A 179,100-nucleotide genomic window follows, 5' to 3' on the forward strand; every position below is an offset into this window, starting at 1 on the left:
CAGCTGACCGACGCGGGACTGCCTCGCCGGGGTTCCACCGGGGGCGCCACGGGCGGCTCGAACGGCACGGGTCCCGCGCACCGCGCGCCGGCCGCGGCCGCCGCCACCGCGCCGACGGCCTCGGCCCCGCAGCCGGGCGGCGACAACTCCTGGCGTTCGCAGAACGACGAGCGCTGGCAGCAGGCTTCGGCTCTGCGCAAACCCAAGGCGGGCGGGGTCACCTCCTCCGGTCTGCCGAGGCGGGTACCCAAGGCCAACCTGGTCGAGGGAGCCGCCGAGAGCACCCCTCAGGGAGGCCCACAGGTCTCCCGAGCCCCGGAGGACATCCGGGGCAGGCTGAGCAACCTGCGTCGCGGCGTCGAGCGCGGACGCAACGCAGGCAGTGAAACGAACGGCCAGGGCTTCGGTCCTGACAGCACCTACAACCAGGAGCGTTAGTGTGAGCCCGATGAGCCAGGCGGCACAGAACCTGAACTGGTTGATCACCAACTTCGTGGACAACACCCCGGGGGTGTCCCACACGGTGGTGGTCTCCGCCGACGGACTCCTTCTGGCGATGTCCGAAGGCTTCCCCCGCGACCGTGCCGACCAGCTCGCGGCCGTCGCTTCCGGCCTGACGTCCCTGACGGCCGGAGCCTCCCGGATCTTCGAGGGCGGCAGCGTGAACCAGACGGTTGTGGAGATGGAGCGGGGATTCCTGTTCATCATGTCCGTCTCCGACGGTTCCTCGCTCGCGGTCCTGGCCCACCCGGAGGCCGACATCGGCCTGATTGGGTACGAGATGGCCCTTTTGGTGGACCGCGCGGGCACGGTTCTTACCCCGGATCTGCGTCAGGAACTCCAAGGAAGCCTTCTCAACTAACAGTCAGACGGTGCGTTTTCGCGTCCCGGGGCCGTAAGGTTTCGGGACGCGGCTCCACAAGGATGGGTGCCCGGCACGGTCGGAGGAGGAGAGAAAGTGGCAACACCCCCAGGCGGTTCGAATAACGGCAACTGGTCGTACGGCCCCGCACAGGGCCAGGGCGACGGTTCCGCGAGCCGGTACAACTTCCCCTCCACGCCCAGCCACCGGCAGCCGTACGCACCGCAGGGTCCCGGCCCGTCGCCGTACGACCAGCCTCCGGCGCCGCGCATCCAGCCGGTACAGCCGCAGCGCCGCCCCGAGCCGTCCCCGGCTTCGGGGTCGAACAACCCCCTGGTGCGTCCGTACGCCATGACCGGTGGCCGGACCCGCCCGCGGTACCAGCTCGCCATCGAGGCGCTGGTGCACACCACCGCGCAGCCGCACCAGATGCAGGGCCAGCTGCCCGAGCATCAGCGGATCTGCAACCTCTGCCGGGAGATCAAGTCGGTGGCCGAGATCTCGGCCCTGCTGACCATCCCTCTCGGCGTGGCCAGGATCCTCGTCGCCGACTTGGCGGAGGCGGGCCTGGTCGCCATCCATCAGCCCGGCGGCGACGAGAGCGCCGGCGGCCAGCCAGACGTGACACTGCTCGAAAGGGTGCTCAGTGGACTTCGCAAGCTCTAGCGGCGGTCCTTCCCGCTCCACCACCTCTGCGAAGATCGTGGTGGCGGGCGGCTTCGGCGTGGGCAAGACCACGTTCGTCGGTGCCGTCTCGGAGATCAACCCGCTGCGCACAGAGGCCGTGATGACGTCCGCGTCGGCCGGCATCGACGACCTCACCCACACCGGGGACAAGACGACCACCACGGTCGCCATGGACTTCGGCCGCATCACCCTGGACCAGGACCTGATCCTGTACCTGTTCGGCACCCCCGGCCAGGACCGCTTCTGGTTCATGTGGGACGACCTGGTACGCGGCGCGATCGGCGCGATCGTCCTGGTCGACACCCGGCGTCTCGCCGACTGCTTCCCCGCGGTCGACTACTTCGAGAACAGCGGTCTGCCCTTCGTGGTCGCCCTCAACGGCTTCGACGGCAGCCAGCCGTACAACCCCGAAGAGGTCCGCGAGGCGCTCCAGATCGGACCGGACACGCCGATCATCACGACGGACGCGAGGCATCGTGCCGATGCGAAGTCGGCGCTGATCACGCTGGTCGAGCACGCGCTGATGGCTCGGCTGCGGTAGTTCGTCGACTGCCGGTGGTTCGTGGCTTGTCGCGCAGTTCCCCGCGCCCCTGAAGGGGCGCGTGCAGGGCCCCTTCTCCGAAGGGGCCCGAACTTTTTGCCACGACGCGTAGCTCCATCGCCTTGCACCCGCCGCAGCCCCGTTCTTTGTCCCGCCGCGACGGCGCTCGGCCCCGACGGCGGTTTCCGGCGGTGCCGAACCGGACCGCAGTCCTTGGCGCACACGGAGAAGGGCCCCTCTCAGGCAGAGGGGCCCTTCTCTTACGCGTGCTGTCGGCTGAGCGGCGCGGCCTAGCCGTGCCAGCTGTGCGGGGCGCGGAAGCCGTTCTCGCGCTCCAGGCGGCGCCAGCCGGCCTTGGCGCGGCCCCGGTGGGTCTGCTCGGTGTCGTCGGCGGTCGGCCGGGCGGCCGCGCGGGCCAGGAGGACCGCCGTTATGGCGGCGACTTCCTCCGGGTCGGCGTTGCCCTTCTCGACGCGGATATCAGGCACGTTCATGGGTGTCAGTCTCCGTGAGAGAGGTTTCCGCAGGATTACTGCGGGGGGTTGCCGTGCTTACGGGACGGCAGGTCGGCGTGCTTGCTCTGGAGCATCGCCAGCGACCTGGCGAGCACCTCGCGGGTCTCGGCCGGGTCGATGACGTCGTCGACCAGGCCGCGCTCGGCCGCGTAGTAGGGGTGCATGAGCTCGGACTTGTACTCCTTGACCATGCGGGCCCGCATGGCCTCGGGGTCCTCGGCGGTGGCGATCTGCCGACGGAAGATCACATTGGCGGCACCCTCGGCGCCCATGACCGCGATCTCGTTGGTCGGCCAGGCGTACGTGAGGTCGGCGCCGATCGACTGGGAGTCCATGACGATGTAGGCACCTCCGTACGCCTTGCGCAGGATCAGGGAGATCCGGGGCACGGTCGCGTTGCAGTAGGCGTAGAGGAGCTTCGCGCCGTGCCGGATGATCCCGCCGTGTTCCTGGTCGACACCGGGGAGGAAGCCCGGTACGTCCAGGAAGGTGACGATCGGAACATTGAAAGCGTCACACATCTGGACAAAGCGCGCAGCTTTTTCGCTCGCCTCGATGTCCAGGACGCCCGCCAGCACCTGCGGCTGGTTGGCGACGATGCCCACCACCTGGCCGTCGATCCGGGCCAGCGCGCAGATGATGTTCCGCGCCCAGCGCTCGTGGACCTCCAGGTACTCGCCGTCATCAACGATCTCCTCGATGACCTTGGCCATGTCGTACGGGCGGTTGCCGTCGGCCGGGACGAGGTCGAGGAGCACGTCACTGCGGCGGTCGGTCGGGTCCGTGGACTCGACGCGGGGCGGGTTCTCGCGGTTGTTCTGCGGGAGGAGGGAGAGGAGGTAGCGGACCTCCGCGATGCAGGTCTCCTCGTCGTCGTACGCGAAGTGGCAGACGCCGGAGGTCTCCGCGTGGACGTCGGCGCCGCCGAGCCCGTTCTGGGTGATCTCCTCGCCGGTGACCGCCTTCACGACGTCCGGGCCGGTGATGAACATCTGCGAGGTCTCGCGGACCATGAAGACGAAGTCGGTGAGGGCGGGGCTGTAGGCCGCGCCGCCCGCGCACGGGCCGAGCATCACGCTGATCTGCGGGATGACACCGGACGCCTTGGTGTTGCGCTGGAAGATGCCGCCGTAGCCGGCGAGGGCGCTGACGCCCTCCTGGATACGGGCGCCGGCGCCGTCGTTCAGGGAGACCAGCGGAGCCCCGGCCGCGATGGCCATGTCCATGATCTTGTGGATCTTGGTGGCGTGGGCCTCGCCCAGCGCGCCGCCGAAGATCCGGAAGTCATGGGCGTAGACGAAGACTGTACGACCCTCGACCGTGCCCCAGCCGGTGATGACACCGTCGGTGTACGGCTTCTTGGCCTCCAGGCCGAACCCGACCGCACGGTGCCGGCGCAGCTGCTCGACCTCCTGGAAGGAACCCGGGTCCAGGAGCAGCTCGATGCGCTCCCGGGCCGTCAGCTTGCCCTTGGCGCGCTGTGCCTCGGTCGCCTTCTCGCTGGGGCCCGCAACGGCCGCCGCACGGATCTCGTGCAGCTCGGCGACCCGCCCGCGCGCGTCCGTCGGTTCACCGGTGGGCTCGCCCGTCGTCTCTTCCAAAACGGTCATGTAGTGACCTTACGAAGGACACCAAGGAATGCGAGACGTCGACTCCGTACAGTCTCCGACGCGTTTTCCTGGAAGCACTGAACAGAACCAGAACCGCATGCAGCCGTTCCGACTGCTCAGGGGGTCTCGGCGTTGTAGAGGTGCCACAAAGACACCACTTGAGACGCGCCTCACATTCACCGGCGCCCCCTACCCCCCGCGGAGTGACACAGGACTCCGGACGGCGGTTCACCCACACAGAGCCTAGCCGTTCCCCCCGCGGGTCCCGGCCCCATATCGGGCGACACGAGGTTACGTTGAGTGAGGGCCACGACACGCGTACCGATGATGTTGAAGGTTGAATGGAATAGGTCTACGGTGTCTCTCGTTGAGTTCGTTGAACGTTAAACATCATGTCCGCGGCTTCGGCGTTCCCGCCTCCAAGTCGCGACCCGTCCCCCAAGGAGCACGTCATGGGCATCTTCGGCCGCAAGAACGACGAGACGACCCACGCCGGCGCGACCGCCGACACGGCCGCGCTGACCGGCGACTACACCATCGACCCGGCGCACAGCACGCTCGGCTTCGTGGCCCGCCACGCGATGGTCACCAACGTCAAGGGCAGCTTCCAGGAGTTCGAGGGCACCCTGCACCTGGACGGCGAGGACCCGTCGAAGTCCACCGCCTCGCTCGACATCAAGATGGACAGCATCACCACCGGCAGCCCCGACCGCGACGGTCACCTGAAGTCGGCCGACTTCTTCAAGATCGACGAGTTCCCGACGATGACCTTCCGCTCCACCGAGGCGGAGGCCCTCGGCGGCGAGGACTACCGCATCACCGGCGACCTCACGATCCTCGGTGTGACCAAGCCGGTCACCATCGACCTGGAGTTCAACGGCGCCGCCAAGGACCCCTTCGGCAACGAGCGCGTCGGCTTCGAGGGCAAGGCCGAGATCAAGCGCTCCGACTGGGGCGTCACCTGGAACGCGGCGCTGGAGACCGGCGGCGTCCTCGTCTCCGACAAGATCAAGCTGAACTTCGACATCTCGGCCATCAAGAACGCGTGAGCCCGCGGCGCCTGACCGCCGACCCTGATCACGCCCGCTGAGCGCCGCCCTCCACTCCCCTGAGGGCGGCGCTCGGCCATGTCCGGACCCGTCCGGCGGGTGTCCTGTCCTAGGGGTCGACGGACGGGTACCAGTCGCCCCTTCCCCGTGGGGTGAGGTCGAGGAGGTGCCAGACCGGCGTCAGCAGGTCGATGCCGCGCTCCCGGATGTCGCCGGCCATGCGCGGGTGGGCGGAGTAGGTGTGCCGGACCGTGCCGTCGCCGTCGCGGGTGAAGACGGAGACCGTCGAGTCCTGCGCGCCGTCTTCGTCCTCACTCCCCAGGTCGTACTTGAACGTGCTGTCACCACAGCTGAGCAGCCGCAGCCGGTGCCAGCCGCGGGCGCGGGCGTACTGCCGCAGGGCGGGCGGGTCGGCCGCCGCGGCGATGACGAGGTCGGCGTTGCGGGCCACGTGGTGGGCGATGCCGTCGTAGCCGTCGATCCACATCGTGCACATCGGGCAGGGGCTGGTCTGGAGCTTGCCGTACATGAAGTGGTAGACGATCAGCGGCCGTCCGGGACCGGAGAACAGCCCGCTCAGCGTGACCTCGCGGACCGGTGTGTCACCGGCGCCGAGGTCGCCGGGCCCTTCGAGGAAGACGTAGTCGTCGACGGCCGGCCCCGGCGGAAGAGCCCGCCGCAGCGCCGCGACCTCCTCCCGGCGGCGCATGAGCGCGATCTCGGCGAGCCGCAGCTCCTCACGGGCGGCGAGATACCCCTCGGACACCCCGGCCAGCCTGGTCTGCCGCACCATCGCGTCCTCCTGAGGTGGGGTCCCCCGATGGCGGTCCTTTCGAGTCTAGAACCGAGTCCTCGATCACTCCCCCTCGTAGAGGCGCGCCAGGTCGACCAGCACCACTTCTCCTCTGTCCGCCTCGGCCCAGAGGTCGTCGGTGAACCCGGCGCCGCTGTAGCAGGCGAGCCGAACCGCGGACGTGTCGACTCCGCGTGCGGCCAGCAGCGCGGTGACGTGCCGCAGCCGCTCCAGATGACCCAGCCCCATGGTCTGGTCCCACTTGGCCTCGCCCAGGGACAGCAGGACTCCGCTGTCCTGGCCGACGGCACCTCGGACGACCACGTCGATCTCGTGTCCGGTGCGCTCCGCCTGGTCCGGGACGGTCCCGTACGAGACATCGATCGGCATGCCTCCGAAAGTCTCCGGAGCGGCGAAGTGGGCGACCCATTCTCGGCAGATCTGTTCGAAGTGCGGCCCCACGACGGCGGAGAGGAACCGGGGGCGGGAGCTCTCCCAGACCTGCTCCGCCAAGCCCCGATCCAGCAGGGGGAGCTTGGGGCGGGAGATGGCGTGGTCAAAGGCGATGAGAGGTTCACCGACCCGGTAGACGCTGCGATTCCTGCGGAAGGCGTCCGCCTCCCGGCGTACCAGTCCGCAGTCCTGGAGGACGGTGAGCGGATGGGTGATGTCACTGGTGGGCCGCTCCAGACAGCCGGCGATCCGTCCCGCCGTGGCGTTGCCGGACGCGAGCGCCGCGAGGACGGAGGGGTACAGGGCCCGATCCCGCAGGTCGGACTCGTCCGCCAGCAGATAGCGGGCCTCACGGTAGAGCGGAGAGCGGGGAGAGAGCGCGGTGCGGCAGACCCAGGCGTCGAAGTCGGCCAGGTCGGCCGGGGTGTCGTCGCGTACGAACTCCCTCCGATAGACAGGAGTTCCGCCGACGACGCTGTGGACGAGAAGCGCGAGCCGGTGATCCTCGATGTTCCAGAAGGCGGCGGCCTCGCGGAAGTCGAGCGGATGGACGACGAGTTCGAGACCGGCACGGCCACGGAGCGGGGACGTGCCGCTGAGCAGCTTGCCCATGAAGGAGAGGGAGCTTCCGCAGAGGAGGAGCCGAGTCCGGGACTCCAGTCGCTCCGGCCGCCGGGGGCCGTACGCCACCTGGACGATCGAAGGCAGCGAGGGGGTCGCTCGGGCGAGGTACGGAAACTCGTCGATGACGACGGGGAGCGGCCGCTCCTTCCCTAGGGCGAGGAGTGCGTCGACCGCCTGTTCCCAGCGGTCGAACCGCATGGGCGCGACACTGCCGCCGTACTGGCCGAGCTCCTCGCCGAAACGGCGCAGCGACTCGGCCTCCGTCGCCTCGTACGCGCAGAAGTAGAACCCCCCGGCGGCCCGAGCGAGCGAGTCGAGAAGGAAGGACTTTCCCTGACGGCGCCGCCCGGAGACGACGGCAAGTTTCAGGAAGTACGTTTCCCGGAAGTACGTTTCCCCTAACGAGCCTCGACCGATCCGGTCACGGACAGCGGCGGGCCTCGGGCACCATAGTTCGAAAGCAACGCCGCGTGGGAGACGAACGGACAGGCCGGTGGACAGCGGGGATCACATCGACTTCCGGGGAAGTACGTTTTACGGGGACGTGATCGGTGCGGATCACCGGCCTGCCACCCCCTCACCGACCGCACTGTCCACCCTGCCGCCGCCCCCAGCGGCATTCACCGGCCGTGAGGTCGAGGTCACGGAGTTGTCGAGGGCCCTCTCTGCCGATTCCGACGAGGTCGCCGAGTCCGTCGTTGTCTCCGCCGTCGCCGGGCTGGGTGGTGTCGGCAAGACCGCACTCGCCCTGCATGTGGCGCACGCGGCGCGAGGGCAGGGACGATTTCCCGGCGGCGCTCTCTTCCTCGACCTGCGGGGATACGACGAGGTACCCGTGACGGCCGATCAGGCGGTGCTGTCATTGCTGCGGGCGCTCGGGGTCGGAGACAGGGAGCTGCCGCCGACGGCCGATGAGCAGTACGCCCGTTCCCCCGCCACCTGGACCGCCTTCCTCGGGTGTACAGCGAAGTGACCGCGCCGGCCAAGAGCTCGCGCACATAGGCGGTATGAAGGTCGATCCGACCCGCCCCGTCGGTCAGCGGCCGATCTTGTCCAGTTCGGTGAGGTCCTCGTCGGAGAGCGGGAGTCCCGCGCCCACGACGTTCTCGCGCAGGTGTGCCGCCGACGAGGTGCCCGGGATCAGCAGGATGTTCGGGGACCGCCGCAGCAGCCAGGCCAGGGCGACCGACATGGGCGCCGCTCCCAGTCGGCCGGCCACGGCCGTGAGCGCCGAGGACTGCAGCGGGCTGAAGCCGCCGAGGGGGAAGAAGGGCACGTAGGCGATGTGCTGCTCGGCGAGCTCGTCGATCAGCTCGTCGTCCTGGCGGTGGGCGAGGTTGTACATGTTCTTCACGCACACGATCGGCGCGATCGCCCGCGCCTCGGCGACCTGTTCCGCCGTCGCGTTGCTCACCCCGAGGTGCCGGATCAGACCCTGCTGCCGGAGTTCGACCAGCGTCTCGAACGCCTCCGCGAGCGAACCGGTCACGGGGCCCTGAGCGTCGCCGAGCCGCAGGTTGACCACGTCCAGGGTTTCGAGGCCGAGGGTGTCCAGGTTCTCCCGGACGGCGCGGCGCAGCTGTTCGGGCCGCCGGGCCGGGGGCCAGCCGCCCTGCTGGTCCCGGGTCGCGCCGACCTTGGTCACGATGTGCAGCGCATCGCGGTACGGGTGCAGCGCTTCGCGGATCAGCCGGTTGGTGATGTGCGGCCCGTAGGCGTCGGCGGTGTCGATATGGGTGATGCCGAGGCCGACGGCCTCGCGGAGGACGGCGAGTGCGCCGTCGGGGTCGGCCGGCGGGCCCATCACCCAGGGGCCGGCGAGCTGCATCGCGCCGTAGCCGAATCGGGTGACGGTCAGGTCGCCCAGGGTCCAGGTGCCGCCGGGAAGCGAGGCGGAGGGGGTGCTCATGGTGTGCCTTTCATGCCGAGCCAGGAGACGGTGCCCGATGGCGCCTTGCACCACTATTGGTGCGCAGCTTCCTGATATGAAGTAGGCACTTCGGAGTGGGTAAGGCACCCGCGGGTGGGAGGAGCGGTCCATGGCGACGACGACGGCGGCCCAGCGGCGGGCACAGGCCAAGGCGGAGTACGACGCCTTCCTGGCGGCCTGCCCCAGCCACAAGCTGCTCGACCGGCTCTCCGACAAATGGGTCACGCTGATCCTGGCCGCGCTCGGCAGCGACAGCCCGCACCGGCCGGGCGCCGGCTGCGCCGGCGAGCCCAGGTCGATGCGCTACTCGGAGCTGCTGCGCCTGCTGGCCGGCGTCAGTCAGAAGATGCTCACCCAGACCCTGCGCTCCCTGGAACGCGACGGTCTGCTCACCCGCACCGTGACGCCGACCGTGCCGGTCACGGTCACCTACGAGTTGACCGGCCTCGGCCTGTCACTGCACGAGATGATGCGCGGCCTCAAGGCCTGGGCCGAGACGCACATGGACGATGTCCTCGCCCACCGCGAGACCTACGACGCCCGCGCCACCTGAACCAGGAGGGCGGGCGGCTATGTGCGCGCGCCCAGAGCGTCGCTCGGCCGCGCCTCGGGAGGTGCGCTCGGACTCCGGCGGGGCACCGGCAGCAGCCACCACGCCGACGCCACCGCCAGAACCGCGCCCACCGCGATGGCCGCGAGGCGGGTCGGGAGCAGGGACTGCGCGTTCTGGCCGAAGTAGCCGAGGAGCAGGGAGAGGGCCGTGGTCATGCCGGCCGCCCAGTACGCGTAGTTGAGGGGCCGCAGCCACAGGGCGACGGCGAGGACCGCGAACATCAGGGCCACGGCGGTGTGGCCCGTGACGCCCGCCGCCGCCACCCCCGTCGCCAGGAGGGTGCCCACGCACGCCCCGGCCAGGCGTTCGATCCCCTTGCGCAGGACGTCGGTCCGGCCCCGGTTGCCGCTCGCCGCGACGTACGCGGTCAGGACGGCCCACGGCCAGTGGTCGTCGAAGAGGAGGCGGCCCAGCACGAAGGCGGTCGCGATGGCCGCCGCCATCTGCACGGCCATCCGGGTGCTGGGGCGTGGGTGGAGGCGGGAGCGGCGCGGCGGCGGCTCGGGGGCCGGGGCCGCGCGCCAGGGGCCGTAGTGGTCGCCCAGGGCCTGCACCAGCCACACCGAGCAGCACGCCATGAACCCGATCAGCGCGGACCAGCCCCAGGTCACCAGCCCGCTCTGGGCCTCGGCCGGCAGTGCGGGTCCGGGGACCACCAGCAGGGCCACCAGGGGGAGGGCCATCAGTGTGCCCGCCTTGGTGGCGGCCGGGCCGTAGCGGCGGATCCAGATCGCCAGTGTCATCCCGGCCGTGAAGACGGCCGCGCCCGCCGTGTAGTGCGCGGCGAGCAGCCGGCCGACGAAGATCGAGGCGGCGGCGGTCACGGGCAGCAGCACCAGCGCCGTCAGCCGTCGGCGGGTGTCGGCGGTGCGCTGGGTCGAGGCGAGGGTGAGGGTGAGGGCGATCGCGAGGACGAGTACGTCGGTGTGCAGCCCGGCGGCCCCCTCCAGTGCCAGCGCGGCTCCCCAGGAGAGCAGCACGGCCGTCATCGTCAGCGCGGCTTCGTACGCGTTGCGTATGAGTTTTGGGGTCACCGAACCGAGGTTACGGGCTAGCGGCTGCGATTAGTAGTAAGTAATAGCGTACGATCTGGCTCATGGAACACCTCGCCGAAGCCGCCCGTATCCGTCGTGCCGTCCTCCTGTTCAACCGTCGGCTGCGGCAGGAACGCGGGGACGGGAGCCTCAGTGCCAACCAGCTGACGGTGCTCGGCCATCTGTACCGGCACGGGCCGTCCACGCCCGGCGAGGTCGCGGCCGCCGAGCGGCAGCGGCCGCAGTCGCTGACCCGGGTCTTCGCGGAGCTGGAGGCGGAGGGGCTGGTCGGACGGGCTCCGGACCCGACCGACCGGCGGCAGTCGGTGCTGAGCCTGACCGCGGACGGGCGGCGGGCGCTGGAGGACGACATGGCTCAGCGGGACGCCTGGCTGGCCGGGGCGTTCGGGTCGCTCGGCGAGACCGAGCGCGGGGTGCTGCTGCTCGCCGCCGGTGTGCTGGAGCGGCTGGGAGCCGCGCGCTGAGCGCTCCCCGGAGGTGCCGCGGCATGCCGTCGGTCGGCCGCGGCGCCGCCGTGGCCGGTGTCAGAAACCGCCGCCGAAGTCCCCGCTGTCGCCGCCCCCGCCACCGAAGTCCCCGCCCCCGCCGAAATCTCCGCCGCCGAAGGATCCGAAGTCCCCGGGGTCGAAGTCCGCGCCCGAGACGTCGCCGCCCTGGTGGCCGCCGGTGTCGAAGCCGCCGAAGTCGCCGTATCCGGTGCCGTAGTCGGCCGCGTAGGCGGGGGCGGACATCCAGCCGCCCAGGGCGGTGCCGAGCAGGAGGCCGGGGAGGATGCCGCCGCCGAAGTAGCCGCCCGCCCAGGGGCCGTAGGCCGGGCCCGCGTCCCAGTAGGGGCGGCGGCCGTGGTCCGTGTCGACCTCCCGGATCGCGGGGTCGCGGCCGTCGGCGAGGCGGGTGGCGTCGGCCTGGCAGACCGGCACCTCGCGGGGCGCGCCGCCGGGCGGGGTCCAGGTGGCGTCCGTGACCGAGGGGCCGTGCCGGGGGTCGAAGAAGCAGGGCGGGCGGCGCTCGGGGAGCGGGCGGCCCTCGCGGCGGGCGGCCAGCCGGGCGAGCGAGAACCGGCCGTCCTCCAGGGCCTCGGTGACCGTCCGCACGTCCTCCGGTCTGCGGGCGTCCGCCATGTACTGCTTCGCCTGGTCGTAGGCGTTCAGCGCCCGCTCGTAGTCGGCGCGCATCGCGTCGTCCGCGCCCGGCTCGGCCGGGTGGAATTCGAGGCGGTCCAGTTCCTCGCCGAACGCGGTGATGTCCTCGTCGACGACCACCCGGAGCCGGTCCAGGGCGGCCCGCTGCTCCTCCGCGTGCCGCCGGCGGTTGCGGCGGACCAGTGCGTACGCGCCCGCTCCGCCGGCCACGACCACGGCTCCGATCGTGATCAGCGCCGTGCCGGAGACTCCCGAGCCGCCCGAGCCGCTGCCGCCGCCCCAGCTCGCCGGCGCCCTGCCGCCCATGTTGGCCAGGGCGCGGTCGGTGAAGTCGGTCAGCTGGGCCTTGGCGCTCTCGCCCTGGACGCTGGTGACCAGGTTCCGCACGGCCGTCCGGGAGAGCACCGAGGAGTCGGCGCGGGCGTCGAAGCGGTCGCCGAGGCGGATCGCGTAGAGGCCGATGACGCCGGTGGCGGTGCGCAGGTCCGTGAAGAGGTTCCGGGTGGGGTAGCCGGCGGGCAGGACGGCGACGAACACCGGTTTGCCGGCGTCCTTGATCTGCCGGGCCAGTGCGTCGGCGTCGGCCGTGGAGAGCTGGGCGGTGGCGGCCGGGTCGACGTACACCGGGTTCTTGCGGAGGGCGTCGGCGATCGCCGAGACGCCGGTGGCCGCGCCGGCCCGCGGGGCGAGCGCGGTCAGCGCGACCAGTGCCAGCGCGCAGGCCAGGAGCAGCAGCCCCGGGAGGCTTCGGGTGGTCCGTCGCACCGCGTTCATGCTTCGAAACTACCCCGAAGCCCCCCGGGAGCGCGGTCCCTCTACGCCGCCCGGTACGCCTGCGTCAGCTTCTGCACCGCCGCCGCGTACCTGCCGGTGAGCAGCAGGTGGTCGGCGTCGGCGAAGGGCTTGGCGACGGCGGCCGTGATCGACTGCCCGATCCTCGCCTGGACCAGCAGCCGCGCCTCGCCGACCAGTTTCCGGCCGGCCGCGTCGGCGCCCGCCCGTTCGGCCGCCCCGGCCGCCGTGCCGAGCGCCTTCAGGGTGGCCTCGCCGCCCTTGGGGGCCCTGGTCAGGGTGGTCAGGCCCCAGCCGTAGGGATACTGCGGGTCGTACGACGCGTCACCCACGTTGATCGGCAGCTGCGTCTCGGACCTCGGCCAGGTGACCGGGAGCCGGCCGGTGAAGCCCTTCCTGCCGTAGAGCACGTCGGCCACGCCGTCGCCCTCGGTGCCCGGCAGCCAGGACGCCACCAGGGCGTCGATCTCGCCGAGCCGGTCGCCGATCAGCTGCGGGCGTCCGGAGACGATCAGCACCGCGCACTTCATGGCCGCGCACACCTTGTCCACGGCGGCCTGGTCGGCGGGGGTCAGGGTGAGGTCGTTGCCGTTGCCGACGTCTCCGACGCCCTCGGCGTACGGGGTCTCGCCGACCACGACCACACCCACGTCGTAGCCGCTCGTCGGCGCCGAGGCGTCCTGCGAGTAGGTGACGTCTCCCCCGGCGTTCCTCATGCCCTGGAGGATGGTGGTGCCGGTGGTGTGGGTGCCGGACTGGCCCTGCCAGGTGATCGTCCAGCCGCCGGTCTGGTTGCCGAGGTCGTCTGCGTCGGACCCGGCGACGTACACCTTCTCCGACTTCTTCAGGGGCAGGACGCCGCCCGAGTTCTTCAGCAGCACCTGCGACTCGGCGGCCGCCTGCCGGGCGACGGCCCGGTGCGCGGTGGAGCCGATCTTCGATGCGCCGCCGGTGTCGGCGTACGGGTGCTCGAAGAGGCCCAGTTCGAACTTCTGGGTGAGGATCCGGGAGACCGCGTCGTCGATGCGCCGCTCGCTGACGCCGCCCGCCTCGACCTGGTCGGTCAGGGACGCCGTGAAGTCCTTGTAGCCGTACGGGACCATCATCATGTCGACGCCCGCGTCGACGGCCGTGCGCACGTGGGTGGCGTAGTCGCCGGGGAGCTGGTCCATGGCGTTCCAGTCGCTGATCACGAAGCCCTGGAAGCCCATCTGCCCCTTGAGCACACCGGTGATCATGTCGGTGCGGGCGTGCATCTTCACCGGGCCCTGGCCGTCGCCGACGATGTCCAGGGAGGAGTAGGAGGGCATGACGGTGCCGATGCCCCGGTCGACGGCGGTCCGGAACGGCGCCAGGTGGATCGCCTCCAGCTGCTGCCGGGTGACCGTGGTGACGCCCTGGTCCACGGTGTACGTCCCGGTCGTGGACGAGCCGTACGCGGTGCCGCCGTCGCCGACGAAGTGCTTGGCGGTGGCCAGGACCTTGTCGTCGTCCTTGAGGTCACGTCCGTCCGCGCGGCCCTGGAGGCCCTGGATGACGGTCTCCATGGACTGCACCAGGGCCGGGTCCTCGCCGAAGGACTCGTAGGAGCGGCCCCAGCGTTCGTCGCGGCTGACGCAGAGGCAGGGTGCGAAGTCCCAGGGGATGCCGGTGGCGCGGACCTCGGCGGCGGTCACCGCGCCGGTCTTCTCGGCCAGTTGCGGGTCGCGGGTGGCGCCGATGCCGATGTTGTGCGGCATGATCGTGGCGCCGGCCAGGTTGTTGTGGCCGTGCACCGCGTCGACGCCGTAGATCAGCGGGATCTGGTACCGGGTCGCCTGCGCCCGGAGCTGGAACGAGTCGATCATCTGCGCCCAGGCCGCGGCCGTGTTGGGCGTGGGGGTCGAGCCGCCGCCGGAGAGCAGGGAGCCGAGGTCGTACGCGGTGACGTCACCGCCGGTGCCCACGGCTCCGCGCTCGGCCTGGGTCATCTGGCCGACCTTCTCCGCCAGGGACATCCGGGAGAGGAGATCGGCGACCCGCTTGCGCACCGGCAACCTGCTGTCCAGGTACGGCAGTCCGTGCGCGTCGATGACGACCTGGGGAGTCTCGGCAGGGGCCTTGGCGCCGGTGACCGTGAGCTTCACCGGGATGGTCTCCGCCGATTCCGCCGAACGGTCCTTCAGCGTGGGCACCTTGATGGTCCGCGTGGTCCCGGAGGCGGTGCCCGCGGGGAAGGTGAGGGTGCCGGAGACCGCCTGGTAGTCCTTGCCGGCCTCGGCGGTCCCGCCCGTCGTCTCGTAGGCGACGGTGACCGGGTCGTCGGTCGGGGCGGAGCCGGTGGTCGCGAGGGTCACCTGCACGGTCGCCGTGGAGCCCTCCCTGACCGGGTAGACGGCCGCGTCCGTGCTGACGGAGGCGCGCAGCGTCTGGTCGGCCTTGCCGTACAGCTCCACGTCGTCCATGGCGAAGCGGCCCGGCGCACCGACCGGGAGGGTGACCGCGTAGCCCCACATCCGGGTCAGGCCGAGGACGTGGTCGATGCCGCCGACGGGCTGGTAGTCGGTCCGGTAGACGAAGTCCGAGAACGGGATCTCGATCTGCTTCCAGCCGGTGAAGTCGTCGGTGAAGGACGTCGTCCACAGCTCCGAGGCCTCGCCGTTCGCGCCGCCGTCCTTGATCTCGAAGGCGGTCTTCCTGCCGTTGTCCTGGCCGTCCCACCAGAAGCGGATGCCCTTGTGGGCCGACCAGTCGTGGGCGGGTTCGGTGGCGGCGAAGTCGTGGGTGAAGCCGCCGTAGCCGCTGATGTCGTACGTCCCCGAGAGGACCTTGGCGCCCTCGGGGGCGTCGGCGCGGTCGGCGAACCGGAGCGTGGGCGGGTCGTCGCTGTCGCTCCCCCAGGTGAAGATGCCGTCGGCCGGCTGGGAGGCGAAGGGGACCTCGCCCTCGAAACGGTCGACGGGGACGGGGGCCGGGTCGTCGGCGGCGGCCGGATGGGCGGCGGCCAGCGGCAGCAGGCCGGTCAACAGGGCGGCGGAGGCGAGCAGGGCGGTTCTTCGCATGACCTTCCCTCAACTCTCTGATCCGTCTCATGGCTTATTTCACCTCGTGAGTTAAAGGGCGACCCGTCGGCCCGTCAAGACTCCTCACAGCCCGGGACCTCGCACCGCCCGACTTTGCCCGGATCCTGCGTCCCTGGCCGTACGGTGCGCGCTGGGCAGGGAGATCCTCAAGACGACGGTCAGCGGGCGCGGTGCCCGACTACGAGCCGGGGACCTCGCCGCCCTGCAGCCCGGCCGGGTCCGGGCCGACGGCCGGACGACGAGCCTCGGCGAGTTCGAGGAGCTCGCCGAGGACTCCTGCTGAGGACACCTGCGCCGAGGACTACTCCGCCGGTTCCACGCCCGCGCGCAGCAGGCCGTACGTGTACGCGTCCTCCAGGGCCTGCCAGGAGGCGGCGATGACGTTCTCCGCGACGCCGACCGTGGACCACTCGGCGCTGCCGTCGGAGGTGGAGATCAGGACCCGGGTGGTGGACTCGGTGCCGTGCTTGCCCTCCAGGATGCGGACCTTGTAGTCGACCAGGTCCAGCTTGGCGAGCTGCGGGTAGATCTTTTCGAGGCCCACGCGCAGGGCCCGGTCGAGGGCGTTGACCGGGCCGTTGCCCTCGGCCGTGGCCACGATGCGCTCGCTCTTGGCCCAGAGTTTGACGGTGGCCTCGTTGGCGTGGGTGCCGTCGGGGCGGTCCTCGACGATGGCCCGCCAGGACTCGACGCGGAAGTACGAACGCGGTTTGCCCTCGACCTCGGCGCGCAGCAGGAGCTCGAAGGAGGCGTCGGCGGCCTCGTAGGTGTAGCCCCGCAGCTCGCGCTCCTTGACCCGCTCGACGACCCGGCCGACCAGTTCGCGGTCGCCGCCGAGGTCGACGCCGAGTTCCCTGCCCTTGAGTTCGATCGAGGCGCGGCCGGCCATGTCGGAGACCAGCATGCGCATGGTGTTGCCGACGAGGGCCGGGTCGGTGTGCTGGTAGAGGTCGGGGTCGACCTTGATGGCGGAGGCGTGCAGGCCGGCCTTGTGCGCGAAGGCGGAGACACCCACATAGGGCTGGTGGGTGGAGGGCGTGAGGTTGACGACCTCGGCGATGGCGTGCGAGATGCGGGTCATCTCGCGCAGCCGGCCCTCCGGCAGCACCTTCTTGCCGTACTTCAGCTCCAGCGCGGCGACCACCGGGAACAGGTTGGCGTTGCCGACCCGCTCGCCGTAGCCGTTCGCCGTGCACTGGACGTGGGTGGCGCCCGCGTCGACGGCGGCGAGGGTGTTGGCGACCGCGCAGCCGGTGTCGTCCTGGGCGTGGATGCCGAGCCGGGCGCCGGTGTCGGTGAGGACGGTGGAGACGACGGCGTTGACCTGGGCGGGGAGCATGCCGCCGTTGGTGTCGCAGAGGATGACGACGTCCGCGCCGGCCTCGGAGGCGGCCCGGACGACCGCCTTCGCGTACTCGGGGTTGGCGCGGTAGCCGTCGAAGAAGTGCTCGCAGTCGACGAAGACCCGGCGGCCCTGGTCCTTCAGGAAGGACACCGTGTCGCGGACCATCTCCAGGTTCTCGTCGAGGGTGGTGCGCAGCGCCAGCTCGACATGCCGGTCGTGGGACTTGGCGACCAGTGTGATCACCGGGGCGCCGGACTCCAGCAGCGCCCTGACCTGGGGGTCCTCCGCCGCCTTGGCCTTCGCCCGACGGGTGGCGCCGAAGGCGACCAGCTGGGCGTGCTTGAAGTCGATCTCCTGCTGGGCGCGGGCGAAGAACTCGGTGTCCCGGGGATTGGCACCCGGCCAGCCGCCCTCGATGAAGCCCACGCCGAAGTCGTCCAGGTGCCGGGCGATGGCCAGCTTGTCCGCGACGGTGAGGTTGATGCCCTCGCGCTGCGCGCCGTCGCGCAGCGTGGTGTCGAAGACGTGGAACGAGTCGTTCAGCTCGTTGGTTTCCGTCTCGGTCATGGTCCCTAGGCTCCTGATGTCTTGTCTCGGTCGTACCGGAATGACCGGCTCCACCGTCCCTCCATGGTCCCTCGCGCCTCGCCGTCCGGCTGAAGGTGGGCCGGAAAACGAAAAAACCCCTCGCGGGTGCGAGAGGTCTGCGCGCGGGTCGAGGACGACGATGGCCACCCGTACCTGGTCGTACGTGGTGGTCACTGCGGACCGGCGCGCCTGCTGCCAATAATCGTGGCGAACGAGAGCACGGAGGCAGTCTGGCACAGCCTCGCCCCCGGCTCACTCACCGTCTCAGGATGCGGTCGTCACGGACGGTGACATACGCCACAGGCGTGACGGCCCACTACTGCAGCTGCCTTACGGACGCGGTACGCGGCTCACCCGTCCGTGCGCAGGTCCGTCTCCAGGAACTCCCGCACATGGCCGAGGACCTGTGCCCGGTCCGTGCCGCGCAGGCCGATCGCCACGTGGATGGAGAAGCCGTCGAGCAGGGCGCGCAGGCGGGCGGCGAACCGGTCGGGGTCGACGGGCCGGAACTCGCCGCGCGAGATGCCCTCCGCGAGCAGCGCCACCAGGTCGCGGTGCCAGGCGCCCTCGATGGCGGCCTGCCGGTCGCGGGCCGCCTCGTCGGCGTTCTGCGAGCGGTTCCAGACCTCCAGCCAGAGCGTCCAGTGCGGGTCGCGGTGCCCGTCGGGGACGTACAGGTCGACGTAGGCGTCGAGGCGCTCGCGGGCGGTGCCGCGCCCGGTGAGCAGCCGGCCGCGCTCGGCACCCAGCCGGCCCTCGCTCCACTCCAGGGCCTGGAGCAGCAGTTCGTCCTTGGAGTGGAAGTAGTAGAGGAGATGACCGCTGCTCATCCCGACCTCGCGGCCGAGCGCGGCCATGGTGAGCTTCTCGAGACCCCGCTCGGCGATCATCGTCATGGCGGCGGCGAGCACGTCCTCGCGGGGCGGGGCCTGTCTGCGCCCACCGGCCATCTGCGGCTCCTCGAACTCGGACTAGATCCTCGGCTGCTGTTGCGTGATGCAGTGGATACCGCCCCCGCCGGAGAAGATCGTACGGGCGTCCACCAGCGTCACCGTCCGCTCGGGGAACAGGCGCCGGAAGATCCCGGCGGCGGTCTCGTCGCGCGGGTCGTCGAAGCCGCACAGCACGACCCCGCCGTTGCAGAGGTAGTGGTTGATGTAGGAGTAGTCGGCCCAGTGGCCGTCGGCCTCCAGGGCGGTCGGGGCCGGCACCTCGACGACCTCCAGTGCCCGGCCGCGGGCGTCGGCCTGGGACCGCAGCAGGCCGATGACCTCCTTGGACACCTCGTGGTCGGGGTGCGCGGGGTCCGGCTGGGAGTGCGCGACCACGACTCCCGGGCGGGCGAAGGCGGCCACGATGTCGACGTGCCCGAGGGTGCCGAAGCCGTACGGGGGATAGTCGCCGGTGAGGCCGCGGGGCAGCCATATCGCCTTGCGGGTGCCGAGCATCCCGTGGATCTCCGCCTCGACCTCCTCCTTCGTCCAGCCCGGATTGCGCTCGGGGCCCAGCTGTACGGTCTCGGTGAGCAGGACGGTGCCCTCGCCGTCGACGTGGATCGCACCGCCCTCGTTCACCAGCTCCGAGGCGTACGTCCGGGCGCCCGCGAGGTCCGCGACCTGCGCGGCGATCTTCGCGTCGTGCTCCCAGCGGGCCCAGTGCTGGGCGCCCCAGCCGTTGAACGTCCAGTCCACTGCGGCCAGTTCACGACCGTCGGTGAGGAAGGTGGGGCCGATGTCCCGCATCCAGGCGTCGTCGAGATCCCGCTCGACGGTGTCGACGCCGGGGCCGAGCAGCGTCTGCGCCTGCGCCGACTGGCCGGGGCCGCACACCACCGTCACCGGTTCGAACCGGAGGATCGTGCGGGCCACCGAGGCCCAGGCCATCCGGGCGGCGAGGAGATCGTCGGGGTCGTCGAAGGTGGGGTTGGGGCCCGGCCACGCCATCCAGGTGCGCTCATGCGGGGTCCACTCGGCGGGCATCCGGAAACCGTCGGAGGCAGCAGACATGGGTGATCCTTACAGGCTGTGACATTTACAGGAAATACAGGCGGTTGAGGGAGACGGAGTCGGCGGGTTCGGAGCGCAGCGGCTCCCCGTCCAGGGTGACCAGGCCGGTGCGCGCGTCCACGTCGACCGCTCCGGTACGGGTGTTGAGCCGCAGGTCGGCCGGGCCGATGCCGCGGGTGCCGCGGACGGCGACCCGGCGGCGCCGGGTGGGCATGGTGTCATGGCCCTGGTCGAGGGCGGCCTGGGCGACGAACGCCACCGAGATGTCGGCGGGGGTGGCGCCGTGCGCCCCGAACTGCGGTCCCAGGACGAGGGGTTCGCAGGTGTCGGTGGCCGCGCCCGGATCGCCGGTGACGCCGAACGCCGGGAAGCCCGCCTTCAGCACCAGCTGCGGCTTGGCCCCGAAGTACTCCGGCGCCCACAGCACGATGTCGGCGAGCTTGCCGACCTCGATGGAGCCGACCTCGTGCGCGAGGCCGTGCGCGAGGGCGGGGTTGATGGTCAGCTTCGCCAGGTAGCGCAGCACACGCTCGTTGTCGTGGCCGTCGTCCGGGGCGCCGAGCTCGGCCTTCATCTTGCCGGCCATGGCGAAGGTACGGCGGAAGGTCTCCCCCGCCCGGCCCATGCCCTGCGCGTCGGACGAGGTGATGCCGATCGCGCCCAGGTCGTGCAGCACGTCCTCGGCGCCCATGGTCCCGGCGCGGATGCGGTCGCGGGCCATGGCGGCGTCGCCGGGCAGGTCGGTCTTCAGGTCGTGGACGGAGACGATCATCCCGTAGTGCTCGGCGACCGCGTCCCGGCCGAACGGCAGGGTGGGGTTGGTGGAGGAGCCGATGACGTGGGGGACACCGGCCATCTTCAGGACGTTGGGTACGTGCCCGCCGCCGCAGCCCTCGATGTGGAAGGCGTGGATGGTGCGGCCCTCCAGCACGCGGAGGGTGTCCTCCACCGACAGGCACTCGTTCAACCCGTCGCTGTGCAGGGCGACTTGGACGTCGTGCTCCTCGGCGACCCGCAACGCCGTGTCCAGCGCCCGGGTATGGGCGCCCATGTCCTCGTGCACCTTGAAGCCGGAGGCGCCCCCCTCGGCGAGCGCCTCGACCAGCGGGGCCGGGTGCGAGGACGAACCCCGCCCGAGGAAGCCGATGTTGACCGGCCAGGCGTCGAAGGCGTTGAACGCGTGCCGCAGCGCCCAGGGCGAGTTGACCCCGACGCCCCACACCGGCCCGAACTCCTGGCCGATGATGGTGGTGACTCCGGAGGCCAGCGAGGCCTCCATGATGCGCGGCGACAGCAGATGGACATGGGTGTCGACGGCCCCGGCGGTGGCGATGAGCCCCTCGCCGGACACGATCGAGGTCCCGGTGCCGACCACGACGTCGACCCCGTCGAGGGTGTCGGGGTTCCCGGCCCGCCCGATCGAGCAGATCCGCCCCTCGCGGATGCCGACGGAGACCTTGCGGATCCCCAGCACGGCGTCGATCACGACGACATTGCTGATCACGACGTCACAGGTGTCGCGGACGGCGGCGGCCTTGAGGTGCAGCCCGTCCCTGGCCGTCTTGCCGAAACCGGCCAGGAACTCGTCGCCGTAGCGCTGGGAGTCGTCCTCGACGCGGATCACGAGCCCCGAGTCGCCGAGGCGGACGCGGTCACCGGCCCGGGGGCCGTGGGTGGCCGCGTACTCGTGCGGGGTGAGGCGGCGGGCCTCGGCGGGGTGTCCTCCGGGACGGCTCATCGCTCGGCCTCCTCGGCCTCTCGTACACCCAGGTATCCGCAGGCGGCGGCGCGGCGCAGCGCCTCCTCGCGGGCGCCGGGCGCGTCCAGCGGCCCGTCGACGAGCCCGGCGAAGCCGATGGCGACCCGGTCGCCGCCGATCGGCACCAGGCCCACCTCCAGCGAGTCCCCCGGCCCGAACCGCACGGACGAACCGGCGGGCACGGCGAGCCGCAGACCATAGGCGGCGGCGCGGTCGAAGTCGAGGCGCGGGTTGGCCTCGAAGAAGTGGAAGTGCGAGGTGACGGAGACGGGCACGGTCGCGGTGTTGGTGACCCGGAGCCGTACGACGGGCTCCGGATCGGTGTGCTCGGGCCCCGGCAGCAGCGCGCCCGGCGCGCCCTCGCCCAGCCCGCCGCCCCCGATCGGGTCGGTGACGACGGCCAGCCTCGACCCGTCGTCGAAGACGGCCTCGACGTGCACCTCGGTGACGATGTCGGCGACTCCGGGCAGTACGTCGGCCGGGCCGAGGACCGAGCGGGCCGCCTCGACGGCCTCGGCGAGCCGTCGGCCGTCCCGGGCGGCCTCGCAGACGGTGTCCGCGATCAGCGCCGTGGCCTCCGGCACGTTGAGCCTGAGGCCGCGGGCACGGCGGGCACGGGCCAGCTCGGCGGCTCCGAAGAGCAGCAGCCGGTCACGTTCGGTGGGGGTCAGCCGCATGTCTTTCCCTTCACTTAGATCGTCACTCTAACGACAGATGTCCGTGATCGGAAGCCTTGACGACTGGCGCGCCATGACTCACATCGAATGCCGTTCTAAATGCGTTGCCATGCGAGGGTGACCAGCCAGGCCGACAGAACAGCGCCGAGCCGACACCATCCCGGACGGGGAACGCACCAGCGGGCCCAAGGACCTGGTCTCGGTCCTGGGCGGGGTGGACTGCGGCTTCCTGTTGTCGGGGACGGTCGGCGGGCTGGTGTACCTGCTTCTCACGTGGAATCGGGCAGACTCGGCCCGCCCGATGTCCGACGACGTCGAGGACGAGGCCGTTCAGGCCGGAGGGGGGTCTGGGGGCGCAGCCTCCGGAAGGACCCTCACCCCGGCTCCAGCCCCGGCAGGAACCGGCTCGCCCCGAACGCCGGCTTCAGGTCCGTGAACCACGTCGCCCCCTCGTCGTACGCGGCGAAGAAGGGACGGCCGACCAGGCCGGGGTCACGCGCCTGGATCAGGTGCAGCGCGAAGACCTTCTCCCCGGCCACCTCGGCGACGCCGTCCACGCAGACCTTGCCCGGCATCGCCGACATCACCGGACCCCGGACCGTACGGGCGAGCCCGGAGACCCGGGCGTAGGCGTCCCGGAACACGGCATGGCCCCGGGCCAGCGGCACCCCGAAGTAGCCCTGTGGGCCGGTGTCCCGCTCCACGAACTGGTAGTACGGCACCGCACCGAGCGTGGTCGTGGTCTCCCACAGCTCGGCCCAGGCGTCCGCGCTGTCGTTGATCCCGGCCACCAGCGGCCCCTGGCAGCGGATCACGGCCCCGCTGTCCCGCACGCGCCGCATCGCCTCCCGCACGACGGGCGGCCGCAGCTCCTGCGGGTGGGTGAAGTGGGCCATCAGGGCCAGCTGCCGGCCGCTCGCCACCACCTCCTCGAAGAGGCGCAGCAGATCGTCGGCGTCCCGGTCGGTGGTGAAACGGTACGGCCAGAAGGCGAGCGACTTGGTGCCGACGCGGATCGAGCGGACGGTGTCGATCCGCAGCAACGGCTCGACATAGCGGCGCAGCACCGCCGTGCTCATCACCAGCGGGTCGCCGCCCGTGACCAGGACGCTGCTGACCTCCGGGTGGGCCGTCAGATAGGCGCTGGTGGCCGCGATGTCGTCGGTCGCGATGCGCAGGTCCGCCTCGCCGACGAACTGCGGCCAGCGGAAGCAGTAGGTGCAGTAGGCGTGGCAGGTCTGGCCCTGGCGCGGGAAGACCAGCACCGTCTCCGGGTACTTGTGCTGGAGGCCGGTCAGCCGCCGCCCCTCGTGCACGGGCACGTTGGCGTCGAGCTGGCCGGAGGGGTGCGGGTTGAGCCGCATCCGGATCTCGTGCGCGGCCCGCTGGACCTCGGCCCGCGGCGCGTCCCCGGCCAGCAGGCCGGCCATCCGGCGGACGTCGGGCGCGGGCAGCATCCCCGACTGCGGGAAGGTCAGCCGGAAGACCGGGTCCGCGGGCACCGCCGACCAGTCGATCAGCTCGTCGACGACATACGCGTTGGTCCGGAACGGCAGGACCGAGGAGACCGCCCGCAGCGCCAGCCGCTGATCGTCCGTCAGGGAGACACGCCGGAGCAGACCGTCCAGGTCACGGGGCGTGAAGGCGCGAAAGCGGGGGTGGTGCGCTGAGCTCATCTGTGGCGGGGCCCTCTGTTCATTCCGCGACCAGGACCGTGGACGGCCGCAACTCAACGAAGGCGGCCGCCTGCGCATCGTACTTCTCCCCGAAGTGGTGGATGAGCCGCCGCTGCAGCTCGCTCTCGTCGTCGACGACGATGACCTCGTGCGCGCCGGACCCGTTCAGCGCGTCGCTGTAGGCACTGAGTTGGTCGAGCCGGCGGCGGGCCAGGTAGGTGACGAGGTCGGGGGCGGCGACGTACAGGCGGTCGTCGAGGAAGACGAAGCGGCAGACGAACTCCCGTCGCCCGTCCGTGGCGTCCACGAGGGTGACGGGCAGCCGGGTGAAACGTTCCATCGGCTTGCCCTGCTGCCACAGTTCGTCGAAGCGCTGCTCCACGAAGGTGCCCAGCGGGGAGCGGACCGCGACCTCCAGCTGGACGCCCTCGCCGGAGAGCCGGCCGACGGTCAGGAAGGAGACCAGGCAGCGCTCGTCCCAGCGGTAGAGGGTGACCCCGGGGGAGGTGGAGCACAGCCGCACCTCCAGGAGTTCCCGGGAGGTGGCGTCCAGGCGGCGGGCGAAGCCCTCCAGGGTGCGCAGGTTGCGCATGATGTCGCGGCGGATGTCGGCGCTCTGCTCGCCCAGTTCGCGGCCGCGCAGGATGACCGCGAGGGAGTCGGGGTCCAGGAGCAGGATCTGCACCCGGGCGCCGCTCGCGGTGGCGGATCTGACGCCCCGGAAGAGACGCTCGGAGAACTGCGGTCCGAACAGGTTGGAGAAGGTGTCCAGGACCTTCACGCTGGAGGTCGAGCCGTACACCTGCGCGGCGAACCACTCGTAGTCCAGCCGGGTGTGCTCGCGGACCCGGCCCTCCTGAGCCCGGGAGATCAGCGGGCCGATGACGAACACGGTGACGACCACGCCGACGATGTCGGTGCCGAGGTTGAGGGCGAGGTTCTGCCCGTAGTTGTCCATGGTCGAGGCCCGCCAGAGCAGCACAGCCGCGACGGCGGTGAGCAGGGCGAGCACGGTGAGGCTCTGCGGGCGGCGCGGGGTGCGTAAGGTGCGCATCAGCCGGCGCAGCCGTGGCATCGGCGATCGTCCGCTCATGCGTGCTCCCTCCCCCGTGGAATCAGGAGATACCCGCACGGGGGAGGCGATACGCGTCGAACGGGCAGCCGAAGATCGGCCGCCGGTACGGCAGTACGGCAGCCGGTACGACTGCCGTACGACTGCCGGTTCGGCTCGGGGGGGGTCAGCCGAGCTGGTGCATCCAGCCGTGCTTGTCCTCGGTCTTGCCGCGCTGGATGTCGAGGAGTGCCTCGCGGAGCCTGAGGGTGACCTCGCCCGGCTCGCCGCCCGACTGCTGCCACTCGGCGTTCGTGCGCTTGACGGTGCCGACCGGGGTGATCACCGCGGCGGTGCCGCAGGCGAAGACCTCGGTGAGGGTGCCGTTCTCCGAGTCGCGCTGCCACTGCTCGATGGAGACGCGGGCCTCCTCGGACGCGTAGCCGAGGTCGCGGGCGACGGTGAGGAGGCTGTCGCGGGTGACGCCTTCGAGGATCGAGCCGGTCAGGGTCGGGGTGACGATCCTGTCGCCGTACACGAAGTACAGGTTCATGCCGCCGAGCTCCTCGACCCACTTGTGCTCGACCGCGTCGAGGTAGCAGACCTGGTCGCAGCCCTGGGCCGCCGCCTCGGCCTGGGCGAGCAGGGAGGCCGCGTAGTTGCCGCCGGTCTTGGCGTCGCCCATGCCGCCGGGGACGGCGCGGACGCGGTCCTCGGAGGCCCAGATGGAGACCGGCCTGACGCCGCCGGGGAAGTAGGCGCCGGCCGGGGAGGCGATGACCAGGAAGAGGTACTCGTTGGCCGGCTTGACGCCCAGCCCCACCTCGGTGGCGATCATGAAGGGGCGCAGGTAGAGGGACTCCTCGCCGCCGTGCGCCGGGACCCAGTCCCGGTCCTGCCGGACCAGGACGTCACAGGCCTCGATGAAGGTCTCCACCGGCAGCTCGGGCATGGCGAGGCGGCGGGCGGAACGCTGGAAGCGCCTGGCGTTCTGGTCGGGGCGGAAGGTGGCCACCGAGCCGTCGGGGCGGCGGTAGGCCTTCAGGCCCTCGAAGATCTCCTGGGCGTAGTGCAGGACGTTGGTGGCGGGGTCGAGGGGGATCGGCGCGTACGGGACGAGCTGACCGTCGTGCCAGCCGCGGCCCTCGGTCCACTTGATCATGACCATGTGGTCGGTGAAGTGGCGGCCGAATCCGGGACTGGCCAGGATCGCCTCGCGCTCGGCGGCGGCGAGCGGGTGCGCGGACGGCTTGAGCTCGATCGTGGGCGTCGTCATGAGATAGGTGTCCTTCACCGGTTGTAGTGATGGGGCCGCGCTCACACCCTTGTCATAGGACGTCCGAGCATTCCCTCATCCCGCGGCTCCGCGTTCGATTATCGCGCGGTGGCCGGGGTGGAAGGAATCGGGGTGAATGCGGACCCGGGGTTGATGGTGGCACCCGGCGGGAGGCATGCGGAAGCCGCCGGGTGCGTGTGCGACCCGGCGGCTTCGAAGTGCGGTGCGGAAGCTCGGCGGGTCAGCCGGCTACTCGTACGGCGAGCGCGTCGCCGATCTCCGAGGTGGAGCGGGCGGGCTTGCCCTGGCGCTCGGTGAGGTCGGCGGTGACGGCCTCCTCGACACGGGCGGCCTCGGCCTCGTAGCCGAGGTGGCGCAGCAGAAGGGCGACGGACAGGACCGTGGCGGTGGGGTCGGCCTTGCCCTGGCCGGCGATGTCCGGCGCGGAACCGTGCACCGGCTCGAACATCGACGGGAACTCGCCGGAGGGGTTGATGTTCCCGCTGGCCGCGACGCCGATGCCGCCGGAGACGGCCGCGGCGAGGTCGGTGATGATGTCGCCGAACAGGTTGTCGGTGACGATGACGTCGAACCGGCCCGGGTCGGTGACCAGGTAGATCGTGGCCGCGTCGACGTGGATGTAGTCCGTCGCGACCTCGGGGAAGTCCGCGGAGACCTTGTTGAAGATGTTCGTCCACAGGTGCCCGGCGAAGGTCAGCACGTTGTTCTTGTGGACCAGCGTGAGCTTCTTGCGCGGGCGGGCCTGGGCGCGGGCGAAGGCGTCCCGGACGACGCGCTCGACACCGAAGGCCGTGTTCACGGAGACCTCGGTGGCGACCTCGTGCTCGGTGCCCTTGCGGATGGTGCCGCCGTTGCCGGTGTACGGGCCCTCGGTGCCCTCGCGGACCACGACGAAGTCGATCTCCGGCTCGCCCGCCAGCGGGGTCGCGACACCGGGGAGGAGCTTCGACGGGCGCAGGTTGACATGGTGGTCGAAGGCGAAGCGGAGCTTGAGCAGGAAGCCGCGCTCCAGCACCCCGGAGGGGACGCTCGGGTCGCCGATCGCGCCCAGCAGGATGACGTCGTGCTGCTTCAGCGCGTCGAGGTCGGCGTCGGTGAGGGTCTCACCGGTGGCGTGGTAACGCTTGGCGCCGAAGTCGTACTCCTTGGTCTCCAGCTTCACGTCCTCGGGGAGGACGGCGGAGAGGACCTTGAGGCCTTCGGCCACGACTTCCTGCCCGATGCCGTCACCGGGGATCACTGCGAGATCGATGCTGCGAGACATGCCCGGCACCCTACCCCTCGTCCCATGGGATGACATGGAGCGTCCGGCATACGGACAGGCCACGTCGTTCCGTCGACCGCCGTTCACCCGTATGTGTGGCTGGTGTTGGTGTGCGCTGGGAATCGTCCTCCCCATGGACATCCCCGACTTCGGCATCCCGCCGCGGCTGGCCGCCCGGATGAGCATGGCCGAGCAGTACGAGTACCTGCGCACCCGGCTGGTGAGCCGCCGCACCCTGGTGACGGCGGGCGCGCTGGCGGGCGGCGGGCTGGTCACCGGCTGCTCGAGGACCTCGGCGAAGTCGGCGAGCCCGGCCCCGGCCACCTCGGCGGTGCGCGGCGCGTCGGTCGTGCCGTTCGGCCGCCATCTCGCCTTCGGCGCCGACCCGCGGACCCAGATGCGGATCTCCTGGCAGGTGCCCTTCGCGGTGCGGAAGCCGTTCGTGCGGATCGGAACGCGCCCGGACCAGCTGGGCACCCGCGTCGACGCGGACATCCGGCACCTGCACACGCCCGGCGTGCAGGGGGTGCGCCCGGTGGTGGAGCAGTACTACGTCCACGCGGCCCTGGACGGCCTCACACCCGGTACGACGTACTACTACGGCGTCGGCCACGACGGCCGGGACCCGGCCGCCCCGGGTCACCGTGCCGCCATCACCCCGTTCCGTACCGCGCCCACGAGCCCGGCGAAGTTCGTGTTCACGGCCTTCGGCGACCAGGGCGTCAGCCAGGCCGGAAAGGCCAGCGACAACGCGCTGCTGAAGCAGGACCCCGCCTTCCATCTGCACGCGGGCGACATCTGCTACGCGGACGGCAACGGCACCGGGAAGACCTCGGACGGCTACGACGCCCGGGAGTGGGACCGGTTCCTGAAGCAGAACGACCCGGTGGCGCGGTCGGTGCCGTGGATGGTGACGACCGGCAACCACGACATGGAGGCCTGGTACTCCCCCGACGGTTACGGCGGCCAGTACGCCCGCTTCGCCCTCCCGGACAACGGCTTCGACCCGCACGGCGCGCCCGGCGTGTACGCGTTCACCTACGGCAACGTCGGCTTCGTGGCGCTGGACGCGAACGACGTGTCGTACGAGATCCCCGCCAACCTCGGCTACAGCGGCGGCCGGCAGACGGCGTGGCTGGAGCGGAAGCTGAAGGAGCTGCGGGCGGCGAAGGGCGTGGACTTCGTCGTCGTCTTCTTCCACCACTGCGCGTACTCGACGTCCTCGCACGCCTCCGACGGAGGCATCCGCGCGGCCTGGCTGCCGCTGTTCACGAAGTACCAGGTGGACCTGGTGATCAACGGGCACAACCACGTCTACGAGCGCACCGACGCGGTGAAGGGCGGCAGGGTCGGCCGGGCGGTCCCGGTCGGCGGCTCGACCGACCCGACGCGGGACGGGATCGTGTACGTCACGGCGGGCGGCGGCGGACGGAACCTGTACGCGTTCCCCTCCGGGGTCAGGGACAGCTACGAGGGGCACGTCACCCGGCACGGCGCGGTGGACAGCTTCCACTGGGCCAAGGGCCAGCACAACGTGGCGGAGACGGTGGAGTGGTCGCGGGTGCGGTACACCGGCTTCTCCTTCCTCAGGGTGGAGGCGGAGGCGGGCACGGCCCCGAAGCTGAAGGTGTCGGCGCTGGCGCAGAGCGGCGCGCGGATCGACCACTTCGAGGTACGGCGCGGGCGGTGAACCGCAGGACACGGCGCGGCTGTCCCGGCCGCGCCGTGTCCCGTGCGGGCGCGGCTCCCGTTGATGGGGTGTTACACGTGTTACCGGCGGTGCGTCAACGGCGCCTCAACGGCTCAGTGGCCGGTCTCGCCGCCGTTGTCCCGGCGGTCGAGGGCGCGCTGGAGGGCGGCGGCGGCGTTCTTGCGCTCGGACTCGCTGGTGCGGGACACGTGGCGGACCCGGCGGCGGACGGTCGTCTCGGCCATGGAAATCGACTCCTTCGGACATACGTGGAGTACGGCAGGGGGGATACGAGACGCCGGAAGGGGCGGGGAGCGGTGCCGCAGGGGTTGCCTGCACGGGGCCCGGCTCACGACCGCCATTCGCTTGATCGAGCGAGACGTTCGGCTCCTACAAAAGTAAGGGAGCGGCCCGCTTCTGTCTGCACAATTACTCGGACTTCCTACTATCTGAGACGGCGTCCTCGGTCACCCGCCGCTGAGCTGGGGTTTCGACGACCGGGGCGGCTGGGGCCGGTGGGGCGAACGGGTTACATGACGTCCCCGTCCCGCCAGTCGAAGACCAGTTCGTGGCCGGGGTCGAGGACGTCCCCGGCGAGCCCCGGCCACACGTACACGTCCCCCTCCTCGTCCGCGAGCCGCACGATCCCCGTCTCCGGGGACAGGGCGCAGACCCGGCCCTCCCAGCGCCGCCAGCCCCGGGCGGTGTAGAGCCGGGCCCCAGGCGCCGGGCGTCGGGCCGGACGCCGACGGCCTCGACGTAGCCGACGCGCAGCCAGCGGCCCCGGTGCCGGGCGCGGCGCATGACGAGGGAGCCGTGGGCGGCGAGCCCCGACCCGTCGTGGACGAGGGCGTGCAGGCCGCCCAGCCCGTGCTCCCAGTCGCTGTCGGCGAAGTCCCCGCCGAACGCCGCGTGCAGGAGGCCGCGGGCGGCGCGCAGGTCGGCGGGGTCGAGGTCGGCGGTGTGGACGACCCGGAGAGACCGGAGAGACATGCCCCCAGTGTCGTACGGGACTACCAGGCGACGGTGCCGTGCCGGTCGACGAAGCGGCCGCTTCCGCCGCCGGGCGGCTCGGTGGCGAGGCGGACGATCGCGTCGGTGCCCTCGGTGACGGTCTGCGGGCCGCTGTGGGCGTTGAGGTCGGTCGCGGTGTAGCCGGGGTCGACGGCGTTGACGCGGATGTCCTTGAGGGCCTTGGCGTACTGGGTGGTGAGCATGGTCAGGGCCGCCTTGGAGGCGGTGTAGAGGGGCGAGACGACGGAGGACTCGACGCGCCCGGGGTCGTGCGTGACCGCGAACGAACCCATCCCGCTGCTGACGTTGACCACGACCGGGTCCGGCGAGCGGCGCAGCAGCGGCAGGAACGCGGTGGTCGTGCGGATGACCCCGAAGAGGTTGACGTCGAAGACACCGAGGGCGTCGGCGGCACTCAGGTCGGCCGGGTCGCCGTGCGGTCCGGCGACACCGGCGTTGTTGATCAGTACGTCGACCCTGCCCTCGCGGGCGGCGACGTCGGCGGCCGCGGCGGCGACCGAGGCGTCGTCGGTGACGTCGATCCGGACGAACCGCGCGCCGAGCGCGTCGGCGGCCGCCGCGCCCTGCTCCGGATCGCGGGCGCCGACGAGCACGGTGTGGCCGAGGCCGGTGAGGCGGCGGGCGGTCTCGCGGCCGAGGCCCTTGTTGGCCCCGGTGATGAAGATGATGGTCATGCGTCGATCGTCGGCCCGGCGCCGGGCCGCTGCCAGGGACGCCATGACCGTAGGAACGGCGGTACCAGGCTGGGGGTCGAGGAAGGGAGAGGGCAGGATGGAGCGCATGGCGAGGAAAGAGGCGGCCGGTCTGGGCCCGACGATCCGTGCGTGGCGGGAACGGCTGTCCCCGGCGGCCGTGGGCATGCCCGCGACCGGCCGCACCCGCCGGGCGACCGGGCTGCGCCGCGAGGAACTGGCCGAGCTGGCCGGGGTGTCGGTCGACTACGTCGTACGGCTGGAGCAGGGCCGGGCCACGGCTCCGTCCGGGCAGGTGGTCGCGGCCCTGTGCCGTGCCCTGCGGCTGACGGCGGCCGAGCGCGAGCACCTCTACCGGATGGCCGGTCTGGTCCCGCCGGACGGCGGCCCGGTCCCCGAGCACCTCCCGCCGGGTGTGCTGCGGGTGCTGGACCGGCTCGGCGGGGTGGCGGTCGCCGTGTTCACCGCGCACTGGCAGCTGCTGTGGTGGAACCCCGGCTGGGCCGCGCTGCTCGGCGACCCGGCGGCCACCCCGCCCCGGCTGCGCAACCTCGCCCGGGAGCGGTTCCCGGTCGGCGCCGAGGCGGCCCGGCTGTCGTCCTGGCCGGTGCGCGAGGCGAACGCGGACGGCTCCGACCTCGCGATCGTGGCCGACCTGCGCCGCGCCACCGGCCGCTTCCCGCACGATGCCGGGCTGGCGGAGCTGGTGGGTGAACTGGCCGGGGGCAACGAGCGGTTCGCCCGGCTCTGGGCGAGCGGCACGGTCGCCGCCCACCGCACGGACCGCAAGACGGTCGAGCATCCCGGGGCTGGCCCGGTGGAGGTGGACTGCGACGTCCTGACGGACGGCGACTCGGAGCTGAAGATCGTGATCCTCTCGGCGGCGCCGGACACCGAGGGGGCGGCCCGGCTGCGCACGCTGCTGTGACCGGGCGGGACATGGGAACGGCCCGGGAAGCCTGCTCGTGGGTCAGGCTTCCCGGGCCGCGCTCGGGGCGGGCTGAGGCTCAGCCCATGTGCGGGTACGCGTAGTCGGTCGGCGCGACCAGCGTCTCCTTGATCGCGCGGGTCAGCGTCCAGCGCAGCAGGTTCTGCGGGGCGCCGGCCTTGTCGTTGGTGCCGGAGGCACGGCCGCCGCCGAAGGGCTGCTGGCCGACGACGGCACCGGTCGACTTGTCGTTGATGTAGAAGTTGCCGGCCGCGTAGCGCAGCTTCTCCATGGTGTGGGCCGCGGCGGCGCGGTCGTTGGAGATGACCGAACCCGTCAGCGCGTAGTCCGACACCGACTCCATCTGGGTCAGCATCGCGTCGTACTCGTCGTCCTCGTAGACGTGCACGGCGAGGAACGGGCCGAAGTACTCGGTGCGGAAGACCTCGTTCTCCGGGTCGCTGCACACGACGACCGTCGGGCGGACGAACCAGCCGACCGAGTCGTCGTAGGAGCCGCCCGCGACGATCTCGCAGGACGGGTCGGTCTTCGCGCGGTCGATCGCGGCCTTGTTCTTGGCGAACGCGCGGTCGTCGATGACGGCACCGATGAAGTTGGCGAGGTCGGTGACGTCGCCCATGGTCAGGCAGTCGACCTCGGCGGCGAACTCCTCGCGGAAACCGTCGTTCCAGATGGACGCCGGGATGTAGGCGCGGGAGGTGGCGGAGCACTTCTGGCCCTGGTACTCGAAGGCACCGCGGGTGAGGGCCGTCTTGAGGACGGCACGGTCGGCGCTCGGGTGGGCGACCAGGAAGTCCTTGCCACCGGTCTCGCCGACCAGACGCGGGTAGGAGCGGTACTTCTCGATGTTGTTGCCGACCGTCTTCCACAGGTACTGGAAGGTCTTGGTGGAACCGGTGAAGTGGATGCCGGCGAGGTCGCGGTGTTCGAGGGCGACCTTGGACACCTCGATGCCGTCGCCGGTGACGAGGTTGATGACGCCCTTGGGCAGACCGGCCTCCTCCAGCAGCTGCATCAGCAGCACGGCGGCGTGGGTCTGGGTCGGGGACGGCTTCCAGACGACCACGTTGCCCATGAGGGCGGGGGCGGTGGGCAGGTTGCCCGCGATCGCGCTGAAGTTGAACGGCGTGATCGCGTAGACGAAGCCCTCCAGCGGGCGGTGGTCCATGCGGTTCCAGACACCCGGGGAGTTGGCCGGGGGCTGCTCGGCCAGGATCTGGCGGGCGTAGTGGACGTTGAAGCGCCAGAAGTCGATCAGCTCGCAGGGCGAGTCGATCTCGGCCTGCTGGGCGGTCTTGGACTGGCCGAGCATGGTGGAGGCGGCGATGGTCTCGCGCCAGGGGCCGGAGAGCAGTTCGGCGGCGCGCAGGATGATCGCCGCACGGTCGTCGAAGGCCATCGCGCGCCAGGCGGGCGCGGCGGCGAGGGCCGCGTCGATCGCGTCCTGGGCGTCCTGCTGGGTGGCGTGGCGCCCGGTACCGATGACGGCCTTGTGGTGGTGCGGCTGCACGACCTGGAAGGGCTCTCCGCCGCCGAGCCGCTTCACGCCGCCGATGGTCATCGGCAGCTCGATCGGGTTCTCGGCCAGCTCCTTGAGCCTGGCCTCAAGCCGGGCGCGCTCGGGAGAGCCGGGGGCGTAGCCGTGCACCGGCTCGTTGACGGGCGTGGGGACCTGGGTCACAGCGTCCATGGGTTCCGTAACTCCTTGTACGTGAGCGGGCGTTGAGGCTTGTCTCGGCTTGTCGGGGCTTGCTGGAGCTCAGCCCTTGGTGACCATCGAGCGGAGGAAGAAGCGCAGGTTCGCCGGCTTCTCCGCGAGCCTGCGCATGAAGTAGCCGTACCAGTCGGTGCCGTAGGCGGTGTAGACGCGCATCCGGTGGCCCTCGGCGGCGAGCCGCAGGTGCTCGTCGCTCCGGATGCCGTACAGCATCTGGAACTCGTACTCGTCGGGCTTGCGCCCGGCGCGCCGGGCGAGTTCCTGGGCGATGGAGATGAGGCGCGGGTCGTGGGACCCGACCATCGGGTACCCCTCGCCGTCCATCAGAGTCCGCAGGATCCGCACATACGCCTTGTCGATCTCGCTCTTCTGCTGGTAGGCGACCTCGGCGGGCTCCTTGTAGGCGCCCTTGACCAGGCGGACCCGGCTGCCGGCGGCGGCGAGGCGGCGGGCGTCGGCCTCGGTGCGGAAGAGGTAGGCCTGGATGACGCAGCCGGTCTGCGGGAAGTCCCGCCGCAGCTCCTCGTGGATGGCGAACATCGAGTCGAGGGTGGTGTGGTCCTCGGCGTCGAGGGTGACGGTCGTACCGATGGCGGCGGCGGCCTCGACGACCGGGCGGACGTTGCCGAGCGCCAGTTCGTGGCCGCCCTCCAGCGCCTGGCCGAACATCGACAGCTTGACCGACATCTCGACGCGCTCGCCGAGGCCCAGCTCGCGCAGCCGGTCGATCAGCGCCAGATAGGCGTCCCGGGCGGCGCCGGCCTGCCCGGGGGTGGTGATGTCCTCGCCGACGACGTCCATCGTCAGCTCCAGGCCGCGGCCGGTGAGCTCCTCGATGATCGGGACGATGTCGTCGACCGACTCGCCGGGGATGAAGCGGTCGACGACCTGCTTCGTCACCGGGGCCGCCGAGATCAGACGTCGCATCCGGTCGCTGCGCGACGCGGCGAGAATCACGGGACCCAGCACGGGGCACCTCCACAACACATGCCAGACAGGCCGCGATCCGACGTTTTGGATACGGCACGGGGAACCACCGTGATAGTCAAGGATCCCTCCGATCGTGGGCCATCGACAGCTGTCACGCATCCGTGCCGCAGATCTCAGACAGATGTATGAAGGCGTCCGTGAATTGCGGGAGAATGCCCGGGTGACGTCAGAATCCAAGGCTGACTACCAGGAGCTGGTCGACGAGATCTCGGAGCTGCTGGGCGTGCCGGCGACCCTGGAGAACCGCGACTTCGAGCTGATCGCCTTCGGGGCGTACGACAGTGAGGGCGACCTCGATCCCTCGGCGCTGGACCCGGTCCGCACCCGCTCGATCCTGACCCGGCGCTCCACGGCGGCGGTCCGCACCTGGTTCGAGGGCTTCGGCATCACCCGGGCGACCGGACCGGTCCGGATCCCGCCGACCCCGGAGGCAGGCGTGTACCGGGGACGGATCTGTCTGCCGGTACGCCATCGGGGTGTCGTCCTCGGCTATGTGTGGCTGCTCGACTCGGATCCGGGTCCGACGGACGCCCAGCTGGCCGCCGCCATGGGGGTGGCCGGGCGGATCGGGGCGCTGCTCGCGGACGAGGCGCGGGCGGGGGCGGGGCTCGGCCGGGAGCTGCGGGCGGTGCTGGTCGCGGAGGGCGGCTGGCAGCGGGACATGGCGGTGGCCGAGCTGCGGACCGCCCTGGGTGTGCGCGCGGACGCCCCGCACACCCTGGTCTGTGTCGCCCCCTGGCCGTCCGCCGACCCGGACGACGCCCCGTCCCCGCGCACGGTCCCGCACGCCACCGCGCTGTGCGCCCTGCCCTGGGGGGCGACGGGCCACAGCCTCGCGGTACTGGTCCGGCTGCGCAGCACGGACACGGCCACGCCCGCCCTGACGGCCGCCGCCCGGCTGCTCAAGGAGGCGGAGGAGGCCCGGTCGGCGGCGGCCCGCGGGGCCGGGGCGCGGGCGGCGGCGGCCGTGGCCGCGGGGTTCGCGGGGCCGGTCCCGGCCGGGCAGGAGTGCGCGGCGGGCGTGGGCGGGGCCCGGACCGGGCTGGCCGAGCTGGGGGCGGTCTGGCAGGAGGCGTCGGCGGCGGCCCGGGCCGCGCTGGCGGAGCCGCGGTTCGGGCCGGTCGCGCAGTGGGCGGAGATCGGCCCGTACCGCCTGCTGACCGCGCTGCCGCCGCAGGGCCCGCAGGACCCGGCCGTGGCCCCGCTCCTCACCCCGGCCCAGCACGAACTGGCCCGCACCGCCGAGGTCTACCTCGACCACGCGGGCCAGGCCGGCCGCACGGCCACCGCGCTCGGCATCCACCGGCAGACCCTGTACTACCGCCTGTCCCGCGTCGAACAGCTCACCGGCCTCGACCTGGACGACGGCGAGGACCGCCTGCTGCTGCACATGGCACTGAAGCGGGCCCGGCTGTAGGGGTGCCTTCGCCGCCGAGCGCTCGCGGTGGAGCCGCGGGACGGGTGGGTCAGCTCCGGGTCGCGGCCTCGACGATCTGGCGCAGGCCCTCGGCGAGCGCGTCGCCGTCGGGGGCGGTCTTCGGGTCGAAGGTCCACTGCGAGATGAGGCCCGACATCAAGGTCATGTAGAAGCGGCCCAGGGTGTCGGCGGTCTCGTCGGAGACCTCCTCCTCCGGTACGCCCATCAGCAGCGAGATCAGCCCCCGGCCGCCCTCGCGCTGGGCGCGCGCCAGCTGCTCCCGCACCTCCGGCATCTGATCGCCCATCGTCACGATCTCCACGCCGAGCCGCCACATCGAACCGGGCCCGCGCATGCTGTCGACGATGTTCGACCACACCTCCCGGAACCGTTCGAGGGAGCCGGGCGCCGCGGTCAGCCCGTCGTCGCCGCCCTCGAAGGACATCTCCTCCACCAGCGCGATGTAGGCCTGCGCGAGCAGCGCGTCCTTGGAGCCGTAGTGGTACCCGATCGAGGCCAGGTTGGTCCCCGACTCCCTGACGACGTCGCGGGCCGTCGTCCGCGCGAACCCCTTCTCCAGCAGGCAGCGCTTGGCGCCTTCCAGCAGATCCTCACGGTGTCCCATGCGGACCACCCTACCGGGATTCCATACGCCCGTCCTAGACGCATGACTTATACAAGCGTTCTATACAACCGTGTAAGACGCTCGTACATTCCTTGGCATGACGAATCCGACGAGCACGACGACCGCACCACCGAACGCCGACTCCCGGGCCGGGCGCCGCGAATGGACCGCGCTCGGCGTGCTGATGCTGCCGCTGCTGCTGGTCTCGATGGACGTCTCGGTCCTCTACTTCGCCCTCCCGGCAATCGGCGCGGACCTCCGGCCGAGCGGCACCCAGCAGCTGTGGATCCTCGACGTCTACGGCTTCGTACTGGCCGGCCTGCTGATGACGATGGGCGCGCTGGGCGACCGCATCGGCCGCCGGCGCCTGCTGCTCATGGGGGCCGCGGCCTTCGGCGGCGCCTCGCTGCTCGCCGCGTACGCGGACAGCGCCGGGACCCTGATCGCCGCCCGCGCGGTCCTCGGCGTCGGCGGCGCGACCCTGATGCCGTCGACGATGGCCCTGCTGCGCACGATGTTCACCGACCCCGGCCAGCGTGCGAAGGCGATCGGCCTGTGGTCCGGGGTGATGACGGGCGGGATCGCGCTCGGCTCGGTGATGAGCGGGATCCTCGTCGAACACTTCTGGTGGGGCTCGGTCTTCCTGGTCAATCTCCCGGCGATGGCCCTGCTGCTCCTGCTCGGCCCGTTCCTGCTCCCGGAGTCCAGGAACCCCTCCCCCGGCCGCTTCGACTGGCTGGGCGTCCCGCTCTCGATGGCCGCCGTGCTCCCCGTGGTCTACGGCGTCAAGGAGATCCCCTCCGAGGGCCCGCATCCGCTCTACGTCGTCTCGGTCACCGTCGGCCTGCTCTTCGCCGTCCTCTTCGTGCACCGCCAGCGCACCACCGCCTCACCGCTGGTCCCACCGGTCCTGCTGAAGGGCCCCGGCTTCACCCCGGCGCTGGTCCTGAACCTCGTCGCCTCGCTCGCCATGCTGGGCTCGGCGATCTTCACCACGCAGTACATCCAGTCGGTCCTCGGCATGAGCCCGCTCGCGGCGGCGCTGTGGAGTCTGCTGCCCGCGGTGTTCATCGGGGCCGCGGGACCGGTCACGGCACGGCTGGTGCAGCGGGGCGCCGCCCGGGGGTACGTCGTCGCCGGCGGCTTCGCGGCCATGGCGGCCGGGTTCGTGCTGCTCGCCCTGATCGGCACCGACTCGCTGTGGCTGGTGCTGACCGGGGCCGGGGTGCTCGCCTGCGGGATGGTCGCGATCGTGTCCCAGCTGACCGACCTGGCGATGAGCGGCGCCCCGGTGGAACGGGCCGGGACAGCGTCCTCGCTCCTTGAGACGGCCGCGGAGTTCGGCGGTGCGCTCGGCATGGCCGTACTGGGGTCGATCGGCACTGCGGTCTACCGCCACGAGATGCCGGCGACGGCTCCGGCGGCGGCCCGCGAGACCCTGGGCGGCGCGCTGGCGACGGCGGCCCGGTTGCCGGGGCCGGCCGGAGAGGCCCTGACCCGGACCGCCCGGGAGGCGTTCACCAGCGGGATGCAGGGGGCGGCGGCAGCGGGTGCGGTACTGCTGGCACTGACGGCGGCGGGGGCGGCGGTGACGCTGCGCAGGCGGTGACCATACAGCTGCGCAGGGGGTGACCACGCAAACGCCGGACGGGCTGACTTACTCAGCCCGTCCGGCGTTTGAGGACATGACGCGAGCCTTCCAGCCCACCGAGTCGGGTGGGCGGGTGGGCAAGAAAAATCAGACCAGGTTCACCGAACGAGCCGACGTCGCCCCGATCTCCGCCTCCACCTCGGCCAGCACCGCGGAGCCCACCGTGTCGTCGACGGTGAGAACGGCCAGCGCCTCGCCGCCCGCCGCCGCACGGGCGACCTGCATACCGGCGATGTTGATGCCCGCCTCGCCGAGAATGCGGCCGACGGTGCCGACGACACCCGGCCGGTCCTCGTAGCGCAGCACCAGCAGGTGGTCGGCGATCGCGAGATCGACGTCGTAGTCGCCGACCGCGACGATCTTCTGGAGGTTCTTCGGGCCGGACAGCGTGCCGGAGACCGCGACCTCCTCGCCGCTGCCGAGGGTGCCGCGCACGGTGACGACGTTGCGGTGGTCAGCCGACTCCGAGCTGGTCGTCAGCCGTACCTCGACACCGCGCTCCTGCGCGAACAGCGGGGCGTTGACGTACGACACCGTCTCGTCGACGACGTCCTCGAAGACGCCCTTGAGCGCGGAGAGCTCCAGCACCTTCACGTCGTGCTGGGTGATCTCGCCGTAGACCTCGACGTCGAGACGGACCGCGACCTCACCGGCGAGCGCGGTGAAGATACGGCCGAGGCGCTCGGCGAGGGGCAGGCCCGGCTTGACGTCCTCGGCGATGACCCCGCCCTGGACGTTGACCGCGTCCGGGACCAGCTCGCCGGCGAGGGCGAGGCGGACCGACCTGGCGACCGCGATGCCCGCCTTCTCCTGGGCCTCGTCGGTGGAGGCACCGAGGTGCGGGGTGCAGACGACCTGGTCCAGCTCGAAGAGCGGGGAGTCGGTGCACGGCTCCTTGGTGTAGACGTCGAGGCCGGCGCCGGCGACCCGGCCCTCCTTGAGCGCCGCGTACAGCGCCTCCTCGTCGACGATGCCACCGCGCGCCGCGTTGACGATCCGCACCGACGGCTTGACCTTGCGCAGCGCCTCGTCGCCGATCAGGCCGACCGTCTCGGGGGTCTTCGGAAGGTGCACGGTGATGAAGTCGGCGACTTCGAGCAGCTCGTCCAGCGACAGCACCTTGACGCCCATCTGGGCGGCGCGGGCGGGCTGGATGTAGGGGTCGTAGGCGACGACCTTCATGCCGAACGCCGACATGCGCTGCGCGACCAGGGCGCCGATGCGGCCGAGGCCGACGACGCCGAGGGTCTTCTCGGCGAGCTCGACGCCGGTGTACTTGCTGCGCTTCCACTCGCCGTTCTTCAGCGCGGAGTTGGCCTGCGGGATGTGGCGGGCGCTGGAGATCAGCAGACCGCAGGCCAGCTCGGCGGCGGTCACGATGTTGGAGGTCGGGGCGTTGACGACCATCACGCCGGCCTTGGTGGCGGCGGAGACGTCGACGTTGTCCAGGCCGACGCCGGCTCGTGCGACGACCTTCAGCTTCCTGGCCGCGGCGATGGCCTCGGCGTCGACCTTGGTGGCGGAGCGGATCAGGATCGCGTCCACGTCGGCGATGGCGGGGAGCAGCTCGGCCCGGTCTGCTCCGTTGGTGTGCCGGATCTCGAAGTCCGGGCCCAGCGCGTCGACGGTGGCGGGCGACAGCTCTTCAGCGATGAGTACGACAGGTTTCGAGCTCACGTGAGTCCTCACAGGTCCAATGCGGACGGCCGTCCCGACGGCCGCAGGCGGTGGAGGTTGGCTAGCCGCGTGGAGACGCACGACGCTGTGGGCCTGACGCGTATGTAGTACGGCAGTGTAGTGGCGTGGCGTGGGGCGTCCTGCGCCTCTGCGGAAGGATCACCCGTCTGAGATTCGACGGGACGGACAACAGGGCCGGGGCGTGTCGCCCCGGCCCTGTCACCTGGGGCTCACGCCTCTTCGTTCACCCAGGACATCAGCTTGCGCAGCTGCTTGCCGGTGGTCTCCAGCAGGTGCTCGGAGTCCTGCTTCTTGTACTCGTTGTACTTCTTCAGACCGCCGTGGTACTCGTCCATCCAGTTGTTGGCGAAGGTGCCGTCCTGGATCTCGGCGAGGATCTGCTTCATCTCGGCCTTGGTGGCGTCGGTGATGATCCGGGGGCCGGTGACGTAGTCGCCCCACTCGGCGGTCTCGGAGACCGACCAGCGCATCTTCTCCAGGCCGCCCTCGTACATCAGGTCGACGATGAGCTTCAGCTCGTGGAGGCACTCGAAGTAGGCGATCTCCGGCTGGTAGCCGGCCTCGACCAGGGTCTCGAAACCGGCCTTGACCAGAGCGGCGGTACCACCGCAGAGAACGGCCTGCTCACCGAACAGGTCGGTCTCGGTCTCCTCGGTGAAGGTCGTCTTGATGACGCCGGCGCGGGTGCCGCCGATGCCCTTGGCGTACGACAGGGCGAGCGCGAAGCCGTTGCCGGTGGCGTCCTGCTCGACGGCCACGATGCAGGGAACGCCGCGGCCCTCCTCGTACTGGCGGCGGACCAGGTGGCCCGGGCCCTTGGGGGCGACCATGCAGACGTCGACGCCGGCCGGGGGCTTGATGAAGCCGAAGCGGATGTTCAGGCCGTGGCCGAAGAACAGCGCGTCGCCGTCGTTCAGGTTGGGAGCGATGGACTCCTCGTAGACCTGGGCCTGGATCGGGTCCGGGACCAGGATCATGATGACGTCGGCCTCGGCGGCGGCCTCGGCCGGGGTCACCACGCGCAGGCCCTGCTCCTCGGCCTTCGCCTTGGACTTGGAGCCCTCGTGCAGACCGACGCGCACGTCGACACCCGAGTCGCGCAGCGACAGGGCGTGGGCGTGACCCTGGCTGCCGTAGCCGATGACCGCGACCTTGCGGCCCTGGATGATGGACAGGTCGGCGTCGGCGTCGTAGAACAGCTCGGCCACTTTGGGTTCTCTCCTTGGTGTGCAGGTGTTGCGTCCCACCGTATGACGGCGGGCGGAAGGGAAGTCTCGGGGTCTCGGTATACGGGCGGCCGACGACGGCCGGCCGCCCGTGTCAAGCCTTACGCAGAACGGTCGAGGGCGCGCAGCGACCGGTCGGTGATCGAACGGGCCCCGCGCCCGATCGCGATGGTGCCGGACTGCACCAGCTCCTTGATGCCGAACGGCTCCAGCATCTTGAGCATGGCGGTCAGCTTCTCGCTGCTGCCGGTGGCCTCGATGGTGACGGCCTCCGGGGAGACGTCGACGGTCTTGGCGCGGAACAGCTGGACGATCTCGACGATCTGGGAACGCGTCTCGTTGTCGGCGCGCACCTTCACCAGAACGAGTTCCCGCTGAACGGCCGAACCCGGCTCCAGTTCGACGATCTTGAGCACTTCGACGAGCTTGTTGAGCTGCTTGGTGACCTGTTCCAGCGGCAGGGCCTCGACGCTCACCACGATCGTGATGCGGGAGATGTCGGCGTGCTCGGTGACCCCGACGGCGAGCGAGTCGATGTTGAAGCCGCGGCGGGAGAACAGGGCCGCGATCCGGGCGAGGATGCCCGGCTTGTTCTCCACCAGTACGGAGAGCGTGTGCTTGGACATTTTTCTGGCTCTCTCTCGCTCAGTCGTCTTCGTTGTCGCCGAAGTCGGGGCGGACGTCCCGGGCGGCCAGGATCTCGTCGTTGGAGGTGCCGGCGGCGACCATCGGCCACACCATGGCGTCCTCGTGGACGATGAAGTCGATGACGACCGGGCGGTCGTTGACGGAGTTCGCCTCTTCGATGACCTTGTCGAGGTCGTCCGGGGACTCGCACCGGATGGAGTAGCAGCCCATCGCCTCCGACAGCTTGACGAAGTCGGGGACCCGGGTGCCGCGGGCGTCCGGGTTGACGTCGTCGGGGCCGGAGTGCAGCACCGTGTTGGAGTACCGCTGGTTGTAGAACAGGGTCTGCCACTGGCGGACCATCCCGAGGGCGCCGTTGTTGATGATGGCGACCTTGATCGGGATGTTGTTCAGGGCGCAGGTGGTGAGCTCCTGGTTGGTCATCTGGAAGCAGCCGTCGCCGTCGATCGCCCAGACGGTCCGGCCCGGCTGGCCGGCCTTGGCGCCCATGGCGGCCGGGACCGCGTAGCCCATGGTTCCGGCGCCGCCGGAGTTCAGCCAGGTGGCGGGCTTCTCGTACTGCACGTAGTGCGCGGCCCACATCTGGTGCTGGCCGACGCCCGCCGCGAAGATCGTGTCCTCGGGGGCGAGCTGCCCGATGCGCTCGATGACCTGCTGCGGCGAGAGCGAACCGTTGTCGGGCAGGTCGTAGCCCAGCGGGTAGGTCTCGCGCCAGCGGTTGAGGTCCTTCCACCAGGCCGCGTACCTCGACTTGGCGGCCTCGCCCTGCTGGCCCTCGCTGTGCTCCTTCTGGACCGCCTGGATCAGGTCGGCGATGACCTCGCGGGCGTCACCGACGATCGGCACGTCGGCGGCGCGGTTCTTGCCGATCTCCGCGGGGTCGATGTCGGCGTGGACGATCTTCGCGTACGGGGCGAAGCTGTCCAGCTTGCCGGTGACGCGGTCGTCGAAACGGGCTCCGAGGGCGACGATCAGGTCGGCCTTCTGCAGCGCGGTGACGGCGGTGACCGCACCGTGCATGCCCGGCATTCCCACGTGCAGCGGGTGGCTGTCGGGGAACGCGCCGAGCGCCATCAGGGTGGTGGTGACGGGCGCTCCGGTGAGCTCGGCGAGGACCTTGAGCTCGGCGGTGGCGTGCGCCTTGATGACGCCGCCGCCGACGTAGAGGACCGGCCGCTTCGCGGAGGTGATCAGCTTGGCGGCCTCGCGGATCTGCTTGGCGTGCGGCTTGGTCACCGGGCGGTAGCCGGGCAGGTCCAGGACCGGCGGCCAGGAGAAGGTGGTCTTCGCCTGGAGGGCGTCCTTGGCGATGTCGACCAGGACCGGGCCGGGGCGGCCGGTGGAGGCGATGTGGAACGCCTGCGCGATCACCCGGGGGATGTCCTCGGCCTTGGTGACGAGGAAGTTGTGCTTGGTGATCGGCATGGTGATGCCGACGATGTCCGCCTCCTGGAAGGCGTCCGTACCGATCGAGGAGGACGCGACCTGCCCGGTGATCGCCACGAGCGGCACCGAGTCCATGTGCGCGTCGGCGATCGGCGTCACCAGGTTCGTCGCACCCGGGCCGCTGGTCGCCATGCAGACGCCGACCTTGCCGGTGGCCTGCGCGTAGCCGGTGGCCGCGTGCCCGGCGCCCTGCTCGTGCCGGCACAGGACGTGGCGCACCCGGGTGGAGTCCATCAGCGGGTCGTAGGCCGGCAGGATCGCGCCGCCCGGGATACCGAATACCGTGTCGGCGCCGACCTCCTCAAGGGAGCGGATGAGGGACTTCGCACCTGTGACGTGCTCGACGGGTGCGGACTGCTGTCCTCCGGAACGGGGCCGCGGCTGCGGATGGTGGGCCCCCGGGGCCTGCTCGGTCATCGGCATTCTCTTCTCGATGCTGAGGGTTTTCGCGAGGTTCGTACGGAATTCTGCTGCCGTACGTCTGGTGCTGGTGCAACAAAAAACCCCTCGTGCCAAAAGGCAAGCGAGGGGAGCGCGCCGGTGTGGTCGCTGGAGATTCCGGATCGTCCTCCGGTGGGCCCCAGCTCAGCCGACGCGCTGTCCAAGTACGAGAATTCGGGTGCGCATGGGACTGACCCTCCCTCCGACGCGCACCACGTGTCAAGTGGGTGGGACGGGAGTCTCATTATGTGAGCGTAGGGCACTTCCGCCTCCGAGCACGGCGGGTACGCCGGCGGGCACACCAGCAGGCACACCACTGGTGTACACCCCCACGCCGCCTCCCGCGAACGCCGGCTCGGCCGCCGGTGCGTGCGGGACCGGATAGTGGCCGGAACCGAGCGCCCGGCGCAGCCGGTACTCGTCCACCGGGCCGGAGAACGCCATGCCCATCCCGTGCGTGCACCCCATCTCACGCAACGCCGTGACCTGCTCGGGCAGGTCCACGCCCTCGGCCACCGACTGGAGGCCGAGATCGCAGGCGATCCGCAGCAGCCCGCTGGTGATCTTGTGCAGCCGGGCCGACTCGACGACCCCCTCGACCAGGCCGCGGTCGAGCTTGAGCACGTCGACGGGGAGCTTGCGCAGGGCCGTGATCGCCGCGTAGCCGCTGCCGAAGCCGTCCAGCGCGATCCGGACCCCGTGCCGGCTGAGTGCGGTCAGCCGCCGCTCCAGCTCGTCCAGCGGGACCCTGGGATCGGTGTCGGACAGCTCCAGGACCAGTGCCCCCGAGGGCAGCCCGTACCGGTTGAGCAGGGCCTCCACGGAGCCGAGCGGCGAGGACCGGTCGAGCAGCCGCCGGGCGGACGTGCGGACGGCGACCGGCACCACGAGCCCGCCCGCGGCCCGCTCGGCGGCCTGCTCGACCGCCTCCTGGAGGATCCAGCGGTCCAGCTCGGCGGTCTTGTCGCTGTCCTCGGCCACCCGCAGGAACTCGGCCGGCGTGAACAGCACCCCCTGCGAGGAACGCCAGCGCGCCTGCGCGGAGACCGATTCGATCCGGCCGTTCTGCAGGCACACCACGGGCTGGTGCAGCAGCGCGAACTCGCCGTCGTGCAGGGCGGCCCGCAGCCGGGTGGCCAGCTCCGCCTTGCGTACGACGTCCTGCTGCATCTGCGGCTTGTACAGCTTGACGCAGCCCTTTCCGGCCGACTTGGCGCGGTACATCGCCAGGTCGGCGTTGCGCAGCAGCTCACCCGCGCCGAGACCGGGTTCGGCGAAGGCGACACCGATGGACGCGTTGACACGGACATCGTTGCCGTCAATGGCGTACGGCTGGGAGAGGGTCACCCTGAGGCGGTCGGCGAGCTCCAGGATGTGCCGCTCCCGGGCACTGCGGTCACGGGTGCCGTCGCCGACGATCAGCGCCGCGAACTCGTCGCCGCCCAGCCGGGACGCGGTGTCGCCGTGGCGGACCGTGCCCTGGAGCCGGCGCGCGGCCTGGACGAGCAGCTCGTCGCCGGCCTGGTGCCCGATCGTGTCGTTGACGGCCTTGAACCCGTCCAGGTCGATGAAGAGCACCGCCGTGTTCCTGAGGGCCGGCCCCCGGTCGGAGGAGCGGCGGCCGGACAGGGCCTGCTGCACGCGCCGGGTGAACAGGGCGCGGTTGGGCAGGTCGGTGAGCGGGTCGTGCTCGGCATTGTGCTGGAGCTGCGCCTGCAGCCGCACTCTTTCGGTCACGTCCCGGCTGTTGAAGATGAGGCCGCCGTGGTGCCGGTTGACGGTGGACTCGACGTTGAGCCAGCCGCCCTCGCCGGACCGGAACCGGCACTCGATGCGGGTGGTGGGTTCGTCCTGGGAGCTGGCGGCGAGGAAGCGGCGCACCTCGTGCACCACGCAGCCCAGGTCCTCCGGGTGGATGAGGTTGGCCAGCTCCGAGCCCACGATGTCCTCGGCCGGCCGCCCGTAGACCCCGGCGGCGGCCGGGGAGACGTACCGGAGGATGCCGTTGGGCGCGGCGATCATGATGACGTCGCTGGAGCCCTGCACCAGGGAGCGGAAGTGGTTCTCCTGCTGTGCCAGTTCCTGGGTGAGGGTGATGTTGTCGAGCAGCATGATGCCCTGGCGCACGACCAGCGCGAGGACCACACAGTCGGCGGTGATCAGGACGACGTGGTCCGGGCTGCGGCCGTTCAGCACGTTGTAGAGGATGCCCAGGGTGCACACGGCGGCGGCCAGGTACGGGGTGAGCGCGGCCAGCGAGCCGGTGATCGGCCGGCCCGCCGGGTACCGGCTGTGATCGCCTCCCGGGGCGGGGGCGGGGGGCTGCCTGGGTGCCGTGGGCCGGCCGCCGGGCACGTGCTCGTGGACCACGCGGGTGTGCCCGTCGGGGTCCTGGGCGAGCGCCGGCCGGGGTGCGGCCCAGGGGGCGTACGCGAGCAGCAGCGAGCCGGCGAACCAGCCCGCGTCCAGCAGCTGGCCGGAGCGGTAACTGCTGTGCAGCAGCGGCGAGGTGAACAGGGCGTCGCACATCACGGTCAGGGCCAGGGCGCCGATCGCGGTGTTCACCGCGGTGCGGTTGCCCGGCGAGCGCCGGAAGTGCAGTGCGAGCACCATGCTGACCAGGGCGATGTCCAGCAGCGGGTACGCCAGCGAGAGCGCGGTGTGCGCGACGCTGGGCCCGTCGAACCGGGCGGCCTGGGCGAGCGCGAGGCTCCACGACAGGGTGAGCAGCGAGCCGCCGATCAGCCAGGCGTCCAGCGCCAGGCAGATCCAGCCGGCCTTGGACACCGGCCGCTTGGCCAGCACCAGCAGACCGACGATGGCGGGCGGCGCGAAGCACAGGAAGAACAGGTCGGCGTAGCTGGGGCTGGGCACCGGCCGCTGGAGCACGACCTCGTACCACCCCCAGACCGCGTTGCCCAGGGCCGCCATCGCCGAGGAGAGGGCGAAGAGCAGCCAGGCAGGTCGAAAGCGGACCCGCGGGGAGCGGGCGTAGAGGAAGCACGACACGGCGGCGGTGCCGGCGGCCGCGGTCAGACCGAAGTCGCCCATGAACAGGGCGATCTGGTTCGAGCCCCAGTCGAACGCGGAACCGACGGCGTATCCCGCGCAGATCAGGGCCAGGACGAGTTGGCGGACCACGCCGGTCCCGCCGCCGGTGACCGGCGGCCGGGGGTACGGCTTCCCTCCCGGAGGCTGTGCCCGCAGCGCTCCGGGAAGAGTGGTCGTCACAGGCGTCGGCGCTGTCACCGGATGCTCCCGGTCCGCGCCGCTCCCGGGTCCCTCGGGGCCGGGTGCGCTGGGTGTGGGTGCGTCCTGCGCCCGCTGTGGCTGCGGTGGTGGTGATGGCTGGTGTGGTGGCCGCGTCTGCGCGCAGCTGTGCGCCAGGGTCGCCGCCGGCGGCTCCGCCGCGTCGGATCGTTCGTCCATAGGCCGTGCATCGCCCGTCGCCCCCCTCACGAATCTGAAATGTCCATCCCCGGCGCCGAACGGTGCGCGGCGCAGCCCCTTCCGGGACGATACACCAGTCTCGTCACTCAGGGACATAGCTTCTCTACGCTCCGTGACGACCAGCGGCTATGCGCGCACGCACCGCGCCCGGAAGGTTGCGGACCGTACCGGAAGCGGATTACACGCGTATTGCCACGATGGTCAGTTGTCGGTGGATCCCGTCGTCAAAATCACGTTTCGCAACGGCTGCTGGTTCATGAAGCGGTTCAACTGCTCGGTGACGAGACGCTTGGCGCGCGGCAGGAAGGCCGAGGTGGGGCCCCCGACATGAGGGCTGATCAGCACTCCGGGCGCCTGCCACAAGGGGTGACCGGACGGCAGCGGTTCGGGGTCGGTGACGTCCAGGGCGGCGGTGAGGCGGCCGCTCTCCAGTTCGGCGAGCAGCGCCTTGGTGTCCACGACGGGCCCGCGCGCGATGTTCACGAGCAGTGCGCCGTCCTTCATCCGTGCGAGGAACTCCGCGTTGACCAGGCCTCGTGTGGTGTCCGTGAGGGGCGTGGAGAGGATGACGACATCTGCTTCCGGAAGCAGATCCGGCAGTTCGGTGAGCGGATGCACGGGACCGCGCGCCGAGGCGCGCCCGGAGCGCGCGACGCGCGCCACCCGCGCAACCTCGAAGGGCACGAGCCGGTCCTCGATGGCCGCGCCGATGGCGCCGTAGCCGACGATGAGGACCGACTTGTCGGCGAGGGCGGGGTGGAAACCGCTCTCCCAGTGCTCCTGCTGCTGGGCGCGCACGAACCCCGGGACGCCGCGCAGGGACGCCAGCGTGAGCGTGAGCGCGAGTTCGGCGGTGCTCGCCTCGTGCACCCCGCGCGCGTTGCAGAGCTGTACGCCGGGGGCGATCAGGTCGAGGGCCGCGGTCATGTCGTCGACGCCGGCGGTGAGGGTCTGGATGAGCCGGACGTTCAGCATTCCCGACAGCGGCCGCACCTTGAGGTGCTGCCGCTTCATGTAGGGGACCACGTACACGGCACAGTCGGCGGGGTCGCCGGGAAAGTCCTGGTCGCCGTCCCAGAAGAGGTAGTTGAGGCCTTCCGGGAGCCCCTGGATCTCGGTCGGCGGGATGGGGAGCCACACGTCTTGGGTCATGCCGAGGAGGCTAGGGCCTGCCGGGCGGGCCCCAGGTCAGGGGTGTGGGGACACAGAGGTTAGGTTGGGGGCCGGAGAAGGAGGTCAACGGGCAGGTGGAGCGCAGGACGATCGGCGCGGGGGCGCTTGCGGTGGGGGCCGTCGGACTCGGGTGCATGCCGATGAACTGGGCCTACAGCGGGTCACGGCAGCGGGGCGACGAGTCGCTGAGGGCGGTGCACGGGGCCCTGGATCTGGGCGTGACGCTCCTTGACACGGCCGACATGTACGGCCCGTTCACCAATGAGCTGCTGCTGGGGCGGGTGCTCAGGGAGCGGCGCGCGGAGGCCTTCGTGTCGACGAAGGTGGGCTTACTCGTGGGCGACCAGCACATCGTGGCGAACGGCAGGCCCGGGTATGTGAAGCGGGCGTGCGACGCGTCGCTGCGACGGCTCCAGACCGATGTCATAGACCTCTACCAGCTGCACCGCGCCGACCCCGAGGTTCCCGTCGAGGAGACCTGGGGCGCGATGGCGGAACTGGTGCGGGCGGGGAAGGTGCGGGCGCTGGGGTTGTGCGCCGTGGGGGCGCGTGGGGGGCGCAGGTCCGGCGCGCGATTGCATGACGCGACCCTGCGTCAGCTTCAGCGGGTGCAGCAGGTGTTTCCGGTGAGCGCGGTGCAGGCGGAGCTGTCGGTGTGGTCGCCGGAGGCGCTGGAGTCCCTGTTGCCGTGGTGCGTGGCGCGGGGGGTGGGGTTCCTCGCGGCGATGCCGCTGGGCAACGGGTATCTGAGCGGCACGCTCACGCCGGGTGAGGGGTTCGAACCCGATGACCTGAGGGCGCGGCATCCTCGCTTCACCGCGGAGATGATGGCGGCGAACCAGCCGATCGTGGCGGGGCTGCGGAGGGTCGCCGGCCGGCGGGGGGAGGGGGTCACCGCGGCTCAGGTGGCGCTGGCGTGGGTGCTGGCGCAGGGGCGGCAGGTGGTGCCGGTGCCGGGGACGAAGCAGGGGCGGTGGGTGGCCGAGAACGCCGGTTCGGCGGAGGTACGGCTGACCGCGGAGGATCTGACGGAGCTGGGCGGGCTGCCTGCTGCGCAGGGTTCTTGGGACTGAGCGGTAGGGGAGCCGGTGGGTGGTTCGGTGCGGCGGCGTGGGGGCTGGCCGCGCAGTTCCCCGCGCCCCTTACGGGGCGCTGTCAGCGGGCGTTCGCAGCATGGTCCGCCGGACAGAGCGACGCCCCTGACGGCGGCGCGTTGTACTACCGTCGGTCGCAGGAGCCGGGCCGTTTCGGAGGGACCGTGATCGTGCGACGTCGAGGTGGGGCCGCCGTGTTGACCGTGGCCGGGGTCCTGGTGGTGGCGGGGTGCTCGTCCGGGGGCGGAGGTGGGGGGCTGCCCACGCCGTCCTGGGCCGGGGGTTCGTCGGCGAGTGGCTCCGGCGCCTCCGCGTCGGCCGGGGCGAGCGAGTCCGCCGCGCCCGCCAAGGGGACGGTCACGGTGCTGCGTACGGTCGCCGAGGGGCTCAAGTCGCCCTGGGGGCTGGCGGCGTTGCCGGGCGGGGCCGGGCTGCTGGTGTCCGACCGGGACGACGGGACGATCAGCAAGGTCGACGAGAAGACCGGGAAGATCACGGAACTGGGTGTCGTGTCCGGGGTGTCCGCGGCGGGTGAAGGCGGCCTGCTGGGTATCGCCCTCTCCCCCGACTTCGCCTCGGACCACATGATCTACGCGTACTTCACGTCGGCCTCCGACAACCGCATCGTGCGCATGCTCTGGGACGAGGGCAAACCCGCCAAGGAGCAACTGGGCGCCCCCGACACGATCTTCAAGGGCATTCCCAAGGGGTTCATCCACAACGGCGGCCGGATCGCCTTCGGCCCGGACGGCATGCTCTACGCGGGCACCGGGGAGAGCGGACAGCGCGGCCTCGCGCAGGACAGGGACTCGCTCGGCGGGAAGATCCTGCGGCTGACGCCGGAGGGCGACCCGGCCCCCGGCAACCCGTTCCCGAACTCGCCCGTCTACACCTACGGCCACCGCAATGTGCAGGGCCTGGCCTGGGACGACAAGGGCCGGCTGTTCGCCTCGGAGTTCGGGCAGGACACCTGGGACGAGCTGAACGCGATCAAGCCCGGCGGCGACTACGGCTGGCCGGACGCGGAGGGCAGGTCGTCCGACCCGAAGTACGTGAACCCGATCGCCCAGTGGCACACCGACGACGCCTCCCCCAGCGGCATCGCCTATGTCGACGGCGTGATCTGGATGGCCGGTCTGAAGGGCCAACGGCTGTGGCGCGTTCCGCTGGTCGGCACCACCGCGGGCGCCGCGCCGCAGGCCTTCCTCACCGGCCGGTACGGCCGTCTGCGGACGGTCGTGGCGGCGGGCGGCGACAAGCTGTGGCTGGTGACCAGCAACACCGACGGGCGGGGCCGGCCGAAGGCGGGCGACGACCGGATCCTGGAGCTGCGGGTGAGGTAGCCGGCGGCGACACCGCTCACGCCTCGTCGTCCCCGGAGTCCGTCGCGGGCTCCTCCCGCGGGAGCCGTATGACGACCTTGCCGGACGCCAGGTCTATCGGTCCGCGGCCGGGATCCGCGTCCCCCACGTCCTCGCGGGTCAGCTCCAGCCGCTTTTGCTCCTCGTGGGTGTGTTTGCGGCCGGGTGCGAACAGCTCCTCGAACATGTTGAACACGGTGCCTCCTCCGCCGGTCTCCCTACCTGGTCGGGTCGAGCGCCTCGACGGGGAACAACCCCAGTCTGTGCGCCACCGCCGCTGCCTCGCCCCTTCCTGCAACGCCCAGCTTGCCCAGAATGTTCGAGACATGGACACTCGCGGTCTTCGGGGAGATGAAGAGTTCCTCGGCTATCTGGCGGTTGGTACGGCCTGCCGAGACCAGGCGGAGGACGTCGCGCTCCCGGCTGGTGAGGCCGAGGCTCTCGGCGGGGTCGAGGGCCCGGCGGGAACCGCGGGCGGTCAAGGTGAGGCGGGCGCGCTGGGCGAGAAGGGCGACGGCCTCGGCGAGCGGGCGGGCGCCCAGGTGGCCGGCGACGGCCCCGGCCAGCCGCAGGAGCTCCGCGGCGCGGTCGCGTTCGTCGTCGCCGGCGGCCGTTTCGAGCAGGCACTGGGCGAGGCGGCGCCGGACCCGGGCCAGGTCGTAGGGACGGTCCAGGCACTCGAAGTCGGTGACCACGTCCGACCAGAGGGCGGCGGTGTCGGTGCCCCGGGCCCGGTGCAGCTCGGCGCGGGTCCAGCGCTCGTACGCCTGCCAGAGGGGTGCGCCGGTGGTGAGCTTGCGCACGGCCTCGGCCAGCCGGTCGAGGGCCTCGGCGCGGCCGTCGGCCGCCGCGGGCAGGGCGCGGGCGTCGGCCTCCGCGCCGGCGGCGGCCAGCAGCAGGGGCCAGCCGTAGCGGTGGGTACCGGGCGGGAAGCCGGCCGCCAGGGCGCGGTCCAGCTCGGCGCGGGCGTCCAGGAGCCTGCCCTCCTCGGCGGCGACGCCGATGGCGATCCGGGCCACCGGCAGCAGAACCTGGGGCATCGGGTCGTGGCTGCCGTAGTGGGCGTGCGCGATGGCCAGCCGGCGGGCGGCTTCGGCCGCGTCGCCCCGGGCCATGGCGATGTCGGCGAGGCGCAGGGCGCCGACGCCCCTCGGCTTGGCGCTGGCCGCCGAGCCGAGGGCGCCCGCGGCGGCCTCGGCGGCCTCGTCCCACCGGCCCAGTGAGTACAGCGACTCGGAGAGGTTGCCCCAGATCCATGCCTCGGAGTCCAGCAGGCCGTATCCGCGGGTGAAGGTGACGCCCTCGCGCAGGATCGGCACCGCCTCCCCGGAGCGGCCGACCGACTCCAGCTCGGACGGCAGGTTCACGAAGGCCCGCCCGACGACATGGGCCACCCCGTCCTGGAGCACGGCCTCCTTGACCCGGTACAGCTCCGCCAGGCCGTTGTCGACGTCCCCCGAGTCGACCATGAGGCAGCCGAGGGTGACCCGCGCGTTGAGCTCGATCTCCCGGGCGCCCACCATCCGCGCGTACTCCACGGCCTGTTCGGCGGCGGCGAAGGCCTCGGGGCCCGGCTGGTGCAGCATCGCCCAGGTGGCCGCGTTGGCCAGGACGTCGGCGTGCACCTCGGAAGGGGGCAGACCGCGCACCAGGTCCTGGGCGTTGGCGAGTTCCTGCCGGCCGTCGCCCCGGGCCAGGCCCTGGACCAGCCGGGAGCGCTGCACCCAGAACCAGGCGGCGCGCTGCGGGTCGTGCTCGTCCTGGAGGATCCGCAGCGCCTTCTTGGTGATCTTCAGGGCGCGTTCGCGCTCCCCGCAGAAGCGGCCGGCGACCGCCGCCTCCGCCATCAGGTCGAGGTAGCGCAGCGGGGTGGCCGCCGGATCGCAGCCGCAGGGAGGGTAGACGTCGGTGTAGTCGACCGGGCGCAGGGCCGCGCGGATCTCCTCGGGGGCGGTGTCCCACAGCTCCATCGCGCGCTCCAGGAGGCCCAGTTGCTCGCTGTAGGCGTGCCGGCGGCGGGCCACCACGGAGGCGTCGAGAACGGCGGGCAGCGCCTTGGCGGGGTCATGGGCCTGGTACCAGTAGCTGGCCAGGCGGGTCACGCGCGCGTCGGCCGGTACCAGCCCCGGGTCGGCCTCCAGGGCCTCGGCGTAGCGGCGGTTGAGCCGGGAGCGCTCGCCGGGCAGCAGGTCGTCGGCGACGGCCTCGCGGACCAGGGAGTGCCGGAAGCGGTAGCCGTCGCCGGCGGGGGTGGCGGTGAGGAGGTTGGCGCCGACGGCGGCCCGCAGCGCCTCGATGAGGTCGTCCTCGGCGAGCCGGGCGACGGCGGCGAGCAGCCGGTACTCGACGGTGGAGCCGCCCTCGGCGACGATCCGGGCCACCCGCTGGGCGCTCTCGGGCAGTGCCTCGACCCGGACCAGGAGCAGGTCGCGCAGCGGGTCGGTGAGCCCGGTGCAGCAGCCCTCGGCGGCGGCCACGGCGAGTTCCTCGACGAAGAAGGCGTTGCCGTCGGAGCGTTCGAAGATCTCGTCGACCTGGGCCGGGTCGGGTTCGGTGGCGAGGATGCCGGCGATCTGGCGGCCGACCTCCTCGCGGGTGAACCGGGCGAGTTCGAGGCGGCGGACGGTGCGCAGCCGGTCGAGTTCGGCGAGCAGGGGGCGCAGCGGGTGGCGGCGGTGGATGTCGTCGGAGCGGTAGGTGGCGAGGACGACGAGCCGGCCGGTGCGCAGGGTGCGCAGCAGATAGGCGAGGAGGTGGCGGGTGGAGGCGTCGGCCCAGTGCAGGTCCTCCAGGGCGATGACCACCGTGCGCTCGGCGGCGACCCGCTCCAGCAGGCGCGCGGTGAGCTCGAAGAGGCGGGCCATGCCCTGTTCGTCGTGGCGGCCTGCGGTGGCCTCGCCGAGCTCGGGCAGCAGCCGGGCCAGTTCGTCCTCCTGGCCGGCGGCGGCCGCGGCCAGTTCGTCGGGCAGGGCGGCCCGCAGGGCGCGCAGGGCGGTGGAGAAGGGGGCGAACGGCAGCCCGTCGGCGCCGATCTCCACGCAGCCGCCCAGGGCGACGACCGCGCCCTGCCGGCAGGCGGCCGTGGCGAACTCCTCGACCAGCCGGGTCTTGCCGACGCCGGCCTCGCCGCCGAGCAGCAGCGCCTGCGGCTCGGCGGCCCCGGCACGCGCGAGCGCGTCGTTCAGTGTGTCCAACTCGTCGCTGCGGCCTACGAACACGGGACTCACGGACCTGGTCTCCACAGGCCAGAGCATCGCATGGGGCCCGGAGACCACGGCACCGGTTTTCCACAGCGCCGGTGCGCTTGTCGTACCGGTGAGAGAGACCGACGGGGGAAGCCGGTGGCCCGTTCCCGTGCGGCCACCGGCTTCCCCGTTCGCTGCTTCCGGGCGGTCCGCGCCGCCCGGCCGTCCCGTGGTCACGCGGTGCGTGGGAGCCGGCGCCGGCCGCGGCGGTCGGTATGCGCCTCCTCCGCCGCGGCACCGTGTCCGGCCTCGCGGCCGGCGGCGCGACGGGAGCGGACGGCCTCCCTGACCAGCCGGGCCTCCGCGGCCTGGCGGCGCAGTTCGGCGGAGCGGATCCGGTGGAGTTCGAACTCGAACATGGTGTGTCCCTTGTGAGAGCGGGTGATCGGGCATCGCTTTCTGCGATGCCTCCACCTTCGTCTCCCAGGGGGGTGCGCCACATCGGGAGAGTTCCGCATCTTCGCGGGGCCGCCGGGTCCCGGACACGCGTAAGGGGCCTCAGACCGTCCGTAAGGTGCTCACGGACGCCCTAAGGCCCCTTCCGACCTGGGCGGTCGCAGCCGGCTCAGCTGGTCGACGGCAGTCCGAGGAGCGCGTCGGAGTACTTGAGGACGGCCAGCAGCAGGCCGATGACACCGACGGCGACGCCGGCCCAGGCGACCGACTTGATCCACGGCGCCTGCGGCCTGCCGGGGGCGCCGAAGGCGGGCCGGACCAGCACCACGACGGCGGTCAGCAGGCCGGCCAGCGCGAACAGGCCCGCCCAGAGCGCGGTGGTCTGCCAGGCGTCGCCGTACACCTCCTTGACCTGCGTGGCGACGCTCGCGCTCGACGAGGTCTGGAGCTGGCCGATGAGGGTCTCGCGAGCGGCGGCCACCGTACCGATCCAGCCACCCGTGAGGGAGACCAGACCGAGCACGACGGAGACGACGGCACCGGCGCCCAGGCCGACGCCGGACGAGCCCTCGGCCTCGGCCAGTTCCGCGGCGAGTTCCGCGGCCAGGTCCTCGTCGTCGTCCTCCAGGTCGTCCGCGTCGAGGTCGGCGTCCGTGCCCTCGGCGGCCTCGGTGCCGGACTCCGAGACGGCGTCGGCGCTCTTGGTGACGCTCACCTTCTCCTCGTCGGTCGTGGCTTCGGCACCCGTCGTGGCACCGGTCTCGTCAGCTGTCTTGGTTCCCATGTCCGGCACCGTACGGATCCTGTCTGAGAGGCTTCTTAATGATCGTTCTCTGCGGCACGCGCGCGTGCTTCACGCCATTCGGGGGCGAGGATCGACCACACCTCCACGTCGTGCCGTAGGCCACCATAGGGGTGTGCCTGGCGGCGTACGCCATCGCGGGTCATGCCCAGCCGCCGGGCCACGTTCAGGCTGGGCACGTTGCCCGAGGCGGCGACCCACTCGATCCGGTGGATACCGCGCTGGTCGACCGCGAAGTCGAGGAGTACCCGCATCGCGCGCGTGACGAGTCCGCGCCCGGTGCCGGCCGGCTCCAGCCAGCAGCCGACCTCGGCGTTCCCCTGCTCGGCGTCGAAGTTCAGGAAGAGCACCCCGCCGACGAGCGTGCCCCCCAGCCACAGGCCGTGCAGGGCGCCGGTGTCGGCGGCGCGCAGGTCGGCGTACCGCTGGAGCATGGCGCGGGCGGAGGGCACGTCCGTCGCCTTGGAGCCGAAGGGGATGAACTGTCCGATGAACTCCCGCCCGCGGTCCAGGTGGGCCAGGAACTCCTCGGCGTGCCAGGGCTCCAGCGGGCGCAGTTCGGCGCCGTCGTCACCCAGGGATATCGCGTACATCGTGTTTCTCCAGTTCCACCACGTCCTCGACCTGCGCGTCGAGCCTCTCATGAGCGGCGCGGCAGCCGCGCGGCCCGAGGCCGGTCCGGGGCGGGTACGTCAGTCGAACTGGTCGCCGAGGGCCATCACCATGGTGCCCAGGATCATCAGCCAGAGGGCCCAGCGGGTACGGCCGCGGGCCCCGATCGCCCCCGCGAACACGCACACGGCGGATCCGGTGCCGTAGGCGGCCGGCACCACGGCGGCCACGCCTCCGCCCACTCTCATGGACGCGGCGGTCAGCCCCATCAGGGCCAGCAGCACCCCGGTGACGGTGGCGGTCCAGCGGGCCCGACGGGCGTCCTCGAAGAGGTCCTCGTCCTCGTCTGCCGCGGCCTCCACCTCGGTTGTCTCGGGTTCCGCGTCCGATTCGGCGTGTCCGGTCATGGCGGGCGAGCGTAGCGCCCGCACCTGGGGAAATCGGCTGCGGACCAGGTCGACAACTGCTAGCTTCCGCTGGTCAGCACTGACCGGCCCCTCGCCGACGACCGAAGCGGGTGCATTGTTTGACGGTCCGAATGAGCTCCTACGCATCGCCCTTCACTACGAAGATCACAAGGAGCCCGTTCAACGATGTCCGACGCCGTCTCTCCCGCACCGTCGAAGGACGCCTCTCTCACTGACCGTCTGACCCTCCCCCGGTATCCGCTCAGCAGCACCTACGACGCCCGCTGGGCCGTCGAGAACCAGATGGGCCCGCACGCCCTGTGGCTGCTGGAATGGCTGGCCCCCGCCCTCGGCCTGGACGCGCTGCGCCCCTGCGCGCGCGTGCTCGACCTGGGCTGCGGCCGGGCGATGACCTCGATCTTCCTGGCCAGGGAGTTCCACGCTCAGGTCACCGCCGCGGACCTCTGGGTCGGACCCGACGACAACGCCGGGCGCATCGCCGAGGCGGGGTTCGCCGACCGCGTGCAGCCGGTGCGTGCCGAAGCGCACGACCTGCCCTTCGCCGAGGGCGGCTTCGACGCGATCGTCTCGGTCGACGCGTACCAGTACTTCGGCACCGACGACCTCTATCTGCCCACGCTCACCCGGCTGTTGAAGCCCGGCGGCCGGATCGGGGTCGTGGTGCCCGCGCTGCGCGAGGAGATCGCGGGCACCGAACCGCCGGAGCATCTGAAGCCGTGGTGGGAGCCCGACTTCTGGTGCTTCCACTCCGCCCACTGGTGGCACCGCCACTGGACCCGCAGCGGGGCCGTCGAGGTCGAGGCCGCCGACTGGCAGCCGGACGGCTGGCGGGACTGGCTGCTGTGGTGCGAGGTGGTCGCCGAGGAGAGCACGGACGACTTCCACGTCCGGATGGCGGGCCGGTGCGCGGAGATGCTCCGCGCCGACCAGGGGCGCACGCTCGGCTTCGTACGGGTCGTCGGGCGCCGTAGGCAGTAACCCCTGGAACAGGGGCAGGGCCCCGGAGGCGCTGCCTCCGGGGCCCTACCACGTGCGGGCCGCCGCTCAGCCCTCGCTGACGCCCAGCTTCTCCAGGATCAGCTCCTTGACGCGGGCCGCGTCGGCCTGGCCGCGGGTCGCCTTCATGACCGCGCCGACCAGCGCGCCCGCCGCGGCCACCTTGCCGCTGCGGATCTTGTCGGCGATGCCCGGGTTGCCGGCGATGGCCTCGTCGACGGCGGTGCCGAGCGCCGAGTCGTCCGACACGACCTTCAGACCGCGCTTGTCGACGACCTCGTCCGGGGTGCCCTCGCCCGCGAGGACGCCCTCGATGACCTGGCGGGCCAGCTTGTCGTTCAGGTCACCCTTCGAGACCAGCTCGGTGACCCGGGCGACCTGCGCCGGGGTGATCGCCAGCTCGTCGAGCGAGGTGCCCGACTCGTTGGCGCTGCGCGCCAGTTCGCCCATCCACCACTTGCGGGCGGAGGCCGCGTCGGCCCCGGCGTCGATGGTGGCGACGATCAGGTCCAGCGCACCGGCGTTCTGGATCGCCTGCATCTCGACCGCCGAGATGCCCCACTCGGCGAGCAGCCGGGTACGGCGGGCCAGCGGCATCTCCGGAAGCGCTGCGCGGATCTCCTCGACCCAGGCGCGCGAGGGCGCCACGGGGACCAGGTCGGGCTCCGGGAAGTACCGGTAGTCCTCGGCCTCCTCCTTCACGCGGCCCGAGGTCGTCGACCCGGTGTCCTCGTGGAAGTGCCGGGTCTCCTGGATGATCGTCCCGCCGCCGTTGAGCACGGCCGCGTGCCGCATGATCTCGAAGCGGGCCGCGCGTTCCACGGACCGCAGGGAGTTCACGTTCTTCGTCTCGGAGCGGGTGCCGAACTTCGCGGTGCCGTGGGGGCGCAGCGACAGGTTCACGTCGCAGCGCATCTGGCCCATCTCCATCCGGGCCTCGGAGACACCGAGCGCCCGGATGACCTCGCGCAGCTCACGGACGTACGCCCGCGCGACCTCGGGGGCGCGCTCGCCCGCGCCCTCGATCGGCTTGGTGACGATCTCGATGAGCGGGATGCCCGCGCGGTTGTAGTCGAGCAGGGAGTGGGACGCGCCGTGGATACGGCCCGTGGCGCCGCCGACGTGCGTCGACTTGCCGGTGTCCTCCTCCATGTGCGCGCGCTCGATCTCCACGCGGAAGGACGTGCCGTCCTCCAGCTGTACGTCGAGGTAGCCGTTGAAGGCGATCGGCTCGTCGTACTGGGAGGTCTGGAAGTTCTTCGGCATGTCCGGATAGAAGTAGTTCTTCCGGGCGAAGCGGCACCACTCGGCGATCTCGCAGTTCAGCGCGAGACCGATCTTGATCGCGGACTCGACGCCGGTGGCGTTGACGACCGGGAGCGCGCCGGGCAGGCCGAGGCAGGTCGGGCAGGTCTGCGAGTTGGGCTCGGCGCCCAGCTCGGTCGCACACCCGCAGAACATCTTGGTCCTGGTGCCGAGTTCGACATGGACCTCAAGACCCATGACGGGGTCGTAGGACGCCAGCGCGTCCTCGTACGACACCAGGTCGATCGTGGTGGTCACGGTGAAACTTCCCTCTCAGCCCAGCAGGACGTCGTCGTCGCCCAGCCGCTTCAGCTCGCGGTACAGCAGGGCGAAACCGGTGACGATCGCGACGGCGGACACGGTGGCGTCGATCAGCCGGAGCGTGTCGTGCTCGGCGCGGGCCTTCTTGATCTGCTTGGCGACACCGACCGCACCGAACGCGGTGGTGGCCATGGACAGGTACGTACCGGACTTCGACTTCTTGAAGCCCTTGGCCTTCGACAGTGCGTTGCTCACAGCGACGGTGCCTCCTCCAGGAGCGGGTGGCCCCACTTTTCCACGAAGGCGGCCTCGACGGCGGCGCCGACCTTGTAGAGCCGGTCGTCCTTGAGCGCCGGGGCGATGATCTGCAGGCCCACCGGGAGGTTGTCCTCCGGGGCGAGACCGCAGGGCAGCGACATCGCCGCGTTGCCCGCCAGGTTCGTCGGGATGGTGCACAGGTCGGCCAGGTACATCGCCATCGGGTCGTCGGCGCGCTCGCCGATCGGGAAGGCGGTGGTCGGCGTCGTGGGCGACACGATGACGTCCACCTGCTCGAAGGCCTTCTCGAAGTCGCGCGTGATGAGCGTGCGGACCTTCTGGGCGGAGCCGTAGTACGCGTCGTAGTAGCCGGAGCTCAGGGCGTACGTGCCGAGCATGATGCGGCGCTTCACCTCCGGGCCGAAGCCCGCCGCACGGGTGAGGGAGGTGACCTCCTCGGCGGAGTGCGTGCCGTCGTCGCCGGTCCGCAGGCCGTAGCGCAGGCCGTCGAAGCGGGCGAGGTTGCTCGAACACTCGCTCGGCGCGATGAGGTAGTACGCCGACAGCGCGAGGTCGAAGGACGGGCAGTCCAGCTCGACGATCTCGGCACCCAGCTCCTTCAGCAGCGCGACGGACTCGTCGAACCGCTGGATGACACCGGCCTGGTAGCCCTCGCCGCGGAACTGCTTGACGACACCGACGCGCATGCCCTCGACGCTGCCGTTGCGGGCGGCCTCGACGACCGGCGGGACGGGCGCGTCGATGGACGTGGAGTCCAGCGGGTCGTGCCCGGCGATGACCTCGTGCAGCAGCGCCGCGTCCAGGACCGTACGGGCGCACGGCCCGCCCTGGTCCAGGGAGGACGAGAACGCGACCATGCCGTACCGCGACACGGCCCCGTAGGTCGGCTTGACGCCCACCGTGCCGGTCACGGAGGCCGGCTGGCGGATGGAGCCGCCGGTGTCGGTGCCGATGGCCAGGGGCGCCTGGAAGGAGGCGAGGGCGGCGGACGAGCCGCCGCCGGAGCCACCGGGGATCTTCGTCAGGTCCCAGGGGTTGCCGGTGGGCCCGTACGCGCTGTTCTCGGTGCTGGACCCCATGGCGAACTCGTCCATGTTGGTCTTGCCGAGGATGACCACGTCGGCGGCCTTCAGCCGCTTGGTGAGCGTGGCGTCGTACGGCGGGATCCAGCCTTCGAGGATCTTCGAACCGACGGTCGTCGGAATGCCCTGGGTGGTGAAGATGTCCTTCAGCGCGAGCGGTACGCCGGCGAGCGGGCCGAGCTTCTCGCCCCTGGCCCGCTTCTCGTCGACGGCACGCGCCTGCGCCAGGGCGCCCTCGCGGTCGACGTGCAGGAAGGCGTGCACCTTCTCGTCGACGGCCTCGATCCGGGCCAGGTGGGCCTCGGTGACCTGTACGGCGGTGAGTTCACCGGCGGCGATCCTCGCGGCGGTCTCGGCGGCCGTGAGCTTGATGATGTCCGTCATGACTGTCTAGTCCTCCCCCAGGATCTGCGGCACCTTGAAACGCTGCTGCTCCTGGGCCGGGGCGCCGGAGAGCGCCTGCTCGGGGGTGAGCGAGGGACGGACCTCGTCCGCGCGCATGACGTTCGTCAGCGGCAGCGGGTGCGAGGTCGGCGGTACGTCTTGGTCGGCGACCTCGCTGACGCGGGCGACCGCGCCGATGATGTCGTCGAGCTGGCCGGCGAAGTGTTCGAGTTCTTCGGGCTTCAGCTCCAGACGCGCCAGCCGGGCGAGGTGGGCGACCTCCTCGCGCGTGATGCCAGGCATGCAGCGTTCCTCTGGGGTGAGTGTGTGTGGTTTGGAGCCAATCCTATGGGGCACGGGCCGGTACCCGTTAAACGGTTTCAGCGACGGGTGTCCCAGGCCTCGCTCCGCAGGTAGTGGTTGTCGTACCGCTCGCCCGGTGTGATGACGATCAGGTCGCCGCGTCCGGCGGTGACGACGGCGGCGCCGGTGGCGTTGCTGTCGGCGAGCAGTCTGACGCCGACCGGGTCACCGCCGACCGCCTCGGCCTCGGCCTCCCGCAGGATCACGGACTCGTCGGACTCCGGTACGAACAGCGACATGCGCGGAGCTCCTGCTGATGGCTGCGGCGTTCACCCGAGGAACAGGAGCGCGGCGCTGATCAGGACAACGATCGCGGTGGCGAGGTGGATCCCGAGAGCGACGGCCCGCGTGCCACCGTGCCGCAGGACTATCAGCATGTCCCCGAGCGGCACGAGTGCCACGCAGAGCATGAACCAGGCCTCGGCACGCGCTCCGGCGAAGGCCAGCAGCGCGAGCCCCACGACGCCGAGCGTGCCGTCCCTGACGCCCTTGACGGCGAGAAAGGCGCCGGCGTCGCCCTCGGGGTCGGCCGGCACGCCGTATCCGGCGGCGGCGGGCCCCGGCCGGAACAGGAACCGGTAGCCGAGGAACAGGCAGAACAGGTCGAGCAGGACGGCGAGCGTGTAGGCGGTGACGGTCATGGTGACCCCTCTGTCGATAGTTTTCTAGCAGCGCTAGGACTGATATCGAAGCTAGCAGAGCGTCGGCAGAATGACTAGCGATGCTAGAATCCGGAGCATGTCGATTCAGAACCGCCGGGAACGCGAACGGGCAGAGCGCGAGCAGCTGATCGTCACGGCCGCGCGCGAACTCGCCGAGACCGAGGGCTGGGACGCGGTGACGACCCGCCGGCTGGCCGCCGAGATCGAGTACAGCCAGCCGGTCCTCTACAGCCACTTCAAGGGCAAGGACGCGATCATGGCGGCGGTGGCCGTCCAGGGCTTCGCGGAGATGGCGGCGGAGCTGCGGGCGGCGCGTACGGCGGCCGAGGGCACCCGGGAGTCACTGGCGGCGGTGGCGGAGGCGTACACGTCCTTCGGCCGCCGGCGCCCCGCCCTGTACGACGCGATGTTCACCCACCGGGTGGACCTGCCGTTCGCGACCCAGGAGGCTCCGCAGGCCCTGTGGGCGGCGTTCGGCGAACTGTCACAGGCGGTGGAGCCGATCGCCGCGGCCGGCGACGACCCCGGCATCCTGACCGAGACGTTCTGGGCAGGCCTGCACGGCCTGGTCACACTGACGCGCAGCACCCGCCTGCCGGAGGAGGCCCACGAGGAGAGGCTGCGGCTCCTGATCGGCCGCTTCGTCACTCCGTAGGGGCAACGCCCCTGTTCTTGGGGGCGCGGGGAACTGCGCGAGCAACCACGACGCACCCGCACCCGCCGACACCACCGCACCCCCACGGGCGACGCTCACCTCTTGAGAGACGGTGAACGGGCGGGCGGGAGACTACTCGGCCGCCGGCAGAGCCGCCCGCGGCCGCTGCCACCCCCGCGACCCCCGCGCCAGCAGCCACGCCGTGGTCTCCTCCGGCGGCATCGCGGCCGCGACCAGCCACCCCTGCACGGCGTCACACCCGAGGTCCCGCAGCCGCTCCCACGTCTCGTCGTCCTCCACCCCCTCCGCGACCACCAGCAGCCCCAGCGAATGCGCGAGGTCGACCGTGCAGCGCACGATCTCCGCGTCCTCGTTGTCCACCGCCAGCCGGGCCACGAAGGACCGGTCGATCTTCAGCTCGCTCACCGGCAGCCGCCGCAGGTGCACCAGCGACGAGTACCCGGTGCCGAAGTCGTCGAGCGACATCTTCACGCCGTGCCCGTGCAGCCCCGCGAGGGTGTCGGCGGCCCGCTGCGGGTCCTCCAGCAGCACATGCTCGGTTATCTCCAGCTGCAGCGCCCCGGCCGGCACCCCGTGCCGGGCCAGCCGCGCCGCCACCAGGCCCGCGAACCCGGGCGTGTGGACGTCCCGCGGCGAGACGTTGACCGCCACCGGCACCCTCAGCCCCTGCGCCCGCCACCGGGCGACCTGCCCGAGCGCGGTCTCCAGCACGTACTCCGTCAGATGGGGCATCAGCCCGGACGACTCGGCGATCGCTATGAACTCGTCCGGCGGCACCTTCCCGCGCTCCGGGTGCACCCACCGTACGAGCGCCTCCAGTCCGGCCACCTGTCCGTCGAAGCGGACCTTCGGCTGGTAGTGCAGCTGCACCTCGTGGGCGTCCAGGGCGCGCCGCAGGTCGCCCAGCAGGCCCAGCCGGTCGGGGGTGTTGGAGTCCCGCTTGGACTCGTACACCTCGACGCCGGTACGGTCCCGCTTGGCCTGGTACATCGCCACGTCCGCCCGGCGCAGCAGCCCCTCCGCGTCGAGCGCGTGGTCGGGGAAGACGGCGACCCCCGCGCTGGCCTCCAGCACGAGGGTGAGGCCGTCGAGGTCGAGCGGGGACGAGAGGGCGGTGACCAGGCCGCGGGCCACCCGGGTGGCCGAGGTCGTGGAGTCGGCGACCGGGAGTAACACCGCGAACTCGTCGCCGCCGAGCCGGGCCGCCTCGGCACCGCGCGGCAGCGCGGCCCGCAGCCGGTCGGCTATCTGGAGCAGCAGCCGGTCACCGGCGAGATGGCCGAGCGTGTCATTGACCGAACGGAACCGGTCGAGGTCGATCAGCATGAGGGCGGAGCGGGCGCCGATGCGTTCGGCGTCGTCGAGGGCGGTCCAGATCCGCTCAAGGAGCCACTGCCGGTTGGGCAGTCCGGTCAGCGGGTCGCGCAACTGCTCCTCGGCGCGGGCCCGCGCCATCCACAGGGTGGAGTCGAGGGCGAACAGCGGGATGGCGAACAGCGGCAGCAGCAGCGGCTGCGCGACGGCGACCACGCAGATCAGCGGGGCGATGCCGAGCAGGGCGACGGCGACCAGGCCCTGGCGCATCAGGGCGGTGCGGGCGACGGTGGGCAGCCCGCCGCCGCGCGGCGCGTGCAGGTACCAGAGCAGGGCGCGGGTGACGGCGAGATAGGCGACCGCGACGAGCACGACCTCGGGGGCGGCGGCGACCGTCCAGCCGACCGGGTTCCAGGGCGACTCGACGGTCGGGACGCGGCCGAAGGCACCGAGCACCAGCGCGCCGGCACCGATGCCGAGGATGTCCACCGCGCCGTGCAGGACACCCTGCCGCCAGCGGTGGCGTCTGGCTATGCCGACCAGGACGACGACGGTGAGGCTGACCATGCCGGCGGGCACCCAGCCGTACAGCAGCAGCACGGCGAGGGTGAGGGCGGCTCCGGAGCCGGTGCCGCCCCACCAGCGGGCGCGGCCGAGCAGGACGAGGTGGCCGACGATGATGCCGGTCAGCACGGCCAGCGACCAGCCGACCGTGCCGGACGGGAAGAGGGCGTGGTTGTCGCTGAAGGCACGGTAGAAGCCCGCGCCGAGGACGAACGCCGCGGCCGCGACGACCCCGGCGGGCAGCGCGGGCCAGGACAGGTGCCGTTCGTGATCGGTGCCGACCAGACCGGGGGGCGGTTCGACCGCGGCCAGCGGCAGCGGGTCGCGTGCCTCCGCCGCGATGCCGACCACCGGTATGCCGGGCGCGCCCGGCATACCCGGGCGCCGATCGCCCCGCACCGTCCACCGGCTCCCCCGCCACGCGCACACCCGGCGGCGCAGCGGCGGCCGCGCGCCCGGTGCGGCGCTCTCGGTCGGTTCCATTCCCGTCCCTCTCACAGCCGGCGGTGCCCACGCCGTGCGGTCCGTGCCCTGCCGGGGCACGGGAATGCCCCGACCGCAGCTGGGCACGGCAGGCGCATGTCCCAACAGTAGGCCGCGGAAGGCTTCCACGGGCAGCGGTCGTCGACGGTTGCCCGATTGCGTCCCGGCCACCCGTATGCATCTGATATGCGCCGAACGGGTGGCCTTCAACCGCTACTCCTCGGTCGGAAGGGCCGCTTCGGCCGCCGCGTCCGGTCCCTGCTCCAGGAGGACGGCGAATCCGTCCTCGTTCAGGACCGGAACCTTCAGCTGCATCGCCTTGTCGTACTTCGACCCGGGGTTCTCACCCACGACCACGAACGATGTCTTCTTGGACACCGAGCCGGTCACCTTGGCCCCGCGGCTCTGCAGCGCGTCCTTGGCGCCGTCGCGGGTGTGGTGCTCCAGCGTCCCGGTGACGACGACGGTCAGGCCCTCCAGCGGACGCGGCCCCTCGTCCTCTCCGGTCGACTCGTCCTCCAGCGGCACTCCGGCGGCCTTCCACTTTCGGATGATCTCGCGGTGCCACTCCTCGGCGAACCACTCCTTGAGCGCGGTCGCGATGATGCCGCCGACGCCGTCGATGTTCGACAGTTCCTCCTCGGTGGCCTGCTCGATGCGGTCGACGGAGCGGAACTCTCGGGCGAGCGCCTGCGCGGCGACCGGTCCGACGTGCCGGATGGAGAGGCCGTTGAGGAAGCGGGCGAGCGGGCGGGCCTTGGCCTCCTCGATCTTCTGGAGCAGCGCCAGGGTGTTCTTCTTGGGCTCGCCCTTCTGGTTGGCGAAGACCGTGACGACCTTCTCCTCCCCGGTCTTCGGGTCCCGCTTGGGCAGCCCGCTGTCCGGGTCCAGGACGTACGCCTTGATGGGCAGCAGCTTCTCGACGGTGAGGTCGAACAGGTCGCCCTCGTCGACCAGCGCCGGGTCGGCCGGCTCCAGCGGCCGGGTGAGCGCCGCGGCCGCGACCCCGCCGAAGTGCTCGATGTCCAGGCACTCGCGGCCCGCGAGGTAGGCGACGCGCTCTCTCAGCTGGGCCGGGCAGGTACGGGCGTTGGGGCACCGGAGATCGATGTCGCCCTCCTTCATGGCCCGCAGCGGCGTGCCGCACTCGGGGCACTCGGCCGGCATCACGAACTCCCGCTCGCTACCGTCCCGCAGGTCGACGACCGGGCCGAGGATCTCCGGGATGACGTCACCGGCCTTGCGCAGCACCACCATGTCGCCGATCAGCACACCCTTGGCCTTGACGACCTCCTGGTTGTGCAGGGTGGCGAACTCCACCTCGCTGCCCGCCACGGTGACCGGCTCGACCTGCGCGTACGGCGTGACGCGGCCGGTGCGGCCGACGCCCACCTTGATGTCGATCAGCCTGGTGTTGACCTCTTCCGGCGCGTACTTGTAGGCGATCGCCCAGCGCGGGGCGCGGGCCGTCGAACCGAGGCGTCCCTGGAGCCGGATCTCGTCCAGCTTCACGACGACACCGTCGATCTCGTGCTCCACGGAGTGCCGGTTCTCGCCGTAGTAGGCGATGAACTCCCGTACCCCGTCGAGGTCGTCGACCACCCTGTTGTGCGGGGAGGTCGGCAGTCCCCAGGTCTTGAGCAGGTCGTAGCCCTCGGAGAGCCGGTTCAGGCCCTCGAAGCCCTCCAGGGCGCCGATGCCGTGCACGACCATGTGCAGCGGGCGGCCGGCGGTGACCCTCGGGTCCTTCTGGCGCAGTGAACCGGCCGCCGCGTTGCGCGGGTTGGCGAACGGCTTGTCGCCGGCCGCGACCAGGCGTTCGTTGAGCTCGGCGAACTTCTCCATCGGGAAGTAGACCTCGCCGCGGATCTCGACCAGGCCGGGCACCCGCTCGCCGTGCAGCCGGTCCGGGATCTCGGCGATCGTACGGACGTTGGGCGTGATGTCCTCGCCGGTACGGCCGTCGCCGCGGGTCGCCGCGCGGGTCAGCCGGCCGTGCTCGTAGGTGAGGTTGACGGCGAGGCCGTCGACCTTCAGCTCGCACAGGAAGTGGTACTCCTGCTCGCCCAGTTCCTTGTGGATCCGCTCGGCCCAGGCCGCGAGGTCGTCGTCGTTGAACGTGTTGTCCAGCGACAGCATCCGCTCGCGGTGCTGGACCGAGGTGAACTCCGTCTCGTACGCCCCCGCGACCTTCTGGGTCGGTGAGTCGGGCGTGCGCAGCCCGGGATACTCGTCCTCCAGCGCCTCCAGCGTCTTGAGGAGCCTGTCGAACTCCGCGTCGCTGACGACCGGGGCGTCGTTCACGTAGTACCGGAAGCGGTGCTCCTCGATCTGCTCAGCGAGCCGCGCGTGCTTCTCCCGTGCCTCGGCGGGCACTGCCGTCTCCGCCTGCTGCTTGTCGCCGGCCACCGTGTTTCCTCCCGTTACTCTGGGTTGTCCGCGAGTGATCTCGCCGCCCGGACGCAGTGGGCGAGCGCCTGCCGGGCGTACGCGGGGGAAGCACCCGCCAGCCCGCACGCCGGGGTGACCGTGACGGACTCCGCGAGAAGCCCCGGTCGCAGCCCCAGCCTGCGCCACAGCGTCCTGACACCCATGACGCTACCGGCAGGGTCCGACAATGCCGCGTCCGTGCCCGGCACGACACCGACGAAGAGCCGGGTGCCCGCCTCCACCGCCTCGCCGATCGCGTCCTCGTCACGTTCGGTGAGGAGCGAGAAGTCGAAGGAGACGGCGGCCGATCCGGCGCGGCGGAGCAGGGCGAAGGGGACGTCGGGGGCGCAGGAGTGGACGAGCACCGGGCCGTCGGCGTGCACGCCGATCACGTCGCGCAGGGTGGACTCGACGACCTGGCGGTCGACCGCGCGGTGGGTGCGGTAGCCGGAGGCGGATCTCACCTGGCCGCGCAGGACGGCGGTGAGGGACGGCTCGTCGAGCTGCAGCACCGGGCGGGCACCGGGGATCCGCCGCCGCACCTCGGCCAGGTGCAGCCGCAGGCCCTCGGCGAGGGAGGCGGCCAGGTCACGGCAGGCGCCCGGGTCGGACAGGGCCGACTCGCCGTTGCGCAGCTCCAGGGCGGCGGCCAGCGTCCAGGGGCCGACCGCCTGCACCTTCACCGGACCCTGGTACTCCTGGGTGAACTCCTCCAGCGCGTCCAGGTCCTCGCCCAGCCAGGAGACGGCCCGCCGGGTGTCCCGGCCCGGCCGGTCGCCGAGCCGCCAGCCGCTGGGCTCCACGCGCGCGTACAGCTCGACGAGCAGGCCCGCGGTACGGCCGATCATGTCGGCGCCGGGGCCGCGGGCGGGCAGCTCGGGCAGGAAGGGGAAGTCCTCGAAGCTGCCGGTCGCGGTCTTGGCGGCCTCGCGGGAGTCGGTGCCGGGCAGGGAGCCGACGCCTGTGGCCGGGCCGAAGTCGGAGAGTGCGTTCACGTGAGGAGCCTAAGCGGGGCGGGCGGCGCGGTGGGCGGCGGTGGCCGGACGGCCGCTCCCGCCACTCGCCCGCCGCCGGGCCCGAGGGGCGGCGCGCGGGTTCCCGTGCGGGTCCGGATCCTGGTGCGCGGCGCCCGGGACTCCGGCGGGAGCGGCTCGTCGGACAGGTCCGGCCGCGCTCGCCGAAGGGCCACGGGGCGTGTCCCGTACCCGGTGCGCCTGTTCCGCTCACCGGCACAGCGGGCGACAGGACGCGGCCCGCTGCGCACGCTGGGTCCGTCGTACCGCAGACCGGTCCCGTGACCGCCCAGGGAGGACACCCATGACGTCGTCGTCGCAGCGTCCCGCACCCGTCGACGAACTTGCCCTGCTGAAGGCGGAGTTCGAAGGCGGGTCGGCCGACGTGTGGCGCTCGGCGCTGGGCGGCGGGGTGTGCGTGGCCGGTCCCGAGGCGGTGCGGGCGGTCATGGGCAACCGGCACGGGGTCGTCGCGGAGACCTCCGACTTCTACCACCACCGGCACGGCGTCTTCGGGCCGCGCTCGGCGCAGATCGCCGTCGGCCGCGCGGCCCGGGGCCTGATGCAGCGCCATCTCCAGGACCACCGGGCCGACCTGCCGGGGCTGGTCGCCGAACTGCTGGCGCCGTGCAGCGAGTGGCCGGACGCCGGCAACCTGCTCGTCCTGCGGCATCTGCGCGAGGTGCTGCTGCACCCGGACGCCCCGCCCCACCTGCACCGCACGGTGGAGGCGATCGTCGCCCGCGCGGTGCTGGCGGGTGCCCGGCAACGTCGGCGGGCCGCGTCCCGGCTGCTGTTCCGGCGCCGTGCGCTGCACGCCCTGCACACCGAGATAAGCGCCCGGCAGCGCGCGGCGCGGCCGCTCGACCATCCGGCGGGACCGCGCGACCTCGTCGACGTGGTCGTCGGCGGGGGCGGCCCGGCCGCGGATCCGCGTGAACTCGTCGAGGTCTACCTGTCGTTCCTGTTCGCCACGGCCGGGTCGATCGGGTTCGCGCTCGGCTGGTCGGTGCTGCTGCTGGGCACGCACCCGGAGCGGGCCGCCGCGGACCCGGGCCGGACCGTCCGCGAGGCCCTGCGGCTGTGGCCGGTGGCGTGGCTGTTCGCCCGCACCCCGAGCCGCCCGCAGGAGCTGGGCGGCACGCCGGTCACGCCCCGGGACCGGCTGATGGTGTGCAGCTACCTGGCGCACCGGCACCCCGCGTACTGGGAGCGGCCCGACGAGTTCGTCCCGGAGCGCTGGGCCGAGGGCCCGCCCGACGGGGCCTACCTGCCGTTCGGTCTCGGTCCGCACACCTGTGCGGGCGCGACCGTCACCGTACGGCTGCTGGAGGACCTGGTGGGCCTCCTCACCCGTGACTGGCGTGTGTCGGTCACCTCTGACGGCGGTGGGCCCCAGGTGGGTCCGGCGCTGGCTCCGCCGCGGTTCACCGCGACGCTGAGCCGTCCCGACGGCTGTCCCGAGAGGAGGTGAACCAGCATGCGCGCGCTGTACCTCAAGACGATGTCGGTCCTCAACGTCCGACGCACGTACGGGCAGTTCTGGTACCTGTACCACCACATCTGACCGGCCCGCGCGGGGAGGCGACAGCCGGTCGGCTCCCCGCGCTCCCAGAGGGGATCGCCCACGATGACCACCCCGCAGCACCCCGAGGACTTCCTGAGTTCCATGCGGCTGCGCAGCGCCCGGGAGGAGGGCGTCTTCTGGGTCGACGACCAGCGGCTCGGGGTCTTCGAGCCGGAGGCGGCCCGCCGGGTCAGCGCCGTCAACTGGCAGCGGTACGTCATGCACGACCGGCTGGTCGACATGGTGCGCCGGCGGCGCAGTCCCGAGATGCGGTGGAGCCGGATCCGCGCGGCCTGGATGACCCAGCTGCACACCCTGGCGACGGCGGAGCAGCACGGTCTGCTGATCGAGCGCATGCAGCGGGTGCTGGACGCGCGGACCGGGCAGGACACCGACCTGACCATGCTGACGCAGGACGTGGCGCTGCGGTCGCTGCTGCCGGTCGCGCTCGGCGGGCTCACCGGCGCCGAGGAGGACCTGGTCCGCCGGGACCTGGAGATGAAGCTGGCGCGGCTGGTGTCGCCCGCGCCCGGCGGTGTCCTGCACCACCTGCGGCACCTCGCCGTGCAGATACGGGCCGGGCTGGTGGTGCGCCGGGTCCTGCGACAGCGCGCCGGCGGCCGCCGCGGGCGCGAGGCGGACCTCGCCGACCCCTTCGTGGACCTGCTGCCGGAACTCGGCATGGACCGGGCGCTGGACGTGGTGACCACCGTCCTCACCGCCATCGGGGGCCCGCCCGGCACCGCCGCCGCGAGCGTGCTGTACGAGTTCGTCCGGCAGCCCGAGTGGCGGCGCCGCCTCGAAGCCGAGCTGAGTGCCGTGGACCCGGTGGAGTTCCGTACGGCGCCCGCCACGGCGGCTCCGGTCACCCACCGGTTCGTGAAGGAGGTGCTGCGGATGTGGAGCCCGCCGCTGCTGCTGGTGCGCCGCTCCACGTTCGGCTTCGACCTCGGGAAAACCCGGCTGGAGCCGGGGCAGTGGTATCTGCTGAGCCCGCACCTGATCCACCGTGACGAGCGGGTCTGGAAACAGCCCGACGTCTTCGACCCGGACCGGTTCCTGCCGGGCGCGCCGCACGGCCCGGCGGACCGGACCTGTTACGTGCCGTTCGGCTGGGCGCCCAAGAAGTGCATCGGCGCGAACATCGCCGTCGTCCAGCTGATGGCCCTGTGCCACCTGCTGTGCACGCGTTACCGGCTGACCGTGGACCACCCGGAGGCGGTCACGATGGCCCTGCGGTTCGCACCGGTGCCGGAGAACTTCCGGGGGCGGCTGACGCTGCGGTGAGCAGCGCCCTGAAAGGGGCGCGGGGAACTGCGCGACCAGCCACGGCGGCGCCGCGGTCGACAGACGGCGTGTCGCGGCCCTTCCAGCGGAGCGTCTAGCCGGAAAACGGGCCGGGGCGCACGGTCAGGTCGTTGATCTCCGCGTCCGTCGGCAGGTCCAGGGCGGTCAGGACGGCGGTCGCCACCGACTCCGGGGCGATCCAGCGCGCCGGGTCGTACTCCTTGCCCTCCTGCTGGTGGACCTTCGCCTGCATCGGACTCGCCGTGCGGCCCGGGTAGACCGAGGTGACCCGGACACCGTGGCCGTGCTCCTCGGCGCGCAGGGAGTCGGCCAGCGCCTTCAGGCCGTGCTTGGAGGCCGCGTACGCCGACCAGCCCGCGTGCGCGGCGAGTCCCGCGCCGGAGTTCACGAAGACCACGTGGCCGCGGGCGGCGCGGAGCTGGGGCAGGAAGTGCCGGGTCAGCTCGGCCGGTGCGATCAGGTTGACGTTGAGCTGGTGACGCCAGGACTTCGGGGTCAGCTCGCCGACCTCGCCCAGGTCGACCACGCCCGCGATGTGCAGCAGCGAGTCCACCCGGTCCGGGAGGGTCTGGTGGGAGAAGGCCCAGGAGAGCTTGTCCGGGTCCGCCAGGTCGCCGACCAGGGTGCGGGCGCCGGGAAACCCGGCGGCCAGTTCCTTCGCGCGGCCCGCGTCGCGCGCGTGCAGCACGAGTTCGTCCCCGCGCGCGTGCAGGCGGCGGGCCACGGCGGCGCCGATGCCGGAACCGGCACCGGTGATCACATGAGTTGCCATGGGGGACATGCTCGCATCAGCGGGCGCCGGGACCCTGTTCCAGGTGGGCCAGGGCCTCCGCGGGTTCCTCGGCGAAGAACATCAGCTCGGCCAGGGGGCGCGGCAGGAAGCCCTCGGCCTCCATGCGGCGGAACTGTTCCTTCAGGCCGTCGTAGAAGCCGGCGGTGTTGAGCAGGACGACCGGCTTGTCGGTGCGGCCGTGCTTCTTCAGCTCCAGGATCTCGGTGGCCTCGTCGAGGGTGCCGGTGCCGCCGACCATGATGACCACGGCGTCGGCCTTCTCCATGAGCAGCCGCTTGCGCTCCGCGAGGTCGGCCGCGACGACCATCTCGTCGGCGCCGGGGCGGGCCTTGTTGGCGAGGAACCCGACGGAGACGCCGATCAGCTTGCCGCCGGCCTCCTGGACGCCGTCCGCGACGACCTTCATGAGGCCGACGTTCGAGCCGCCCCAGACGAGGGAGTGGCCGCGCTCGCCGATCAGTTTCGCGAAGTCCCGGGCGGGGCGGGTGTAGCGGTCGTCCAGGTCGGCGGCGGAGAGGAACACACAGATGCGCATGGGGTCAGGGTATGCAGGGCCGTCTGGCGGGTGCGGGTCGTGTGTGGCTGGTCGCGCCCACGCGGCGGTAGCCGCATACCGAATGCGGCCCCGCGCCCCTGAAGGGGCGCCCCGGCGCACGTGGGGAACAAGTAACCGCCTGTCGGACTTACCCCTTCATGGCCTCTGGACACACGATCACCATCGAGCAGTCCCAGCAGCACGTCCGCGTCACGCACGGGGACCTGGTGCTCGCCGAGAGCGACCGGCCCCTCGTCCTGCGGGAGACCGGGTCTCCCGTGCGCTACTACATCCCCGCCGAGGACGTCCGGCTGGACCTCCTCACGCCCTCCGGGACGCACACCGTCTGCCCGTTCAAGGGGACCGCCTCCTACTGGTCCCTGCCGGACGCGCCGGACCTGGTCTGGGCGTACCCCGACCCGAAGGCCGACGTCGCCCGGATCAAGGACCACCTCTGCTTCTACGAGGTCGAGGTCGACGCCGCCGGCTGACGCCGGACCGTCGAGGCGATCGTCGCCGAGCCGACGACGCGGGTGCCGTCGTACAGGACGACCGCCTGGCCGGGGGCGACGCCGCGGACCGGTTCGGTGAACGTGACGCGCAGCTCGCCGTCGACCAGTTCGGCGGCGGCCTCGGTCTCGCCGCCGTGGGCGCGCAGCTGGGCGGTGTAGCGGCCGGGGCCAATGGGGGCGGTGCCGCACCAGCGGGGCTTGATCGCGGTCAGCCCGGTCACGTCGAGGGCGGCGGCCGGGCCGACCGTCACCGTGTTGTCCACCGGCGAGATGTCGAGGACGTAGCGCGGCTTGCCGTCGGCGGCGGGGTGGCCGATGCGCAGGCCCTTGCGCTGGCCGATGGTGAAGCCGTACGCGCCCTCGTGGGTGCCGACCTTGGTGCCGGACTCGTCGACGATGTCGCCCTCGGCCCTGCCGAGGCGCCGGGCGAGGAAGCCCTGGGTGTCGCCGTCGGCGATGAAGCAGATGTCGTGCGAGTCGGGCTTCCTGGCGACCGCGAGGCCCCGGCGCTCGGCCTCGGCGCGGATCTCGTCCTTGGTGGTGAGGGTGTCGCCGAGCGGGAAGAGGGCGTGCGCGAGCTGCTGCTCGTCCAGGACGCCGAGGACGTAGGACTGGTCCTTCGCCATGTCGGAGGCGCGGTGCAGCTCGCGGGAGCCGTCGGGGAGCGTCACGACCTGCGCGTAGTGGCCGGTGCAGACCGCGTCGAAGCCCAGGGCCAGGGCCTTGTCCAGCAGCGCGGCGAACTTGATCTTCTCGTTGCAGCGCAGGCACGGGTTGGGGGTGCGGCCCGCCTCGTACTCGGCGACGAAGTCCTCCACGACGTCCTCGCGGAAGCGGTCGGCGAGGTCCCAGACGTAGAACGGGATGCCGATGACGTCGGCGGCGCGGCGGGCGTCGCGGGAGTCCTCGACGGTGCAACAGCCCCGGGCGCCCGTGCGGAAGGACTGCGGGTTCGCGGAGAGCGCGAGGTGGACGCCGGTGACGTCGTGGCCGGCCTCGGCCGCGCGGGCGGCGGCGACGGCGGAGTCCACGCCGCCCGACATGGCGGCGAGGACGCGGAGGGGGCGGGTGCGCTGCGGGGTGTCAGTCATAACCCCTCCAGGGTAAGGGGGCGCGGGAACCGGAGCCCGCGAGTATCCGTTGGGGATCACATGGGGGCGGATCGGACAGCGGCGGGAGACCGGGACCGGCGGATCGGGCGGCGGGCGCTGCTGGTCGGCGGGGCAGCGGCGGCCGTCGGCACGGCGGCACTGACCAGGGACGAGCTGACGCGGCTGTACTGGCGGCTGCCGGGCGTGCACAAGGCGCGGGTGGCGGGCGCGGTGGACTTCAGAGGCGCGCGCTGGGTGGCCGCGTCGCCCGCGAACTACCGGACGGCGAACCGGCCGGACGACTACCCGATCGACCGGGTGGTCATCCACGTCACCCAGGGTGGCTACGCGAGCGCGGTGAAGGTCTTCCAGGACCCGGCGCACGAGGCGGCGGCGCACTACATCGTGCGCAAGGACGGGCGGATCACCCAGCTGGTCCGCGAGCTGGACGTGGCGTTCCACGCGGGCAACCGGTCGTACAACGAGCGGAGTGTCGGCATCGAGCACGAGGGTTTCGTGGACCGCCCGGAGGACTTCACCGACGCGATGTACGCGGCCTCGGCGCGGCTGACGGCCGCGATATGCCGGCGGTACGGCATGGCCATGGACCGCGAGCACGTGATCGGTCATGCGGAGGTGCCGGGGACGGATCACACCGACCCGGGCAGGCACTGGGACTGGGATCGCTACATGGGGATCGTTCGGCGTGTCGGACAGCCCTGACACCCAGTTCCACCTGTGACTCAATCGTTATCCTGTGGTCGCGCTGCGCGCATCCTGTGTCCGTTGCGTCCCACACCCGTGGCGCCAGCTGCGTCTGCTCAACTCACCTTGTTTTCAAGGGAGTTAAGCATTGCAAGCTTCCACGGCCGACTCACAGTTCCGCCGGTTCGTTCCTAACTTCGCCTCAGATTTCGCACAGACCCCAGGACAAACATCCGGGGCCATGACCCACACCACGGATCCCGCCTTCGAGGCGAACAGAGAAGAAGAGCAGGTCACCGGCGGCAGGCGCCGTCGTGCCAAGGGCGCGGAGGGCGCCAAGGCCGAGCACTCCAAGGCTGAGCGCACCACCGACGCCGAACACTCCAAGGAGGGAACGGCCAAGCGCGGCAAGGGTGTTCACCGCCGGAAGTTCCTCGGGGGCATGGCCGGGGTCGGTCTGGGCGCCGTCGCCGCGGCCGGCGCGTCCTTCGCCCTGCTGACCGACGCGAAGGGCAACAAGGCCAACGCGGCGACCAACACCGCCACCTTGACCATCCCGGACCTCCTTGAGGGCACCACCTCCGACAGCACCACCACCTTCACGCTGGAGGCGAAGACCGGCACCGCCGAGGTGCTCACCGGCGTCACCAGCACCACCGCGGGCTACAACCAGTCGTTCCTCGGTCCCACCATGAAGTGGGTCAAGGGCAACACCAACGTGCTCAACATCACCAACAGCCTGGGCGAGGACACCACGGTCCACTTCCACGGCGCGCACGTCCCGGCCAAGATGGACGGCGGTCCCCAGGTCGCGTTCTCCGACGGGGACACCTGGTCGCCGACCTTCACGGTCAAGGACGAGCCGATGACGCTCTGGTACCACCCGCACGCCCTGGGCACCACGGCGAAGCAGGCGGTGCACGGCCTGGCCGGCATGATCATCGTCGACGACAGCGACAACACCACCAGCGCCGACCTGCCCACCACCTACGGCACCGACGACATCCCGCTGATCTTCCAGTCCCTGGCCGTCAACGCCGCCGGCGACATCAAGTACGACCTCACCGGCTACCTGGCGGCCACGGCCTTCCCGCTGCTGGTCAACGGCACCAACGTCGACGACACCACACTCACCTTCACCGCGACCAAGACCCGGACCCGGTTCCGGCTGCTCAACGCCTCGCCGTCGGACATCATCGTCATCCAGCGCAGCGACGGCGGCACCATGACCCAGATCGCCAGCGACCAGGGTTACCTGGCCGAGGCGGCGGACGTCACCACGATCCGGCTGGTGGCCGGCGCCCGCGCCGAGATGGTCATGGATATGTCGGACGACGTCACCCTCCAGGCGGTCATCACCACCGGCTGGGTCCGCGGCGGCAGCGGCACGTACGACTTCCTGGCGGTGACCGCGAGCGGCACCGACACCCCGGACGACCTGCCCAGTTCGCTGCGGACCATCGACCGGTACGACACCAGCGACTTCACGGCCCGCACCATCACCCTCGGCAACAGCGGCGGCACCATGCTGATCGACGGGAAGGCCGGGACCAGCATGTCCTCCATGGCCATGATCAGCACCACGCTGGGGTCCAAGGAGATCTGGACGATCAAGAACAGCACGCAGCTGGAGCACTCGTTCCACCTGCACGACGTGCCGTACCAGCTGATCTCCATCAACGGCGCGGATCCGACCGGCGTCCAGCTCGGCTGGTACGACACCTACGAGGTGGTCGGCGGCGGCTCGATCGTGATCGCCATGGAGTTCACGGACTTCTCCGACGACACGTACATGTACATGCTCCACTGCCATCTGCTGCAGCACGAGGACGAGGGCATGATGGCGTCCCTCATGGTGACGGACAGCTAGTGGCCGCTCGGGCCTCCTGAGCAGGCTGCCGCCGGCAGTGGAAGTGCCGGCGGCAGCCGTTCGTGAGGTTCCGGTCATGTGCAGACCCCCCGGAACACATCGACCTGGCCGCCCGTGCTGTCCGCCACCACGAGGTCGCGGACGCCGTCGCCGTCCAGGTCTGCCGCCGTCGCGTCGTAGGCGCCGGTGGCGGGTACGTCGGTCAGCTGTGTGAGGGCACCCGAGGCGGTGCCCGTGTACGGCGTGACCGTGTTGCCCTGGAGCGAGGAGACCAGCAGGTCCGTGGTGCCGTCCCCGTCCAGGTCCGCGGCGCCCACGGCGACCGGCAGCGCGGGCGTGCTGTAGGCGGTGGCCGCGCCGAAGGTGCCGTCACCGTTGCCCGGCAGCACGTCCAGGGTGTCGGCGCCGTTGCTCACCGTGGCCAGGTCGAGGCTGCCGTCACCGTCGAAGTCGCCCTCGGCCAGGGAGTAGAGGCGGGCGGTGGCCGCGTACTTGGTGGCGGTGCCCAGGGCTCCGGTGCCGTCACCGAGCAGCACGCTCACCCCCGCGCTCGCCACGCTCGCCGTGGCCACGTCGGCATCACCGTCGCCGTCGAAGTCGCCGACCACGATGCCGTGCGGCTGGCTTCCGGTGGCGGTCTGGCCGGCGTCGGTGAAGGTGCCGTCCCCGTCGCCGAGCAGCACCCGCACGGTACTGGTCTGCTGCTCGGCGACCACCAGGTCGGCCAGGCCGTCCCCGTTGAGATCCCCCGTCGCCAGCGCCCGGGGCGACCCGGACACGTCGATCGCCGAGGCCGGACCGAAGGTGCCGTCGCCGGAGTTCAGCAACACGCTCACCTGGGCACCGCCGAAGTCGGCGGTCGCGAGGTCCGGATGTCCGTCGCCGTCGAAGTCCGCCACCACGGTCTGGTACGGATGCGTCCCGACCGCGTAGGTGCCGCCCGCCGCGAACGTCCCGTCGCCTTCGCCCAGCAGCACGGTCACCGAGTCGCCTTCGAGGTTGGCGGCGACCACGTCCGGCACGCCGTCGCCGTCGAGGTCGGCCGTGACGACATGCCGGGTGTTGGTGTCGGCGGCGGCGGAGCCGGTGAGGGTGTACGACGGGGTACAGCCGGCCGCGTCGGCGGCCACGGCGGGGATCGCGGGCGGCGCTCCGCCGAGGAGCAGCCCGCCGGCCACGGCGATGCACAGGCGACGACGCCGGTTCATGCCCTACCGCCTCTCGTCTCGGGTGATGTCATCGATCGGCTCAGCTCTGGTCGGCGGCGACCCGGAAGCCGACCGTGGGATAGCCGCCGCTGCCGTCCCGGCCCTCGCCTCGGTAGTGCGTCGTGCAGCTGCGCCCGGTGGCGTACCAGGAGCCGCCGCGCACGGCGTTGACGTCCAGACCGGCCTCCTGGCCGTTGGTGGCGGTGACCACGCTGGAGGTCCACTCGAAGCAGTTGCCGGCCATGTCGTAGGCGCCGTACACGCTGACGCCGGCCGGGTACGCGCCCACGGCCGAGGTGAGTCCGCCGGTCGCCATCAGCGCGTCGAAGAGGTCCGTGTAGACGAACCCGGTCCAGGTGTCGTGGTCGATCCAGCCGGTCACCCCGCCGGTCGCGGTGACGGTGAGGATCTCGGAGACCGGCTCGCTCTCGCCGTACCGGGTGGAGTCCGGGTCGTCGTAAGTGGCCTCGGTGGAGCCGTAGTTCGCGAGGTAGTACGCGGCGCACACCGCGTTGTAGTTGTAGTTGCTGGTGAGCACGGAGTCCGTGTAGGTCGTCCCGGCCGCGTCGCCCCAGGGGTAGCCGTAGGAGTCGGGGCCGCGGGCCGCGCTCTCCCACTCGGCCTCGGTCGGCAGCCGCAGGGTCCAGCCGTCCGCCTGCCCGGTGAGCCAGTCGCAGAAGGCCTCCGCGTCCGCCAACGCGACCTGCAGCACCGGGTGTTGCTCCTTGCCGGTGGGGACCGTGCCGTCGTCCCAGTACGACGGCACGGTGTGGCCGGCGCCCGCGTCCGTGCCGAGGAAGGCCGCGTACTGGGCGTTGGTGACCTGGTAGGCCCCCAGCCAGTAGGCGGAGTCGATCGGCGAGGCCTCGCCCGCTCCCGTGGTGTTGGACAGGTCGGCCGTGAACACGAAGTCCGGGTCCGCGGGGGCCGGTACCAGGCTCTGCCCGGCGACGGTGACCGAGTCGGCCGCGGCGGCCGGGGTCGCGCCGAGGAACGGCACCCCGAGCAGCGGCACGACGGCCGCGGCGCCGGCGATGCGCAGCAGCTTCCTTCTGCCGAACGGCTGTTGGTGCGGTGGTACGACGGTCATGGGGCGGCCCTCCGTCGACTCGATGGCTGGGGAGGCCGGTCACGCGGCGAATTCAGGGGGACAGCGCGCCGCGTGACCGGCCGTTCAACGGAACGTAAAGTGCGCGCCTTTGCTCCGGCCAGTGCCGGCCTGTGACTTCCCTGGACGCGTTCACACAGGTTCCACGCGGGATGCGCGGTCCTTCCCGTTGAGCTCGCAGTCTGCCCGAAGAAGCGCACAGTGTCGACACCTAGCGCTGTGAATGCCAAAACTCCCCTTGACTGAGCCTTACTGTCGACACTAGACAGGTGGTGAAGGACCTTCCCGCGCGACGAGGAGAACACCATGACCGATCCCCGGCCCGGACGACGACTCCTGGGCAAGGTCGCCCTCGTGACCGGTGCGGGCGCGGGGATCGGCCAGGGCTGCGCGCTGCTCTTCGCCGAGCAGGGCGCGACCGTGGTCGGCTGCGACATCGACGCGGACGCGGCCGGACGCACCCGGAAACTGGCCGCCGAACGCGGGGTGAAGGTGGACGTCCTGGCCCCGCTGGACATGACGGTCGAGGAGGACGCCCGGCGCTGCGCGGACACCGTGTTCGAGCGGCACGGCCGGATCGACGTCCTGGTGACGGCAGGCGCGATCGCCCCGCACATGGCGAGCACGGCGGAGATGGACTTCGACGCGCAGTGGACGCCGACCCTGCGCGGCGAGGTCGACGTGGTGTTCCTGCCGGTCCGGGCGGCCTGGCCGCACCTGGTGGCCTCCGGGGGCGGTTCGATCGTCAACTTCGCCTCGGTGAACGCCTTCCGGGGCAGCGGCACCTTCGGCATGGTCGCGCACTGCGCGGGCAAGTCGGCGGTGCTCGGCCTGACCCGTCAGCTGGCCGTGGAGGGCGGACCGGCCGGGATCCGGGCCAACACCATCTCGCCCGGCATGGTGCGCACCCCGGCCACCGAGTCGGCCGGCGCGCACGAGGGAGCCGCTCGGGCGGCCCTGCTGGCCCGCATCCCGCTGGGCCGGGTGGGTACGCCGGAGGACATCGCCTGGTGCGCGGTCTATCTGGCGTCCGACGAGTCCGCGTGGGTCACCGGCGGGAACTTCCCGGTGGACGGCGGCGTGCTGGCGAAGTGAGGGACACCCGGGCACCGGCGGGGCGAGGGGCCTCGGACCGGTTCCGGGTTCCCCGGGCCGTCACGTCGACGGGGTGCGCCGTCGACGTGACGGCTTGCGGCCGGACTCCTGCTCCTGGATCTGCTCCTCGACCGAGCGCAGCGCCCGGACCGTCGCCCCCGCGATCAGCGCGGAGGCCAGCTCGCCGTCCCGCTCCTCACAGGCCTGCATGAGCCGTTCCTGGTCGTCGACGCTGTAGGCGAGCCGGCCGGGGCGGGTCAGGCTGAGGTGGCGGAGCATGAGGGTGCGCAGCGCCAGGGAGTCGAGGATCTGCTTGAGGGTGGCGTTGCCGACGATCTCGGTCATCCGCTCCTGGAGCTGCACATGGCTCCAGAAGTACGCGTCCACGTCGCCCTCGTCGGCCAGCCCGCGCATCTTCTCGACCCGGCCGCGCAGTTCGCCGATCTCCTCGTCGGTGGCCCGCTCCACCAGCAGGGCGGCGAGCATCGAGAGCAGCTGACGGCGGACCTGGTAGATGTCCCGGATGTCCTGGCGGGAGGGCGCCGCGACCCGGGGCCGGCGGCGCGCCTTCATCTCGACCAGGCCCTCCTGCTCCAGGACCATCAGGGCCTCCCGCACGGGGGTCCGGCTCGTGTCGAACCGCCGTGACAGGTCGACGCTGTTGAGGTCCTGGCCCGCGGCCAGCCGCCCCTCGATGATCCCGGCGCCCACCCACTCGGCGATCTGCGCGACCAACGGCTCCCGCCGGTCCCGCAGCCGCAGCAGGCGGGCGAGCACGACATGCGTGTCCTGATCGGTCATCCGGCGGCCTCCCGGTCCGTGCCCGGCCCGGTGCCGGGTTCACAGCGGATCCATCGGTGTCGACACTATCGCACTCCAGGGCCGCCCAGAACACCAGTCTCCGCCCGTCTGTCGACAGCCGTCTAGGGCTGGATGTCCAGGGCGACCAGGAACCGGGACACCATGTTGTACACCGCCACGGTCGCCGTCAGCTCGGCGAGTCCGGTCTCGTCGAAGTCGGCGCGCAAGGCGTCGAACACCGGGTCCGGGACCTGGACGTCCCGGGTCATCGCGTCGGTGTAGGCGATGACCCGCGCGAGGCGCCCCTCGAACTCCGGTTTCTCCTTGCGCACTTCGGCCAGCTGCGGACCGGACGCCCCGGCCCGCCGCGCCTCCGGCTCGTGCGCGGCCCATTCGTACGGCGCCCGGTTGAGGACCGCGATCCGCAGGATGACCAGCTCGCGCAGGTCGGCGGGGAGCGACATCCGCTCCCGTACGGCACCGAGGAGGCTGTTCCAGCCGTCGGCCACCGGCGGGCTGTGCAGCAGCATCCGGTCGAGCGGATGCAGGCTGCCGCCGCGGCGGGCACGGACGCGGTCGGCGATCTCGCCGTCGCCTTCGGTGCCGGGGAGTCGTGCCATGGGGGTTCCTTCCGTTCAGTCGGGCAGCGGGCGGGACACGCGATCCAACAGGTGCATGGCGTCGAGCCGTTGGACCGGGCCGACCTCCGCGGTCTCGCCGCCGAACACCATCGCCCGCGCCCCCGTGAACCGCGGCCAGGCGGGCAGCACGCCCCCGCCCGGGTCGTGGTCCGTCACGAAACGGGCCCAGGTGTCGGCCATGGTGCGGGCCAGTTCCCGGTCCGCGTCGGTCCAGGGCCAGGCGCGGGCCGTCAACGTGTCCAGGGCGTAGGGGAGTTCGGCGGTGTGGTGGACGCCGTAGCCGGGGAGGCCGTCCCGGGGCGGGGCCAGCGGGAGGCCGGCGGGCAGCGGAGGGACCCGGGTGAAGCGGTACATCCAGGTGGGGGCGACCGGCGCATGGGTCCGCGCCCAGTGCCAGACCGGGTAGCCGAACCGGCTCTCGCCGGTGAACCGCCGTGCCGTACGGCGGACTTCGTCGCCGTCCCGCAGCGGGTACACCTCGTCCGTGCCGGGCTCGACGGGCAGCCGGCGCAGGACGTCCAGCGCGGCGTACACCGAGCCCTCGTCGTCGTTGGTCCCGACCAGAAGGGGTACGGCGTGCTGGCGGGCGGCGTCGAAGACGTCGTCGCTCGGTTCGGTCAGGACCCGGCCGTCGACGACCGGCCCGAAGTGGCCCTTGAGGACCAGTTCGACACCGTCCAGGCGGCGCAGGACACCGAGGCCGCGGTCCTCCGCCCAGCGCAGCCCCTGCTTCTGTGCGGTGGCCTGGTCCGGCAGGGGGCCCTCGGCCCGGCCGACACCGGAGGCGCTCTGGCCGATCGCCGCGTGGAAGAGGTGCCGGGCGGCCGGTGCGGCCATCAGGTGGCAGACGTGGGCGGCACCGGCCGAGTTGCCGGCGAGGGTGACCCGGTCGGGGTCGCCGCCGAACGCCGTGATGTTCTCCCGCACCCAGGTGAGGGCGGCGACGATGTCCAGCACCCCGTAGTTCCCGGAGGCGCCCAGGTCGTCCTCGGCGGCGAGCTCCGGGTGGGCGAGGAAGCCCAGGGCGCCGAGCCGGTGGTTGAGGGTGACGACGACGAGTCCGCGCCGGGCCATCGGGCGGCCGTGGTGGATCTCCTGGCCGCCGTGGCCGTAGCGGTTGCCGCCGCCGTGCACCCAGACCAGCACCGGCAGCCGGGCGCCCGGTGCCGGATCGGGGGTCCACACGTTCAGATAGAGGCAGTCCTCGCTCATCACCAGGGCCCGCCGGTCGGCGAAGTTGGTGTGGTACATGATCGAGTCGCGGGGCGGCTGGGGCTGCAGCGGGGCCGGGCCGAAGGTGTCGGCCCGGCGTTCGCCGTCCCAGCGCGGGGCGGCCCGCGGAGGGCGCCAGCGCAGCTCGCCGACGGGCGGCTCGGCGAACGGGATGCCCCGGAAGACGGCCACCTCACCGTCGTACTCGCCGGTCAGCCGCCCCGGCCCGACGCTCGCTCTGATCACCCGGCCGCCTTGTGCAGCACGCCGTCCTTCATGATCACCCGGAGTCGGTCGCGGTCCTGGAGGAGCCGGATGTCGGCCAGCGGGTCGCCGTCCACCAGCACCAGGTCCGCGAGGTACCCCTCCCGGACCAGCCCGAGTTCGTCGCCCAGCCCCATCACCTGGCCGCCGTACTCCGTCGCCGCGCGCAGCGCCTCGGCCGGGGTGAAGCCGAACCAGTCCACGAACAGCTCCAGGTCCCGCAGGTTGCGGCCGACCGGGTTCCAGGCGAAGCCGTAGTCGCCGCCGGGGACGACCCGGACGCCCCGGGCCACGAGCTCGGGTACGACCGCGCGCACCGCGTCCCGGGTGGCCTCGACCTCCATGCCGGGCTCGGGTTCGCTGCCGGCCTCGTGCAGGTTGGCGTGGATGATGCCCGGGGTCGGGGCGACGAAGATCCGGTCGCGGGCGGCCTGGAGCAGGTCGAGGGCCTCCTCGTCGGCGAAGGTGCAGTGGTAGACGGCGCGGATGCCGTGCCGTACGGCCATCTTGACGGACTCGGCGGCGTGCGCGTGTGCGGTGAGCCAGACGCCGTGCTTCTCGGCGGTGTGCGCGGCGGCGGCCACCTCCTCGTCGGTGAACTGCAGGACCCGGGACGTGCCCTGTACGACGGCGCTCTCGCCGGAGAGGGACAACTTGACGATGTCGACGCCGAGTTGGGCCATGTCGGAGACGAACCGGGCGACCGACTCCGGGTCGGAGGCGCGGTGGTCGACGCCGGGGAAGTCGTAGACGCCGGGCTCGACCATGCCGGCGCTGCCCTCCCAGGAGGCGGCCTTGAGACGCGGTCCCGGCAGCCAGCCCTCGGCGAAGGCCTTGCGGGCGGCGACCTCGGTGCCGGGCAGCCGGTTGCCGCCGGAGTAGGCGCTGGTGATGCCGTGGTCCAGGAGGACCCGGCCGGCGTGCGCGACGAGCAGCGCCTTCTCCTCGGGGGGTTCGTCGCGGCGCCGGGAGAGGTGCTCGACGGTGGAGCCGAAGCCGAGGTGGGTGTGGGCGTCCACGAGTCCGGGGAGCAGGGTGCCGCCGCCCCCGTCGATCACCCGGGCCTCGGCGGTCAGGTCGCGCGGGACGCGCTCGGCGACCGCGGTGATGCGGTTGCCCTCGACCAGGACCTGCGCGGGGAACGGGTCGCGGCCCGTGCCGTCGAAGACGTGGACATCGGTGAACAAGAGGGTCATGTGCGCGGCCTCCAGAAGCGGTGACGCATCTCGCCGACTCCCCCGATCCTGCTGACCAGTTCGTCCTCGGGGGTCAGAAAGCGCTGCGGGACCCGGCGGTTGCCGACGCCCGCCGGGGTACCGGTGAAGATCAGGTCGCCGGGGAGGAGGGTGCAGAACTGACTGAGGTGGGAAACCAGTCGGGGAATCGGGAAGATCATGTTGGCGGTGCGGTCGTGCTGGACGGTCTCGCCGTTCAGCTCGCAGGTCAGCTCCAGGTCGTCGGGGTCGTCGATCTCGTCCAGGCTGACGAGTGCGGGGCCGACGGGACCGAAGCCCGGGTAGGACTTGCCGAGTGAGAACTGGGCGGGTCTGCCCGCGAGTTGGCTGATCCGCTCGGAGAGGTCCTGGCCGACGGTGAGCGCGACGACCGGGTCCCAGCCCTTCTCCTCCGGCACCTGGTGCGCCTCGCGGCCGATGACCGCGACCAGTTCCAGCTCCCAGTCGACGCGGCCGGGCGGGAGCGTGACCGTGGTGTACGGGCCGGTGAGACAGGTGGCGAACTTGGTGAAGACGAGCGGGACTTCGGGCTCCTCGTAGCCGGCCTCGGCGGTGTGCGGGCGGTAGTTGAGGGCGACGGCGAAGATCTGGCGGGGGACCGGTACCGGGGGCTCCAGCTCGGACTCGTCGTAGGGGCGGGCGCCGGTCGCCGCGGCGGACCAGCGGCGCAGGTCGTCCCAGCGGGCGAAGAGGTCCGCGCCGAGGGAGGGCGGGACGTCGACGGCGCCCTCGGGGGTCAGCAGGACGGGGCGGCCGGCGAGTCGTGCGATGCGCATGTCCCGGTCACACCCACTGCTCGGCGGGCGGCTCGTCCTCGCCGTACGCCTCGCGCCAGGACACCACCGGGTTGCGCAGCACGCCCAGGCCCTCGATCTCGGCCTCGACGACGTCCCCGGGCTTGAGGTAGTTGGCGAAGGGGTCCTCGGTGCTCGCGGCCACGCCCGCGACGGTGCCGGTGGTGACGAGGTCGCCCGCGCTGTAGGTCTGCGGGGAGTGGTAGGCGACCAGCTGCGGGATGGAGACCGACATCCGGCCGGTGTGGGACTTCTGGCGGACATCGCCGTTGACCCGGAGCTCCATGTCCAGGGTGTGCGGGTCGTCGATCTCGTCGGCGGTGACGATGTACGGGCCGATCGGACAGAAGGTCTCGATCGCCTTGGAGAAGGAGAAGACCCCGGACTCCATCTCCCTGCGCTGGATGTCCCGCGCGGTGATGTCGTTGAAGACCACGTAGCCCGCGATGTGCTCGACGGCCTGCTCGGCGGAGAAGAACCGGCCCGGCCTGCCGATGACGATCGCGAGTTCGAGTTCGTAGTCCAGTTCCCGGGTGAGGTTCGCCGGGTACACGATCGGTTCGTCCGGGCCGATGACCGCGTCGACGTTCTGGAAGAACACGATCCCCTTGTTGACCGGGTGGGACCAGTCCACGCGGACCAGGTCCTCGTGGTGTTCCCGGAAGTTGCCCGCGGTGTGGAAGAACTTCTTCGGCACGATCGGGGCGCGGAGCCGGACGTCGGCGAGCGCGAACCTCCGTCCGGTCTCGCCCACTTGGCCCTCGCGCTCGAAGTACGCACGGGTGGAGGGCACTTCCAGCTCCACGACGGTGTCCCCGTCGAGCCGGCCCACCAGTCCGTGGTCCGGGCCGCCGTCGAACGTCACCAGCTTCATCAGACCTCCCTGAACTGTCGACAGACAGCCTCTCCTGAGCCCGTCAGATCGTCAATAGACGCGCAAAGTGTGGACACATATCGGTGCGGTGACCTACCGTCCGATCCATGCGGACGACATGGGACTTCACGGGGACGAGGGCGCTGGTCGCCGGGGCCGGCGGGATCGGCGGGGTGGTCGCGGGCGAGCTCGCGGACGCGGGGGCGGCCGTGGTCGTCCTGGACGTCGACGAGGGCAACCTGGCCCGGGTGGCCTCGGGGTCCGCCAAGGGGCTCTGCGCCGACCTGACTTCGGCGGACGCCTGCCGGGCCGCCGTCGACCGTGCGGTGGATCTGCTCGGCGGTGTCGACGTGTTCGTGCACGCCGTGGGGACCAACGACCGGCGGCCGGTGCTCGACACCCCGGACGAGGTCTGGGAGCGGATCACCTCGGTCAACCTCGACAGCGCGTTCTGGCTGGGGCGGGCCGTGGGCGGGGTGATGGTGCCGGCCGGGTACGGGCGGATCGTCTATCTGTCGTCCGTGTCCGGCCTGTTGGCCCACGCGAACCACGCGCCCTACGCCGCGACCAAGGGAGGCGTCGACCAGCTGATGCGGGTCATGGCCCGGGAGTGGGCCGCGTGCGGGGTCACCGTCAACGCGGTCGCGCCCGGCTACACCGAGACCGACCTCACACGGGAGTACCTCGCGGCGCCGGGGGTCCGGGCGTCCCTGGAGTCCCTCGTCCCCGCGGGCCGGCTGGGCCGGCCGGCCGATCTGACCGGGCCCGTGCTCTTCCTCGCGTCCGACGCCGCGGCGTTCGTCACCGGACAGGTGCTGTACGTCGACGGCGGGCGGACGCTCGTCTGAACCCCCATCACGATGACTCTGGAGGCCGTATGACCACCGTGTTCGAACGTTTCGCCGGAAAGACCGTGCTCGTCACCGGCGCCGGTACCGGGTTCGGTGCCGAGATCGCGGTGCGGGCGGCGCGGGAGGGGGCCGATGTCGCCGTCCACTACCGCGGTTCCCGAGCGGGGGCCGAGGCGACCGCGGAACGCGTCACCGCGCTCGGCCGCAAGGCGCTCGTCGTGCAGGCCGACATCTCCGAGCACGCGCAGATCACGCGGCTCGCGGAGGAGGTGTGGGCGCACTTCGGGCGGCTGGACGTGGCGGTCAACAACGTGGGGGACGTCGCCCGTGAGCAGATGTCCTGGCGGGACGTCACGGAGGAGTCGATCGACCATGTGCTCGCCGTCGACATCAAGGGCACGCTGCTGTGCACGCACGAGTTCGGGGGGCGGATGCTGGAGCAGGAGGGGGGTGGGGCGATCGTGAACATCGGGTCGACGGTGGTGGTGCGGGGCAGCGCGCGGGCGCCGCAGTACGCTGCCGCGAAGTACGGGATCATCGGGCTGACCAAGTCGTATGCGCATGCGTTCGCGCCGAGGGTGCGGGTGAATGTCTTTGCGCCGGGGTTCATCGAGACGGCGGCGACGTTGGGGCGCGAGGACTGGAAGAGTGGGCGGGGGGATGTGTTGCGGGCCAACACGCCCATGGGGCGGATTCCGGGGCCCGAGGAACTGGCCGGGGCCGCGCTGTTCTTGGCGACCGAGGATGCCGGGCACATCACAGGTGGGTTCTTGGTGGCTGATGGGGGATTCAACATGATTGGGGCGTAGAACGTTGTGGTTCGGGTGCGGGTGGGTGGGGGCTTGTCGCGCAGTTCCCCGCGCCCCTAAAAGCAGGTGGGTGCGCTCATCCCCCATCGAAAGGTTCTGAACAGCTCCGGCCCCCGGGATTCGGTTCGCATCCATCCCCGGGGGCCGGCCCTTGTCTCTTGGTCTGTTTACGACACCGTCAGGGTGAGGGCGCCCGTGTAGCTCTTGCCGGCGGTGATGGTGGTGGCGGTGCCGTCGACCGTGAGGGTGACGGTCTTGCCGCTGGGGGCCTCGATCGCCGCCGTGGAGGCCAGGGTCAGCGCGCTCAGGTACGACGTTCCGGTCACCGTCCAGGTCGAGCCCGCGCCCAGCGTCACCAGGACGCCGTTGTTGACCACCGCGCTCGGGGTGTTGGTGACCTCGCTGATCTGGCGGTACTCGGTCTTGGTGATGGTGGAGACGCTGTGCTTGGCGGTGCTGGCGGAGATGACGCCCTCGATGGTGGAGCCGGTGAAGGAGAGGGTGAGGTTCTGGCCCTGGAGGCTGGCGTTGCCGCCGCCCCAGACGGAGTTGTAGAAGTCGCCGGTGAGGGCGATGTCGGTGAAGGTGCCCTTCGCGTCGGTGGACTGGGAGCTGGTGGTGGTCCAGCTGGAGGACTTGGTCGGGGAGCCGGTCGGCTCGGTGTAGGTGCCGGTCGTCTCGCTGGACCAGGGGTAACCGGAGACCGTGACGCTGCTCGGACGATCGGTGTCCATGAGCTGGAAGAGGACGCCGTTGCCGCTGGTGATGGTGGCGCCGTCGGAGCCGTCGACGGTGACGGTGCCCGCGACCGCCTTGCACATGAACGTGGTCTCGCCGGTGGTGACCTGGGTGCCGCCGTCGATGGCGACCGAGCCCGCCGCGTACCACATGACCATGAAGCGGCCCGCGTCGATGGTCGTGGACTGGACGGGCAGGTCGTCCAGTTCGGCCGAGGTCAGGCCCAGCGAAAGGGAGCTGTTGAGGGACGAGACCGCGCTCTTGGTGCTGTCGCCGTAGTGCGCCGAGGCGCCCCAGTGGATCAGGGCGTAGTCGCCGACGTCGAAGGTGCAGCCGAGGAAGTGCTCGGTGACGTTGCCGATGGCGTAGCTGCCGTAGCCCTCGCCGCCGGTGTTGGCGATGGTGCTGTTGATGGCGGTGAGGGTGCAGTAGCTGCCGCCGTCGACGGAGAGGGCGCCCCACTTCTCCGAGGAGATGGAGGAGTTGATGTACGAGGCCTTGGTGCTGGCGCCGAGCAGGTTGGTGGCGCGGACGTTGCCGGAGATGCCCAGCATCCAGGGCACGGTGATCATGTACTTGGTGTCTCCGGTGCCGGCGGACGGGTACTCGTCGGGGACGACGCCGTCGGCACAGTGGATGGTGGAGTTCTTGACGATGACGTTGGCGGTGGCGTCGGCGATGACGGCCGTACGGACCACGCCGACGTTGCTGATGTTGGCGCCGTCGAGGACGACGGTGGTGCCCGAGCCGGTGCCGACGACGGAGGCGCCGTAGCCGACGAAGTCGCAGCGGCCGTTGCCGTCGAAGGCGATGGTCGGGTTGGTGAGGGTGTAGCTGCCACCGCCGGCGACGTAGACGCCGTTGAAGGCCTCGCCGTTGGAGAGCAGGGTGATGTCCGAGGCCCCGGTGTCGGTGACGGTGCCGCCCACGACGTCGGAGGGGACGGACTTGGACTCGTCCACGCCGTCGGCGTCGACGTAGATGGCCTGGCGGAAGGGGAAGGTGAGGGTGGAGTAGGCGACGTCGGTGGCCTCGGCGACGTTCAGGACGATGGTGCCGGTGTAGGTGCCGGCCGCGATGGCGGTGGCGACGCCCCCGTTCCCGTCGGTGAGCGCGGCGAGTTCGCTGCCGGTCTCCACGCCGTTGACGGTGAGGGAGAGGCTGTAGCCGTCGGGGACGGCGATGGTGCCGCCCTCCTCGATGGTCAGGCAGGTCGCGGTGGTGGTCTCGGTGAGGGTGAGGGTCTCGTCCGAGCCGACGGTGATGCAGGTGTCGGCCTGGGCGCCCTTGCCCTTCTTCCGTCCGGCGGCCTGCGCGGCGGCCGGGGCGAGCAGGGTCGGGGCGAAGGCGGCGGCCACCGCGATGATGAGGGCGCGGGGGCGGGCCCGGTTGGCGATCGGCCGGTCGAGCAGGTCGGTGGCGGAGGTGGTGTCCTCGTGGTCCGTCCGGTTGTCGGTGGGCAGCACTGTGAACTCCTTTGTTTTCCAGTGTTTTCGGGCAGGGGGTATCGCCGTGCGGCGACACGGGGGGGCGCGGGCAGGGGTGAGCCGGGCGTGGCGCCCGTGGGCGCACGCCCTCCCTGCTCGGTGGTGGGGGGTGGGTCAGTTGTGGGCGGGCTCGGCGTCCTGGTCGAGGCGCTCGCCGCGGATCCGGGCCAGCACTCTTGTCCGCAGTTCCGCGAAGCGCGGGTCGGCGCGGGTGGTGAGCTGGTCGCGGTCGGTGCCGAACGGCACGGTCAGGGTGTCGAGTACGGCCGTGGGGCGGCCGCCGAGGACGATCACGCGGTCGCCGAGGTAGACGGACTCGTCGATGTCGTGGGTGACCACGACGACGGTGATGCCGAGCCGGCGGCGCAGCTGGAGGGTCAGGTCCTCCAGGTCGAACCGAGACTGCGCGTCGACCGACCCGAACGGCTCGTCCATGAGCAGCACCGGTGCGTCGTAGGCGAGGCCGCGGGCGATGGCGACGCGCTGCTGCATGCCGCCGGAGAGCTGCCAGGGGTACTTGTCGCCGACGTCCGCGAGGCCGACGGCGTCCAGGCACTCCAGGGCGGTCGCCTTGCGGGCCGCCTTCCTCACGCCCCGCCCCTGGAGCGGGAAGGCCACGTTGTCCCACACCCGCATCCAGGGCAGCAGGGAGCCGCGGTAGTCCTGGGAGACCACGGCGATGTCGGCGTGCGGCCCGGTCAGGCGCTGGTCGCCGTAGCGGACGCTGCCGGAGGTGGGCGGGGTGAGTCCGGCGAGGCAGCGCAGCAGGGTGGTCTTGCCGGCGCCGGAGGGTCCGACGACGCACACGGACTCCCCCGGGTCCACCCGCAGGCTCAGCCCGGCGAGCACCCGGTGCTCCTGCGGGCCGCCCTGGCCGAACGTCATGCAGAGGTCCTCGACATGGAGGACGGATCCGCGGGTCATACGACCACTCCGTTGCTCTTCTTCTCTATGGTCAGGGCGGGCGAGGGCCGGCTCGCCCGGGGAGCGCGCTGGTGGTACCAGCCCAGCAGGGCGTGTTCGCAGAGCAGGAGCAGCACGCTCAGGCCGTAGCCGAGGACGCCGATGAGGAGGGTGCCGGCCCAGGTCTCGGCGACGTGGAAGCTGGATCCGCTCTGCAGGATGAAGTTGCCGAGCCCGATCGGCGAGCCGTAGATCTCGCTGACGACCATGAGGACGACGGCGACGGACAGGGCGACCCGGACGCCCGCGAAGACCTGTGGCAGGGCGCCGGGGAGGACGACCCGGCGGAGCTGGAGGTGCCAGGGGACCCGGTAGCCGCGGGACGTCTCGTGCACGGCGGGGTTGATCTGGCCCACCCCGGCGACGGTGTTGAGCAGGATCGGCCAGAGCGAGCCGAGGAAGATCAGGAAGACCTTGGGGCCGGAGCCTATGCCGAGGGTCAGGATGATGACCGGCACGAAGCCGACGGTCGGGGTGGCGCGGGCGAAGTCGAGGAGCGGGCCGAGCGCCAGGCGCAGGGTGCGGACCTCTCCGATCACCAGGCCCGCGGCGACGCCGACGACGGTGGCGAGGGCCAGGCCGAGGACGATGTTGCGCAGGCTGAACCAGAGGTCGTCGAGGAGGCCGCCGCCCGCGAGCTGGTCCCACAGGGTGTGCAGGACCGTGGTCAGGGGCGGGAAGTAGAAGCTGGTGCTGCCCGCGGTCGATACCAACAGGATCACGAACACCAGGACGGGGAGCCAGAGTTGGCGCAGGATACGACCGGTCACGCCGCCTCCCCCGCCCGGACCGGGGGCCGCCAGCGCAGCAGCCGGTGTTCGGCGTACTGGGCGAGCAGGGTGATCGAGTAGCCGATCGTGCCGGCCGTCAGGATGTAGGCGTACGCCCGGTCCGAGGCACCGGCCTGCTGCGACTCCATGATCATGTGGCCGATGCCGGGGAGCGTGGTGAGCACCTCGACGCCGATGGCGACCAGCACGGAGGTGGTCGCGGCCAGGCGCAGGCCGGTCATCACCGACGGCACGGCTCCGGGCAGGATCACCCGGCGGAAGCGCAGCAGGCGCGGGATGCGGTAGGTCCGTACGGTCTCGTGGACCGACGGGGTGACGCTGCGGGCGCCGTACTGGGACTGGAGCAGGACCGGGAAGACGCAGGCGACGAAGACGACCGTGGCCTTCATGCCCGGGGTCGAGCCGAGGACCAGCAGGAACACCGGGAGCAGGGCGATCACCGGGAAGGAGCGCAGGATCTCCACCAGCAGCCGGGAGGACTCCTCGGCCGCCGCGTACACCCCGGTGACCAGGCCGACCGGGATGCCGACGGCGACGGCCGCCAGGAGCCCGATGACCGCGCCGTCCAGGGTGTCGCCGACGGCCTGCCAGTAGGTCCCGCTGCCGAGCAGGTCGCCGAGCGCGCCGGCGACGGCGGCGGGGCCGGGCAGCGCGGTCGGACTCACCACGCCCACCGCCGCGACCAGCCCCCACAGCGCCAGCACACCGGCGACCGCGCCGAGTTGGAGGAGACGGACCTTCACGAGGTCACCACGGGTGCCTGGTCCCAGTACACGTCGGCGTCCTTGGGCTCCGTGTCGAGCAGCCCGAACTCGTGCATCTTGGTGATCACCGTGCGCATCATCGTCCTGTTGAGGTTCTTGTCGTAGTAGCTGATGTCGTGGGCGTCGATGAAGGAGGCGTCGACCTGGGTGTACTTCTTGTCGATCGCCTTGACGGCCGCGGGGTGCGCGTCGGCGTAGGTGATGGCCTTGGCGACGGCGTCGATGAACTTCTTGGCGGTGTCGCCGTTGGCCGACAGGTACTTCTGGCTGGCGAAGAGCAGGCCCTGGACCATGCCGGGCAGGTCGTTCATGCCGTTGCCGATGGAGCGCAGTCCGCTGTCCTTGGCGGCGAAGTAGAACGGGCCGAAGGAGAACACCGCGTCCGTCTTCCCTGACTTGGCGGCGTCGGTGAGCGAGGTCGTGGGCAGCGCCACGAACTTGATCTTCGAGGGGTCGCCGCCGGCCTGCTGGGTCAGGTACTCGCAGATGAACTGGATGGTGCCGCCGAGCGCGGAGATGCCGACGGTCCTGCCCTCCAGGTCCTTGAAGGACGTGATCTTGCTGTCCTTCTTCACCAGCAGGCCGTCGGTGGGGTCGGTCTTCGTCGTCGCGGACTGGAGGCCGGTGACGATCCGGATCCCCATGCCGGAGGCCGCGCCCTTGAGGAAGCCGGAGCTGTCGGTCATGGCGAACTGGGCCTCGCCGTTGAGGACGGAGGGCGCGTTCTGCGAGGTGTCCTGGGCGCCGGCCTTGATGGTGACGTCGAGGCCCGCGTCCTTGAAGTAGCCCTGCTGCTCGGCTATGTAGAGCGGCTCGAAGATGGCGCCGTTGGAGCGCAGCACGGTGATCTTCGCCTTGCCGTCGGCGGTCCGGGTGCCGGCGGCCGAGTCCCCGCCGCAGGCGGTGGCGGTCAGCGACAGGGTTGCGGCCAGGGCGGTGAGAAGGCCGAGGGTGCGGCGCCGCGGGATTCTCGAAGTGTGCATGGAACAGCTCTCCTTGAGTAGGGAAGTCAGCGGGTCCGCGCGGAGGCCGCGGCGGCGTAGGCGGTGGTGGACTCGGCCGGCGTCATGTAGGTGCGGAACCGGCCCTCGGGGTCGTACACGGCCCGGATCTCCTCCAGACGGGAGGCGTTGGCCGGGCTGAGCCCTTCGTCGAAGCGGTCCGCGACGTTGTTGTCGGAGAACTGGAGCCCCTTCGACAGGTGCTGGATCGCGGCGAGTTCCCCGTGTGCCCAGCGCTCGTGGCGGAGGTCCTCGGCGGGGTCCGTCCAGCCCGCGTTGGGCGAGAGGTAGAGCTTGGCCTGGCTGGACCAGCAGGCGTCGGGACGCTCCGGGAAGCCGCCCCAGAGCATCCACAGGACATGGCTGGTGGTGTCCGGGATCGAGTCGAACAGCGGCCGGGACGCGGCCAGCACCTTGTCGGCCGGCTCGTCGGTCCAGATCCCGTCGAGGGCCCAGCGCAGGCCGGCCGGCGTCATCCGGTCGGCGTGCCCGTAGAGCTCGGCCATGCTCGTCCCGGCCCCGGCGACCACGCACAGCGCCTCGTCCCGGAAGGGCGCGGTCTCCAGCAGCGCGAGCGGGTCGGAGTCGTCGTCCTGTGCGAAGGCGGTCGCGGTGACCGACACGGTCGGCCGGCCGAGGCCCTCCACGAAGCCGACCTTGGCCGAGAACTCGACCTCCTCCGGCAGGAGTTCGAGCGTGTCGTGGGTCCAGGCCAGCACCTCGTCGCGGAGGTCGAGAGGGTAGCTGTGCAGGGTGCGCAGCAGCCGCCGCGGGGCCGGGTGCAGGGCGAGGTGGAAGCGGGTGACGACTCCGGGGAAGCCGGGGCCGCTGCCGCGCGCCGCCCACAGCAGGGCGGGGTGGTTCGCGTCGGTGGCGTGGACCGGGGTGCCGTCGGCGAGGACGACGTCCACGGCCCGGATGCTCAGACAGGCGGGGCCGAGGTGACGGGAGTCCCAGCCGTAGCCGCCGCCGAGCAGGAAGCCGCCGAGGCCGACCGTGGGGGCGTGGCCGGTGGGGAAGAACAGGCCGTGCGGGGCGGCGGCTTCGAGCAGGGCGGGTCCGGTGGCGGCGGGCTGGACGGTCGCCGTCCGGGTGGCCGGGTCGACGGTCACCTCCGTCAGCCGGGAGAGGTCGAGCAGCATGCCGCCGTCGCGGACGCCGTTGCCGACCCAGCTGTGCCCGCCGGAGCGGATGCCGATCGGCCATGCCTTGGCACGGGCCAGCCGGACGGCCGCGACGACGTCCGGTTCGTTACGGGCGAGCACGATGACGTCGGGGTGCCGGTCGGGTTTGCGTTCGTTCCAGACGGCGTCGAGACGGGCCCGTTCGTAGGCCGCGTCGCCGCGCCGGATGAGCGTGCCCTGGGGCAGCTGGTGCATGGCCGTCTCCTCACGCGTTTCATCCGGGACCATACTGTCGACACTTTCGGCCTTCAAGACATCTGCAGTCGAAATATCTGGCATCTCTGGCGACACTAGGCGCCTCACTGGGGAGGCCGGAAAGACGGGTTGTCGGTTGGGTGCGGCTCCGCGGGGGCTGGTCGCGCAGGTCCCCGCGCCCCTTCGGGGCGCGTCATCGGCTCGAAGTCGAAGAGTTCGGCCGGGTTGTTCACCAGGAGTCGTTGCAGGTGGGCCGGGTCGGGGGCGATGTGGTCGAGGAGGTCGACCAGGAGGCCGTCGTCCGGGGCCTCGCCGGTGATGTTGACGTGGGGATAGTCGGTCCCCCACACCACCCGCTCGGGCGCGTACGCGACCAGCGACGCGGCGAGGCCGACGGCGTCGGTGTACGGCGGCCCCTGGAGGGAGACCCGGTCGACCCCGCTCACCTTGACCCACACATCCCCCGTGTCGAGCAGCGCGCGCAGGGTGCGGGTGGCCGGGCTGTCCCGGCCCGCGCCCAGGTCGACCCGGCCCATGTGGTCGATCACCACCCGGCCGGGCAGCGCGCGCACGAGGTCCGCCAGGCCCGGCAGGTCCTCGCCCCGCACATGGAGCTGGGCGGCCCAGCCGAGGCCGTCCACGCGTTCCAGCACGGCGTCGATCTCCGCACCGGTGGGCCGGCTGCGCAGATGGGGCAGGAAGTTGAGCCGGAAGGCCCGCACCCCCGCCCGGTGCAGTTCCTCGGCCTCGGCCCGGCCGGTCGTCTCGCCGATCAGGGCCACCCCCCGCAGCCGCCCCGAGCCGGCCGCGAGGGCGTCGAGCAGCACCCGGTGGTCGTGACCGTGGCAGGACGACTGCACGACCACCGCCCGGGTCAGCCCCAGGCGGGCGTGCAGGGCGCCGAGTTGCTCCTTGGGCGCGTCCAGCGGGGTGAAGGTGCGCTCCGGTGCGTACGGGAAGACGTCGGCGGGCCCGAAGACATGACAGTGGGCGTCGCAACTGCCCGGCGGCAGGCGGAGCTTCGGCACCCGGGGCGCCGGGTGCGGGGGCGGGCAGCCCCGCGAGGGAGCGGTGCCGGGCGACGGGTTGCGGGGCGGGGCGGTGGCGGTGGGCTCAGTCACAGCGGGCCGTCATTCCGCCGTCGACGACGATCTCGGTGCCGGTGACGAACCGCGCCTCGTCACAGGCCAGGAACAGCGCCGCGTACGCCGTGTCCCGCCCGTCCCCCATGAAGCCGAGCGGGATCCGGGCCTGGCGCTGGGCCAGCAGCTTCGCCACGTCGCCGCCCGCGCGCTGCCCGGCCAGCCGGGCCTCGACCATCGGGGTGTGCAGCTGCCCCGGTACGACGGTGTTGACCCGGATGCCGTCCGGCGCGTACTGAACGGCCGTCACCCTGGACAGCTGGATGACCGCCGCCTTGGCCGCCGCGTACCCGGCCTGTGCGGCCCCGGTCCAGCGCAGCCCGGAGCAGGAGGAGGTGTTGACGATCGCCCCTCCCCCGCCGGCCCGCATGACCGGGATGACGTGCTTGCAGGCGAGGAAGGCGCTGGTGAGGTTGGTCCGCAACTGGCTCTCCCAGTCGTCGAGACCCAGCTCGACGGCACCGCCCGGCCGGGAGCCGCCCACGTTGTTGACGAGGATGTCGATGCGGCCGGTCCGGGCGGCCGTCTCGGTGAAGTAGGCCTGGACGGCGTCGGGTTCGGTGACGTCCAGGAGGTCGGTGCGGACCGTGCCGCCCTCGGCGCGGACCTGGTCCGCGGTGTTCTCCAGCGCGTCCTTGTCCCGGTCGGTCAGCAGGACGGTGGCGCCCTCGCGGGCGAAGAGCACGGCGGCGGCACGGCCGTTGCCCCAGCCGGGGCCGACACTTCCGGCGCCGCCGATGACGGCGACCTTGCCGGCGAGCCGCCCTGACCGGGCACCGCGCGGGTGGTCGGGCATGTCCTGAAGCACAGGGGCCTCCCTTCGTGGGGGTTCGGAGCCTGCCGACAGTCATAGCCAAGTGTCGACACAAAGTAAACATGACGCCGTCGATACGCTGATCCTGAGCATCTTCTTGCCAAGTGTGTCGACAGAGGGCTTGTATGGGGTGTACGCGAGGAACCTGGAGGACCCCTGTGCGGAAACCCCCCGTCTTCACCCCGGAGGAGCTCGCCCGCTTCCGCGCCGAGCTCGCCGCCCGGCGGGCGCCCGGCGCCCACGAACCCGGCCGCTGGTCGGTCAGCCCGCTCAACCGCCGTACCGACGTGGTGGGTTCACTGCCCGGGACGGTCCGGCTGCGGGACGCGACCCTGCGATCCCTGGAGACCCTGCCGGGCGTCACGGCCCCGGTCGCGGCGAAGCAGGCGTTTCTGCGGCGGGTGGTGGCGACCGGGGTGCCGGAGGTCGTCACCGCCGGGCCCGGCGGACGCGCCGAGGACGTGCTGAAGGCGGAGGTGGACCTGGTCAAGGACGAGAACCCGAGGTGCCGGGTGATCTGCCCGCTGATGCGCTCGACGGACGACATCGACCGGGCCGCGCGGGCCGGTTACGACGCCGTGCAGGTGTGGGTGCAGGGCTTCGGCGAGACGGCGCTGCTCTACCGGCCCGACGTGTACGCGGCCGCCTGGCGGGGCGAGGAGTGGCGCACCGAGGACACCCCGCGCGACCGGACCGCCGTACTGGACCGGGCCGCCCGGCTCATCGGGTACGCCCGCTCGCTCGGCCTGGACGTGATCGCCCCGATGCTGATGGTGTCGTACCTGACGGAGGAGGACCACGCCACCACCGTCGCCGCGCTCACCGCGGCGGGCGCCGGCGAGCTGACGCTCTTCGACGGGCCGGGCGCGCTGAGTCCCGAGGCGTACGGCCATCTCGTGCGCCGGACCCTGGAGTTGGCGCCGGACGTGGCGGTGGGTCTGCATCCGCACAACACCTTCGGACTGGCCGTCGGCTGTGCGGTGGCCGCGGTCCGCGCCGGTGCCGGCGCCGTCGAGCTGTCGGTCAACGGCTACTGCGGCGGCCCCGGCAACGCCGATCTCGCCGCCACCGCGCTGGCCTTCGAGGCCGTCTACGGCGTCCGCACCGGCGTCCGCACCGAGAACCTCACCGAACTCTCGCGGCTCGGCGCCGAGTTGACGGGCTACCGGACCGCCTGGAACCACCCGGTCACCGGCCCGGACGCCTTCTGCTGGGGCGGCCTGGACTTCATCACCCAGGAGACGGCCGTCGACCCGCTGCTCCACAACTGCGTGGAGCCGTCCCTGGTCGGCAACGAGCGCCGGATCCCCGTCACCCCGGACAGCGGCCCCTACACCCTGGCCGACCGGACGGCAGCCCTGGGCATCGAGCTGCCGCCCGCCGGCCTGGACCGACTGCTGTCACAGGTACGGCAGTTGATGTCCCGGGAGCAGCGCCTCGCCACCGACGAGGATCTCCGGGCCCTGGCCCGCGCACTGGGCTGAGCGGCCGGCCCGGTGGCCGTGACGGGTCGGCCACCGGGCCTGCGGTGTCAGGTGCTCCGGGCCCGTCGGCCTCAGGAGGAGCTGACACCCACGGTGAGCGTCGCCGCGTACCCGTCGGAGACGCTGTCACCCAGTGCGGTCAGGGTCAGCAGGCCGGAGGAGGCACCGCCGTCGTCGTAGATCGTGTCGTCGGCGAGCGCGGTCTCCTTCGTGGTGTTGTCGGAGTACGGCGAGGTCGCCTGGACCTCGGTGTTGATGTCCGCGTCGAAGAACAGCTGACCGGTGTGGATGATCGAGCCGCCGGTGTACGAGTCATCGGTCAGCGTCACGTCGGTGTGCACCCGCATATGGACGTGCACGGCGCGGGAGACGTAGTGGCCCGGCCAGATCGAGATGAGGCTCACCTGGCCGTTGGAGTCGGTCATCTGACCGCCGCGCAGGAAGGTGCCGTCGTCGGTCTCGGTGTGGCCGTTCTTGCCGACGAAGCCGGAGTACTCACCGAGCGCGTCGCAGTGCCAGATCTCGACCAGCGCGTCGGCCAGCGGCGCACAGTCGTTGGCCTCGTCGACGACGGTGAAGGTGTACTGGACCTCGACGCCGTCCCTGTCCTCGCGGACGTCCTCGCGCACGAGCGCGCCGGTGAGCGAGTAGGGGCCCTCGGTGACCTCGGCGGTGAGGGAGCAGACGCCGGTCGAGGCCGCCGCGGCGGCAGAGGCACCGGTCGTGGTCTCGGCGTTGGCCGTGGCGGCGGAGGCGAAGCCCGCGGCCGTCAGTCCGCCGACCGCGGCGACGGCGGCGCCGCCGATCAGCACGCGCCGCCGGTTCACCGTGTTGTCGACGGAGTCGACGTCGTGGGAGGCGGGTTCGGGAGTCTGCCCGGAGGCAGAAGTGTTGTCTGTCATGTCAGCAGAAGCTAGACACCGACCTGAGGTGACCCATGGCCGCGCACTGTGAGGTCTCTGGAGGCAAACCGCCCAACTCCCCTTCTTCGGAGCCGAGTCGGTATGAATTCCGCGTGTCGCGGGGGCGCCCCGGAACGGCCGGCCGGATCAGCTGAGCCCGGCGGCCCGCGCCCGCTCCACCACCGGACCGATCGCCTTGGCGACCGCCTCGACGTCGGCCTGGGTGGAGGTGTGGCCGAGCGAGAAGCGCAGGGTGCCGCGGGCCAGGTCGGGATCGGTGCCGGTGGCCAGCAGGACATGGCTCGGCTGGGCCACCCCGGCCGTGCAGGCCGAGCCCGTCGAGCACTCGATGCCCTGGGCGTCGAGCAGCAGGAGCAGCGAGTCGCCCTCGCAGCCGGGGAAGGTGAAGTGCGCGTTGGCCGGGAGGCGTTCCACCGGGTCGCCGCCGAGGATCGCGTCCGGCACGGCCGTACGGACGGCGGCGATCAGCGCGTCGCGCAGGGCGCCGACCTCCCGGGCGAACCACTCGCGGCGCTCGGCGGCGAGGCGGGCGGCGACGGCGAAGGAGGCGATCGCCGGGACGTCGAGGGTGCCTGAGCGGACGTGCCGTTCCTGGCCGCCGCCGTGCAGGACCGGTACGGGGGTGTACTCCCGGCCGAGGAGCAGGGCGCCGATGCCGTACGGGCCGCCGACCTTGTGGCCGGAGACGGTCATCGCGGCGAGGCCGGAGGCGCCGAAGTCCACCGGGACCTGACCGAAGGCCTGGACCGCGTCGGCGTGCAGCGGGATGCCGAACTCGTTCGCCACGGCGGCGAGTTCACGGACCGGCAGGACCGTGCCGATCTCGTTGTTGGCCCACATGACGGTGGCCACGGCCACGTCGTCGGGGTTGCGTTCGATCGCCTGGCGCAGCGTCTCGGGGTGGACCCGGCCGTAGGTGTCGACGGGGAGGTACTCCACCGTCGCGCCCTCGTGTTCGCCGAGCCAGTCGACGGCGTCCAGGACCGCGTGGTGTTCGACCGGGCTGGCGAGCACCCGGGTGCGGGCCGGGTCGGCGTCGCGGCGGGACCAGTAGAGGCCCTTGACCGCGAGGTTGTCGGCCTCGGTGCCGCCGGAGGTGAGCACGACCTCGCTGGGACGGGCGCCGAGCGCTTCCGCGAGGGTCTCCCTCGACTCCTCGACCGTGCGGCGGGCCTTGCGGCCGGAGGCGTGCAGGGAGGACGCGTTGCCGGTGACGCTCAGGGCGGCGGTGAGGGCTTCTGCCGCTTCGGGGAGCATCGGGGTCGTGGCTGCGTGGTCGAGGTAGGCCATGGTGAGTCGATTCTACGGGGGGGCGGGGTGAGGGTCGCCCGGCGCCGTAGGGGTCGATCGCCGTTTGCGGGTGCCGGTGCGTCGTGGCCGGTCGCGCAGTTCCCCGCGCCCCTGAGGGGCGCTCTACAGGCTCCAGGAGATGGTGTTCGAGAGCTCCATCGCGATGGCCAGGACCGCGAGGTCGGCGATGCCCAGGGCCAGACCCAGGTACGCGCGGCCCTTGCGCACCGTGCCGCGCCACAGGGAGACCAGGGACAGGATGATCGCGATCGGGCCCAGGAACAGGTTGAGGACCAGGAGGCCGAGCAGGCCCAGGATGAAGGACGCGACGGCCATGCCGTCGGCGTCGCGGGTGCGGGTCTGCGGGCGGGGGGTGACGGGGGCGGTGAGTTGCATCATGCTCGGCTCCTCAAGTGAGCGGGGACGGGTGGTCAGTTGGCCGAGGTGTGGCGACGGCGGGCGAGACGCTCGCGGAGTGCGAAGCCGGCCAGCCAGACGACGATCACGGTGGCCAGTCCCGCGGTGACGTCGAGCGGTGCGTGGGCCACGGTGCCCAGCACCACGCCGAGCAGCATGAGTGCGGCGACGAGGAACAGCATGGGTTTCGATCCCCCTCCGTTAAGTTTGGGTGAACGGTTGTAGTAACACTTGTTCACTGACTTTGAGTCTAGCAACCCGCACGGCTTTTCAATTCCGGAGAACAGTTGTTAACTGGATGACATGAGTCACACCCTCGGCATCCGACAGGCCCAGAAGCAGAAGACCCGCCAGGCCTTCCTGGACGCGGCGCTCGCCCTGCTGGAGGAGCAGAGCCTGAGCAGCCTGGGACTGCGCGAGGTCACCCGGGCCGTGGGCGTCGCCCCGACCGCCTTCTACCGGCACTTCCGCTCCACCGCCGATCTCGGCGTCGCCCTCGTCGACGAGGCGCTCGGCAGCCTGCACCCGATGGTCCGCACGACGGTGGCCACGGCCGGCGCCGAGCGCATCACCCGGGCGGTACGGCTGATCTCGGACCATGTGGCCGCGCACCCCGCGCACGTCCGGTTCATCGCCCGGGAGCGGCACGGCGGGGTGCAGCCGGTGCGGGAGGCGATCCGGGACCAACTCGCGCGGTTCGCCGAGGAGGTCGGGGCCGAGCTGGCCAAGGACCCGGAGGCCGAGGGGTGGAGCGAGGACGACCTGCTGATGCTCGCCCACCTCTACGTGGACCAGATGCTCATCACCGCGTCCCTGTTTCTGGAGACCCTGGAGTCCCCGGAGCCCTCGGAGGCGGAGCGGGAGCGCGTCGCCCGGATCGCGGCCCGGCAGATGCGGCTGATCAGCCTCGGCCGGCAGCACTGGCTGGACTGAGCGGATCAGCCCGCTCCGGTACGACAGTGCCCCGAAGGGGCGCTGGGGGTACCCCAGGCCGAAGGCTGCGGGAGGAACTGCGCGACCAGCCACGACGGCGCGGCAGACGGCACCATCGCGGCACTTGCGGCCGAGCGCTCAGCCGGCAGGCAACACACAGGGGCGGCGCGTCCGTTCGCCGGACGCGCCGCCCCTGTCGCACGAACCTCGCGGTCAGCTCTTCGTCGCCTGTGCGGTCGGCGCGCCGCTGGGCGCCGTGCCGCCGCCGGGGCCGCCCTGACCGCCACCGCAGCCGCCCATGCCGCCGCCGGGGCCGCCCTGGCCGCCACCGCCCGGACCGCCGCTCGGCATGCCCGAGGCGTTGCCGGTCGGAGCACCCGTCGGGGCGCCGCTGGGAGCGCCGCTCGGGGCGCCCGAGGCCTTGCCGGTCGGGGCACCGCTCGGCCGGCCCGAGGCGTTGCCGGTCGGCTGCTGACAGCTCTGCTGGCCGGAGTTGCCGCTGCCGGACGACGACGAGTCGCCCGAACCGCCGCACGCGGTCAGCAGCAGCGGGGACAGCGCGAGCAGAGCCACGGCGGGGACGAGACGTACACGCTTCATGAGAGACAACTCCATTGAGGATGAGGGAGTCCTGAGGAGTGGCACTCAATCAACGGCGCTTAAGTCATTCTTGGGCCCCCACTGTTCGCTGCCTGTCAAAGAGGTAAAGCGCTTCCCAAGAGACAGCGCTGACCTGGCAGTTCACTCCGAGGCGGCGCCTACTCGCTGGTACACGCCCGTGACAGAACGGGGTTCCCGCGGCCCGGACGGCGACCCGCCGGGCCGGGTTCAGCCGAGGCGGACCCGGGCCAGCTGGCGGGACTGGGCCACCAGCCGGTCCGCGCTGTCCCAGACCTCGGCGTCCTCCTCCAGGAAACCGCCGGCCAGGTTGCGGGTGGTGACGGAGACCCGCAGCGGGCCCGGGGCGGGGCGGTGGCGGACATGGACGGTCAGTTCGACCGTGGGGACCCAGCCCTTGAGGCCGATCTCGAACGCGGTGGGCGGCAGCGCGTCGACCGCCAGCAGGAGGGAGAGCGGGTCGGCGTCACGGCCGTCCGCCAGGCCGAACCAGGAGCGCATCTCACCCTTGCCGGAGGGGGCGCCGAGGGCCCAGCCCAGGGTGGCGGGGTCCAGCTTGAGCATCAGGCGCTCGGTGATGGCGGAGCTGCCGTCGACCGGGGCGGGCCCGTCTTCGGGGCCGAAGCAGTGCTCCATGGGCGGGAACGCGGGCGGGGTCGCCGTCGTACGGACGTCGCCGGGGAGGGCCGCGAGGTCGCCGTAGGAGGCGAGGACACGGATGCGCTCGACCTCGTTGCCCTCCTCGTCGTACTGGAGGAGCGAGGCCTGGCCGGTGGAGAGGGTGCGGCCGGTGCGGACGGTGTCCGTACGGATCACGGCCGGGCCCGGCCGGGACGCGGTCAGGTAGTGGGCGGAGACGGTGAACGGGTCCGGGTGCGGCAGCGTGTCCGCGAGCGCCCGGCCGAGCACGGCGAGGAGGTAGCCGCCGTTCACGGCGCTGATGATGGTCCACCCCGCCGAGAGGTCGATGTCGTAGACGCCGGGAGCGCGCCGGGTGACCGCGGTGTCGCGGTCGAACTCGCTGTCCCCGATCACGGCCCGCGTGGATGCTGCTTCTGGCATGCCTGAACAGTACAAGAGGTAATTACTAAGCGGTAGCTTTTGTGATCCACGCACCAGCGGCCAGGTCAGCCTCCCGCCGGTAAAAGATCCCTCCGCCGAGTGAGGTTCCGGCAATTTCTAGGTAAGTGTCCGGACACGTCCGTAACCCGGGGCGCTCGATTCCCCTCTATGGGGACATGAGCCTCACCGGGACTCCGTTCCTCTACACGACCATCGTCCTGTCCGTGGTCGCCCTCATACTGCCGCTCGTCCTGTGGTCGAGGATGCGGGGGCCCAGGCCCGTGCGGGCCGCGGCCCGGGTCCTGATGCTGCTGTTCGCACAGGCCACCGCCGTGACGCTGATCTTCGTGGTGGTCAACAACCAGAACAACCTGTACGACAACTGGGCCGACCTCCTCGGTACCGGCGACCACGTCCAGCAGGCCGCCAACCTCGGCCAGGACGGCACCGGCGGAATAGCGCTGAAACGGTTGCCCAAGGTGAGGCAGATCTTCACGGCGGCCGACGGACCGGGCATGCGCGCGGCCGGCGGCGTCGAGGTCACCCAGCTCAAGGGCCGGGTCTCGGGCGTCAACGCCGAGGTCTACGTCTGGCTGCCGCCCCAGTACCACGAGGCGAAGTACCGCAACCACCGCTTCCCGGTCGTGGAACTGCTGCCCGGCTACCCCGGCTCGGCGAAGGCCTGGTTCGGTTCGCTCAAGGTGACCGACCAGCTGGAGCCGCTGATGAGGAGCGGCAGGGTCGCGCCCTTCATCCTGGTCGCGCCGCGCACCAACCTGCTGGCCGGCGTGGACACCGGCTGTGCCAACATCCCGGGCACGGTCAACGCGGACAGCTGGCTCAGCATCGACGTGCCGAAGATGGTGACCGACAACTTCCGCGCCGCGGCCGCCCCCGCGAACTGGGCGGTGGCCGGCTACTCGGCGGGCGCGCACTGCGCGGTCAAGCTGGCCGTCGCCCACCCGGACCGCTACCGGGCCGCGGTGAGCCTGTCCGGCTACAACGACCCGATCGGCGAACGCAACTCGCTCGCCGCGCAGAGCGTGGCCCTGCGCGAACAGAACAACCCCTACCTGCTGCTGCGCAAGGCGGCCGGCCCGCCCCGGATCGCCCTCTACATGTCCGGCGAGTCCGGTGACGGCTACCAGGCCGGCGTGGCGCTGGAGCAGATCGCCAAGGCGCCGACCACGGTGCACGTGGTCTTCCTGCCGCGCAGTGCGGGCGGCCACAACATGGCGCTGTGGCGGCCCCAGGTGCCGGCCGTCTTCGAGTGGCTCACGGTCAACATGGGCCAGAGCCACGTCAGGGCGGGGACTACTCCTCTCGAACCGTCGAGCGCCGGTTCCACGCACGCGGCGCTCGCCAGTGGTACCGCATCGCCAGCAGGCGCAGTACGAAAGCGGTGACGACCGCGAGCCCGCTGGTGAACGGGTTCAGCGCGTCGTAGCGGATGCACAGCACCACCGTCGTCGCCCCGACGATCGCCGGGACCGCGTACAGGTCGCGGTCCCAGCGCAGCAGCGAGGGGACCTCGTTGGCGAGCACGTCCCGGAGCACCCCGCCGCCGACCGCGGTGGCCAGGCCGAGCGCGGCGGAGGCGGTGAGGTTGAGACCGTAGGAGTACGCCTTCGTCGTACCGCTGACGGCGAACAGGCCAAGGCCCGCCGCGTCGAAGACCAGGACCGCCGACTGGATGCGCTCGACGTGCGGGTGCAGGAAGAACACCACGAGCGCGGCGATCAGCGGGGTGATGAAGTACCCGAGGTCCGTGAAGGCGGCCGGAGGCACCGCGCCGATGATCACGTCCCGGAAGATCCCGCCGCCCAGTGCGGTGACCTCGGCCATCACACCGATGCCGAAGACGTCGAAGTTCTTGCGGACGGCCAGCAGCGCGCCGGAGATCGCGAACACGAAGATGCCGATGACATCGAGCGTGTGCTGGATGGAGGGAGAGAAGAGTTGCTGGAGCTGCACCCTGACATTGTGTCCTGTCAGGGTGCATGGACCTTACAAACACAGGCCTACAGGGCAGGTTTCCCTGTGGTGAACAGCCAGGTCCGGAAAAGGTCGTCCAGCTGCTGCCCGCTGACCTTCTCGGCGAGGCGGATGAAGTCGGCGGTGTCGGCGTTGCCGTAGCGGTGCAGCCTCGTCCAGGCCGGGAGCAGCTCGAAGAACGCGGTGTCGCCGATGCGCTCGCGCAGCATCTGGAGCGTCATCGCGCCGCGCTGGTAGACGGCCGAGGCGAACATGGTGTCGCGCTGCGGGTCGGCGACGGTGACCTGCCAGAAGGGGTTGTCGGCGGCGCGGGCGTTGTAGGCGGTGAGGAAGGAGTCATGGGCGGACTTGGTGCCCTGGTGCTCCGCCCACAGCCACTGGGCGTAGGTGGCGAAGCCCTCGTTGAGCCAGATGTCCTTCCACTGCGCCACGCTCACCGAGTCGCCGAACCACTGGTGGGCCAGCTCGTGCACGATCGTGGTCTCGTTGCGCACCGCCGAGTAGGCCGGCTTGCTCTGCACCTCCAGCGAGAACCCCGCCTCCGGCATGTCGTCGACGATGGCCCCGGTCTCCTCGAAGGGGTACGGCCCGAAGACCTGCGACCAGTAGTCGGTGGCGGCGGCGGTGACGGCGTACACGTCGACGCTGTTGCTGTTCGCGAGGACCGGGTCGATGGCGACGTAGATCGGGGTGCCGGCCGGGGTCCGCCCGGTCCGCACGTCGAACTTCCCTATGGTGGCGGTGGCGAGGTAGGTCGCCATCGGCCTGGACTCGCGCCAGTGCGTGTACGTCGAGCCGCCCTTGTCGTGCGTCGAGACCAGCCGGCCGTTGGAGACCGCGGTCAGGCCCTCGGGCGCCTTGATCCGGATGTCGTAGGTGGCCTTGTCGGAGGGGTGGTCGCTGGACGGGAACCAGGTCGAGGCCGCGTTGGGCTCGCAGGCGACGAAGACGCCGTCGGGGGTCTTCATCCAGCCGTAGTCCGAGCCGAAGACGATGGGGCCGTTGAGGGGCGCGGGTATTCCGCCGTAGGTGACGGAGACGGTGAAGTCGCGGCCCTTGCGGAGCGCGTCGCGCGGGGTGACGGTGATCTCGTCGCCGGTGCGGGTGAACCCGGCGCGTCTGCCGTTCACCTCGACCTGGGTGACCTCCAGCTTCTGGAGGTCGAGGTCGAAGGCGGAGAGGTTCTGGGTGGCGCGGGCGGTGAGGGTGGTACGGCCGTCCAGACGGCCGGTGTCCGGGGCGTAGGCCACGTCGAGGTCGTAGTGGCGGGCGTCGAAGCCGCCGTTGCCGAGCTGCGGGAAGTACGGGTCGCCGATGCCGTCGGCGCCCGGGGTGGGGGCGGGCGCGGCCGCGATGACGAAGGAGGCGGCTGCCGCGGTCGCGACAGCCGCCAGACGTGCCGAACGGGAGAGGCGCATGGGTCGTCCCTTTCGAGCGTGCCGGTCAGTGGACGGACACGGCCGACTCTGCGCTCTCCCGTTAAGGCATGTACATGACTTTACCCAGTTGTGTCATGGGCTACTTGCCGGTTGGCTCCTGTGATTCCTGTGCCGCCACTGTGGAGTCCTCCGACGCCTCGGGCGCCTCGGCGGCTTCGGCGGGAGTCTCCGCTTCGGACTCCGCCGCAGGCTCCGCCGGGGTCTTCGCGTCCTCTTCCAGGACCGCCTCGCCCACCAGCTCCGAGGCCTCCTTCGCCGCGGTCAGCAGGACCGTGTCCTGCGGGGCCTGGTCGGCGAAGTTCTCCGGGTGGTGGCAGGCGACCCGCTGGCCCGGACGGAGTTCGAGGAGCACCGGCTCGGTGGTCCGGCAGATCTCCGTCGCCTTCCAGCACCGGGTGTGGAAGCGGCAGCCGGACGGCGGGGCGATCGGCGACGGCACGTCACCGCGGAGCAGGATGCGCTCGCTCTTCTGCCCCCGGCGCTTCGGGTCCGGCACCGGCACCGCGGACATCAGCGCCTTGGTGTACGGGTGCATCGGCGACTCGTACAGCTTGGTGCTGTCGGCGAGTTCGACGATCTTGCCGAGGTACATCACGGCGACCCGGTCCGAGACATGCCGGACGACGGAGAGGTCATGGGCGATGATCACATAGGTCAGGCCCAGCTCCTCCTGGAGGTCGTCCATGAGGTTGACGACCTGGGCCTGGATCGACACGTCCAGCGCGGAGACCGGCTCGTCGGCCACCACCAGCTTCGGCTTCAGGGCCAGCGCGCGGGCGATGCCGATGCGCTGGCGCTGACCGCCGGAGAACTCGTGCGGGTAGCGGTTGTAGTGCTCGGGGCTGAGACCGACCAGCTCCAGGAGACGCTGGACCTCCTTCTTGACCCCGCCCTCCGGCTCCACGCCCTGCAGCCGGAACGGCGCCGAGACGATCGAGCCGATGGTGTGCCGCGGGTTCAGGGAGCCGTACGGGTCCTGGAAGATCATCTGGATGTCGCGGCGCAGCGGGCGCATCTTCGCCGTGGACAGGTGCGTGATGTCCTGGCCCTCGAAGGTGACCTTGCCGCCGGTCGGGTCCTGGAGGCGGGTGATGACCCGGCCCATGGTCGACTTGCCGCAGCCCGACTCGCCGACCACGCCCAGGGTCTCGCCCTTGCGCACCTCGAAGTCGATGCCGTCGACGGCCTTCACCGCGCCGACCTGCCGCTGCAGGATGCCCTTCTTGATCGGGAAGTGCTTCTCCAGGCCCTCGACCTTCAGCAGCACTTCACGTTCTTCGGAGGCCTTCTCGGGGGCCGACGCCTGCTGCGGGATGACGGCGTCATCGGTTTTGTTCGTGTCGCTCACAGCTTCGGCGCAATCTCTTCGGTCCAGATCCGCGTCCGGTCCTCGGGCGAGAGGTGGCAGGCGGACCAGTGGCCGCCGTCGACCTGCTGCAGCTCGGGGCGGACCGTGCGGGTGACGTTCCCCTTGGGAAGGTCCGCGTACGGGCAGCGCGGGTGGAAGGCGCAGCCCGAGGGGACGTTGATGAGGCTCGGCGGCTGGCCCTTGACCGGGATGAGCCGGTCGGAGGTCTCGCGGTCGATGCGCGGCATCGAGCCCAGCAGGCCCCAGGTGTAGGGGTGCTGCGGCTTCTCGAAGATCTCGTCGACCGGGCCGCGCTCCACGCACCGGCCGCCGTACATCACCAGCACGTCGTCGGCGATCTCGGCCACCACACCCAGGTCGTGGGTGATGAGGACGACCGCGGAGCCGAACTCCTTCTGGAGGTCGCGGATCAGGTCGAGGATCTGCGCCTGGACGGTGACGTCGAGGGCGGTGGTCGGCTCGTCCGCGATGAGCAGTTCGGGGTTGTTGACCAGGGCCATGGCGATCATGGCGCGCTGGCGCATACCGCCGGAGAACTCGTGCGGGTAGCCGTCGACACGCTTGGCGGGCTCGGGGATGCCGACCCGGTCGAGCATCTCGATGGCGCGGGTGCGGGCGACCTTCTTGCTGACGTTGTGGTGGACCCGGTACGCCTCGACGATCTGGTCGCCGATCTTGTAGTACGGGTGCATCGCGGACAGCGGGTCCTGGAAGATCATCGCCATCTCGCGGCCGCGCAGCCGGCGCACCTCGTCCGGGGAGGCGCCGACCAGTTCCTTGCCCCCCAGCCAGATCTCGCCGGACATCCGCACGTTCTTGCCGCGGGCGCCGAGCCGGTGCAGGCCCATGATGGCGAGCGAGGTGACGGACTTGCCGGAGCCCGACTCGCCCACGATGGAGAGGGTCTTGCCCTTCTCCAGGGAGAAGCTGAGGCCGTCGACCGACTTGACGATGCCGTCGTCGGTCGGAAAGTGCACCTTGAGGTCGCGGACTTCGAGGAAGGCGTCGGACGGGTTGGACGGCGTGGGCTCACCCACGGCGGCACCGGTCTTGGAGAGTTCGGTCACGAGAGCCTCACCCGCGGGTCGGCGGCCGCGTACAGCAGGTCCACCAGAAGATTTGCGATCACGACGAAGAAGGCGGCAAGCAGGGTCACGCCGAGGATCGGGGGCAGGTCGTTGTCGTCGATGGCCTGCACCGCGTACTGGCCGATGCCGTGCAGCGAGAACACGGTCTCGGTGATCACCGCGCCGCCGAGCAGCAGACCGAGGTCCATGCCGAAGACGGTGATGATCGGGGTGAGCGCGGCGCGCAGTCCGTGCCGGACGACGACCTTGCGCTCGCGCAGGCCCTTGGCGCGGGCCGTGCGGATGTAGTCCTCGTTCATCGTCTCCAGCATGCCCGAACGGGTGAGGCGGGCGTAGATGGCGGAGTAGAGGAGCGCGAGCGAACACCATGCCGGGATGAGGGTGTTGGCCCACTGCGCCGGGTTCTCGGTGAGCGGGACGTACGTGCGGCCGAAGATCGGCCACTGGTAGGTGAAGAGCAGGATCGCCAGGTTGCCCGTGAAGAACATGGGCAGCGAGACACCGGCGAGCGCCACGCCCATGAAGGCGCGGTCGAAGAAGGAGCGGGGCTTCAGTGCGGAGATCACACCGATCACCACACCGGAGATCAGCCAGAGCACGGCCGCGCCGGCGGCCAGCGACAGGGTCACCGGCATCCGGGAGGTGAGCTGCGGCCAGACGGCCTGGTGGGTCTTGAAGGAGTAGCCGAAGCACGGTGCGTCGCAGTGCACCGTGGTGGGGCCCAGGTCATAGGTGGCGCCGGAAACGATCCCCTTGATGAAGTGCCAGTACTGGACATAGACAGCCTGGTCCAGACCGAGGTTGTGCTTGACCGCGGCGATGTCCGCCTTCGACGGGCTCTTGCCGATGTACTGCTGTGCCAACTGGTCGGCGGTCTGCCCGGCCAGCCGTGGCAGCACGAAGAAGATGGCGAAGGTGACCGCGGAGACGACCAGCAGCAGGATCACTGCCGCGAACGTCCGGCGGAGGATGTACGAAATCACGGGGATCGGCGCTGGTGCCCGCGGGCCTCACGGCCCGCGGGCACCAATGCCTTCACCTGCCTTCCGGGGCTGCTACTTCGACGCGACGCCGATGTTGAGGTAGTCGTACTGGCCGCTGAAGGCCGCCGTGGAGACCAGGTTGGTGAAGGTGGTCGGGCGGGCCAGCAGGACCTTGAAGTAGGTCAACGGCACGAGGGCGGCGTCGTCCATGGTCTGCTTGTCGATCTGGGTGTAGATGCTGTTGCGCTCGGCGTCGTCCTGCGTACCGATCGCCTTGGCCAGCAGGGTGTTCACCGTCTTGTTGTCGTACTGCGACAGGTTGGTGTTACCCGACTGGCTGATCGCCTGGCCGTTCAGGATCTGCTGCAGGAAGCCGTAGCCGGACGGCCAGTCGGCACCCCACTGCATCATCATCAGGCCGACGTTCTGCTTGTTGTCGAACTTCGGCACACCGGCGTAGTCGGTGAAGTACTTGCCCGACGGGTACTGCTTGAGGGTGGCGTTGATACCGACGGCCTTGAGGGAGTTGATGATCGCCGTGGCGGCGTCGATCTCCTGCGGGCGGTCCGAACGGGCCGTGATGTTGGTGTTGATCGAGGTCTTGCCACAGGCCTTCAGCTGCGCCTTGGCCTTGGCGACGTCACCCTTGTTGCCCGTGGTGGCGTAGACGTCCGACTTCGAGTAGCCCGGGATGTCGGGCGGCAGCACCGTGGTGGCGACGTCGCCGCGGATCGGGCCGCCCTCGGCGGTCTGCACCGAGACCTTGTCGATCGCGTACTCGACGGCCTTGCGGCAGGCGACGTTGTCGAACGGCTTCAGCTTGGTGTTGATCGCCATGTAGACCAGACGGCCACCGTAGGTGTTGTCCGTGTTGGCCTTCTTGCTGGCGTCGGTAAGCACCTGGGCCTGCGTGGCGGCCTGGACACCCGTACCGCCGAGGTCGATCGCGTCGCCGGCCTGGACGTCCTTGTCGATCGTCTCGGCGTTGACCTTCAGGTTGACGACGATCTTGTCCGGCAGCTGCTTGCGCAGCGGGTCGGTCTTCGGGTCCCAGTTCTTGTTGCGGACCAGCACGGCCTGCTTGCCGTCCTGGTAGCTCTGGAACTGGTACGAGCCCGAGGACACGATGTTCTTGACGTAGTCGACGCCGTTGTCCTTGGCCTGCGGGACCGGGGCCGTCTGCGGGGCCGAGACCAGGTAGTCGAACTCCTGGAAGGCCTGCTTCAGGTGGAAGACGATCGTGGTGTCGTCCGGGGTCTCGATGGACGAGAGGCCCTTGGCGCTCTTGTCCTTGTAGGGACCCTTGTACTTGTCGCCGCCGACCAGGAACTGCTGGAAGTAGTTCGGGCCGAGGGAGAGCACGTCACGCGCGAAGTTGGACCGCTCGACGGCGTACTTGACGTCCTTGGACGTGATCGCCGTGCCGTCCTGGTACTTCAGGCCCGAACGCAGCTTGTACGTCCAGGTCTTGCCGCCGTCGCTCGGGACACCCTTGCTCGCGGCGAGGTCCGGGACCAGGGTGTTGCCCTTGGAGCCGGGGCCGGGCTCGAACGTCATCAGCGGGCGGGCGTACAGCCGGCTGAAGTTGTACATGTACGCGTAGTACGTGTTGCCGGGGTCGAACGAGTCCGGGACGTCGGACAGCTCGTAGGTGACCGTCCCGCCCTTCTTGTCGGACGCGTTGACGACACCCTTGGTGGCGGCGTTGGCCGCGGCGGAGCTGCCGCCGCCGTCGTTGCCGTCCTTGTTGTCATCGGCCTTGCTGCACCCTGAAACCAGCAGGGTGGCGGAGCCGATGGCCGCGATCGCGGCCAGCGCTGACCTTCGCATGATGGGCGGGATCCCCTCCATTGTCGGAAACTTTTCGGGCTCTCGGTGACGACAGGCGTCAGCGGCTGCGCGGGTCGAGAGCATCGCGGAGACCGTCACCGAGCAGGTTGAACGCCAGCACGGTCACGAAGATGGCAAGGCCGGGCACGATCATGTACTCGGGATCGACCTGGTAGTACGTCACCGCTTCGCGGAGCATGCCGCCCCAGGACGCCTGCGGGGGCTGGATGCCGACACCGAGGAAGCTGAGGGACGCCTCGAAGAGGATGTTGGTCGGGATCAGCAGCGTCGAGTAGACGATGATCGGACCGACCAGGTTGGGCATCAGCTCGCGGAACAGGATGTACGGACCCTTGGCGCCCAGGCCGCGGGAGGCGTCGACGAACTCGCGCTCCCTGAGGGCGAGGGTCTGGCCGCGCACGATCCGGCCCAGGTAGGGCCAGTTGAAGAAGCCGATGACGAAGATGAGCACGCTCAGGTGCAGCGGCAGTCCGTTCAGGCCGAACGCGCCGCCCTGGAGGGTGGCGGAGATGGCGATGGCGAACAGCAGGAGAGGGAAGGCGAGGAAGGTGTCCATCAGCCGGCTGATGACCGAGTCCACGCGGCCGCCGTAGTAACCGGCGACCACGCCCATGATCGCGCCGATCACGTTGGACAGGATGGTCGAGCCGAAGGCCACCACCAGCGACACCCACGAACCCTCGAGGATGCGGGTGGCGATGTCACGGCCGAACTTGGGGTCCACGCCCAGGGGGTGGCTCAGGCTCATGCCACCCCAGCCGCCGTTCGGCAGCGAGGTGTTGGCGTCGATCAGATCCTGGTGGAAGGCGTTGGGGTCGAGACCGAACAGGGCCTGGATGGGCCGGGCGAGGACCGCGACGAGGATCAGCAGGACGACGATGACGGCACCCGCGACGGCGACCCTGTCCTTCTTGAACCGGGACCAGGCGATCTGCCCGAGGGAACGGCCCTCGATCTGCCCCTTACCGGCACCCTGAAGCACAGCTTCCGGCTGCGCCTCGGCTGCCGCTCCGGTGGTCTCGATCGGTGCGGTCACAGTGACCTGACCCCTCTCACCGGTGGTGACCGGCCTTTGTCCGCCGCGGTGGGCGGCTTGGTTCGCTTGCAAGTGCGCGGTGGCCGCCGATGGTTACGGCTCGGCTGTCCACGAGACCCTTCGGCCGGTACTCCGTACCGGCTCGCCAGATCGTCGACTTCGCGTCTGAGAGGCGAGTCTTCAATGCCCCGGTGATCACGCGCCAGGCCTGATGGAGAAAGTATGCGCAACCGTGATGACGAATGGGGTTTCCGTTATCCGGACTGCTGACCACAGAGGCCGGACGGAACCGATCCTGCCAAAAGGGTTGACATCCACCCACCCGACCGTGTCTACGCGCGGAGATCACACTCTCACAGTCAGCGGGGCATCACCCATCGTCGAGCCGTCACGGGCGGAGGCGGGTGCGGAACGCGAACGGTCCGGCACACATGCAAGTGACAGACAACACATCGTCTTCACCACTGTTGCGGCGCCCGGATCGCCGTGACCGCGTTCGCTCGCGCCGAGGCGGACAGGGCCTCGACTCAGTAGACCGCGGGGCCCGGATAGCCGTACCCGGCCGCCGGGGCCTGGGCGGGGGCCGCAACGTGCGCCTCACGGTCGTAGAACGGCCGTGCCGCCGCCCGCATCCACATCACGACCGGGTCGTACTCGTCGGTCATCGCCACCGTCGACACCGGCAGACCGTCCGGCACCGCCCCGATCGACTGCTGCATCATCGCCCGCACCGAGTCCACGGCCGGCGGCGACGCGTCGTACACGTCCAGGCCGATCGCGAGGTACGGCGCGCCGAGCGCCGGCTGCACCCAGGCGCGGCGCAGCGAGCGGACCGCGGGGGTGCGGTGGGCGTTCTGCGCGATCAGCGCGTAGAACTGCGGGATCTCGATGGCCGGTTCGGCGAGCCGCAGCGGGCCGGCCGGCTGGCGGTCCAGGCCGGTGGCGATGCGGCGCAGGTCCAGCCAGGGGATGCCGACGCCGCCGCCGGGGGCGTGCGGGTTGAGCCAGAGGCCGAAGTGGTCGGGATAGAGCGTGCGGGCCACGTCGACGCCGTCGACCACTTCGTAGGAGCGGTTCCAGCCGCTCGCCGAGAGTTCCTGGGCCGAGGTCACGCAGGGGGCGTAACCGTGGCCTTCGACCTCCATGTTCCCGTACTGGGCGTCGGGCGAGCCGGACTGGCCGTGCCAGAGCAGCATCCAGATCTGGCCGGAGGAGGGCGTGGCGAGGGCGCGGAGGAGTGCCTCGTAGGCGTCGTAGCGCCCGGGGGTTACCTGGCGCAGCATGTGCTCGACCTGTCCGGTCGCCGCGGTGCCGCTGGCGCTCACGTGTTACCGCCCCTTCATTGAGTTACCCCGCGTATGAGGGTTGCCCCGCGTTCGGAGACAGCTTATGCGCCCGGAGGGCGAGGGCCGATTGTCCGTCGGCGGGTGCGCGCAGTCGGTGGCTGGTCGCGCCCACGCGGCGGAGCCGCACATCGGCTCGGCCCCGCGCCCCTGACGGGGCGCAGTCAGTGGCCGTACTGATAGAAGGGGCGCACGTTCTCGCGCATCCAGTGGCCCACCGGGTCGTCCGCCACGTCCAGCAGGACCAGGTTGACCGGCCAGCCCACCGGTGCCCGGCCCAGCGCCCGGCCCAGCGCCTCCAGCGGCGCGGCCCGCAAGTCGTCCTCCCACTGGGAGAGTTCGACACCCACGAACATCACCGGTTCCGCGGTCTCGACCACGGCCAGGCAGCGGCGGGCCGTGGCGACCAGGCCGGTCCGGGCGAACTCGGCCGACGCCGCGGCCAGGAAGTCCATCGGGTCGTCCTGCCAGTCCGGTTCGAAGAGCCGGACCCGGCCGCCCGAGGCGGGGCCGTCCAGTTCGGTGCGGCCGGCCCGGCAGAGCTGCGCGACCGCGTCCGGCGGCAGCGGGACGCCGACCACCCCGCCGGGGTTCACGGCGACCCCGACCTGCGGGGGCAGGCCGCGGGCGAACTCGACGGCCGGGGCGATCGTGTACGACAGGTGGGAGCCGGTCACCAGACGGAACTGCTCCTCGGAGCTGAAGACCGGCACGTACACCTGCCCCTCGATCAGCGTGGTGGGCAGGTCCAGCGGGCCGCTGTGCGGGCCGCCGCCCTCCGGCAGCGGGATCCACAGGAAGCTGCGGGCCAGTACCTCGATGAGCCGGCCCGCCGCCGCGGGCACGCCGAGGGAGGCCGACAGGACCTCCTCCAGTTCGTTGCCGGGCCAACCGCCGTGCGGGTGGGGGTGCGCCTGTGCCGGGAAGTCCGCGGGAATGTCCGCCGGGAAGTCCATCTGCCTACCGCCTGCTGGAAACCGCTGCTGAGGCTGGAAAGGCTAGCGGGTGACACCGACAAAGCCACCCGGCCGTTCTCAGCGCGCGAAGTCGATCCGGTGCAGCACGTCCGCCGCGTCCCGGTCGAGGAGCACCGCCGAGCCGATGCCCTCGGGCAGCTTCCCCTTCTCCGCCGCGCGCAGCAGTCGGCCGGCCGCCCTGCGATGGCGCAGGAAGGCGTACCGGGAGACGCCCCGGCCGCGCTCGCGCTGGCCGTCCAGGGCCGTGCCGGCCGTGACGTCCAGGAGGAGCAGGTGCAGGGTGCCGCCGCGGCGGCGGGCCGCCCTGGCCAGCCAGTCCCGCACCCAGGCCTGTGTCCCGCAGTCGTGCACGACCACGCCCTCTCCGGTGCGCAGCGCCCGGCGCAGCCCGGCGTAGTGGGCGAGCCGGACCAGCGGGCGGTAGACCGCGTACGGCAGGAGGCGGGCCAGGCGGGCGTCCCAGCGGTCGCGGGTGTCCTGGGAGTCGATGCGAATGCCCTGGACGGTGCGGTGCATCAGGGTGGACTTGCCGCTGCCGGGCAGGCCGGTGACCACGACCAGGTCACGGGGGCCGAAGAGCAGGCCGTGCGGGCTGTGCCCGGCCCGGTCGCGCAGGTCGCGAACGACCGGTGCGGGCAGCTCGCCGCACCGCTCGCGGGCCGGGGCCGTCGGCTGCCCGGGCAGGGCGATGCCCGTCGTCGTCGCGTATGCCGTGGTCCTTGTCACCGTGACCGTCCTCCCTGGGGGTTCAGGAAAGGTTCTCCCCACTTAATGTAAAGAGAAGGTAATGCACGGCGTCTCGCGGTTCCGTCCGCTTCCGGCCACAGGCTCGTCACAGAAGGCGGTGCCCCGTCCGGCCTGCCGGGTCCGGGGGGCGGCGTGCAATGATGTCCGCGCCAACTGCATACCGGCCGCTTGAATCCGCGCGGGAGAGTCCCTGGCACCGCTGTGCCGGGGCGCCGAAGGAGCAAGTCCCTCCCTTGAATCTCTCAGGCCCCCGTTACCGCGCGGGCGAGGCACATCTGAAAAGCGGGCCGCTGTGTCAGCGGCTCCACCCAAGGTGCAAGCCGTGACCACGTCGTGGTCAGGGCGAACCTCTCAGGTTCCGATGACAGATGGGGAGGACAGACCTCGCCTGTCATGCCCTTGGGACCTTTGGGAGACGACCGACCGATGAGCAGTACCGATTCCGCTGGACTCCGCCTGACCGCGCTCGATGCCCTGCACCGCGCGCTCGGCGCGACCATGACCGACTTCGCCGGCTGGGACATGCCCCTGCGCTACGGCTCCGAGCGCGACGAGCATGTCGCGGTACGGACCCGGGCCGGGCTCTTCGACCTCTCCCACATGGGCGAGATCACCGTGACCGGACCGCAGGCGGCCGAGCTGCTGGACCACGCGCTGGTCGGCAACATCGCCTCCGTCGGCGTGGGCCGCGCCCGCTACACCATGATCTGCCGGGCCGACGGCGGCATCCTGGACGACCTGATCGTCTACCGGCTCGCCGGGACCGAGTACCTGGTGGTCGCCAACGCCTCCAACGCGCAGGTCGTGCTCGACGCCCTGCGGGAGCGGTCCGCCGGGTTCGACGCCGAGGTGCGCGACGACCGGGACGCGTACGCGCTGATCGCCGTCCAGGGTCCCGAGTCGCCCGGCATCCTGAAGGCGCTCACCGACGCCGACCTGGACGGCCTGAAGTACTACGCCGGGCTGCCCGGCACCGTCGCCGGCGTCCCGGCGCTGATCGCGCGCACCGGCTACACCGGCGAGGACGGCTTCGAGCTGTTCGTGAAGCCCGAGCACGCGGTGCGGCTGTGGCAGGCGCTGACCGAGGCGGGTGCGCCGGTGGGCCTGGTGCCCTGCGGGCTGTCCTGCCGGGACACCCTGCGCCTGGAGGCGGGCATGCCGCTGTACGGGCACGAGCTGAGCACGGAGCTGACCCCCTTCGACGCCGGGCTCGGCCGGGTGGTGAAGTTCGAGAAGGAGGGCGACTTCGTGGGGCGCGAGGCGCTCGCCGAGGCCGCCGCCCGTGCGGAGCAGAACCCGCCGCGCGTCCTGGTCGGCCTGGTCGCCGAGGGCCGCCGGGTGCCGCGCGCCGGATTCGCGGTGGTCGCCGACGGCGAGGTGATCGGCGAGGTCACCTCCGGCGCCCCCTCCCCCACCCTGGGCCGGCCGATCGCCATGGCGTACGTCGACACGGCGTACTCGGCGCCGGGCACCGCGGGCGTCGGCGTGGACATCCGGGGCAGCCACGAGCCGTACGAGGTCGTGCCGCTGCCGTTCTACAAGCGCCAGAAGTAGCCACCGGACGTGACCCTGCGCACATCGCCGCTGGTCACGCACGCCTTCAGCGTTCCCCCCTTCATCAGCACTCCCTCGCGTACAGGAGAATTCAGGCCATGAGCAACCCCCAGCAGCTGCGTTACAGCAAGGAGCACGAGTGGCTGACGGCCGCCGAGGACGGCGTGGCGACGGTCGGCATCACGGAGCACGCGGCCAACGCGCTCGGTGACGTGGTCTTCGTCCAGCTCCCGGCGGTCGGCGACACGGTGACCGCGGGCGAGTCCTGCGGCGAACTGGAGTCGACCAAGTCGGTGTCCGACCTGTACGCGCCGGTCACCGGTGAGATCACCGAGATCAACGAGGACGTCGTGGACGACCCCTCGCTGGTGAACTCGGCCCCCTTCGAGGGCGGCTGGCTGTTCAAGGTGCGCGCCACGGACGAGCCGGGCGACCTGCTCTCCGCCGACGAGTACACCGCCTTCACCGCCGGCTGAGGAGTCGTAGAAACGGATGTCTGAGTTGTCGCTTCTGAACACGCCCCTGCACGAGCTCGACCCCGAGGTGGCCGCCGCGGTCGACGCCGAGCTGGTCCGTCAGCAGTCCACCCTGGAGATGATCGCCTCGGAGAACTTCGCTCCGCTGGCGGTCATGGAGGCGCAGGGCTCGGTCCTCACCAACAAGTACGCCGAGGGCTACCCGGGACGCCGCTACTACGGCGGCTGCGAGCACGTCGACGTCACCGAGCAGATCGCCATCGACCGGGTGAAGGAGCTGTTCGGCGCCGAGTACGCCAACGTGCAGCCGCACTCCGGTGCCTCCGCCAACCAGGCGGCCCTGTTCGCGCTGGCCCAGCCCGGCGACACCATCCTGGGCCTGGACCTCGCCCACGGCGGCCACCTGACCCACGGCATGCGGCTGAACTTCTCCGGCAAGCAGTTCGACGTGGTCGCCTACCACGTCGACGGCTCCGGCCTGGTCGACATGGCCGAGGTGGAGCGGCTGGCCAAGGAGCACCGGCCGAAGGTGATCATCGCGGGCTGGTCGGCGTACCCGCGCCAGCTGGACTTCGCGGAGTTCCGGCGGATCGCCGACGAGGTCGAGGCGTACCTGTGGGTCGACATGGCCCACTTCGCCGGTCTGGTCGCGGCGGGCCTGCACCCGAACCCGGTCCCCTACGCGGACGTGGTCACCTCCACGACCCACAAGACGCTGGGCGGCCCGCGCGGCGGCATCATCCTGGCCCGCAAGGACTTCGCGAAGAAGCTGAACTCGTCCGTCTTCCCGGGCTTCCAGGGCGGTCCCCTGGAGCACGTGATCGCGGCGAAGGCGGTCTCCTTCAAGGTCGCCGCCTCCGAGGACTTCAAGGAGCGCCAGCGTCGTACCGTGGAGGGTGCGCGCATCCTGGCGGAGCGGCTCACCGCCGCCGACGCCCGCGAGGCCGGCGTGAACGTCCTCTCCGGCGGTACGGACGTCCACCTGGTCCTCGTGGACCTGCGCGAGTCGGAGCTGGACGGGCAGCAGGCCGAGGACCGTCTCCACGAGGTCGGCATCACGGTCAACCGCAACGCCGTCCCGAACGACCCGCGGCCGCCGATGGTCACCTCGGGTCTGCGGATCGGCACCCCGGCGCTGGCCACCCGAGGCTTCACGGCCGAGGACTTCGCCGAGGTCGCGGACGTGATCGCCGAGACGCTGAAGCCGTCCTACGACGCGGCAGCCCTCAGGGCCCGGGTCGAGGTCCTGACGGCGAAGCACCCGCTGTACCCCGGCCTGAACAAGTAGTTCCCTGGTGGGGGCACCCGACGGCGTGTGCCCCCACCCTTTTCCAAGGAGTTCCCGTGGCCATCTCGGTCTTCGACCTGTTCTCGATCGGCATCGGCCCGTCGAGCTCCCACACCGTCGGCCCGATGCGCGCGGCCGGCATGTTCGCCCGCCGCCTGCGCAACGAGGACCTGCTGCCCTCCGTCGTCTCCGTACGCGCCGAGCTCTACGGGTCCCTGGGCGCCACCGGCCACGGCCACGGCACCCCGAAGGCGGTGCTGCTCGGCCTGGAGGGCGCCTCGCCGCGCACGGTGGACGTGGAGACGGCGGACGACCGTATCGAGGCGATCAAGGCCACGCGCCGCCTGTCCCTCCTCGGCGAGCACGAGATCCCGTTCTCCTTCGACGACGACCTGAAGCTGCACCGCCGCAAGGCACTCCCCTACCACGCGAACGGCATGACCCTCTGGGCCTACGACGCGTCCGGGGCGGAACTCCTCGCCAAGACGTACTACTCGGTCGGCGGCGGGTTCGTCGTCGACGAGGAGGCGGTCGGCGCGGACCGGATCAAGCTGGACGACACCGTCCTGAAGTACCCCTTCCGCACCGGCGACGAACTGCTGCGCCTGACCCAGGAGACAGGTCTTTCGATCTCCGCGCTGATGCTGGAGAACGAGCGGGCCTGGCGCACCGAGGCCGAGATCCGCGAGGGCCTGCTGGGCATCTGGCGGGTGATGCAGGCGTGCGTGTCCCGCGGCATGTCCCGGGAGGGCATCCTGCCCGGCGGGCTCCGGGTGAAGCGGAGGGCCGCGGTGACCGCGCGCCAGCTGCGCGCCGAGGGCGACCCGCTGGCGCACGCGATGGAGTGGATCACGCTCTACGCGATGGCCGTGAACGAGGAGAACGCGGCGGGCGGCCGGGTGGTGACGGCACCCACCAACGGGGCCGCGGGGATCATCCCCGCCGTGCTCCACTACTACATGAACTTCGTGCCCGGCGCCGACGAGGACGGCGTGGTCCGCTTCCTCCTCGCGGCCGGCGCGATCGGCATGCTCTTCAAGGAGAACGCGTCCATCTCCGGCGCCGAGGTCGGCTGCCAGGGCGAGGTCGGCTCGGCCTGCTCGATGGCGGCGGGCGCGCTGGCCGAGGTCCTCGGCGGCTCCCCGGAACAGGTCGAGAACGCGGCCGAGATCGGCATGGAGCACAACCTGGGCCTCACCTGCGACCCGGTCGGCGGCCTGGTCCAGATCCCCTGCATCGAACGCAACGGCATGGCCGCGGTCAAGGCGGTCACCGCGGCCCGCATGGCCATGCGCGGCGACGGCTCCCACAAGGTCTCCCTCGACAAGGTCATCAAGACCATGAAGGACACCGGCGCCGACATGAGCGTCAAGTACAAGGAGACGGCGCGCGGGGGGCTCGCGGTGAACATCATCGAGTGCTAGGGGAATGGGCCCTGACCAGCGCGTTCGTGTCTTTCGGCGCTGTCGGGGCCTTTCCTGCTTACGCGGCGGAAAGTCCCCGGGAAGTCCCTGGGACAGGCGTGAAAGTCCCCGAAAAGTCCCCGAGATGTCCCCATGGAAGGAGCTCGTGACCTGCGGTTTCGCAGCACGTGATCAACACCGGATACGCCCCCACTCGCCGCTGGACGTATCAAATCGATCCCCCAAGTCCACCTGAGGGGTATCATTCGATACATGGACGCTGCGGAAAACTCGCGCCTGGAACAGCGACTGGCCAGCCTCTCCCCCACATTCACGACGGCGCAGGCGCGTCAGGCCCTGCTCTCCCCCCGTGATCTGGCGCACTTGGTCACAGAAGCGCAGGTAGACGAACTGTCCCGCGGGGTGTACCGGCGGACAGACGCCCCGGAGACGGCGCACGCGGATCTGCTGGCCGTGTACGCACGGGCCCCTCGCGCCGTCGTGTGCGGCGAATCCGCCCTGGCCCTGCATGAGCTGATCGACGATATCCCCGCAGCAGTACACATCGCCGTGCCGCGCGGTACACGCCGCCCGACGATCTCCTACCCACCGACCGTCGTGGCGCAGTACGCCGCGAAGACCTTCGGCCTCGGTATCGAACGGTTCGAAGCAGCCCCGGGAGAGACCATCCCCCTGTACAACGCAGCCCGCAGCGTCGTTGACGCCATGCGCCACCGCAGTCGCCTCGGCGAAACCCTCGCCCTGTCCGCGCTCGGCCGCTACCTGCGCCGGAACGGACGCGGCGGGGTCGGCGAACTCCAGCACATCGCACGCGAGTTGGACGCTCTCTCCGTTGTCCGCCCCGCCGTAGAGGCGGTGCTCGCCTGATGGCCAACCCCACCCGTGACAGCACCGCCGGCCGCGTCTACAACGACCTCCGCAACCTGGCCCGCCGCAACAGCCGGTCCACGGACGAGGTCATGGTCGAGTACGTCCTCGAACGGTTCCTCTACCGCCTGGCCTCATCGCCCCTGGGCCGGGAGCACTTCGTCCTCAAGGGTGGCCTACTGCTCGCCCAGTTCGGCGCACGTCGAATGACCCGCGACATCGACATCCTCGGCCGCTCGTTTCCAGGCACAGAAACCGAGATCATCCACAGAATCGCGGCTATCGCCGCCACCGAGAGCGACGACGGAGTCGTATTCGATCCCGCGACACTCAAGACCGTCCCCATCCGCGAGGAGGACGAGTACCACGGTCTGCGCCTGTCCATGACTGCCTCCATCGCCCGGGCCCGACTCAAGCTCCAACTCGACGTCAGCTTCGGCGACCCCGTCACGCCCGGCCCCCGGCTCATCGACTACCCACAACAGCTCACGGAGGAAAGCTTCCAGATCTTCGGCTACCCACTGGCCACCGTCATCGCCGAGAAACTCTCCACCGCCGTCTCGCTCGGCGACCTCAACACCCGCGACCGCGACTACGGCGACCTCTACCGCTTGCTCACCCTCAACGACCTGGACGGCCAAGAACTCTCCACAGCACTGACCGCCACCGCCACACACCGCGGCATCACCCTGAAACCGCTCAGCTCCACCATCACCGACCTCGGCGAGCGCCGCCAGACCTCCTACACCGCCTGGCGCCGCCGACAAGGCCCCGCCGCAACCAGCTACCCCGAACGCTTCACAGACGTCGTCCGGCAGGTCACCGCCTTCGCAGACACACTTCTCACCGACGACGCCATCACCCTCACTTGGAGTGCGGCGACCCTCGCATGGTCATGAACCAGACCTGGCCGACCGACCATGCCTTCGGGGCGAACCCGGGACCTACACATTACGAGGGCCTGCGCGATCGTGACGGTCGCTGACCCGTGATCACGCTTGATCCGCTTTCCCCTGGTCAGCAACTCAGCACACCTTCGGTGCGCGCTGGGGGCGTGGTAAATGCTGTAGCGCGCCGGAGGTGCTTCTGTCTGCCCTGACGTGGGCTGAGGCCGGTCCGGGAAACTGAAGGTGTTCGTTCCGGTCGAAACCGAGGCTTCTGTGATGCCGGTGAGCTCGCAGGGCAGCATGGTGCCGAGGGCCGTCCACGGGAACCGTTCACCACCCAGACCACGACCTGGGCTCGACCACGAAGGCCGTACTCGCCCTGTGGGACCATCTGCTGGCCGCCCGAGGTCACTCTCGTCGTGATCGAGGCGATATCGGACTACTGGAAGCCGTTCCATTGCCTGCTGGCCGAGGACCTGAATGTGATCCTGGTCAACGCCCGGGGAGTCAAGAACCTGCCCGGCCGCAAGACAGCCGTCTCCGACGCCGCCTGGCTGGCCCAATCCGGCGTCCACGGCCTCGTCAGCCCCTCGTTCGTGCCACCGCAGCCGGTGCGCGAGCTGCGGGACCTGACCTGGGCCCGCACCCCGATGACCCGCGAACGGGGGCAGATCGTCCAGCGGCTGGAGAAGCTACTGGAGGACACTGGCAGCAAACTCGCCGCGATCGCCTCCGACATCCTGGGCGTCTCCGACGGGGCCATACTGCAGGCCCTCATCGCGGGTGAATGCGACCCGCGGACGCCCTCGGACCTGGCCAAACGCAAGCTCCGCAACGAGATCCCCGAACTCACCGAGGTCCTGACCGAACGCTTCCGCGCCCACCACGCCTTCCTCACCCGGCTGCACCTAGACCACTACGACCAGCTCACTGACGCCATCGAACAGCTCGATGAGCGGGTCGCGGATCGAGGAGGCGATGGCCCCCTTTCGAGCCGCCCTCGGCCTGCTCAACACCCTCCCCGGGATCAACCAAGCCGTCGCCGAAGTGATCATCACCGAGACCGGCGGTGACATGACCCGCTTCGCCTCCGCCAAGCACGTCGCGTCCTGGGCCGGAGTCTGCCCAGGCAAGCACGAGTCCACCGACCGCACCAAGAACACCAAGGGCCGCCCCGGCAATCCGCATCTCAAGGGCGCCCTCGGTTTGGCCGCGTTCGGCGCGGTGAGCACCAACAAAACCTATCTGCAGGCCCGCTACAAGCGGCTGAGCGCCCGCCGCGGCTTACTGAAAGCCCTGGTCGCCATCGAGCACTCGATCATCACCACGATCAGGCACATGCTCACCGACAACGTCCCGTAGCACGAGCTCGGCGACACCTACTCCACCCACCGCGACCCCGAACGCGCCACCCGCCGCGCGATCACCGCACTCGACCAGCTCGGATACACCGTCACCGTCACCCCGGCCGAAGGCGCAGCCTGACCATCCACAGACCAAGTGCCCGGCGGCCACAACGACCACCGGGCACCCAGCCCTGCCCAAACAGCCCCCGCCCTGAAAGTACCGTCCGCTCACGCATTCGGCGTGCTTGACCGGGACTCCGGAGGCGACTTCCGAGACAGCGGCCCGCTCACCATGGGCGGCTGACCGCAGGCTCGGATGGGGACGGGAAGCAGATCGAGCGCTGCCGCCCTGGGACCGCCGACCGCCTGATTATGAAGGCCGAGGCTCAATCGTCGTAGCACTCAGTGACGACGAAGCGCGTCCCTTCAAGCACCCCTCCGACACGCACCTCGGCCCACTTCGCAAGTATGTCCGGCTGACCTTCGACCCAGTTCAACAGATCGGCGATCTCATCAGCGCCCGGCGACGCGGGAAGCACACAGCGAACTACCCCGCTACCGGTTGCGCTGCTGCAATCCTCGTAGTCCTCGTCGGGGTCATCAGGTACCCAGCGGCAGATCTCGACGTCCCAGGAATCGGCACCGTCGTTACCGGGCTCCGGCGCATGGACAGACAGGTAGTACCCGTCTGAATCGTGCGGCTCAGCGAAGATCGCTAGGCTGGCCTCTTCCAGCCCTCCCAACATGTCAGGGAACCGAGAGCAGGCGGTGACCAGCACCCGCAGGTTCGCGATGGCCTTTTCACGCTCCTCGGGAGTAATCCCTTCTTCGAGACGATCCAACTGCTCACGTGCCTCACGGCTCAGCACGTCCACTCCGCCGTCAAACGTCACGAACGGCTGACCGAAGTCCCAGGTACGCCGGCCCTCCGTCTCGGGCACGGAAGTTCCCTCTGAGTACTCGGCGAGCGCCTCGGACAACTGCCGTGCTTCCGTCTCCAGTTCCACGTTGATCGCGATACGGATGGGCTCAGGCACCGCCGTCAGAGCTTCGTCCAAATCGGCGAGCGCCTGGTGGAGTTCCAGACAGGTGTACTCGTACCACAGGCTGTACGCACCGCTCAGAAGACCGGCGCGCGAAGCCAGGTCGGTCAGCGCCGCAAGGTGCTTCGTCGGATAATGTGCCACCCCGTGGTCACGACGATCGTGAACGCTCACCGGGACGGTGGTGAGGGCGGAGATCCGATTGAGCGCGTCAACGATCGGTGCCGCAAGGGCGGATGTGGCGAGGCTCGTCACAGTCGACGACTCGACCCCGCCCGGCCCCTGGTAGGTCGCCAGGATCTGCGTCTTCCCGCGGTTCGCGTGCTGAGAATAAACGGTCATGAGAACGCCTTTCGACCACCGAGCCGAGACAGCCTGGTGGTCACGGAAGAATGCGAGAGAGGCGGTGGCGAGGGCACGTTCCGACGCTCCGTACCTCGAAGAGACCGGCGGTGGCCCAGGTCCTGTCCCGAGTTCCTTGCCTCCGTGCACCTTAAGCGGACGTGTCGCGCGCTACAACCAGAATGCCTGGCTTCGCGGGAGCAGGTGGCTGCTGGCAAGCCAACACTGCCTGACGTCGCAGGCAGCATCAGCCGAGGAGGAAGTATCCCCTGTCAGCGCCTTCCCACGCCCAGTCGCCGGGACAGGGGCCGCTTTGACCTTCGCGCGCGACGTCCCAACTTGCGACGAGGCAGTCTGGGTTAAGGACCGCCTTCCTCGCCCGTTGTCGTTCCTGGTCAGCGATACGATCCGAGCTTTCGGCTTTGGTTCATGGACCGAAGTGCACGAACGCTGCCCACAGGCTGGGGCTGTCGGGGTAGCGCTCACTCAGGTCTCGCGTTGCCCGGTTCAGCGCTTCTGCCGCCGACTTCGTGTCGAGACCGGGCAGCGCGTCATACACGTCGACGCAGACGGACTTCGCCACCGCGTCCTCCACCGGCCACAGTGTTCCGATCACATGGGGAAACCCTGCCTGTTGGAAGGCCGCTGCCAGATGCACGGCCTCGTCGGCAAGGTGGCGCGGCCCGAGCGAGGTCGTACACGCGGACAGGTACGCCAGCTTCGCTCGCGGAAGCTCCAAACGGGAAATCTCGAAAACGGTGAGAGGTCTTGTGCGATGGTCCTGGAGCAGCAGCCCGGAGCCGTCGCTGTGACAGGCGAAGTGGACCAATTCGTAGTCAGGAAGCGCAGTACATACCGCGTCGTGTGTGGCTTGTTCGCCAGCCAGTACCCGCGCGCCGTACTGCTCGGCGAGATGCCGTGCTTCTGCCGCCGCGCCCTCGATGGGTGCGGCGCCCGGTGTTTCCGGCATGGCGACGGCCAGGAGCCGCGGCTCCGGGGACACGGCGGCGTTCGCTGACGCCCGGCGCAGCGTGTCGAGCGTCAGCGCATAAGAGGAGCAGGCCCGTTGGAGAGCTTGGCCGGCAGCGTGAAGCGGTAGCTGGGCGAGTGCCCCGTCCGGTACCCACCACAGGCGCGGCAGCGGTTCACCGGTGGCCACCGGACCGTACCCGAGCGCGGCAAGCACAGGCCCTGTCACAGTCAATCCCAGCCATTCGAGTACCGCGGAGACGGAGTCCTCGGCCGCGCGTCGCTGCTCGTGCCGAAGCTGTGGATCGACGACTTCCTTGAGCGCTCTGTTGAGCCGATCGGTGTACTCAGCCGCCGTAGCGGGAGTCAGCTCCGGCAACGGCACTCGGTCCATGGCCCCGTCCGGTCCGAGAAGTACCGCCCAGCTGCCGTAGGTGCTGGTGCAGATCGCTACGACCGGTCCTGTGACACCGGAGCGAGGGATGTCGCGCTCGCCGGGCAGGCGAGGGAAATCGGCGAAGGCTTCCAGAGAACGGATCTCCTCCAGGAGCGATTGCCACTGCTGTCCCAACCGTCGGCGCTGTTCGGCCGCCATGCCCGGCTGCGTCTCCGGTTCGCTCTGCCAGCCGTACGGGGTCGACGGGTCCGTGAGCGAGCCGACCCGATCTTGAGCATCCAGTCGCTCTCGTAATTCTTCGTAGGAGCGGGCCAGTCGGGGTGCGGTGGCACGTAGGGCTGCCTAATGCTGAAGTCAAGCCACGAGACGAAGAGGTGGCCGGGCCTCGTAGGGGCGACGGTCGCGCAGGATGGCGTAGAGAACGTTGATCTTGCGGCGGGCCAGGGCGATCAGGGCCTGATGGTGTCGTTTGCCTTCGGATCGTTTGCGGTCGTAGAAGGCGCGCGAGGTGGGATCGCGCTGGATGGAGCAGAACGCGGCCTGGTAGAAGACCCGTTTGAGGGCCTTGTCACCGCCGGTCGCGCTGCGCGAGTAGCGGATCTTGCCGGACTGGGAGAGCACCGGGGACAGCCCGGAGGCGGCGGCCAGCGCGTCGCCGCTGCTGAAGCGGCGGATGTCGCCGACAGCCGCGAGGAACTCGGCGGTGAGGGCGGCCCCCATCCCCGGCAGGCTGCGGATGAGGGCCCCGTCAGGGTGGCCGGTCACCAGTTTCTCGATCTCGGCTTCCAGGGCCTTGATGCGGTGTCTGCCGGCCAGCAGCTCGTCGGCGAGTTCGCGGATGAGCTGGGCGGTGCGGCGTTCGCCGGGCAGGACGGCGTGCTGGGCGAGTGCGGCGGTGTGCGCCGCATCGGCCAGCGGCTGCGCCAGGGCGGTTCTGACGCCGTGCCGGTGCAGGTAGCCGGCGATCCGGGCGGTGCCCGCGCGGCGGATCTCGGCCGGTGTGACGTAGTGGCCCAGCAGGATGAGCCCGGACTGGTTCGTCGCGTCGACGGCCCGTTCCAGGCCGGGGTGGATACCGGTGAGCAGGTCACGCAGCCGCGCGGTGCGGGCGGTGGCCTCCTTGACCAGCGTGGTGCGGTGGCTGACCAGCAGCCGCAGCTCCACGACGCTGTCGTCGGGCAGCTCGACGGTGCGCAGGTCGTCGCGGAGCATGACCTGTTCGGCGATGACCTTGGCGTCCCGGGGGTCGGACTTGTTCTCGCCGCCCCTCGTCGCACGGCGGGCGCGGTTGACGGCCAGGCCGGGGACGTGGACGACGCGGAAGCCCGCGGTCAGGAGCATGGCGGTCAGCAGGGCGGCGATGCCGCCGAGGATGTCCAGGCCCACGGTGACGGGGCCGTGTTCGGCCTCGATGGTGTGCAGTTCGCCGATCGAGGCGTCGATGGCGGCGGGGTCGTTGTCGACCCGGTGGCTGAGCAGCTGACGGCCGCGGTCGTCGGTCACCGCGAGCCAGTGGAATTCCTTGGCGATGTCGAAGCCTGCGTTGGCGGTCACGGTCCCCTCCCGGTGCAGCGTGTGGCGCGACTCCTTCCGCCTGTCCTCGCCCTACTCAGCGATCGTTCGCAGTGCCTAATCAGCAGTCCGGAAGAAGTGGCGGGACAGGGGGATCAGCGTCCTGAGCCATCGGAGGCAGCCAGCATGAAAACCATCCCTGCCCCACCCGCGCAGTCCCAGAGTCGCGCACTCACGGGACCCACTCAAGAAGGTAGGGCGGCATGACTGCCAAGTCTGCCTGAGCGGCACCCCGTAGATGGCCCCGGGCTCAGCGACTCCACCGCTGGCCCAGGGCCTGGGACTCGACCATTCCCCAACACGGAGTCAGACCTTGTGCAGGCCAGTACGCATGCGGGGCTCGCCGAAGCCATCGCATGCCGCCCGAGCAGCAACGACCCAACCCCGCAGGCGTCTCACGCAGCATGGGATACGTTGTAATCAACTCTCGACAAGAAGTCCCCAGAAAGTCCCCGACGTGATTCAAGGCAAGCCTGGGCATGTCAAAACTGCAGGTCAACACCATGATCAACAGCCGCCCATATGTACGTCAAGTACAAGGAGACGGCGCGCGGGGGGCTCGCGGTGAACATCATCGAGTGCTAGGGGAATGGGCCCTGACCAGCGCGTTCGTGTCTTTCGACGCTGCGGAAAACTCACGTCTGGAACAGCGGCCGGCCTCTCCCCCCCGATCTGGCGCACTTGGTCACAGAAGCGCGGATAGACGAACTGCCCCGTGGGGTGTACCGGCGGGCAGACGCCCCGGAGACGACGCAGCGCGAGGCGAGGGGGGCGGTGCCGGCCGAGAGGATCCGCTGCTTCTTCGATCGTTCGGGCCCGACGTACGGCTCGCCGAGATCATGGCCGAGCTCGGCCCGCAGGGCCGCACCCCGCCCCGCCGACGCCGTTCGCTGACTTGCCCCGGCAAGCGGAAAGCCTCTCCTGACCTGATGCGACGCAAGTTCGCGCGCTACCGGCGGAAAACCGACCGTCGAGTTTGAGCGGATCATCCAGGAAGCGCACCAGGGGATTGGCAGCCTCAGCCCTACACCACGTGCGTTGACGTGACCCCGCCGTCAACAAGTCGGCATCACCGCTGTGGCGGCAAGTCATGGAACTGAAGATGCGTGCCATGCCGAACGTCATGGCGCTCGTCCTCTATGACGGTCGGCTGAAGGAGTGGTTTCTTTCAGTAGCTACGTCGCCTTGGAGGAATCTCCTCGACGGGGTGTGACGCGTCGCTCAACCTGCCCCTGCCACAGAGTGAGAGGCTGTCCCGGATCGCAGTTCCGCCGCGCCCTCGCCGCAGAATCGCTTTCTCGGAAGGTGGAAGTGTGCATCGGGCCGGATTGGCGGCGCCGACATTTCAGTCGGCATGAGGCCGACCACCTGAAAGGAACGAATCAATGCCCACGATCACTACCCCGGACGGTGTGGAGATCTTCTACAAGGACTGGGGTTCCGGTCAGCCGATCGTCTTCAGTCACGGGTGGCCGCTGTCGGCCGACGACTGGGACACCCAGATGATGTTCTTCCTGCAGCACGGTTATCGGGTGATCGCCCATGACAGGCGCGGGCACGGCCGGTCCGCACAGGTCAGCACGGGCAACGACATGGAACATTGGGTCGCCGATCTGGCCTCGCTGACCGAGCATCTCGGTCTGCGTGACGCCGTCCACATCGGACACTCGACGGGCGGCGGTGAGGTAGCCCGTTACGTGGCCCGTTACGAGGAGCGAGTCGCCAAGGCGGTGCTGGTCGCTTCCCTGACACCGAACATGGTGAAGACCGACGCCAACCCGGCCGGTCAGCCCCAGGAGTGGTTCGATCAGGTACAGGCGGGAACGCTGGCCAACCGCGCGGAATTCTTCCGAGCCGTTCCGGAGGGGCCGTTCTACGGGTTCAACCGTCCGGGCGTCGAGCCGTCCGAAGGGGTCATCGCGAACTGGTGGCGGCAGGCCATGGCCGGCAGCATCCAGGCCCAGTACGAGACCCCGCTGTCCTGGCTGGAGGACTTCACCGAGGACCTCCGGAAGATCACCGTGCCGGTCCTGGTGATGCACGGCGACGACGACCAGATCGTTCCCTTCGCCAGTTCCGTGCCGCGTGCGGTCGACCTGCTCAAGAACGGCAAGCAGAAGACCTATCCGGGCTACCCGCACGGCATGCTGACGACTCACGCGGACGTCCTCAACCCCGATCTGCTTGAGTTCATCCGGTCCTGACGGCACAGGACACGGGCGCCGACGGGAGAACCTCCGCCCGGACGCTCGTCGCCGTAGAACACCGTGAACTCCCGTGACACCTGGTCGGCCCCGGCGCGGTCGGGGCCGACCGGCCGCGCCCCCGGGCCGCTTCCCGGAGTGGAACGGGCGGTGCGCGACCGTGAGGTCGACGGGCAGGAGTCCGCCGTCACGAAAGGCGGTGGCCGGCAACCCGGACGGCCCCGGTGACGTGTTGCCCGGGCGTGGACCACCCGCACAGGGGCGCGCACGGGTACAGTCCGGCGGCCGGTGCTCGGACGCCACCGGCACCAGCCGATCCCGGGCCGGCGCCGGCTCGACTGCCGGGTGAAGGCCGGGCAGCACAACGTTCACCGAAGAGCCTCATCTCACTTTGCGGCTTCTGAGCGCTCCGCCATGTAAGCCCTGGGAGTGACCCCGTGAACGCTTTTGAAGTTCCGAATGAAGTGGCTCGCATCCGAGAAGTGCCACTTCGCCGCCGCCCTGGATATGACATCCGTCTCGTCCGACGACAGCAGATCACGACGAGCACCCTCCATGCGTAATTGCCTGATGAGCGACATCACAGACTGATCACCTGCCGAAAACGCCCGATGCAGGGTGCGCACGGATATCCCTAGCCTTCCAGCAACCAGGGCCGGCGAGAGATCTTCTCTTTCCAGGTTCTTCTCTATCACTTTCTTCGCGGTCAGAATGATGCTCCCCATGTCCGTCGGACCCTGCACGGAGTTACCTTCCAACAAGCCCGCGACAAGTGACACGAAGGCCCGTTCGGCCATCATCGAGGCGGCTTGCGAGTCGAGCAGGTCCGTCGTTCGAAGCATGTCCAAGTACTCGAAAATAAGCTGCCCTTCAGGCCCCGCCAGCTCGGCAACACAAGCATGCCTGAGAAGAGTGGGCCGCGAAGAGGATTCTCTGATCAACCCTCGCGGAATAGTGATCACATGGGACGCCGTGTTCCTCTCGCACGCGAGCCTCCACGGCTGCCCCGCGTCACGTACTATAAGGTTTCCCGCCTGGACGCTATATCCCTCTCGGGCCCCATCGAATGTAATAGACCCCGAAGTGACCGCATGTATGACGACGGGGTCATCGTCATCTTTTCGCCCCGATGAGGCAATCATCGCTCCTGATCGCTGAACTGCAGCCAGGACGCTGCCGAGGTAAAATCCGGCTATGGTCAGCTCGAATCCATACGGATTGGCCGACTTCAGCACACGCACTTCCTTGAGATGCCTCAGTGGTGCCGGATCCAGATCCGTCAGGACGAGACCCGATTCAGGTATCTGCGCCCGAGGTATCCATAATCTTCCGATAAGCCGGACTCGGCTTCTTCCCTGCATACTCACGGAGTGATGCACTGTCCGCTCACCTCGAATACACCGCGTATCGGAACGACGTTGTCCACCACCATGGCCTCTCCCTCCCGCTGCTGTTCCGGCGAGGCAGCCGGAGCGCTCGTCGTTCACTCGTTTCCCACCCGCACCAGAGGGTGGTGGGCACCCGAACCCCTCGCACCGCGCGGGAGACCTGGCGAAGCACGCGGCACGCGCGGGAGGGCCGCACGGCGGATGCACGGCACACGGACGGACCGCTCGGGAACGCGCGGTGCGTCCGGGATGGACGGGGCGTCGTGGACGACTCACGCACGGCCGGTTCAGACGCCGACGGCGACGACTTCCAGCTGACGAAGGGCTCCTTCTTGCTCTGGATTCCGGAATGCACGACGCCCTTGTTGCTCTCGTTGTGGTGCAGGCCGATGGCCAGCCCGGTGCGCGGCTCGACGACAAGACGCGCGAACCCCGTCCATTCACGACCGAAGTGCGGCAGGTCTCCGTCCACCAGAGTGGCCTGGAGGAATTTCTGATACCAGGCGATACCGGCCCCGATATCCCGGACAGTAAAAGCGACGTGGTGGAGCCCGATGACGGACGGAACGGTCGACTCACTCATTTACGACTCCCTGTCCAAAGCGGCCCGTATTCGAATTCTCCTGGTTCGGGTCAGGGAGAGCCGCCTGACGGCGAGTGGGTAGCTTGTGGATCGACGAGTGGATTCTTTGTGGATCCCGGATGCGCATCTCGCCGAACAGCCCGAACCAGGTGGCGACGCAAGAACGCGGGGCGTGGGCAGCCCAGCGGGAATAAAGGAAAGCGACGGCCTCTGTCTCCCGGCCGGGGCCTCGGGCCAGGTGTTCCGCGCGCTGCAGCAGATCAAGCGACAAGAAGCCGTACATCGACCGCATCCCGACGACCGCGGTGCCCTGCGACAGGGCCGTCAGCTCCAGTTCCGCGAGACCCGCCGCGCATCGGCCCGCGCGCACCAGCGCGGCGGCGGTGCGGGCCGGATCGGCGAGCGGGCCTGCGGCCCACAGGTGGTGGGCGAGGCGCTCGGCGACGGACTCACCGTCGGGGTCGCTGTCGTCCAGGGCATCCGAGACGCGCAGGTGCAGCCGGCTGGCCCGCGCCGGCGGCGTCGTGGCGGAGACCGCCTCGCGGACCAGGTCGTGGGCGAACCGGAACGAGAACGGATTGTCCGGCCCGGACTCAAGCATGCCCAGGGCTGTCACGGGCTCCAGGCGTTCCAGGCAGCTCTCGACGTCGAGGCCGGCGACACGGGCGAGCAGATCGAGTTCGACATCGCGGCCGATGAGCGCGGCGATCTGCAACAGGTCATGGGAGTCGCCGTCGAGGCCGGCCATCCGGTCGAGGACGACGTCCCGCACGGTGGCCGGCACTCCGGCCCGTGCTGCGGCGTCGTCGGTGAGCGCGCCGCCGTCGGCGAGCAGCCGGGAGAGTTCCCGCACGAAGAAGGGGTTCCCGGCGGTGCGCGTGTAGATGCCGCGGACAACGCCGGGGCCGACGTTCTGGCCGGTTTCGCGACGGACCAGGTCGGCCACGGCGTCCGGGCCGAGCGGGCCGAGCCGGAACCGGCGGTGGCCGGGCTCCCGGCTGACCGTGGCAAGCATCCGGGACAACTCGGAGTCGGGTACCGGTGCGCGGTCGCGCAGCGCGCCGAGGATCACGGTGCCGGCCGGCAGCCGGGCCGCCAGGTGCCCGAACAACTGCAGCGAGGTAACGTCCGCCCGCTGGAGATCATCGATGACGAGCACCACCGGCCGCCGGGCCGAGGCCTGGCCGATGACGGCGACGACCCGCTCGAACAGACGGAACCGGAAGCCGGTGTCCGGCAGCACCGCTGCGGCGAGGACGTCACCGCGCGGCTCGACGAGGCGGCCGAGTTCGTCGTCGAGCCACTTCTCCCGGGCAGGGGAGGGCAGGCTGTCGACGACCGTGCCGATCGCCTGTACCCATGGCCACATGGCGGGTGTCCCGTCGCCGCCCAGGCAGCGGCCCCAGACGACGAGCGCCCCGCGCCGGTCCGCCTCGGTCACGGCCTCCTCCAACAGCCGGGTCTTGCCCACCCCCGGCTCACCCTCGACAACACCGATGGCCGTTCCGCGGGCGAACGCCGGTTCCATGGTCCGGCGCAGCACCGCGAGTTCCTCGGCCCGACCGACCAGGCTGATGGCCGGACCCGCCTGCGCGCCGCCGTCGTCGCTGTCCGTGCCCGCCGCGATCGCCACCGGCGGGTGCTGCGTCAGTACGCGCCGATGTGCGGCCCGCAGCACTGGACCGGGGTCGATACCGAGGTCTTCGGCAAGGCGGGCACCGACCCCGCTGAACACCGACAGCGCCTCCGCCTGCCGCCCAGCGGCGGCAAGGGCGCAGATGAGGGCGGCCTGGACGGGTTCGTGCAAGGGCGCCATCGACGCGGCCAGATGCAACGCGGGGAGCGCCCGCTCCGGCCGGGCCAGCGACACCGCGAGTTCGGCCGCTGCCGCGCACGCGTCGTACAACTCGGCGTCGAGGGCGGCGAAGACTGGCATCCCGGTGGGCTCCTGGGCCAGGCCGTCGCCCGCCGGACCACGCCAGAGACCCAGCGCCTCGACGTACTTGTCGAGCGCCGTCTCGTGATGCTGCTGCGCGAGGGCGGTTCTCGCGCTCGCCACACGCTCACGGAAGGTGACCAGGTCGAGCATTCCGACGTCGGCGGTGAAAAGGTAACCGCTACCACGGCGGTGGAGGTACGAGCCGGTGCCGCGGGCCGGGAGTTCGGGTTCGAGCAGCCGTCGTAGGGCACCGATGTATTTGTGGATGATGTTCAGGGCGCTGGCCGGAACGTTGTCGTCCCACATCAGGTCGATCAGTTCGGCGGTGCTGGTCGGCCTGCCCTCGCGGGCGAGGAACAGGGCCAGCAGGTGGGCCTGTTGTCGCGGGCCGGCGTCCAGTTCGACACCGTCGCGCCAGATCCGCAACGGACCGAGGATCTGCAGACGCGGGGAAATGTCATCAGCCGGCCGATGTTCGTCGGACCGGATGGAACGCATTGACACAGCCACGCCTGTATCCCCCGAATACGTCGATGAAAGATTTGGCTACCGTGTGGAGTGACCCCTGCCGATGTCCACGCGGTGGCCTTGGACCCGGTGCTCATGCGTATGAGGGTGTGCCGCACCGGGTGTAGCGCCGCGGGCGCCCGCCTCATCAAGAGAACCGGACGGGCGTCTACAGCCCGTTGACGGATCGTTGACGCCCGTCTCGACCCGTGTCGCACGATGCGAGCCGGAGGGGGACGCGGACTGCGCGGGTTCACAGGGGCAGACGCCCATCAGAGCCTCAGCCGAGGCCCACAGCACCGGGAAGACCCCGCCGGGGCATGCGTCGCAGGCGCAGGACGACGGCCACGGTGAGGAAGCGGCGCACCCTCATGTGCCGTCCGGCGGCCGGTCCGGCCACGGCACCTGACCGGACCGGCCTTTGAAGCGGGGGTCGACTACGAGTCGGTGAGTCCCGCGGCCGCCTCGGGAGAGCCGCTCGGCTCGTCGAGCCGGTGCAATCTGGTGCGGAGAGACACGGCGAGATCCTCAGCGTCGGCGTGGCCGAGTCGCTCCAGGACGTCCAGCCCGTCGGTCCACACAGCGCGGGCAGCGTCCGGCTGGCCGGCACTCAGGTGGACGTCCCCAAGGCGCATGACGGTGCCGACCGCGTACCAGTCGATGCCGCCTCCCTGCTGGAAGATGGCCAGAGCGTCGCGATAGGCAGCGACGGCCTCGTCGTGCCGTCCGAGACGGTGCAGGGCGAAGCCGATGCTGTCCCAGCTGTCCGCCGCGCCGCTGTCGTATCCGAGTTCCTGACACAGGACCAGCGCCTGCCGGCAGTGGTCGAGGGCTTGCTGAGGCTGCTCAAGCAGCGTATGGAACCAGCCGACCGCGTTGAACGCGGTTGCTATCTCCATCCGGATTCGTCTGTCGTCGCCCCCACGGCCCGCATGAGCCTGGAGGAGTTCGAGCGACCGCTGCGCCGCGTCGAGCCCGGCTTGCGGATCGCCCTTCCGCTCCGCGATCGCGGCCAGACCGCGATAGCTCTCGGCGCAGGCGTTCATGTCACCTGATTCGGTGAACAGTTCGATGGACCGCTCGATCTGAACGCGTGCCTCTTCCAAGCGGCCCAGATCCGTCGCGACGGAGCCGAGAGAACGATGGGCATAGGCCTGGGCAGTCCGGTCACCCAGCCTGCGCGCCGCTTCCATGGCGGCACGGTGTACGGCTTCCCGTTCCCGCGGCAGGCCACGCCGGTACAAATGGTGGCCCACAGCCCAGGCGAGTTGCCAGGTGTGAACGTCGTACCGGTGGAGGGCGGCCTGTTCGACGGCCGCCAGCAGTACCGCCTCCTCTGCGGTGAACCAGGCCCGCGCCTTCGCGGGGTCCCCGGCAAAATCCTCGGCACGCATTCCCTCGGCCACGGGCGCCAGTGAGATCAGTGCCCGGTGAAAGGTCAGCGCGACCCCCTCACGGGCGGTGTGCAGGTAGTGGTCGAACATCCGGTACCGGGCCGCCCGCACTTGATGGGGTGGATCGACTGCCTCGGCCAGTTCGGTGGCGTAGACGCGCAGCAGGTCGTGGGAGGCATAGCGGCCCGGGGCAGGTTCGTCCACGAGGTGGGCCTGGACGAGTTCGGCCAACAGTTGCCTGACGTGCGGGACGGTGAGCCCGGCCAGGCTGGCCGCTGCGGGCAGGGCCACATCGGGCCCGGGGTGCAGGCCGAGCAGCCGGAACAAGCGGGCAGCGTCAGGAGTGAGGGCGTGGTACGACCAGGAGAAGACGGCGCGCACGTCGGCCGCCGCGTCCGCGTCCTGGAACGCGTCGAGGCTGTCGGCGCTGTCACGCAGTTCAGCGGCGATGGCGGACAGCGGGAGAGCGGACCGGGTAGCCGCGCGGGCGGCGGCGACCGCCAGGGCGAGCGGCAGCCGTGCGCACCGCTCGATGATCTCCTCCACCGCGTCCGGTTCGGCCGCGACCCGGCCGGGCCCCAGGCGCCGGGCGAGCAGCGCACGGGCCTCCAGCATGGAAAGCAGGTCCAGGTGGAGGGGGTGGGCACCGTCCACGGCGACCAGCCCGGAGAGCCGGTTGCGACTGGTGACGATGACCAGGCAGCCGGGTTCCCCGGGCAGCAGGGGCCGCACCTGCGCGGCGTCGTGGGCGTTGTCCAGCAGTACGAGCACCCGCTTGCCGGTGAGCAGGGTGCGGTACCGGGCCGCGAGCGCATCGGCGCCTTGCGGCAGCCCGCGCGCCTCGGCACCCAGCGACTCCAGCAGTGCGCGGAGAGCGTGTTCCGGCGGAACCGGCTGACCGACCGGGTCGAAGCCCCTCAGGTTCAGGTACAGCTGGCCGTCCGGGAAGCGGTCGGCGACCTGTCGCGCCCAGTGCACCGCGAAGGTGGTCTTGCCGACGCCCGCCATGCCCGCGATGGCACTGATCACCACCGTGCCGTTCGAGGGCAACCGGGCCACCTCGGCCAGTTCGGCGTCGCGGCCGACGAAAACCGCGAGGCCGGCGGGCAGTTGGGCCGGGACGCCAGGGGCCTGGGCAGGTTCGGGTGCGGAGGTCCGGGCGGGTACTGGTACCGGCTCGGCCGGTGCCGACGGAGTGAGGAGCCCGGCGTCGGCCCGCAGAACGCGCTGGTACATCGCCTGCAGTGTCGGGCCGGGATCGACCCCCAGCTCGCCGGCGAGCAGTGTCTGCGCCTCGCGGTAGGTGGCGAGGGACGCCGCCTGTCGACCCGACCGGTAGAGGGCGAGCATCAGCAGTTCCCTGAACCGCTCGTCCAGCGGGTGTTCGGCGACCAGCCCGGTCAGCTCCGCGACCGCCTCCGCATGGGCGCCGAGGTCGAGTTCGGCCGTGAGCCGGGCCACCTCCGCGGACAGGCGCAGTTCGGCGAGCCGCTGCCGCTGGGCCTGCGCGTACTCGCCCCGGACACCGGCCAGCGCCGTCCCCCGCCACAGACCGAGCGCGTCCCGCAGGTACCCCACCGCGCCCTTGGTGTCTCCCGCACGTCGCGCCGCCTCGGCTTGGGCGACCAGTTCCCGGAAGGTGCCGACGTCCAACTCGTGCGGCGAGACGCGGAGCTGATAGCCGTCCCCCGTGGAACGGATCACGGACGACGCGGTGTCCCCGGCGGGCTCCAGCGCCTTCCGCAGGCGGTGGACGTATGTCCGCACAATGCCGGGCGCGGTAGCCGGTGCCCGCGTCCCCCACACCGCGTCGATCAGCCCGCTCACCGGCACCTGCGAACCCTCCGCCAGCAGCAGCACGGCAAGCACCGCCTGCTGTTGGGGCGGACCGAGTTCGATCTCGTCCGAGCCGCGGCACGCCCTGACCGGGCCCAGCACCGCGAACCGTAAGCGCGCTTCCAACCGGCTTCCTCCTCGAACGATCCGCATCCGCAGCCAGCCGAAGAGACCGCTTTCTGAGCTAACCATTCAAATCAAACAGAGTTCAAGCGGCTCGCCCTGACTCGGTGGTGCGACTGTCCTCGACACGAGCACGACGGTGCGGCCTTGCGATCCGCACGGGCGCCGAAGCTCCGGCTCCCGTCGGGATCCCAGGCAACGGGGCCACCTTCCGGGCATCCCTTGTCGAGAAGTCCCGGAAAAATCGCCCAGGTTGACACGGGTCACGGGGAAGGCGAAGCCGCGCCCGCCCGGACAGAGCGTCCGGGCGGGCGCGGCATGAGCGGTTGCCGGTGGGTCAGGTGGCGGCCAACGCCAGGTCGGCCGTCGTGGCGCGGCCCGGCGGAAGGGTCACCTCCTTGATTGCCGGGCGGTGGCCGGCGGCCGAGGCCGTGATCCGCACCGGGCTCGGGCGGGCGTCCAGCCAGAGGTCGTAGTGGCCGTCGGAATCGGTGCGTACGGTGTGCGCGTGTTGGCCGCAGCCGGTCGTCGCGGCGTGCGTCACCGGGCAGACCAGGACAGTGGCTCCGACGAGCGGTGCCCCCGTGTGCCGGTCGGTGACCGTTCCGGAGAGATGCCCCCAGGAACGCGGGTTCGTGGCCTTGAGGCTGACCTCGACCGATGCTCCGTCGTAGGGGGCGTCGGTGTTGTAGGTGAGCCGCGCGGTGTACGTGCCGGCCGTGGCCACGGCAGAGGCGTCCGCGCGGACGGTGACGGTGGTGGAGCGGCCGGGGGCGAGGTCGAACGAGGTCCTGTCCGCCGACAGCCAGCTGACGTCGTCGCCGTCGCACTGGTCGCGTCCGGGCAGCACCTCGGCCGAGGAGGCGGTGTCGTTGTCCGAGGTCATGCCGCCGATGCGGTAGATCCCGCAGCCGCCGCCGGCTCGGAACACGGCGGAGCCGGCGTTGGGCAGGCTGGACCAGATGTCGGACACCGGGTCGTATGCGACGACGGTGTTGGCTGCGTCCGTTCCGACGATGCCGCCGACCACCTGGAGTTTGCCGTCGTTCCCGCTGGCGGTGGCGCCCCAGCGCGTGTCGGGCATGTCGGCCGCACGGGTCCAGGTGTCGGCGGCGGGGTGGTACGCGTAGAGCGTGGCGCGGGCACCGTCCGCACTCCAGCCGCCGGCGACGTACATGGTCCCGTTGATGAACGCCCCGCCGGGTGACTCCAGGGCCTCGGGGATGTCGGCGATGGGTGTCCAGGTGTCGGTGGCCGGGTCGTGCACATAGCTGCTGGTGAGGAACTTCCCGCCGATGATTCCGGAGACTCCTGCGACGGAGTACACCTTGCCCTGGTAGGTGCCCACCGCGTTGTCCATGACGGGCTCGGGGTAGTCGGCGATGCCGGTCCAGGGCCCGGTCGACGCCGATGTCGTGGGCGGCGGGTCGTTCGACGTGCTCTTCGCGCCCGAGGGGCCGTAACTCAGCGGTCCGGGTGAGTAGTTGCCCTTGACGCGCACCGTCGGGGCGCCCGCCGAGGAGTCCGACGTGGTCGTGGAGGTGCCGTCGGGTGAGGTGTAACCGGTGCTCTGCTCGCCGAGGTTGACATGCAGCGGCGCCTGCCCCGTGTTGGTGAAGGTGATCTTCTTGCCGACTGATCCGCCCAGTGACTCGTTGACCGGGAGTCTGCTCGAACTCACCGCCAGGCGGCTCGCCTTGAGCGGGCGGCGGCCGTCCGGTACGTGTGCCGTCCGGCGGGGGCGCTGAACAGCCGGTAGTAGCGCGCGCACGTCTTGAGGACAGCAGGGAGGACGGCAAGGGGCACCCTTTTCGTCGATTTCAGGACCCGGTCGGGCCGAGATCAGAGGGGTTCGTAACCGCTGTACGACTCGTCCGCGCAGGCGGCGTCTGCCGTCGTGCCGTCGACAGGTACGTCCGGTGCGGCGGGCGTCGGTTCGGGGTGTCGCTCTCCGGCGGGCGGCACGTCGGTGTGCTGCGGTCCGGTGGCGGCGCCGGCGGGACTGTCGGCGCCGCCCGCACAGGCGCTCGGTGCGCCGGGCTCGGGTTCGGGGGGTGTGCTGCTCATCCGACGGATGGATGCCTCTCCGGTCATGGCCAGGTGAAGGCGGGCTCGCGGGATCCTGCGCCAGCTGAGTCTGATGCACAAGCTCGTGTCGATGTCCGACGACGACCGTGACCGGCTCATCGACCAGTTCTGGGACTTCGTGACCGACGGCCTGGACGTCCATCCCAGCTATGTGGAGGGGCTGCAGAGTCGGCGGCCGCGGCTGCCCGAGGAGCCGTCCACCGAGCAGTTGGAGGCCTGGATCGAACTCGCCGAGATCGTGCAGGACGCGGAGTTCCGCACGGCGCTGCGGGACTTCTTCCACCGCACCTTCGGCACCGAGAAGGGCAGGCTGATGGCTTCGCCGGAGATGATGGACCGCTTCGAGAGGCACCGCCTGCTTCGCCTGGAGGCACGGGCCGCCCAGCAGGCAGGCGTGCCCGCGGAGTCGCCGCAGGCCCGGGACATCGCCGAGCGTGTGGCCGCCGACTCGGCGGAACTGGTCTCCGCCATGACCGGGGAGCACGACATCGACAAGGCCCGGCGCAGCATCGTCGAGTTCGACCCGAACGGCAGGGCGGCACAGTGGGTGGCCGGGTCGACCGGCCTGAAGCTGCTGACCAGATACCTTTCCCTGGTGGCGACGGTCAACGGCACGCCCAAGCCGGACCTGGACCCGGACCGGGCGGCGGCACTCCGCGAGTGGACGGCCACGGCCCTGCGCCAGGGCACAGGTTGAGCATGGCCGCTCCGCAGACTCACCCGCGTGACACGGCGAGGACCGGGAGTTCGGCACAGGGCCGTACCGGATGCACGGCTCGCTGCCCGGGGTGGTGGTCGGTCAGCCTGTGGTCAGCCATGCGCGGGTGCCGAACGAGGCGCAGGCGTGGGAGGCGACCGTCGCGGCCCGTGACAGGGCCTCGGCGAAGGCCGGTCCGTCGATCCGGTCGGGTCCGCTCAGGTGGTAGGCGAGGGCACCGTGCAGGACGTCGCCCGCGCCCAGCGTGTCCACCACGCGCGTCTCGGGAACCCCGACGAGACCACCGCCGCCGGGGCCCGCCCACACGATCGGCGCCGCGCCGCCGGTGACCGCCGCCCAGACCACCCCGTGGTCGCGGAGGAACTCCATGGTCTCGGCGGGTGAAGCGGTACCGGGCGGGTGGAAGTCCGCGGAGCACACGGCGACGTCGGTCGACGGCAGCAGCCGCTCCGTGCCGTCCTTCCAGCTGCCCGCGTCGAGGACGGTGAGCCGGCCGGCCGAGCGGGCGACGTGCGCGGCTTCGACGGCCAGCGCCAGGTGATGCCCGTCGAACTCGGCGATGTCGCACGCCACCAGCTCTTCCAGGTCGGCCGGGGCCCGCAGCCGGTGCCCGGTCGCGTTGGTCGAGGCGACCGCACGTTCCCCGGTCGACGCGGTCACCAGGACCGAGGACACCGCGGGCGGGTGCGTGGACTCGGCGGCCAGGTCCCGGACGCGTACGCCGAGCGCGTCGAGGTCCGCCCGCACGCCGAGCGCCAGCGGATGCGAGCCGAGGCCCGTGAGCAGCCGGGGCAGGCCGCCCAGCCGGCCGAAGGCCACGGCCGCGCCGGTGGCCGGGCCGCCCGCCGCGACCACCTGGTCACGGGCCGTCAGTTTCTCGTCCGGCCCCGGTACCCGGTCCACCAGCTGGACGACGTCCAGGGTGCACAGCCCCACGAACAGGCCCTCCGGCCGCCGCCCCGCCACCGGCCCCATCCGCCAGCACCTCCTCCGGCCTCGGCATCCGCCGCTCAGCGTACGTGCGGCCGCCCGGGTCCCGAGGGAGTTACGGAGGCCGATGTTCCTCCAGGGGCTACCGATCAGTAACCGTCTGCTTCTACGCTGCCGCCAACTCACCACCAAAACAAGGGAGTTGGGTCATGCGCATACTGAGACGGCTGGCGGCGGTCCTGGCTGCCGGCGCCCTGTTCGTGATGGCGGGCTCCGCCGCGCACGCGGACCCGGACCTGAACGCGGCGAAGTTCTCCGAGACCACGAGCGTCGGCACGCACAACGCGTACGACAGGGCCAAGTACACGTACTGGGCGCAGGCCCTGGACTCCGGCGCCTCGTTGCTGGAGCTGGACGTGTACGTCGACAGCATCAGCAAGCGGTGGCGGGTCAGCCACAGCAACCCGTGGGGCAACGACAACAACTGCGAATACGCCAACACGCCGAGCCAGTTGTACAGCAAGAGCACCAGCCAGGACCTCGGCAGCTGCCTGGACAACATGGCCGCCTGGGAGCAGCTGCACCCGGACCACGCGCCCATCGTCGTCAAGGTCGAGATGAAGGTCGGATTCAACCAGACCATCGGCCTCGGGCCCACCGCGTTCGACACGCTGGTGTCGCAGAAGCTCGGCAGCAGCGTGTACAAGCCCGCCGACCTGCTCGGCTCGTCGTACGCCACGCTCGACGCCGCCGCCAAGGCCGACGCCTGGCCCACCCGCGACCAGTTGAAGGGCAAGTTCATCTTCGAACTGATCCCGGGCACGGTGGAGGAGGCCAACCCGTTCGACCACTACTGGACGGACCAGGAGTACGGCGACCACCTGCGGGACCTGTCCGCCGCCGGGAACATCTCGCAGGCCCAGGCCTTCCCCGCCGTCCTGGGCGCCGCCGCCGGGGATCCCCGGACCAGCAGGTACGACGCCTCCATCCAGCCCTGGTTCGTGTTCTTCGACGGCGACGCGGCGACGTACGTGAACAACGGCTACGACACGTCGTTCTACGCCACGAACCACTACATCCTGATCATGACGGACGCCTACAACGTCTCACCGGCGATCTCCTCGACGGCTCCGACCGACGCCGAGGTCGCGGCCCGGCTGGCGCTGCTGGCCGCCGACCACGCCAGCATCATCACCTCCGACTGGTCGACGAAGTCGGCGGCCGTGCTCGGCGAGGTGGCGGCCCGGAGCTGACAATTCACGCGCACACGGGGATCCCGGGCGCCGGGACGGGGAATACGACATACGCAGTTGCAATTCGTGTCACCCCACGGGCACCAAGGAGCCACCGCACATGCTGCACGGAATCGACGTGAGCGCCTACCAGTCCTCCGCCTACGACACGGACGGCCTCTCCTTCGTCTTCATCAAGGCGACGGAGGGGCGTTCGTACGTGAACCCGAAACTCGCCGCCCAGACGAAGACCGGGCGCGACGCCGGACTGGTCGTCGGCTTCTACCACTTCCTCTGGCCCGGCGACCTCACCGCCCAGGCCGAGTACTTCGTCCGGCACGCCCCCGAGAGGGCGGGCGAGATCCTCGCCGTCGACTGGGAGACCACCGGCGACGGCACGCACGCGAGCAACGCCGAGAAGGACTCGTTCATCCGCAAGGTGAAGGCGCTGCGGCCGGACAACCGGGTGATCCTCTACTCGAACCGCGACTACTGGCTGACCGTCGACACCACCTCGTACGCCGGCGACGGCCTCTGGATCGCCGACTACGTCAGCGCCGGCCACCCCCGCATCAGGGCCGACTGGCTCTTCCACCAGTACACCAGCGACCCGCACGACAAGAACGTGGCCGACTTCGCCGACCGGGCCGCACTCAGGGCCTGGGCGGCGAAGGACGACTGAGCGTCCGGTCCGTCCGGTCCGTCCGGTCGCGCCGGGGGGCGAGGGCGGAGCCGTCAGCCGCGGAAGCCCTCCGGGCGCTCCGGGGACGCCTCCGCCAGAGCCTTGCGCACCCCCTCGACGTCCGCCCGCAGGCCGTACACCGGGGTGCCCGGCTGCTGGCGCCAGGAGTCGTCGATGCCGCCGTTGTCGACCGTGTCGAAGCCGAGTTCGTCGATCAGGTCACGGACGACCCGCTTGGCGGCCGCGTCGTCGCCGGAGACCGGGAGGGCCTGGCGGTCGGGGTCGCCCGCGGGGAGGTGGCGGTCCAGGATGTCCTGGGCGAAGGTGCCGTTGAAGGCCTTGATCACGGGGTGCCCGATCTGCCGTTCGGTCCAGCGGCTCTCCGTGATGCCCTCGTCCTCGATACCGGCGATCCGGCCGTCCCGCTCCCGCGGGTAGTAGTTGTTGGTGTCGATCACGGCCACGTCGTCCGCGGCGCCGTCCAGGAGGCCGGAGGGCAGGCCCGGGACCGCCTTGACCGGGACCGTGACCACCACGACCTCGGCGCCGCGCGCGGCCTCCTCGGCCCGTACGGGCGTCGCTCCCGTCTCCTCGGCCAGTGCGGCGAGCGTCTCGGGGCCCCGCGAGTTGGCCACGGACACGTCGTGGCCGAGGGCGGCCAGCCGCCGGGTGAGGTTGCCGCCGATGTGGCCCGCGCCGATGATGCCGATCTTCATGACACGCCTTTCGAGAGTCCATGCACTTGCATGCATATGCTGCTGTGCGGCATCAACCCCGGGCCCGCGTGACCTATTCCGCCGTTGCGCCGTCCGGGACGAGAAAGGGGGCCCGCGATCCGGCGGGCCCCCTGCGCTCCTGGCGCCTACTTGCTCAGGTACGCCCAGAACTCGTCGAACGACAGGACCTTGTCACCGTTGAGGTCCCGGGTCTTGATGATGGCCTCCGCGACCGTGTCGGTCACGTTCCAGTCGCCTCCCTGGGCCAGGGCGGTCTTGAACTCGGCCGCGGTGATGACGCCGTCGCCGTCCGTGTCGATCCGCTGGAACTGCTTGCGTGCTTCCTCGATGTCCGCCACCGGATCCGCCCCTTCGTACGCTTTACTGCTTGTTGACGGAGGCCAGATTAACCGGCCGCGCGAGCCCGCAGTGCGGCGACCACCCAGGCGAACTCCGCACGGTGCGCGGCCGCGGGCGGCACGCCCTTCACCTCGCACAGCAACTGCCGGTACCGGGCGAGCTGTCCGTTGGACGCCGACTCCATCCGTTCGAGCACGGCGGCCGGGTCCCCGTCCCCCAGCACCTCCCGCACGATCGCCTCCGCCTCCGGCGACTCCGGGGCGATGCCCCGCTCGCGGGCCTCCCCGCCCAGCTGCACCAGCCGCATCGGGAACCAGGTGGACCGCCCGGCGGCGGCACCGCGCCCCTGGTCCGCCGAGTTGAACTCGACCACCCGCCGCATCTGCGCCCGGAACTCCGGGTCCTGGACCAGCTCCGCCAGCTCCACCCAGGCGTCCACCTGCTCGGGAGTGGGTTCCGCCGGCAGGTCCACGGCGATGGAGCGCATCCGTTCCTCGATGGCCGGGTCCACGGCGTCCAGCCCGTGGAACAGCTCCGCCACGAACTCCTCCATGATCCGCTTCCGTTCGGCTGCCGACAGCCGCGCCAGCTTGTTCATGAGCGTCATCTCCTCTGCGGTCGAACCACGTCGCGCCACGGTCGACAGCACCGCACGGGTCACCTTCAGAGAGCGGATCTGCGCGTCCAGCGCCGCCACGTGCGCGGCCGCGACCTCGGCCACGGTCTGCTCGCCGGAGAGCACCGCCCGCACGTGCCCGAGGCCGAGCCCCAGCTCGCGCAGGGTGCGGATCAGCTCCAGGCGGGCGAACGACTCGGCGTCGTAGAGCCGGTAGCCGCCGGCGGAGCGGGTCACCGGGGTGAGCACGCCCTCGTCGGACCAGTAGCGGATGGTGCGCACGGTCAGCCCGGTGGCCTTCGCCAGCTCGCCGATGGTGAGAAGTCCGGTGCCGTCTTCGATCATGTCTGCGAGTGTGGGCCTTCCAGCGGGTGGAGACTCAAGGAGCCCGCCATGAGTCGGAGTCTGAGTCGGGGTCGAGGAGCACGGTGGCAGAGAGCCTGCGGGACATTCTGGACGCGGCGGCCCGGGGTGTCTTCCCGCCGCCCGACGGCCGTACGACGGTCGTGCCGCAGCCGTCCCCGCGGGACGCCGGGGTCCTCTCCTTCACCGCGCACTCGGTCGTCTTCGTCGACGAGGACCCGCAGTGGGTGTACGACACCCTGCGCGCGACGCCCAGCGACCCGCTGGCCGCCACGATGAACGCGCGTTTCCTGACCGCCCTGATGGACCGCACGGGCCGTGAGCAGGAGACGATCGACGCGCTGCTGGTGGCCGGCCCGCTGCCCGGCCCCCCGGACCTGGCCCTGACCGAGCTCACCGGCCCCGGCCATCCGCGCGTGGCCTACGCCCGGGGCCGCCGGGACGAGGTGCGTGCCTGGGCGGTGCGGGGCGGGGTGGTGACGCTGGGCCGCGGGGTCGCGGGACGCATCGAGGTCTCCGCCGAGGTGGACGAGGGGGTACGGCGGCGGGGCCTGGGCCGGGCCCTGGTGACCGCCGCCCGGCATCTCGCCACGGAGCCCCTGTGGGCGCAGATCGCCCCGGGGAACGCCCGCAGCATGCGGGCGTTCCAGGCGGCCGGCTATGTACCGGTCGGCGCCGAGGCGCTGCTGCTCAGGCCCTGAACCTCAGTGCCAGGGCACGTAGTTGGGGTTGTCCTCGCAGTCGTCCATGATCTCGGTCCTAGTCTTCTTGTCGACCGGGCAGACCCCGATGACGTACTGGCGCAGGATCCCGCCGGGGAAGGCGACCTCGACCTGGTCGGCCCACTTGTGGGTGTCGCCGATGGTCTTGTTGACGTCGACGCCGCCGGGCGCGTCGATGTAGTAGTTGTAGCCGGACTTGTACCAGGTCTTGTACAGGTCGTGGTCGTAGGTCGTGGAGACGTACGGCGACGGCTGGTTGACCAGGACGTACTTCTCCACGTCGTACTGCCCGTTCACCACGTCCTTGGGCAGGAAGCCCTCCTCGAAGATGACCGCGGGCGCCCGGCTGTCGCTGCGGTAGAGGGTGCCGCAGGTGGTGCGCCAGACGGGGGTCGGCGTGATGCGGTCGACGTCGACACGACGGTCGGCGGCGGCCTTGATCTTGTCCTCGAACTGGGGGCAGGCGGGCGCGGCGGCCTTCGCGGAGACGGCGGGCGCGGCAGGCGCGGCGGTCGACGGTGCGGCGGCAGCGGTCGCGAGGACGGCGGCCAGGGACAGGACGGCGGCAGCGGCACGCCGCCGCGGACGAGTGGTGATCATGGGCAGCACGATGTCGGTTCGGCGACGGCGTGCCGGGGACCGTCACTCGATCGGCGGCGTGTCCGGCCGGAGCGCGGTCAGCGGAAGATGCCGGTGTGGCCGAGCGAGTAGCGTCCCGGCTGCGGATAGACGGCGAGGCCGTGCGGACCGCTGCCGACGTGGATGCGGGCCAGTTCGGTGCCGGTACGGGTGTCGATGGCGTACACCTCGGAGTTGTACCGGCCGGACAGCCAGAGCACCTTGCCGTCCGCCGACACCCCGCCCATGTCGGGGCTCCCGCCGCCGGGCAGCCGCCACTTGGCCGTCAGCCGGTTCTGGGCGAAGTCGAAGACCGAGATGGTGCCCTCGCCCCGGTTGGAGATGTACATCACGCGGGAGTCCCGGCTGACGTACAGCCCGTGGGCGCCCTTGCCGGTGGGCAGGAGGGTCGGCCTGGCGAAGGTGTCGCCGTTCAGGATCCACACCCCGTCGGCCATCATGTCGGCGATGTAGAACCGCTTGCCGTCCGGGGAGATCTTGACGTCCTGCGGCATCGCGCCGTGGAAGGGCAGCCGCTCCTGCCGGAGCACCTCCATCTTCTCCGTGTCCACCTTGAGCAGTTCGCCGCTGAACTCGCAGGAGACGATGAAGTACCGGCCGTCCATGGAGAAGTCGGCGTGGTTGACGCCGTAGCAGCTGACCGGGACGGCCTTGACGGTCTGCATGGTGTGCGCGTCCCGGAAGACCAGCTGGCGGTCGTTGGACGCCATCACGATCGCGTACTTGCCGTTGGGCGTGAAGTACAGGTTGTACGGGTCGTGCACGGCGACCGGCTTGCCGGCCCGGCCGGTCCTCGGGTCGATGGGGGTGAGGCTGTTGCCCAGGTCGTTGTTGACCCACAGGGTCTTCAGGTCCCAGGACGGCACGACGTGCTGCGGCTGCCTCCCGACCCGGAAGGTACCGATCACCCGGTACGTCTTCGGGTCGATGACCGAGACCGTGTCGGAGTTGGTGTTCGGCACGTAGACCAGGGACGGGAAGCCCTTGACCACGGGCGAGAGGTTGCCGGGGCGGTCGGCGGCGTACACGTCCTTCGGGTCGAGGACCGGGGGCATGCCCGGCAGCCCGTCGACGGCCTGCTCCGCCTTCTTCGCCGGCGGCTGCACGGCCGCGGCGGTGCCGGCGGCCGGTGCCGCGGGGCTCTCGGATCCGCCGCTGCACGCGGGCAGCAGCGCCAGGGCGGCGAGGACGGCACCGGCGGACAGCAGACGGGCGGCGTTCGTGGTTCGCATCAGCTGAGCAGCTCCGTGGTGGTGACCGCGCGCAGTCCACGGCGGTGCAGTTCTTGGAGGACGGCGGGGAGGGCGGCGACCGTGTCCGGATACCCGAAGTGCATGCTCACCACCGAGCCGCCCGTGACCTCCGCGAGCACCTTGCGGGTGATGGCCGGCGCCCCGGGCCGGGTGTAGTCGAGCGAGTCGACGTCGTACGACAGCACGTGCGGGTAGCCGGCCTCGACGGCGAGCCGGGCGACGAGCGGTGAGGCGGTCGGCGCCCGGGAGGGGCGGAACCAGCGCCCGATCGATCCGGTGAGCCGCTTGAGCCGCTCCGCGCAGTCGGTGATCTCCTTGCGGGCGTCCGCCTCCGCCATGGCGTTGATGGAGATGTGCCGCTGGGTGTGGTTGCCCAGGTCGTGGCCGCCGTCCAGGATGCGGCGGGCCATGGCGGGGTACGCGTCCAGCCAGCTGCCGACGGCCAGCACCGTGAGGTGGGCACCGTGCTGCTCGGCGGTGGCGAGGAGCCGGGTGGCGAGGTCGGGGTCGCCCTGGCCGTGGAAGGTGAGGGCGACGGACGCGGCGGTGCGGGGGCCGTGGGTGACCTGGAGGGGGAGCCGGTGGGGGGAGGCCGACGGTGACGTGGAGGTGGGGCCGGTGGTGGCGGGCGGTGCCGCGGTGGCCGTACCGGTGGTGCCGCAACCGGTGGTGAGCGCGCCTGTGGCGGTGAAGGCGGCGCCTGCGCGGAGGAGGTCGCGTCGGTTGGTGGGGGTCACCTGCACCATTTAAGGCGGGACAGGTAAGAAAGTGGACCATTGACCCGATAAGGGTTGCGTGTGCGGCCGCGGGCCCGTGCGGGTCGGTCGCGCCCCCGCGGCGGCAGCCACGGATCGACAGAGCCCGGCGCCCCTGAAAGGGCACGTTTCGCCAAGCCCTACCGGTCGGCCACCCGCATCTCGAACCACGTCGTCTTACCTCGGGGAAGCAGGTCCACGCCCCAGCGGTCCGACAGCTTGTCCACCAGGAACAGTCCACGGCCGCTGATGTCCATCTCCTGAACCGGCATCAGACAGGGGAGCCCGCGCGACGGATCGCGCACCTCGACCCGGATCCAGCCGGGACGGCGGCGCATCCGCAGGCCGAACACCCGGGCGCCCGTGTGCCGTACGGCGTTGCCGACGAGTTCCGAGACGAGTAAGACCGCGTCCTCGGTCATCTTGGGGCTGAGCCGCCACTGGCGGAGGACGACGACCTGGGCGAGCCGGCGGGCGGTCGCCGCGGATTCGGGGCGGGACGGCAGCGGAACCTCCGCGTCCGTCGGATTGCCGAACAGTTCGATCGCCTTGAGTGCCTGCTCGTCCTCGACCGCAGGCGACCAGCGCGCCGCGGCCGCACGGCTGTGTCCCCGCGGCTGTTCGATGCCCTCCAGCCCCGCCATGCCCCCATCATGGCCGCCCAGAGGGCGCCCCGGGGCCGTTCCTGAGGAATACGCCCCCCGGAAGCTTCCCCCCGATGTCGGACGATCGGCATATGCCGTAGGCATAACGGAAGCCTCGAAAGCCAGTCCGACCTGCGATGACGTGCCATCTCCGGGCAATCGCCAGACCCCCTCGACAAGGCGGGCTTAGGGTTGCCTTAAGGTTCCCATAATCCGCCCCATCGGGGGACCCGGAATCAGACATCGCGTCAATTGCAAGTGGTTCCGGCGATTCGCAACAGGGCGTAGATCACAGGAACTTGGCCTTGCCCGGACCCTCCTCCACGAAGCTCCGCATCCCGCGCTCCCGGTCCTCGGTGGCGAACAGCCCGGCGAACCAGTTGCGTTCGACGGCGAGCCCGGTCTCCAGGTCGGTCTCGACGCCGGTGTCGATCGCCTCCTTGGCGGCCCGCAGTGCGATCGCCGGGCCCTGCGCCAGCTTCGCCGCCCACGCGTGCGCCTCGGTGTAGACGTCGGCGGCGGGCACGACCCGGTCGACGAGACCGATGGCGAGCGCCTCGTCCGCCCTGACCATCCGGCCGGTGAAAATCAGGTCCTTGGCCCGGGAGGGACCGACCAGCCGGGGCAGCCGCTGGGTGCCGCCGGCCCCCGGGATCAGCCCGAGCAGGATCTCGGGCTGCCCGAGCTTGGCGTTGTCGGCGGCGATGCGGTAGTCCGCACAGAGGGCGAGCTCGCAACCGCCGCCGAGCGCATAGCCGGTGACGGCGGCCACGACCGGCTTGGGGATCCGGGCGACGGCGGAGAAGGAGTCCTGGAGATCGCGGGAGCGCAGAACCATGGCGGCATGGTCCATGTTCTGCATCTCCTTGATGTCGGCTCCCGCCGCGAAGACCTTCTCGCCGCCGTAGATGACCACGGCACGTACGTCCTCGCGGCGGGCGGCCTCTCCCGCCAGTTCCCTGATCCGGTCCTGGGTGGCGACGTCGAGCGCGTTCATGGGCGGACGGTCGAGGCGCAGAGTGCCCACGCCTTCGGAGACTTCGAGGGTCACAGTCATGCCCAGCAGGTTAACGCCGGTTCATCGGCGCCCCTCCAGGGGCGCGGGGCTGTATCGATATGCGGCTCCGCCGCGCGGGCGCGAGGAACCCCCACCGGCCCGCGGCCGACGACCTACTTGGTCCATTCCTTCCACGACATGTTCCACCCGTTGAGCCCGTTGTCCGGGGAGACCGTCTGGTCGTTGGAGTGCTTCACCGTCACCACGTCCCCGATGATCGAGTGGTCGAAGAACCAGGCGGCGGGCAGCGCCCGGTCGCCCCCGCCCCGGATGTCCCGGAGGCCGACGCACCCGTGGCTCGCGTTGTAGTTGCCGAACGCGTCGCCGCCCCAGTAGTTGCCGTGGATGAACGTCCCCGACGTGGTCAGCCGCATCGCGTCCGGCACGTCCTTGATGTCGTACTCGCCGCCGTAGCCGACGGTGTCGCCGTTCATCCGCGTCACGCGCAGCTTCTCGCTGATGACCATCTGGCCGTTCCACGTGTCGTAGCCTGGCTTGCCGGTGGTGACCGCGAGGGTCTTCACGACCTTGCCGTCCTGCATGATCTTCATCGTGTGCTTCTTGGCGTCGACGATCGACACCTGGTTGCGGCCGATCGTGAACTTCACGGTCTTGGCCTGCTCGCCGTACACCCCGTCCCGGCCCTCGACCCCGTCGAGGTTGAGCGAGACGGAGACCTTCGTGCCGGACTTCCAGTAGTTCTCGGGGCGGAAGTCGAGTCGGTCGTTGCCGAACCAGTGGCCCTCGACGTCCACCGCCGGCTCGGTCTTGATGGTGATCGCCTTCTCGACCGCGGCCGGGTCGGTGATGCCCCGGGTGAAGCGGATGGAGAACGGCATGCCGACGCCGACCGTGGAACCGTCCTCCGGCGTGAAGTAGCCGACGAACGTGTTCTTCGGGGTCAGCGTCGTGAAGCTGGAGTCCTCCGCCGACTCACGCCCGTCGGCGTCCTTCGCGACCGCGTGCACCGTGTACTTCGTGGAGTTGGCGAGGTGCGTGGAGGGCGTCCAGCTGACGCCGTCCGCGGCTATCGCCCCGTCGATCTTCTTCCCCTTGGCGTCCTTGACCTCGACGTCGGTCAGCTTGCCCTTGGCCGCGCTGACCTTCAGCGCACCGCTGGTGTCCACCCCGGTCGCACCGGACTTGGGGCTGATGCTGACGGTCGCGACGGACTGCTTGCTCGCCTGGGTGGTGGAGTCCTTGGCCTTCGCCGTGCCCTCGTCCGTCCCCTTGCCGGAGGAGGAGCCGCCACCGCAGGCGGTGACGGCCATGAGCAGCACCCCGGCGACGACCGCCATCCCCTGCTTCCGCCGCGTCCCCCGAACCGACGCCCCCGATATCGGCCGCTCGTTCAAAGTCGTTCTCCCCTCCCAGGGCCAGGTCAGGCCCACCCCGGCGCGTCAGCCGCGCGCCCTGGCGCATATTAACCGCAGGGTTTTGAGGTTGGTGTTGGGCGAATGTCACCGTTGCGTCGCAACTTCCCGCCCCCGCCGAACCGCCCCCCACCTGGTTACTTGACCGCGCCGCCCGCCTTCCACTCCTTCCACCCCATGTTCCACCCTCCGAGGCCGTTGTCGGGAGAGACCGTTTTGTCCTTGCTGTTGACGACTTCGACCACGTCCCCGACCATGCTGCGGTCGTAGAACCAGCCCGCGGGCGTGTCCGAGCTGCCGCCCTTCACGTCGCGCAGACCCACGCAGCCGTGGCTGACGTTGACGTGGCCGGGGGCGTCCGGCGCCCAGTAGTTGCCGTGCAGGAAGGTTCCGGAGTCGGTGAGTTTGAGGGCGTGCGGGACGTCCGGGATGTCGTACTCGCCGCCGAAGCCGACCGTGCGGCTGTTCATGCGGGTCACGTCGTGCATCTCCATCACCACCATCTTCCCGTTGTAGGTGGTGTGTTCGGGCGACCCCGCGGTGATCGGCACGGTGGCGAGCAGTTCGCCGTCCCGGCGGACCTCCATGGTGTGCGCGGCCGCGTCGACGAGGGAGACCTGGCTGCGGCCGACGGTGAAGGTGAACGTCCTGGACTGGAGGCCGTAGACACCGTGGGCGGCCTCGACGTCGCGGAGGCCGAGGCCGACGGTGACGACCGTGCCGGGCTGCCAGTAGCGCTCGGGGCGGAAGTCGAGGCGGTTCTTGCCGAACCAGTGCGGGCGGATCTCGACCGCGGGCCTGGCGGTGACCTGGATCGCGCGTTCGACGGCGGCGCGGTCCTCGATGTCGCGGCTGAAGGCGAGGGAGACGATCATGCCGGTGCCGACGGTGGCCCGGTTCTCCGGGGTGACGTACCCGATGAAGCGTTCGTCGGGGACGAGCGTGGTGAAGGTGGTGTGCCGGGCGGAGCGGCGGCCCTCGCCGTCCACGGCGACCGCGTCGACGGTGTACTTGGCGGCCAGCGCGAGCTTCGGGTCGTCCGGCTGCCAGGTCCTGCCGTCGGCGGCGATGTGCCCGGGGACCGGGAAGTCCTGGGCGTCCTGGGACCTGACGACGCTGACCGACTCCAGGTGGCCGTCGGCCACCCGTACGGTCAGCCGTCCGCCGGGCCGTACGGTCTTGCTGCCGTCGTCCGGGGAGATACGGATGACGTCCTCGGGAGCCGGGGGTTTGCCGCCGAGGACATGGTCGACGCCCAGGGCGCCGGTGTCGTCCGAGGAGCAGCCGGCGGCTCCCGCGAGCAGAGCCGCCCATGTCAGTACCGCCGCCAACGCGGCCCCCGCGCGCCGTGCGCGCCCTTGTGCATGCCTCACGTGCGGCTCAACGAGCGTGCATGCCCCGGGGAAACGTGAGTGCGACGCCGGCACTGGGCAGAACAGAGGGAAGGACGACGAGCTGGGGAGCCGCCGTGCCCGTGGCAGAGCCGGCGCGGGCGCGTCCGTAGCGAGCCGCCGACCGTGCCCGGGACCGGGAGTCCGGGCGCCGTCGGCTGCTCGGACGCGGGCCGGCTGCGCCCCGGTGGTCGGCGAGCCGCGGGACACGAAAAAGGGGCCGACAGGTGACGAGCGCAGCCGAGCAGCAGGGGGCACGGGCGCGGGCCCCGAGGGTGGGCGGCCCCGCGGTGGACGGGACACCGCTGCCGGTCCCGTCGGCGTGGCCGGGGGCGTCGACACCGCTCGGCGCCCGCTACCGGGTGGGCCCGGACGGGGTGGCGGGCACCAACTTCGCGCTGTGGGCGGCCGGCGCGGAGGCGGTCCGGCTGTGCCTCTTCGACGAGCGGGGGCGGGAGACCCGGATCCCGCTGACCGAACTCACGCACGAGATCTGGCACGGATTCGTCCCCGGCGTGCTGCCGGGACAGCGCTACGGCTACCGGGTGGACGGCCGCTGGGACCCGTGGAGCGGCGCCCGCTGGAACCCGGCGAAGCTGCTCCTGGACCCGTACGCGCGGGCGGTGGACGGCGAGTTCGCGCTGCCGCCCGAGGTGTACGGGCATGTCCGGGACTGGCCGGACCAGCAGGTCGCCGACACCGTCCGCGACGACCGGGACTCGGCGCCGTACGTCCCGAAGGGCGTGGTCGTCCACGATGACGACGACTGGTCCGACGACCACCGCCCGAAGACGCCGTGGGCGGACTCCGTCATCTACGAGCTGCACGTGCGGGGATTCACCAGACTGCATCCCGGGATACCGGAGGAGCTGCGCGGCACCTACGCGGGACTGGCCCACCCGGCCGCGATCGAGCACCTCGTGAACCTGGGCGTGACGGCGGTGGAGCTGCTCCCCGTCCACCAGTTCGCCCACGAGGACCACCTGCTGCGGCGCGGCCTGAAGAACTACTGGGGCTACAACTCGATCGGCTACTTCGCCCCGCACGCGGCCTACGCCGCCTCCGGTACGACGGGTCAGCAGGTCGGCGAGTTCAAGCGGATGGTGCGCGCCCTGCACGCGGCGGGCATCGAGGTCATCCTCGACGTGGTCTACAACCACACGGCGGAGGCGGGCGAGCTGGGCCCGACCCTCTCCCTCAAGGGCATCGACAACCGGGGCTACTACCGCCTCCAGGACCACGACGCCCGGCGCTTCGCCGACTACACCGGCTGCGGCAACACCCTGCACGTGGTCCGCCCGCACGTCCTGCGCCTCATCACCGACTCGCTCCGCTACTGGGTCACGGAAATGGGCGTGGACGGCTTCCGCTTCGACCTGGCGGCCGCGCTGGCCCGCTCGATGCACGACGTCGACATGCTCTCCCCCTTCCTCGCCGTGATCGCCCAGGACCCGGTGCTGCGCCGGGTGAAGCTGATCGCCGAGCCGTGGGACGTCGGCTCGGGCGGCTACCAGGTAGGCGCCTTCCCCCCTCTCTGGACCGAATGGAACGACCGCTACCGCGACGCCGTCCGCGACTTCTGGCGCGGCGCCCTGCCGGACGTCCGCGACCTCGGCTACCGCCTCTCCGGCTCCAGCGACCTCTACGCCTGGGGCGGCCGCCGCCCCTACGCCTCCGTCAACTTCATCACCGCCCACGACGGTTACACCCTGCGCGACCTGGTGTCGTACCAGCGCAAGCACAACGAGGCCAACGGCGAGAACAACCGGGACGGCACCGGCGACAACCGCTCCTGGAACTGCGGCGCGGAGGGCGAGACGGACGACGAGGAGGTACGGGCGCTGCGCCGACGCCAGTTGCGGAACCTCCTCACCACCCTTCTCCTCTCGACGGGCGTGCCGATGCTGGTCGCGGGCGACGAACTGGGCCGCACCCAGCGGGGCAACAACAACGCCTACTGCCAGGACAACGACATCAGCTGGCTGGACTGGAGCCTGCTCGACGACCCGGCCTGGCGGCCCCTCCTCGACCTCACCACCCGCCTCGTCCGGCTCCGCCACCGTCACCCGGTGCTGCGCCGTCGCGCCTTCTTCTCCGGCCGCGCGCACTCGGCGGACGGCCTGCGCGACCTGGCCTGGTTCACGGCCCGCGGGGCGGAGATGACCGAGGGCGACTGGTACGCGCCGGCCGCCACCCTCGGCATGTACCTCTCCGGCCGGGACATCCCCGGCCGCGACGAACGCGGCGCCCCGGTCCTGGACGACAGCTTCCTGACGGTCCTGCACGCCGGCGACCGCCCGACGGAGTTCCTGCTGCCGGGCCCGCCGTGGGCGGAGCGCTACGAGGTGCTGGTGGACACGTCCCGGGAGGAGCAGGACACGGAGCCGGGGGTCGTGCACGAGGGGGGAACGGCGATCACGGTCCCGGGACGGGCGGTGCTCTTTCTGAGGGTGGCCGACTGACGATCGGCTCAGGGCGGCCGCTCTTGTCAGGCTCCGGGAGCGAAGGATTGCGGGCCGAGTGCTCGGAGAGCGGCAAGTACCGCCCTTATCCGCGGAACCTCGTGAGTGCGGTACACGCCCGTTCCGCCCAGATATGCCAAAACCGTGAAGAAGCCTTCGGCGGTGCGGAACTCATCCTCGAAGAGGCTGAAGGCATGCGGTAATGCCTGACAGATGGGAAGACCTATCCGTCGAAGCCGGAATGTGTTCAAGAGAGCACGGACCTGATAGTGAATACGGGCATCAGCGGATATGTGTCTGTCGTGCGAGAAGCCGATCCCGGGGTCGATGACGATGCGATCGACCCCGGCCGAGCGGGCGTGTTCCACGCGCCTCTCGAAGTAGTCGAGCATCCTGGGGACGGGATCCTCTTCGATGCCCTTGGCCCGCACGTCCCGGGAGTTCTTCCCTTCGACATGGCACAGGACGACGGTCGCCTCGTGGTCGGCCAGCACGGGGAACATCTCGGCGTCCGATGCCAACCCGCCGGAGTAGTTGAGCAGGAGCGCCCCCGCCTCCAGGCACGACCGGGCGACGGCAGGTTCGTAGGTCTCGACGGATACGGCGATGCCTTCCGAGGCGAGCCCCTTGACGACCGGCGCCAAGGCGGCCACCTGGTCCCGCACGGAGACCTGTCCGGTACGGGGATTGCTCGACTCGGCGCCGACGTCGACGATGTCGGCGCCCTGCGCCGCGAGGATGCGGCCTCTCCTGACCGCGGACTCGGTCGAGGTCGCGATGCTCTCCCGGTAGGTGGAGTCCTGGGAGAGGTTGACGCATCCCATGATGGCGGGGGTGGCGTCGACGTCGATGTCCCGGTCCCCCACTCGAAGTGGTGCGACGGGTAAGGAGAGATCGTCCTCGAATCGCCGTGCCAGATCCGCCAGGTGAGCAAGGGAAATCATCCGACCTCATTCCTGTACGACCGTCAGGGAAACACGGAGCTAGCCCAGGATCCCCCGCTGAAACCCCGTCGCCACCGCCGCCGCGCGGTCGTTGACGCCGAGTTTGGCGTACAGGTGGGTGAGGTGGGTCTTCACCGTGGCCTCGCTGATGAAGAGTTCGCGGGCTATCTCGCGGTTGGAGGTGCCGCGGGCGACGAGGGTGAGGACCTCGCGTTCGCGGGCGGAGAGGGGTTCGTTGCCCGAGGTGCCGGGGGCGCGGGGAGTTCGGACGGCGGAGACCAGACGGGAGGCGACGGCCGGGGAGAGGACGGTACGGCCCTGGGCGGCGGCCCGGACGGCGGTGAAGAGTTCCTCGCGCGGCGCGTCCTTGAGCAGGTAGCCGGTCGCGCCCGCCTCGATCGCGGGGAGCGTGTCGGAGTCGGAGTCGTACGTGGTGAGGACCAGGACCTGGGCGCGGGCGCCCCGCCGGGCCAGTTCGCGGATGGCGTCGACCCCGCCGCCGCCCGGCATCCGCAGGTCCATCAGGATCACGTCCGGGTCGAGGGTGGCGGCCAGGGTGACGGCTTCAGCGCCGTCAGACGCCTCGCCGAGGACCGTGAAGCCGGCGGCGGACTCGAACATGCCGCGCAGACCGTCGCGGACGACGGGATGGTCGTCGACGATGAGCAGCGAGATCGGGGGCTCAGGTGTCATGGCGGACCAACGGTACGCGCGCCGACAGGGCGGTGCCGAGCCCCGGTTCGGACTCGACGGTCAGGGAGCCTGCGATGCGTTCGGCGCGGGCCCGCATGCCGTCCAGGCCGAAGCCGCCGGCCCGGCTGCGGGCGGGCACGGTGAGCGGGTCGAAGCCGGTGCCGTCGTCCCGGATGTCGAGGATGACCTCGTCGCCCAGGTAGGAGAGGGTGACGCCGACCCGGGAGGCGTGCGCGTGCCGGGCGGCGTTGGAGAGGGCCTCCTGGACGATGCGCAACAGGGTGGCGGCGACCTCCCCGTGCAGCTGTTCGGCGGTGCCGGTGAGGGTGAACTCGGCCCGTGTACACGTCCGTTCGCCCCACTCCGTGACCGTCTTCTGCAGCGCCTCGGGCAGCCCGTCGTGCTCCAGGGCCACCGGCGCCAGGTTGTGCACGGAGCGGCGGGCCTCCCCCAGGCTGTGCCGGGCCAGTGCCAGGGCGCGGTCCACGTGCTCCTCGGCCCCCCGCGGATCGGGGGTGTTGATGACGACCTGGAGCTGGGCGATGATCCCGGCCAGCCCCTGGGCGATGGTGTCGTGGATCTCGGCGGCGAGGCGGCGGCGCTCGTCGGCGACCCCGGCCTCCCGCGCCTGGACGAGGAGCTGGGCGTGCAGGGCCGCGTTCTCGTCGAGGGCCTGGCGCAGGGCTGCGATGGTCTCGGTGCGTTCCCGGGACCGCTGCTTCTCCTGCTCGTCGAGATGGGCGATCCCCACCTGGAGAGCGGTGTTCACGGCCAGCAGCACGGCGAAGAGCAGCCACTGGAGCATGCTCCGGAACGGCATCCCGCCCGTCTGCGCGGCGGCCACGATGACCGCGCTCGCCAGCAGCCCGAGCCGCCGCCACCGGCGCGCCAGCAGTTCGTCGGCATCCATGTAGCCGGAGGCCGCGTAGAACGCGAAGAACGGGTTGAGCCAGGTGAGCGCGAAGGCGAGGGCCCAGCGGACCACGTAGTACGCCGTCCCGGCCCAGGAGGGCGTACGGCCGCGGTCGGGGCGGCGGAACCGGGTGGCGTGCCACCACAGCTGGAGCAGGACCGCGACGCCGACCAGGGACCAGCCGGCGATCCACCGGGCCTGGGCGGCGTGGGGGTCGGCGGAGACGACCCCCAGGACGACGCTGATACCGAGGAACCCGTACGGCCCCCAGACGTGCAGTTGCTCCCAGCGCCGTTCGATCTGGCTGTCCCCCACGGTCATGTCCCCAGTCTGCACGGCGGGCCGCCTCCTACTCCCAGCGGAACCAGCGGGCTGCCCCCGCCGTCAGCAGGGCCGTCCAGAGGGCCAGCACGCCCAGGTGCTCCCAGCCGGGCCACTGTCCGGCGGCGGCCCGGTCCAGGGCGCGGGCCGCCGCGCCGAACGGGGTCAGCTGTACCACCCGGGCCATGGCGTGCGGCATCTCCCGCACCGGGATCCACACGCCCGCGCAGAACATCATGGGGAAGAACACCGCCGAGCCGATCGCGCCCGCGATCTTCGTGGTGCGGGACAGCGCCGAGACCACGGAGCCGAGGGCGAGCGCGGCCGCGGCCGCGAGCAGCAGGGCCAGCAGGTATCCGCCGGACTGCTTCGGCAGTCGTACGCCGAAGGCGAGCCGGCCGACGACGAGCGCGAGCAGCGCCGAGCCCAGCGCGACCGTGCCCTGCACCACCATCTGCGCGGACAGCAGCGCGGCGGGCCGTACGGGGGTGAGCCGCATCCGGCGCAGGATGCCTCGCTCCCGGTGGCCGGTGAGCGCCTGGGGCAGGGTCTGCACCCCGGACATGATCAGGGCGATCAGGACGGCGACGGGGACGTACGCGTCGATCGGGCGCAGCCCGCCCAGGGACTGGTCGGCCTCCCGGAAGGAGGGGATCGAGCCGAGGATCACCAGGAGCAGGGTCGGGAACAGGAAGACCCAGAAGACGGCGCCCGGTTCGCGGCCGAACAGCCGGAACTCGGTGCGCAGGACGGCGGTGTTCATGCTGCCTCCTCCTTCGTCAGGTCCAGGAACGCGTCGTCGAGGGTCGCGTCCACGACCCGGAGCTGGTGGGCGGTGACGTGGTTGCGGGCGAGCAGGGTGATGACGGCGTTGACGGTCTCGTCGGTGCCGGAGAGCGTGATCCGGCCGTCCTTGCGCTCGACGGAGGCGAGGGCCGGGAGGGCGACGAGGTCGTGGTCGTCCAGGGGCTCGGACGGGGTGAAGCTGATGACGGTGGCACCGGCGCTGCGGCGGATCAGCCCGGCCGGGGTGTCGAGGGCGGCCACCCGGCCCTTGTCGATCACCGCGATCCGGTCGCAGAGCCGCTGCGCCTCCTCCATGAAGTGGGTGACGAGGAGAACGGTGACCCCGCGGTCACGGACGTCCTCGATCAGCTTCCAGGTGTCCCGCCGGGCCCGCGGGTCCAGTCCGGTGGTCAGCTCGTCGAGCACGACGACCCGCGGGTTCCCGATCAACGCCAGCGCGATGAACAGGCGTTGCCGCTGCCCGCCGGACAGCCTGCCGAACCGGGTGGCGAGCTTGCCGGTGAGCCCGAGACGCTCGGCGAGCGGCGCCCAGTCGAGCGGGCCCGGATAGAAGGAGGCGTACAGCTCAAGGGCCTCGCGGACGGTGAGCTTGGGCTGCAGCTCGCTCTGCTGGAGCTGGGCGCCGAGAAGGCGGGCGACCTTCTCGTGGTCGGCGACGGGATCGAGCCCGGCGACCCGGACCCGCCCCGCGTCGGGCACCCGCAGCCCCTCCACACACTCGACGGTGGTGGTCTTGCCGGCCCCGTTCGGCCCGAGGATCCCGAAGATCTCGCCCTCCTCGACGGCGAGACTCACCCCGTCCACCACGGCCCGGCCGCCGTAGGACTTCCGCAGGTCTGTCACTTCGATGACGGTTGGCATGTTCCGAGGGTCCCGGCCGGGCCCGGTCCGCCACATCGCCCGACTCGCTCGAACCGGCATCAACCGATCGGCTGATACGCCGGATCCGCTTGTACGACCCGCGGAACGACCCCCGGTACGACTACCGGTACGACTACCGGTACGGCCCCCGGTACGGCCACTCGAACGCCCAGGTCGTAGGACCAGCGGCCGGTCCCGGTCCGGCCAAAACTCGGTGGGCGTTGTCAGTGCCGGTCCGTAGGCTCGCCCCTGATGCCTCCGACACGTGCAACCACCAAGGAACGCTCCGCCGTCCGTACCCTGCTGCGCCTGTGGCCGTACGTACGGCCGGTGCGGGTACGGCTGTCCGTCGCCGCGTGCGTGGCGATCGTCGCCTCCTGTACGGGGCTCGTGATCCCGCTCGTCCTGAAGTGGATGGTGGACGGCCCTGTCGCCGACCGCGACCCCGGCGGGGTGTGGCTCGGCGCGCTGTACCTGCTGCTGCTCGGCATCGCTGAAGCACTGCTCTTCGGCCTGCGCCGCTGGCTGGTCGCCAGACCCCTCTCCCGGGTCGAGGCGGGGATGCGCGCGGACCTGTACGGCCATCTCCAGCGCCTGCCGGTCGCCTTCCACGACCGCTGGGCCTCCGGCCAGCTGCTCTCCCGGGCCACCACCGACCTGATGCTGCTCCGGATGTTCCTCGCCTTCCCGCTGACCTTCCTGCTCGTCAACGCGGTGACGATCCTCGTCGGCGTGCTGATCATGCTGGCGCAGGACTGGACGCTGGGCCTGGTCATCCTCGGGCCGACCATCCCCGTGGTCTGGACGTGCGTGATCTTCGAGAACCGGTACGCGGACGTGGCCCGGCTCGCCCAGGACCAGGTCGGCGACCTCACGACGGTGGTCGAGGAGAGCGTGCTCGGCATCCGCATCATCAAGGGGTTCGGCCGCCATCGCAGCCAGGCCCGCGCGTTCCGCGAACTGGTACGGACCCTGCGGGGCACCGAGCTGCGCAAGGCGCGGATGCTGGCGATGATCTGGGGCGTCATCGTGACCCTGCCCGAGGTGGCCATCGGCGCGGCCCTCTTCTGGGGCTCGGTGCAGGTCGCGGAGGGCGACCTGAGCGCGGGCACGCTGGTGGCGTTCCTGTCCACGGCGCTGGCGCTGCGCTGGCCGGTGGAGTCGATCGGCTTCCTGCTGGCGATGAGCCAGGAGGCGGCAACGGCGACGGAGCGGTACTTCGAGGTACGGGACGCGTTGGAGGAGGACGCCGGTTCGTCGTCGGCTGCGGGTGAGCGTGGGCCGAGCGCGCAGTTCCCCGCGCCCCTTCAGGGCGCCTCGGCGCGGCGCCCCGCAAGGGGCGCGGGGAACTGCCCGACCAGCCCCCACCGGCCGGCAGCCGAGGGCGACCCCCGGCCCCACGCTCCCGAACCCGCCGGTATCCGCTTCGAGAACGTGCGGTTCCGCTACCCCGACGCCGCCCCCGACTCGCCCCCCACCCTCGACGACGTCGACCTGCACATCCGCTCCGGCGAGTCCATGGCCCTGGTCGGCGCCACCGGCAGCGGCAAGACCACCCTCACCGCCCTCGTCCCCCGCCTGCACGAGCTCACCTCGGGGCGGATCACCCTGGACGGCCGGGACATCACGGCCATGCCCCGCGAGGAACTCCGCTCCCTCGTCTCCGTCGCCTTCGAGGAACCCACCCTGTTCTCCGCCTCGGTCGGCGAGAACGTGCTCATGGGTGCCGAGGACGGCGCCGGCGGGCCCGACCTGGCGCGGGCCCTCGCCGTCGCCCAGGCCGACTTCGTACACGCCCTCCCCCAGGGCACCGCGACCCAGGTCGGCGAGCAGGGCCTGAGCCTCTCCGGCGGCCAGCGCCAGCGCCTCGCGCTCGCGCGGGCGGTCGTCGGCCGCCCCCGCTTCCTGGTGCTGGACGACCCGCTCTCCGCCCTGGACGTGCACACGGAGGCCGCCGTCGAGGCCGCCCTGCGCGACGTACTCGCCGACACCACCGCGCTGATCGTCGCCCACCGCCCCTCCACCGTCCTGCTCGCCGACCGGGTCGCCCTGCTCTCCGGCGGCCGGGTCACCGCCGTCGGCACCCACCACGAACTGCTGCGCAGCAACGCCGAGTACGCCCACCTGATGTCCGGGGAGGATCACCGCCGATGACCGCCGCCACCTCCCTGCCCGCCCCCGACGAGGACGACGAGCGCCCGCACCCGCGTACGGCCGGCACCGCCGGCGGCGACCCCTTCGACCGGGACGTCCTGCCCACCCCGCCCGGCGCCACCGCGGCCCTGCTGCGCTCGCTCCTCGCCCCCATGAAGGCGCGGGTCGCCTTCACCTCGTTCCTCCTGCTGCTCCAGCAGGCGGCGGTCCAGGCGGGCCCGCTGCTGGTGGCGTACGCCATCGACCGGGCGGTACCGGCGTTCCGCCGCCACGACCACGGCCCGCTGATCGCGGTCGCGCTCGGCTACGCCCTGAGCGCGCTGTTCTCCGGCGCCCTGCAGTACGCGTTCGTCCGGGCCTCGGCGCGCGTCAACCAGGACGTGCTCCTGGACCTGCGCGGCCGCATCTTCCGCCACGCGCAGGCGCTGAGCATCGACTTCCACGAGCGCTACACGTCCGGCCGCCTCATCTCCCGTTCCACCACGGACGTCGAGTCGCTGCGCGAGCTCCTGGCCGAGGGCCTCCAGGAACTGGTCACGGTCGTCCTCTCCTTCCTCTACATCTCGGCGATGCTGCTCTGGCTGGACCTGGGCCTCGGCGCGGTCGCGGTGGCGAGCTTCGTACCGCTGTACCTGCTCGTGCGGCTGTACCAGCGGCGCGCGGTACGGGTGTACAAGGCCCGGTCCACGGCGATCGCGACGGTGATCGTGAAGTTCGTGGAGACGATGAACGGCATCCGCCCGGTGCGCGCGTTCCGCCGGGAGGCCGCCAACGACGCCGAGTTCGCGGTACTGAACCGCCGCCACGAGCGCACCAACGGCGACGCGCTGCTGGAGATGGCGCGGTACGTGGTCGGCTCCCGGCTGGTCGCCAACACCTCGGTCGCGGTGATCGTGCTCTGGGGCGCCTACCGGGTGGCGTCCGGCTCGCTGGAGCTGGGCGTCCTCGCCGCGGCAGTCCTGTACCTGCGGCGGCTGTACGACCCGATCGACCGCCTCGGCATGTTCCTGAACTCGTACCAGTCGGCGGCCGCGTCGCTGGAGAAGATCGCCGGCCTGCTGGCCCAGACCCCGTCGGTGCCCGAGCCGTCCACGCCCAGGGAGCTGCCCCCGTCGCGGACCGGGCTCCCCGGCCGCGAGGTCGTCTTCGACGGTGTCCGCTTCGCCTACCGCACCGGCGGCGAGGTGCTCCCCCGCTTCGGCCTCACCCTCCCGGCCGGGCAGACCGTCGCGGTGGTCGGCTCCACCGGCGCCGGCAAGTCGACGCTCGCCAAGCTGCTCGCCCGCTTCTACGACCCGACCGACGGCCGGGTCCTGCTGGACGGCGTGGACCTGCGTGAACTGACCGTGGCCGAACTGCGGCGCGGGGTGGTGATGGTCACCCAGGAGGCGTTCCTGTTCTCCGGCACGGTCGCCGAGAACATCGCCATCGGCCGCCCGGACGCCACCCGCGAGGAGATCGAGCAGGCGGCCAAGGCGATCGGCGCGCACGAGTTCATCGCCGCGCTGCCCGACGGCTACGACACGGACGTCCGCAAGCGCGGCGGGCGGATCTCGGCCGGGCAGCGCCAACTGGTCGCGTTCGCACGCGCCCTGCTCGCCGACCCGGCGGTGCTGATCCTCGACGAGGCGACCAGTTCCCTGGACATCCCCGGCGAACGGGCCGTGCAGCGGGCCATGTCGACCGTGCTCAAGGGCCGTACGGCCGTGGTGATCGCCCACCGGCTGTCCACCGTGGAGATCGCCGACCGGGTGCTGGTGATGGAGCACGGCCGGATCGTCGAGGACGGCCGTCCGGCCGAACTCATCGCGGGCACGGGCCGGTTCGCGGATCTGCACCGCGCCTGGCGGGACAGTCTGGCCTAGCCGAGTGGCCGGGAGAACGGGGTTCGCAGGATGATCGACGCGTACGAGGATCCGGGCCGGCCCGACACGCGCGGCGGCTGGTCCTACCTGTGGTGGCTGGTGACCTGCCAGCCCCGCCGCTCGCTCGCCGGGGCGCTGCTGAGCAGTGTCTGGCTGACACTGATGGCGGGGACGCCGTACATGATGGCCCGCGCCGTGGACGACGGCCTGGTGCCCGGCCGTATGACGGTGCTGGCCGTCTGGACGGCGGCGATCTTCGTGCTCGGCGCGGTCAACGCCTGGCTCAGCATCATGCGCCACCGGACGATGACCCGGGTGCGGATGGACGCGTACTTCCGCACGATCAAGCTGCTCGTCGGGCAGTCGGTACGGCTCGGCGCCGAACTGCCGCGCCGGGCGGACGCCGGGGAGGTCGTCACGATCGGCGTCGGCGACGTGCAGACCATCGCCCAGGCGCTGACCGTCGTCGGTCCCGGGGTGGGCGCGGTCGTCGTGTACGCGGTGGTGGCCGGCCTCCTGATGACGATCTCGCCCCTGCTGACCGGTGTGGTGCTGCTCGGGGTGCCGGTGGTGGCCCTTCTCGCGGGTCCGCTGGCCCGGCGGCTCCAGGGCCGGGAGACCGAGTACCGGGAACGCCAGAGCGTGCTCACGGCCCGCATCGGCGACCTCGCGGGCGGCCTCCGCGTCCTCAACGGCCTAGGCGGCAAGGGCCTGTTCGCGGACGCCTTCCGCCGTGACTCCCAGCACCTGTGCGCCCAGGGCTACCGGGTGGGCGCGGTCGCCAGCTGGGTCCAGGCGCTGGGCATGGGCCTGCCGACGGTGTTCCTCGCGGTGGTCACCTGGATCGCGGCCCGGATGGCGGCCCGCGGCGACATCACGGTGGGCCAGCTGGTCTCGGTGTACGGCTATGTCGCGGTGCTGGTGGGCCCGGTGGCGTTCCTCCTGGACATGGGCTACCAGCTGAGCCGGGGCGTGGTGGCGGCCCGCAGGGTGGTGCGTCTGCTGCGTCACGAGCCGTCCCCGGACGAGGGCACCGGGCAGTCCCCGGCCGGCCCGGCCGCTCTGCACGACCCGGAGTCGGGAGTACGCCTGCGCCCGGGCCGCCTGACGGCCCTGGTGGGCGCCGGCCCGACGGAGACGGGCACGGTGGTGGACCGGCTGGGCCGCTACACCCCGTCGGACGTGACGTGGGGAGACGTACGCCTGGACGCCGTGCCCCTGCGGGACGTACGCACCCGGATCCTGGTGGCCGACCACGAGGCCGACCTGTTCGCGGGCCCCCTGCGTGATGCGATCGGCGCGGGACCACATACGAAGAACGCCCACACCGCCCCCCAAAGCAACGCGCTGCCACATCACACGGCCGACCACAACGCGGCCCCAAGGGGCGCGGGGAACCGCGCGACCAGCCACGACGGCGCCGCACCCGCCGACGCACCCCCCGCCGCATCCCTCGCCGCGCGAACCGCCCAAGCCCTCCACGCGGCCGCGGCCGAAGACATCGTCCAGGCCCTCCCCCACGGCCTCGACTCCGAACTCACCGCCCAGGCCCGCAACCTCTCCGGCGGCCAGCGCCAACGCATCCGCCTCGCGAGGGCGTTGCTCACCGACCCCGAGGTCCTCCTGGCCGTGGAGCCCACCTCCGCCCTGGACGCCCACACCGAGGCCCTCGTGGCGGAACGCCTGCGCACCGCACGCTACGGCCGCACCACCCTCCTCACCACCACCTCCCCGCTGGTGCTGGCCCACGCCGACGAGGTGGTCTTCCTGGTGGACGGCAAGGTCGCCGCGACCGGCACCCACGAGGGGCTGCTGGAGTACGAACCCGGCTACCGCGCCCTCGTGGCCCGCGACTCGGAGGAAGAGGAGACCGTCAGGTGACGACGAGCCAGCTCCCGGTCGCCGGCCGGGCCGACGTCCGCCGGGCCACCGTCCGCCTGGTGAAGGCGGACCGCGGTGCCTTCGCCGCCGCCCTGCTGCTGAACGCGGCCGCGGCGGCCGCCGGCCTGGTCGGCCCGTGGCTGGTGGGCCGGATCGTGGACGAGGTGCGGGCCGGCCACGGCGTCGGCGCCGTGGACCACCTGGCCCGGTGGATCCTGCTCTGCTCCCTCGCCCAGCTGCTGCTCGCCCGCTCCGCCCGCTACCTCGGCCACCGCTTCGGCGAGCGCACCCTGGCCCGGGTCCGCGAGGAGTTCGTGGACCGGGCGCTCGCGCTGCCCGCGTCGGCCGTGGAGCGGGCCGGCACCGGCGACCTGACCGCGCGCGGCACCGGCGACGTGAGCACCGTCGGCACCACCCTGCGCGACGCCGGGCCGGAACTGCTGGTCAGCACGGTGCAGGCGCTGTTCGTGATGGTCGCGGTGTTCGTCCTCGACCCGCTGCTGGCCGCGTTCGGGGTGCTCGGGATGACCCCGATCTGGTTCGCGCTGCGCTGGTATCTGCGCCGGGCCCGGGACGGCTATCTCGCCGAGGGCGCCACCACCTCCGGGGTCGCGGAGATCGTGACGGCGACGGTGGCGGGCGCCCGCACGGTGGAGGCGTTCCGGCTCCAGGAGCAGCGGATCACCGCGAGCCGGGACGCGTTGGAGACCAACAGGAGGGCCCGGTTCCACACCCTGTGGCTGCGGACGGTGTTCTTCCCGGCGGTCGAGGTGTCGTACTCCGTGCCGGTGGCGGGGGTGCTGCTGGTGGGCGGGCTGCTGCACGCGGGCGTCGGCGTGGTGGTCTCGGCGGCGCTGTATCTGCGGCAGTTCACCGAACCGCTGGACCAGATCCTGCTGCGGGTGGAGCAACTCCAGTCCAGCGGTGCCTCGTTCGCGCGGGTGGAGGGACTGGCACAGGCCCCGCGGGCGGCTGCGGACGGCGGGGGGCCCGCACCGGCGGACGACCGGATCGACGTGCGCGCGGTGCGGTACGCCTACGAGCGCGGCGGTGAGGTGCTGCGCGGGGTGGACCTCACCGTGCGGCCCGGGGAGCGGCTCGCGGTGGTCGGGCCGTCCGGCGCCGGGAAGACGACGCTGAGCCGGCTGCTGGCGGGCGTCGACGCGCCCGGGTCGGGCACGGTGACCGTGGGCGGGGTGCCGATCGCCGGGCTGGCACCGGAGCGGCTGCGCCGTCAGGTCGTCCTGGTCACCCAGGAGCACCACGTCTTCCTCGGCACGGTCCGGGACAACCTGCTGATCGCCGAACCGGCCGCGTCCGACGCCGGCCTGTGGGCGGCGCTGGCCGCCGTCGGCGCCGACGACTGGGTGCGCGGCCTGCCCGACGGCCTCGACACGCGGCTCGGCACGGGCGGTACGGCCGCCGACGGCTCCCGGGCCCAGCAACTCGCGCTGGCCCGGGTGGTGCTGGCCGACCCGCACACGCTGATCCTGGACGAGGCGACCGCACTGCTGGACCCGGCGACCGCCCGGCACACCGAGCGCGCCCTGGCGGCCGTGCTCGAAGGCCGTACGGTCATCGCCATCGCCCACCGCCTGCACACCGCCCACGACGCCGACCGGGTGGCGGTGATGGAGGGCGGCCTCCTCACCGAACTCGGCACCCACGACGAACTGGTGGCGGCGGGTGGCGCCTACGCGGCCCTCTGGGCGACCTGGCACGGAGACCCCGCCTGAGACCGGATCCGCCCGGACGGCGTCGGCCAATGCTCCGCATACCGAACATGAACATCCGGTCAACGAACGATTTCCGGCCAAGTTTCTGACGCGGTCCTGACAGGTGGCGTTTTCTGCTGCCACTCTTCCCACGGCCGACTCACAGCAACCCCACAGCTTCACTCCGCCGCTGCTGCCGGGTCGGGCACTGCATGCGCACATGGTTCCGCGTTACGCCCAGTTCTGCCCGGCCGGCCCACCCGCCGTCCGGATCTCCCCTGGCCGTGCGACCCGCGGCCACGCAGAAGGAGTCAGTGTTGAGTAGCAGTTCCTCTCGCAGACGCACCCCCCACAGCACGTACCGCCGTACCGCCGCAGTGGCCCTCGCGGGCGTCACCGCCCTGATCGCCGCGGCCGTCCAGTCGGGCGCCGCCAGCGCCGCCCCGGCCGCCCCGCGGACCGGCCGGGCCAACCCGGCGCACACGGCCGTCAGCCTCTCGCCCTCGCAGCGCGCGGAGCTGCTGCGCGACGCGAGCGGCGAACGCGCCGCCACCGCACGGGCGATAGGCCTCGGCGCCAAGGAGAAGCTGGTCGTCAAGGACGTCGTGAAGGACGCCGACGGCACCCTGCACACCCGCTACGAGCGCACCTACGCCGGTCTGCCGGTGCTCGGCGGCGACCTGATCGTCGACACCGCGAGGTCGGGCGCCACCGAGCGGGTCGTCAAGGCGAACGGCCACACCCTGAAGGTCGCCGGCCTGACCCCGGCCAGGAGCGCGGCGAGCGCCGAGAGGACGGCCCTGGCCGCCGCCCGGACGCTGGGCTCCACCAAGTCCGCGGCCGACGGCGCCCGCAAGGTGATCTGGGCCGGCTCCGGCACCCCCGTCCTCGCCTACGAGACGGTCGTCGGCGGCTTCCAGGACGACGGGACGCCCAACCAGCTGCACGTCATCACCGACGCGGCCACCGGCAAGAAGCTCTTCGAGTACCAGGGCATCGACACCGCGACCGGCACCGGCAACACCCAGTACAGCGGCACGGTCTCGCTGACGACCACCCAGTCGGGCTCGACGTACAACCTGACCGACGGCGACCGGGGCGGCCACAAGACGTACAACCTGAACCACGGCACCTCGGGCACCGGCACGCTGTTCTCGCAGTCGAGCAACACCTGGGGCAACGGCACCACGTCGAACGCCGCCACCGCGGGCGCCGACGCGCACTACGGGGCCGCCGAGACCTGGGACTTCTACAAGAACACCTTCGGCCGCAGCGGCATCAAGAACAACGGCGTCGGCGCCTACTCCCGCGTCCACTACGGCAACTCGTACGTCAACGCGTTCTGGGACGACAGCTGCTTCTGCATGACCTACGGCGACGGCTCCGGCAACGCGGACCCGCTGACCGCCCTGGACGTGGCCGGCCACGAGATGAGCCACGGCGTCACGTCGAACACGGCCGGCCTCAACTACACCGGTGAGTCAGGCGGGTTGAACGAGGCGACCTCCGACATCATGGGCACCGGCGTGGAGTTCTACGCGGCCAACTCCACCGACGTCGGCGACTACCTCATCGGCGAGAAGATCGACATCAACGGCGACGGCACCCCGCTGCGCTACATGGACAAGCCCAGCAAGGACGGCGGTTCGGCCGACTACTGGTCCTCCTCGGTCGGCGGCCTCGACGTGCACTACTCGTCCGGCGTCGCGAACCACTTCTTCTACCTCCTCTCGGAGGGCAGCGGCGCCAAGGTCATCAACGGCGTCAGCTACAACTCGCCCACCAAGGACGGCCTTCCGGTCACCGGCATCGGCCGGGACAAGGCGCTCCAGATCTGGTACCGGGCGCTCACCACCAAGTTCACCTCGACCACCAACTACGCGGCCGCCCGTACCGGCACCCTCGCGGCGGCGGGCGAGCTGTACGGCACCACCAGCACCGAGTACAAGGCGGTGCAGGACGCCTGGGCGGCCGTGGCGGTCGGCGCGCGGTCCGGCGGCGGTGGCGGTACGGGCACCTCGTACGAGAGCACGACAGCCGTGTCGATTCCGGACAACGGGCCGGCGGTCACCTCGTCGATCACGGTCTCCGGCCGGACCGGCAACGCCCCGAACAACCTCCAGGTAACGCCGAATATCAGCCACACGTGGCGTGGTGACCTGGTGATCGACCTCGTCGGTCCGTCCGGGACGTCGTACCGCCTGAAGAACTTCAGCTCGTCCGACTCGGCGGACAACGTGACGGACACCTACACGGTGAACGCCTCCTCGGAATCGGCCAATGGCACCTGGAAGTTGAAGGTCCAGGACCAGGCCGCGCAGGATGTCGGCACGATCAACGGGTGGAAGCTGACCTTCCCGTAACCGCAGGCGGCAGACGCGCCCGGCGGGCGCCGTCCAGGGGTCCCCTTCCCTCGGGCGGCGCCCGTTTTACATGCCCGCAATGTTCACCCGACACCTGCTTTTCGGCCAACATCACTTCAGGGTCATGACATGTACGCGACCTTGATGTCACTCTTCCTTCACCCGTCGCACAGCACAGCAACTTCACACCCCACAGCCGGGCCGGCAACCCCATTCCCGCCCGGACTCCCCACATCCTGAAGGAGCTTGAGTGAGCCCCCTCTACGCGCGTCACAAGCGCACCACGCTCGCCATCGCCACCGCTGTCGCCGCCGGCGCCCTGCTCACCACGGGTATGACCGCGAACGCCTCGGCCGCCGCCAAGCAGCCGCTGGCCGCCGCCCCCACGCTGCTCTCCAACTCCGCCCGCACCGCCCTGATCCAGAAGGCGGACGCGAACGTCGCCGAGACGGCCAAGCAGATAGGCCTCGGCACCAAGGAGAAGCTGGTCGTCAAGGACGTCGTCAAGGACGTCGACGGCACGGTGCACACGCGCTACGAGCGCACCTACGCGGGCCTGCCGGTCCTCGGCGGCGACATCGTCGTGCACACCTCCAAGGCCGGCAAGACCGAGGGCGTCACCAAGGCGACCAAGGCGACCATCAAGGTGGCCTCCCTGAAGCCGCAGCTCACCGTCGCCAAGGCGGAGAAGGCGGCCCTCACCGCCGCCAAGACGCTGGGCTCCACCAAGTCCGCGGCCGACGGCGCCCGCAAGGTGATCTGGGCCGGCTCCGGCACCCCCGTCCTCGCCTACGAGACGGTCGTCGGCGGCTTCCAGGACGACGGCACCCCGAACAAGCTGCACGTCATCACGGACGCGGCCACCGGCAAGAAGCTCTTCGAGTACCAGGGCATCGAGAACGCCACCGGCACCGGCAAGACGCTGTACTCCGGCACGGTCAGCCTCACCACCTCGCTGTCCGGCTCGACGTACTCGCTGACCGACGCCTCCCGCGGCAGCCACAAGACGTACAACCTGAAGCACACCACCAGCTCCGGCACCGGCACCCTGTTCACCAACACCACCAACACCTGGGGCACCGGCACCGCGTCCAGCTCCACCACCGACGTCACCGCGGCGGCCGACGCCGCCTACGGCGCGCAGGAGACCTGGGACTTCTACAAGAACACCTTCGGCCGCAGCGGCATCAAGAACGACGGTGTCGGCGCCTACTCCCGCGTCCACTACGGCAGCTCGTACGTCAACGCGTTCTGGGACGACGACTGCTTCTGCATGACCTACGGCGACGGCGACAGCAACACCCACCCGCTGACGTCGCTGGACGTGGCCGGCCACGAGATGAGCCACGGCGTCACCGCCAACACCGCGGGCCTCAACTACAGCGGCGAGTCCGGCGGTCTGAACGAGGCCACCTCGGACATCTTCGGCACGGGTGTCGAGTTCTACGCGGCCAACTCCTCCGACCCCGGTGACTACCTCATCGGCGAGAAGATCGACATCAACGGCGACGGCACCCCGCTGCGCTACATGGACCAGCCCAGCAAGGACGGCGGCTCCGCCAACTACTGGTCCTCGACGGTGAAGAACCTGGACGTGCACTACTCGTCCGGCGTCGCGAACCACTTCTTCTACCTCCTCTCGGAGGGCAGCGGCGCGAAGACCATCAACGGCGTCAGCTACAACTCGCCGACGTACAACAGCTCCACCCTCACCGGCATCGGCCGGGACAAGGCCCTGCAGATCTGGTACAAGGCCCTGACCACGTACTTCACGTCGACCACCAACTACAAGTCGGCCCGCACCGGCACGCTGTCCGCCGCGGCCGCGCTGTACGGCTCCGGCTCCACCGAGTACAACGCGGTGGCGGCCGCCTGGACGGCCGTGAACGTCACCGCGTGACGCGCTGAGCAGTGCCCCGCAAGGGGCGAGCGGAACTGCGCGACGAGCCACGACGGCGCCGCGGTCGACTGACCGCAGGTCGCGGCACTTCCAGCAGAACGCTCAGGCGGGCCCCCGGGACGAAGTCGCCCCGGGGGCCCGTCCTACGCTCTCCCCCATGTCCTTCACGTACGAGGCGGTCGGCGTCACCCGCGAGAACCTCGCCGCCTGCCCGCCGGGCTTCCACCCCCTGTTCGTGCGCACGCGCATAGGCGAGGGCCAGGAAGTCTTCCAACGGGCCGCCGAGGCGGTCCTCACCTGGGAACTCCACCGCGCCCTCGGCGTGGGCATCGACGCCGGCGCCGACCGCGCGGCCCCCGGCGTCGACGTCACCGTCACGCTGGCCGGCCTGATCAAGGCCCCCTGTCGCATCGTCTGGACGGCCGAGGAGTCCCGCCGCGCCGGCTGGGCCTACGGCACCCTCTCCGGCCATCCCGAATCCGGCGAGGAGGCCTTCGTGGTCGACCGCACGGGCGACGGCACGGTCTGGCTCACGGTCGCGGCCTTCAGCAGACCCGCCAAGTGGTACGCCCGCGCCGGCGGCGCCGCGACCCGGGGGCTGCAGCAGGCGTACGCGCGACGGTGCGGGACGGTGCTGCGCAGGATCTGCGCGCCGGCCGAGGCGACCGGGTTCTGACCGCCGGACAAGCGACGGAGGCGGTGGGGCGGACGGCTGCCGCCCGCCCTCGCCGCGCTCACGGCGTCACCGCATCAACACCCCCGCACCCGCCACCGCGCCTTCCGAAGGGGCCGTCACCAGCCCCAGCTCCGCGCCGGACGCCAGCAGGCGGTGGGTGGGGAGGATGCGGACCGTGTAGCCGTAGGGGCCCGTGCGGTCCAGGGACAGGGGGCCCTCGTAGGTCCAGTGACCCTCCAGGTCCGGGCCGGCGATCGGCTTCAACGGCACCGTCGTCGCATCCGTGATGCGGTCCTCCGGGTCGACCCGGCCGGAGACCGCCTGCACCTCCACGTCGTCGGGGGCGAGGTCGCCGAGGCGGACCCGGACCCGCAGGGCCAGGGTGGTGCCCAGTTCGGCGGTGGCCGTGGCGGTGGCGGTCTCGACGTGGTCCACCGAGACGCCGTGCCAGGCCGCCCGCACCCTGCCCTTCCAGGCGGCCAGTTCCCGGGCCCGGTCCGGGGTCATGGACCGGTGGGCGTGGGCCGCCGGGGTGTAGAGGCGCTCCACGTACTCCCGGACCATGCGGCCCGCCAGCACCTTGGGCCCCAGCAGGGTCAGGGTCTGGCGGACCATCTCGATCCAGCGGTCCGGGAGACCGCTGCGGCCCCGCTCGTAGAAACGCGGGGTCACCCGCTGCTCCAGCAGGTCGTACAGCGCCGCGGCCTCGATGTCGTCCCGGCGGTCGGGGTCGGTGCCGGCGCCGTCCGCGGTCGGGACCGCCCAGCCGAAGTCCGGCTGGAACCACTCGTCCCACCAGCCGTCCAGGACCGAGAGGTTCAGGCCGCCGTTGAGCGCCGCCTTCATCCCGCTCGTCCCGCACGCCTCCAGCGGACGCAGCGGGTTGTTCAGCCAGATGTCACAGCCGGGCAGCAGCTTCTGCGCCATCGCCATGCCGTAGTCGGGCAGGAAGACGACACGGTGCCGGACGCGCGGGTCGTCGGTGAACCGGACCAGTTCCTGGACCAGCCGCTTGCCACCGTCGTCGGCCGGGTGCGCCTTGCCCGCCACCACGATCTGGATCGGCCGCTCGGGGTGGAGCAGCAGGTCCATCAGCCGGTCACGGTCGCGCAGCATGAGGGTGAGGCGCTTGTACGAGGGCACCCGCCGGGCGAATCCGATGGTCAGGACGTCGGGGTCGAGGACGCCGTCGATCCAGCCCAGCTCGGCCGTGCCGGCGCCGCGCTGCCGCCAGGACGCCCGCAGCCGCTCCCGCACCTCCAGCACCAACTGCTCCCGCAGACCGCGGCGCAGCTCCCAGATCTCCTGGTCGGCGACGGAGGCGACCGCGTCCCAGCGTTCCGGGCCGCCGACGGTCAGCGCCTCCTCGGTACGGCGGTCGCCCAGCCGCCGGGCGCCCAGCCGGACCACCTCCGGGGCCACCCAGGTCGGGGCGTGCACCCCGTTGGTCACCGAGGTGATCGGCACCTCGTCGGGGTCGAAACCCGGCCACAGCCCGGCGAACATCTCCCGGCTGACGCTGCCGTGCAGCAGCGAGACCCCGTTGGCGCGCTGGGCGAGCCGCAGCCCCATCACGGCCATGTTGAAGAGGTTGGGCTCGCCGCCGGGGTAGGTCTCCATGCCGAGCCGCAGGACGTGCTCCACCCCGATGCCGGGGAGCTCGGCGTCGGTGCCGAAGTGGTGGGCGACCAGCTCCCGGTCGAAGCGGTCGATGCCGGCCGGGACGGGGGTGTGGGTCGTGAAGACCGTGCCGGCCCGGACCGCCTCCAGCGCGGAGTCGAAGTCCAGTCCGGCGGCGACCAGCTCCGCGATCCGCTCCAGGCCCAGGAAGCCGGCGTGGCCCTCGTTGGTGTGGAACACCTCCGGCTCGGGGTGGCCGGTCAGCCGGCAGTACGTCCGTACGGCCCGCACACCCCCTATCCCGAGCAGCATCTCCTGGAGCAGCCGGTGCTCGCTGCCGCCGCCGTAGAGCCGGTCGGTGACGCCGCGTTCGCCGACATCGTTCTCCTCGACGTCGGAGTCCAGCATCAGCAACGGCACCCTGCCGACCTGGGCCAGCCAGATCCGGGCCCGCAGCAGCCTGCCGCCGGGCAGCGCGAGGGCGACCTGCGCCGGGGTGCCGTCGGCCTCCTTCAGCAGCGCCACGGGGAGTTCGTTGGGGTCGAGGACGGGATAGTGCTCCTGCTGCCAGCCGTCCCGGGACAGGGACTGCCGGAAGTAGCCGTGCCGGTACAGCAGGCCGACGCCGATCAGCGGTACGCCGAGGTCGCTGGCGGACTTGAGGTGGTCGCCGGCCAGGATGCCGAGGCCGCCGGAGTACTGCGGCAGGGCGGCCGTGATGCCGAACTCGGGTGAGAAGTAGGCGACGGCGGCCGGGAGTTCGGCCGGCTGCGGACGGGTCTGGTACCAGCGGTCGCCGGTCACGTAGTCGCCCAGGTCGTCGGCGACCGCGGTCAGCCGGCGCAGGAAACGGCGGTCACCGGCCAGTTCGGCGAGCCGGGCCGACGGCACGCTGCCGAGCAGCCGCACCGGGTCGCCCTCCGAGGCGGCCCAGCGCTCGGGGTCGACGGCCTGGAAGAGGTCACGGGTCTCGGCATGCCAGGACCAGCGCAGGTTACGGGCCAGGTCGCTGAGGGGGCGGAGGGGGTCGGGGAGAACGGGACGGACGGTGAACCGACGGATCGCCTTCACATTCCACCTCGTGCAGTTCGCAAGGGGAGCCGTACAACCCTGTGCGGCTCGGCGTCTGTCCGACAGTACCGGTGCGAGGGCCCTGATTGCGGGCGCGGCGAGCGGGAAGGTGTCCGCGGAGAACGGGGCCGGTCTTGTGCGTAGACATACGGCTGAGTAGTTAACAAAGTACCGGATTGCCCACCCGAATAGGGTGGGAAGGCTCCTCCGGTACACCCCGCAGACACAGCATTGACACCAGGCAGCGGTACAACACCAGGTACACCCCCGCAGGCCCACCTCCCCACCATTCATCCGCCCACACCCTCGTTGCCGCGGACAGGAGCGGTCATGCCCGCCACGCACCATTCCTCAGCACCTTCGACCCGGCGCACGTCACCCGGCGCGCCACCCCCCGCGGACGAGGCCACCGCCGTCGGCCGCATACCCGTCCTCGACGTCCGTCCGCTGGTCCAGCAGGGGCGCCGGCCCGCCAAGGCGGTCACCGGGGAGTCGTTCGAGGTCACCGCCACCGTCTTCCGCGAGGGCCATGACGCCGTCGCCGCCAACGTCGTACTGAAGGACCCGAAGGGCCGCCCCGGTCCCTGGACCCCGATGCGGGAGCTGTCCCCCGGCACCGACCGCTGGGGCGCCACCGTCACCGCCGACGGGAAACCGGGCCGCTGGACCTACCAGGTCGAGGCGTGGGGAGATCCGGTCACCACCTGGCGCCACCACGCGCAGATCAAGATACCGGCGGGCATCGACACCGAACTGGTCCTGGAGGAGGGCGCCCGGCTTTACGAACGGGCCGCCGCCGGGGTCCCGAAGGCAAAAAAACGGGAAATCCTGCTGGGCGCGGTCGCCGCCCTCCGCGACGAGGAACGGCCCGCCCCCTGGCGGCTGGCCGCCGCCCTCACGCCCGAGATCGACAAGGTGCTGGCGCGGTATCCGGTGCGGGAGCTGGTGACGGTGTCCGAGGCGCTGCCGTTGCTGGTGGAGCGGGAACGGGCGTTGTACGGCTCGTGGTACGAGTTCTTCCCGCGTTCGGAGGGGACCGCGGAGCGGCCGCACGGCACGTTCCGGACAGCGGCGCGGCGCCTGCCGAAGATCGCGGAGATGGGTTTCGACGTCGTCTACCTGCCGCCGATCCATCCCATCGGGACGACCTTCCGCAAGGGCCGCAACAACACCCTCGCCCCGGGCCCCGACGATGTGGGCGTGCCGTGGGCGATCGGGTCGCCGGAGGGCGGGCACGACAGCGTGCACCCGGACCTGGGGACCCTGGAGGACTTCCGATGGTTCGTCGCCGAGGCCGCCCGGCACGGTCTGGAGATCGCCCTGGACTTCGCTCTTCAGTGCTCGCCGGACCATCCCTGGGTGGAGAAGCACCCGGAGTGGTTCCACCACCGTCCCGACGGGACCATCGCCCACGCCGAGAACCCGCCCAAGAAGTACCAGGACATCTACCCCATCGCCTTCGACGCCGACATGGACGGCCTGGTCGCGGAGACCGTGCGGCTGCTGCGCCACTGGATGGACTGCGGGGTGCGGATCTTCCGCGTCGACAACCCCCACACCAAACCCGTCGTCTTCTGGGAACGGGTCATCGCCGAGATCAACACCGCCGACCCGGACGTCATCTTCCTCGCCGAGGCCTTCACCCGGCCCGCGATGATGCGCACCCTGGCCCAGACCGGCTTCCAGCAGTCCTACACGTACTTCACCTGGCGCACCACCAAACAGGAACTCACCGAGTACCTCACCGAGCTGTCCGGCGAGTCCGCCGCCTGGATGCGGCCCAACTTCTTCGCCAACACCCCGGACATCCTGCACGCCTATCTCCAGCACGGCCACCGCCCCGCCTTCGAGGCCCGCGCCGTCCTCGCCGCCACCCTCTCCCCCACCTGGGGCATCTACAGCGGCTACGAACTCTGCGAGAACACCCCCCTGCGCGAAGGCAGCGAGGAGTACCTCGACTCCGAGAAGTACCAACTCAGGCCACGCGACTGGACCCTCGCCGACACCGAGGGCATCGCACCCCTCATCACCCGCCTCAACACCGTCCGGCGCAACAGCCCGGCGCTGCGGCAACTGCGCGACCTCCACTTCCACCACGCCGACCAGGAAGCGGTGATCGTCTACAGCAAGCGGAGCGGATCGAACACGGTTCTGGTGGTCGTCAACCTCGACCCCCACCACACCCAGGAGGCGACGATCTCGTTGGACATGCCGCAACTCGGCCTGAACTGGCATGAGTCGGTGCCGGTGCGCGACGAGCTCACCGGTGAAACCTACAACTGGGGCAGGACCAACTATGTGCGCCTGGAACCGGGTCGCCGGGCCGCGCACATCGTCACCGTCCTGCGACCGTCCCCGCGGATCGGAGGGTCACCCATACAATGATCGTCAACGAACCCGTCCCGGACACCTTCGAGGACACCCCCGCCAAGGACCGGGATCCGGACTGGTTCAAACGGGCCGTCTTCTACGAGGTCCTGGTCCGCTCCTTCCAGGACAGCAACGGCGACGGCATCGGCGACCTCAAGGGTCTGACGGCGAAGCTCGACTATCTGCAGTGGCTCGGCGTCGACTGCCTCTGGCTGCCGCCCTTCTTCAAGTCCCCGCTGCGGGACGGCGGTTACGACGTCTCCGACTACACGGCCGTACTCCCCGAGTTCGGTGACCTCGCCGACTTCGTGGAGTTCGTCGACGCCGCCCACCAGCGCGGCATGCGCGTCATCATCGACTTCGTCATGAACCACACCAGCGACCAGCACCCGTGGTTCCAGGAGTCGCGCAGGGACCCCGACGGGCCCTACGGGGACTACTACGTCTGGGCGGACGACGACAAGCAGTACCAGGGCGCGCGGATCATCTTCGTCGACACCGAGGTCTCCAACTGGACCTACGACCCGGTGCGCAAGCAGTACTACTGGCACCGGTTCTTCTCGCACCAGCCGGACCTGAACTACGAGAACCCGGCCGTCCAGGAGGAGATCCTCTCCGCGCTGCGGTTCTGGCTGGACCTGGGCATCGACGGCTTCCGGCTGGACGCGGTGCCGTACCTCTACCAGCGCGAGGGCACCAACTGCGAGAACCTGCCCGCGACCCACGACTTCCTGAAGCGGGTGCGCAAGGAGATCGACACGCAGTATCCGGACACCGTGCTGCTGGCCGAGGCGAACCAGTGGCCCGAGGACGTCGTCGACTACTTCGGCGACTACCGCAGCGGCGGCGACGAGTGCCACATGGCGTTCCACTTCCCCGTCATGCCCCGGATCTTCATGGCGGTGCGCAG

The 179,100-nt window shown here is 71.0% G+C and carries 154 protein-coding genes, 1 pseudogene and 2 riboswitches (1 of these 157 running past the window's edge); of the genes and pseudogenes, 51 read left to right on the forward strand and 104 right to left on the reverse strand.

Annotation, left to right across the window (positions count from 1 at the left end; genetic code table 11):
- The 4 genes from IEZ11_RS19695 to IEZ11_RS19710 all read left to right on the forward strand — a co-directional run.
- On the forward strand, positions 1–438 hold the end of the coding sequence (locus tag IEZ11_RS19695) for a nitrate- and nitrite sensing domain-containing protein (RefSeq protein ID WP_189264100.1). The gene continues 2,847 nt to the left of window position 1, outside the view; 438 of the gene's 3,285 nt are visible here — the last part of the coding sequence; its start codon lies beyond the left edge, outside the window; the stop codon is at positions 436–438.
- Positions 439–448: 10 nt separating this feature from the next.
- Positions 449–862, forward strand: coding sequence for a roadblock/LC7 domain-containing protein (locus IEZ11_RS19700; RefSeq protein ID WP_093825739.1), 414 nt, complete (start codon positions 449–451; stop codon positions 860–862).
- A gap of 96 nt (positions 863–958) precedes the next feature.
- Positions 959–1,528 carry a DUF742 domain-containing protein gene (locus IEZ11_RS19705; RefSeq protein ID WP_189264101.1) on the forward strand — a complete coding sequence of 190 codons (570 nt, stop codon included), beginning with the start codon at positions 959–961 and terminating at the stop codon, positions 1,526–1,528.
- A complete protein-coding gene (locus IEZ11_RS19710; RefSeq protein WP_123973912.1) occupies positions 1,509–2,090 on the forward strand; it encodes a GTP-binding protein in 582 nt (193 codons plus the stop codon). The genes IEZ11_RS19705 and IEZ11_RS19710 overlap by 20 nt, the downstream gene beginning before the upstream one ends.
- A 290-nt stretch (positions 2,091–2,380) precedes the next feature.
- Here the strand turns inward: IEZ11_RS19710 and IEZ11_RS19715 are convergent, their stop codons facing one another.
- Entirely contained in the window at positions 2,381–2,584 is a 204-nt protein-coding gene (locus IEZ11_RS19715) for an acyl-CoA carboxylase subunit epsilon (protein ID WP_189264102.1), read from the reverse strand.
- Between the two features lie 35 nt (positions 2,585–2,619).
- Positions 2,620–4,215, reverse strand: coding sequence for an acyl-CoA carboxylase subunit beta (locus IEZ11_RS19720; protein WP_189264103.1), 1,596 nt, complete (start codon positions 4,213–4,215; stop codon positions 2,620–2,622).
- 452 nt (positions 4,216–4,667) lie between these two features.
- Between IEZ11_RS19720 and IEZ11_RS19725 the strand changes: the two genes are divergently transcribed.
- The gene (locus IEZ11_RS19725) at positions 4,668–5,264 is read left to right on the forward strand and encodes a YceI family protein (protein ID WP_189264104.1); all 597 of its coding nucleotides are present in this window, start codon (positions 4,668–4,670) and stop codon (positions 5,262–5,264) included.
- A gap of 109 nt (positions 5,265–5,373) precedes the next feature.
- Here the strand turns inward: IEZ11_RS19725 and IEZ11_RS19730 are convergent, their stop codons facing one another.
- Positions 5,374–6,057: a DUF899 family protein gene (locus IEZ11_RS19730; protein WP_189264105.1), complete on the reverse strand. Its 684-nt coding sequence runs from the start codon at positions 6,055–6,057 to the stop codon at positions 5,374–5,376.
- 63 nt (positions 6,058–6,120) lie between these two features.
- Positions 6,121–7,332: an ATP-binding protein gene (locus IEZ11_RS19735; protein ID WP_229713186.1), complete on the reverse strand. Its 1,212-nt coding sequence runs from the start codon at positions 7,330–7,332 to the stop codon at positions 6,121–6,123.
- 346 nt (positions 7,333–7,678) lie between these two features.
- Between IEZ11_RS19735 and IEZ11_RS19740 the strand changes: the two genes are divergently transcribed.
- Positions 7,679–8,107 carry a hypothetical protein gene (locus IEZ11_RS19740; protein ID WP_189264106.1) on the forward strand — a complete coding sequence of 143 codons (429 nt, stop codon included), beginning with the start codon at positions 7,679–7,681 and terminating at the stop codon, positions 8,105–8,107.
- Between the two features lie 63 nt (positions 8,108–8,170).
- Here IEZ11_RS19740 and IEZ11_RS19745 read toward each other — a convergent pair whose 3' ends face one another.
- Entirely contained in the window at positions 8,171–9,043 is an 873-nt protein-coding gene (locus IEZ11_RS19745; protein ID WP_189264107.1) for an aldo/keto reductase family oxidoreductase, read from the reverse strand.
- A 130-nt stretch (positions 9,044–9,173) separates the two neighbouring features.
- Between IEZ11_RS19745 and IEZ11_RS19750 the strand changes: the two genes are divergently transcribed.
- Entirely contained in the window at positions 9,174–9,617 is a 444-nt protein-coding gene (locus IEZ11_RS19750; RefSeq protein ID WP_189264108.1) for a winged helix-turn-helix transcriptional regulator, read from the forward strand.
- 17 nt (positions 9,618–9,634) lie between these two features.
- Here IEZ11_RS19750 and IEZ11_RS19755 read toward each other — a convergent pair whose 3' ends face one another.
- Complete coding sequence (locus tag IEZ11_RS19755; protein WP_189264109.1) at positions 9,635–10,711, reverse strand: FUSC family protein; 1,077 nt, start codon at positions 10,709–10,711, stop codon at positions 9,635–9,637.
- A gap of 62 nt (positions 10,712–10,773) precedes the next feature.
- On the opposite strand from IEZ11_RS19755, the gene IEZ11_RS19760 reads away from it, so the two are divergent.
- Positions 10,774–11,196, forward strand: a complete 423-nt coding sequence (locus IEZ11_RS19760) for a MarR family winged helix-turn-helix transcriptional regulator (protein WP_189264110.1) — start codon at positions 10,774–10,776, stop codon at positions 11,194–11,196.
- Positions 11,197–11,256: 60 nt separating this feature from the next.
- Here the strand turns inward: IEZ11_RS19760 and IEZ11_RS19765 are convergent, their stop codons facing one another.
- The 11 genes from IEZ11_RS19765 to IEZ11_RS19815 form a co-directional block, all read right to left on the reverse strand.
- Entirely contained in the window at positions 11,257–12,648 is a 1,392-nt protein-coding gene (locus tag IEZ11_RS19765) for a hypothetical protein (protein WP_189264111.1), read from the reverse strand.
- A 41-nt stretch (positions 12,649–12,689) separates the two neighbouring features.
- Positions 12,690–15,707, reverse strand: a complete 3,018-nt coding sequence (locus tag IEZ11_RS19770; RefSeq protein WP_189264112.1) for a glycoside hydrolase family 3 protein — start codon at positions 15,705–15,707, stop codon at positions 12,690–12,692.
- A 322-nt stretch (positions 15,708–16,029) separates the two neighbouring features.
- Positions 16,030–17,640, reverse strand: coding sequence for a citramalate synthase (cimA, locus tag IEZ11_RS19775; RefSeq protein ID WP_189264113.1), 1,611 nt, complete (start codon positions 17,638–17,640; stop codon positions 16,030–16,032).
- 371 nt (positions 17,641–18,011) lie between these two features.
- Positions 18,012–18,611, reverse strand: a complete 600-nt coding sequence (locus IEZ11_RS19780) for a TetR/AcrR family transcriptional regulator (protein ID WP_189264114.1) — start codon at positions 18,609–18,611, stop codon at positions 18,012–18,014.
- A 21-nt stretch (positions 18,612–18,632) separates the two neighbouring features.
- The gene (locus IEZ11_RS19785) at positions 18,633–19,667 is read right to left on the reverse strand and encodes an agmatine deiminase family protein (RefSeq protein WP_189264115.1); all 1,035 of its coding nucleotides are present in this window, start codon (positions 19,665–19,667) and stop codon (positions 18,633–18,635) included.
- Between the two features lie 25 nt (positions 19,668–19,692).
- Positions 19,693–21,405 (reverse strand): urease subunit alpha, encoded by a 1,713-nt coding sequence (locus tag IEZ11_RS19790; RefSeq protein ID WP_189264116.1) that lies wholly within the window; start codon positions 21,403–21,405, stop codon positions 19,693–19,695.
- Complete coding sequence (gene ureA, locus IEZ11_RS19795) at positions 21,402–22,103, reverse strand: urease subunit gamma (RefSeq protein ID WP_189264117.1); 702 nt, start codon at positions 22,101–22,103, stop codon at positions 21,402–21,404. Before ureA ends, IEZ11_RS19790 begins: the two co-directional genes overlap by 4 nt.
- Before the next feature lie 374 nt (positions 22,104–22,477).
- Positions 22,478–23,779 (reverse strand): KamA family radical SAM protein, encoded by a 1,302-nt coding sequence (locus IEZ11_RS19800; RefSeq protein ID WP_189264118.1) that lies wholly within the window; start codon positions 23,777–23,779, stop codon positions 22,478–22,480.
- Between the two features lie 19 nt (positions 23,780–23,798).
- Positions 23,799–24,872, reverse strand: coding sequence for a hypothetical protein (locus IEZ11_RS19805; protein WP_189264119.1), 1,074 nt, complete (start codon positions 24,870–24,872; stop codon positions 23,799–23,801).
- 145 nt (positions 24,873–25,017) lie between these two features.
- Positions 25,018–26,106 carry a branched-chain amino acid aminotransferase gene (locus IEZ11_RS19810; protein ID WP_189264120.1) on the reverse strand — a complete coding sequence of 363 codons (1,089 nt, stop codon included), beginning with the start codon at positions 26,104–26,106 and terminating at the stop codon, positions 25,018–25,020.
- Between the two features lie 241 nt (positions 26,107–26,347).
- Positions 26,348–27,391: a 3-isopropylmalate dehydrogenase gene (locus IEZ11_RS19815; RefSeq protein WP_189264121.1), complete on the reverse strand. Its 1,044-nt coding sequence runs from the start codon at positions 27,389–27,391 to the stop codon at positions 26,348–26,350.
- A gap of 133 nt (positions 27,392–27,524) precedes the next feature.
- On the opposite strand from IEZ11_RS19815, the gene IEZ11_RS19820 reads away from it, so the two are divergent.
- Complete coding sequence (locus IEZ11_RS19820; RefSeq protein WP_189264122.1) at positions 27,525–29,081, forward strand: purple acid phosphatase family protein; 1,557 nt, start codon at positions 27,525–27,527, stop codon at positions 29,079–29,081.
- Positions 29,082–29,194: 113 nt separating this feature from the next.
- Here the strand turns inward: IEZ11_RS19820 and IEZ11_RS51975 are convergent, their stop codons facing one another.
- From IEZ11_RS51975 to IEZ11_RS19830, 3 genes and pseudogenes are all read right to left on the reverse strand, one after another.
- Positions 29,195–29,326, reverse strand: a complete 132-nt coding sequence (locus IEZ11_RS51975) for a hypothetical protein (RefSeq protein WP_089098576.1) — start codon at positions 29,324–29,326, stop codon at positions 29,195–29,197.
- A 284-nt stretch (positions 29,327–29,610) separates the two neighbouring features.
- Positions 29,611–30,074, reverse strand: a pseudogene (locus IEZ11_RS19825) (GNAT family N-acetyltransferase).
- A 20-nt stretch (positions 30,075–30,094) separates the two neighbouring features.
- Positions 30,095–30,790 carry an SDR family NAD(P)-dependent oxidoreductase gene (locus tag IEZ11_RS19830; RefSeq protein WP_189264123.1) on the reverse strand — a complete coding sequence of 232 codons (696 nt, stop codon included), beginning with the start codon at positions 30,788–30,790 and terminating at the stop codon, positions 30,095–30,097.
- A 106-nt stretch (positions 30,791–30,896) separates the two neighbouring features.
- On the opposite strand from IEZ11_RS19830, the gene IEZ11_RS19835 reads away from it, so the two are divergent.
- Entirely contained in the window at positions 30,897–31,736 is an 840-nt protein-coding gene (locus IEZ11_RS19835; RefSeq protein ID WP_444544932.1) for a helix-turn-helix transcriptional regulator, read from the forward strand.
- Positions 31,737–31,815: 79 nt separating this feature from the next.
- Here IEZ11_RS19835 and pruA read toward each other — a convergent pair whose 3' ends face one another.
- Complete coding sequence (gene pruA / locus IEZ11_RS19840; RefSeq protein ID WP_189264125.1) at positions 31,816–33,447, reverse strand: L-glutamate gamma-semialdehyde dehydrogenase; 1,632 nt, start codon at positions 33,445–33,447, stop codon at positions 31,816–31,818.
- 69 nt (positions 33,448–33,516) lie between these two features.
- Positions 33,517–34,443, reverse strand: coding sequence for a proline dehydrogenase family protein (locus tag IEZ11_RS19845; protein ID WP_189264126.1), 927 nt, complete (start codon positions 34,441–34,443; stop codon positions 33,517–33,519).
- A 142-nt stretch (positions 34,444–34,585) separates the two neighbouring features.
- Between IEZ11_RS19845 and IEZ11_RS19850 the strand changes: the two genes are divergently transcribed.
- Complete coding sequence (locus IEZ11_RS19850; protein ID WP_189264127.1) at positions 34,586–35,881, forward strand: PucR family transcriptional regulator; 1,296 nt, start codon at positions 34,586–34,588, stop codon at positions 35,879–35,881.
- A gap of 49 nt (positions 35,882–35,930) precedes the next feature.
- Here the strand turns inward: IEZ11_RS19850 and IEZ11_RS19855 are convergent, their stop codons facing one another.
- Positions 35,931–36,506, reverse strand: a complete 576-nt coding sequence (locus tag IEZ11_RS19855) for a TetR/AcrR family transcriptional regulator (protein ID WP_189264128.1) — start codon at positions 36,504–36,506, stop codon at positions 35,931–35,933.
- Positions 36,507–36,603: 97 nt separating this feature from the next.
- On the opposite strand from IEZ11_RS19855, the gene IEZ11_RS19860 reads away from it, so the two are divergent.
- Positions 36,604–38,115, forward strand: a complete 1,512-nt coding sequence (locus IEZ11_RS19860; RefSeq protein ID WP_189264129.1) for an MFS transporter — start codon at positions 36,604–36,606, stop codon at positions 38,113–38,115.
- Positions 38,116–38,244: 129 nt separating this feature from the next.
- Here the strand turns inward: IEZ11_RS19860 and serA are convergent, their stop codons facing one another.
- The 6 genes from serA to IEZ11_RS19890 all read right to left on the reverse strand — a co-directional run bounded on the left by serA (position 38,245) and on the right by IEZ11_RS19890 (position 48,218).
- Positions 38,245–39,834 carry a phosphoglycerate dehydrogenase gene (gene serA / locus IEZ11_RS19865; protein WP_189264130.1) on the reverse strand — a complete coding sequence of 530 codons (1,590 nt, stop codon included), beginning with the start codon at positions 39,832–39,834 and terminating at the stop codon, positions 38,245–38,247.
- A gap of 230 nt (positions 39,835–40,064) precedes the next feature.
- Positions 40,065–41,063, reverse strand: a complete 999-nt coding sequence (gene ilvC / locus IEZ11_RS19870; RefSeq protein WP_189264131.1) for a ketol-acid reductoisomerase — start codon at positions 41,061–41,063, stop codon at positions 40,065–40,067.
- A 119-nt stretch (positions 41,064–41,182) separates the two neighbouring features.
- On the reverse strand, positions 41,183–41,707 hold the full coding sequence (ilvN, locus tag IEZ11_RS19875) for an acetolactate synthase small subunit (protein WP_046726929.1): 525 nt from the start codon (positions 41,705–41,707) through the stop codon (positions 41,183–41,185).
- Positions 41,708–41,726: 19 nt separating this feature from the next.
- Positions 41,727–43,592 (reverse strand): acetolactate synthase large subunit, encoded by a 1,866-nt coding sequence (locus IEZ11_RS19880; RefSeq protein ID WP_189264132.1) that lies wholly within the window; start codon positions 43,590–43,592, stop codon positions 41,727–41,729.
- Between the two features lie 243 nt (positions 43,593–43,835).
- On the reverse strand, positions 43,836–46,865 hold the full coding sequence (locus IEZ11_RS19885) for a putative bifunctional diguanylate cyclase/phosphodiesterase (protein ID WP_189264133.1): 3,030 nt from the start codon (positions 46,863–46,865) through the stop codon (positions 43,836–43,838).
- A 402-nt stretch (positions 46,866–47,267) separates the two neighbouring features.
- Positions 47,268–48,218, reverse strand: coding sequence for a 2-hydroxyacid dehydrogenase (locus IEZ11_RS19890; RefSeq protein WP_189264134.1), 951 nt, complete (start codon positions 48,216–48,218; stop codon positions 47,268–47,270).
- Positions 48,219–48,313: 95 nt separating this feature from the next.
- On the opposite strand from IEZ11_RS19890, the gene IEZ11_RS19895 reads away from it, so the two are divergent.
- Positions 48,314–49,312, forward strand: coding sequence for an aldo/keto reductase (locus IEZ11_RS19895; protein ID WP_189264135.1), 999 nt, complete (start codon positions 48,314–48,316; stop codon positions 49,310–49,312).
- A gap of 185 nt (positions 49,313–49,497) precedes the next feature.
- Entirely contained in the window at positions 49,498–50,676 is a 1,179-nt protein-coding gene (locus IEZ11_RS19900; protein WP_189264136.1) for a PQQ-dependent sugar dehydrogenase, read from the forward strand.
- Between the two features lie 16 nt (positions 50,677–50,692).
- On the opposite strand, the gene IEZ11_RS19905 is transcribed toward IEZ11_RS19900, so the two are convergent.
- The 6 genes from IEZ11_RS19905 to IEZ11_RS19930 form a co-directional block, all read right to left on the reverse strand.
- Entirely contained in the window at positions 50,693–50,890 is a 198-nt protein-coding gene (locus IEZ11_RS19905; RefSeq protein WP_189264137.1) for a DUF6191 domain-containing protein, read from the reverse strand.
- Positions 50,891–50,912: 22 nt separating this feature from the next.
- Entirely contained in the window at positions 50,913–53,948 is a 3,036-nt protein-coding gene (locus IEZ11_RS19910) for a helix-turn-helix transcriptional regulator (protein ID WP_189264138.1), read from the reverse strand.
- Between the two features lie 164 nt (positions 53,949–54,112).
- Positions 54,113–54,298 (reverse strand): hypothetical protein, encoded by a 186-nt coding sequence (locus IEZ11_RS19915; protein WP_189264139.1) that lies wholly within the window; start codon positions 54,296–54,298, stop codon positions 54,113–54,115.
- Between the two features lie 206 nt (positions 54,299–54,504).
- Positions 54,505–55,119, reverse strand: coding sequence for a hypothetical protein (locus IEZ11_RS19920; RefSeq protein WP_189264140.1), 615 nt, complete (start codon positions 55,117–55,119; stop codon positions 54,505–54,507).
- A 35-nt stretch (positions 55,120–55,154) separates the two neighbouring features.
- Complete coding sequence (locus IEZ11_RS19925) at positions 55,155–55,730, reverse strand: GNAT family N-acetyltransferase (protein ID WP_189264141.1); 576 nt, start codon at positions 55,728–55,730, stop codon at positions 55,155–55,157.
- A gap of 99 nt (positions 55,731–55,829) precedes the next feature.
- Positions 55,830–56,156, reverse strand: a complete 327-nt coding sequence (locus IEZ11_RS19930; protein ID WP_189264142.1) for a hypothetical protein — start codon at positions 56,154–56,156, stop codon at positions 55,830–55,832.
- A gap of 186 nt (positions 56,157–56,342) precedes the next feature.
- Here IEZ11_RS19930 and IEZ11_RS19935 point away from each other — a divergent pair, with 186 nt between their 5' ends.
- The gene (locus tag IEZ11_RS19935) at positions 56,343–57,155 is read left to right on the forward strand and encodes an SAM-dependent methyltransferase (RefSeq protein ID WP_189264143.1); all 813 of its coding nucleotides are present in this window, start codon (positions 56,343–56,345) and stop codon (positions 57,153–57,155) included.
- Positions 57,156–57,221: 66 nt separating this feature from the next.
- On the opposite strand, the gene gatB is transcribed toward IEZ11_RS19935, so the two are convergent.
- The 6 genes from gatB to IEZ11_RS19965 form a co-directional block, all read right to left on the reverse strand.
- Positions 57,222–58,736: an Asp-tRNA(Asn)/Glu-tRNA(Gln) amidotransferase subunit GatB gene (gene gatB / locus IEZ11_RS19940; protein WP_189264144.1), complete on the reverse strand. Its 1,515-nt coding sequence runs from the start codon at positions 58,734–58,736 to the stop codon at positions 57,222–57,224.
- Positions 58,737–58,751: 15 nt separating this feature from the next.
- Positions 58,752–58,994: a hypothetical protein gene (locus IEZ11_RS19945; RefSeq protein WP_089098594.1), complete on the reverse strand. Its 243-nt coding sequence runs from the start codon at positions 58,992–58,994 to the stop codon at positions 58,752–58,754.
- A complete protein-coding gene (gene gatA, locus IEZ11_RS19950; protein WP_189264145.1) occupies positions 58,991–60,484 on the reverse strand; it encodes an Asp-tRNA(Asn)/Glu-tRNA(Gln) amidotransferase subunit GatA in 1,494 nt (497 codons plus the stop codon). Before gatA ends, IEZ11_RS19945 begins: the two co-directional genes overlap by 4 nt.
- 6 nt (positions 60,485–60,490) lie before the next feature.
- Positions 60,491–60,787 (reverse strand): Asp-tRNA(Asn)/Glu-tRNA(Gln) amidotransferase subunit GatC, encoded by a 297-nt coding sequence (gene gatC / locus IEZ11_RS19955; RefSeq protein ID WP_007384860.1) that lies wholly within the window; start codon positions 60,785–60,787, stop codon positions 60,491–60,493.
- Between the two features lie 77 nt (positions 60,788–60,864).
- Positions 60,865–61,086: a hypothetical protein gene (locus IEZ11_RS19960; protein WP_189264146.1), complete on the reverse strand. Its 222-nt coding sequence runs from the start codon at positions 61,084–61,086 to the stop codon at positions 60,865–60,867.
- A 30-nt stretch (positions 61,087–61,116) separates the two neighbouring features.
- Positions 61,117–61,488, reverse strand: coding sequence for a DUF4267 domain-containing protein (locus IEZ11_RS19965; protein WP_189264147.1), 372 nt, complete (start codon positions 61,486–61,488; stop codon positions 61,117–61,119).
- Between the two features lie 97 nt (positions 61,489–61,585).
- On the opposite strand from IEZ11_RS19965, the gene IEZ11_RS19970 reads away from it, so the two are divergent.
- A complete protein-coding gene (locus IEZ11_RS19970; RefSeq protein ID WP_189264148.1) occupies positions 61,586–62,164 on the forward strand; it encodes a TetR/AcrR family transcriptional regulator in 579 nt (192 codons plus the stop codon).
- A 132-nt stretch (positions 62,165–62,296) separates the two neighbouring features.
- Here the strand turns inward: IEZ11_RS19970 and IEZ11_RS19975 are convergent, their stop codons facing one another.
- The 3 genes from IEZ11_RS19975 to IEZ11_RS19985 form a co-directional block, all read right to left on the reverse strand.
- Entirely contained in the window at positions 62,297–64,546 is a 2,250-nt protein-coding gene (locus IEZ11_RS19975; RefSeq protein ID WP_189264149.1) for a putative bifunctional diguanylate cyclase/phosphodiesterase, read from the reverse strand.
- Positions 64,547–64,759: 213 nt separating this feature from the next.
- The gene (gene ligA, locus IEZ11_RS19980; protein WP_189264150.1) at positions 64,760–66,955 is read right to left on the reverse strand and encodes an NAD-dependent DNA ligase LigA; all 2,196 of its coding nucleotides are present in this window, start codon (positions 66,953–66,955) and stop codon (positions 64,760–64,762) included.
- A gap of 14 nt (positions 66,956–66,969) precedes the next feature.
- Positions 66,970–67,971 carry a methionine synthase gene (locus tag IEZ11_RS19985; protein ID WP_189264151.1) on the reverse strand — a complete coding sequence of 334 codons (1,002 nt, stop codon included), beginning with the start codon at positions 67,969–67,971 and terminating at the stop codon, positions 66,970–66,972.
- 322 nt (positions 67,972–68,293) lie between these two features.
- Between IEZ11_RS19985 and IEZ11_RS19990 the strand changes: the two genes are divergently transcribed.
- From IEZ11_RS19990 to IEZ11_RS19995, 3 genes are all read left to right on the forward strand, one after another.
- The gene (locus tag IEZ11_RS19990; RefSeq protein ID WP_189264152.1) at positions 68,294–69,463 is read left to right on the forward strand and encodes a cytochrome P450; all 1,170 of its coding nucleotides are present in this window, start codon (positions 68,294–68,296) and stop codon (positions 69,461–69,463) included.
- A 6-nt stretch (positions 69,464–69,469) separates the two neighbouring features.
- On the forward strand, positions 69,470–69,556 hold the full coding sequence (locus IEZ11_RS52830) for a hyalucidin A family RiPP precursor (RefSeq protein ID WP_472980689.1): 87 nt from the start codon (positions 69,470–69,472) through the stop codon (positions 69,554–69,556).
- A gap of 63 nt (positions 69,557–69,619) precedes the next feature.
- A complete protein-coding gene (locus tag IEZ11_RS19995; RefSeq protein WP_189264153.1) occupies positions 69,620–70,843 on the forward strand; it encodes a cytochrome P450 in 1,224 nt (407 codons plus the stop codon).
- A 94-nt stretch (positions 70,844–70,937) separates the two neighbouring features.
- Here the strand turns inward: IEZ11_RS19995 and IEZ11_RS20000 are convergent, their stop codons facing one another.
- Positions 70,938–71,636: an SDR family oxidoreductase gene (locus IEZ11_RS20000; protein WP_189264154.1), complete on the reverse strand. Its 699-nt coding sequence runs from the start codon at positions 71,634–71,636 to the stop codon at positions 70,938–70,940.
- Positions 71,637–71,652: 16 nt separating this feature from the next.
- Positions 71,653–72,192, reverse strand: a complete 540-nt coding sequence (locus IEZ11_RS20005) for an LOG family protein (protein WP_189264155.1) — start codon at positions 72,190–72,192, stop codon at positions 71,653–71,655.
- A gap of 158 nt (positions 72,193–72,350) precedes the next feature.
- Between IEZ11_RS20005 and IEZ11_RS20010 the strand changes: the two genes are divergently transcribed.
- On the forward strand, positions 72,351–72,683 hold the full coding sequence (locus IEZ11_RS20010; protein ID WP_189264156.1) for a DUF427 domain-containing protein: 333 nt from the start codon (positions 72,351–72,353) through the stop codon (positions 72,681–72,683).
- On the opposite strand, the gene mnmA is transcribed toward IEZ11_RS20010, so the two are convergent.
- Positions 72,653–73,795, reverse strand: a complete 1,143-nt coding sequence (mnmA, locus tag IEZ11_RS20015) for a tRNA 2-thiouridine(34) synthase MnmA (RefSeq protein WP_189264157.1) — start codon at positions 73,793–73,795, stop codon at positions 72,653–72,655. The genes IEZ11_RS20010 and mnmA overlap by 31 nt on opposite strands.
- A 60-nt stretch (positions 73,796–73,855) precedes the next feature.
- Between mnmA and IEZ11_RS20020 the strand changes: the two genes are divergently transcribed.
- Together IEZ11_RS20020 and IEZ11_RS20025 are read left to right on the forward strand one after the other, a co-directional pair.
- Positions 73,856–74,518: an N-acetylmuramoyl-L-alanine amidase gene (locus IEZ11_RS20020; RefSeq protein ID WP_189264158.1), complete on the forward strand. Its 663-nt coding sequence runs from the start codon at positions 73,856–73,858 to the stop codon at positions 74,516–74,518.
- Positions 74,519–74,741: 223 nt separating this feature from the next.
- On the forward strand, positions 74,742–76,370 hold the full coding sequence (locus IEZ11_RS20025; protein ID WP_189264159.1) for a multicopper oxidase family protein: 1,629 nt from the start codon (positions 74,742–74,744) through the stop codon (positions 76,368–76,370).
- A gap of 74 nt (positions 76,371–76,444) precedes the next feature.
- Here IEZ11_RS20025 and IEZ11_RS20030 read toward each other — a convergent pair whose 3' ends face one another.
- Positions 76,445–77,578, reverse strand: coding sequence for an FG-GAP repeat domain-containing protein (locus IEZ11_RS20030; RefSeq protein ID WP_189264160.1), 1,134 nt, complete (start codon positions 77,576–77,578; stop codon positions 76,445–76,447).
- Between the two features lie 40 nt (positions 77,579–77,618).
- The gene (locus IEZ11_RS20035; RefSeq protein WP_189264161.1) at positions 77,619–78,668 is read right to left on the reverse strand and encodes a formylglycine-generating enzyme family protein; all 1,050 of its coding nucleotides are present in this window, start codon (positions 78,666–78,668) and stop codon (positions 77,619–77,621) included.
- Between the two features lie 324 nt (positions 78,669–78,992).
- On the opposite strand from IEZ11_RS20035, the gene IEZ11_RS20040 reads away from it, so the two are divergent.
- A complete protein-coding gene (locus IEZ11_RS20040) occupies positions 78,993–79,781 on the forward strand; it encodes an SDR family NAD(P)-dependent oxidoreductase (RefSeq protein ID WP_189264162.1) in 789 nt (262 codons plus the stop codon).
- A gap of 60 nt (positions 79,782–79,841) precedes the next feature.
- Here IEZ11_RS20040 and IEZ11_RS20045 read toward each other — a convergent pair whose 3' ends face one another.
- The 6 genes from IEZ11_RS20045 to IEZ11_RS20070 all read right to left on the reverse strand — a co-directional run bounded on the left by IEZ11_RS20045 (position 79,842) and on the right by IEZ11_RS20070 (position 85,602).
- Positions 79,842–80,582 (reverse strand): GntR family transcriptional regulator, encoded by a 741-nt coding sequence (locus IEZ11_RS20045; protein ID WP_189264163.1) that lies wholly within the window; start codon positions 80,580–80,582, stop codon positions 79,842–79,844.
- Between the two features lie 122 nt (positions 80,583–80,704).
- Positions 80,705–81,202 (reverse strand): carboxymuconolactone decarboxylase family protein, encoded by a 498-nt coding sequence (locus IEZ11_RS20050; protein WP_189264164.1) that lies wholly within the window; start codon positions 81,200–81,202, stop codon positions 80,705–80,707.
- A 15-nt stretch (positions 81,203–81,217) separates the two neighbouring features.
- Positions 81,218–82,681 (reverse strand): carboxylesterase/lipase family protein, encoded by a 1,464-nt coding sequence (locus tag IEZ11_RS20055; protein WP_189264165.1) that lies wholly within the window; start codon positions 82,679–82,681, stop codon positions 81,218–81,220.
- Complete coding sequence (locus IEZ11_RS20060; protein WP_189264166.1) at positions 82,678–83,895, reverse strand: amidohydrolase family protein; 1,218 nt, start codon at positions 83,893–83,895, stop codon at positions 82,678–82,680. The genes IEZ11_RS20055 and IEZ11_RS20060 overlap by 4 nt, the downstream gene beginning before the upstream one ends.
- Positions 83,892–84,710, reverse strand: a complete 819-nt coding sequence (locus IEZ11_RS20065; protein WP_189264167.1) for a fumarylacetoacetate hydrolase family protein — start codon at positions 84,708–84,710, stop codon at positions 83,892–83,894. The genes IEZ11_RS20060 and IEZ11_RS20065 overlap by 4 nt, the downstream gene beginning before the upstream one ends.
- A gap of 7 nt (positions 84,711–84,717) precedes the next feature.
- The gene (locus IEZ11_RS20070) at positions 84,718–85,602 is read right to left on the reverse strand and encodes a fumarylacetoacetate hydrolase family protein (protein ID WP_189264168.1); all 885 of its coding nucleotides are present in this window, start codon (positions 85,600–85,602) and stop codon (positions 84,718–84,720) included.
- 107 nt (positions 85,603–85,709) lie between these two features.
- On the opposite strand from IEZ11_RS20070, the gene IEZ11_RS20075 reads away from it, so the two are divergent.
- Positions 85,710–86,450, forward strand: coding sequence for an SDR family NAD(P)-dependent oxidoreductase (locus IEZ11_RS20075; protein WP_189264169.1), 741 nt, complete (start codon positions 85,710–85,712; stop codon positions 86,448–86,450).
- Positions 86,451–86,479: 29 nt separating this feature from the next.
- A complete protein-coding gene (locus IEZ11_RS20080; RefSeq protein ID WP_189264170.1) occupies positions 86,480–87,262 on the forward strand; it encodes an SDR family NAD(P)-dependent oxidoreductase in 783 nt (260 codons plus the stop codon).
- Positions 87,263–87,429: 167 nt separating this feature from the next.
- On the opposite strand, the gene IEZ11_RS20085 is transcribed toward IEZ11_RS20080, so the two are convergent.
- The 8 genes from IEZ11_RS20085 to IEZ11_RS20120 form a co-directional block, all read right to left on the reverse strand.
- Complete coding sequence (locus IEZ11_RS20085; protein WP_189264171.1) at positions 87,430–89,466, reverse strand: autotransporter outer membrane beta-barrel domain-containing protein; 2,037 nt, start codon at positions 89,464–89,466, stop codon at positions 87,430–87,432.
- 135 nt (positions 89,467–89,601) lie between these two features.
- Positions 89,602–90,411: an ABC transporter ATP-binding protein gene (locus IEZ11_RS20090; RefSeq protein ID WP_189264172.1), complete on the reverse strand. Its 810-nt coding sequence runs from the start codon at positions 90,409–90,411 to the stop codon at positions 89,602–89,604.
- Complete coding sequence (locus IEZ11_RS20095; protein ID WP_189264173.1) at positions 90,408–91,220, reverse strand: ABC transporter permease; 813 nt, start codon at positions 91,218–91,220, stop codon at positions 90,408–90,410. The genes IEZ11_RS20090 and IEZ11_RS20095 overlap by 4 nt, the downstream gene beginning before the upstream one ends.
- Positions 91,217–91,984: an ABC transporter permease gene (locus IEZ11_RS20100; RefSeq protein ID WP_189264174.1), complete on the reverse strand. Its 768-nt coding sequence runs from the start codon at positions 91,982–91,984 to the stop codon at positions 91,217–91,219. The genes IEZ11_RS20095 and IEZ11_RS20100 overlap by 4 nt, the downstream gene beginning before the upstream one ends.
- Positions 91,981–92,988 carry an ABC transporter substrate-binding protein gene (locus IEZ11_RS20105; RefSeq protein ID WP_189264175.1) on the reverse strand — a complete coding sequence of 336 codons (1,008 nt, stop codon included), beginning with the start codon at positions 92,986–92,988 and terminating at the stop codon, positions 91,981–91,983. Before IEZ11_RS20105 ends, IEZ11_RS20100 begins: the two co-directional genes overlap by 4 nt.
- 26 nt (positions 92,989–93,014) lie before the next feature.
- Positions 93,015–94,385 (reverse strand): FAD-binding oxidoreductase, encoded by a 1,371-nt coding sequence (locus tag IEZ11_RS20110; protein ID WP_189264176.1) that lies wholly within the window; start codon positions 94,383–94,385, stop codon positions 93,015–93,017.
- 104 nt (positions 94,386–94,489) lie between these two features.
- A complete protein-coding gene (locus tag IEZ11_RS20115) occupies positions 94,490–95,506 on the reverse strand; it encodes an amidohydrolase family protein (RefSeq protein ID WP_189264177.1) in 1,017 nt (338 codons plus the stop codon).
- Positions 95,499–96,335, reverse strand: a complete 837-nt coding sequence (locus tag IEZ11_RS20120) for an SDR family NAD(P)-dependent oxidoreductase (protein ID WP_229713188.1) — start codon at positions 96,333–96,335, stop codon at positions 95,499–95,501. Before IEZ11_RS20120 ends, IEZ11_RS20115 begins: the two co-directional genes overlap by 8 nt.
- A gap of 164 nt (positions 96,336–96,499) precedes the next feature.
- On the opposite strand from IEZ11_RS20120, the gene IEZ11_RS20125 reads away from it, so the two are divergent.
- Entirely contained in the window at positions 96,500–97,825 is a 1,326-nt protein-coding gene (locus tag IEZ11_RS20125; RefSeq protein ID WP_189264178.1) for a hydroxymethylglutaryl-CoA lyase-like TIM-barrel protein, read from the forward strand.
- Positions 97,826–97,896: 71 nt separating this feature from the next.
- Here IEZ11_RS20125 and IEZ11_RS20130 read toward each other — a convergent pair whose 3' ends face one another.
- The 4 genes from IEZ11_RS20130 to IEZ11_RS20145 all read right to left on the reverse strand — a co-directional run bounded on the left by IEZ11_RS20130 (position 97,897) and on the right by IEZ11_RS20145 (position 100,637).
- Positions 97,897–98,727 carry an intradiol ring-cleavage dioxygenase gene (locus IEZ11_RS20130; protein WP_189264179.1) on the reverse strand — a complete coding sequence of 277 codons (831 nt, stop codon included), beginning with the start codon at positions 98,725–98,727 and terminating at the stop codon, positions 97,897–97,899.
- A gap of 147 nt (positions 98,728–98,874) precedes the next feature.
- Positions 98,875–100,038, reverse strand: a complete 1,164-nt coding sequence (locus IEZ11_RS20135) for a cysteine desulfurase family protein (protein WP_189264180.1) — start codon at positions 100,036–100,038, stop codon at positions 98,875–98,877.
- 123 nt (positions 100,039–100,161) lie between these two features.
- Positions 100,162–100,434 carry a DUF4190 domain-containing protein gene (locus IEZ11_RS20140; protein ID WP_189264254.1) on the reverse strand — a complete coding sequence of 91 codons (273 nt, stop codon included), beginning with the start codon at positions 100,432–100,434 and terminating at the stop codon, positions 100,162–100,164.
- A 35-nt stretch (positions 100,435–100,469) separates the two neighbouring features.
- On the reverse strand, positions 100,470–100,637 hold the full coding sequence (locus IEZ11_RS20145; protein WP_189264181.1) for a hypothetical protein: 168 nt from the start codon (positions 100,635–100,637) through the stop codon (positions 100,470–100,472).
- Between the two features lie 121 nt (positions 100,638–100,758).
- On the opposite strand from IEZ11_RS20145, the gene IEZ11_RS20150 reads away from it, so the two are divergent.
- Positions 100,759–101,388, forward strand: a complete 630-nt coding sequence (locus tag IEZ11_RS20150; protein WP_189264182.1) for a TetR family transcriptional regulator — start codon at positions 100,759–100,761, stop codon at positions 101,386–101,388.
- 213 nt (positions 101,389–101,601) lie between these two features.
- On the opposite strand, the gene IEZ11_RS20155 is transcribed toward IEZ11_RS20150, so the two are convergent.
- Positions 101,602–101,988, reverse strand: coding sequence for a hypothetical protein (locus IEZ11_RS20155; protein ID WP_229713191.1), 387 nt, complete (start codon positions 101,986–101,988; stop codon positions 101,602–101,604).
- Positions 101,989–102,216: 228 nt separating this feature from the next.
- A complete protein-coding gene (locus IEZ11_RS20160; protein ID WP_189264184.1) occupies positions 102,217–103,068 on the reverse strand; it encodes a thioesterase family protein in 852 nt (283 codons plus the stop codon).
- A gap of 176 nt (positions 103,069–103,244) precedes the next feature.
- Here IEZ11_RS20160 and IEZ11_RS20165 point away from each other — a divergent pair, with 176 nt between their 5' ends.
- Complete coding sequence (locus IEZ11_RS20165; protein WP_189264185.1) at positions 103,245–104,474, forward strand: alpha/beta hydrolase; 1,230 nt, start codon at positions 103,245–103,247, stop codon at positions 104,472–104,474.
- Here the strand turns inward: IEZ11_RS20165 and IEZ11_RS20170 are convergent.
- The 10 genes from IEZ11_RS20170 to IEZ11_RS20215 all read right to left on the reverse strand — a co-directional run bounded on the left by IEZ11_RS20170 (position 104,383) and on the right by IEZ11_RS20215 (position 115,875).
- Positions 104,383–105,042: a trimeric intracellular cation channel family protein gene (locus tag IEZ11_RS20170; RefSeq protein ID WP_189264186.1), complete on the reverse strand. Its 660-nt coding sequence runs from the start codon at positions 105,040–105,042 to the stop codon at positions 104,383–104,385. The genes IEZ11_RS20165 and IEZ11_RS20170 overlap by 92 nt on opposite strands.
- 47 nt (positions 105,043–105,089) lie before the next feature.
- On the reverse strand, positions 105,090–106,481 hold the full coding sequence (locus tag IEZ11_RS20175; protein WP_189264187.1) for a M1 family metallopeptidase: 1,392 nt from the start codon (positions 106,479–106,481) through the stop codon (positions 105,090–105,092).
- A 100-nt stretch (positions 106,482–106,581) separates the two neighbouring features.
- Positions 106,582–107,850: an ABC transporter ATP-binding protein gene (locus IEZ11_RS20180; RefSeq protein ID WP_189264188.1), complete on the reverse strand. Its 1,269-nt coding sequence runs from the start codon at positions 107,848–107,850 to the stop codon at positions 106,582–106,584.
- The gene (locus IEZ11_RS20185; protein ID WP_189264189.1) at positions 107,847–108,938 is read right to left on the reverse strand and encodes an ABC transporter ATP-binding protein; all 1,092 of its coding nucleotides are present in this window, start codon (positions 108,936–108,938) and stop codon (positions 107,847–107,849) included. The genes IEZ11_RS20180 and IEZ11_RS20185 overlap by 4 nt, the downstream gene beginning before the upstream one ends.
- Complete coding sequence (locus IEZ11_RS20190; protein WP_189264190.1) at positions 108,935–109,942, reverse strand: ABC transporter permease; 1,008 nt, start codon at positions 109,940–109,942, stop codon at positions 108,935–108,937. The genes IEZ11_RS20185 and IEZ11_RS20190 overlap by 4 nt, the downstream gene beginning before the upstream one ends.
- Before the next feature lie 72 nt (positions 109,943–110,014).
- Positions 110,015–111,772 (reverse strand): ABC transporter substrate-binding protein, encoded by a 1,758-nt coding sequence (locus IEZ11_RS20195; RefSeq protein ID WP_229713194.1) that lies wholly within the window; start codon positions 111,770–111,772, stop codon positions 110,015–110,017.
- 58 nt (positions 111,773–111,830) lie between these two features.
- The gene (locus tag IEZ11_RS20200; RefSeq protein WP_189264192.1) at positions 111,831–112,829 is read right to left on the reverse strand and encodes an ABC transporter permease; all 999 of its coding nucleotides are present in this window, start codon (positions 112,827–112,829) and stop codon (positions 111,831–111,833) included.
- A gap of 527 nt (positions 112,830–113,356) precedes the next feature.
- Positions 113,357–114,154: an enhanced serine sensitivity protein SseB C-terminal domain-containing protein gene (locus IEZ11_RS20205; RefSeq protein ID WP_189264193.1), complete on the reverse strand. Its 798-nt coding sequence runs from the start codon at positions 114,152–114,154 to the stop codon at positions 113,357–113,359.
- A gap of 182 nt (positions 114,155–114,336) precedes the next feature.
- Positions 114,337–115,128: an enhanced serine sensitivity protein SseB gene (locus IEZ11_RS20210; RefSeq protein WP_189264194.1), complete on the reverse strand. Its 792-nt coding sequence runs from the start codon at positions 115,126–115,128 to the stop codon at positions 114,337–114,339.
- Between the two features lie 78 nt (positions 115,129–115,206).
- A complete protein-coding gene (locus IEZ11_RS20215; RefSeq protein WP_189264195.1) occupies positions 115,207–115,875 on the reverse strand; it encodes an AAA family ATPase in 669 nt (222 codons plus the stop codon).
- A 190-nt stretch (positions 115,876–116,065) separates the two neighbouring features.
- Positions 116,066–116,165, forward strand: a riboswitch (glycine riboswitch).
- A riboswitch (glycine riboswitch) is annotated at positions 116,166–116,274 on the forward strand.
- Positions 116,275–116,322: 48 nt separating this feature from the next.
- Between IEZ11_RS20215 and gcvT the strand changes: the two genes are divergently transcribed.
- The 8 genes from gcvT to IEZ11_RS20255 all read left to right on the forward strand — a co-directional run bounded on the left by gcvT (position 116,323) and on the right by IEZ11_RS20255 (position 123,754).
- Complete coding sequence (gene gcvT, locus IEZ11_RS20220) at positions 116,323–117,450, forward strand: glycine cleavage system aminomethyltransferase GcvT (RefSeq protein ID WP_189264196.1); 1,128 nt, start codon at positions 116,323–116,325, stop codon at positions 117,448–117,450.
- A 98-nt stretch (positions 117,451–117,548) separates the two neighbouring features.
- Positions 117,549–117,926 (forward strand): glycine cleavage system protein GcvH, encoded by a 378-nt coding sequence (gene gcvH, locus IEZ11_RS20225; protein WP_189264197.1) that lies wholly within the window; start codon positions 117,549–117,551, stop codon positions 117,924–117,926.
- A gap of 25 nt (positions 117,927–117,951) precedes the next feature.
- Positions 117,952–119,214 carry a serine hydroxymethyltransferase gene (glyA, locus tag IEZ11_RS20230; protein WP_308426484.1) on the forward strand — a complete coding sequence of 421 codons (1,263 nt, stop codon included), beginning with the start codon at positions 117,952–117,954 and terminating at the stop codon, positions 119,212–119,214.
- A 56-nt stretch (positions 119,215–119,270) separates the two neighbouring features.
- Complete coding sequence (locus tag IEZ11_RS20235; protein WP_189264198.1) at positions 119,271–120,638, forward strand: L-serine ammonia-lyase; 1,368 nt, start codon at positions 119,271–119,273, stop codon at positions 120,636–120,638.
- Positions 120,639–120,890: 252 nt separating this feature from the next.
- Positions 120,891–121,505, forward strand: coding sequence for a type IV toxin-antitoxin system AbiEi family antitoxin domain-containing protein (locus tag IEZ11_RS20240; RefSeq protein WP_189264199.1), 615 nt, complete (start codon positions 120,891–120,893; stop codon positions 121,503–121,505).
- On the forward strand, positions 121,505–122,404 hold the full coding sequence (locus tag IEZ11_RS20245; RefSeq protein WP_189264200.1) for a nucleotidyl transferase AbiEii/AbiGii toxin family protein: 900 nt from the start codon (positions 121,505–121,507) through the stop codon (positions 122,402–122,404). The genes IEZ11_RS20240 and IEZ11_RS20245 overlap by 1 nt, the downstream gene beginning before the upstream one ends.
- 407 nt (positions 122,405–122,811) lie before the next feature.
- Positions 122,812–123,465, forward strand: a complete 654-nt coding sequence (locus IEZ11_RS20250) for an IS110 family transposase (RefSeq protein WP_189264201.1) — start codon at positions 122,812–122,814, stop codon at positions 123,463–123,465.
- Positions 123,440–123,754, forward strand: a complete 315-nt coding sequence (locus IEZ11_RS20255; protein ID WP_229713199.1) for a transposase — start codon at positions 123,440–123,442, stop codon at positions 123,752–123,754. The genes IEZ11_RS20250 and IEZ11_RS20255 overlap by 26 nt, the downstream gene beginning before the upstream one ends.
- A 370-nt stretch (positions 123,755–124,124) precedes the next feature.
- Here the strand turns inward: IEZ11_RS20255 and IEZ11_RS20260 are convergent, their stop codons facing one another.
- The 3 genes from IEZ11_RS20260 to IEZ11_RS20270 form a co-directional block, all read right to left on the reverse strand.
- Positions 124,125–125,123 carry a hypothetical protein gene (locus IEZ11_RS20260; protein ID WP_189264203.1) on the reverse strand — a complete coding sequence of 333 codons (999 nt, stop codon included), beginning with the start codon at positions 125,121–125,123 and terminating at the stop codon, positions 124,125–124,127.
- A 427-nt stretch (positions 125,124–125,550) separates the two neighbouring features.
- Positions 125,551–126,687, reverse strand: coding sequence for a CHAT domain-containing protein (locus IEZ11_RS20265; protein ID WP_189264204.1), 1,137 nt, complete (start codon positions 126,685–126,687; stop codon positions 125,551–125,553).
- A 156-nt stretch (positions 126,688–126,843) separates the two neighbouring features.
- Positions 126,844–128,043, reverse strand: a complete 1,200-nt coding sequence (locus tag IEZ11_RS20270) for an IS110 family RNA-guided transposase (RefSeq protein ID WP_189264205.1) — start codon at positions 128,041–128,043, stop codon at positions 126,844–126,846.
- A gap of 1,403 nt (positions 128,044–129,446) precedes the next feature.
- On the opposite strand from IEZ11_RS20270, the gene IEZ11_RS20275 reads away from it, so the two are divergent.
- Positions 129,447–130,265 carry an alpha/beta fold hydrolase gene (locus IEZ11_RS20275; RefSeq protein ID WP_189264206.1) on the forward strand — a complete coding sequence of 273 codons (819 nt, stop codon included), beginning with the start codon at positions 129,447–129,449 and terminating at the stop codon, positions 130,263–130,265.
- A 386-nt stretch (positions 130,266–130,651) separates the two neighbouring features.
- Here IEZ11_RS20275 and IEZ11_RS20280 read toward each other — a convergent pair whose 3' ends face one another.
- From IEZ11_RS20280 to IEZ11_RS20300, 5 genes are all read right to left on the reverse strand, one after another.
- On the reverse strand, positions 130,652–131,500 hold the full coding sequence (locus tag IEZ11_RS20280) for an AraC family transcriptional regulator (RefSeq protein ID WP_189264207.1): 849 nt from the start codon (positions 131,498–131,500) through the stop codon (positions 130,652–130,654).
- A 728-nt stretch (positions 131,501–132,228) separates the two neighbouring features.
- A complete protein-coding gene (locus tag IEZ11_RS20285; protein ID WP_229713201.1) occupies positions 132,229–134,601 on the reverse strand; it encodes a BTAD domain-containing putative transcriptional regulator in 2,373 nt (790 codons plus the stop codon).
- Between the two features lie 518 nt (positions 134,602–135,119).
- Positions 135,120–138,038, reverse strand: a complete 2,919-nt coding sequence (locus IEZ11_RS20290) for an AfsR/SARP family transcriptional regulator (RefSeq protein ID WP_229713203.1) — start codon at positions 138,036–138,038, stop codon at positions 135,120–135,122.
- A gap of 334 nt (positions 138,039–138,372) precedes the next feature.
- Positions 138,373–139,716, reverse strand: coding sequence for a carboxypeptidase regulatory-like domain-containing protein (locus tag IEZ11_RS20295; protein WP_189264209.1), 1,344 nt, complete (start codon positions 139,714–139,716; stop codon positions 138,373–138,375).
- Positions 139,717–139,877: 161 nt separating this feature from the next.
- Positions 139,878–140,102: a hypothetical protein gene (locus IEZ11_RS20300; RefSeq protein ID WP_189264210.1), complete on the reverse strand. Its 225-nt coding sequence runs from the start codon at positions 140,100–140,102 to the stop codon at positions 139,878–139,880.
- A gap of 91 nt (positions 140,103–140,193) precedes the next feature.
- Here IEZ11_RS20300 and IEZ11_RS20305 point away from each other — a divergent pair, with 91 nt between their 5' ends.
- A complete protein-coding gene (locus IEZ11_RS20305; RefSeq protein WP_229713205.1) occupies positions 140,194–140,820 on the forward strand; it encodes a hypothetical protein in 627 nt (208 codons plus the stop codon).
- Positions 140,821–140,922: 102 nt separating this feature from the next.
- Here the strand turns inward: IEZ11_RS20305 and IEZ11_RS20310 are convergent, their stop codons facing one another.
- Positions 140,923–141,816 carry a PfkB family carbohydrate kinase gene (locus tag IEZ11_RS20310; RefSeq protein WP_189264211.1) on the reverse strand — a complete coding sequence of 298 codons (894 nt, stop codon included), beginning with the start codon at positions 141,814–141,816 and terminating at the stop codon, positions 140,923–140,925.
- Between the two features lie 164 nt (positions 141,817–141,980).
- On the opposite strand from IEZ11_RS20310, the gene IEZ11_RS20315 reads away from it, so the two are divergent.
- Positions 141,981–143,024 carry a phosphatidylinositol-specific phospholipase C domain-containing protein gene (locus tag IEZ11_RS20315; RefSeq protein WP_189264212.1) on the forward strand — a complete coding sequence of 348 codons (1,044 nt, stop codon included), beginning with the start codon at positions 141,981–141,983 and terminating at the stop codon, positions 143,022–143,024.
- A 100-nt stretch (positions 143,025–143,124) separates the two neighbouring features.
- Positions 143,125–143,685, forward strand: coding sequence for a GH25 family lysozyme (locus IEZ11_RS20320; RefSeq protein ID WP_189264213.1), 561 nt, complete (start codon positions 143,125–143,127; stop codon positions 143,683–143,685).
- A gap of 53 nt (positions 143,686–143,738) precedes the next feature.
- Here the strand turns inward: IEZ11_RS20320 and IEZ11_RS20325 are convergent, their stop codons facing one another.
- The 3 genes from IEZ11_RS20325 to IEZ11_RS20335 form a co-directional block, all read right to left on the reverse strand.
- Positions 143,739–144,437 carry an NADPH-dependent F420 reductase gene (locus IEZ11_RS20325; protein WP_189264214.1) on the reverse strand — a complete coding sequence of 233 codons (699 nt, stop codon included), beginning with the start codon at positions 144,435–144,437 and terminating at the stop codon, positions 143,739–143,741.
- Positions 144,438–144,547: 110 nt separating this feature from the next.
- Positions 144,548–144,760: an EF-hand domain-containing protein gene (locus IEZ11_RS20330; protein ID WP_189264215.1), complete on the reverse strand. Its 213-nt coding sequence runs from the start codon at positions 144,758–144,760 to the stop codon at positions 144,548–144,550.
- Between the two features lie 47 nt (positions 144,761–144,807).
- Complete coding sequence (locus IEZ11_RS20335) at positions 144,808–145,722, reverse strand: helix-turn-helix domain-containing protein (protein ID WP_189264216.1); 915 nt, start codon at positions 145,720–145,722, stop codon at positions 144,808–144,810.
- An 83-nt stretch (positions 145,723–145,805) separates the two neighbouring features.
- Here IEZ11_RS20335 and IEZ11_RS20340 point away from each other — a divergent pair, with 83 nt between their 5' ends.
- The gene (locus tag IEZ11_RS20340; RefSeq protein WP_189264217.1) at positions 145,806–146,441 is read left to right on the forward strand and encodes a GNAT family N-acetyltransferase; all 636 of its coding nucleotides are present in this window, start codon (positions 145,806–145,808) and stop codon (positions 146,439–146,441) included.
- A gap of 3 nt (positions 146,442–146,444) precedes the next feature.
- Here the strand turns inward: IEZ11_RS20340 and IEZ11_RS20345 are convergent, their stop codons facing one another.
- The 7 genes from IEZ11_RS20345 to IEZ11_RS20375 form a co-directional block, all read right to left on the reverse strand.
- On the reverse strand, positions 146,445–147,062 hold the full coding sequence (locus IEZ11_RS20345) for an ADP-ribosyltransferase (RefSeq protein ID WP_189264218.1): 618 nt from the start codon (positions 147,060–147,062) through the stop codon (positions 146,445–146,447).
- A gap of 77 nt (positions 147,063–147,139) precedes the next feature.
- A complete protein-coding gene (locus IEZ11_RS20350) occupies positions 147,140–148,333 on the reverse strand; it encodes a YncE family protein (RefSeq protein ID WP_189264219.1) in 1,194 nt (397 codons plus the stop codon).
- On the reverse strand, positions 148,333–149,100 hold the full coding sequence (locus IEZ11_RS20355; protein WP_189264220.1) for a polysaccharide deacetylase family protein: 768 nt from the start codon (positions 149,098–149,100) through the stop codon (positions 148,333–148,335). The genes IEZ11_RS20350 and IEZ11_RS20355 overlap by 1 nt, the downstream gene beginning before the upstream one ends.
- A 149-nt stretch (positions 149,101–149,249) precedes the next feature.
- Positions 149,250–149,753, reverse strand: coding sequence for an ATP-binding protein (locus IEZ11_RS20360; RefSeq protein WP_189264221.1), 504 nt, complete (start codon positions 149,751–149,753; stop codon positions 149,250–149,252).
- Positions 149,754–150,042: 289 nt separating this feature from the next.
- Positions 150,043–150,810: an enoyl-CoA hydratase/isomerase family protein gene (locus IEZ11_RS20365; protein WP_189264222.1), complete on the reverse strand. Its 768-nt coding sequence runs from the start codon at positions 150,808–150,810 to the stop codon at positions 150,043–150,045.
- A gap of 113 nt (positions 150,811–150,923) precedes the next feature.
- Complete coding sequence (locus IEZ11_RS20370) at positions 150,924–152,165, reverse strand: L,D-transpeptidase (protein WP_373294943.1); 1,242 nt, start codon at positions 152,163–152,165, stop codon at positions 150,924–150,926.
- Between the two features lie 155 nt (positions 152,166–152,320).
- A complete protein-coding gene (locus tag IEZ11_RS20375; protein WP_189264224.1) occupies positions 152,321–153,556 on the reverse strand; it encodes a L,D-transpeptidase in 1,236 nt (411 codons plus the stop codon).
- Positions 153,557–153,801: 245 nt separating this feature from the next.
- Here IEZ11_RS20375 and glgX point away from each other — a divergent pair, with 245 nt between their 5' ends.
- Positions 153,802–156,036, forward strand: a complete 2,235-nt coding sequence (gene glgX / locus IEZ11_RS20380) for a glycogen debranching protein GlgX (RefSeq protein ID WP_373294944.1) — start codon at positions 153,802–153,804, stop codon at positions 156,034–156,036.
- A gap of 26 nt (positions 156,037–156,062) precedes the next feature.
- Here the strand turns inward: glgX and IEZ11_RS20385 are convergent, their stop codons facing one another.
- Genes IEZ11_RS20385 through IEZ11_RS20405 form a run of 5 tightly spaced genes read right to left on the reverse strand, consistent with a single transcriptional unit; the run spans position 156,063 to position 160,575 of the window.
- Positions 156,063–156,980 carry a dihydropteroate synthase gene (locus tag IEZ11_RS20385; RefSeq protein ID WP_189264225.1) on the reverse strand — a complete coding sequence of 306 codons (918 nt, stop codon included), beginning with the start codon at positions 156,978–156,980 and terminating at the stop codon, positions 156,063–156,065.
- A 39-nt stretch (positions 156,981–157,019) separates the two neighbouring features.
- A complete protein-coding gene (locus tag IEZ11_RS20390) occupies positions 157,020–157,673 on the reverse strand; it encodes a response regulator (RefSeq protein WP_189264226.1) in 654 nt (217 codons plus the stop codon).
- Entirely contained in the window at positions 157,663–158,907 is a 1,245-nt protein-coding gene (locus IEZ11_RS20395) for a sensor histidine kinase (RefSeq protein WP_189264227.1), read from the reverse strand. The genes IEZ11_RS20390 and IEZ11_RS20395 overlap by 11 nt, the downstream gene beginning before the upstream one ends.
- A 28-nt stretch (positions 158,908–158,935) precedes the next feature.
- Entirely contained in the window at positions 158,936–159,670 is a 735-nt protein-coding gene (locus IEZ11_RS20400) for an ABC transporter permease (protein WP_189264228.1), read from the reverse strand.
- Positions 159,667–160,575, reverse strand: a complete 909-nt coding sequence (locus tag IEZ11_RS20405) for an ABC transporter ATP-binding protein (protein ID WP_189264229.1) — start codon at positions 160,573–160,575, stop codon at positions 159,667–159,669. The genes IEZ11_RS20400 and IEZ11_RS20405 overlap by 4 nt, the downstream gene beginning before the upstream one ends.
- 252 nt (positions 160,576–160,827) lie before the next feature.
- Here IEZ11_RS20405 and IEZ11_RS20410 point away from each other — a divergent pair, with 252 nt between their 5' ends.
- The 7 genes from IEZ11_RS20410 (at position 160,828) to IEZ11_RS20440 (ending at position 173,129) form a co-directional block, all read left to right on the forward strand.
- On the forward strand, positions 160,828–162,729 hold the full coding sequence (locus IEZ11_RS20410) for an ABC transporter ATP-binding protein (protein WP_189264230.1): 1,902 nt from the start codon (positions 160,828–160,830) through the stop codon (positions 162,727–162,729).
- Positions 162,726–164,594, forward strand: coding sequence for an ABC transporter ATP-binding protein (locus IEZ11_RS20415; RefSeq protein ID WP_189264231.1), 1,869 nt, complete (start codon positions 162,726–162,728; stop codon positions 164,592–164,594). Before IEZ11_RS20410 ends, IEZ11_RS20415 begins: the two co-directional genes overlap by 4 nt.
- 30 nt (positions 164,595–164,624) lie before the next feature.
- Positions 164,625–166,475 carry an ABC transporter transmembrane domain-containing protein gene (locus IEZ11_RS20420; protein WP_189264232.1) on the forward strand — a complete coding sequence of 617 codons (1,851 nt, stop codon included), beginning with the start codon at positions 164,625–164,627 and terminating at the stop codon, positions 166,473–166,475.
- Positions 166,472–168,211 (forward strand): ABC transporter ATP-binding protein, encoded by a 1,740-nt coding sequence (locus IEZ11_RS20425; protein ID WP_189264233.1) that lies wholly within the window; start codon positions 166,472–166,474, stop codon positions 168,209–168,211. The genes IEZ11_RS20420 and IEZ11_RS20425 overlap by 4 nt, the downstream gene beginning before the upstream one ends.
- A 296-nt stretch (positions 168,212–168,507) precedes the next feature.
- Positions 168,508–170,553 carry a M4 family metallopeptidase gene (locus IEZ11_RS20430; protein WP_189264234.1) on the forward strand — a complete coding sequence of 682 codons (2,046 nt, stop codon included), beginning with the start codon at positions 168,508–168,510 and terminating at the stop codon, positions 170,551–170,553.
- Positions 170,554–170,803: 250 nt separating this feature from the next.
- Positions 170,804–172,453, forward strand: coding sequence for a M4 family metallopeptidase (locus IEZ11_RS20435; RefSeq protein WP_189264235.1), 1,650 nt, complete (start codon positions 170,804–170,806; stop codon positions 172,451–172,453).
- Positions 172,454–172,610: 157 nt separating this feature from the next.
- Positions 172,611–173,129 (forward strand): DUF1990 domain-containing protein, encoded by a 519-nt coding sequence (locus tag IEZ11_RS20440; RefSeq protein WP_189264236.1) that lies wholly within the window; start codon positions 172,611–172,613, stop codon positions 173,127–173,129.
- Between the two features lie 66 nt (positions 173,130–173,195).
- Here the strand turns inward: IEZ11_RS20440 and IEZ11_RS20445 are convergent, their stop codons facing one another.
- Positions 173,196–175,820, reverse strand: a complete 2,625-nt coding sequence (locus tag IEZ11_RS20445; RefSeq protein ID WP_189264237.1) for a glycosyltransferase family 1 protein — start codon at positions 175,818–175,820, stop codon at positions 173,196–173,198.
- Between the two features lie 330 nt (positions 175,821–176,150).
- Between IEZ11_RS20445 and IEZ11_RS20450 the strand changes: the two genes are divergently transcribed.
- Positions 176,151–178,205, forward strand: a complete 2,055-nt coding sequence (locus tag IEZ11_RS20450; protein WP_189264238.1) for an alpha-1,4-glucan--maltose-1-phosphate maltosyltransferase — start codon at positions 176,151–176,153, stop codon at positions 178,203–178,205.
- A partial coding sequence (locus IEZ11_RS20455; protein WP_268239915.1) for an alpha-amylase family glycosyl hydrolase occupies positions 178,202–179,100 on the forward strand: 899 nt, incomplete at its 3' end. The genes IEZ11_RS20450 and IEZ11_RS20455, both read left to right, overlap by 4 nt.

Origin of the sequence: Streptomyces fuscichromogenes, from assembly GCF_014645815.1 — a bacterium.
GTDB classification, from domain to species: domain Bacteria; phylum Actinomycetota; class Actinomycetes; order Streptomycetales; family Streptomycetaceae; genus Streptomyces; species Streptomyces fuscichromogenes.

What these genes read in the sequence shown, in the direction of transcription:
- IEZ11_RS20050 (WP_189264164.1), bottom strand. Translation starts at nt 81,202, where the DNA reads ATGGCACGACTCCCCGGCACCGAAGGCGACGGCGAGATCGCCGACCGC.
- IEZ11_RS20040 (WP_189264162.1), top strand. Translation starts at nt 78,993, where the DNA reads ATGACCGATCCCCGGCCCGGACGACGACTCCTGGGCAAGGTCGCCCTC.
- IEZ11_RS19780 (WP_189264114.1), bottom strand. Translation starts at nt 18,611, where the DNA reads ATGGCCGGTGGGCGCAGACAGGCCCCGCCCCGCGAGGACGTGCTCGCC.
- IEZ11_RS20335 (WP_189264216.1), bottom strand. Translation starts at nt 145,722, where the DNA reads ATGATCGAAGACGGCACCGGACTTCTCACCATCGGCGAGCTGGCGAAG.
- IEZ11_RS20385 (WP_189264225.1), bottom strand. Translation starts at nt 156,980, where the DNA reads ATGATTTCCCTTGCTCACCTGGCGGATCTGGCACGGCGATTCGAGGAC.
- IEZ11_RS19970 (WP_189264148.1), top strand. Translation starts at nt 61,586, where the DNA reads ATGTCGATTCAGAACCGCCGGGAACGCGAACGGGCAGAGCGCGAGCAG.
- IEZ11_RS52830 (WP_472980689.1), top strand. Translation starts at nt 69,470, where the DNA reads ATGCGCGCGCTGTACCTCAAGACGATGTCGGTCCTCAACGTCCGACGC.
- IEZ11_RS20060 (WP_189264166.1), bottom strand. Translation starts at nt 83,895, where the DNA reads ATGACCCTCTTGTTCACCGATGTCCACGTCTTCGACGGCACGGGCCGC.
- IEZ11_RS20195 (WP_229713194.1), bottom strand. Translation starts at nt 111,772, where the DNA reads ATGCGAAGGTCAGCGCTGGCCGCGATCGCGGCCATCGGCTCCGCCACC.
- gatC (WP_007384860.1), bottom strand. Translation starts at nt 60,787, where the DNA reads ATGCCTGGCATCACGCGCGAGGAGGTCGCCCACCTCGCCCGGCTGGCG.
- IEZ11_RS20415 (WP_189264231.1), top strand. Translation starts at nt 162,726, where the DNA reads ATGACCGCCGCCACCTCCCTGCCCGCCCCCGACGAGGACGACGAGCGC.
- IEZ11_RS19910 (WP_189264138.1), bottom strand. Translation starts at nt 53,948, where the DNA reads ATGCTCTGGCCTGTGGAGACCAGGTCCGTGAGTCCCGTGTTCGTAGGC.
- pruA (WP_189264125.1), bottom strand. Translation starts at nt 33,447, where the DNA reads ATGGACGCTGTGACCCAGGTCCCCACGCCCGTCAACGAGCCGGTGCAC.
- IEZ11_RS20000 (WP_189264154.1), bottom strand. Translation starts at nt 71,636, where the DNA reads ATGGCAACTCATGTGATCACCGGTGCCGGTTCCGGCATCGGCGCCGCC.
- IEZ11_RS20035 (WP_189264161.1), bottom strand. Translation starts at nt 78,668, where the DNA reads ATGACCGTCGTACCACCGCACCAACAGCCGTTCGGCAGAAGGAAGCTG.
- IEZ11_RS20305 (WP_229713205.1), top strand. Translation starts at nt 140,194, where the DNA reads ATGTCCGACGACGACCGTGACCGGCTCATCGACCAGTTCTGGGACTTC.
- IEZ11_RS19785 (WP_189264115.1), bottom strand. Translation starts at nt 19,667, where the DNA reads ATGTCTGCTGCCTCCGACGGTTTCCGGATGCCCGCCGAGTGGACCCCG.
- IEZ11_RS20355 (WP_189264220.1), bottom strand. Translation starts at nt 149,100, where the DNA reads ATGGTGCAGGTGACCCCCACCAACCGACGCGACCTCCTCCGCGCAGGC.
- IEZ11_RS19815 (WP_189264121.1), bottom strand. Translation starts at nt 27,391, where the DNA reads ATGTCTCGCAGCATCGATCTCGCAGTGATCCCCGGTGACGGCATCGGG.
- IEZ11_RS20010 (WP_189264156.1), top strand. Translation starts at nt 72,351, where the DNA reads ATGGCCTCTGGACACACGATCACCATCGAGCAGTCCCAGCAGCACGTC.
- IEZ11_RS19890 (WP_189264134.1), bottom strand. Translation starts at nt 48,218, where the DNA reads ATGACCCAAGACGTGTGGCTCCCCATCCCGCCGACCGAGATCCAGGGG.
- IEZ11_RS20390 (WP_189264226.1), bottom strand. Translation starts at nt 157,673, where the DNA reads ATGACACCTGAGCCCCCGATCTCGCTGCTCATCGTCGACGACCATCCC.
- IEZ11_RS20420 (WP_189264232.1), top strand. Translation starts at nt 164,625, where the DNA reads ATGATCGACGCGTACGAGGATCCGGGCCGGCCCGACACGCGCGGCGGC.
- IEZ11_RS19700 (WP_093825739.1), top strand. Translation starts at nt 449, where the DNA reads ATGAGCCAGGCGGCACAGAACCTGAACTGGTTGATCACCAACTTCGTG.
- IEZ11_RS19860 (WP_189264129.1), top strand. Translation starts at nt 36,604, where the DNA reads ATGACGAATCCGACGAGCACGACGACCGCACCACCGAACGCCGACTCC.
- IEZ11_RS19770 (WP_189264112.1), bottom strand. Translation starts at nt 15,707, where the DNA reads ATGCGAAGAACCGCCCTGCTCGCCTCCGCCGCCCTGTTGACCGGCCTG.
- IEZ11_RS19965 (WP_189264147.1), bottom strand. Translation starts at nt 61,488, where the DNA reads ATGACCGTCACCGCCTACACGCTCGCCGTCCTGCTCGACCTGTTCTGC.
- IEZ11_RS20080 (WP_189264170.1), top strand. Translation starts at nt 86,480, where the DNA reads ATGACCACCGTGTTCGAACGTTTCGCCGGAAAGACCGTGCTCGTCACC.
- IEZ11_RS20045 (WP_189264163.1), bottom strand. Translation starts at nt 80,582, where the DNA reads ATGACCGATCAGGACACGCATGTCGTGCTCGCCCGCCTGCTGCGGCTG.
- IEZ11_RS19915 (WP_189264139.1), bottom strand. Translation starts at nt 54,298, where the DNA reads ATGTTCGAGTTCGAACTCCACCGGATCCGCTCCGCCGAACTGCGCCGC.
- IEZ11_RS19725 (WP_189264104.1), top strand. Translation starts at nt 4,668, where the DNA reads ATGGGCATCTTCGGCCGCAAGAACGACGAGACGACCCACGCCGGCGCG.
- IEZ11_RS20400 (WP_189264228.1), bottom strand. Translation starts at nt 159,670, where the DNA reads ATGAACACCGCCGTCCTGCGCACCGAGTTCCGGCTGTTCGGCCGCGAA.
- IEZ11_RS20245 (WP_189264200.1), top strand. Translation starts at nt 121,505, where the DNA reads ATGGCCAACCCCACCCGTGACAGCACCGCCGGCCGCGTCTACAACGAC.
- IEZ11_RS20350 (WP_189264219.1), bottom strand. Translation starts at nt 148,333, where the DNA reads ATGCGAACCACGAACGCCGCCCGTCTGCTGTCCGCCGGTGCCGTCCTC.
- IEZ11_RS19975 (WP_189264149.1), bottom strand. Translation starts at nt 64,546, where the DNA reads ATGGAACCGACCGAGAGCGCCGCACCGGGCGCGCGGCCGCCGCTGCGC.
- IEZ11_RS19760 (WP_189264110.1), top strand. Translation starts at nt 10,774, where the DNA reads ATGGAACACCTCGCCGAAGCCGCCCGTATCCGTCGTGCCGTCCTCCTG.
- ureA (WP_189264117.1), bottom strand. Translation starts at nt 22,103, where the DNA reads ATGCGGCTGACCCCCACCGAACGTGACCGGCTGCTGCTCTTCGGAGCC.
- IEZ11_RS19920 (WP_189264140.1), bottom strand. Translation starts at nt 55,119, where the DNA reads ATGGGAACCAAGACAGCTGACGAGACCGGTGCCACGACGGGTGCCGAA.
- gcvH (WP_189264197.1), top strand. Translation starts at nt 117,549, where the DNA reads ATGAGCAACCCCCAGCAGCTGCGTTACAGCAAGGAGCACGAGTGGCTG.
- IEZ11_RS20300 (WP_189264210.1), bottom strand. Translation starts at nt 140,102, where the DNA reads ATGAGCAGCACACCCCCCGAACCCGAGCCCGGCGCACCGAGCGCCTGT.
- IEZ11_RS20090 (WP_189264172.1), bottom strand. Translation starts at nt 90,411, where the DNA reads ATGACCCGCGGATCCGTCCTCCATGTCGAGGACCTCTGCATGACGTTC.
- IEZ11_RS20325 (WP_189264214.1), bottom strand. Translation starts at nt 144,437, where the DNA reads ATGCATGCAAGTGCATGGACTCTCGAAAGGCGTGTCATGAAGATCGGC.
- IEZ11_RS20025 (WP_189264159.1), top strand. Translation starts at nt 74,742, where the DNA reads ATGACCCACACCACGGATCCCGCCTTCGAGGCGAACAGAGAAGAAGAG.
- IEZ11_RS20260 (WP_189264203.1), bottom strand. Translation starts at nt 125,123, where the DNA reads ATGACCGTTTATTCTCAGCACGCGAACCGCGGGAAGACGCAGATCCTG.
- IEZ11_RS19835 (WP_444544932.1), top strand. Translation starts at nt 30,897, where the DNA reads ATGGCGAGGAAAGAGGCGGCCGGTCTGGGCCCGACGATCCGTGCGTGG.
- IEZ11_RS20275 (WP_189264206.1), top strand. Translation starts at nt 129,447, where the DNA reads ATGCCCACGATCACTACCCCGGACGGTGTGGAGATCTTCTACAAGGAC.
- IEZ11_RS19830 (WP_189264123.1), bottom strand. Translation starts at nt 30,790, where the DNA reads ATGACCATCATCTTCATCACCGGGGCCAACAAGGGCCTCGGCCGCGAG.
- IEZ11_RS20315 (WP_189264212.1), top strand. Translation starts at nt 141,981, where the DNA reads ATGCGCATACTGAGACGGCTGGCGGCGGTCCTGGCTGCCGGCGCCCTG.
- IEZ11_RS20345 (WP_189264218.1), bottom strand. Translation starts at nt 147,062, where the DNA reads ATGATCACCACTCGTCCGCGGCGGCGTGCCGCTGCCGCCGTCCTGTCC.
- IEZ11_RS20070 (WP_189264168.1), bottom strand. Translation starts at nt 85,602, where the DNA reads ATGAAGCTGGTGACGTTCGACGGCGGCCCGGACCACGGACTGGTGGGC.
- IEZ11_RS20320 (WP_189264213.1), top strand. Translation starts at nt 143,125, where the DNA reads ATGCTGCACGGAATCGACGTGAGCGCCTACCAGTCCTCCGCCTACGAC.
- IEZ11_RS20210 (WP_189264194.1), bottom strand. Translation starts at nt 115,128, where the DNA reads ATGGACTTCCCGGCGGACATTCCCGCGGACTTCCCGGCACAGGCGCAC.
- IEZ11_RS19750 (WP_189264108.1), top strand. Translation starts at nt 9,174, where the DNA reads ATGGCGACGACGACGGCGGCCCAGCGGCGGGCACAGGCCAAGGCGGAG.
- gatA (WP_189264145.1), bottom strand. Translation starts at nt 60,484, where the DNA reads ATGACGGACATCATCAAGCTCACGGCCGCCGAGACCGCCGCGAGGATC.
- IEZ11_RS19855 (WP_189264128.1), bottom strand. Translation starts at nt 36,506, where the DNA reads ATGGGACACCGTGAGGATCTGCTGGAAGGCGCCAAGCGCTGCCTGCTG.
- IEZ11_RS20450 (WP_189264238.1), top strand. Translation starts at nt 176,151, where the DNA reads ATGCCCGCCACGCACCATTCCTCAGCACCTTCGACCCGGCGCACGTCA.
- IEZ11_RS19930 (WP_189264142.1), bottom strand. Translation starts at nt 56,156, where the DNA reads ATGACCGGACACGCCGAATCGGACGCGGAACCCGAGACAACCGAGGTG.
- IEZ11_RS19800 (WP_189264118.1), bottom strand. Translation starts at nt 23,779, where the DNA reads ATGAGCTCAGCGCACCACCCCCGCTTTCGCGCCTTCACGCCCCGTGAC.
- IEZ11_RS20310 (WP_189264211.1), bottom strand. Translation starts at nt 141,816, where the DNA reads ATGGGGCCGGTGGCGGGGCGGCGGCCGGAGGGCCTGTTCGTGGGGCTG.
- IEZ11_RS20410 (WP_189264230.1), top strand. Translation starts at nt 160,828, where the DNA reads ATGCCTCCGACACGTGCAACCACCAAGGAACGCTCCGCCGTCCGTACC.
- IEZ11_RS19720 (WP_189264103.1), bottom strand. Translation starts at nt 4,215, where the DNA reads ATGACCGTTTTGGAAGAGACGACGGGCGAGCCCACCGGTGAACCGACG.
- IEZ11_RS20440 (WP_189264236.1), top strand. Translation starts at nt 172,611, where the DNA reads ATGTCCTTCACGTACGAGGCGGTCGGCGTCACCCGCGAGAACCTCGCC.
- IEZ11_RS20145 (WP_189264181.1), bottom strand. Translation starts at nt 100,637, where the DNA reads ATGCTGTTCCTCGTCGCCGCACTCATGCTGCTCGGCGTGGTGCTGGGC.
- IEZ11_RS19735 (WP_229713186.1), bottom strand. Translation starts at nt 7,332, where the DNA reads ATGCGGTTCGACCGCTGGGAACAGGCGGTCGACGCACTCCTCGCCCTA.
- IEZ11_RS20150 (WP_189264182.1), top strand. Translation starts at nt 100,759, where the DNA reads ATGAGTCACACCCTCGGCATCCGACAGGCCCAGAAGCAGAAGACCCGC.
- IEZ11_RS20395 (WP_189264227.1), bottom strand. Translation starts at nt 158,907, where the DNA reads ATGACCGTGGGGGACAGCCAGATCGAACGGCGCTGGGAGCAACTGCAC.
- IEZ11_RS20140 (WP_189264254.1), bottom strand. Translation starts at nt 100,434, where the DNA reads ATGCAACTCACCGCCCCCGTCACCCCCCGCCCGCAGACCCGCACCCGC.
- IEZ11_RS19990 (WP_189264152.1), top strand. Translation starts at nt 68,294, where the DNA reads ATGACGTCGTCGTCGCAGCGTCCCGCACCCGTCGACGAACTTGCCCTG.
- IEZ11_RS20165 (WP_189264185.1), top strand. Translation starts at nt 103,245, where the DNA reads ATGAGCCTCACCGGGACTCCGTTCCTCTACACGACCATCGTCCTGTCC.
- ilvN (WP_046726929.1), bottom strand. Translation starts at nt 41,707, where the DNA reads ATGTCCAAGCACACGCTCTCCGTACTGGTGGAGAACAAGCCGGGCATC.
- IEZ11_RS20175 (WP_189264187.1), bottom strand. Translation starts at nt 106,481, where the DNA reads ATGCGCCTCTCCCGTTCGGCACGTCTGGCGGCTGTCGCGACCGCGGCA.
- gcvT (WP_189264196.1), top strand. Translation starts at nt 116,323, where the DNA reads ATGAGCAGTACCGATTCCGCTGGACTCCGCCTGACCGCGCTCGATGCC.
- IEZ11_RS20020 (WP_189264158.1), top strand. Translation starts at nt 73,856, where the DNA reads ATGGGGGCGGATCGGACAGCGGCGGGAGACCGGGACCGGCGGATCGGG.
- IEZ11_RS20030 (WP_189264160.1), bottom strand. Translation starts at nt 77,578, where the DNA reads ATGAACCGGCGTCGTCGCCTGTGCATCGCCGTGGCCGGCGGGCTGCTC.
- IEZ11_RS19790 (WP_189264116.1), bottom strand. Translation starts at nt 21,405, where the DNA reads ATGAGCCGTCCCGGAGGACACCCCGCCGAGGCCCGCCGCCTCACCCCG.
- IEZ11_RS20135 (WP_189264180.1), bottom strand. Translation starts at nt 100,038, where the DNA reads ATGGCCTACCTCGACCACGCAGCCACGACCCCGATGCTCCCCGAAGCG.
- IEZ11_RS19715 (WP_189264102.1), bottom strand. Translation starts at nt 2,584, where the DNA reads ATGAACGTGCCTGATATCCGCGTCGAGAAGGGCAACGCCGACCCGGAG.
- IEZ11_RS20240 (WP_189264199.1), top strand. Translation starts at nt 120,891, where the DNA reads ATGGACGCTGCGGAAAACTCGCGCCTGGAACAGCGACTGGCCAGCCTC.
- mnmA (WP_189264157.1), bottom strand. Translation starts at nt 73,795, where the DNA reads ATGACTGACACCCCGCAGCGCACCCGCCCCCTCCGCGTCCTCGCCGCC.
- IEZ11_RS19925 (WP_189264141.1), bottom strand. Translation starts at nt 55,730, where the DNA reads ATGTACGCGATATCCCTGGGTGACGACGGCGCCGAACTGCGCCCGCTG.
- IEZ11_RS20005 (WP_189264155.1), bottom strand. Translation starts at nt 72,192, where the DNA reads ATGCGCATCTGTGTGTTCCTCTCCGCCGCCGACCTGGACGACCGCTAC.
- IEZ11_RS19810 (WP_189264120.1), bottom strand. Translation starts at nt 26,106, where the DNA reads ATGACGACGCCCACGATCGAGCTCAAGCCGTCCGCGCACCCGCTCGCC.
- IEZ11_RS20075 (WP_189264169.1), top strand. Translation starts at nt 85,710, where the DNA reads ATGCGGACGACATGGGACTTCACGGGGACGAGGGCGCTGGTCGCCGGG.
- IEZ11_RS19850 (WP_189264127.1), top strand. Translation starts at nt 34,586, where the DNA reads ATGTATGAAGGCGTCCGTGAATTGCGGGAGAATGCCCGGGTGACGTCA.
- IEZ11_RS19765 (WP_189264111.1), bottom strand. Translation starts at nt 12,648, where the DNA reads ATGAACGCGGTGCGACGGACCACCCGAAGCCTCCCGGGGCTGCTGCTC.
- IEZ11_RS20265 (WP_189264204.1), bottom strand. Translation starts at nt 126,687, where the DNA reads ATGGCGGCCGAACAGCGCCGACGGTTGGGACAGCAGTGGCAATCGCTC.
- IEZ11_RS20360 (WP_189264221.1), bottom strand. Translation starts at nt 149,753, where the DNA reads ATGGCGGGGCTGGAGGGCATCGAACAGCCGCGGGGACACAGCCGTGCG.
- IEZ11_RS20110 (WP_189264176.1), bottom strand. Translation starts at nt 94,385, where the DNA reads ATGCACCAGCTGCCCCAGGGCACGCTCATCCGGCGCGGCGACGCGGCC.
- IEZ11_RS19805 (WP_189264119.1), bottom strand. Translation starts at nt 24,872, where the DNA reads ATGAGCGGACGATCGCCGATGCCACGGCTGCGCCGGCTGATGCGCACC.
- cimA (WP_189264113.1), bottom strand. Translation starts at nt 17,640, where the DNA reads ATGACCGAGACGGAAACCAACGAGCTGAACGACTCGTTCCACGTCTTC.
- IEZ11_RS19880 (WP_189264132.1), bottom strand. Translation starts at nt 43,592, where the DNA reads ATGACCGAGCAGGCCCCGGGGGCCCACCATCCGCAGCCGCGGCCCCGT.
- IEZ11_RS19935 (WP_189264143.1), top strand. Translation starts at nt 56,343, where the DNA reads ATGTCCGACGCCGTCTCTCCCGCACCGTCGAAGGACGCCTCTCTCACT.
- IEZ11_RS19995 (WP_189264153.1), top strand. Translation starts at nt 69,620, where the DNA reads ATGACCACCCCGCAGCACCCCGAGGACTTCCTGAGTTCCATGCGGCTG.
- IEZ11_RS20105 (WP_189264175.1), bottom strand. Translation starts at nt 92,988, where the DNA reads ATGCACACTTCGAGAATCCCGCGGCGCCGCACCCTCGGCCTTCTCACC.
- IEZ11_RS20365 (WP_189264222.1), bottom strand. Translation starts at nt 150,810, where the DNA reads ATGACTGTGACCCTCGAAGTCTCCGAAGGCGTGGGCACTCTGCGCCTC.
- IEZ11_RS51975 (WP_089098576.1), bottom strand. Translation starts at nt 29,326, where the DNA reads ATGGCCGAGACGACCGTCCGCCGCCGGGTCCGCCACGTGTCCCGCACC.
- IEZ11_RS20160 (WP_189264184.1), bottom strand. Translation starts at nt 103,068, where the DNA reads ATGCCAGAAGCAGCATCCACGCGGGCCGTGATCGGGGACAGCGAGTTC.
- IEZ11_RS19745 (WP_189264107.1), bottom strand. Translation starts at nt 9,043, where the DNA reads ATGAGCACCCCCTCCGCCTCGCTTCCCGGCGGCACCTGGACCCTGGGC.
- IEZ11_RS20130 (WP_189264179.1), bottom strand. Translation starts at nt 98,727, where the DNA reads ATGACAGACAACACTTCTGCCTCCGGGCAGACTCCCGAACCCGCCTCC.
- IEZ11_RS20065 (WP_189264167.1), bottom strand. Translation starts at nt 84,710, where the DNA reads ATGCGCATCGCACGACTCGCCGGCCGCCCCGTCCTGCTGACCCCCGAG.
- IEZ11_RS19960 (WP_189264146.1), bottom strand. Translation starts at nt 61,086, where the DNA reads ATGTCGCTGTTCGTACCGGAGTCCGACGAGTCCGTGATCCTGCGGGAG.
- IEZ11_RS19730 (WP_189264105.1), bottom strand. Translation starts at nt 6,057, where the DNA reads ATGGTGCGGCAGACCAGGCTGGCCGGGGTGTCCGAGGGGTATCTCGCC.
- IEZ11_RS20405 (WP_189264229.1), bottom strand. Translation starts at nt 160,575, where the DNA reads ATGCCAACCGTCATCGAAGTGACAGACCTGCGGAAGTCCTACGGCGGC.
- IEZ11_RS20155 (WP_229713191.1), bottom strand. Translation starts at nt 101,988, where the DNA reads ATGAAGCGTGTACGTCTCGTCCCCGCCGTGGCTCTGCTCGCGCTGTCC.
- IEZ11_RS19820 (WP_189264122.1), top strand. Translation starts at nt 27,525, where the DNA reads ATGGACATCCCCGACTTCGGCATCCCGCCGCGGCTGGCCGCCCGGATG.